Origin of the sequence: Xenorhabdus sp. KJ12.1, assembly GCF_963876495.1 — a bacterium.
GTDB lineage: Bacteria > Pseudomonadota > Gammaproteobacteria > Enterobacterales > Enterobacteriaceae > Xenorhabdus > Xenorhabdus stockiae.
In genome coordinates, this window is sequence record NZ_CAWNQH010000002.1 from 1 (window position 1) to 164,757 (window position 164,757).

Below are 164,757 nucleotides of genomic sequence, written 5' to 3' on the forward strand. Positions count from 1 at the left end.
CGGCAATAGCGCGGTGGTCCCACCTGACCCCATGCCGAACTCAGCAGTGAAACGCCGTAGCGCCGATGGTAGTGTGGGGTCTCCCCATGTGAGAGTAGGGAACTGCCAGACATCACTTTGACAGAGAAGCCATCCTTCACCGGATGGCTTTTTTGCGTTTGTGTTTTTATTTATTGCTCATTATTTATACGAGAGTAAGCGGCCAATACAGTTCGTTCTGATAGATTCAAATAATCTTCCATTTTTTGTGCTGCCAATTCTGTTTGGCCTGAATTTAATAGCTCCAGAATATGTTTATTTTTATCGACATAGGGCGCATACAACAGTTCCGGGTCATTTAAAAGCCCAAACGCTAAACGGAGTTCTGCTGAAATATTCCGGTAGAAGGTCATTAATCTTTCACTGTCGGCCAATTCTACAATCGCGGCGTGAAAACACATATTGGCCGTGCCTACACCAACCCACTCCTGCTTATTTCTGTATTGACTGGCACTGATGACTGCTTCTTGCATTTTATTTACACTAGGATGCATGGGATATGCTTGTGCAAGAGCCTGACATTCAATCAGCCTGCGAACCCGATAAATATCAATAATGGATGCGATATCAGGTATTGCTACAAACACACCTCGATTAGGCTGGTGTTTTAGTAAACCTTCTTGCGTAAGAGTACGGAACACTTCTCGTAAGGTGTTGCGGGAAATTTGGAGTTGTTCACTGAGAGCTGCTTCGGATAAGCGTTGTCCGGGTAATAATTCTCCGATCACCAGCTTATTTCTTATTACTTCTGCAATTTTTTTACTCAAAATTTGGGGAGAGCTCTCTATTTTCATAGTCATCCGTTGGGCTATAGCTGAGAAAAGTGTCTTCTGTGTTCAAAACTTAATCTTCACATATTCCCGGATAACCAGCAAGCTGCGGCTATTTTCCTGCTTATCTTCTGCAATTTTGAGATAAAAATCAGCTCTATTTTGAACTGATAATTTTCCCGTTAATTTGAATAGAGTGATCGCTGTTGTATTTTTGCACAATAATAAGCGAATTTAGTTGATTATTAACTCATCAGAAATTATCTATTGTTCAACAATTTTATAATTATGGTTTAACAACTATGATGAAAACAATCGATTTAAATAGCGATCTTGGTGAGAGCTTTGGTCAGTGGAAGATGGGTAACGATGAAACCATATTGAGCATTGTCAGTAGTGCCAATGTTGCCTGTGGCTTTCACGCCGGAGATCCGGCTGGGATCCTGAAAACTTTGAAATTAGCTAAGGAAAATCAGGTTGTTATTGGTGCTCATGTCTCTTATCCAGATTTGGTTGGTTTTGGCCGACGTAATATGGATCTCGCCAGTCACGAACTCACCGCGGATGTCATTTATCAGATCGGTGCTCTGCAAGGGCTTGCTGCCTCTATAGGAACGGCGGTTAATTATGTAAAGCCACATGGCGCACTCTATAACACGATAGCTAATGATGAACGTCAGGCACTTGCAGTCATTGACGGTATTTTGGCCGTAGATTCCAGCCTTGCCTTAGTGGGGTTGGCTGGTTCAAATATTCTGAGACTAGCGCAGGAAAAAGGTCTGAGAACCATTGCGGAAGCCTTTGCTGATCGTGCTTATACAGCAAAAGGAGAATTGGTTTCACGCCGTGAAACCGGCGCTGTATTACATGATGCCACTCTTGTTGCACAGCGTATGTTGCAGCTAGTGACAGAAGGTGGAGTAGAATCCATTGATGGCAAATTTACCCCCATTCAGGCGGATTCTATTTGTGTGCATGGAGATAGTTTCGGTGCGCTGGAAATGGCTAAACAAGTAAAAGCCATTTTGCAGCAGGCAGGAATTACTGTCCGCTCATTTATTCATTCTTAATCAGAATGGTCGATATTGTCAGGAGATAACTGTGCGTTTTTTACCTGTTAATTTTCATACCATCATGGTTGAGCTTAGTGACTTGCCTGAAACTCTGGCGTTATTTGATTCTCTAAATGCTGAACCAATCTCAGGAATTGAAGAGATAATCCCAGCAGCGAGAACGGTGATGATCTGCTTTCACCCTCTGACGATTTCAGCCGAGCAATTGGTGGCAGAAATTCAACGGCGGGATCTGCAAAAATCCTCACATATACAAGGAAAACAGATTGAAATTCCGGTGCGCTACAATGGAGAAGATTTAGAGGAAGTTGCGGAAATACTCGGAATCTCGGTACGGGATGTTATCCAACAACATACGGATAATGAATATATCGTTGCATTTACCGGGTTTGCGCCCGGATTTGCCTACATGATATCTGAAGCCATCTCCTGGAATATTCCCCGTCGTAAAATGCCCAGAACCCGTATTCCGGCAGGTTCAGTTGCTCTGGCGGGAGAATTTAGTGGCATTTACCCGCAGGCAAGTCCCGGAGGATGGCAACTTATTGGTACGACATCCGAACGAATATGGGATTTATCCCGGATTGAGCCTGCGTTATTGCAGCCCGGTTATCGTATCCGATTCCGTAACGTAGAACACTCCACAGTGACAGTCAGTTTACCTGCAACTCCCGTTCTTGATTCGTTTGTTCCGGTTGATAACGCCAGTATTTTAGAAATTAAGTCCGCAGGATTACAGACACTATTTCAGGATTTAGGGCGTCTGGGTAAATCAGGGCTGGGAATATCTGCATCAGGTGCGATGGATAAAAGTGCTTTACGCAGTGCAAATCGCATAGTTGGTAACCCTTCTGATCAAGCCTGTCTGGAGATTACGCAGGGAGGATTTCAAGCCATTGCCCGTGGGCAAATGGTCATTTCAGTAACAGGCGCTTTATGTCCGATTAAAATCAAAACCCCACAAGGAAAGCGGCTTCACATCAGCACTTATCAACCCATTGATTTAAATGATGGTGATGAAATTATATTGGGTATCCCACATGAAGGAATGCGCTCTTACTTGGCAGCCAGAGGTGGTTTTATTGTTTCGGAGGTGCTATCGAGCTGTTCATTTGACACTTTGTCTAATATTGGCCCTGCTCCGTTAAAGGCGGGTGATAATTTAGCGATAGGTGGGACTTCGCATTGCTCAGCGGTGTCTGTTTTAGAAACCCTAGAATTCGTGATGCCCAATAAAGATGAGATTGTTGTACTGGATATATTTTTCGGACCCAGAACTGACTGGTTCACTCAGGAATCCGTCGAGTTATTACGAAATCAAATCTGGCAGGTTACGCCACAATCGAACCGGATTGGTTTGAGATTAAAGGGCGATTGCCCGTTGTCTCGAATTAAGAATGAAGAGCTGCCAAGCGAAGGAACCAGTTTTGGTGCGATACAAATTCCCGCCAGCGGGCAACCCGTTCTCTTTCTGGCGGATCATCCCGTGACAGGTGGATACCCCGTTATTGCTTCGGTGGCTGATTATCATCTTGATCTTGCTGGTCAGATTCCGATCAATGCCAAAATTAGATTTAATCCCATTAATCAGTTTCATGACATTCAGGGGAGTGAAGAGCTGCAATGAATACCACCGTGCACAGTATTAATAAAAACCCAAAAAAAGTCTTAATCGCCAATCGTGGGGAAATTGCCGTTCGTATTATCCGTGCCTGTCGTGATTATGGCATACGGACTATTGCTGTTTATGCTGATACAGATGTCAACGCATTGCATGTGCAACTGGCGGATGAAGCCTATTCACTGGCAGGGAATAGCCCGGCAGAAACCTATCTCAATATTCCTCGTTTGTTGGATATTGCAAAGCAAGCGCAGGCTACGATGGTACATCCCGGCTATGGTTTTTTATCTGAACGGGCTGAATTTGCCCGCGCTGTTATTGAAGCCGGTTTAATTTGGATTGGCCCGGAACCCGATACGATTGATGAGTTGGGGAATAAAGTTAAAGCCCGCCAAATTGCTCAGAAAGTTGGAGCACCGTTAGTCATGGGAACGACAGAGCCGGTTAAAAATGCGCAGGAAGTTATCACTTTTGCTGAAAAGCATGGTTTACCGATAGCGATTAAAGCTGCATTTGGCGGCGGGGGCCGTGGGTTAAAAGTAGCATGGCGTCATGATGAAGTTGAGGAGTTGTATCACTCTGCGGTACGTGAGGCGACAGCTGCATTTGGCCGTGGCGAATGTTTTATTGAACAGTTTCTGGATAAGCCCCGCCATATCGAGGCACAAATAATCGCAGATAAACACGGAAATGTGGTTGTGTTGGGAACCCGTGACTGCTCCTTGCAGCGTCGGAATCAGAAACTGATAGAAGAAGCCCCGGCACCTTTTTTGAGTCAGCAACACCGGGAGCGCATTCATCAGTCGGCAAAAGCGATTTGTGCAGAAGCTAATTATGTCGGAGCAGGAACTGTTGAATTTTTGCTGAGTGTTGATGGAACACTCTCCTTTCTGGAAGTGAATACCCGTTTACAGGTTGAACATCCTGTGACGGAAGAAACAACCGGGATTGATTTAGTTATTGAGCAGTTGAGGATCGCAGAAGGCTACCCATTAAGCATTCAGGAAATCCCTATTGCTCGTGGGCATTCGTTTGAGTTTCGTATCAATGCGGAAGATGCCGGAAAAGGCTTTTTGCCTGCATCTGGCGCTCTTACCGAATTTACCCCACCTTCTGGCCCCGGTATTCGTTTAGATTCAGGCGTAAACAATGGCTCTGTCATTCCGACAACCTTTGATTCGTTGATGGCAAAACTGATTGTCACAGGAGCAACGCGTGCACAGGCTCTTGCCCGTGCGCGTCGGGCCTTACGAGAATTTAAAATAAGTGGCGTAGCATCAGTTTTGCCTTTTCATCAGGCGGTGATTGAACACCCTGATTTTGTATCAGAGAATACTTTCAACGTCCATACCCGTTGGATTGAGACAGAATTTGCCAATCAACTGGCCGCTTTACCCCGTCAGGATCTGGCTGAAAGCAAATGCATTATCCGTACATTTATTGAGATTGATGGTCGTCGGCATGAAATGGGATTGCCAGCGGATTTATTGGCAGGATTAACACCTTTAGTGCCTGTTGGTGAGCCACAACCTTCTTCGCCAGTAGTCCAACAAATACCGGAAGACCCTCATCAGGTAAAAGCCCCCATATCCGGTATCCTGCATTCGTGGCTAGTACAGGAGGGAGAGCAAGTCAGTGAAGGTGATGTGATTGCCATCATGGAAGCCATGAAAATGGAAGTACAGATCAATGCACATCGCTCAGGGATAATCACCTTCCGTGCTCAGGAAGGTGATTATCAGGATGCAGAAAGCATTCTGGCGAACATTGAATAGCCTGATTATTTGAAAAATCAAAGGGGTATAAATTGATTCTAAATTTATACCCCTCTAGTAAATCTGCTTTTGTGAAATCAGCCTCTTCTTAGTATCGCTATGTTGGATGGCACCTTCCCACCTAACCCAAATAGTAAAATATGACGATAATCACTTAATGTTATTTACATTTCTTTTATGAATGTAAATAATAATGCTTCTCAATAATATTTTAACTAAAAAATAAATGTCTAAAACTACCAAAATTTACGCAAGCATGGCTAAAAGTGGTTTGTGTGTTCCTTTGATGTCAGCATCTATGTTGACCATCGCTATTTCTACTAACGCAGTGGCACATACCGAAGAATCAACCAGAAAATCAGCCTCAACAGGCGATACACTTGTTGTTATTGCGGGTAACAGTTCAGAACAGGACAGTGGAAAAGTCAGTCGCAACGAAATTAAAGTTAGACAAGCGCAAAGTGTCGGTGAAGTATTAAAAAATGTGCCGGGCGTACAAGCCGGGCACCCTAGCGCTTTAGGGCAGCGCTTTAAAATCCGTGGTATGGATGACCAATTTATCAATGTGACGATTGATGGCGCAAGACAGGAAGGCTATCACTTTCACCATGCAGGAAGCTACGGTATTGATCCTGAAATGCTGAAGCAAATTGATATCAATGTGGGTACGAACAGTATTACCTATGATACCGGAGCATTAGTTGGTTCATTAAAATTTGAAACTGTTGATGCTGGTGATTTATTAGCACCGGGGCGCTTATTTGGCGCAAAAGGAAAATTAAGCTATGTCAGTAATGGCTCTGAATTTCAGAAGTCTTTGGCCGCTTATGGAAGAATTGGTGCTGTAGATTTATTGGGCTATTTTAACCATCGCAATATGAGTGATGCTAAAACGGGCAGAGATAAAGCCGGGCAAGAATCCATTCCTACTGATGGGAAGCTGATCAACTATTTATTAAAAGCTAAATTCAATCTGACTGATGAGCAGTATATCAATGTCTCAAAAGAACATTATCAGAATGATGCAGACACTAATTTCAGATTGAACTTTGGTCCTGATGTGAATAAAGGGAGAAAAGGGAAATACGCTTCAGAGCGTGAGGCTTATAATATTGCTTACCGATATGTACCGGTTGGTAATGACCTCATTGATCTGAAAATCTCTGCTTATCACACAGAACAAAATTTCAATCATATGAAGGAAGTCGGTGGTCCGGGCAAAGGCTTTGACACGATTACCGAAACTCAGGGTATTAGAGCGCGTAACGTTTCTAGTTTTGATACTTATCAGCTGGCCCATGCTTTCACTTATGGCTATGAGTATTTCGATACCAGAATGGCGTATACAGAGGCAGCAAGAAATACATATAACAAAGTGGTAGAAACAGGAAAATCGTCTTCTGTTTATTTAGAGGATGATATTCAGTTTGCTGATTTCCATTTCATTCCTGGCGTAAGATGGGATCATTATAAATACAATACTATTAATAAAAAGAGTGAGCCTTTTGAAAGAACCTATGCTCATTTCTCAAAAGCGTTGGGTCTGAAATACGAACTGGGCGCATCAACGACATTGTTTGCTAATTATACTGAACTCTTCAGAGGTCCGTTGGGTAAAGAGATCGGCATGGGCCCGAGTAACCACAATGCTAACTTAAAAGCAACAACGGGTTACAATCTGGAAACGGGTATTGGTGGTACTTATCCGTCTGTTTTTGCTGAAAATGACTCATTTACTGTGACTGGTAAAGTATTCCAGACCAATTTCAAAAATCTGGCTACCACGTTAGCAAAAAGTTCGCTTAATAATATCCCTAAATCCAGACTGGAAGGGTTTGAACTAGCGACTAAATATAAACTGGATAACTGGTCTTTGAGAGCGACTTACGCCAAAGCAAATAACAAAATTGTTCAGGGTAGCGCGTTGTTTGACTCAAGATTAGAGTTTACCCCGTCCATTGGTGATTCTTTCACTGTTGGTGGAAGCTATCTATTTGATAAAACTGATATTGAACTTGGCTGGAATTCCCGATTTGTCCGCTCAACAAATGCGAATGGGACAGATGATGGCAAGGTTGTAAATATTCATAAAGCGGGCTTTGGCGTTAGTGATATGCATATTTCCTGGGCACCGACCTCAGGCGTATTTCAAAACGCAGAACTCCAGTTTGGTATCGATAATATCTTCGACAAGCGTTACAACGAACAGTCTTACTATTTGAATACCTATAAAGGCCAAGAAGAGAAAGGCCGAGCTTATAAAGCGACGGTTTCTTATAAGTTCTAAGAAACGAGATATAACGCTTAGTAAAAAGCCTGCGGTTTAGTCGCAGGCTCATCTTTTAGCGATATATGTTTAACTACAGCGTAAAAACACCAATCAGAGCCACAACAGTCAGAATTGCGGCTGAGCCATAAAACACCCATTTACCGGCAGGAACATGAATTTTCAGATCATGCATAGCATGATGTATGCGGTGTAATCCGCACCAGAGTGGCAGACTTACCATCAGCAATAAAAAAACACGCCCAATAAAGCTCTGGCAGAAAGTCAGAATACGTTCGTAAGAGAGCGCCTCCGGTGCCAATCCTAATGGCAGTAAAATGCCTAATAGCAGGACAATGACTGGCCCGACAATAGCACTCCACATACCGCCAGCGCCAAACAATCCCCAGAAAATAGGTTCATCGGAACGTTTTGGTACTTGATTCATCAGATCCTCCTTGGGGTCAGATTAGCGCTATGCCAAGGATCACGGCAGTCGCAATAATAGTGAAAGTCCACAATAATTTGATAATGGGCCCCGGTGCCATTTTTTCATTTTTGACAATGATATTGAGTGCCTTGGGCGCCAGTTCAAACCAGGTTTTGGTATGTAATAATGCTGCCAGCAAGGTGATGATATTGATCAGCAATACCAGTGGGTTTTGTAGAAAAGAGACAAAACCACCCCAGCTTTCAGGGCCGGCTTTCAGGGCAAACAGCCCATAAAGCACCAAAATACTGAACCAGACAGTAGGAACAGAAGTGCCTTCACGCAGCATATAGAAACGATAAAAACCTAATTTTTGCCACCAAGTAGGCTCCATGCCACGGGTATAAGGCTTACGTTTTGTTGTCATGACTTTCACCTCCCTTATTGTGGTTTCAGCATGGAGATAATGAAATCTTTTGCACTTTCTGCCTTGCTTTGCTGAATTGCTCCTGCCGGATCGACATGTTTCGGGCAAACTTCAGAACAATAACCGACAAAAGTACAGGACCAGACACCATTATCGCTGTTGATTTGTGACATACGCTCTTTCTTACCATGATCACGGTTATCAAGGTTATAGCGGTGTGCCAGCGTGACGGCAGCAGGGCCGATAAACTCAGGATTCAGGCCGAACTGAGGGCAGGCTGCGTAGCATAGGCCACAGTTGATACAACCGGAGAACTGATGATACTTCGCCATCTGTGCCGGAGTTTGCACATTCGGGCCATCAGAAGGTTTACGGTCATTACCGATAATGTAGGGCTTGATGGCTTCCAGACTTTCGATAAAGTGAGTCATATCCACCACCAAATCCCGCTCTATGGGGAAATTCCCTAAGGCTTCCACTTTCAGCCCGTGCTGGTAGTCGCGCAGAAAAGTCTTACAGGCCAACTTTGGTACGCGGTTGACCATCATGCCGCAGGAGCCGCAGATTGCCATCCGGCAGGACCAGCGATAAGACAGGTCAGGAGCCAGATTATCCTTAATATAGCCTAATGCATCCAACAGCGAAGTCTGGTCATCATAAGGGACATCGTATGTTGTGAAATAAGGCGCATCATCGGTTTCCGGGTTATAGCGCATGACTTCCATTTTCAGGTTTTTCATCTCAGTCATTCGCCTGCTCCTTCTGTTTTTTCTCTTGTGCCGCGGCTTCCCCACCATAAACCCGTTTTGCGGGCTGGGATTTAGTGATCTTCACATCACTGTATTCCAGACGTGGCGCGCCTTCAGGGTTGTAGAAAGCCAGTGTATGTTTCAGGAAGTTCTCATCATCACGTTCGGTACAGCCTTCATCAAGGCGCTGGTGGGCACCGCGGGATTCTTTGCGATTCATCGCGGAGTGAGCCATACATTCCGCCACATCCAGCCCAAATCCCAGTTCTATGGTATAGAGAAGGTCAGTATTGAATACACTGGAGCGGTCACTGATTTGGATATGCTTGAAGCGCTCTTTCAGCTCTGCGATCTTATCAATCGTCTTTTGCATCAATTCAGGGGTGCGATAAATACCACAACCTTCTTCCATTGCCGTTCCAAGCTCATCACGAATTTTTGCCCAGCTTTCTTCGCCTCGTTGATTCAGCAATTTATTGAGTTTAGCCTCAATATCGTGAACCTGTGCAGCCAGTGCATTTTCATTGGCGGGAGGAGCTTCCTGAGCACATTTGGCAGCTTCTTCACCCGCCAGACGACCAAAGACGACAAGTTCTGCCAGTGAGTTAGAGCCAAGACGGTTTGCGCCATGCAGGCCGACAGAAGAACATTCACCAATAGCAAACAGCCCTTTGATACGGGTCTCACATTGTTGATTGGTTTCGATTCCGCCCATAGTGTAATGCGCTGTCGGACGAACAGGGATAGGCTCCTTGACCGGATCAACACCAACGTAGGCTTTCGCCAGTTCACAGATGAACGGTAGACGTTCCAGTAATTTCTTCTCACCCAAATGACGCAGATCCAGATGTACAACGTCACCGCGCGGCGTTGTAATAGTTCGTCCTGCCCGCCATTCATGCCAGAATGCCTGCGAAACTTTATCGCGTGGTCCCAGTTCCATATATTTATTTTCAGGGTGACCGAGTGGCGTTTCGGGCCCTAAACCATAATCCTGTAGATAGCGATAGCCATCTTTATTCACCAGAATCCCGCCTTCACCCCGACAGCCTTCAGTCATCAGAATGCCGGAACCCGGCAGGCCGGTTGGGTGATATTGCACAAACTCCATATCGCGTAGTGGAACACCATGCCGGAAAGCCATACCCATGCCATCACCGGTGACGATGCCGCCGTTCGTATTGTAACGATAAACACGGCCTGCACCACCGGTAGCCATAATGACTGCATTTGCGCGAATCTGAACTTTACTGCCTTCCATCATATTCAGGGCAACCAGGCCACGGGCACGGCCTTCATCAACCAGAATATTGAGGACAAAATGTTCATCGAAACGCTGAATTTGTGGATATTTGAGTGAGGTTTGAAACAGTGTATGCAGCATATGGAAGCCGGTCTTATCCGCGGCAAACCATGTGCGCTCAATTTTCATGCCACCGAAACGACGCACATTCACGGAGCCATCTTCTTTGCGGCTCCACGGGCAACCCCATTGCTCCAGCTGGGTCATCTCAGTCGGACAGTGTTTGACAAAATACTCAACCACATCCTGCTCACACAGCCAGTCTCCGCCGGATACTGTGTCATTGAAATGAAAGTCATAGGAATCATGAGACTGAGTGACTGCGGCTGACCCACCCTCTGCGGCGACGGTGTGGCTGCGCATAGGGTACACTTTCGAAATCAGGGCAATCTTGAGTTGGGGATTGGCTTCAGCCGCAGCAATGGCGGCCCGTAGACCTGCACCACCGGCTCCGATAATTGCTAGATCAGCATTGAAGGTTTGCACTGTGCTTCTCCATTGTTTCAAGTGAAATGAATAAACTTCAGCCAGAAAGCCTAATGCGTTATCACTCGTCATTTGTGACCTTGCTACTTTGCAGAGGTATTTTTTCTTGTCCGACTGAGTGTTGTAAGTAAATTTCTTGTACCTTAACGAGTTAGGAGCACTGTCTGTTATTTTTTATCTGATATGATTATAACGGATGACGGAGGAAGTAAACTTGATATGAACGCTGATTTGGCAGAATTAGTATCAATAAAAATTGATCTAAAACAAGTTTTCCATTCATCCGGGCATTTTTTATTAATGTGTTGTTAAGTTCATCGATATTATTTGTCTTATCTTGAGGCTTAAATTCATTAAATTAACGCGATATCGGGGTCTCTTATCAATAAATAAGGAAGTTTGAATTTTTATTTAATGTAATTTCTTTGTTTTTTTAATGTTTACTTGAAGGTTATTTATATTCTTTTGGTAATTTATACACTCTGTTTATTTATAATGGAGATATGGGATTGCAAAAAATTCATAATTAATTCTTTATGTTATTAATTGATGGTTTATATATTTTGTTATTTTATGTTTTAGTTAAATGATGTATGTTGTCTTGTGGATGTATTGTATTTCGTTCCTGATTTTAAGTTGTAATATATAGCGATATATTTTTGTGATAAATAAATTTTATAATTAGGAGCCTATCATGGCACTTAGAAAAATAACTATCGCATTACAAGCGGATAACAATCTTTATTTAAGTAGAGTTGATAGAAATGGAATTCAATATATTGAAGCTGTAAAATCATCTATAGATGAATATTGTCGGTTTACCATTGTTTATCTTGATCCAAATAACCTTAATAAAATTGCTCTTATCGGAGATAATAAACTTTATCTCAGTAGAGTAACCCGTTCAAGTAGTGATTTTATTGAATCTATTAAACCAACGGTAGACATTTATTCAACTTTTATGATTGAAGATGTTGGTTGTAATATGATTGCACTGAAAGCTGATACAGGTAAATATCTTAGCCGAGTAACAGTTGGCGGTATTGATTATATTAAGCCTGACAAAGTTAATTTAGATGTATATTGTAAATTTCGCGTTGTGACATTAATTGAATAATTTGCATTACGGACTGAAAATAATAAGCGTGTAAATATAGTGGCCGAAAAAGCAGGCCACTTTTTTATAACATTAATATTTTTTAAAGTTATCTTTAGGTTTAAGGTTTATTTATAACAATGTTTATGAAAAGAGTTAATCTATCTTCGGTGAAATTTTATCTAGATGGGTTATTTTTATAACTCGTTCAGAAATAAATGATAAATAGCAGACCATCGACAAAGGATCCAATGTAATAATTTGTCTGGCGAGCGTGATGCGGGTAAACTGCGCGTTTTGTTTTCTTTTGGAGCCACAGGAATATGAACGAAATCGCGGATTGGCAGCCAACAGCCCCTATCGCTAATTTATTGAAAAGGGCAGAAATTCTGGCAGAAATACGGCGCTTTTTCGCAGATCGTGGGGTATTGGAGGTTGAGACACCCGCCATGAGTCAGGCGACTGTCACAGACGTCCATTTGGTTCCCTTTCAGACGAGGTTTGTCGGCCCTGGTGCAGCGGATGGTCTTCCCCTGTATCTGATGACCAGCCCCGAATACCACATGAAACGTCTACTTGCTGCGGGCAGTGGCTCCATTTATCAGATGGGAAAAAGTTTCCGCAATGAAGAAGCAGGACGCCACCATAATCCTGAGTTCACCATGTTGGAATGGTATCGTCCACACTATGATATGTACCGCTTGATGAATGAAGTGGATGATCTGTTACAGCAAATTCTGGATTGCGAAAGTGCCGAATCCCTTTCTTATCAGCAGGCTTTTATTCGTTATCTGGATATTGACCCCCTGACGGCGAGCAAAGAAAAACTGCGTGAAGTAGCGGCAAAACTCGATCTCAGCAATATTGCTGATCGTGAAGAAGACCGGGATACCTTACTGCAACTGCTTTTTACCATGGGGGTTGAAACACATATTGGTATTGAAAAGCCGACATTTATTTATCATTTCCCTGCCTCTCAGGCCGCACTGGCAGAGATCAGTAAAGAAGATCATCGTGTTGCTCAGCGCTTTGAAGTGTATTTCAAGGGCATGGAACTGGCGAATGGTTTCCGTGAACTGACAGACAGCAAAGAGCAGCGCCTGCGTTTCGAACAGGATAATCGTAAACGTGAATCAATGGGGCTACCTGTACAGCCGATAGATGAGTATCTGCTTGAAGCTCTGGCTTATGGTATGCCGGAATGTGCTGGTGTGGCATTGGGGGTTGATCGCCTGATTATGCTGGCTCTGGGCGCGGAGCGAATCAGTGAGGTTATAGCCTTTCCGGTAGGTATTTCCTGATTTAATACCCCGCCACTTGCGGCGGGGTATTAAATGAATAAAGAGTCAATTACTTATGTTCGTGATGTTCTTCGAGGAATTTCACCGCTAAATCAGGGAAATCGGTGAATGCACCATCGACATTGGCTTTATCGAAGACAATATCAAACAATTGATTTCCGCTGGTGGCATACTTGGGCAACTGGTCAATACGGATAGTATACGGATGTACCACCATATGGCTGGCGTGAGCTTCTTTTACCATACCAGTTAATTTAATGTTATTTGGGGTAGAGTCATTGGCGACCAGCATGTGGTAATCCGGGCCAATGCCATCAGCATATTTTGCCACTTCTTTCATGGCACCCGGTTTAAACATCCAGACATAACTATAGTTATGCCATGTTCCATCGGTTTTCTGTTCGTAGGTTTCATTCCAGTCGGTGTAAGCAATCAGTTGCACCAGTTTCAGATCCATCCCCAATTTTGGTTCCAGATCATTTTTAATACGTTTCAACTCATTGGCATCAAAACATTGCAGATAAACTTTATCGCTCTTTTTGGTGTAACCGTACTGTTTCAGTACTTCCAACACTTTTGCTGTGATGTCTTTGCCTTCCTGACGATGGAACCACGGTGCTTTAATCTCAGGATAGATACCAACATTCTTTCCGGTGGATTTGTTCATACCCTGAATAAATTCCAGCTCTTCCTGAAAAGTGTGGATGCGAAAATCTGATTTTCCCATTGGAAAGCGACCGGGATAGCTTTGTACTTTTTTGCCATCCTTGATATCAAACCCCTCAGTAAATTTCAGTGACTTAATTTCTGGCAGGGTAAAGTCAATGGCATAGTAACGACCATCGGCACGGGCGCGGTTTGGAAAACGCTCAGCGACATCAGTGACGCGATCAAGATAATGGTCATGCAGAACGACCAGTTCATTATCCTTAGTCATCACCAGATCTTGTTCAAGATAATCCGCGCCCTGAGCAAAAGCCATCGCTTTGGCAGGAAGGGTATGTTCAGGCAGGTAGCCGCTTGCTCCTCGATGCGCGATAACAATTTTATCCGCTGCATGTGCAATACCTGACATTGATGAAGCTAACAGAAGACCGGCCATAATTGTTTTAACGGGGGTGTGCATTGGGGTTCTCCACTTGTGGTAATGAAGGTGTATTTGGGTAATTAAATGGTGTTTTATATGAACTTAGAATACTGAATATAAGAGGGAACGCAGTGTTACTGTATTATTGTCGCCACTGTTTCATTTCGTTCAACAGTGGCGACACGGGAATGGCTCTATTAAAAACAGCCTATTGATTAGCTGCTATGTGCTTGTGCCATTTCCTGCTTATGTTTGTTTTCATGCAGCATAACAAACAACAGTAGAATAACAGACAGAATGCTGCCGCCAACCATGACCATAAAGCCGCCATCCCAACCGGTGAAATCAACGGTATAGCCAACAATCGCACTGGCAGCTACCGAGCCACCGAGGTAGCCAAACAGACCAGTAAAGCCAGCCGCAGTACCTGCTGCTTTCTTCGGTGCCAGCTCAAGAGCATGCAGGCCGATCAACATAACAGGGCCATAAATCAGGAAGCCGATCACCAACATACAGATCATATCAACATTCGGATTACCGGCCGGGTTCATCCAGAAGACTATCGTAGCGATAGTGACGAGCGTCATAAAGAACACACCGGTAGCACCACGGTTGCCTTTAAATACTTTGTCCGACATCCAGCCACACAGCAGCGTACCAGGGATACCCGCATATTCATACAGGAAGTAGGCCCAGGAAGATTTATCCAGTGCGAAGTGTTTAACTTCTCTCAGATAAGTTGGTGACCAGTCAAGGATACCGTAGCGGAGTAAGTAAACGAATACGTTAGCAATGGCGATCATCCACAGCAGTTTGTTAGGTAGAACGTACTGCATGAAAATCTCTTTTGCAGTCAGTTCTTTTTCATCGTTTTCCGTGTAGTCAGGTGGATAGTCGTTTTTATATTCTTCGATTGGTGGTAAGCCACAGGATTGTGGGGTGTCACGCATCAGAGCGAAGATGATCAGGGCAACCAGAATGGCAGCGAATGCTGGCATATAAAGCGCGGCTTTCCAGTCATTGAACCATGCCATACCGAGGAGGAACAGTAATGGAGGCAATCCACCGCCAACGTTATGTGCGCAGTTCCAGATAGAAACGATCCCGCCACGCTCTTTTTGTGACCACCAGTGAACCATGGTACGGCCGCAAGGAGGCCATCCCATACCCTGGAACCAGCCACACAGGAACAGTAGGACAAACATGACCGCAATGCTTGACGTTGCCCACGGTACAAAGCCCATGAACAGCATTACGGCTGCCGCAAGTATCAGGCCGGCTGGCAAGAAAACCCGGGGATTAGAACGGTCGGAAACGGAACCCATAATGAATTTTGAGAAGCCGTATGCGATTGAGATCCCTGACAGAGCAAAACCCAGATCTCCTCTGGAAAAGCCTTGTTCCACCAGATATGGCATTGCCAACGCAAAGTTTTTCCTTACCAGATAATAAGCAGCATAGCCAAAGAAAATCCCCATAAAAATTTGCCAGCGCAAGCGACGATAGAGTGGATCTACTTCTTGCGCAGGCAGCCGGGCTTTGTGAGGCGCCGGTCTGAATATACTTAACATGTTTGTCTCCACATGACTTTTAGTATGAGCGAATCACCACTGTTTAGTAGTGACCAGCAGTAAACGAAAGTTTCAATTTATTTTTTTCTATATCGAAAGAAAGAATAGCTAAAACAGACTTATATATCTGTGAAGTATCGCTAACATATGGATATAATTTCGTAAAGACCACAATTTTGAGCGATTTATGGCTCTTTTGAAATAAGTTTTATTTTAATTATCGTGATTTCTGTCACAATTAAGAATGTTTGGCGGTTATTTTTGAGCGTATTCCATTCGTTTATTTTCTTTTTGTCATAAAGGACTATGATTATTGTGGGAATATATTCGCCGTTTTAATTATACGAATCTTATTTAAACAAATATAAGATTATCTAAACAGATAGTGATGAATGAAAATGTGATATTTCTTGTCTGTTTTCTTAACTGATATTTACTATTTTTTGCTGTTATTTTTTATTTAATAATTTTGATTATATTTATTTACATATTTTGCGTTTTTTATAACACAGTTATAAATAAAATGATTGAGTTTTGATTCAGAAATAATAGATATTACTACAAATGGTTATTCATGCTCACGAAGCAGGGTTTTATGAGTAGTGGATAGCTGTTTTATAAAATAAAAACAAGTTATATCAAGGTGATGAAGTGGTGTATAAGGCGTAATACACTCTATTCACTAGTAAAAAAATATAATTATGGGTTGATTGTGTAATTAATTAAAAGTTACAAATAAATATTAAATAATAATTCTTTAATTTTAAATAATTTTCTTGAAGTTTACTTTTTTTATTCAGTGAAGGTCAACATAAGGTCATTGTAGGAGCCAAATGTGGACAATAGCTGATATTTATTGACTAACAGCATAAATATCTCCATTCATCATAAAAAATGATGGAACAAAGTGGAGATCAGAATGAGAACATCATTATGAATACTTACACACACAAGGCAATATTACACACAGCATTTATTGGGCAACAATCCTCATTCTCTAACCCTTCTGATATTAATGGCATTAATATCAGCTATATGGAAAAAACACTTCAGCCATGGTTTGATAATGTACCATCCCGTTTAGCAAAACTGGCAAAAATAGCACCGCATGATATTGCTGTTTCAGATCCGCATGGAATTCTGGAATTTGGTGAGTTACAGCAACGGGTTATCAGCGCAGCGCATGTTTTGCGTTGTTATGGTGTAACAATGGGGAGTTATGTCGCTATTGCAGCCGAGAGGGGTATTCCATGGTTTATCACGATGCTGGCGACCTGGCAGATCGGTGCAGTATATATTCCCCTTAATACCATGATGCCGGAAAAACGTTTGAATGATATTCTCGCCAGCTTACCTGACAGTATTCTGGTCTCTGATGAAACGGTATCAGCGGGATTGAAAGCATCAACACATATTCCGATGGAGCGCCTTGCCTATACAGTTGAGAAAATAACGGAGGATGTTGTTATTCCTGAATTAGGCGATCATCCGGCCTATATCATGTTTACCTCTGGTTCTACCGGACTACCGAAAGCTGTGCAGGTGCAGCATGACAATCTGGCGGCCTTCCTGTGCGCACTGGGCAAGTTATTATCAGTTAACCAGAATGATCGTATGCTTGCGCTGACTACTTTCTCTTTTGATATTTCAGTCCTTGAGCTACTGCTGACGGTTGTTCATGGAGGCAGTATCTACATCGCACCCACTGAGACCCAGCGTGATGCGATGGCGCTATCCCGTGTGTTCTCTGATCCTCAATTTACTCTGGCGCAGGCAACTCCAGTAACCTGGTCAATGGCACTGAATGCAGGCTGGACGCCGCGTTCTGATATCAGCATGCTTTGCGGCGGTGAGGCGCTGTCACAAGATTTGGCCGATCAATTAACGGAATCTGGTGGCACTTTATGGAACCTTTATGGCCCGACAGAAACGACAATCTGGTCAACGGCATTTCGCATGAAAAAAGGAGATAAGGTACAGTTGGGCGGGCCGATTCCCGGCACCAGCATCAGTATTGTGGATAAGAATCTGCGTCCTGTCGCTAAAGGAACGGTAGGTGAAATCCTGATCGGTGGGTTAGGTGTGACAGCTGGATATCGCAATAATCCGGTTGAAACAGCTAAACGGTACGTCCCTGATGTCAACGGAAAGGGGAAAAGAGCCTATCTGACAGGCGATATGGCCCGTATGACTGAAGATGGCTCTCTCATTTATATGGGAAGGCAGGATGATCAAGTCAAAGTACGTGGCTATCGAATTGAACTGGGTGAAATAGAAATCGCGTTGAGAAAACAACACGGGGTTCAGGATGCCATTATCCGTGTCGCGGGAAGCGGTGATTTTGCCAAGATACAGGCGTTCGTATTGTTTGATCCTAATATGGTTATATCGGAGGAGTGGGTACGTGAAACTCAGGTCGCGTTGCGAGAATGCCTGCACGAAGCCTGGATCCCCTCTGAATATTACCGCATTCCTTATATTCCGCTGACAAGTAGTGGCAAGCGGGACAGGAAACGTCTGGAAGAAGTGGCAGAACGTCTGAATACCAGTCATGATGCGGTGCAGCCGGAAACAGAAACAGAAAAACGGGTTTATGCTATCTGGGGCGATTTGTTGGCTGCGGAAACTTTTGGCATTACTGATGATTTTTTCCAGATTGGCGGTAACTCTATTCTGGTCGCCCGTATGGTGGAACGGATTGAAAAAGTATTTTCACTCAGGGTCCCTATTTCCGGCATCTATGTTGAACCCACAATTGCCCGAATTGCGGCTATTCTGGATGAGATGAGTGAAGTCCACAAAAATAATCTGATTCCTTTCAACAGTGTTTACCGTAGTGAAGCGCTTATTCAGCAACATGCAGAAACGCTGAGAAAAGATGTTTACCTGAAAGAAAGTATACGTCCTGATGGTTTACCACATGCGAACTGGTATGAGCCTGATACTGTTCTGCTGACAGGAGCGACCGGGTATCTTGGCCTGCATTTGCTGGAACAACTGTTGAAACAGACTTCAGCTCAGGTTATCTGTCTGTGCCGTGCTGACGACAAAGCACATGCCCTTGAGAGGATCCTGGATGGTTTTGCTCATTATCAGATTGATGTAGGTAATAGCCTTGACCGCGTGGATTTTGTGATAGGGGATCTGGGGCAACCCCGTTTTGGTTTGTTGCCTGAAATCTGGGATAAACTCGCGCAGGATGTGGATGTGATTTATCACAACGGTGCGCTGGTTAACTTTATCTATCCTTATAGTTCACTAAAAAGCATTAATGTTGATGGCACAAGAACCGCACTGGAATTTGCCTCTACTTCACGCCTGAAACATTTCCATTATGTTTCTTCTGTGAATGCTTTGTTTGCTACTGAATCTCCACGGCCATTTATGGAAGATGATCGCGCTATGAGCGAAACAATACGTGATCCTTCCGGTTATTCGGGCAGCAAGTGGGTATCAGAAGGGATTATCAACATTGCCCGTAAACGGGGGATGCCAGTGAGTATTTACCGTCCCGGCCTGATCCTCGGACATACCCGTACCGGAGCTGCGCAGGGGAATGATTATCTTGTGGCTTCCCTGAAAGGTTATCTGGAAATGGGCTCCTATCCTGCTCATGGATTATTGCTGGATATCGTACCGGTTGATTACGTAGCGGCTTCACTGGTGCATATTTCTAAGCAGCGTGAATCTGACGGGAAATTCTTTAACCTGTTTAATCCGGTGCAAGTTTCTATCCGTCAGTTTTTCGATTGGGTTCAGGAGTTTGGCTATATCCTTAATCCAGTTCCTTTCAATGAAGGGAAAGAGAGAATTCTTGCTCTGGATGACTCTCATTCTCTGTACCCATTGATTCCGCTGATTCGGGATATGACAGAGAAACCTTACCGCGCGTTGGATCCTGATTATCTCCATGAAATCCAGCCAGAACTGGAGCTGAAACAGACGTTGGCAGCATTGGAAGGATCAGATATTCAGTGTCCGGTTATTACATCTGAATATGTCTGCCAAGTACTGAATTATCTGATCAGTACCGGGTTCCTGCCTCAGGTATTGCCGGAAAGTTACAGACAGGGGGTATTTTCATGGAACAATTAACCGGAAATGAAGCCGCGCTGTGGATAGTTGTCATTAACAGTAAAAAGCAGTATTCAATCTGGCCTGACGAATATCGGATCCCGATTGGCTGGATGGCGACAGGAAAGGAAGGCCCCAAAGCCGAGTGTCTTGAGTATATTGCGGGTATATGGCCGGAGCCCACTAAAAAGCAGACTGATATGCACTAAATAGGTGTATGAGTAGACCAGATTATTGATGATGGGTATCGCTTCAAAGGCGATACCCATTTTTTCTTAACTGAAAACCACGCTAATCAGATTGCATGGTTTTTTCCCTTTTAAACAGTTTGCTACACCATTTTATCAGCTTCTATAACCTGCTGTTTTCTTGGTGTTACCGCAAAGGCAGAGTGATTTCTTGCCAGTAGGGTATATATAGTTGGTAATACAAATAAGGTGAAAAATGTGCCTACCAGCATACCCGATACGATCACCAATCCGAGACCAAAGCGGCTATTAGCCCCCGCACCACTGGCCAGCAAGAGTGGGATCAGGCCAATAACCATTGCAGCTGTCGTCATCAATACCGGCCGAAGACGAATTTTTGCGGCCTGCAAGATAGCTAAACGATTATCCAGCCCTTCGCGCTCCTGTAATTTATTGGCAAATTCTACCATTAAAATACCGTGCTTACTGATAAGCCCTATCAAGGTTACCAAGCCAATTTGAGTGTAAATGTTCAGTGTAATATATCCCATGGCTAACGGGATCAGAGCACCACAAATCGAAAGGGGAACGGTGATCAGTATTATCAAAGGATCAATGAGGCTTTCGTACTGAGCAGCCAGTACCAGATAAATGATGATTAATGCGGCTAAGAATGCGAAAAGCAAAGCATGCCCTTCCTGCTTATATTGACGGGAGTCAGATTGCCAGTCGTAGCTGAATCCTACAGGTAAATTATCCAGCACACTCTCAAGGAAAGCCACTGCTTGTCCCATCGTTACCCCTGGGGCAGGAATAGCCTGAAAAATGGCTGCATTTTGCTGATTGAACTGGGTTAGTTTATTGGGTTCAACTTTTGTCGAAACAGAGACAATCGTAGAAAGTGGGATCATATTTTGATTTTCAGTCCTGACAAAATGGCGGGATAAGGCTTCCGGTGTTAATCGTTGGTCACGTATACTTTGTGGAATTACATCATATGAACGGCCTTGCATCCCGAATCTGTTGATGTAGTCCTCTCCTACCAGCAATGCTAATGACTCCCCAATGTCCTGCATTTTAATTCCCAGACTATTGGCTTTGGCCCGGTCAATCTGAACCTGTACTACCGGATTGTTATAGTCCAGATCACTATCTACGACAACAAATAACCCGCTTAAACGTGCTTGTTGCTTAATTTCCTCCATCGTTTGGTACAGGACAGGATAGGGCTGTAAGCTACGCAGTACCATCTGAATGGGTAACCCTCCGGTTGAACCGGGTAATGGCGGAAGCTGGAATATAAAAATATTGCTGCCTTCCACTTCACCTACGGCAACCTGTAACTGTGCCTGAATCTCTGAAGCGGAACGCTGACGTTCACTCCATTTTGATAATTCCACGCCACCAAAACTCGAAGAAACCCCGTCAACGCCATTAATAATCCATGTCCCTGACATCTCGGGAATTTCGCGAAATACATGCTCCAGTTTATGGGAAAATTTTTCCACATAATCGAGGTTAGCATGTTGGGGGGACTTAACCGCAGCTAACAACCCAGCCTGATCTTCAACCGGGGCTAATTCTTGATGGGCTTGCTGATAAAGTAAGGGGAGGCTGATGACAACCAGCACAGCAAATCCGCCCATTATCCACCGATAACGCAAAGAGACACTCAGCAGGAGAGAATAATGATGGGATAATTTCTCAAAAATGATCTCAGCCCAGCGGGCCATTCTTCCTTCTTGCTGCTTAGGTTGTAATAAAAAAGAACTCATTACCGGAGATAACGTAAGCGCAACAATACCGGATACGATAACTGCGCCCGCCAACGTCAGAGCAAACTCCTTAAATAGTGTGCCAGTCAGACCAGACATCAACCCAATTGGGGCATAAACTGCGGCAAGTGTAATTGTCATAGCAATCACAGGGCCTGCCACTTCTCTTGCACCAATAAAGGCTGCCATGATTGGCGATTTCCCTTCTTCAATATGGCGATGTACGTTTTCAACCACTACAATCGCATCATCGACGACTAAACCGATTGACAACACCATTGCTAACAATGTCAATAAATTGATACTGAAACCAAAGAGCAGCATCAGCCCTGCCGCACCTAACATTGATAGTGGAATAGCAACTATCGGGATCAATACACTACGCAATGAACCCAAACAGAGATAAATCACTATCATCACGATAACCAAAGCTTCTAACAAGGTTTTGGTCACTTCATCAATAGAAGCCTTAATAAAGCGGGAGGTTTCGAACGCCAGTTCAACCTTAACACCCGGTGGAAGTGTCTTTTCAATGTCCGGTAACAATTTTTTGATACCTTCGACAATAATAAGCGGGTTCCCCGTTGGAGTAGAAAATAACCCCAGATGCACCGCTGCTTTACCATTTAACATTGCATTGGTTTCTGTGGAGGCGGAACCCAGTTCTACCGTGCCGACATCTTTCAGACGAATTAATCCATTACCATCATTACGAATGACCAAATCACGGAACTCATCAACACTAGTGAGATCTGTGTTGACGTGGACATTTGAAACGACATATTCGCCTTTCACTTTTCCGGGTGTCGCCTGATAGTTATTTTGCCTGACTGCCGCTGCTACATCTGCAGCAGTTAATCCACGTCCCGCTAGACGATCCGCATCCAGCCATAAACGTATAGAGAGTTGTTGTCCTCCAAAAACCTGAACCGTAGAAACACCTTCAATGGATGAATACATGGGTTCAACGACTCTTGAAAGGTAATCTGTTACCGCCGATACCGGCAACGAATCACTGGAAAATGCAACATAAGCAACTGCCGTTGATTCTCCTGAAGACAGCTCAATAACGGGATCATAAGCTTGTTTTGGTAGCTTATATCTGACCTGATTTATCTTTGCCATCACTTGCGCCAGAGCCTGCGTTGAATTTTGGTTAAGCTCCATACGAATCGTAATGGTACTTCTGCCCTGTACTGAGGAAGATGATAGATAATCGATACCTTCAATAGAAGAAATAGCCTGTGAGATGGGTTGGGTGACAAATCCCTGTATCAAATCAGATGAAGCCCCCGGATATTTTGTCACCACAGTTATTGTGGAACTTTCTAATTGTGGATATTGCCGGATAGGAAGTTTATTGAGGGAAAATAGCCCCAATAAGAAGATCAATGTACTGACTACCAAAGCAAGTACCGGACGGCGAACAAAAATATCAGTAAATATCATTTTCCTTCTCCATCAAGCACCTGTGATAGATAATTTTGCTATATTCAAGGTATCTTCATCGACCGTGACCACAGGGATGTCATCATGTAATTTCAGTTGGCCAGATGTCACAACCCGATCGCCCTTAACTAAGCCTTTTTTGATTTCCACTAAACCATTCCAACGCTGTCCCACATCAATAGAAATGCGTTTTACAGTCATAGGTTGGCTGGGGTCTTGCGCTGCGCCTTGTGCTATAAATACAGTATCTCCGTAAGCGGTATAAGTCACAGCCGTTTCAGGTATCACCAAAGCGAGGGTATTTTCCTGACGCATGACCTGAATACTGGCATACATGCCTGCTTTTAATTTTCCTTCGGGATTATCCAGAGTTGCCTGTAGCTGCACAGTGCGTGATCTTCCTATCAGAGGATCAATCGCCTTTATTTGGGCGGTAAAATTCTGATTCGGATAGGCATCAACCACGATATTGACTGACTGTCCAACCCTCAGGTCAGGAACCGTCTGTTCATCCAGAGAAAAATTCAATTTGAGTTTTTTGGCATCCACTAGGTTGGCAATCACATCTCCTGCATGAAGGTATTGCCCTAATTGGACTTGTCGTATCCCGAGGACGCCTGAAAAAGATGCCCGGAGAGTTTTCTGAGCTATCTGCGCTTCTATTTGTTTAATGGCCGCTGATGCCATATCCCGCTCCGCTAATGCCTTATCCAATTCGGATGTGGCAACCGCCTTGCTGGTAAATAATTTATTGGTGCGCTGATAGAGGTTGTCAGCATTTTTCCATTGTGCTTGTAAACGGGTCAGTTCAGCTCGCTCAACGCTATCGTTAATTTTCACCAACAATTGGCCTTGTTCGACATATTGACCAGACTCAAATGTAATATCAGTGACTTTTCCACTGGTTTCCACCGCCAAATAAACTTGCTTGTCAGCTTCAAGTTCTCCGACACCGTGTAATGTTCTCGGAAGATGAATCTCTTTTACTTCTGCCAATGCCACTTTTATAGCTGGATAAGCCGTATTTGATGATTCATTCGTAGAAGAAGTATTTAGGGGATAAACCACAAGACTGGTTACCAGCAAGAAAGTAACACCCAGACAAACAGATATTTTCTTTTTCATGATTTATATAAATCTCTTAAGGAATTTAATTTTTAATTTGGTTTTTCGAATGGTTATTCATTTTTTCAATGGAGTTTATTAATTGAATGATCTCCAGTGAAATAAATATGACTAGATGGTTTGGAAAGGAATAGTGGTAGTTTAGAATTCTCTGTTTGACCAACCATAGAAACTCCTATACGTGACCTAGTAGTTTATTCGTTAAATATTTACTCTAGAACCTCAAGTTAACATGAAGTCAATAGATATAATGAAGATAAATAAAATAGCTTTACTTTTACTGGTCGTTATTTGAATCTGACATTAGATATCAAAAAGTTGGAATTATTAATTTTTATATGGTTATCTAAGCTTGGATACAAAATCCGAAGTAACTTTCATGTAGTAATTGACAATACTGCCAGCACCTTTGATTGATGTAATGTACCTATTTTTTTCTGAGCTCAGCTTTATCACATCAATATATTGCTTATTTTTTCTTCCTGTTTTTTTAGTTAACTAATTGAATTATAATATATAAAATGTTCTGATTTGTTAGGCTCTTATAAAAAATATATTTATTTTTACTATACCTATTGACCTCATGTTAACTTGAGGTTCTAAAGTAATAATCCAATGCTGCTACCAATTGATAAAATATTTCACAGAACTTTCGTAAATTGAAAAATAAAATAGGATCACACGATGAAAACCTCAAAGTATATTATCGCGTTATTGGCACTAAGCACGATTTCATTTGGTTCAATGGCCGCAGTTGAGGTCAAATCCGCAACAGGAGAGAAGATAGGCATTGTTTCAGTAACAGGGGCAGAAACGTTAGAAGCACTCACTGAGCAATTATCCAAAAAGGCTGACGAAGCGGGAGCAAAATATTTCCGTATTATCTCTGCATCTGGCCAGAATCAGTTAAGTGGAACTGCTGAGATATATAGATAGCTAATAGTTATGCATCATATATTGATGATAACCTATAGATATTACAATCTACATATAGGTCAATATTATAATGTTGAATTATGAGCTTTCATTTTGTTTAAAAATAGCTGCTTTCAGTACTACGTAAATTCAAGTCCGGTTACTTAAATTTTAATGTGTTGGTTGTAGTGAGTAACCGGTTTTTTCAGGCTTGAATAATAAACTGTTAACTGGGTAATTCAGATTTTCTGAATAATAATATGTTTTAAAATAAACAACTTATTGATGATGGGTTGAGAACATGAAAAATATTATTAATGAGAAGGTTATTGAAGATCTTATTCATTGGATTGAAAAAAACATTGAGAATGAGTTAAACATTGAAATCGTCGCTAAAAAGTCTGGTTATAGTAAATGGCATTTGCAACGGATTTTTAAAAATATAACAGGAACTACTCTAGGTAGCTATATAATCGAACGACGTTTGTCTAACGCTGCTATTTCTATCTGTTCATCGAAAAATACACTTTACAATGTGGCGTTACAGTATCAGTTTGATTCTCAACAATCTTTTTCCCGATCATTTAAAAAACATTTTGGTATAACGCCAAGTGAATGGAGAAAAAATTTGAACTCTAATAATGTTTTTTCCTTGGTTTATAAGGCGGAATAGTGACATCAATAAGAAAGAAGAGTTGATGTGCTTAATTAAGTTTCTGCCGTTTGGTCATTATCAGATTATGGCCTTGACCGATGACTAGAGACACGATGAATAAATTGGAATTCTGGCCCAATTTACGAAAAAACGGTGAAGTATTTGACCAATTGGCAGAAACGTTAGATTTTTTCCATAAAACTGAAAGTTAACCCGGGTTACATAGAAATGAAAAAAAATAGGGCCATTAATTTAAATAGAGCATTAACGGTGGGAGAAGTAGCAAAACGTAGTGGGGTGACGGTAGCGACAGTACATTTTTATGAATCTAAAGGATTAATCAAAAGCTCACGCAATCAGGGAAATCAGCGCCGTTTTCCTGCGGTTGTGCTGCGTTATATCGCAATTATCAAAGTAGCACAGAGCACAGGTATTCCTTTGAAAGAAATACAGGAAATACTCAGTCAGTTTCCCCCTAATAGTAAACTTACAGCTGAACAATGGCGAATAATTTCCTTGCACTGGCGGGATTCGCTGGAGCAGCGCATAACAAAATTAACCCGGTTGCGTGATAATTTGGATGGTTGTATTGGTTGTGGCTGCCTTTCATTGACAGAATGCCCATTACGTAATCCCAATGATATTTTAGGCGAAACAGGTTCAGGGCCCATCATTTTATTACAAAAAGAAAAATAATTTATTCCACAAAGGGATCGGTAACATAGTTCCCGGCATTATGTTCTCAAAGGGACGGTTTTTTTAGCGAAAACAAGAATACCAAATCATCATGTCGTTCAGTTTCTTTTCACAAAACGTTAACCACTTTTAATAAAAACCCCTCAAAAAATAGTGATATTTCTCACGGTATTGATTTTTTTGTCGTCCAAAATACGCGTTTTAGGTTCGTTTTTGTTCCTTATCAAACAATTCCTATCCATTTTGGATATATTTTTATCATCAATCGGATTTACTGGCCGGATATGTGACTGGCAAAGAAAGGAGCATCTCTGATGAATGGCTCTCCTGTAACAGAAACTGATGTCATTATTATTGGTGGAGGCGCAACAGGTGCCGGTATTGCAAGAGATTGCGCCCGCAGGCGTTTACGCTGCGTTTTATTGGAGCGGCATGATATTGCAACAGGTGCAACCGGACGCAATCATGGTCTGTTGCATAGCGGTGCACGCTATGCCGTCACAGACAGCGAATCGGCAAAAGAGTGTATAAAAGAAAACAGGATACTCAAATCTATTGCCCGACACTGCATTGAAAAAACACACGGTTTGTTTATTACCTTGCCGGAAGATTCACTGGAATATCAGCAAACTTTTATTGCAGCGTGTGAAAAGGCAGGAATTGATACACAGGCGATTGATCCTGAAGAAGCGAAACGTTTTGAACCGGCAGTTAACCCGGATTTGATCGGGGCTGTGATTGTGCCTGATGGGACGGTTGATCCTTTCCGGCTGACGGCGGCCAATATGCTGGATGCCAGAGAGCATGGTGCACAAATACTGACGTATCATGAAGTCATGGGGTTAATCAGGCAAGGGGATAAAATTACCGGTGTTCATGTTTATGATCATCGCGCTAAGCGCTTGTATAACATTTATGCGCCGATAGTGGTGAATGCTGGTGGAATTTGGGGGCAGAAAATTGCGGAGTATGCGGATCTCAGAGTCCATATGCTGCCGGCCAAAGGATCGTTGCTGATCTTAGGGCATCGCATTAACAATATGGTGATCAATCGCTGTCGTAAACCCGCAGATGCCGATATTCTCGTACCCGGTGACACTATTTCGCTGATTGGCACGACTTCTTCCCGCATTGAATACGATCAGATTGATAACATGCATGTGACTAAGGAAGAGGTGGATATCTTAATCAGGGAGGGAGCAAAATTATCCCCCCGGCTTGCACAAACCCGTATCTTACGGGCTTATGCGGGAGTCCGCCCTTTAGTCGCGAGTGATGATGATCCATCGGGCAGAAACGTCAGCCGTGGTATTGTGCTGCTTGATCATGCCCAACGTGATGGTCTGGACGGATTTATAACCATTACTGGCGGTAAACTGATGACATATCGCCTGATGGCTGAATGGGCAACCGATAAGATTTGCGAGAAACTTAATATTACCGCGCATTGTACAACAGCACAGGAGCCACTGCCCGGCTCAGAGAACTCCACCGAACAAACACGCCAGCACACGTCACACAGTAAAATCCCACATAGTAAAAAACCGCATTGTAGCACCGTAACTCTCTCCGCTCCCATTCGTGAGTCGGCCATTTATCGTCATGGCGATCGCGCCAGCCAGTTACTGAGTACCGAACGATCAGATAAAAGTTTGGTATGTGAATGTGAAGCGGTAACTGCGGGAGAAGTACGTTATGCAACGGAATCTTTGGCGGTTACTAACCTACTGGACTTGCGTCGTCGCACTCGTGTTGGCATGGGAACCTGTCAGGGAGAGCTGTGTGCCTGTCGTGCAGCAGGGGTGCTTAACCGTCTCGGTGTAATAACAGAACAGGAATCAGAGCAGCAACTGAAACAGTTCCTGAATGAACGCTGGAAAGGGATCCGCCCTGTCGTCTGGGGTGACGCGTTACGGGAAAGCGAGTTCACCAGCTGGGTTTATCAGGGACTGTGCGGTTTAGATGACCATGATACTGATAACCAGACAATAACGGGGGCTGATAATGAAATTTGATACTGTCATTATTGGAAGCGGGCTGGCGGGATTGGTCAGCGGCATTCGGCTGGCAGAGGCAGGTAAATCCTGTGCGATAGTCAGTTCAGGCCAAAGCTCTCTTTATTTTTCTTCTGGCTCGATGGATTTTCTTGCCCGTTTACCTGACGGAAGTGAAGTCACTCATCCCTTACATGCCTTATCTGAATTGACCAGACAGGCTCCGTATCATCCTTACAGTCGGATAGGAGAAAAAAAAGTAGCACCACTGGCTTATCAGGCTGAAAAATTAATCAGGGACAGCGGACTGGTTATGACTGGTTCTGCTTCACAAAACCATTATCGTGTTACGCCCGTTGGCCGTCAGCGCATGACATGGTTAAGCCCGGCACGAGTACCGGTTCGTGAGCTGGAACGGCCATTTAAATGGGAAAGTGTTGTTGTGATCGGCATTGCGGGATTTCTGGATTTTCAGCCCGGCATCGTCGCCAGTGCGCTACAGAGACAGGGGGTGAAAGCCAGTGCGCAGGAGATTCACTTACCTTTTCTCGACAGACTGCGTGATAACCCCAGTGAATTTCGCTCCGTTAATATTGCCCATTTACTGGATCTGCCTCAGAGCCTGACACTGATAGCGGAGGAAATCAGCCGTCTGGCGCAGGGGTATGAGGTTGTGTTCCTGCCTGCCTGTATTGGTCTGGAAACTGATCAAGTCGTGCAGGCATTGCAGATACAGGTGCAAAAGCCCGTCTATTTGTTACCGACGTTACCGCCTTCTCTGTTGGGGATCCGGGTGGATCAGATATTACGTGATCGGTTCCGCCACTTTGGTGGAGTAATAATGACGGGAGATACAGTCAACGGTGTGGAAATGGCAGAGAACCATATTACTGGTTTGTACACTCGTAATCATGGTGATATTCCACTGCGGGCTTCTCACGTGATTCTGGCAACCGGTAGTTTTTTCAGTAATGGACTGAAAGCACAATTTGATCGGGTTTATGAACCCTTACTTGATTTAGATCTGCTGGCGTACTCTTCACGTGAACAATGGACACGGCAAAATGTTTTTACTCCTCAGCCATATCTTAAATTTGGTGTCACCACGGATGAATATTTACGGCCATTAAAGTCAGGTCAGGTGGTGGAAAACCTGTATGCTGCCGGTTCTGTGCTGGGGGGATATGATCCATTGTTTGAAGGCTGTGGTGCCGGAGTTTCTTTATTGAGTGCCTTATTTGTTGCTGAACAAATCATCACCGGGCAACGAGTTACAAAACAGCGGATACCGGAGATTGCACAATGAACATAGCGGATAACAGTTTTGAAAGCTGTATTAAATGTACTGTCTGTACTACCCAATGCCCGGTGGTTAAAGCTAATCCGGGCTATCCCGGGCCAAAACAGGCCGGCCCGGATGGAGAGCGCCTGCGTTTAAAAGATCCTGCTTTATATGATGAAGCGCTGAAATACTGCACTAACTGCAAGCGCTGTGAAGTTGCATGTCCGTCTGATGTAAAAATCGGTGATATTATCCTGCGGGCAAAAGCAGATTATCACTCACAGCGGCCTAAATTACGGGATGTCATTCTCAGCCACACCGATATGATGGGCACTCTTTCTACTCCGCTTGCTCCCATCGTCAATTCAGTGACCAGCCTGAAGCCAGTGCGCCATCTGCTGGATAAAACGCTCAGGATTGATCACCGACGTGAATTACCAAAATACTCTTTCGGAACGTTTCGGCGCTGGTATCACAAACAGGCATCCATTCAACAGCAATTTACAGAGCAGGTTGCCTATTTTCATGGTTGTTTCGTCAATTATAACCATCCACAACTGGGTAAGGATTTATTGAAAGTCTTTAATGGAATGGGGATTGGTGTCCAATTACTGACGCGGGAAAAATGTTGTGGCGTGCCGTTGATCGCCAATGGCTTTATGAATAGGGCGAAACGTCAGGCGAAAGCTAACCTGCTCTCATTAACAGAAAGTGTGATTGAGCGACAAATTCCCGTTGTAACAACTTCATCCAGTTGTACTTTTACCTTACGCGATGAATATCCGCATATTCTGGGCGTAGATACCCGCCCGGTACGTGATCATATTGAGCTGGCAACCCGCTATATTTATCGGTTGCTGGATCAGGGGCGTGATCTGCCTTTGAAAACGATGCCTCTGAAAGTGGCTTACCATACGCCATGTCATATGGAAAAAATGGGCTGGGCAGCCTATTCGATTGAGTTGATTAAGCGTATTCCGGGTATTGAATTAATTATTCTGGACTCTCAGTGTTGTGGGATTGCCGGAACTTATGGTTTCAAAAAAGAAAATTATGAAGTATCTCAGGGGATTGGTGCTGGCCTGTTCCGGCAAATCGAAGAAAGTGGCGTTGATTTGGTGATCACCGATTGCGAAACCTGTAAATGGCAGATAGAGATGTCTACCAGCAAAAAATGCGAACATCCGATGAGTTTACTGGCGCGAGCGCTGGGCTGAATTAACCTATTTTCCAACTCATGAGGCAATTAGATCGATTATTTGCCTCATTTTATGAGGCGAATAGTGTTGTTATTTGCCTCATTTAGTGAGTAGAATGACCAACTGATTGATATCATGAGGTGAATGGTCATGTGGATATGGGAACAGAAAAATTGGCCTGATTTCCAATGGAATGAACATGAATTGATCTCCATTCTACGTGAGATTAATTTTAATCAGGGGCTGTTACTCGGTTTATCTGCGACTGAAAATACTGAGCAAGCAACGCTGGATAACCTCTTAGCCAGTATTCTCTATTCCTGTGAGATAGAAGGAGAAAAACTAAACGTAGCATCAGTACGTTCTTCGCTGGCGAATCATCTGGGTATCAGTGAGGAAACTCCGTATCCAATCAGTGAACAATCTGATGGCATCGCACGAATCGCGTTTGAAGTCGTAGAAAAATATCAAGAACCGTTAACTCTTGAACGTATTTTGCAGTGGCATGAGTGGATGTTTCCTGTCGGTTATCGGTTAATTAATCCCATCAGCGGTGGGCAATTGCGACATGGCGGTATCGAAGTTGTGTCGGGCAGAATAGACAAGCCAATTATCCACTTTTCAGCCCCGCCAGCCGAACGGCTACCGCAAGAGGTTGCAGAATTTATCACATGGTTTAACCGTTCCTATTATGACCCTAATCTTGACCCTATTTTGCGGGCAGCGATTGTGCATCTGTGGTTTGTCACTCTTCATCCACTGGAAGATGGTAATGGTCGTATAACCCGTTTTCTGACTGATCTGGCACTAGCGCAGGCAGAAAGCCGATCAATCCGGCTTTATGCGATGTCTGTGAGTATCTGCGAAAGTCGGAAACAATATTATGAAATGTTGGAACAGACACAGCGTGGTGGGTTGGATATTACGGGCTGGATGAGATGGTTTCTACAAACCCTGAATAACACTCTGATTGTTAAATTGAAACAAATTGATGGAACCGTGAAGAAAACCCGGTTTTGGCGTCGTGTTGATCAGAGCCAGCTCAATGAAGAGCAAGTGAAGGTACTGAACAGAATGTTAGACGGTGATTTCTCTCAAGGAATTAATAGCAGCCAATATCAGAAAGTGGCTAAAGTGAGCAGGGCTACAGCCACCCGACATCTAATCTACCTGACAGAATTGGGGTATTTGGAAAAAACAGAAGCGGGAGGGCGAAGCACTCGTTATGTTATCCATCATGTTAATGGCGTGACCAAATAGGGCGAGGGTTCCCGCCCTGAAACCGCAAAAATCACGCTGATACTAAATTAGTATAACCAGTCTTTTCCCATCTGATCTGCTGCCAGAATTGCGGCATAGACCTGCTCTGGGGTGACGGTAAATGGCATATTGTGAATAGTTTCCCCTTCTGCACAGCTTACTTTAGCGACCTGCATAATTTTCTGATGCAAATTTTCACTATCGCGCAGGCCAAGTTGTTCCAGCGTAATTGGAAGGCCAACTTGTACACAAAAGTCGAGTACGGTTTCTAGTTCTTCACAGGGGCTATTTTCTAATATGAGCTGTGTCAGCGTACCAAATGCGACTTTTTCACCATGATACAGGTGGTGACACTCTTCCAGGATGGTAAACCCATTATGGATGGCGTGTGCAGCGGCAAGGCCTGCACTTTCAAAACCAATTCCGCTGAGATAGGTATTGGCTTCAACAATATTTTCAACCGCAGGCGTTGTCACTCCGGCTTCTACCGCCAGTTTTGCTTTATAACCTTCTGACAATAATGTGTCGTAACACAATTTAGCCAATGCCAGCCCGGCCAGAGAAGTTGTTCCTCCTGCCATAGTCGGATGATGTGCTGTACTGCTGGCCCTCGCTTCAAAGTAGGTAGCCAGTGCATCTCCCATACCAGCAATAAACAGCCGGACAGGTGATTTTGCAATAATTTTCGTGTCCACTAACACAATATCGGGATTTTTAGGATAGAACAGGTAGCTATCAAATTCCCCCAATTCTGTATACAGAACGGAAAGCGCACTGGTTGGTGCATCCGTTGAGGCCAGAGTCGGAGAAACAAGAATGGGTAATTTTGATTCGTGTGCTACAGCTTTTGCGGTATCAAGCGTTTTTCCTCCACCAATTCCAATTACGGCCTGACATTGATTAGTGAGTAGGATGGCTGACAGGCGTTCTATTTCTTTACGGCTGCACTCGCCGTTGAAGACTTCAAAATGGCTGGTGACTTCATTTTGTTTCAGGCTCTTACTGACTGTATCTCCAATAAGATTGAGTACAAAATTATCAGCAATAACAAAAACATGATCAGCAAGTATTTTCGTGTAGTGGCCAATGTAGGATATCGCATCTGGCCCTTGGATATATTTGGATGGAGACTGGATAACTTTCAGCATAAGAAATATTCCTTCTTCACTGGAAACTCAACATAACCTGTTAATAGCATCGGTATGTGACAGGTTATCAGTCGTTTCGAATAAAAGTGTGTGTTTGCCTGTCCGCCAACACTATACGACAAAACATACCCGTAGGTTATCTGTAAAAGCAGGAAATGCGCGATTTGTGAGGAAAAGCTGAAAGGCGATCAGCACCCTGATTAGCTCAGGGCGCAATGTCGTTTTAGCGGGTCTGTGCCAGTGCCTTATCTGATGAGTGAGAGAAAAAGAATTTCAAGATAAGGTTCAGTAAGATGCCATAAGCCGGTAGGAAGAAGAGCATACAAATAAACAGCTTAAATGCATAATCCACTAACGCGATTTCTACCCAGTGAGTTGCCATAAAGGCATCGCTGCTGCGATAAAAAGCGATAAAGAAAAAGGCAAGAGTATCAAGCATATTACCGAAAAACATGGCCGCTGCCGGTGCCATCCACCAACGCTGGTTCTGACGCAGACGGTTGAACACGCCGACATCTAATATCTGACCGAGAACATAAGCCATAAAACTTGCTGTTGCAATGCGGGCAACAAATAGATTAAACGTTCCTAAGGCCGAAAAACCCTGCCATGATCCCTGAAAAAATAGCGCAGAGATGAAGTAAGAAATAATCAGAGCCGGAAGCATGACCGTCATAATTATTCGGCGTGCTAATGGTGCACCATAAATACGTACGGTTAAATCTGTTGCCAGAAAGATAAAGGGAAAGGTGAAGGCTCCCCAGGTGGTATGAAGACGAAAAATAGAAATAGGCAATTGCACCAGATAGTTACTGGAAGTAATAATCAGAATATGAAACAGTGAAAGCCAGATTAAAGCCGAAGCTTTCTGCTGCTTAGTAAGTTGAAACATATTGTACCTTTTTGCTGGATGGGGTGAGGGAACCCAGAAACAAATTTCCCTGAATTATCAGGAGAGAAGCATCATACGCGGGTTGAGTAATATACTCAATGGATTTCAAAATGCGGTGATTGAGGTGAATATGTAATATAATCCACCGCTATAGATTGTTTGAACCTACAGAGATTGTTATGTCTGATGTTTTTGCCAACCCTGATAAAACCCTTGATACACAGGGATTACGCTGCCCAGAGCCGGTAATGATGGTACGTAAAACTGTCCGTCACATGGATGTCGGGCAGACTTTATTGATCGTTGCGGATGATCCGGCGACGACTCGTGATATTCCCGGTTTTTGTCGTTTTATGGAACATACTCTGCTTGCTCATGAGACAGCGGAAACGCCTTATCGGTATCTAATCAAAAAAAATTAAAAGATTGCTTAATAAACTGGTAGAAATATAAACCCGTGCTAAGCTTATCAATGTGGGACTTGGAAATCTTATCACCTCACTAAGTACCATATTTCCTTTTGTCTTAATAGCAATCTTGAGTAACTGTAGTCTTATTTTGAAAAGGTGCGCCTTAGCACCTTTTCAATTTGTTTTATCTATTATTGGCCTGTTAAATATTTTATCAATAACAGCCTGAAAGCCTACGTGGCTATTATAATACTTTTTGGGTAAAGGATATCTTTTAGAAAAGGATGCTGATAATTTTCTGATTACATTAAGTTGCAATCAAATAAGAGTATTAAAGGAATAATCTGTATTCCGGCGTTTTTTTATAATAAATCTTGATACATACACAAAATATTTGCCAGTAATCTGGAGAGTATTGTTCAATAATTAATAGCCCGGTGGTTTGGCCACAACCACCGGGCGGATGTGGATGAAAGAGTGTGAAATATACCTGATTGGTTCGCTATCTTTATTTTCGAGACGAAAAAAGAAGTGTGCTTTTTAATAAACAAGTTGTGAACTCAAGTAGATTAAAAATGGAATAATATGAGGGGAAATAAAAATAATTAGAAAGTTACTCATAAACTATTTCATGAACTTTCAAAGTATTTCTGAGTTAATTACATATCCCCCACTCATATTTGAGTGAGGGAGTATTCATGCAGAGAAATTATTTATTGTTTCTTGTTTTGATGCGCAGCAGACGGATAGCATTCGCTGTCACCAGCGCTGTAGCTCCTGAATCCGCTAACACTGCCATCCACAACCCTGTAATCCCCAGTAAACTGGTGATAAGGAATATAGCCTTCAAGCCTAATGCGATAGTGATATTCTGACGAATATTGTAGTGTGTTGCCCGTGACAGAGTAATAATTTCCGCCAGACCAGTCAGCCGGTTATGAGTCAGTGCGGCATCAGCTGTTTCCAGCGCAACATCCGTACCGCTTCCCATCGCGACCCCAATACTTGATGCTTTCATTGCCGGTGCATCGTTAATACCATCACCGACCATCATCGTTTTGTGTTTTTCATTAAGCTGCATAACCGCAGTGACTTTGTCTTCCGGTAGCAATCCGGCCCGGTAATCAATATCCAACTGGTCTGCAATAGCTGCCGCTGCCCGGGGATTATCGCCTGTTAGCATCACCGCATTGACGCCTTGACGCTTCAGAGACTGGATAGCTTCAATGGCATCCTGACGCAAAGTATCCTGCATGGCAATCAGGCCAATAAACTGCCCATCCTGAACAATGGCAACGGTTGTTTTACCGCTGTCTTCCAGTTCAATAACCCGCTGTTTCCATTGTGGTGATAAAACATTTTCAGAAAGCCGACCGGGAGCAGAAACCAGTATTTTCTGCCCTGATAACTGACCTTCAATTCCAATACCGGCAAGAGCTTTACGGTTCTCTGCTTCGACAACCGTTACACCTTTATTTTCCGCTTCATTAAGAATGGCTTTTGCCAGCGGATGATGAGAACCACTTTCTACCGAACCCGCTAATGCCAGTAATGTTTCCACACTGATATTTTCCACGGGTTCAACATTCGTAACCTGAGGCTTTCCTTCAGTCAGTGTACCGGTTTTATCCAGTGCAATCGTGGTGATGCTGCCGAGTTGCTCTAATGCTGCACCGCCTTTGATAAGTGCACCACGGCGAGTGGCAGCGGCGAGTGCGGAAGTAATAGCAGCAGGCGTTGAAATAACCAGTGCACAAGGGCAGCCAATCAATAGCAGAGTCAGACCGCGATAGATCCACATATCCCACGGTTCGGCGAAAAACAGGGGAGGTATCACGATAACAAGTGCCGAGAGTAGGATAATCAGTGGCATATAGATGCGGCTGAATTTATCAATAAAACGCTCAATCGGAGCACGGCGTTCTTCAGCTTCTTCAATTAACCGTAGGATACGATCAATGGCATTGTGTCCCGGTTCAGAAACAACCTGCATTTGCACGGATCTATCAATCGAAAGACAACCGGCTGCGACTTTTTCCCCTTGCTGGCGTTCAACAGGGACAGATTCTCCCGTCAGAGCACTTTCATCGAAACTGGCAAACGAGTTAAGAAGTTCGGCATCTGTAGGTAAACGAGCACCCGGAGCGATTTCAATAATGTCTCCCGGACGCAATTCAGCGGCAGGAACCTTTTTCTTGATGCCATCTTTGACAAGTAGTGCCTGTTCGGGAACCAGTGCCATCAGAGCGCTGACACCTCTTCGAGCACGACCTGCGGCATAACCTTCTAAGATTTCGCCTAACTTGAACAGTAAAATTACCATTGCAGCCTCTGAAGTAGCATTGATGAACAATGCACCGATAGCCGCTACGGTCATCAATGTTTCAATGGCAAAGAAAGATCCAGAACGGAACAACCTGATGGCTTTGACTGCGATAGGATATAACCCAATTAAGACCGTTATGATGAAGGCGATTTTTCCGGCAGGAGCACTCATTTTAGCGATGACCCCGCTAGCGGCCATCAGTACAGCAAGAAGGAGAATCGGAGAGAATGTTTTCCAGAGGCTGGTTGCTGGTGGCAGTTTAGATGTTGAATCGGTTTCTTTGATTTCAAAACCCGCTTGCTTCACCGCCCTGACGACATCACTCCGAATATCTGAATCCGCATCCACAACCAGCTTTTCGGTAGTAAATAACACCTTGACCTGTTTAACTTTAGCCAGTCTTTTCACTGCATTTTCGATTTTGCCTGCACAACTTGGGCAATCCATACCCTGAATAATCCAGTTAAAACGCTGTCTGGCAGTCAGTTCAGCGGGAGCTGTATCCTGTACAGGGTGTGCGTGAGTATGCGAGCAACTTCCGCCATGATGATCATGCGAATGGCTTTTATTATGGGAGTGGGCATGACTATGGGAATGTTGATGCTTTGTATCACGTGTACGTGATTGCTTACTTTCATTTCTTATGCTGGAAGAACCCTGCAAGGCCCTTTTGGGGGACGAGATAGAGCCACGCTGCGATTGTTTATGTTTTTTGGAAATAGAGAACATAATGGCCTCTCAATGATGTTTATTCAGGTTGATTACCATTAACTCTACACTTTAGAGTTCACTCCAGAGTCAAATAAAAAAAGCAATTATTTTGATGAATTGTGCTATTACCGATGGGATCTGCAATGTAGCAGACAACGTTGTAATTGGGAAAAATGGCAATAATATCTGGGTATTGAAGTGAGGCGTTGATGCCAACGTCTCACTTAGGATGAGAATAAAGCAATGATTTAAATAATCAGTGAACGGATAATCAAAAAGTGCCCGATAAAACGGCAGGAAGCTACGATTGCTTTTGAGAGTTTAAAAGGAAAACGGTATTGGCTAATCATGCTGATACTGTGTGCGAGAAGTAACAGAATTGCTCCGACCATAGCTGAGAGACGGCTTTCATTACCGAGCGCAAAATATTGTTCTCCGGCAACCCAAACCATGATGAGAACCATAACCCAGGTATCCAGCACCCGCCAGCGTAATTGATCCAGACGGCTCCAGATAACCAGCATCACTACAATACCTACTACCAATAGAATTAATGGCAGTGGAAAGAATAAATGGAAACTCATATGCAGGGCGAAGCTGATGGTATAGAGCAAATAACTCAGAAATAGCGCGACGAATGAGAATAGTAAATACTTACTGGGGAGCATTCGGAGTGAGTCAGAAAGCAGAGCGGTGATAAGGCCTGCAATAATCAGGTAGCCGGAAGCTTCAAGGTTTGGAGCCTGAAATGCCCATAATAGCAGAAGCAGCATAGTGACCGGATAGAACACCCATTGCTGCCATTTGATACCACGATAGGCGGCATCAATATATAACCATCCAGAGAAGAACACAGCAAGAAATGGCCAACTCATATTTTTCCTTTCCTTAAATGTTCAGCGCCTGTTTTATCAGGAATTGCTGTTTATGATGGGGATAAAGCGAGAGTACCAACTTTAATTCTATATTAACGAGAAGGTAACGTTTTATTATCAAAAGGAATGTACGTCAATGAGTAATCGTGTGGCGTAAGTTTGGCGTAATAAACGGGAAGACCACTTTTTGTGGTATCTGCCCCAGTCACATTGTTGCTTATATGGCTGGGGAGTTGCTGTTGAGTACTATTTGTTATTTACCGGGAAAATGAAGGTATTATTTTTTTTCCAGCCGGGTTTTTTTCTGCCATGACAATAGCTCAAATACCCCGAAAAAGAAGATCTTAGTTTGCAACCAGCCAGAAAGTTTTTGGTCTTTCGGCTGAGAGTGTTTTAACAACAAAAGTTGGAAAGCATGCATGACTACAGTAAAAACCATAGCGATATCCATAAAATACTTTAATGGCTTAGGGAAGGGGTGAACCAGATTTAGGATCATAATCCCCCAGACACAAACCATAATTGCTCTTCCCAATTGGATAAACATCATTGACTCCAGAATTGTATTTTAATAGCCAGACCGTCATTTACTGGCGGCGAATATATAACCTGTATGCAACCTGACCGGCAATCTTTTCCCGGTGTAAGTGCCAGTTTGCAGGGACTGCTGTCGCGGCAGATTCAGATTCTGCTTCGACATAAACCCAGCTTTCCTTAGCCAGCCATCGGTTAGTTTCCAGCAAGTTGATGGTTTCTTCCAGCATTCCTTTCCGAAATGGTGGGTCAAGGAAAATGATATCAAAGGGCGTTCCGGCCTGATTGAGATGTTGTAGCGTATTGTTTTGTATCACCTTACCGTTGTCTGCTTTCAGTAGCGCTAAATTATTTGATAGCTGTTTTGCTACATTACGATCGTACTCAATCAAAGTGGCGCTGTTTGCATAACGTGATAACGCTTCAAATCCGAGCGCTCCGCTGCCGGAAAAACAATCCAGACAATCAGCCCCCTGAATGACGGGCATTAACCAGTTGAACAGAGTTTCTCGGACACGATCGGTTGTCGGACGCAGCCCTTCACTATCAGGAACCGGTAATTTTCTTCCGCGCCATTTTCCGCCAATAATACGAATTTGCCCTAAAGACGAGCGCTGTGGTTTTTTAGTCATAGTTACATAAATTAATTATTTGTCATCGCCGTAATATTATCTACTGCTTATCAGGCCTTGATGGTGAATAAAAAGACGAGGATCAGGAAACCCATTGATTAATTTACCACGAAATCCTCAATAGAATATGTGTTGTGGTGAGATGAAAATGTTAGACTGGATTTTATCACCATTAGAACCTATCTCTGTAGGCGTAATTGTTAAAATAGAGACCTAACAGATTTCAATTTATGTCACAGACAACAAAGAGGCAACTTGAAATATGAAGAGTATAGCGTCTATTGGTCTGAGTTCTTGACTTATCCCGATAAGAACTGATGGCCTGAAATAAAGGTAATTCCAGTCAGTTTCTGGTGTAGGTTGTGATAACGCCATAATTAACCGCGAGGAGTGTAGTGGCCGATGGCAAAAGAAAAAAAAAGAGGTTTCTTCTCTTGGTTCGGACTTGGTCGTCAGGAAAAGAAGCAACAACAAGAAGAACAAATTGAACAAGAAAAGCTGGCAGCGGCAGAAGCGGAACAACAGCGTTTAGCGGAAGAAGCGGCGCGTCAGGCGGCAGCAGAAGCGGAACAACAGCGTTTAGCGGAAGAAGCGGCGCGTCAGGCAGCAGCAGAAGCGGAACAACAACGTTTAGCGGAAGAAGCGGCGCGTCAGGCGGCGGCAGAAGCGGAACAGCAGCGTTTAGCGGAAGAAGCAGCGCGTCAGGCGGCGGCAGAAGCGGAACAACAACGTTTAGCGGAAAAAGCGGCGCGTCAGGCAGCGGCAGAAGCGGAACAGCAACGTTTGGCGGAAGAAGCGGCGCGTCAGGCGGCAGCAGAAGCGGAACAACAGCGTTTAGCGGAAGAAGCGGCGCGTCAGGCGGCGGCAGAAGCGGAACAACAGCGTTTAGCGGAAGAAGCGGCGCGTCAGGCGGCAGCAGAAGCGGAACAACAGCGTTTAGCCGAAGAAGCGGCGCGTCAGGCGGCGGCAGAAGCGGAACAGCAACGTTTGGCGGAAGAAGCGGTGCGTCAGGCGGCAGCAGAAGCGGAACAACAACGTTTGGCGGAAGAAGCAGCCCGTCAGGCTGAAGAACAGACCTCCTTACCTAAAGAGCAGGAACGCCCGACTAAAGAAGGTTTTTTTGCTCGTCTGAAAAAAAGTCTGGTAAAAACCCGCCAGAATTTGGGGGCCGGATTTTTAGGATTATTCCGTGGTAAGAAAATTGATGATGATCTATTTGAAGAACTGGAAGAACAGTTACTGATTGCTGATGTTGGTGTCGAAACAACTCGCAAGATCATTAACAATTTGACAACTCACGCCAGCCGTAAAGAATTGAAAGATGCGGAAGCGTTATACGTAAAACTCAAAGAAGAAATGTCGGGTATTCTGGCTAAGGTTGATAAACCACTGGAGGTTGAGGGTAAATCACCTTATGTCATTTTGATGGTTGGTGTGAATGGCGTTGGTAAAACGACGACAATTGGTAAATTGGCTCGCCAATACCAATCTCAGGGTAAAACCGTCATGCTGGCTGCGGGTGACACTTTCCGCGCAGCAGCGGTGGAACAATTGCAGGTTTGGGGTGAACGCAACAAAATCCCGGTAGTTGCCCAGCATACCGGTGCCGATCCGGCTTCCGTCATTTTCGATGCTATTCAATCAGCTAAAGCTAAAGGTGTTGATGTCCTGATTGCAGATACCGCAGGACGTTTACAGAATAAAGCGCATTTGATGGAAGAGCTGAAAAAAATCGTGCGGGTAATGAAAAAGCTGGATGAAGAAGCTCCGCATGAAATTATGCTGACTTTGGATGCGAGCACAGGTCAAAATGCAGTCAGTCAGGCTAAACTATTCCATGAAGCAGTTGGTTTGACCGGTATTTCACTGACCAAATTGGATGGAACTGCAAAAGGTGGTGTGATTTTCGCCATTGCGGACCAATTCGAAATTCCGATCCGCTATATTGGTGTGGGGGAAGGTATTGAGGATCTCCGTCCATTTAAGGCTGACGATTTTATAGAGGCTCTTTTTACCCGGGAGGATTAACTATCAATGATTCGCTTTGAACAGGTCAGTAAAGCCTATCTGGGAGGACGGCAGGCACTACAAGGGGTGGATTTCCACCTTCGTCCGGGAGAAATGGCATTTTTAACCGGTCATTCAGGAGCGGGTAAAAGTACGCTTCTGAAACTTATTTGTGGCATAGAGCGCCCGAGTGCCGGTTATATCTGGTTTGGCGGGCATGATGTCAGCCGATTGAAAACCCGCGAGATCCCATTCTTACGTCGGCAGATCGGTATGATTTTTCAGGATCACCATCTGCTGCTGGATCGCACTGTGTACGATAATGTCGCAATGCCATTGATTATCTCAGGTGCCAGTACTGAAGATATTCGTCGGCGGGTATCAGCGGCGCTGGATAAGGTTGGCCTACTGGACAAAGCGAAAAATTTCCCGATTCAGCTATCCGGAGGGGAACAACAGCGTGTTGGTATTGCCCGCGCTGTTGTGAATAAACCCACCGTCCTGCTGGCGGATGAGCCGACGGGGAATCTGGATGGTGAACTATCTGAGGGTATTATGCGCTTGTTTGAACAATTCAACCGGGTCGGTACGACGGTTCTTATGGCGACGCATGACACCGCTCTTATTGAGCGCAGGAATTATCGTATCCTGACCCTGAATCAGGGACGTATGCAAGGAGAGCATCATGGCTAAGCCTGCCCGTCATTCAATGAAGAAAACGATTTCTCCCAAATCCCGTTCCAAATCGCTGAAAGGAGGATGGCGCGTACAGTCACGTTATGCATGGAAAAGCACTTTGTCTGATATGTTATTCCAGCCACTGGCGACTTTGCTCACCATCATGGTGATAGCTATTTCTCTGACATTACCGAGTGTATTTTACATCGTCTGGAAAAACGTTAATCAGGCGGTGGAACAATGGTATCCCGTACCACAACTCACGGTGTATCTGGATAAGTCACTGAATGACATCAGCTCTAACCAGCTGATTGAAGAGCTAAAAGCAATGGATGGCGTGAAGTCAGTGAACTATCTGTCCCGTGAGGAGGCCGTGAATGAATTTCGCGCCTGGTCAGGGTTTGCCAGTGCCTTAGATATGCTGGAGGAAAATCCGTTGCCAGCGGTAGCGATTGTCTCCCCTAAACTGGATTTTCAGAATTCACAGGCACTGACGACATTACGTGACCGTGTTGCACAGCTAAAAGGTATCGAAGAAGTCAGAATGGATGACGGCTGGTTTGCCCGGCTGACGGCACTGGCTGACCTTATTGGCCGGATTGCTGCGGTAATAGGGGGGCTGATGGTCGTTGCGCTGCTTCTGGTGATTGGTAACAGTGTGCGTTTAAGTATTTTCAGCCGTCGTGAAACGATTAATGTCATGAAACTGATAGGAGCAACGGATGGGTTTATCCTCCGGCCTTTTCTCAATGGAGGGGCATTACTGGGAATTCTGGGAGCGATCCTTTCGCTGCTTCTTTCGTACCTGCTAGTCTGGAAACTTTCCAGCGTTGTCACTGAAGTTGCCAGCGTTTTCGGCACCACTTTCAAGTTATACGGTCTGGGTTGGGATGAATCACTATTACTGGTACTGATTTCAGGTATGATTGGTTGGATTGCAGCATGGTTTGCGACTGTCCAGCATTTGCGTCGTTTCAGGCCTGAATAGAACACTTTTGTTGGACTTATGGTGAACTTTTGGGCTTAATCATAGTCGAAGAAACTGTTATTGTTTTGTATACTTTGTATGTGTGGGCATACAATGCAGATAATTTGAATGTGATCCTCACGATGGTAAAATAGGCTCATCTTTGGCCTGAAAAATCTAATAGGTTGATTCAGGAAAGTTTAAAAGACCACTAATTTAGTTTGAGAGAATTTGAATGACAAAAGAAATGCAAACTTTGGCATTAGTTCCGCAAGGGAGTTTGGAAGGGTACATCCGTGCTTCCAATGCTTATCCTATGCTCTCTGCAGAAGAAGAGAAGGAACTGGCAGAAAGGCTGCATTACCAGGGAGATCTGGATGCAGCAAAACAGCTGATTCTGTCTCACCTGCGCTTCGTTGTTCATGTTGCTCGCAGTTATGCTGGTTATGGTTTGCCGCAGGCGGATTTAATTCAGGAAGGCAATATCGGCCTGATGAAAGCGGTTCGTCGATTTAATCCGGAAGTGGGCGTACGCCTGGTGTCTTTTGCTGTTCACTGGATTAAGGCAGAAATCCATGAATACGTACTGCGTAACTGGCGTATTGTGAAAGTTGCAACGACAAAAGCGCAGCGTAAGTTATTCTTCAATTTGCGCAAGGCTAAACAGCGTCTGGGCTGGTTCAGTCAGGATGAAGTTGATTTGGTTGCCAAAGAATTAGGAGTGACCAGCAAAGATGTTCTGGAGATGGAGTCTCGTATGTCGGCGCAGGATATGGCATTTGATATGCCATCTGATGACGACAGTGACAGCCCGCCAGCTCCGGTACTGTATTTGCAGGATAAAGCGTCTGATTTTGCCGATGGCATTGAAGAAGACAATTGGGAAAACCATGCTGCGGATAAACTTACTGTAGCAATGGACAAGCTGGATGAACGTAGTCAGGATATTATCCGCTCCCGTTGGTTGGATGATGACAACAAATCGACTTTGCAGGAACTGGCAGATAAATACGGTGTATCCGCTGAACGGGTTCGTCAGCTGGAAAAAAACGCCATGAAAAAGTTACGAATGGCGATTGAAGCGTAATTTACACACAGCTAGCTGAGCATGAACGATATATATTTATGCTGAACGCATGCAATAGCAGATTAAAAGGCGATAATTTAGTTATCGCTTTTTTTATGCGCGTTATTTATATAAATGAGTTATGCGTATATACACAATGGATTTCAAGATGCTTCACGGCGGCAAGGGAGAGACAAATTCGTCGGGAACGAATTTGCCCAGCCAAAGGCTGGCCTCCGGTGAGAGGCAGGAGCCTCTCAGTAATCTCTAGGAGCATAGATAACTATGTGACCGGGGTGAACGAGTGCAGCCAACAAAGAGGCAACTTGAAAGACGAAGTGTATAGTAATCTTTCGGCTTCAGCTCATAATGAAGTCATTGGGGATAATGACAAGATGACGACTGTTTCTGCTATTGGTGCTATTGCTGCATTGTTTGTTTCTATCATTCTGATATTAAGAAAAGTTTCTCCTGTTTATGGCATGATGGCCGGTGCACTGGTTGGCGGTTTGATCGGGGGTGCAGATCTGATACAGACCGTCAATTTGATGGTCACAGGGGCACAAGGGATGACCAATGCTGTCTTACGTATATTGGCAGCGGGTGTTCTGGCTGGTGTACTGATTGAATCTGGTGCAGCCAGTACCATAGCTGAAACTATTGTACGCAAGGCAGGCGGCAAACGGGTCTTACTGGCATTAGCAATCGCAACAATGTTGTTGACAGCCGTTGGTGTATTTATTGATGTTGCAATCATTACCGTTGCACCGATTGCTTTGGCAATCGCCCATCGGGCTGATTTATCAAAGATGTCGATTTTACTTGCCATGATTGGCGGAGGTAAAGCCGGAAACGTCATGTCTCCCAATCCAAATACGATTGCTGCATCAGAAGCTTTTCATGTACCTTTAACATCGTTGATGGTCGCAGGTATTATCCCCGGGCTATTCGGGTTAGTAATGGCTTACTATCTTTCAGGAAGAGTGATAACTCGGGGGTATAAGGTCAGAAGCGAAGAGCTGACAATGACCGCACAAGAGTCTCTTCCCTCTTTTATGGCTGCAATTTCGGCTCCTGCCATTGCCATCTTTTTGCTGGCTTTGCGCCCGGTTGCTGATATCACTATAGACCCTTTAATAGCATTACCTGTAGGAGGATTGGCTGGTGCTATTATTATGGGGCATTGGCGTCAATCAAATCGCTTTATTCTCTCAGGGCTGAGCCGCATGTCTCCTATAGCTATCATGCTATTAGGGACGGGGACACTGGCAGGCATCATCGCTAATTCTGAACTGAAAGAAATATTGATCCACGGGATAACAGCATCAGGTCTGCCAGCCTATTTACTGGCTCCGGTTTCAGGGGCGTTAATGTCAATGACAACGGCATCCACGACAGCGGGTACAGCCGTTGCTTCGGCGGTTTTTGCACCTACGCTACTCGATTTAGGCATCAGTGCATTAGCGGGAGCTGCGATGTTACATGCAGGTGCTATCGTATTGGATCAGCTGCCACACGGCAGTTTTTTCCATGCGACAGGAGGCAGTGTATATATGCAGTTACACGAACGCCTGAAATTATTGCCATATGAAACGTTGGTGGGCTTAACTATCGCCTTTATCTCAACCTTAATCTTTGGCGTCTTTGGTTTTGCGGGTTAGATAAATTGAAGGAGAGATAAATTATTATGAAAATTGTCATTGCTCCGGATTCATTTAAGGAAAGTTTAAGTGCAATGCAGGTAGCGGAAGCGATAGAGCAGGGGTTTAGGGAAATCATTCCGCAGGCCGATTACATCAAGTTACCAATGGCTGATGGTGGAGAAGGCACGGTAGAGTCAATGGTGGCTGCAACAGGAGGAAAAAGATTCATATGCACAGTCACTGATCCTCTGGGGCAACCTGTTGACGCTTTTTGGGGATTATTGGGTGATGGAAAAACCGCAGTGATTGAAATGGCTGCCGCTTCAGGCCTGCATCTGGTGCCACTGGCACAACGTAATCCTCTGATAACAACGAGCTATGGTACGGGGGAGCTAATTCTGGCGGCCTTGGATCATGGCGTTGAAAAGCTGATTTTAGGTATTGGTGGTAGCGCAACCAATGACGGTGGTGCAGGAATGATGCAGGCACTTGGGGCAAATTTAACGGATGGCGATAATCGTCCTTTACCCTTTGGCGGAGTTGCGCTGACACGTTTGGAAAGCATTAATCTCACAAACCTTGATCCTCGTCTCAGTCAGTTAGAAATTACAGTCGCCTGTGATGTCACTAACCCGCTATGTGGTGAATCAGGAGCATCTGCGGTATTTGGCCCGCAAAAAGGAGCGACACCAGAAATGATTAATATACTGGATTCAGCTTTGCTCCATTACGGGATGAAAATTAAAACAGTAACAGGAATTGATGTGCTTAATGCTGCCGGAGCTGGTGCTGCCGGAGGTATGGGAGCCTCTTTACTCGGCTGTTTGAACGCAAAATTACAGTCGGGTGTTGAAATTGTACTTGATACTCTGAAGCTGGAAAAAGCAATTCAGGGCGCAGACTTGGTTATTACTGGTGAAGGGCATATGGACAGCCAGACTATATACGGAAAAACACCTATTGGTGTTGCACGGATAGCCAACAAATTCGGTATACCTGTTATCGCATTAGTGGGAGGAATGAGTAAAGATTATGATGTTGTCCATCAACATGGGCTGACTGCTGTATTTTCTATTATCCCTGAAGTTTGCACTCTCGCTGATGCTTTAGCTGACAGTACTGACAATCTGCATGTATTGGCTCGTAACATTGCATCGGTTTGGTACATCGCTCGTGCACATAAAAAAGAAGGCGGCGATTGAGAAAGTGAATAAGTACTCAGTAGGGTCAGAAGCCCACATATTTTTCAGTTTAGTGCGGGCTGGCAGGCTTCTGACGGTGGGATATTCCCCATCTAACAACCATTTTTTCCTATAATTGTTTCAGCAATGGGAATATATTGAGTATCAAGTTTATTAACAATGCCTTCCTTGCTCTCTTCTTCAAAACAGTCTTCAAAGAACCAGGAAACATGAGTTTCCAATTCGTTACAAATGGCAACTAAATGAGTAATATTAATTCGATTGGTTCCTCTTTCATAACGCGAAAGTTGTTGCTGGCTGATACCAATTTGTTTCGCTAAGGCAGTTGCCGTGATCCCTAACTCCTTCCTTTTTTGTTGAATTCTTTGCCCGACTAATAGGTTTGCATCTTCTTCCATATCTTATCCTTTCATCTTTAAATCAGTAAGTTATGGCGTTATCAAGGATAATTGCCTTGGAGCTTAAAAATGACTCAGTTTTCCATCGTCATTGTGCACGACATAGGAAATACCCTGACGGATTTACCATCGTTCATGGTATGCCTATTGTTACACCTGATTCGCCGTTTTGTTTTCCGACATGCGCCTTGTTTTTTTTACTGAAATAACCTTTTTTATTAACGTCTTGTAAAAAACAGAACCTTTACTGAGGCAAGGTATACTCTTCCATGATGCAAACCACGTTTCTCTATTTTGTTATTACCTTGCTTCTTGCAACTGCTTTTCCTCGTCATTGAGGTCATTGAGCAAAACAACACTCCGTTCTTCTCATATGAGGAATAATGAACAGGCCTTAAAACGTTAAGTTTGTTATTTTTATATTCATAACATATTGAATTTAAATTAAATTAATATATAAAAATCCAATAATATAATTTTTTATAAACAAATCGCCATTATTTGGCATATTTTTGAGTTTTATAGAAGCTTTCTAAGGTTAGAAACTAAACAAAATATACCAAACTGTAAACATAATCCTATATAACATTACTTAAGTCAAATTTCATTACATATCAAATAACATTCCACTTAATTTATTATAATATATGAACTTTTTTTGTTATTCACATATTTAATCCCTTTCAAATAGTATTAATGATAACAAATTGTTAATTATCATAACTCAATAGCACCCAAATTAACCAGAATTAATATTACATCATCCTTTCATATGCAGAACTTAATTCTATACCATATAGATAATGTAGATTATAAATCCAAACCAAACAGTTTGGTATAAAATGTTTTGTTTTTTAATAAAATTTTACAGATTTTGGTTAAATAAATATATTTGAATATTTCATTGTATGATTATTGCCAAATTAAAAATTTTACTTAGTAAATATTACTTATAAAAATCTTTTCCACTAAATTGACTTTTATTTCGCATAAAATTTCAGTTTACTCGCATTTTTGAACATTTCAGATACAGTTCGTTTTTTTATCAGTGACTCTATGCTGTTGTTTAATTTTTTAAATAAAATCAATGCATTAAATTTATTAGTGCAAGTGGGATATTTTTTATTTAATTACGCGTGTTTACTTTATAGACTCAATTGTTAGAAAAGCTGTTTATTTAGAGCTTTCCTCATAAAATTGACTGAAAGTAAGTAAAAGACACTGATTTCTATCTCGTCATCTGACAATGCGCATATTAATATAATTAAGACTTTTGTATGAAGAGATGGTGAAGATTATCTAATTCAGCCTATTATATAAGCTGAAAAATAAACCTTATTTAATAGCTGATAATTTTCTCACCTAACGGCATGTGCTGATTGATTTATCGCCACTTAATTTGTTTTCATCCCATCTAATTCAGAATATCTGCATGAAATATCAATAGTGACATTTGAGAGGTAATACGTTCACCAGAATTAAATATTTATTCGGGATAGTAATAAGATGCGATAATTTAGAGCAAAATTACGCCAGCTAGATAGTGCTGGCGTTTATACTCATATGGTTATCGAAGTGGATTGCATAATCAGTGAACGCAGATAGCAATAGGTTTTTGACGGCTTATGGCTCATCAGCCCTGACTTGTTCTCTAATAGCATCATGCACTTCATGAAAATTAACCTCAGCATCTGGATTTTGTTCGGCTAAAATTTCAGTTAGTGCCTGAGCAAATGAATGAGTTTCGATTGGCGGTAACTCGCTATTCCAATTGATCGCAACTGTTGGGCTATTCGGATCATTCAGCAATGCACGGATAATACCAATATACTCAGACTGGCATTCAACCCAGCCTTCATCAGTGGATGCCCAAAACCAGCGTGTGAGCGCAAAGTGGTACCACAGATCGTCCCATCCGCTATAAACCATTCGTAACAGTGGGGCGAGCATGAGCGTCCAGTTTTTAGCTTCCTGTTCCGTGATATATTGCAGTTTGCATCCGTTCAGGCACAACATACTGAAACGATAAGGATTTATGCATATTTTATTTATTTGTAGTCGCAATCAATGGCGTAGCCCGACAGCAGAGCAAATATGGCGTAATGATGTAAATTGGTCTGTTCGATCTGCTGGTACAAGCAGTAATGCTAAAAAGCAGGTGACACCTGATCTTATTTTTTGGGCTGATATTATTTGTGTCATGGAACAGAAGCATAAAAATCGGTTAAAAGCTGCATTTTCCCATTTGCTTAAATCTAAGCCGATCCATGTTCTCGATATTCCAGATGATTATCTCTATATGGATCCACAGCTGATAAAGATTCTTGAAGATGTAGTACCTGTTTATATAGCAAGAAATCACTATCTGATACCTTAACGTACTGAGATAAAAAGAAACTTTTTTGTTCTCATAGCTTTTTATTTGCTTCCAGGTTTTCCCTCTGCCTATTTGCTCATACTTAGCGAATATAAACATTTTTCCATGTATAAACATTTGTATAAACAAAAAAGAAAAAAGCACTTCCCCAAAAGAGAAAGTGCTTCTTCAACAGCAAGTTACTAGACTAGGATTAGTTCATGCCGTATTTTTTCAGTTTCTTACGCAGAGTACCGCGGTTGATTCCCATCATCAGCGCTGCGCGGGTTTGGTTACCACGGGTGTATTGCATCACCATGTCCAACAGTGGTTGCTCTACTTCAGCCAGTACCAGCTCATACAGGTCATTGACGTCTTGACCATTCAGTTGAGCAAAATAGTTCTTCAGTGCTTGTTTAACTGAGTCACGCAGAGGTTTTTGAGTTACCTGATCTTGTGAATTTACAGTAGCAACGGTTAGTACGTCAGAATTTACGCGTTGTTCGAACATAGTTCTGTCAGCTCTTTTCTTTATTTACGCAAAAATTTTCGAAGTATGCTTCCAACACCTCCAGCTGTTCGCTGGCATCCTCAATGGCGTTGAATGAGCGCCGAAACTGGTCATCAGGAGCATGTTCCTTGAGATACCAAGATACATGCTTACGTGCAATACGAACTCCTTTGCCTTGACCGTAAAAGTCGTGCAATTCTCGTACATGCTCGTTCATTAAACGCTGCACCTCGCCAAGGGGCATCGGTGACAGCAGTTCTCCTGTTTCCAGATAATGCTGGATTTCCCGAAAGATCCAGGGTCTTCCCTGAGCAGCGCGGCCTATCATCAGGGCATCAGCCCCGGTGTATTCAAGCACTGCTCTGGCTTTTAGCGGGTCAGTAATGTCGCCATTAGCAATAATTGGAATGGCAACAGTCTGCTTAACTGTCCGAATGTTGTCATACTCGGCTTCACCATTAAACAGGCAAGAACGAGTCCTGCCATGAATGGTAAGCGCCTGAATACCACAACGTTCAGCCAATTGGGCAATTTCTACACAGTTACGTTCTTCCGGTGACCATCCTGTACGGATCTTCAATGTAACAGGTACATCAACCGCATTGACTACCGCAGAAAGGATTTTTTGAACCAGTTCTGGATAACGCAGTAATGCTGAGCCTGCCAATTTACGATTAACCTTCTTGGCTGGGCACCCCATATTGATATCGATGATCTGAGCACCATTGTCGACGTTGATTTTCGCCGCCGCTGCCATTTCATCGGGATCACTACCGGCAATCTGTACAGAACGCACTCCGGGTTCGTCGCGATGAACCATACGTAGCCGGGATTTATCCGTCTTCCAGACCTGAGGGTTGGAAGAAAGCATCTCTGAGACTGTCATACCTGCACCCATGGTGTAGCATAGTGATCGAAACGGGCGATCCGTTATGCCAGCCATAGGGGCTGCAATAAGACAGTTTTTCAACTGGTATTGTCCGATACGCATAGGCGAAGAAAGAGTGGCCAACTGTGACTAAGGGCGCGTATATTACGCATTTTTCACAAGATATGAAAGGCCAAACTTTGAGCGAAACGGTATTTTAACGGAATTTTTCCAGTTGATTTTTTCAAACTTTTCTATTTATCCTTTAATAACATTAAGTTACGTATTTTTGACGAAATTTATTGTTACCTATATTTCTCATGACAAATAGTATGTATTACCACCAATTTGTCCCCCAGAGGATCATTTTAGTGGATAATCCTGTTTTTCAATAGTAGTTTGTTGATTATTTTTTAACCCCGGTAATGCGGCACCATTCTTCTTGTTCGGCGATTGGATCGATAATGAATTCATTGCTATAGGCTTCAGCAACACCTTCAGCCTGACTTGCCAGTACACCGGACAAGCCTAATAATCCACCAGATTTTGGTAACGAGCCGATAACAGGAGCCAGTTCACGCAGCGGGCCAGCCAGAATGTTGGCGATAGCAACATCACATTCTAAATTGTCAGGTTGATCTTTAGACAGATAGAGTGTCAGTAGCTCAGAAACGCTATTACGCTCTGCATTATCCCGGCTCGCCTGAATTGCCTGAGGGTCGATATCAATGCCGATAGCATGTTTAGCTCCTAGCTTCAGGGCTGCGATAGCCAGAATGCCGGAACCACAGCCGAAGTCGATAACGGCTTTCCCTTGCAGGTCAAGGCCATCCAGCCATTGCAGGCAAAGAGAGGTGGTTGGGTGTGTTCCGGTTCCGAAAGCCAGTCCCGGATCCAGCATAACGTTAACAGCATCCGGTTCAGGAACTTCCCGCCAGCTTGGGCAGATCCACAGGCGGTTACCAAAACGCATTGGGTGGAAGTTGTCCATCCACTCGCGCTCCCAGTCTTTATCTTCCAGCTGTTCAATTTTGTGGAGAAAACCTTTACCCAGCTGGGGAACCTGCTCCAGTTGGCTAACAACAGCTTTCATATCGGTTTCTGCATCATACAGGCCAATGACATCGGTATCTCCCCATAAACGGGTTTCTCCCGGCAGAGGTTCAAAAATTGGCGTATCGTGGCTGTCCTGAAAGGTAACGGACACTGCGCCACTTTCCACGAGTTCATCACCGAGTGATTCAGCTTGTTGTCCCGTGGTGTTTAATCTCAGTTGTATCCAAGGCATAAAAATTCTCTTTTAAACGCGATATGTATGAAAAATGATTAAAAATCAGGCTAAAAAATATCGCCGTCACTGTGATGCGGCGGTTTGTTGTATTTGTTTACTCCCAAACAGATTTCCTATTCCGAATGCCAGTAAGCTCAGCAGCAATGATGGCACAATGGGATGGAATCCAAGGAGGTTAATGCTAAAGCTGGCTAATAGGGTATAGCTTATTGCACCTGTCAGCATGGAGGCTAGAGCGCCATGTGCATTGGCTTTCTCCCAGTACAGGCCCAATACCAGTGGCCAGAGGAACACAGCCTGTAATCCGCCGAAGGCCAGCAGGTTCAGCCAGATCAGCATTTCAGGTGGTTGCCATGCCGCCAGTAACAGTAGTATTCCCAGAAACAGGGTAGAAAAGCTGGAGATACGGGCGAGTTTTTTCTCCTGTTTGATCTGCTGCGGGAACAAATTCAAATAGAGATCTTTAACGATAGTTGCTGAAGATTGCAGCAATTGGGCGTTAATTGTTGACATAATGGCTGCCATCGGCGCAGCCAGAAAGATCCCGGCAGCGATAGGCGGCAGGACGGTGATCATCAGGGTTGGGATCACTTGATCGGGAATTGTCAGATCGGGGATGATCGCACGACCCAGTGCTCCGGCAAGGTGCATCCCAAACATCAGGATAGCCATGACAATCGTGCCGATGATAATACCGCGGTGGACAGCTTTACTGTCGCGGTAAGAAATACAACGCACAGCGGTATGTGGCAGCCCGATGACACCAAAGCAGACCAGCACCCAGAAGGAGGCCATAAAAGGGCCGCTAAGAATATTGTCAGCACCGTGGGGAGAAACAAGGTTAGGATCGATAGTACGCAGTGTCGAGACCGCTTCTGACAGTCCGCCAGCTTTATAGATCGTGCCAACAAGCAGCAGTATCGTTCCTAACAGCATAACCAGCCCTTGTAGGGCGTCATTAAGTACGCTGGCTCTGAAGCCGCCAAATGCTGTGTAGAGAGCGATGGAGAGACCAAAAATCAGCAGACCGGTACCGTAAGGAATACCGGCTGCGGCTTCCAGCAGGCGGGCACCACCAATGAATTGCACCGTCATGGCGCCGACAAAGGCGACCAACAGACTCACGCTGGCAAACCAGACCAGAATACGGCTCTGATAGCGCGCATATAGCATGTCATTGAGTGTCACGGCATTATAACGGCGGGCGAGGATAGCAAATTTTTTCCCCAGTACGCCGAGGGAGAGCCAGATTGCCGGCAGTTGGATCAGGGATAACAGCACCCAGCCGATACCGTATTTGTAGGCTGCACCAGGGCCACCAATGAACGAGCTGGCACTGATGTATGTTGCTGTAATGGTCATCGCCAGGACAAAACCACCCATTGAGCGACTGCCGAGAAAATATTCATTCAGGAATTCCCCCGTCTGGCGACGGCGATAGGCATAGAATGAGAGCAGAAAAACCAGTGCCAGATATCCTACCAGAGGCAGAATGACTTCATTTTGCATCTTCATCCTCCAGAGGAACTTCTTTGAAGATAAATGTCACCATCATCCAGCACAGGATGATGAAAAGTGCAGGTAATGCTAAACAAGCCAGTTCGAACCAGTATGGCAATCCGGTTAATCCGGTCGTATCACTGGGTAGATAGGCGCTCAGTAGCCAACCCACAAGATAAGCTAACGTCAGGAATACGGCCCAACGCGCTTCTTTATGAGATTGAACAAATCTTTTGTCCATTGATTCTCCGGGAAAGCAGAAAAATAAAGGAAGGAATTGTACGGTAACAGCCGGATTTATTCAGAAGAAAATGTGCGACAAAAACCATGCCATAAAAAATCCCATCTTGAAAAGATGGGATTTTATGCAGAGTGGTGATGTCAGAAAAAAGCCTTACTTATCATGTAAGCCCAGTTTCTTCTCCAGATAGTGGATATTGGTTCCGCCTTTCTGGAAGTTTTCATCATTCATGATGGACATCTGCAAATCGATATTGGTTTTGATGCCATCAATGATCAGTTCTGCCAGCGCGTTCTTCATTCGTGCAATCGCCACTTCACGGGTTTCTCCATACGTGATCAGTTTGCCGATCATGGAGTCATAATATGGCGGTACGGTATATCCTGCATAAATGTGGGATTCCCAGCGCACACCGAACCCACCCGGAGAGTGGAAATGGGTGATTTTACCCGGGCTTGGCAAGAACGTTTTTGCATCTTCAGCATTAATACGGCATTCGATAGCATGGCCTTTGATGACAATATCTTCCTGCTTGATGGACAGTGGCATGCCGGAAGCAATGCGTAGCTGTTCCTTGATCAGATCAACGCCAGTAATCATTTCGGTAACAGGATGTTCAACCTGAATACGGGTGTTCATCTCAATGAAATAGAACTCTCCGTTCTCATACAGGAATTCAAACGTACCTGCTCCGCGATAACCGATCTCCATACAAGCGTTGGCACAGCGTTCACCGATGCTGCGGCGTAGTTCAGCAGAGATACCCGGTGCTGGAGCTTCTTCCACAACTTTCTGGTGACGACGCTGCATGGAACAGTCACGTTCAGCAAGATAAAGAGCATTGCCCTGACCATCAGCCAGTACCTGAATTTCAACGTGACGAGGGTTTTCAAGGAATTTTTCCATGTAAACCATGTCATTATTGAAAGCAGCTTTAGCTTCAGCACGAGTCATGGCAATAGATTGTTCCAGCTCTTTATCACTGCGGACAACGCGCATACCACGTCCGCCGCCGCCGCCGGAAGCTTTGATGATCACCGGATAACCGATGCGCTGTGCGATCGATTTGTTCTTCTCAGTATCATCACCCAAAGGACCGTCAGAACCGGGAACGCAAGGTACACCGGCTTTTTTCATGGCGCTGATGGCAGAAACTTTATCACCCATCAGGCGGATAGTTTCTGCTTTCGGGCCGATAAAGGTGAAACCGGAACGCTCCACCTGTTCAGCAAAATCAGCGTTTTCAGACAGGAATCCATAACCCGGATGGATTGCCTGTGCACAGGTGATTTCAGCCGCAGAAATGATAGCCGGAATATTCAGGTAACTTTTTGCTGATGCGGCAGGGCCGATACAGACCGTTTCATCTGCCAGCAGGACGTGTTTCAGATCACGGTCTGCCGCAGAGTGCACAGCAACAGTTTTGATCCCGAGTTCCTTACAGGCTCTCAGGATACGCAGTGCGATTTCACCGCGGTTAGCTATGACTATTTTCTCAAGCATGGGTTTTTCCCGCGTGATGCGCTTATTCGATGATGACCAGTGGCTCGTCAAATTCAACAGGTTGACCGTCTTGTGCCAGAATTGCCTTCACGACGCCGGTTTTGTCAGCTTCGATCTGGTTCATCATTTTCATGGCTTCAACGATGCACAGGGTATCGCCCTGATTAACATGCTGACCGATTTCGATAAAAGGTTTCGCATCCGGGCTTGGAGAACGGTAAAACGTACCAACCATTGGGGAACGAACGGTGTGACCGCTGATCTCTGCTGCGGCTGGTGCTGCTGGAGCAGCCGGTGCCGGTGCAGCAACAGGTGCAGGCTGTTGAGCAGGCGCAGAGATGTACTGCTGAGTGATCGGCATGCCCTGAACGGCCGTAGTACGGCTGATGCGAACTGATTCTTCACCTTCAGAAATTTCCAGTTCAGAAATGCCAGATTCTTCAACCAGCTCGATCAATTTTTTTATCTTACGAATATCCATGAGTGTGATTCCGTACTCTATATTATGTAAATTAGTTATACCCTTCGCCTTTCGAGTTGCCTCTTTGTTGGCTGCGCTCACTCACCCCGGTCACATAGTTAGCTATGCTCCCGGGGATTAATGAAAGGCTCCTGCCTTTCACCGGAGGCAGCCTTTGGCTGGGCAAATTCGTTCCCGACGAATTTGTCATTCCCTTGCCGCCGCGATGCAACTCTAAATTCATTGGGTATTGGATTTTGACAAGCGGTTGACCGCTGCCTGTAATGCAAAACTATAACCATCAGCACCCAAACCACAGATCACGCCAACGGCAATATCAGAAAGATATGAATGATGGCGGAATGGCTCGCGGGCATGCACATTAGAGAGGTGGATCTCAATAAATGGAATATCCACTGCCAGAAGTGCATCGCGTAGCGCTACGCTGGTGTGCGTGAATGCCGCAGGGTTAATCAGAATAAAATCTGTATTCCCCCGCGCAGTATGAATTTTCTCAATCAGTTCAGATTCTGCATTGGATTGCAGATGGAATAATTCAATACCCGACTGGTGAGCTTCTTGTGACAGTTTGCTGACGATGTCATCAAGCGTTAACTTGCCGTAGGTCTCTGGCTCTCGCGTTCCCAATAGATTGAGGTTGGGACCGTTCAAGAGTAAAATGCGAAACTTGTCTGCCATTGTGCGGGTATCTCCGGCAATCTGTCAACAATCGTTCAAGATAACTCGATGACAGCAGTTTGTCATCTTTTTCTATTATCAATATTTGTAAATTTGACGATAAAGCCCGACATTATAAACATATCGTAACATTTAGCAGCAAAATACTGGTCTTATCAGCTTTTCGGGCTTGATTTTATTAGACTTACGCTTATCGGCATAGTTTCAGCGGATCTTTACCACTGTTCTGCCTGTTGATTGATTGTTTACCAACTTATTGGCGTGTTCGATCACCTGATCGAATGAAATTTCGTTTGCGGTTTGTTGATAAAAAGATTCCGGCAACAGTTTTTGTAACCGCTCCCAGATCTTTGGTCTATCGGCGGCCGATACTATTGCTGACTCAACACCCTGTAAGCGGACATTACGCAAGATAAATGGCATGACAGTGGTAGGCAGATTGATGTCGCTTGCCATCCCGCAGGCAGCTACGGTGCCGTTGTGGGATACCTGAGCCAGCAATTTAGCCAGAATTGTACCACCGACAGTATCAATAACACCTGACCAGCGCTGTTTTTCCAGCGGGCGAGCGGGTTGATTGAAGTCTGAAACCGGCAGAATTTCTTTTGCTCCCAAAGAACGTAAATATTCCTGACTTTCGGGTTTACTGCTGATGGCAACAACAGAGTACCCCAATAGAGAGAGCAGGGTAATTGCTGTGCTTCCGACTCCGCCAGTGGCACCTGTGACTGCGATTTCGCCGCTTTCAGGGGTTATACCTCCCTGTTCCAGCGCCATAATACATAACATGGCGGTGAAACCGGCTGTGCCGATAATCATAGCCTGTCTGGTACTTAAACCCGCTGGCAATGGTGTCAGCCATTCACCTGAGACTCTGGCCTGTTCTGCCAGACCACCCCAACGATTTTCACCCACACCCCAGCCGGTTAATAAAACCTGCTGTCCGATATGAAAACGGGGATCTTCTGAGTGACGAACAACGCCGGAAAAGTCGATCCCCGGTATCATCGGAAACTGACGAATGATTTTCCCCTTGCCGGTGATCGCAAGTGCATCTTTATAATTGAGGGTTGACCAGTGAATATCGACGATGACATCACCGGGTGGAAGTTGGGTTGTGTCAATATCCTGAATAGAAGCTGATAATGTATCGTGCTGTTCCAGCAGTAATGCTTTCATAGGTTCTCCCTCTGATGGATTTTGAGTATGACACCATCACAGTTCTCATGATTTCATTTTTTGTGACATTCTCAATATAGATAAAATTAAAAATGCAGAAACGGGCAGTCTGCAATATTGTGATGAATAGTCGCAAAACAGTGATTGCTGATTTTTATTCGGGGTACATGCTGAAAGATAAATATGCCTGATAATGATTTCAATATTGATAATTCACTTATTAATAATGACTTTGTTTTTATATCTTATTGGTTCAGTAATCAACAGATTTATCCGCCGATTACAGGTGTATAAGTGTCGATGAAGAACAATTTTTTCTTTTGAGTGCTGAAGATAAAGTGGGTATTTAATGAATCATCTTTGCTGAGCTTATTGGGGTGTGATATTGGCTAGAGATGGCAAAAGAAATCAAAATATTTGAGAAAAAATTAATTTTTGTTGAACTTGCTGAAATCATTATAGGTCAACATAGAAAAAGTGAATCAGTAACATCGCGGGATGCACTATATACACTATAATGTTGGTTTTTAGGGCATTTGGACATTTTAGGGTTCAGTGACGGGGTTATTGGTGGAATTAACCCATTTTTATGCAGTTTTTTTCTGCTCTGTCAGAAAAAAGTAACGTAGAATATCGTGTTTCTGATGTGAATAACGTAGCCACTTTCATTGAAGTAGTAAAAGTAGTTAATGATGCGCCTTGTCGCTGCTTCATGTGGTTGGTAGAGTAGACGGACAACATCCGTCCCCAGCTTGCAGGATTATCCTTTCGTTATGTTAAAGAAATTTCGTGGCATGTTTTCCAATGATTTGTCCATTGACTTGGGTACTGCCAATACCCTTATTTATGTTAAAGGTCAGGGAATTGTCTTGGATCAACCCTCTGTTGTTGCTATCCGACAAGACAGGGCCGGTTCACCAAAAAGCGTTGCAGCCGTAGGGCTGGAAGCAAAACAGATGTTGGGACGTACTCCGGGGAATATCGCAGCTATCCGACCAATGAAGGATGGTGTGATTGCTGATTTTTATGTCACGGAAAAAATGTTGCAGCATTTTATTAAACAGGTTCATAACAACAGTTTTATGCGTCCTAGCCCGCGAGTGCTGGTTTGTGTACCAGTCGGGGCGACGCAGGTTGAGCGTCGGGCTATTCGTGAATCAGCCCAAAGTGCAGGAGCACGCGAAGTCTTTCTGATTGAAGAGCCAATGGCGGCGGCAATCGGTGCAGGTTTACCCGTTTCAGAAGCAACGGGCTCAATGGTTGTTGATATCGGTGGTGGTACAACAGAAGTTGCAGTTATCTCCCTCAATGGCGTTGTCTATTCTTCTTCCGTCCGTATCGGCGGGGATCGCTTTGATGAAGCAGTTATCAATTATGTCCGCCGCAACTACGGTTCACTGATTGGTGAAGCGACAGCAGAACGCATTAAACATGAAATTGGTTCTGCGTATCCAACGGATGAAGTCCGCGAAATCGAAGTACGTGGCCGTAACCTTGCTGAAGGTGTACCACGTAGTTTCACACTGAATTCCAATGAAATTCTGGAAGCTCTGCAAGAGCCGCTGACCGGTATTGTCAGTGCCGTTATGGTAGCACTGGAACAGTGTCCGCCAGAGTTGGCTTCTGATATTTCAGAACGTGGCATGGTGCTGACCGGTGGTGGCGCATTGTTACGCAATCTTGATCGCTTGCTGATGGAAGAAACAGGTATTCCCGTGATTGTGGCTGAAGATCCACTGACCTGTGTTGCCAGAGGTGGCGGTAAAGCGCTGGAAATGATCGACATGCACGGTGGCGATTTATTCAGCGAAGACTGAAAGTAACTCTGCGAGCTGGGAGGCGTGTTTATCGGTGCCTCCTTGCTGTTTATCCAAAAGTGTATCGTTTATGACTCTTTTATTGTTTATGACACGAAACCGCTCAATAATGCGCAACTTATGAAGCCAATTTTCAGCAGAGGGCCCTCCCTACAATTACGACTCTTTTTTGCTGTTGCTATTGCCATTATTTTGGTTTTGGTAGACAGCAGGTTTGATTTTTTCCATAAAGTCCGTAGCTATATGGATACGGCAGTGAGCCCTTTTTATTTTCTTGCCAATGGTCCCCGCCAGTTTTTAGATGGTATTTCTGATTCTTTGACTGCCCGCAAACAACTTGAACTGGAAAATTACTCCTTGCGCAATGAATTGCGGTTGAAGGACAGCAAGTTATTACTGCTGGGTCAATTAAAACAGGAGAATATCCGGTTACGTTCATTACTCGGTTCACCTTTGCGTCATGATGAACACATGATGGCTACTCAGGTCATTGCCCGTGGTCTGGATCCGTATCGCGATCAAATTGTTATTGATAAAGGCGCAAAAGATGGTGTTTATGAAGGGCAGCCGGTTGTTAGTGATCGCGGTGTTGTCGGGCAGGTTGTTTCAGTAAGCCAGCTAAGTAGCCGGGTGCTACTGATTTGCGATCCGATTCACGCCCTGCCGGTTCAGGTATTACGCAATGATATCCGCGTGATCGCTGGTGGTACAGGCTGTGCCGATGATCTGCACCTTGAACCATTACCGAGTGACACGGATATCCGGGTCGGTGATGAACTGGTGACTTCTGGTCTTGGGGGAAGATTCCCTGAAGGTTATCCTGTGGCTGTGGTCTCTTCTGTTAAGATAGATAATCAGCGGGCTCATACTGTTATTCACGCCCGTCCTTTGGCCGAATTACGTCGCCTGCGTTATCTGCTGTTGGTATGGGGGCCGGATAATAACCCCTCTGAACCGTTGCCGCCTTCTGAAGTATATCGAGCCGCAAATGAGCGCATGAAGCAGTTGTTGCCATACGTATTGCCAAATCCTGCTGATGAAAAACCTCACTCTTTGCCTGAAGGTTCAGGTGGAGAGAATAGTAAAAAAGAGGATAACAAAAAGAAACCCGTGGCCGGACAACCATCTTCAACCACTCCATCAGTTAATAAACCATTAGCTACGGAGAATAACTGATGAGTCAGTATCACGGACGTGGTCTCTGGGTTGTCTGGTTGTCTTTCTTGATAGCAATGGTTTTACAGAGTATGCCGTGGCCGGAGCAAGTCGATGTATTCCGGCCAACTCTGCCAGTGTTATGCCTTATCTACTGGCTGCTTGCTATTCCTCATCGTATCAGTGTCGGTACCGGGTTTATTCTGGGGATCCTGATTGATTTATTGCAGGGTAGTATTCTTGGTGCGCATGCACTGGCTTTTAGCCTCGTGAGTTTTCTGGTTGCTTTCAAATTTCAGCTCATTCGCAATATGGCACTCTGGCAACAATCCCTTGTTGTGATGATACTCTCAACATTGATAAACCTCTGTGTTTTCCTGACCCATGCTCTGATCTTACAGACTATTTTCCATTCTGAAGTATTCTGGAATGGCGTGGTCAATGGTATTCTCTGGCCCTGGCTATTCTTATTAATGCGGAAAATCCGCCGTCAATTTTCAGTTCGTTAAAGGCGGGTTCTACTTTTTAATGAACAGCTTTTATATAAATGAACCGCTTTTAAATGAACTGACAGAAAGGATGACTCACTATGAAAACTCTTTACTTGGCTTCTGGCTCACCACGGCGGCGTGAGCTGGTGGAACTGCTGGATTTTAATTTTCAGATCCTGACACCACAGGTTGAAGAGAAATGGCAGGAAGAAGAGTCTCCGCAGCAGTATGTCGAACGATTGGCCAGAGAAAAAGCAAAAGCGGGTGTGGCAATTGCGCCGGATAATCTCCCCGTTCTGGGCGCTGATACGATTGTTGTGCTGAATAATCGTATTCTGGAAAAACCCCATAATGAGCAACATGCAGCGGAAATGTTACAGGCGCTGTCAGGGCAGCACCATCAGGTCATGACGGCTGTTGCTTTATCGAACACTCAGCATACCTTAAGTGAGTTAGTGATTACAGATGTGATATTTCGCCATTTATCCCAACGTGAAATACAGGAATATATTGCAACTGGAGAACCAATGGATAAAGCCGGCGCTTACGGCATTCAGGGTAAAGGCGGTTGTTTTGTCAGAAATATTAATGGCAGTTACCATGCTGTTGTCGGCTTGCCACTGGTTGAAACGTATGAATTAATCACACGATTTTTGGCGTTAGCTGATGGGAAGGGTCACTTATGACAGCAGAGTTATTAGTCAATGTAACACCATCCGAAACGCGGGTTGCTTATATCGATGGCGGTATTTTGCAGGAAGTTCATATTGAACGGGAAGCTAAACGGGGAATAGTCGGTAATATTTATAAAGGCCGTATCAGCCGGGTTTTACCCGGTATGCAGGCGGCTTTTGTTGATATCGGGCTGGAGAAAGCCGCTTTTCTGCATGCTTCAGATATTGTGCCTCATACTGAATGTATTGCAGGCGAGGAACGGAAGAATTTTAATGTCAGGGATATTGCTGAGCTGGTCAGTCAGGGGCAGGATCTGCTCGTTCAGGTCGTCAAAGATCCCCTCGGCACCAAAGGGGCACGACTGACAACCGATATCACTCTGCCTTCACGCTATCTGGTTTTTATGCCGGGTGCCTCCCATGTTGGTGTTTCTCAGCGAATTGAAAGCGGAGAAGAGCGCGATAGGCTGAAATCCATCGTGATGAATTATTGCGATGAACATGGCGGGTTTATTATCCGCACTGCCGCAGAAGGGGTAAGAAAAGAGGAGATTGAGCAGGATGCTGCATTTTTGAAGCGCCTGTGGAGCAAAGTCATTGAGCGTAAAAAACGGAATATCACGAAGACTAAGGTTTATGGTGAACTGGCATTAGCACAGCGTATTTTACGTGACTTTGCCGAAGATTCTCTTGATCGCATCCGGGTTGACTCCCGCCAGACCTACCTGCAAGTGCAGGAGTTTATTGATGAGTATATCCCTGAAATGAATGCCAAGCTGGAACATTATCAGGGAAATCAGCCGATATTCGATCTCTGTGGCGTGGAAACGGAAATTCAGCGCGCACTGGAGCGCAAAGTAGAATTAAAGTCGGGTGGCTATCTGATTATCGACCAAACCGAAGCCATGACGACCATTGATATTAATACCGGTGCTTTTGTTGGGCATAGAAACCTGGAAGAGACTATCTTTAATACTAATATTGAAGCGACTCAGGCGATTGCCCGTCAGTTGAGGCTACGCAATCTGGGCGGGATCATTATCATTGATTTTATCGATATGGCTGACGGGGAACACCGTCGTCGGGTTCTCGCTTCTTTGGAACAGGCTCTAAGTAAAGACCGCGTGAAAACAACCATCAATGGTTTTTCTCAGCTTGGGCTGGTGGAAATGACACGCAAACGTACGCGGGAAAGCCTTGAGCATATTTTATGTGATAATTGCCCGACTTGTCAGGGACGCGGCACCGTAAAATCTGTTGAAACGGTATGCTATGAAATTTTACGGGAAATTGTACGTGTTCATCGCGCCATTAATGCAGATCGTTTTCTGGTCTATTCTTCCCATGCTGTGAGTGAAGCCCTTAAAGGAGAACACTCTCACGCTCTGGCTGAAGTAGAAATCTTTGTGGGTAAATCCGTAAAAGTACAGGCTGAACAGTTGTACAGTCAGGAACAATTTGATGTTGTTATGATGTAATCGTCAATTTTTTGAGTAAATAACATACTCTATGGATTTCAAGTTGCATCGCGGCGGCAAGGGAGAGACAAATTCGTCGGGAACGAATTTGCCCAGCCAAAGGCTGGCCTCCGGTGAGAGGCAGGAGCCTCTCAGTAATCCCCTGAGCATAGATAACTATGCGACTGGGGTGAACGAGCGTAGCCAACAAAGAGGCAGCTTGAAAGACGACGAGTATAACGTGCTGACAAACAAGGAGAAATGAGTGAAGCGACTGCTCGGGATATTATTAGCGACAGCCGCAATAATCATTATCATTGTGGCTTTGTTTGTCAGCGGGTTACGTTTCCTCCTGCCCCATATTAATGATTATCGCCAGCAATTGGCGCGCCAGATTTCAGCGTTGACTGGTGTTTCCGTCAATATAGGCTATATCAGTGGTCGCTGGGAGCCATTTGGCCCTCAGCTGGAAGTCCGGGATCTTCATGCAACAAACGAAGAAACGGATATTAAAGCCAAAAAAGTGACGCTTTCTCTGGATGTCTGGCGCTCATTATTACAGCGGCGCTGGCATTTTCGTGACCTCTCTTTTTATCAGCTTGAGGTTGATTATGATAAGCCGCTGTTTGATGGGGAAAGTGAACAGCAGTTACCCAAACCGGACAAGCTATCCTCCCTGTTTCTCGAACGTTTTAATTATTTCGAATTGCATGACAGTAGCCTGACGTTTCCTACTCCATCGGGAGAAAAAGTCAGATTATTGTTACCGCAGCTGGCATGGCTGAATAAAGACAACCGGCATCGTGCAGAGGGGCATATTAACCTGTCTTCAATTAATGGGCAGGAAGGTGTTGTACAGATTAAATTTGACCTGAAAGATATTAATCATGTTTTAGATAGCGGCACTATCTATTTACAGGCTGATGATATTGATATGCGGTTGTGGCTCAGCCATTGGTTAAAAGACAGCACCGGTCTGGAAAATGCCCGTTTTAGTCTGGCTAACTGGATTACCCTGAAAAACGGGAGAATCGAGAGTGGGCATTTACAACTCAGGCGCGGGTATGCCAACTGGCATGTGGGGGAGAAGAAGCATCAGCTCACCGTTCATGATCTGCTTTTGCAAATGCGTCGTCAGGGAGAAGGCTGGCTGTTCGATATCCCAAATCTGGCAAGCCTGAATACTAATGGTCAGCAGTGGCTTGCAGGTCGTCTTGCCGCCTTATATATCACGAAGGCAAATCAATATCAGAACAAAGATCACTGGCGTATTCGGGCTGAAAATATTCAGCTTGAACGGCTGAGTGGTATGTTACCGCTGATGTCACCTGTGACTCCTGAAAACGTTAATGACTGGCAACATCGGCAGCCAAAAGGGTTAATTCACCGCTTTGCCCTTGATATCACGCCTGAACTGGCTGACGGCATGGATGTTGCTGTTAAATGGCAGGATGTCAGCTGGTCTCGCTGGAAAGAGCTGCCTTCAGTGAATGATTTTAGTGGCACGCTGGCGGGAAATAAGCAGCAAGGAAACTTCATATTTGAATTGAAAAACAGCCTCATTGATTACCGGCAAATGTTTCAGGCACCGTTTGATATTGCCAGCGGCGCAGGGAAGATCGAATGGAAAAGTGATCAGGAAGGTTTGAAAATATGGAGTCAGGGACTGGATTTGCAGGCCAAATCATTATGGATAAACGGCGATTTTAATTATACCGAACTCAGGAATAAGCCCCCGAAGCTGGAAATGCTGGCAGGAATTCGCGTTGATGATGCAGGCGAAGCATGGCGCTATTTTCCCCAAACCCTGATGGGAAAATCGCTGACAGATTATCTGACGACAGCGTTAATTAAAGGGAAAATCGATAATGCTACGCTGATTTTTCAGGGTAACCCTCATGACTTTCCATTCAGGCATAACAATGGCCAATTTCAGGTGTGGGTTCCCCTGCGCAATGCAACATTTAAATACCAACCAGACTGGCCAGCTCTGTTTGGCCTGAATGCTAATTTAAATTTCCGCAATAACGGATTATGGATACAGGCAGATAAAGCGAAACTGGGTAAAGTCGATGCTTCCCGGGTTTCTGCTGTTATCGCTGATTACGATAAAGAAAAACTCTTAATTGATGCTGACATTTCCGGAGATGGCGAAGATATTCACGACTATTTTCACCATAGTTCATTATCCGATACTGTCGGGAATGCGCTGGATAATTTACAGCTTAGCGGCAAGGTTGATGGCAATCTTCATCTGGATATACATCTGGAAGATGGCAAAACTGATGCCCGTGGTGAAGTGGCGCTGAAAGATACTGAACTCTTTATTCAGCCACTGAACAGTAGAATGAAGCACCTCAGTGGCAAATTCCGCTTTGATAATGGCAACTTGCAAAGTGATAGTCTTTCCACTAACTGGCTTGGTAACCCTCTGTCGTTACGATTTACGACGCAGGATTTAACGCAGCATTATCAGGTTAATGTTGACCTGAATGCTGGCTGGCCCGTGGCAACACTACCGGAATTGCCGGCAGAAATACGCCGCCAGTTATCAGGGCGGCTTGACTGGCAGGGAAAAGTCAATATTACCATTCCCTCAAAAGGTGAGGGTTTGCAACATGAATTATCACAACAGGGCGCAAAATATCAGGTTGCAATCAATGCTGATCTGTCACATATCAACAGCACATTAGACGGGCTGGAAACCGCCTCTTTGCAGGGATTGAATGATCTCAATATTCAGGCCGAAGGGGATGATAATCAGCTTAGGCTTACCGGTTCATTAGGGAACAGATATAAATTCAATAGCCAATGGTTACTGGAGAAAGGTTATACCCGTTTACAGCGGGGTATTCTGAACACAGATAAGAATGGCATTCCTGCGTTACCTGAAAAATCAATGCTTGAACTGAATTTACCTGATATTGAGGGTGATAAATGGCTGGCACTGCTTGGAACATTGGAAACCAAATCCGGAACGAGCGGGGCTTTCAGGTGGCCTGAGTTATTTGAAATCACAATACCTTCTTTGAATATCGGTGGGCAGCGTTGGCATAATCTTATACTGAGTGCCAGCAAACAATCTGATAGTTTGCATATTAATGCGATCGGAGAAGAAATTGACGGCGATTTGAGGGTTTATTCGGATAGGATATGGCAGGGAGCATTTAATTATCTCTATTATAACCCGATGTTTCCAGACAGTACTGCCAATGATGACAACTCGTCGGCTTCAACCGTAGTGGATACGCCAAAATATGATTTGAGTCATTGGCCAACACTTAATGTGAGATGTAATGAATGCTGGTTGGCTGGATTAAAAATCGGAAAAGTGTCAGGAACGGTAAAACCGAAAGGCAACTCATTGGTTCTGACTGATGGCCGGGTAGAAAATAGTGCGGGTAAATTGACATTATCCGGTCATTGGAGTGAAAGTAATGAGGGAAACTATACTCGGGCTAAGGGGCAAATATCAGGGGGAAGTTTAGATGATATGGCTGCTTATCTCGGGTTCATTATTCCCATTACAGGTGCCCCATTTAAGTTTGATTTTGATCTTAACTGGAAGGATACGCCGTGGCAGCCTGATATTAAAACGCTTAATGGCCGCCTGACAGGGACACTGGGCAAAGGCACAATAGCTAAACTGGGCGCAGGCAGAGCAGGACAACTGTTGAGGCTGGTCAGTTTTGATGCTTTATTGCGTAAATTACAGTTGGATTTCAGTGACACATTCAGTGATGATTTTAACTTTGATTCTATGCGTGGCGATGCACAGCTAAAAAATGGGGTTATGTATACGGATAACTTCCATATTGATGGGCTGGAAGCTGATATCGATGCAAAAGGTCAGATAAACTTTATCCAGCGTCAGCTCAATATGGAGTTGGTGATCACCCCGGAAATATCAGCCACAGTCGGTGTGGCAACCGCTTTTGCGATTAACCCTATGGCAGGTGCTGCTGTTTTTGCAGCGGCGAAAGTGTTAGGCCCGTTATGGAGCAAGATCTCAGTCATTCGCTATCGAATAACCGGCAGTCTGGAACAACCTAAAATTGATGAAGTCTTACGTCAGCTTAAGGAGAATAAAGGGTCATGAGAAACGTCAATGTTGCACTCTTACAATTATGCAGTGGTACAAACATCAAACATAATTTAGCGCAAATTGAACAGCAGATTAAGCAATTGCCTAAAACTGTAAAGCTGGTTCTGACCCCGGAGAATGCCTTGCTGTTTGCAGATGCTGATGCTTATCGCGAACATGCAGAAGAACAGGGAACAGGCCCCTTACAGCAGGCTGTGCGTGAACTTGCACAGCATTATGGTATCTGGTTACTGATTGGTTCAATGCCGATGATCAGTCGGGAAGATCCGAGTCGTATTACCAGCAGTAGCTTATTATTTGATGATCAGGGTGAAATCCGCGCCCGCTATGACAAGATCCACATGTTTGATGTCAATATCAAGGATGAGCACGGTTCTTATAACGAATCTTCCATTTATCAGCGTGGTGAACACATTACGGTTGTTGATACACCTGTCGGTCGTCTGGGAATGACTATCTGTTATGATCTGCGTTTTCCCGGCCTGTTTCAGGCACTGCGGGAACAAGGTGCTGAACTGATTTCGGTGCCGGCCGCTTTCACCAGACTGACAGGTAAAGCGCACTGGGAGCCACTTTTGCGTGCCCGCGCAATTGAGAATCAATGTATTATACTGGCTCCTGCACAGGTCGGTGTGCACGGTACCCGCAGAACGTGGGGGCATTCAATGGCAGTGAGTGGCTGGGGGGAAATCATTAAGAAAAATCCTCTGAGTGTCTGTGCACTCCAGCTCAATATCCGGCGGGATAGCCTGACTCACATGCGTGAACAAATCAGAGTGGTGAAACATAATCGCTTCCGTCCGCAACTGACTTCTTTGATAAAAAAGAATACAAATTTAGATAAAGAGTAAACACTATGAGTTTAACTTATGTCAGTGAACATTTACTGACTGACAATGGCCTGAATCATAACGACTTGTTTTCCGTATTGGGGCAGCTGGCAGAACGCCGCCTTGATTATGCTGATCTCTATTTCCAGTCCAGCTACCACGAAACATGGGTATTGGAAGATCGTATCATCAAAGATGGATCCTATAATATTGATCAGGGAGTAGGTGTTCGGGCTGTTAGCGGCGAGAAAACCGGTTTTGCCTATGCTGATCAGATCACTCTGAATGCCTTGCAGCAAAGTGCACAGGCAGCGCGCAGCATTGTGAGAGAAATAGGAAATGGCACTGCCCATACACTGGGAGCAGTGACACATAACGTTTTGTATCCGGCAGTGGATCCGCTGCAAAGTATGAGCAGGGAAGAGAAAATCGCCTTGCTGCACCATGTTGATAAAATTGCCCGTGCGGAAGACCAAAGAGTACAGGAAGTTAATGCCAGCCTGAGTGGTGTTTATGAGCAGGTACTGGTTGCTGCGACGGATGGTACATTAGCCGCTGATATCCGCCCGCTGGTACGTCTTTCTGTCAGTGTATTGGTCGAAGAAGACGGCAAACGCGAGCGTGGTTCCAGTGGCGGCGGTGCCCGCTATGGTTATGAATATTTCCTGCAAGACACTGACGGGCAGACGCTGGCAGAACAATTTGCCCGTGAAGCTGTTCGTATGGCATTAGTGAATCTTTCAGCAGTTGCTGCTCCGGCGGGAGCGATGCCGATTGTACTGGGCGCAGGTTGGCCGGGTGTTTTACTGCATGAAGCCGTTGGTCATGGTCTGGAAGGTGATTTTAACCGCCGTGGCACATCTGTTTTCTCTGGCCAGATTGGGCAGAAAGTTGCTTCTGAGCTATGTACTGTGGTTGATGATGGCACGATTGAAGGCCGTCGGGGTTCATTATCTATTGATGATGAAGGGGTTCCGGGACAATACAATGTTCTGATTGAGAATGGCATTTTAAAAGGTTACATGCAGGACAAACTGAATGCGCGTTTGATGGGTGTTGCTCCGACAGGGAATGGTCGTCGTGAATCTTATGCCCATTTGCCTATGCCACGAATGACTAACACCTACATGTTGGCGGGTAACTCTACACCAGAAGAAATTATTGCCAGTGTTGATCGTGGCCTGTATGCACCGAATTTTGGTGGTGGTCAGGTGGATATCACGTCAGGTAAGTTTGTTTTCTCGACATCAGAAGCGTATTTGATTGAGAACGGTAGGATCACCAAACCGGTAAAAGGAGCAACTCTGATTGGCTCAGGTATTGAGGCAATGCAGCAGATTTCCATGGTAGGTAATGATTTAGCCCTTGATAAAGGTGTTGGTGTATGTGGTAAAGAGGGTCAAAGTGTTCCCGTGGGAGTTGGGCAGCCTACATTGAAACTGGATAACCTGACCGTAGGCGGAACAGCTTGACACTTTTTGGCGTGATTTGATCCATTAAGTGCAAGAGGTCATTATGAAAAAGAGCGCACTGGCAGGTGTATTTCTGCTTCTGGCGGTTATCTCTATTGTCTTTTTGAAAGACACGGGGTTATCTGGTAGCGGGAAAACACCGAAAAATACGGTGGTAGCAGAAGAGACAGCCACTCCGCATATTGATGTTCTGACTGAACAGCATCGGGTTGCGAATTATCTGAAACAGCATCACAAATTACCTGATTATTACATTACGAAGAAACATGCCCGTCGTCTTGGCTGGGAACCGCGTAAAGGTAATTTATGTGAAGCCGTACCGGGAAAAGCCATTGGTGGGGACAGGTTCACTAACCGTGAGCATAAACTGCCAGATGAGGCCGGACGCCAGTGGCTTGAAGCAGATGTGAATTATAACTGTGGGCGTCGGGGCAGTGACCGATTACTTTATTCTAACGATGGGCTGATCTATCTGACGCTTGATCATTATAACCATTTCACAAGGCTGGAATGATAATATGAAAAAAGTGGAATTCGATTTTAACCATATCCCTGATTTAACAACTTTTTATAATCAGTTCAGGGAGCGTTTCGATCTTAGCGATGATTTTGGAGCTAATTTGGATGCGCTCTGGGATGTGGTAACAAGTGAAATTGAGTTGCCTGTTGATATTACCTTTATCCATCTGGATGTGCAGAAAAAACCACAGTTTGCCGCGCTGGTGCTTTTATTTGAGGAAGCCGAAGAAGAGCTGGAAGGGGAACTAAAGTTTGATGTGATGAATTAACTTTTCCCTTCTTATACACTTCGTCTTTCAAGTTGCCTCTTTGTTGGCTGCGCTCGTTCACCCCGGTCACTGTTTTTATAAAGATACGGTTATCTATGCTCCTGGGGATGAACTCCCTTGCCGCCGCGACGCATCTTGAAATCCATTGTGTATATTACACCGCTACATTGGCTGAAATGTGGCGGTATTTCTATATAGAACCAGCGGTTATTTATTTACAACATGGCTTTCATCGCCAGAAAAATAACGCTCAACATTCTTAAATGCACTGTCAAAATAGATGTCGTAGCAGCTTGTTGTGACATAACCTATGTGCGGACTACACAGGACATTGTCTCGTTTTAATAAAGTGTGGCTGGCATCCCAAATCGGTTCAACATCAAAAACATCCAGTGCAGCAAAACCCGGCGTACCCAGATCAAGTGCTTTCTCAAGAGCACCGGCTTCTATCAGCGCTGATCTTGCTGTATTGACTAATACCGCACTGTTTTTCATATGAGTCAGATCAGCCAATGTGACATTACCTGTCGTCTCTTTAACCAGACGCTGATGCAGGGTAATAACATCCGATGTTTTAAAAAAATCTTCACGTGATTGAGGAACAATCAGACCGTCCTGACGGGCTTTTTCCTGTGAGCGTTCTGAACCCCACACCTGAACCTTCATATCAAATGCACGTGCATATCTGGCAACCCGTTGGCCAATATTTCCATACCCGAGAATACCAAGGGTTTTTTCAGCGACGGTATCGCCCAGTTCGGTTTGCCATTGACCTTTTTTCATCGACTCCACTAAAGCGACGAATTTGCGGATGGAACTTTGAATTAACAACCAAGTTAACTCGGCTGCGGCAACAGGAGAACCGGCACCTTCTACGACAGCAATGCCCTTCTGTTTACATAAATCCAGATCGATATTGTAAGCCACCTTTCCTGTTTGGCTGATCAGTTTTAAGTTGGGAGTTTTAGATAAGAACTGCTCATCAATAATTGTTCTTTCACGGATCAAGATCAGTGCATCAGCCTTAGAGAGTAACTCACTGGCTTTCGGGTCGCGATCCACTGCACCGAGGCTGACAACGTCAAAATCACGGTTTTGATATAAAGCCTGAATCTGTTTTGTTGCAGCTTGATAATCATCTGGAATAACAACGAGAGGCATGTGAAATATCCTTTATGCAAGTTCAGATAATGAAAAACAATTAAGGTTATCTCATTTTTGTTACATTTTCGTAATATTTAACCGGAAGTGTTAAATTAAGCAGTTTTAATATGATGGCGGGATACGGATAAGAGAAAAGAAAGTTACCGCCATTTCTTAAAGAAATGGCGATCTGAATATCATACTGTTCCAGATAATTCTTTCAGATACTGAAAGATCTGCCGGTAGGATTTTGGTGGTTTGTTCGCTGCTTTCTCTTTTTTGGCATTACGCACCAGCGTCCGTAGTTGCTGGCGATCTGTATGCGGATAGAGTGTCACAACTTCTTCAAGCGCGTTGTCACTTTCCAGTAATTTATCCCGCAGTTCTTCCAATTTGTGCAGGATCACAACCTGCTGGTTATGCCGGTTTTTCAGTTTATCCAATGCGATAGTAATTGGTTCTGGATCGCGGGCACGTAATAGTTTGCCTATCAATTGTAACTGACGACGACGGCCTTCACGTTTGATTCTCTGTGCCAGCTCAATCGCAGCCAGTAAATCTTCATCCAACGGGATGCGTTCCAGTTCGCTTTTGCTCAGTTCAACCAGTTCAGCTCCCAGCTTTTTAAGCTCTTCCGCATCCCGCTTGATTTCACTTTTACTGACCCAGATTATCTCTTCTTCTTCCTCTTCAGCAGGATAATTGTCGAGCCAATCTTCAGGCTGCTTTGCCATAATTGTTTTCCTTCTAAAAAGGCCGGATAAGGTGCACTTTGGAACATGACCAATTTCCCGGTGGGTGTTAACATCTTCTAATATTGTCTATTGTAACTGGGAAAATTGCCTGATTACCACTCGGCATTAATACTGAAAGCCGGAATATAGCACTTTCCCTGATAAATTCCCTTTTAATTTAAATGGTTATGGTTAATTGATGATAGTTACCAATCAACAAATTACGGAGCAGCGTAAGCAATTGGAAGAGGCTGTTTCCCACGCTCTGGAATTAGCGAAAGCAGGTTGCGATGCTGCGGAAGTCGCAGTCAATAAAACAACGGGGATCAGCGTCAGTACCCGTTTCAGTGAAGTCGAAAATGTAGAATTTAACAGTGATGGCGCATTAGGCATCACTGTTTATAATCAGCATCGCAAAGGCAGCGCATCATCTACCGATTTAAGCCCGGAGGCTATTGCGCGTACGGTACAGGCGGCTATTGATATTGCTCGTTATACTTCGCCAGATCCTTGTGCTGGCCCGGCAGATAAAGAATTATTAGCGTTTGAAGCGCCTGATCTGGATTTGTTCCACACTGCTGATTTGGATGCTGATAAGGCGATTGAACTGGCAGCCCGCGCGGAACAGGCGGCACTACAGGCCGATCAACGTATTACTAATACCGAAGGCGGCAGTTTTAATGCTCACTATGGCATCCGCGTCTTTGGTAATAGTCATGGTATGTTGCAGAGTTACTGCTCAAGCCGCTATTCCACATCAAGCTGTGTAATTGCAGAACAAGACGGCAATATGGAGCGCGATTATGCTTATACCGTGAACCGTCGCTTTGATGAATTACAGTCACCAGAGTGGGTTGGTCAGGAGAGCGCGCAACGTACATTGTCTCGCTTAGGGGCGCGTAAGCTTTCGACGATGAAAGCACCTGTGATTTTTTCCGCAGAAGTGGCGACCGGTCTGTTTGGTCATTTGGTCGGAGCGATTAGTGGCAGCAGCATCTATCGTAAATCCTCCTTTCTGTTGGACAGTCTGGGTAAACAAATCCTGCCTTCGTGGCTGACAATTGAGGAGCAGCCTCATTTGTTGAGAGGTCTGGCTTCAACACCTTTTGACAGCGAAGGCGTACGTACACTGCCTCGTGAGATTATTAAAGACGGTGTATTACAGTCATGGCTGATGACGTCATACTCTGCTCGTAAACTGGGTCTGACAAGTACCGGCCATGCAGGTGGAATTCATAACTGGCGTATCGAAGGTCAGGGGCTCGGTTTTGATGGGCTGTTGCGGGAAATGGGCACGGGTCTGGTAGTGACGGAACTGATGGGACAGGGTGTCAGCGCAATAACAGGAGATTACTCTCGTGGCGCGGCCGGTTTTTGGGTCGAAAATGGCGAAATTCAGTATCCCGTCAGTGAGATAACCATTGCAGGCAATCTGAAAGATATGTGGGCAAATATGGTAACAATCGGTAATGATATCGAAACACGCAGTAACATTCAGTGTGGTTCAGTTCTGTTGCCGGAAATGAGTATCGCCGGTCAATAAGGGATACTCAATCAACAACAGCCAGTCTGGTCTACTGGGCTGGCTGTGAGTTAACGGTGGTATTCGCCTGCTGCTTCGGGTTGATAAAGTATTTCTAATACTTTTATCCGTGTTTTTTCACCGTTCGGCAATTCCCACGTAATCTCATCATTGACTTTCAGACCTAAAAGCGCAGCGCCTAAAGGTGCCATGACGGATAGCTGTTTTGTGCTGTCCTGTAGCGATGCCGGATAAACGAGAGTACGGATACGCTCTTCATTATTGCTAAAATCAATGAATTTAATTTCACTGTTCATAGTAACAATATCTGCTGGGATTTCTGCTGGTGGTAAGATTTCCGCTCTGTCCAGTTCATCGTTCAGTGCATCTGCGATACTGGTATTGGCAAATGCGGCTTGTTCCAACAGAGAATCTAAACGTTCTGCATCTAATTCATTAATAATGATATTTGGTTTTTTCATACCACGCTCCAAATTAGGCTCAATACAAAATAACACCCCGCAACGCAAGGAGGGGGGTGTTATTTTCAATGTGATTAAAGTGATATTAGGCTGTTCTGTCATGAAAATAAAGAGATCATGATCACGAACTGTTTGGTGCTGCTAATGAAACAAGGTTCAGCCAGATATTATGACAGGTTATAAATTATTGGCCTGTAACGGTGATCTTCGGGTTGGTTTCGCCAAAGATTGAGGTCAGTTCAACAATGTGCATGCCGCTCCATTTTTGAATATCAGCCTGAGTAATTTCTTCGTTACCTTGTTTACCCAAAATCACAACTTCATCGCCACTCTTAACTTCAGGCAGATCAGTCACATCAATCATAGCGGTATTCATGGAAACGCGACCGACAACCGGTGCACGATGACCGTTAATCAGAACATAGGCTTTGTTTGACAGAGCAGTGCTGAAACCATCAGAGAAACCGACTGGCAGGTTAGCAAGGATAGAATCACGTTTCAGGATATGAGTGTTGTCGTAGCTGACACCATTGCCTTTAGGGTATGGTTTAACAGAAGCAACACGGGTTTTTACCTGAATCAGAGGTTTGAACTCCGGATGGCTGTCTTGCAAGATGCCGTACAATGCGCTGCCAACGCGAGCCATATCAAACTGGGCTTCAGGTAAGCTCAGTGATGCAAAAGAGCTGGATGCATGCAGAGTGATTTCGTCTCTTTTCAGGTTTGCTTCTTTAATCAACCAGGCAGTTTGTTCGTTGAAGTTTTTGATACTTTCGCGGATCACATTCAGGTCAGTGAGAGCATGGTGGCTCATGATGCCAACCAATTTCAGGTTAGGCAGCTTAGCAATTTGCAGTGCTTCCTGTTTGCCCTGTTCGGTTTTCATTTCCAGCCCATTACGGCTCATTAAACCGGTGTTCAGCGCTAAATGAACACGGATCTCTTTACCATGTTTTTTAGCTATGGCATCAATAGCTTTAGCGCTTTCCAGATCGCCAACCATCTCTTCCATGTCATAGCTCAGCGTGCTTTCAATTTCATCTGCCATTGCTGCACGGACGCGTACCAGCTGGCCGGTAAAACCACTATCACGCACGATACGGGCTTCTTCATTACTGGTGATCCCAACACAAGGTACTCCGGTTTTAATGATTGACGGCATCAGCAAACCGAGACCATAACCATAAGCATCACCTTTCAGAATTGCACATATTTTGGTGTCTTTGTTCAGGGTTTCTTTCAGTGTTTGGATATTGTTTTCGAAAGTGGTGGTGTTGATTTCTACCCAGGCATTATTGTTAACAGCGACACGTTCTGCCTGCGTATTATCTAAAGAAAGCACAGGTGCCGCCTGAGCTGCTCCCTGACATAAAGTCAATCCAAGAAAGATAGCTAATGTGGTCTTATTAAAACGCATGAAGTAAATCTCCAGTTTATGAACTGTACGTATAATTCTTTATGTATAAAATCCCGTTAATGATAAGTTTTTTCTAAACTGATTTCATAGAGTTAAATTATTGATGGATAACATTTATTGTTACCTAATGACTATTTGTAAATAGTCGGAGTGTTTAGCTTATTTAATTAACAAAACTTCTCAATATATCTTTTCTCATAAATTTATAATTAGAATATATGAAGGTTATTTTATCTTTTGTTGGTTTTAAATATGGCCTTTGCTTCTGTTATTACAGACTAGAAAGCAGTATTAAGAGAAAAATAAAGAGAGTCAGGCGTTATTAACTGAATAAGAAAGGAAGGAGAAAATAGAGAAAAGTGTAATAGAGGGTCTGTGCTACAAGCAGGCAAAATCGTATAAGTTTATTCTTCGTCGAAGCCGGAATTGAATAACGCCACAATCGCTGACAAAGCCTGTTGTTCATCAACTCCCGTAGCTTCAACTTCAATGTAGCTACCCTGTTCAGAATCGAGCATCAACATGGCTATGACGCTGTGAGCCTCGGCTTCAACATTGTTGCTGTTGCGCAAAATGACCTGAGACTGAAACTGCTGCACGAGGTCGTGCAGCTTCATGGCAGGCCGCGCATGCATACCGAGTCGGTTTTTAATCTCAAGTCTCTGTTTGACTGTCATGGCCTGCTCTATATAAGGTTACTTACGTTTTTCCAGTGTACGGTGGCGTGACTGAACGTTCTTACCACGGGAACGGAAGTAATCAGCTAATTGTTCTGCTACGTAAACCGAACGATGTTTACCACCGGTACAGCCAATAGCAACTGTCAGGTAGCTGCGATTATTGGTTTCCAGCATGGGTAACCATAGCTCAAGGTAACTGCGGGTCTGGTAAATAAAGTTATGTACTTCGGTATGGCGATCCAAAAACGCAGCAACCGGGCGATCCAGTCCAGTCATCGGGCGAAGTTTTGGATCCCAGTGTGGGTTTGGCAGGAAACGCACATCGAAAACATAATCAGCATCAATCGGGATACCGTGTTTGAAGCCAAAAGATTCAAATACCATTGTCAGTTCACGTTCACGCTTGCCCAATAAACGCGTCCTGAGCATTTCAGCCAGCTCATGAACTGACATTTCAGAAGTATCAATGATCAGGTCTGCCCGGGAACGCAGAGGTTCCAGCAAATCGCTCTCTTTGTCGATGGCACTTTCCAGTGACAGGTTTTTGCTTGAGAGTGGATGCAGGCGACGGGTATCACTGTAGCGACGGATCAGAGTGTTACGATCTGCGTCAAGAAACAGAAGCTGTGGTGAAAAGCTGTCCGGTAATTTTGTCAGTGCTTCTTCGAAAATTTCTGGGGATTCCGGCATATTGCGTACATCAATACTGACTGCCGCTGAAATATCACGTTCAGCCAGTGTATTAGCCAGCTCTGGAAGTAGTACTACCGGCAGGTTATCCACACAGTAGAACCCCATATCTTCCAGCGCACGCAGGGCTACGGACTTACCAGAACCAGAACGACCGCTGACTATCATCAGCACCATGAAATGACTCCCCTTTATTTTGCGGTTCATCAGAACCGCCGTCGTTTATACCTTCTGGGTATATTGCTTTTCAACAATCAATTGTAACCGTAATTGTAATTGTTATTTATTCAGTAATAATTTTGTATAACTCTTCATCACTTTGTGCCGAACGCAGGCGACGACAGAAATTTTTATCTGAAAGACGCTTTGCGATCAAGGATAGTGAATGTAAATGTACCTGACACTGATTAGATGGAACCAATAAAGCAAACAGCAAGTCAACAGGCTGATTATCAATAGCATCAAACGTAATTGGTTGTTCCAGGTGTAAGAATACACCAACAGCATTATCTGAACTCTCGGTCTCCAGTTTGCCGTGAGGAATGGCAATCCCGTTGCCAATACCGGTTGTGCCCACTTTCTCACGGGAAAGGATGGCTTCAAATACGGCACTCTCTGGTACATTCAGCTGCTTTGATGCCAGCTCGCTGATAATCTCTAAGGCGCGCTTCTTACTCGAACAAGGTATATTATTACGCGTACATTCGGATGAAAGCACTGAGCTTAGTGGTAAATCTGTTTCGTTGTTCATTTCTTTATTCGCTTAGGGCTTTAATACCGGATGCCTGAGTTCAGACATCCGGTACTGAGGCACTGTTATTACCATTAAGCCTTCAGGTGCATATAGCAGCCTGAAGGCCGTTAGTTGGTTATACCCTTCGTCTTTCAAGTTGCCTCTTTGTTGGCTGCACTCACTCACCCCAGTCACATAGTTATCTATGCTCAGGGGATTCATTTGCTTGCCGCCGCGATGCAGCTTGAAATTCATTGGGTATACAAATAGAGAACAGTGAGAATCTTATGACAGCCCTGTTGTCTGAAAGCTATTAATGTTGTCTCAATTTACTTTTGTGTTTGGTCAATTGACGAGTCAGTTTATCAACAAGTGCATCAATTGCCGCATACATGTCTTCATGCTCTGAACTCGCATGCAACTCACCTCCATTGACATGCACCGTGGCTTCAGCGATTTTCTGCACTTTTTCCACTCGGAGGATGACCTGAATAAGGTTAATCTTATCGAAATATTGATCCAGTTTGCCGCATTTCGTATTCACAATGTTGCGTAGTGCATCAGTGATTTCAATATTGTGGCCTGTGATATTGAGTTGCATAGTGTTTTCCTTCTCTCTCCGTTGTCTTTCAGGTGGTCTCTTTGTTGATACAACCTGAAATTCATAGGGTCTATGTTATTCAAACCAATTTTTTACGTTGGTTTGAAGGCGGGATGGATAACGACTCTCTATATTTTGCGACAGTCCGACGAGCTACCTGAATACCCTGTTCGGCAAGTAGGCTGGTCAGCTTACTGTCACTCAGTGGTTTGGCCGGGTTTTCTGCCGTGACCAATTTTTTCACCAGTGCCCGTATTGCTGTAGAAGAAGCTTCGCCTCCGCTGTCAGTATTCACGTGACTGGAGAAAAAATATTTCAATTCAAAAATTCCCCGTGGACTATGCAAGTATTTCTGGGTTGTCACACGAGAAATGGTGGATTCATGCATATCAACCTGATAGGCAATATCTGCCAGTACCAGTGGTTTCATGTACTCTGCGCCATGCTCAAAGAAATCCTGTTGCCATTCCACAATGCAATTACTGACCTTTAATAGCGTCTCATTGCGGCTCTCAAGACTTTTTATCAGCCACTTAGCTTCCTGTAGGTTATTGCGGATAAACAGGCTGTCACTCTCATTCTGAGATTGCTGCCCCAGCGCAGCATAGTGCTGATTAATGCACAAGCGGGGAATGCTATCTGTATTCAGCCTGACCTGCCAGTGTTCATTTTCTTTCTGGACGAGTACATCGGGGATCACGTATTCGGATTCACCGGTATTTACCATTAACCCCGGCCGTGGCTCCAGTGACTGTATGATAGCAATAGCTTCTTTCAGAGCACTCTCTTTTAATTTGCTCTGGCGCAATAAATTTCGGAAGTCCCGGTTGCCCAGCAGTTCAAGATACTTGCTGGTAACCAGTTTGGCTTCTTTCAGATAGGGAGTTTCTATCGGCAACAGCGAAAGCTGGATGAGTAGACATTCACGTAAGTCACGGGCCGCGACTCCGATGGGATCAAAATGTTGTACTCTTTTGAGTACGGCTTCGATTTCTTCCGGTGTCAGTTCATCATTGCCGATGCTGATAAGGATATCCTCGACAGAGGCGGTCAGGTAGCCTGTCTCGTCAATAGCATCAATGATTGATGTGGCTATGGCTGAATCTGTTTCAGTAAAGGGCGTCAGCGCAGCCTGCCACGTCAGATAGTCTTGTAGTGTCTGGGTGGTTTCCCCCTGATAGACGGGGAAATCATCCGCACTGTAGTCACTTCGCGTTCCTGAAGATGTACCGGCGCTGTAAATTTCATCCCAGCTGGTATCGAGAGGCAACTCTTCCGGCATATTCTTTTGTTCAAGCGCTTCGAGGGTATCCATAACCGTTGTTTCGGGATCTGAATAATCCTGAGCATCAATCTCCTGAAGTGTGTCTTCCTGTTCAAGCAGGGGATTCGTTTCCAAAGCCAGTTGAATCTCCTGCTGAAGTTCGAGCGTAGAAAGTTGCAACAAACGGATTGCCTGCTGAAGTTGTGGCGTCATCGTCAATTGTTGACTGAGTTTGAGTTGCAAACTTTGCTTCATAACGTTTTCACTTCCTCCTGAATGGATTACCCTCGAACTGTAATTTCCCTGAACTCTGCCTGACAATGAGCCTTAAAGACGGAAGCCTTCACCCAGATAAACACGCTTAACCTGTTCATTGTTAAGGATGTCTTCTGGTGTACCGTGAGCAATCAGATGCCCCTGACTGACAATATAAGCGCGCTCACAAACATCCAGCGTTTCACGGACGTTATGGTCAGTAATCAGGACTCCCAGACCATAATCCCGCAGATGTTGAATGATCTTTTTAATATCAAGGACTGAGATAGGGTCAACACCCGCAAAAGGCTCATCCAACAGAATAAATTTAGGGTTTGCTGCCAGTGCCCGGGCGATTTCCACACGGCGGCGCTCACCACCGGACAATGACTGACCGAGACTGTTACGCAAATGGGAGATATGAAATTCTTCCATCAGCTCTTCAGCGCGCTCTTTACGCTGTTCCTGATTGATATCTTTGCGGATTTCAAGAACAGCCATTAAGTTATCGTATACGCTCAGCCGACGGAAGATAGAGGCTTCCTGAGGTAAGTAGCCGATGCCCCGGCGGGCACGTTCATGCAGAGGCAGCAGGCTGATATCTTCATGGTCAATGGTGATAGTACCTGCATCGCGGGGCACGATACCAACGACCATATAGAAAGTTGTGGTTTTACCTGCACCATTTGGCCCTAGCAGGCCCACAATTTCACCTGATTTCACTTTCAGGCTGACATCCTCAACAACCTTACGCCCTTTATAAGACTTTGCCAGATTGTCTGCGTTTAATATTGCCATACGTCGTTATTTACTCTTTTTATGAACTTCAGTGCTGTTAGTACCGGTATTGTTAACACCCGGGCCTTTTTCCTGTAACTGAGAAGGCAACAGGACGGTGGTAACATGCTTACCTTTATCACTAAAGGCTTCCATTTGCTGTGTTGGTACTAAGTAGGTGATTTTATCGCCTTTGATATTGCTGTCGAGCTGTTCAAGATAAGCATTACCTGTCAGTGTGATCAGCTCATTATTCATCTCATAGCGCATCTTCGAAGCATGGCCTTTGATAGGTTTACCATCATCCTGCAATTGATAAAATGTTGCCGGGTTACCATAAGCTTCAATAACCGTTTTTTTGGAATCCCCGTCAGGGCGGGTGACAACAACCTTATCTGCATGGATATCAATAGAACCCTGCTTTACAATAACATTATCCGTAAATGTGGCAATGTTCCCCGTTAAATCCAGTGATTGTCTGGCTGAATCAATGGTAATGGGCTTTTGGGTATCATCTTTCAGTGCCAGTGCAGGCAAACTGACTGCAACCAATGTACTGGCAATAAAAGTATTACGGATTAGGTTCTTCATGTGGAATCTCATATTGAGTGGTCACCTTTTCAATCAGTTCAGCAGTTTTATCTCGCAGGTTGCCGCGCATTTTCATCCCAACAGATCTCAGACCGACACCTTCTAATGTAATTTTATCGTCGGATGCCACATCCTGCGTCACAAGATTGACGGTCGCGTTTTCTGTTGTAATACGTTTCAGTTGTGATGCGTCATTCAGGCTATCTACCTGAACATCCCCATATAAGTAGAGCATATTATCATGGGTAAGTTTCGCTTTATTGGCACGTACTGTCCATGTTGCCGGTGGCGGTGTGGATTTACTGTTAGCATCAAACGTTGTTAATACTGGCTTGGTAAACCAAGTCAGCTTTGTTTCTGTATAATTTTTAACATTATCTGCCTCTAGTTTATAAACCAGTTTACCTTCTGGATCATAAACAAATGTCGTGGCTTCTTTTGTTTGATAAGTCGGGTAACCCTCATCCAAAACGGGTGAGGAGGCGCCTTCATTTGAATTGGATAAATTCCAGCCAATCAATGCAAGCACAATTAAAGTCAGTATTGCGATCAGCCAGGATTGAGTTCTGCTCATTCTTTTTTCAGTTCATGTGTTATATGGATAAACCTTTGGCATCTTCCAGCTTGTTTTGAGCAAAAAGCACCAAATCACAAAGTTCTCTGACTGCACCGCGACCACCGGCAATCCGAGTGACATAATCTGCTTTGGGCAGCAGTAGCGGGTGGGCATCTGCTACGGCAACAGATAAGCCGACTTTTGCCATTACAGGCCAATCGATAAGGTCATCGCCGATATAGGCAACCTGTTCAGGCTGTAGCGCTAGTTTATCCAACAGTTCCTGATACGCCAAAACCTTATCGTTCTGACCTTGGTAAAGATGTGTAATACCAAGAGTTTTTGCACGATCTTCCAGCAATTTGGCCTGACGACCGGTAATAATGGCGACTTCAAGGCCAGAAGTTATTAAACAGCGGATGCCGTAACCATCACGCACATTAAAGGCTTTCAGTTCTTCACCCTGATTGCCCATATATATCAGGCCATCTGACATCACACCATCAACATCACAGATTAACAGACGAATTTTACGGGCTTTTTCGATAATGTTTACATTAACTGGGCCATAACAGGTATCCAGATAGGTATTTTGATTCATTCAGGAATTTCTCTATTCATAATTTGCAACAGGCCCCGGTTGCAGGCCTGTTTAATACATCTTTGCTGATACTGTTTATCAGTATTGCTTACGGGTACAACCCTATTAGCCTCACCATCCTATCAGATTTACATGGCGGCTTTTTATACAACTCCTGCCTGTAATAGATCGTGCATATGTAATACGCCGAGCAGTGTGTCACCTTCAGTGACCAGTAGGGAAGTGATATGACGTGATTGCATCAGATTCAGGGCATCAACCGCCAGAGTATTTGGTTTGATACGGATCCCGCCGGTAGTCATAACGTCAGAAATTTTGGCATTATTTAAATCAATCCCCATATCAAACACTCGGCGTAGATCCCCGTCAGTGAAAATACCGTCGATCTGCATATCATCACCACAGATAACCGTCATGCCCAGTTTTTTTCGGGTAATTTCTATCAGGCCTTCACGAAGGGTAGCTGTGCGGGGAACGCGCGGAATATCATCCCCTGTAGTCATTAATTCGCTGGTCAGCAGTAACAGTTTACGCCCAAGAGCTCCACCGGGGTGAGAGAGGGCGAAATCTTCGGTGGTAAAGCCACGGGCCTCCAGCAGGGCAAGAGCCAGTGCATCTCCCATAACAAGCGTTGCCGTTGTGCTGGTGGTGGGAGCTAACCCAAGAGGACAGGCTTCCTGTGGTGTTTTAATGCACAGGTGGACATCCGCAGCTTTGCCCATGTTGCTGTTACAGTTATTTGTCATACAAATGAGAGCAACTTTCTGCCGCTTAAGTACCGGAATAAGTGCGAGGATTTCATTCGATTCGCCGGAGTTGGAGATAGCCAGTACGATATCTTTTGGCGTTACCATACCAAGGTCACCATGACTGGCTTCGCCGGGGTGGACAAAGAATGAAGGCGTTCCGGTACTGGCAAATGTGGCTGCGATTTTCCGCCCGATATGGCCGGATTTTCCCATCCCCATAACAATGACTTTACCTTCACATCCAAACATAAGCTCGCAGGCTTTGCTGAAATCGTCATTGATGTATTGCTCTAATTCCGCCAATCCTTCGAGTTCGATATGTAATACTCTTTTACCTGCTTGCTGAAAATCGATCTTAGGCATTTCTACTCCCACTTATTCCCATTACAACCGGTAATTACTCAGAACATTGATCACCAGACATTGATCATCAAATCGTGATTATCAAACATCAGCCACCATACATTAGTCACCGGATATTAATCACTATGCAGCACAAAAAGTGCAACAAAATATGCAATAAAGCAGCTGAGTAATAGCGCACCACTCAGTCGGTTAAACCGATGTTTTCTTCTCACACAGAATATCGTGAATAGTACACTCGCCGCCATCATGATCCAAAAATCCCGGGAAAAGGCGTAGGATGAAATAACGCTGGGTGAAAATAGGCCGGAAACACCTAATACTAGGGTCATGTTGAAAACATTAGAACCAATAATATTTCCCATTGCCATATCATTTTCACCTTTAATGGCTGCGGCAATAGAGGTGGCGAGTTCTGGCAGGCTTGTTCCCACCGCCAGAATAGTTAAACCAATCACCAAGTCGCTGATACCGTAAATCCGTGCAATGACGGTAGCATTATCAATGACCATTCGGGTGGATATCGGCAGGAGAAGCAGGCCCAATACAACCCAAAGCAGCGCGATACCATTATTACCTTCGTCGGGTAATTCTGCATCTCTCTCCTGTGTATAGCTGTCGACATCATCAGATTGGGTACTGACTGTCATTTTTATCATTATTGATATAAAAAACAGGGCAGTCAGTAATAAAAAAATCCCATCCAGACGGCTCAGGTAGTTATCAGACAGCAGATAACCCACAAAGGCCATAATCAGCAACATTAGTGGTAATTCCCGCCGCAGGATCTCTGATTGCACTGTTATTGGGCGAATCAGTGCTACTGCGCCAGTAATCAGTAGCAGATTGGTAATATTGGAGCCGAGTACATTACCTACGGCCATGTTGGGTAACCCGTTCAGACTCGCGTTTACAGAAACCATCAGCTCAGGCAAAGAAGTGCCGATGCCCATAATCACCAGACCAATAATAAAAGGAGGGACTTTTAATGTACGCGCAAATACCGCAGCACCATATACTAATCTATCAGAACCATACACCAGTAAAATCAACCCGGTAATGAGCAGTAAAATAGTCAGAAACATGTTGTGTTCCTTAGAGAAAATTCATGTGAGCACAATGCCAGTGTTGGTTGATTTCTGGACAAAAATATTTATTTAGCCAGATTTATATATTCTGAAGGCCGAAAGTTAAAAAGTAAAATTTGCTATCACTTTGCTAACGCAAATTGGAAAATTTTTTTGTAGTATGCATTACTAATTATTTAGAAACAGTAAGAAATTCGTTTATTAACGATTAAGGGCTATCAATAATGAGTCAACTAACAGCAAATCTTATTGAGATCTGCGGCATGTCTTTTACCCGTGGTCAGCGCCCGATCTTTTCCGATATCAATCTGACTGTTCCAAAAGGGAAAATAACAGCCATTATGGGGCCTTCCGGTATTGGAAAAACGACTCTGCTGCGTCTGATGGGCGGGCAAATCCGCCCTGAGCGCGGTGAGATTTGGTTTGATGGTGATAATATCCCGGCATTATCCCGCCAGCGCCTTTATGAAGTGCGTAAGAAGATGAGTATGTTATTTCAATCGGGCGCATTATTTACGGATTTGAATGTGTTCGACAATGTCGCTTTTCCCTTACGTGAGCATACTAAACTCCCCGAAGAATTAATTTACACTACAGTGATGATGAAGCTGGAAGCGGTAGGATTACGTGGTGCGGCAAAACTGATGCCATCTGAGCTATCGGGAGGTATGGCAAGGCGGGCTGCACTGGCGCGGGCGATTGCACTTGATCCTGATTTAATCATGTTTGATGAGCCATTTGTCGGTCAGGATCCCATCACTATGGGGGTATTGGTTAAGTTGATCGATGAACTTAACCATGCGCTCGGTGTTACCTGTGTTGTGGTTTCCCACGATGTTCCTGAAGTACTGAGTATTGCTGATTATGCCTATATCGTGGCTGAGCAGAAAGTGATTGCAGAAGGGACGCCTGAACAGTTGAAAATGAATCAGGATCAGCGGGTACGTCAGTTTCTTGATGGTATTGCTGACGGGCCGGTGCCTTTCCGTTTCCCTGCGGGGGATTATAAAACCGAGTTATTAACTAACAGAAATCGTTATTAGGATACTTGAATGTTGATGTTAACACGGGCGCTGGCAACATTTGGCAGGCGTGCGATTGAAGTTGTGGCTTCTTTCGGTCGGGCCGGTTTTATGTTATTCAGCGCGATTATTGGTAAGCCCGAACCTGCAAAGCAGTGGCTGTTATTGCGCCAACAGCTTTATAGTGTAGGCGTTCAGTCACTATTGATTATTGTAGTTTCCGGCTTGTTTATCGGTATGGTTCTGGCCTTGCAGGGCTATTTTGTACTGAGGACTTTCAGTGCTGAAGGCAGTCTTGGCATGATGGTGGCGTTATCGCTGCTGCGGGAATTGGGGCCGGTCGTGACTGCTCTGTTATTTGCTGGTCGTGCGGGTTCTGCCTTGACGGCAGAGATCGGCCTGATGAAAGCGACAGAGCAAATTTCCAGTCTGGAAATGATGGCAGTAGACCCATTGCGTAGGGTAGTTGCCCCGCGTTTTTGGGCTGGTTTTATCAGTATGCCTTTACTGGCATTGATCTTTGTGGCTGTCGGTATTCTGGGCGGTGCGATGGTCGGAGTCGACTGGAAAGGGATTGATGGTGGTTTTTTCTGGTCTTCCATGCAATCAGCGGTGGAATTGCAGAAAGACATACTTAACTGTTTTATTAAGAGCTTAGCTTTTGCCATCACGGTGACATGGATCGCACTGTTTAATGGGTATGATGCTATCCCTACATCAGAGGGGATCAGCAGGGCGACGACGCGTACGGTGGTTCATGCATCGTTGGCAGTATTGGGTTTGGATTTTGTGCTGACAGCACTGATGTTTGGGAACTAATTCGATGCAAAGCAAGAAAAATGAAATATGGGTTGGAAGTTTTATATTAATTGCACTGGCCGCAATCATTTTCTTATGCCTGAAGGTCGCTAATGTCCGATCTTTTGGTAATCAGACCACTTATCATGTCATTGCAGCATTTGACAATATAGGTGGGTTAAAAGAGCGTTCTCCTGTCAAAGTCGGAGGGGTGGTCATTGGTCGGGTAGGGAAAATCTGGCTCGATAAGAAAACGTATACTCCGCAGGTTGAACTGGATATTTTCTCGCAGTACGACAATATTCCAAGTTCCAGTTCGCTGTCTATTCGGACTTCAGGTCTGTTGGGTGAACAATATGTTGCGTTAAATGTTGGGTTTGATGATGCTGATTTGGGGATCACCATGCTGAAAGATGGAGATCGCGTTGAGGATACCAAACCTGCAATGGTTCTTGAAGATTTAATAGGTCAGTTCCTGTACAAAAGCGGAAGTGATGATCATCAAAAATCATCTGAGGCTCCCACACAGGTACATTAACCAGCAATCCACTGCTTAGGAGAAATAGCAATTATGTTTAAGCGATTACTTATGGCTGCCTTATTGGTGGTTGCACCACTTGCCAATGCGGTTGATCAGACTAATCCGTATGCTTTGATGAAAGTCGCGGCAGAAAAAACGTTTTCACGTCTGAAGGGTGAACAATCGCAGATTCGTGCTAATCCGGAAATATTGCCTCAGATCGTGCGTCAGGAGCTATTGCCTTATGTTCAGGTAAAATATGCAGGCGCGCTGGTTCTGGGGCCTTATTATAAACAGGCGACGCCAGAGCAGCGTGATGCCTATTTTAAAGCATTTGAAGATTATCTGGCACAGGCTTATGGCCAGGCTCTGGCAATGTATCACGGGCAGAATTATCAGATTGCCCCGGAGCAGCCATTGGGAGATAAGAATATCGTCGCTATTCGTGTCACCATTACCGATCCGAATGGTCAGCCTCCTGTTCGTCTGGATTTTCAGTGGCGTAAAAACAGTAAAACCGGATATTGGCAGGCTTACGACATGATAGCTGAAGGTGTGAGCATGATTACGACTAAACAGAATGAGTGGTCGGAAATCCTGCGCCAGAAAGGTATTGATGGTTTGACGGAGCAGTTGAAAAGCAGTGCACAGGCTCCAATCATTTTAGAAAAGAAAAAGTGACATGGAAAACGGTGAAATGAAAAACCGGGGGATGGATAAAGCCTCTGACAAAACACCGCTTAGCTGGCAACAGACAGGAAGCACCCTGTTTCTGAAAGGTACTCTGGATCGCGATAGCCTGCTGCCTTTTTGGCAGCAAAAGGACAGCTTATTGGCTCACATTGAAAACATTGATGTTTCAGGGCTTGAGCATGTGGATTCGACGGGAATGGCCCTATTTGTCCGCATAAAAGGCGACTGGCAGCAGAGTGGTAAGGTGCTGACATTTTCTGGCATAGGGGAGCGATTGAACACACTGATTGCGCTCTATAGTCTACAAAGTCTCTTTGCTGATAATTCGCCTGAGAAAGGAAATTCGCCAGAATAAATATAATGCCTTCATTCTCGACCTAACAGATTTCAGGGTGTTGTTGATAACTCTGTTACCTGAAAGGTGGATATAATTATCGCCCTTATGAGTCATTGTCTTATAAGGGCGTTTTTCTTGGTTTAAGAGTCGTCTGGATTCCATTACGATAGGCATCTACTATTATTTTTTAACGACGAATGTGAGCAAGATATGGATACTAATGAGATTAAACAGGTACTGATGGAAAAATTGGTACTTGATGAAGTTATTGTTAGCGGCGACGGCAGCCATTTTCAGGTAATTGCTGTAGGTGAAATTTTTGGTGAGCTGAGCCGGGTAAAACAACAACAAACAGTTTATGCACCTCTGATGGAATACATTGCTGATAATCGTATCCACGCCCTGTCAATTAAGACCTACACACCTGCGCAATGGCAACGTGACCGCAAGCTCCAGGGTTTCTGAGGTTGTTTGCTTCGCCGCGAACAGCACACTTTGAATTAAATAAGAGAATTATGACAGATGGATAAATTTCAAGTGAAAGGGCCGACCTGCTTGTCAGGCGAGGTCACTATTTCCGGGGCAAAAAATGCCGCATTACCAATCCTGTTCGCAGCGTTGCTGGCGGAAGAGCCAGTTGAATTACAAAATGTTCCTGAATTAAAAGACATTGATACCACAATCAAGCTATTGAATCGTCTGGGAACGAAAGTGGAACGCAAGAATGGTTCTGTCTTTGTTGATGCCAGCGCTGTTAATGAATACTGTGCTCCTTATGAACTGGTCAAAACCATGCGCGCTTCTATCTGGGCACTGGGGCCATTAGTTGCCCGTTTTGGTCAGGGGCAGGTTTCTTTACCCGGTGGTTGCGCCATTGGTGCCCGTCCTGTTGATCTCCATATTACCGGGTTGGAACAACTTGGTGCAAAAATAGTGCTGGATGAGGGCTATGTTAAGGCATCCGTAGATGGTCGTTTAAAAGGTGCCAGCATCGTCATGGATAAAGTCAGTGTTGGTGCAACGGTCACTATCATGGCGGCTGCAACACTGGCGGAAGGCAAAACCATTATTGAGAATGCAGCCCGCGAGCCTGAAATCGAAGATACAGCCAACTTCCTGAATACGTTGGGTGCAAAAATTACGGGTGCAGGAACAGATCGCATTGTGATTGAAGGCGTAGAACGTTTGGGCGGTGGTGTTTATCGTGTCTTGCCTGACCGTATTGAAACCGGTACTTTCCTTATTGCAGCGGCTGTTTCACGAGGGAAGATTGTTTGCCGTCAGGCCAAGCCTGATACACTGGATGCCGTGCTGGCTAAATTACGTGAAGCGGGTGCAGAGATTCAGGTAGGCGATGACTGGATTAGCCTTGATATGCATGGCAAGCGGCCAAAAGCGGTAACTTTCCGTACAGCGCCGCATCCGGGTTTTCCTACAGATATGCAAGCACAGTTCAGCTTACTGAATATTGTTGCTGAAGGTGCGGGCATGATCACCGAAACTATTTTTGAAAACCGTTTTATGCATATTCCTGAATTGATTCGCATGGGGGCACACGCAGAGATTGAAAGTAACTCTGTACTCTGCCACGGCGTTGAGAAATTATCCGGTGCTCAGGTAATGGCAACAGATCTGCGTGCTTCCGCGAGTCTGGTAATTGCTGGCTGCATTGCTGAAGGAACAACAACCGTCGATCGCATTTATCATATTGACCGGGGCTATGAGCATATCGAAGATAAGCTGCGTGGTCTGGGAGCCAATATCGAACGTATTAAGTAAACCGAATTCTATTTAAACCGTCACTTAGTAATATCTTCTTTTGATAGGAAGTATTTAGTGGCGGTTTTTTTCGAATAATCAATTCAGTTGTGGATCTAAAATATCTATGACTTTAGCTAATATTTCATCAACAATACTGGCTTCCGCCTGTGCTGAATAGGTAGCTTTACGTTCATTTAAATCAAGTGAACGGATCTGGTAACAAAGTACAACCCCGGTAATTTTACCTGTATCAGTACTTGCCCCATCTAAATATACAGTAACCGCCTCGGAGCGTGCGAACCCTCCTCCAGTGGTTATTGGAACGCAAAGTGCAGTGCCTAACTTTTGATTCAGTGCAAATTCAGAAATAACCAGATAGTAATGCGCCCCTTTAAATTCTCTGCCGCTAACGGGATCACCGCTAGCGTGCCAGATTTCCCCCTTACTTGGGATGCTTCTTCTGCGTACCATTAAATCACCTCATTACCAACAGGAGGAGAGTTTAAATCGTCAGTAGTTACTTCGTTGAAAGCTCTGACTTCTGTTTCATCAATTCCCTGTAATAATTCAGAGAGAGACTTTCTGCCTCGGGCGATTCTGCCTGTTGGTTTGATGTTTATGGTGTCGCCTGATGGCTGTATATCCAGAGTCATGCCGACAGACCATCCCATGATGGCGGCAACATCACTAGGAATTGTGATAACGACAGCCCCGCCCTGTTGACGTAAACGTGTTATTGCCATGATAACCTCCAATAAAATATGTAACCTTACCTCATTTGTTTATTTTATCATCAAGTTTCACAAAGTCACACTTTTGTTTCGATATCTTGGACTCAGTATTCATCAAATTCTTCAATCATAACGTTGAAGGTAAGCGTTTGACCATCACGTAAGACAGTAACAGGAACGACTTTTCCGGGCCGAATTTCTGCAACCTGATCCATTATTTCGGCAGGCGAGAGCGCCGGTTTGTGATTAAGGCTGATGATAATATCGCCCACTTGTATTCCGGCTTTTTTGGCTGGGCTTCCCGGTAAAAGCTGAAAAACCCGCACTCCCTGAATCTGATGGATTTGGGTATCTGACGAGCGGATATTCGGTAGCTCTTTTGTTGAAATGCCGATATACCCTCTGATTACCCGGCCATCACGGATCAGTTTCTGCATAATTTTTGTTGCCAGTGCGGTGGGAATGGCAAATCCCAGTCCTTCAGGCGTAGAGCCAAATTCAGATTTATCAAACGACAGTGTGTTAATGCCGACCAGTTCACCTAATGTATTAACCAGTGCTCCGCCGGAGCTGCCCTGATTGATTGAAGCATCTGTTTGTAGGAAATTCTGGCGCCGTGTCGGACTCAGCCCGACACGTCCGGTCGCACTGATAATACCTTGAGTAATTGTTTGCCCTAAGTTGTAAGGATTGCCGATTGCCAGCACGATATCCCCGACATGAGGTGCCCTTTTGAGATTAATAGGGATAACCGGCAGATTTTCGGCCTTTATTTTGAGTACTGCCAAATCGGTCGGGCCATCAGAGCCGACCAGTAAAGCTTCGTAGAAACGCCCGTCCTGCAACGCAACAATAATAGATCCTACTTTGTTGATAACATGCTTATTGGTGAGTATGTAGCCCTGTTCACTCATTATGACGCCGGAACCCAATGGCAGCAGTTCCCGGGGTTCATGGGAGAAACTCCCTATACTGGTGCTATATATATTCACAACCGCAGGTGCTGCCCGACGAACACCCTGACTGTAACTGGATGGTTTTTCTGTGTTATCGCTGTACAGGAGATTATTTAACTTATTGGGACGTAGTGAGGGTATGGCAACCAGTAAAATTGCTGCAATAAGTAATCCCGCCAATATGGAGCGCAGTAATTTAATCAACATAGCATTGTTCAGTAATCAATAAGTTAAAAAAGCATAGCACAGAAGCAAGCAGACACAGCCTGCGCTGTGTCTGCTTAATGTACTGCAATCAGAAAAATAATGGCATACCGATTAATTGTTCAATAACAGGTAAATATTGTCACCACCACGCAGGATATTCAGTGCAATAACGGATGGTTTTCCTTCAAGTACCTTTTGTAGCTCATTGATATTCTTAACCCGAACATTATTCGCCCCGATGATCAAATCATTCTTCTGCAAACCGACCATTGCGGCTGGAGAATTTTTGGCGACGCCGTCAACTTTCACGCCGGGAGTATTGTTCACAATGCCAGTACTGAGATTCGCACCCTGTAGCGCAATGCTTAATTTCTCTGCTTTGGTTGATGGAGATTCGCTATTTTCCAGAACAACAGACACCTCCATAGGCTTGCCTTTACGCAGCAGACCTACTTTGATTTCTTTGCCCGGTGCAGTCGTACCAATTTTTGCTCTTAGCTCAGCAAAGCTATTAATCTTCTTACCATCAATGGAGGTCAGTACATCTCCGGGTTTAATACCAGCCTTAGCCGCAGCAGATTTAGGAACTACCTCACTGACAAATGCGCCCTGTTGAGCATCAACATTCAGTGCTTTGGCGATATCCGCTGACATTTCAGTACCTTTGATACCAAGCAGGCCGCGTTTTACTTCGCCGTGAGCTATTAACTGGTCTGCCAGATTTCTGGCCATGTTACTTGGGATCGCAAAACCAATACCCACGTTGCCGCCACTAGGTGCAACAATAGCGGTATTAATACCGATCAACTCCCCTCTCAGGTTGATCAGGGCACCACCAGAGTTACCCCGGTTAATTGAGGCATCTGTCTGGATGAAGTTTTCCAGACCTTCCAGATTCAGACCGCTACGGCCAAGGGCCGAAATGATCCCTGAAGTTACTGTTTGCCCCAGCCCGAATGGGTTACCGATAGCAACAGCATAATCACCGACGCGAAGCTGATCAGAATTGGCAAATTTAATTGCTGTCAGGTTCTTAGCATCTTTAAGCTGCAAAAGTGCGATATCAGTCTGAGGATCACGACCGATGAGTTTAGCGGAGTATTCACGCCCGTCATTGAGCTGGACTTTAATTTTATCCGCGTTATTGATGACGTGATTGTTAGTCAGTACATATCCTTTATCGGCATTAATAATGACACCAGAACCTAACCCCTGAAATGGGCGGCTTCTTTGTTGTTCCACTGGTGGAAAACCCGGCCCAAAGAAGAACTGAAAATCTTCTGGCAGTTGGAGTTGTTGGGTTTGAACTTCAGTGCCGGCAACATGAACGGTAACAACGGAAGGAAGGACTTTTTCTAACATTGGAGCAAGGCTCGGTAATTCCTGAGAGGCCATAGCAGCGGGTAAAGCCGCATTACTTACCATTGGTACCGAAGCTAAAGATAAACCAATACTGATCGCTAATGCGCTGAGCAATGTGTTTTTACTTTTCATTGAATGCGTTCTCTTACTTACCTAAGCCAGAAAAGGAAAATCGTACTTAAAGCCCCGAACCGACAAGGGAATTCCGTTTTTCTGAGAAACTACACTCATCGGAACAGGTTTCAAGCATAATTGTTTCGTTGCAGTTATGACTACCAAGTATTCAGCAAAGTTCACTAATAATGTCGTTTTGTCGAATGTCTTTACAGGGATTTACCTGAAAAAACATTTAAATACAGTGGGATAAATAATATTGCCGTGGGCATAAATTATGGCCACGGCGAGAAAAATTACTGTTTTTGTTCCTGAACGGGACGCAATAGCCCGGATGAACCTTCAGAATAGTCCCGTGGAGGTACATCAGTGACAATTTGATTGGTATCGTTCTTAGATTCGTTAAGACGATAATTAAAGGGATTTTCCTGCATTGGCATATCTGGCATTAATTCATTGGAACTTTTAGCCATATGTTGATACAGCTGGCGATAATCCCGGGCCATATTATCCAGCAACTCAGCGCTGCGGGCAAAATGGCTGACCAGCTCTTTGCGATATTCTTCAAGCTCTGCCCGGTTTTTCTCCAGTTCAGCCTGTGCCGCATTTTGCTGGCGCAGTTTTCGGCTGCCAAAGCGGACAGCCAATGCTCCGATGATAAAACCAACAATTAATCCTATCAGTGCGTATTCCCAAGTCATGGCAACTCCTTTCTTAACATCATAGCTACCACTATAACCGCTAATTCAGTCAGAGTGGAATATTGATTATTATTTAATTAATTTATATATCACCTGAGGTGTTAATTTTATACGAATTTGTCATGATAGGCTGTGAATTAGACCCAATGTATATACTCAATTGAAATCTATTAAGTATATATGGTGGGGATAAAAATTTTTAAGGATTACTATATTAATGTCACCGATTACACCTACGTCTCTTTACCAGACCGCACTGTCTGAAGGGCAGTATCAACCTGATGAAGTACAGCGTAATACTGTCGCCCGTCTGGATATGATTTACCATGAGCTTGTACAGAACTTAGCCAAAAATGCGGCGCATTCAGATGGCTCAGGCGGATTAAAAAGTCTGTGGAATAAACTATTAGGGCGTTCATTAAAGGACAATATCCGTCCCGTGCAGGGACTGTATATGTGGGGTGGTGTAGGGCGGGGGAAAACATGGCTTATGGATATGTTTTTCCAGAGTTTACCGACTGAAAGGAAGCTACGCCTGCATTTCCACCGTTTTATGCTGCGGGTACACGAAGAATTAACTGAATTGCAGGGGCATGAAAATCCACTGGAAATTGTGGCTGATGGTTTCAAGGCACAGACTGATATCCTCTGCTTTGATGAATTTTTTGTTTCTGATATTACGGATGCCATGATCCTCGGCACGTTACTGGAAGCGCTGTTCAGGCGCGGAATCGCTTTAGTGGCGACATCAAATATTCCACCGGATCAACTCTACCGTAATGGCTTGCAGCGAGCCCGCTTCCTGCCGGCTATTGAACAGATCAAAAAATATTGTGATGTCATGAATGTGGATGCGGGCATCGATTACCGGCTGAGAACGCTGACTCAGGCTCATATTTATCTGACACCGTTATCGGCAGAGAGCCGACAGGAGATGCATCAGGTTTTCCTGCGTCTGGCCGGGCGGGAAGGGGAGCCGGCTCCGGTACTGGAAATTAATCATCGTGATATGCCAGCGATAAACAGTGTTGATGGTGTACTGGCAATCAACTTTAAAACGCTGTGTGAAGATCCCCGTAGCCAGCGGGACTATATTGCGTTGTCTAAGATTTATCATACCGTTTTGCTGCATGATGTGCCGATCATGACCAAACTGGATGAAAGCGCTGCACGTCGATTTATTGCACTGGTTGATGAATTCTATGAGCGCCATGTGAAACTTATCATCAATGCCGAAGCCCCGATGGAAAGGATTTATCAGGGAGAATTGCTCCGTTTTGAGTATCAGCGTTGCTTGTCCCGTTTACAGGAGATGCAGAGTGAAGAATATTTACAGCGACCGCATTTACCCTGATATCTATGCTCTTTCGTCTTTCAGATTAACCCTTTGTTGGTTGTCAGACAGAGAGTTCAGAGTCAACAGTTTGGATAATTATTGAATTTGGGGTCGATTTTTTATAACGACTTCTCTATAATCTTGCGACCCCACGTTACAGCAAGATTTTTTATTTCCCAAAAAACTTGCATTAGTGCCGGCATAGGCTATTCGAAGGGGTAGGTTTGCTGGACATGAGTCGTGTGAACCTCAACAAAGTTTCTGAACCTCGAGTGTTCACCAACGTGTAACTTATAATTGGGTAAGCTTTAATGAAAACTTTTACAGCTAAACCAGAAACCGTAAAACGCGACTGGTATGTTGTTGACGCAGATGGCAAAACTCTTGGCCGTCTTGCAACTGAAGTAGCTCGTCGCCTGCGCGGCAAGCACAAGGCGGAATATACTCCGCACGTTGATACTGGTGATTACATCATTATTGTTAACGCAGAGAAAGTTGCTGTAACTGGCAACAAACGTGCTGACAAAATCTATTATCACCACACTGGCCACATCGGTGGTATCAAGCAAGCGACCTTTGAAGAGATGATTGCCCGCCGTCCTGAGCGTGTCATTGAAATCGCGGTTAAAGGCATGCTGCCAAAAGGGCCTCTGGGTCGTGCAATGTACCGTAAAATGAAAGTTTACGCGGGCAGCGAGCACAACCACGCGGCACAGCAACCACAAGTTCTGGACATTTAATCGGGATTATAGGCAATGGCTGAAAATCAATACTACGGCACTGGTCGCCGCAAAAGCTCATCCGCTCGTGTCTTCATTAAGCCAGGTAGCGGTAACATCGTAATCAACCAACGCAGCCTCGAAGTTTACTTCGGTCGTGAAACTGCGCGCATGGTTGTTCGTCAGCCACTTGAGCTGGTTGACATGCTGGGCAAACTGGATCTGTACATCACTGTTAAAGGTGGTGGTATCTCTGGTCAGGCAGGCGCAATCCGTCACGGTATCACCCGTGCACTGATGGCTTATGACGAGACTCTGCGTTCTGATCTTCGCAAAGCTGGCTTCGTTACTCGCGATGCTCGTGAAGTTGAACGTAAAAAAGTGGGTCTGCGCAAAGCACGTCGTCGTCCACAGTTCTCCAAGCGTTAATTTTTTGTCACTACGGTGGCATCGGATTAATGTTGAAACCCGCCATGTTTATGGCGGGTTTTTTATTGCCGGGTTTTATTTCCTTAGTGAATACGCTTTTTTTGCAGAAAAAAAAAGCATATTGCAGAGATAATTCCCTGAACTCCGATATATCATCATTAATTCTCAATCTACTTCCCCACAAAATGTTCAAAATCTGGTAGACTAGTGACAATTTTTTGCCTTATCCATGAGTTTGCCTGACTTGTCTTAATAATCCTCGGATAATAAGTGCGAAACCGGATGAGAATATGAGCGAGAATAGCCATTGTTCATTGAAGGGCTGTTCGTTCCTTTTTTTAGATAAACTTGGAGGTTTTCATGGCTGTCGCTGCCAACAAACGTTCGGTAATGACTCTGTTTTCCGGCCCGACCGACATTTTTAGCCATCAAGTGCGAATTGTACTGGCGGAAAAAGGGGTCAGCGTTGAGATAGAACACGTTGAAGCAGGCAATTTGCCTCAGGATCTGATTGATCTGAACCCTTATCAAACGGTTCCTACCCTCGTAGATCGTGAGCTGACTCTTTATGATTCTCGCATCATAATGGAATATCTGGATGAGCGTTTCCCGCATCCACCGCTCATGCCTGTATACCCTGTTGCACGTGGCTCCAGTCGTCTGATGATGCACCGAATTGAAAAAGACTGGTATTCCCTGATGTATAAAATTCAGGAAGGAAGTGCTCAGGAAGCTAATGCTGCGCGGAAACGCCTTGCTGAAGAGTTGCTGGCAATCGCACCGATTTTCAGAGAAATGCCTTTCTTCATGAGTGATGAGTTCAGTCTGGTTGACTGCTATCTTTCTCCGTTGTTATGGCGTTTGCCTGTGCTGGGCGTTGAGCTGTCTGGCCCGGGAGCCAAAGATCTTCAGGTTTATATGCAGCGTGTATTTGAACGTGACGCATTTCTGGCTTCATTGACAGAAGCAGAGCGTGAAATACGTTTACAGTCACGGGGTTAATGTATGGATATGACTCAAATGTCTCCCCGCCGCCCTTATTTACTGCGGGCACACTATGAGTGGCTGCTGGATAATGATTTGACTCCGCATATCGTTGTGGATGTGACTCAATATGGTGTCAACGTCCCGATGGAATATGCGCAGAATGGGCAGATAATCCTGAATATTGCTCCACGGGCGGTTGGTAATCTGGAATTGGCTGATGACGAAGTTCGTTTTAATGCCCGTTTTGGTGGTGTCGCGCGTCAGGTATCTGTTCCTATGTCTGCTGTAATTGCGGTTTATGCCCGTGAAAACGGTGCCGGGATGATGTTTGAGCCAGAAATCGCCTATGAAACAGACTCAGAGTTGGAAGTTTCAGAGTCTCCGGTAGCCGATAATCTGGTATTGATTCGTGATATGAAAACATCTCATGATGATAACCCGCCGGATGATGAGCCACCTCAGCCTCCAAAAGGTCGTCCGACGTTACGTGTTGTAAAATAAAGCGTTATAAAGGTAATACGAAAAAATAGAGGAGATAATTTCTCCTCTATTTTTTATAAAAATGCAGCATAAGATTTATTTAACGCGAACTGACACAATTCTATATTTTCTTCATCTTTTCTACTTGCTGATGTTTTGGCTTTCTTTAAGCTTACAACGACATCCAGAAAAAATTTTTCTTTGCTTTGTATTCCTATTAGCGTTGATGGAATATTGCAGATGTTATTGGTTGACGATGGCTGATATTTATCTGCCATTGCTAAAACTTCAATCGGATTATTAATTAGAGCAAAGGATAATGAATTAAAGATCTGGTTGGAAAAATCGTGGTGGATGTTAGGAACTAATTGAAAAGCGACTTCTAACCACTCAGTCTCTCCGGTAGTAATAAAGTCAGCGATTTCTTCTCTTTTTCTTCTCTCACCAATCTCAGCAACAACAGAATTTACACCCCTCTCTTTCACCTGTTGAATAATTTCTTTCGGTGTAGATAAACCGGCGACAGAAGGTGAACTAATCAAGAATATGAAAGAGAGCAGGGATATTTTAGTTAGTAAACGCATTTATCTCTCCCAATTATTATATCCATAGCTTTCAATTTACGGCTTTGTTTGCTGAACGTTGAAATCCACAGGGTATATCATGTAATTAATTTTTAATTGGTTATTATTTAATGTTGTTATATGCATTTTACTTAAAAGTGAGGGGATCAAATCTGTAATTTAAGTATGAAATATTATCTTATTTCACTCATACCCTATTTTCTGAAATCTTTCTTTAAGAAAAATCTTTATATGTTGAGTTGGAAATTAGCTTTTAAAGACGTAGGAAATTATTTGAAGATATTTTTCTTTCTAAAACAGGAGAATAATTAGGATTGAAACTAAACTCAGCTTCAATCACTTTTATAAAGAGGGGGAGAGAAAAGCAGGTTAACCAATTGGGAGTATTTTAAAAATATCTGGGATATACTTGGTTCAACTTCAAAATACACCTTTCTATATTTTCTTTATCTTTTCTTTTTGCGGATTTTTCAGCGCTCTTTAAACTCGCAACTATACCTTTGATAAGTTTATGCTTGTTTTTCTCTGCTATAACTGTCAATGAAAGATCACAGATGTTATTTGTTAAGCTAGGCCTGTATTTGTTGGCCTGAGCTAAGACTTCAACCGGGTTATTGAGCAGAGCAAGTGATAAGGAGTCAAAGATCTGATTGGAGAATTCCCGATGGGTATTGGGAGTCAACCGAAAAGCAACTTCTAGCCATTCAGGATCTCCGGTAGCAATAAGTTTAGCAATTTCATTTCTTTTATTTCTTTCACCTATTTCAGCAACAGTGGAATTCACTCCCCTTTCTGTAATTTGCTGAATAATCTCCTTTGGCGTGGATAAACCGGCGATAGAAGAAAAACTAATCAAGAGTACGAAAGAAAACAGGGATGTTTTAGTTAATAAACGCATTTATTTCTCTCTGTTATTATATCTTCCGGATTTCAATTGAGCGCTTTACCTTCTGCACCCAGAAATCCTGTTCAATTAATTATTATGTAATCGGCTTGAGATAGCAGATGTTAAATCTGTTGTTTTTGTAATAAACGGAATTTTATTTCATGGGTACACTGTATTCCTGAGGTTTTTTTTAGGAAAAATATTTATTTGGTAATTTTCAGGATATTAAATTTAAATATTTGTTTTTGGGATATAGGAATAATCGCATAATGTAAAAAAACATAATCATTATGGTAGTAAAAAGATAATGATGCGAGTATCGATTATTTGGCAGGAGTTTCTCCGGCCAAAAGACCGGAGAAGAGTTCAGGAGAAAATGGAATTAGACTTCAAGGTAGTCGAGAATACCGGAGGCAGCTTTTCTGCCTTCGGCAATGGCAGTAACGACTAGGTCTGAGCCTCGAACAGCATCCCCGCCAGCGAAGATTTTAGGGTTACTGGTCTGAAAGGGTAAAATACTGGATTCGGGAGCGATAATACGTCCTTGTCGGTCAAGATTGATCTGATGGTCATCCAGCCATGTCATGGAATGTGGCTTGAAGCCAAATGCCATAATGACTGCGTCAGCATTAATGATAAACTCCGAATCGGGGATAAGTTCCGCCTGACGACGTCCTTTTTCATCCATTTCGCCTAATTGCGTCTGAGCCATTTTGACCCCATTAACATGCCCGTTATGATTGATTTCAACGCTGATAGGTTGAAGATTGAACTGGAAATCGACGCCTTCTTCCCGGGCGTTCTTCACTTCGCGGCGGGAACCCGGCATATTCTCTTCATCCCGTCGGTAGGCGCAAATCACATGACTTGCTCCCTGACGAACCGCAGTACGTACGCAATCCATCGCAGTATCACCACCACCTAAAACCAGAACCCGCTTACCTTTCATATCAATATAAGGCTGCTCTGGTGATTCTTCATAGCCCATTAACTGGCGAGTGTTGGCAATGAGAAAGGGCAGGGCATCATATACTCCGTTGGCATTTTCATTTTCCAGACCGGCATGAATAGACTGATAAGTCCCGACTCCCAAAAATACGGCATCAAATTGCTTTGTGAGTTCAGCAAGAGCAACATCTTTACCTATCTCCGTGTTTAAGCAGAACTCGATACCCATTCCGGCGAAAATTTCACGGCGGCGGCTCATCACTTCTTTTTCCAGTTTGAATGCTGGGATCCCAAACGTCAGTAAACCGCCAATTTCAGGATGACGATCATAAACGACAGCCTGTACCCCATTGCGGGCCAGAACATCAGCACAGGCCAATCCGGCCGGGCCTGCTCCAATGACAGCCACCCGTTTACCGGTCGGGATCACCTGTGACATATCAGGCGTCCAGCCCATGGCAATGGCGGTGTCGTTGATATAGCGCTCAATATTGCCGATGGTCACAGCGCCAAAATCGTCATTCAGCGTACAGGCACCTTCACACAGACGATCCTGCGGACAAACCCGCCCACAGACTTCCGGCAGGCTGTTGGTCTGATGAGATAGCTCTGCGGCTTCAATAATGCGTCCTTCATTGGCTAATTTCAGCCAGTTCGGAATATAGTTATGTACCGGGCATTTCCACTCACAGTAAGGATTACCACAGTCAAGGCATCGATCTGCCTGAGCTTCTGCCTGAATTTCAGAGAAAGGTTCGTAAATCTCCACAAATTCTATTTTGCGGACTTTCAGCGCTTTTTTTGGAGGATCGACACGCTGTAGATCGATAAACTGATAAACATTCTGACTCATTCCTGACTCCTACTGTGCCTGAACCCGTAATTCTGCGCTGGAACGGCTACGATGCCCCAGCAGCGCGTTGACATCACTGGATTTGGGCTTAACCAGTGCGAATTTATTGACCCACTGTGACCAGTTTTCCAGAATGCTTTCACCATGTGGGGAGCTGGTCAGACGAACGTGTTCAGTGATTAATCCGCGCAGATGTTCTTTATGAATGGCAAGGGTATCGATTGAGAGAACTTCGACTAATTCTGGATTAACCCGTTTGCGGAAATCATCGGATTCATCGAGAACATAAGCGAATCCTCCGGTCATGCCTGCGCCGAAGTTGACGCCAGTGCCACCCAGCACGCAGACTATCCCGCCGGTCATATATTCACAGCCATTATCGCCGATACCTTCAACCACAGTGATGGAGCCTGAATTTCTTACGGCAAAGCGCTCACCGGCACGACCTGCTGCAAAGAGTTTTCCACCGGTTGCCCCATAAAGGCAGGTATTGCCAATAATAGTCGCTTCATTACTTTTGAATGCTGAACCAACCGGAGGCAGGATAACAATTCTTCCACCAGCCATACCCTTGCCGACGTAGTCATTGGCATCGCCGGTGAGTGTCAGTTCAATCCCGCCAGCATTCCAGACGCCAAAACTTTGCCCGGCTGTTCCTGAAAAATGCAGTTTTATGGGATTGCCCGCCAGTCCCTGATCACCGTGCATGGTTGCTATGATGCCGGATAATGCTGCACCGACGGAACGGTCCGTATTCTGGATATCGAAATAGAATGATTTACTCTGCGATTTTTCTACGTAAGGCAGAGCCTGTTTGACAATCGTTTTATTCAGAATTCCCGGATCAAAAGACGGATTATCTTCTGTACAGTGTTGTTCCTTGCCTTCGTGGGGCTGCACGGTTTCCAGCAGAGGTGCAAGATTAAGTTTACTTTGTTTAGCAGAGATACCTTCCAGTATTTCAAGTAAGTCTGTGCGGCCAATTAGATCTGTTAGTTTACGGACTCCCAGTTGCGCCAGAATTTCACGCGTTTCTTGCGCAATAAAGTGGAAGTAATTAATCACTCTTTCCGGCAGGCCGTGATAATGGGACTGGCGCAGTTTCTCATCCTGCGTTGCCACACCGGTAGCACAATTATTGAGGTGGCAGATCCTCAGATATTTACAGCCGAGGGCGACCATCGGCCCTGTGCCAAAGCCAAAACTTTCCGCACCTAAAATGGCAGCTTTAATAATATCGACTCCGGTTTTTAACCCGCCATCAACCTGAAGACGGATTTTATGGCGCAGGCCATTTGCAACCAGAGCCTGCTGGGTTTCTACCAGACCAAGTTCCCAGGGACAGCCGGCATATTTAACTGAGGAGAGAGGACTTGCACCTGTTCCGCCGTCATAACCGGCGATAGTGATAAGATCTGCATAGGCTTTTGCTACCCCGGTGGCAATCGTTCCTACTCCCGGCTCAGAAACCAGCTTAACGGAAATCAGTGCTCTGGGGTTGATTTGTTTCAGGTCGAAAATTAACTGAGCTAAATCTTCGATAGAATAAATATCATGATGCGGTGGTGGTGAAATAAGTGTTACACCGGGGATTGAGTAACGTAGTCTGGCTATATAAGGCGTGACTTTATCCCCCGGTAATTGCCCGCCTTCTCCGGGTTTTGCTCCCTGAGCAATTTTAATCTGAATCACATCGGCACTACTTAGGTAAGCCGGTGTAACACCAAAGCGTCCGGAGGCAACTTGCTTAATGCGGGAGACTTTTTTCGTGCCATAACGGGCAGGATCTTCTCCGCCTTCCCCTGAATTGGAGAAACCACCCAATGTATTCATTGCTTCAGCCAGCGCCTCATGAGCCTCGGGACTCAGAGCGCCAATTGACATGGCGGCGGTATCAAAACGCTTAAACAGTTCCTCTGCGGGTTCGACGTCTTCAATGGGAACGGGTTCACCTTTTGGTGAGATAGCCAGTAAATCGCGCAGTGTCGTTACCGGACGACCATTGACGAGTTGTGAGTATTTTTGGTAATCGCTGTAATTACCGCTGTGAACGGCTGCCTGCAACGCGCTGACAACATCAGGGTTATACGCATGATACTCTCCGTCGTGGACATATTTCAGCAGCCCTCCCTGCTCGATAGTATGGCGGTGCAACCAGGCTCGTTTGGAGAGATTATGCAGATCCTGCTCAAAATCACTGAAATCAGCCCCTTCAATACGGCTGACGACACCATTGAAGCAAAGTTCTGTGACTTCGGAATGCAAACCGACGGCTTCAAACAATTTAGAGCAACGATAGGAGGATATTGTGGAAATCCCCATTTTGGACATGATCTTATATAGCCCTTTATTGATGCCATTACGATAATTCAGCATCACGCGGGCGTATGGGGTTGTGAGCGTGCCGTCATCGATCATTTTGCCTAAGGATTCGTACGCCAGATAAGGGTAAACAGCGGTAGCCCCAAATCCAAGCAGTACGGCAAAGTGGTGAGGATCGCGGGCACTGGCCGTTTCGACTATCAGGTTGGCATCGCAACGCAGGCTTTTTTCCACCAGACAATGCTGGATGGCCCCAACCGCCATGGGTGCAGGGATCGGTAATTTTTCAGGAGAAATATGACGGTCAGACAACACCAGCAAGACGGCACCATCACGGACAAGTTTTTCGGCCTGTTCGCACAGGGCTGAGACGGCATTTTTGAGAGTGCTCTCCTGTGGATTAAAGGTTAAATCCAGCGTTTCTGCCCGGTAATAAGATTCCTGCTGCTTTGTCAGTTGCACAAAATCAGGGTAAAGCAGTACCGGCGATTCGAAACTCAGGCGGTGAGCCTGACCTTCTGCTTCACAAAAGACGTTCATTTCCCTGCCGATGCGGGTGGAGAGCGACATGACATGGGATTCACGCAGCGGATCAATAGGAGGGTTGGTGACCTGAGCAAATTGCTGGCGGAAATAGTCATAGATAATGCGTGGTCGGCTGGAAAGGACGGCAAACGGGGTGTCATCGCCCATTGATCCGGTTGCCTCCTGACCATTCTCACCGAGTACGCGGATAATCTGATCCAGCTCTTCATTACTGTAAGCAAACTGTTTGTGATAGGTTGCCAGCATACGATCATCCAGATCTCGCTTGCCAACCTGCGCTTCCGGTAATTTTTCGAATGGTGTCAGGTGCCTGACATTTTTTTCCAGCCACTCTTTATAAGGATGGCGATTTTTTAAATCGTTATCTGTTTCCGCAGAGTGCAGAATCCGGCCTTTTCGGGTGTCGATCACCATTAATTCGCCTGGCCCGACCCGCCCTTTCTCTACGACTTCATCGGGCTGATAATCCCATATTCCCACTTCTGAAGCACAGGTAATCAGTTTATCCTTAGTAATCACATAACGGGCCGGACGTAAACCGTTGCGGTCAAGGTTACAAGCTGCATAACGCCCGTCAGAAATAACAATACCGGCAGGGCCATCCCATGGCTCCATATGCATGGAGTTAAAATCAAAAAAGGCGCGCAGATCATCATCCATATCTGGATTATTCTGCCATGCTGGCGGGACAAGTAAACGCATTGCGCGGATTAAATCCATCCCTCCGTTGAGAAACAGCTCCAGCATGTTATCCAGTGAGCTGGAATCGGAGCCGGTTTCATTGACAAAAGGAGCCGCCGTTTGTAAATCGGGGATCAAAGGAGTACGAAATTTGTAAGCTCTTGCTCTTGCCCACTCGCGGTTGCCGGTGATGGTATTGATTTCTCCATTGTGAGCCAGATAGCGGAACGGCTGAGCCAGCGGCCAGCGGGGAACGGTGTTGGTTGAAAACCGCTGGTGGAACAGGCAGATCGCAGATTCCATCCGCAAATCGGCTAAATCCGGATAGAAGCGTGGTAAATCAGCCGCCATACATAGCCCTTTATAAATAGTGACTACATTGGAAAGGCTGCAAACATAAAAATCTTCATCAGTAATACGTTTTTCCACGCGCCGCCGGACAATGAACAGCCTGCGCTCTAAATCCTGCGATCGCCATCCAGCTGGGGCGTTGACAAAAACCTGTTCAATACGGGGAAGGCTCGACAGGGCGATATTACCCAAAATATCCTGATTGGTGGGGACTTCCCGCCATCCAGCGATAGACAGGGTTTCATGTTCTAACTCCTGCTCAATAATATTGCGGCATGCCTGAGCGATTTGGCTATCCTGACTCAAAAACAGCATACCGACGGCGTAGTTTTTTGCCAGTCGCCACGATTGTTCATGAGCGAGCATCTGGAAAAAACGGTCAGGTTTTTGCATTAATAAACCACAGCCGTCGCCGGTTTTCCCGTCTGCCAGAATAGCTCCCCGATGTTGCATTCTGGCTAATGCATGTATCGCTGTACGCACTACTTTATGGCTTGGTTCTCCTTCAATATGTGCGATTAGCCCAAAGCCACAGTTATCTTTTTCCTGTAATTTGTCATACAACATGGTAAATCCCTCAAGTTCTGTCCGACTCTCACATCAATTACGTGATGATATAAATCATTATTTCTACAGGCGTCTGAATTGCGCCCTCAGTCAAATATTGCTTGTCTTATCGGCAGTACCATTTACCGCTAATAACAGACAGCAAAATGATGTTGTGTTTCTGTATAAGGGTACTGCATAAATATGAGCTAGCTAAAAAACTAGCAGGTGATTTTCAGTGAATTCCCAACTTAGCGAGAAAAATAAAGTAGGTCAAATTGTGTCTAAAGGTGTTTTTAGCCATGATGATGAGGTTAATTAATTGAATATATGTAATATATTCGTTAATAATCCGTTTTGTGACCTGTGTCATGACTTGGATATGATGTGATTTATATCACCATTCTACACCTAAAGTGCGTTTTAAATGTGCTTTAAAATTGTGTTTTATTGGTTTATTAATCTTTTTTTATTGCTTTTTTAAGAATGTAGTTATGTATTTTATGTTTGTTAAGTATAAATTATTGTTTGTTTTTTAATCTTTTGTGGGTAATTAAATTCAGAATTGATTTATTATTCTGTTTTTATGCTTTTTTATTCTTTTTGGGAATTGGAAATAATATCCCCTAACGAAGTCAGGCTTTTTTTAAGCTATGATGCAATCTGGTGATTTTACTTGGAGCTGTTATGAAGTTTATCAGGGGGCTTGCCCAATATTACGTTGATTTAATGATGAAACTCGGGCTTGTGCGTTTTTCATTACTACTGGCGTCTGTTCTGGTAATTCTGGCAATGACGATGCAAATGGCCGTCACTTTCGTCTTGCATGGGGAAGTGCAGCGTATTGATTTAATCCGTTCTATTTTCTTTGGTTTATTAATTACACCGTGGGCTGTCTATTTTCTCTCTATTGTTGTGGAACAGCTAGAAGAGTCACGCCAGCGTTTATCCAGTCTGGTGGCAAAGCTGGAGGAAATGCGCCAGCGTGATGCCAAACTGAATCAACAGCTAAAAGACAATATTACCCAACTGAATCAGGAAATCAGTGAAAGAGAAAAAGCGGAACAGGCGCATCTGGTTCTGCTGGATAAATTGAAATTAGAAATGGAGCATCGTGAAAAAACACAGATTGAACTTGAACAACAATCCGTTCTGTTACGTTCGTTTCTTGATGCTTCGCCTGATCTGGTTTATTACCGCAACGAAGACAATGAATTTTCCGGTTGTAACCGCGCAATGGAGTTGCTGACCGGTAAAAGTGAAAAGCAGCTGATTGGCCTGACACCGACAGAAGTCTACGATAAAGAAATTGCCAACAAGGTAATGGAGACGGATGAAAAAGTTTTTCGGCACAATGTCTCACTGACCTATGAGCAGTGGCTGGTTTATCCTGATGGGCGAAAGTCCTGTTTTGAGCTGAGAAAAGTGCCTTTTTATGATCGTATTGGCAAGAGGCATGGTCTGATGGGATTCGGTCGCGATATAACCGAGCGTAAACGCTATCAGGATGCACTGGAGAATGCCAGCAGGGACAAAACTACTTTTATCTCTACGATTAGCCATGAGCTTCGTACGCCTTTAAATGGCATTGTCGGTTTAAGCCGTATCCTGATGGATACTAACCTGACACCAGAACAGGGCAACTATCTGAAAACGATCCATGTCAGCGCAATCACGCTGGGTAATATTTTCAATGATATCATTGAGTTGGATAAGATTGAACGCCGAAAAGTCCAGCTCGACAGCCAGCCCATTGATTTTACCAGTTTTATAGCGGATTTGGAGAACATATCCGGATTACTGGCGCAGCCAAAAGGTATCCGTTTTGTATTGGAACCTGAGCTGCCACTACCGGCCAGAATATTGGCTGATGGAACCCGCCTGCGCCAGATCCTATGGAATTTAATTGGTAATGCGGTGAAGTTTTCCCAGAAAGGGGAGATCAAAGTTCGTATCTGGCGTGAAAAAGGGGATCGCCTGCTGTTTGAAGTGACTGATTCTGGTATTGGCATCCCGGCTGATGAATTAGAAAAAATCTTCGCCATGTATTATCAGGTCAGAGATAGTGCTGGTGGTCGCCCGGCAACAGGAACAGGGATCGGCCTGGCAGTATCGAAACGGCTTGCACAGGCTATGGGTGGCGATATCACAGTTAATAGTACAGTCGGAAAAGGCTCTTGTTTTACTTTATCTATCATCGCTCCTGCGATTGATGAAAACCCGGAAGGGACGGAAGAAGAAGACGCACTGCCATTACCAGCCCTGAATATTCTATTGGTTGAGGATATTGAACTGAATGTGATTGTTGCCCGTTCTGTTCTGGAGAAACTGGGTAATAGTGTGGATGTGGCCATGACTGGCGGCGATGCTCTGGATATGTTTGATCCTGATGAATATGATCTGGTGCTGCTTGATATTCAGTTACCGGATATGACGGGTCTGGATGTTGCCCGCGAATTACATCAACGTTACCCGAATCACACGCTCCCTCCTCTGATCGCTCTGACTGCCAATGTATTGAAAGATAAAAAAGAATATCTTGATGCAGGCATGGATGAAGTACTCAGTAAGCCGCTTTCTGTTAAGGAACTGACTGCGGTAATGGAAAAATTCTGGGGTAAGTCAACGGAGGCTGGAACTGTATTACCGGAATTCATTGAGCCGAAGAAAGAGGAAGAGTTACTCGATACTGAGATGCTTAACCAGTATATCGATTTGGTCGGGCCACAAATGGTCATCGATAACCTGACCATTTTTGAGGACATGATGCCAGGCTACCTTGCCCTATTGGACTCAAATATGACGGCGAGAGACCAAAAAGGGATTGTAGAAGAGGCTCATAAAATTAAAGGCGCTGCTGGCTCTGTCGGATTACGTCATCTGCAACAGTTAGCACAGCAGATCCAGTCACCGGATTTACCCGCGTGGTGGGATAACGTACAAGAGTGGGTAGATGAGTTAAATCTGGAATGGAAAAATGATACGGAAACATTAAGAAACTGGTTAACGGGCGCTACAAAAAAATAACCCCAACCGAAGTTGGGGTGCGCGAATACTGCGCCAACACCAGGGAAACTTGTTTACCCGCTAATCTAAGATTTTTTGTTACAAGATTCATTAAAATCTGTGATGAAGATTGGTGTTTAACCCTCTAAGGGGTTAAGCATTAATCTACTACAAATGGAGATAAATATGAAATCTGTTGCAGTGATATTAAGTGGATGTGGGGTCTATGACGGGAGTGAAATCCATGAATCAGTCCTAACTATGCTCTCTTTGAGCCGTTTAGGCGCTGAAGTGTCTTTTTTTTCTCCAGATGAGTCACAACATCATGTAATTAATCATCTTAATGGAGAGGAAAAACAAGAAATACGTCACATAATGGAAGAATCATCCCGCATAACAAGAGGTAATATTCAGCCATTATCTGAAATTAATGCCGATACATTGGATGCACTTATCGTTCCCGGAGGTTTTGGCGCAGCTAAAAATTTAAGTAATTTCGCATTTAAAGGATTTGAGTGTGAAATAAATAAAGAATTTTTTAGTATTGTTCAGGATATGCACAAAAAAGGCAAGCCAATGGGGTTTATGTGTATTGCTCCTGTGATGGTGCCTAAAATATTAGGCGAATCGATAAAAGTCACTATAGGTAATGATCCTGAAACGGTATCACAGATAGAGAAAATGGGCGGAATTCATGTTGAATGTCCGGTTGACGACATTGTTATTGATTTTGAAAACAAAATTGTAACAACCCCAGCATATATGCTGGCTCAATCCTTGTCTGAGGCTGAAATAGGAATCGATAAATTAGTCAGAAAAATATTGGAAATGATTGAGTAATAGGATGAGAAATCCTTTTTCAATATTATGGCGCTGGTTGAAGAAAATTGTGCTTGCGATCACTCTTTTATGGTTTGTTGCTGTAATCACATTTTCATTTCTGCCAGTGCCGTTTTCTATGGTGATGCTGGAAAGACAGGTAGATGCGTTAATCTCAATTAATTTATCTTATGTTTCTCGCTCTATTTGGGTGGACCAAGATCAAATTTCACCTTATATAGCATTAGCCGTGATTGCTGCCGAGGATCAACGATTTCCGGAACACTGGGGATTTGATTTTTCTGCGATAAAAATGGCAGTGGAACATAATAAAAAAGATCAGAAACGGATACGTGGTGGTTCCACCATTACTCAGCAAACCGCCAAGAATTTATTCCTGTGGGAAGGACGCAGTTGGGTAAGGAAAGGTCTGGAGGCGGGAATGGCAATGGTTCTGGAACTGGTGTGGTCAAAAAAACGTATTCTAACTATCTATCTGAATATTGCTGAATTTGGCAGAGGAATTTTTGGTGTGGAAGCCGCTTCCCGGCACTATTTCGGTAAACCAGCCAGTCGTCTGACTGCTTCTGAAGCGGCTCTTCTGGCGGCAGTATTACCTAATCCGATACGCTACCGGGTTGATGCACCTTCTGCCTATGTGCTGCAACGCCAGCAATGGATATTACGTCAAATGCAGTTATTGGGAGGGAAGCATTTTCTGACTCAAATAAACTGAAGATATCGTGTTGTGGTATTGCTGGAAAGACGGTGCATATCGAAGTACAAGCAGAGCAGCCCTGTTTTTATGCTGACCTGCTTGTAAAAATAACCCGGGGTTAGTCGAGATAAGTAAATGCGGTGGTTACACGTTTAATGCCATCAGTTTCACTGGCAATTTTCGCCGCATCAGCGCCTTCCTGTTTGGTCACAATCCCGAATAAAAAGACTTCTCCATTTTCAGTCACCACTTTGATATTTGATGACTTCACAGCATCACTGGCCAGAATTTTTGAACGTACTTTCGTTGTCAGCCAGGCATCCACTGATGCAGTACCGAGAGAAACGGGCTTCCCTTGTCTGATTTCGTTATAGACCACACTGACACCTTCAGTTTTTGACGCTATCTGTTTTGCCCGCTCTGCCAGCTGCATATCAGGGCTTTGCCCGGTTAACAAAACCTTTCCCTGATAAACCGTCGTTACGATACGGGTCTGAGACTTAATTTGTGGATCTTTGCTTATGGCATTACTGACACGAGCTTCCAGAGTCGTATCGTCCACTTGTTGCCCGACCGATCGTGGATCTGTACCTGCTTTGGTCGCAATTGCTGCAGAGCCTACAAGGGCTGCACCAATACATCCCTGTAGTAACATTGTGCTGCAAAATACCAGTAATAGAGAGAGTAACCGCATTATTTGGCTCCTTAGTCATCCTGATGAGGAAATAAAGTATTGTCGATTAAGTCACACAGACAGTTGATTGTCAGCATATGGACTTCCTGAATCCTGACACTGTGATGGGAAGGAATACGGATTTCCACATCCTGTGGTCCCAGTAATCCTGCTAACTCACCACCATCGAAACCTGTCAGTGCAACAATGGTCATATCGCGGGTAACGGCTGCTTCTACGGCTTTAATGATAGCCCGGCTGTTACCATGCGTAGAAATAGCCAGCAGAACATCTCCGGCCTGCCCCAGCGCCCGGACCTGCTTAGCGTAGATTTCTTCCGGCTGCCTGCTGCTGGCGATGGCAGTGATAACAACATTATCAGCATTCAGCGACAATGCTGGCAGACTTGGCCGCTCTGTTTCAAATCTATTTATCATACTGGCGGCAAAACGCTGTGCTGTTGCGGCGGACCCGCCATTGCCACAGCACAGGATCTTGTTGCCATTCAGCAGTGATTGAACCATCATCATTGCGGCGCGTGAAATGGCGTCCGGTAATGCCTCTGCTGCTGCGATTTGCGTTTGAATACTTTCTGTAAAGCAGACTTTAATTCTATCCAGCACGTTATGACCTATATTATTGATAATATATTTATTGAAATTCAGAACCTATCAAATAGGTTTTCATTTAAATTGAAGGCATCTTTCAGCCATTCAAATTTCTGACCGGTAATTGCGCAAACATCAAAACGGCAGGCCGCAGTATCAAGAGATTCGTTATGCTGGTAAAGCCAGACCGAAGCCGCATGCAATAACTTTCTGCGTTTGCTCTGGGTAATTGTAGCAATGGCATCACCATATTGTGCATTCTGGCGGAAACGAACTTCAACGAAAACCCAGATCTGCTTGTCACGCATGATCAGATCGATTTCTCCACCACGAATTTTCACATTCTCTGCAATAAACACAAGACCCTGTTTTTGCAGAAACTGTTTAACCTGCTGTTCGTAATGGCATCCCTGCGCGTAACGATTAATTTGGGGCTTTTTCATCCTGAAATTACCACTCAAAAGAAGATGTTATTTATCGGGCTGACTTACTGCATTCAGGCTCTACCCAGCATGATTGTCAGTAGCTGAGCTCTCTGTAGGACTGTTCAGCGTGCTGTCAGTATTTCCGATTGCGTTATTTTCTGTCATGCGGCTCTCCAGCATAATGCGCCCATTGCTGAATTGCATCCACGGCAGTTGGCGATATATTGTACAATCATTTGTGGCAGAGAGTTCACCAGATTCGCCATTCATATTGAAACCGCTGGCTTGTTGTAGTTGTGCAAAATGATTAGCCAGTGACCAAGCGTCAATTCCCATTGCGTAGAGGCGCATCAGAGAGTAATCATTCCCGAATTTACTGGCAGCCTGCTTCATCAATGGAACATTCGCTCCCGTCAATAATGGAACATCGCTGAACTGCATACCATCCATTTCCAGACGAAAATCCGGGCCTGCATCGGCTTTATTACTGCGTGAGCTGGCATAAAGAGCCGGTTTTTTGCGGGAGCTGATTGCCATATCAATCATTGGCTTGATAAGTGTTAGCTCATCGGTGGTTGCCACAATATAGACCGCATCAACCGGGCCACGAGATGTGCTGGTGACAACGGCTAAGTGCTTATCTGCTTGTGTTGTATCGGCAAATTGCGTTTCATTGTCGTCAGGAACAGAGCTGCTGACCGGAATTGCGGTTCCGGACATACGGATGCCGACACCACGGTTCATGGATTGCCTCATTTCCGCCACTGTGCCGAAGGATTGTTGTAATACTTCGGAACCCCCTAATTTCTGCCATTCAGTTGCGAAGGCATTTGCCACTCTGCTGCCTAATACAGAGCGTGGTACTAATACCAGTGGATTATGTTTCTGTTGCTGCCAGATATGCTGCGCTGCGCTTTTAGCCTCGTCCTCAGGTGACAGGGAGAAGTAACAGAAATTAGGATGAAGTTGTGTTGTATCCGGTTTATTCAATGCCAGAATATTTAACGGCGTATTTATCTGTACTAACTGTTCTACCTGAGGTTTCAGCAGAGGGCCAACGACGAGTGTTACTCCGTCCTGCTCCGCCTGTGCCAGCAGATTAGCTAAAGGCTGGCTGTCGGTATCATAGATTTTCACCACTTGATGATTGACAGGAACTGAATTAATGGTGAATTGCCCTGCCATATCTGTTTCCGCTGTATCAGTTGTGATCGCCTGATCAGCTTCCACCGCATTGGTAATGCTGCTATCAACAGAATTCGTGTCAACAGAATCGGTATCAACGGAAGTATTATCAACGGCACTACTAGGTGTTACAGCTGATGCACTTACAGGTAGTTCAGTTTTTGGCAGCCCTTTTTGTGCATCCAGAAACCCCTGACGAATCGCATCACCAAATGCTTTAGCCTGACCACTCAAAGGCAGGAAAAGCCCGATACTGGCCTGTCGGTCTTGAATGACATGTAACATTTGTTTCAGAGAAGAAGGCAAGCTCTGAACAGCAGGGTTTTCCGGATAACGAATTTGCCAGTCCCGAATGGCTGAACGAAGTTTGTCCGCATCCTGCTTATTGGCCTGATAAGCGTTGAGCAGGTCGAGCCAACCCTGAAGAGTGTATTCATTGGCATTAATGACCAGTTCGCTGAGCTGCTGGGCAGTGAGATGAGTCAGGGCCTGCCAAGTATCATCAATATTTTGCTGATGTGCGGCTTCATTTTCTATATTGGGTTCCAGTGCAATATAAGCACGGATGACTTCCAGAGAAGGCTGGTTGCCTGCATTATCAATAATGGCTTGATAGCGGTTAATCTCTGCGCTGATCTTGTCTTGTGGCTCAGAAGGTGGTTGCCCTTGTGGTGTAGGCATGGTACACCCTGCAATAATCATAGTTGTCAGCAATGCTGTGCAGACTAAACCAGTTTTGAAACGCACAAAAATTGAGGGAAGCATACTGTATCCAGTGATGTTTTTTTCAAAGATGCTCAATTTTAAATCGGTCATTCGGATGAAACAATGAATCAAACCAATCGAGCAGTGGTTACGACATCTACGCTGTATGTTGTGCCAACTCCTATCGGGAATCTGGGGGATATCACTCAGCGCGCACTTGAAGTTCTTAAACATGTCGATTTGATTGCTGCCGAAGATACGCGACATACCGGCCTGTTACTTCAACATTTTGCCATTAATGCGCGCATGTTCGCACTTCATGATCATAATGAACAGCAGAAAGCAGATCAATTAATTGCGAAATTACAACAAGGTTTAAGTATTGCGCTCGTCTCTGATGCCGGAACGCCATTAATTAATGATCCGGGTTATCACCTTGTCCGCCGCTGTCGTGAAGCCGGGATTAGTGTTGTTCCGTTGCCGGGGCCTTGTGCGGCAATTGCGGCATTATCTGCTGCGGGTCTTCCTTCAGATCGGTTTTGCTATGAAGGTTTCCTGCCAGCCAAAAGCAAAGGGCGTCAGGATGCGCTGCGTGATTTGGCTCAGGAATCAAGAACAATGATTTTCTATGAATCCACTCATCGTTTGCTGGACAGCTTAGAAGATATTGTTGAAGTCTGGGGAACAGAGCGATATGTGGTGTTGGCGCGAGAGCTGACGAAAACATGGGAATCTATTCAGGGTATGCCTGTGGGGAAATTACTGGCGTGGGTCAGGGAAGATGAAACTCGCCGTCGGGGAGAAATGGTGTTGATTGTTGAGGGGTATCACAAACCCGCTGATGACAGTCTCCCGCCTGAAGCATTACGGACACTGGCATTATTACAAAAAGAGCTGCCGTTGAAGAAAGCTGCGGCTTTGGCTGCTGAGATTCATGGCGTGAAGAAAAATGCTCTGTATCGTCATGCTATTGAGCAAAATGAAACTGAAATGTGAAATCCATAGTGTATAAAGGGATGTGTGAAAATTCCTATACATCAGGAAATAAACCCCTTATAATCCGCGCCGGAGTTGGCTAGACAGTCGCTGCTTTACTGCTCTCTTCGGGGAAGAGTAAAGGGGAGGAAAGTCCGGGCTCCACAGGGCAGGGTGCCAGATAACGTCTGGGAGGTGAAAGCCTACGACCAGTGCAACAGAGAGCAAACCGCCGATGGCTCAGCCTTTCTTCGTGAGAAGCTGAGATCAGGTAAGGGTGAAAGGGTGCGGTAAGAGCGCACCGCGCGGCTGGTAACAGTCCGTGGCACGGTAAACTCCACCCGGAGCAAGACCAAATAGAGGTTCACATGGTACGGCCCGTATCGAACCCGGGTAGGTTGCTTGAGCCAGCGCGTAAGTTCTGGCCTAGATGAATGATTGTCCACGACAGAACCCGGCTTATCGGCCAACTCCACAGATTCAGCCCCATAAAGCGTTAGCTTTATGGGGCTTCTTCTTTTATTCAGGATATTAATCAGAAAGCGGGTCAGGGTGATTGGTTTCCCAAATCGATCAGCAGCCCCTGAAATGCAGAAGTTGCTCGCAGGTTCAGTTGTGTTTCATCCTGAATAAATACCCCATCTCCACACCTGATATTGGCATGAGTTGCTGTGCCAGATTTTCTGTCAGTATGAATTTCAGCATTACCGCTAACTGATTGTAGGTAGGCACGTTTCCCCTGTAACGGTACGTTATGAGACTCACCAGCTTGTAGCATAAGGTAGCTTATCCACGCTGATTGGCGCAGGTGCATGCTGTTTTTTCCGGAAGCAGGTGAAGCGAGTAATGTTAATGGCTGAGCTGACAGCCTCCTGCACTGTACCGGTTGCGGAGCCTGATGTGGCTTGGCATCAAGCCAGATTTGCAGGCGATGCAGCGATTTTTTCTTACTGAGATTATGCTCGCTGTAGCGTAGATCCTGACGCGTGGAAAATAGCAGACAGTCTCCCTGATGAGCCTGAATGTAGTTTCCTGCACTATCACGGTATTCCGCTTCACCCTGTAGAATAATATTCAGGATATCGACATGAGGATAAGCCTTTGGCTTGAGTTCTGTTTGTGGGGCAAGTATTTCCTGATTAAGTACTCGTAGTGCCCCGTAGTTCAAAAAATTTGGGTCAAAATAGTGACCGAATGAAAAAGTATACTTAGCTTTTAACCAACCGTAGTCGGCTTCTCCACACTGATTTGCTGTTCTGGTTATTATCATAAGTATGTTCTCCTTGCCACACACTGTCAGTCTCAATCTTAATTATCTGGACGTTGAAATGTTAGCCAGTTAATCTGCTCCCTATATTCAAATTTACTGATTGAGAAATTATGGGTAACGGACATATATGGGTAAAGAACGAGCGTTAACACTGGAATCCCTGCGGGTTATGGATGCAATAGAACGTCGGGGAAGTTTTGCGGCCGCAGCGGATGAGTTGGGAAGAGTACCTTCTGCATTAAGTTATACCATGCAGAAACTGGAAGAAGAGCTGGATGTTGTGCTGTTTGACCGCTCCGGACATCGCACAAAATTTACCAATGTTGGCCGAATGTTGCTTGATAGGGGCAGGGTACTGCTTGAAGCCGCAGATAAGCTCACCACAGATGCACAGGCGCTTGCCCGTGGCTGGGAAACCCATTTATTTATCGTCTGTGAAGCCTTGTTTCCGGTTGAGTCACTCTTTCCCCTTGTGGACAAGCTGGCGAATAAATCGAATACTCAGCTTTCATTGGTCACAGAAGTGCTGGCAGGTGCCTGGGAGCGTCTGGAAACTGGCTATGCAGATATTGTGATTGCGCCAGATCTTCATTTCAGGGCATCAGCAGAAATCAACTCACGCCCTCTTTACTCCATCAAAAATGTTTACGTTGCCAGTGTGGATCATCCTATCCACAATGAGCCGGAACCTTTATCCGATGCTACGCGGGTTAAATACCGCGGGATAGCGGTAGCTGATACGGCAAGAGAACGCCCGGTGCTGACAGTTCAGCTACTGGATAAGCAACCCCGGTTAACGGTCAGTTCACTGGAAAATAAACGGCGGGCGCTGTTGGCCGGTCTGGGGGTCGCAACAATGCCCTATCCGATGGTGGAAAAAGATATTGCAGAAGGTCGTCTGCGGGTTGTTGGTTCGGAATATATTCATGAAACTAACATTATTATGGCATGGCGGCGTGACCGGATGGGAGAAGCCAAGGCGTGGTGCCTGAGGGAAATTCCTAAATTATTCAAGTAGCCATTATCAAAAAGCCCCTGAGTGAGGGGCTTTGCTGTTTATGGCAGGAGGTAATTACCAGTTCTTTTTCAGCAAGCGGTCAATACTGAATTTGCCCGGTCCCATCATTGCCAGCAACAGATAACCTGCACCGATAGAGAAGTTTTTCAGGAACATCGTCTGGTTCATATCGTCTGAAAAATCATAGTGGAACAGCAGTGCGGTCAGGATACAGAAAATAAACGTGAATACGGCTGTTGTACGGGTCAACAATCCGAACAGCACAGCGAGGCCACCGCCGAGTTCAAGTAAGATAGTGAGTGGCAGTAAAATTCCGGGCACGTGCATTGCTTCCATGAATTCTTGTGTGCCTGCATAAGCACTCCCTAACTTCCCATAGCCTGCAATAATGAACAGGACTGAAATTAAAATACGTGCGACTAATAAACCACTATCTTCAAATTTTTTCATGAACGTCTCCAGGCGTGTGTTCTAAAAAGCACAATTAAGCTCATCATTTATTGATGGTATTTGTTGATGGAGGGTATTCTAAGGAGAGGTGTTACCGGTTGATAGTAAGGAATATTAACAATTTAATGCAATTTTTTTGAAGGAATACCTCAATATACGTAAAGAGATTTGAAAAAGAATAATCCGGTAGAAAATATTAACGGCTGTTAAAGATATTGCGGGTAGTATCAATGAGTTTCCAGATCCCAAGCATACGGAGCGACCAACGATAAAGCTTTTTAGGATGGCGGATGCCATAAAGCAGTAATATACCACTGCCAACCGCAAAATAAGGCTTGAAAGAGAGCAGTGTCTGCCAGCTATGATCGTAAGTGCGGGTAAGGGCGAGCCACTGTTGACCGTGCTCTGAAAGAGACTGACGCTGTAGCTGGATTTGTTGCAGTAATGTCTGCTTGCGCTGTTCTCGTTGCAGGCGTCGCGACTTATTCATGGTCATTTTCCAACATATTGCGATCGATTCTGAGTTGCTCTCGGGTAGCATTGAAAAAAGCCAGATGGCGGGATTTTCTGATAGTCCAAATCGTGCCAAGCACGGCGAGAAGCAGCAAGGTTCCTGCGGCAATAGCGATAATAGTAATCTGGTAGACCGGATCAACGGCCAGAAAAACCAGTATCAACAAACATGTTATGCCAAGGGCTGCGAATAACAGCGTGAACCCTACCAGCAACAATAATTTCACCAGCGTGGCGGCTCCCTCTTCCAGCTCAAGTGTTGCAAGCTGAACTCGGGTTTCAACCATGCCGACAATCAGAGTTGCTACTCGCCGCAAGGTATTAAATATTCCTCTCCCCGGGCCTTGTGAATGGGGTAATTGCGTCATATTAGCGTCTTGCCAGTAATACACCCAGTACGATACCTACTGCTGCACCGATACCCACACCGGTCCAGGGATTATCGCGGACATAATTATCTGCACGACCGGCTATTTCTTTGGTCTGGTCTGTGAGTTTATCGCCGGCATCACTGATAACAGTGCGGGCATCTTTCAACATCTTCTCTGCTTTATTGCGAATTTTCTCCAGTTCTGCTTTGGATTGTTCACCGGAGCTGTTGAGAACTTCCTCCAGAGTATCTGCAAGGGACTGTAATTCAGCACGTAATTCGTCAGAGTTTTTTTTCTGTGGCATGGAACTCTCCTCGTATATATACGGTGAATGAATTTCTACCATAGACGTTTTTATAAGGAGTTTAAAGGCAAGATGGTGAAAAATTATCACATGATGCGACAGATTAATCCTAAATACATAGCAGGAATTGGTGCTCAAACCCCTGCAACATGGTTATCCGCAATGCTACAGGGGAAATAAAGAGGGAGAATTATTGTGGAGAATTATTTGTGCGTTTTTTGCGCCAGATAAACGTCAGGCTACCAATTAAACCGATCAGTAACAGACCTACAGGCAATAGCACCAGAAAGTTCATCAGATAGTGTTCATACTCGCGGAATAGGGGGCTTTTACCGAGAGCATAGCCCAGAGTCATCAGGATAATGACCCATAGGAAACCACTGAGCCAATTGAATATCTGAAAACGTGTATTATTCAGTCCGGCAAGGCCTGCCAGTGTGGGTAATAATGTTCTGACAAAAGCAATGAAACGGCCGATGAGCAGTGCTGACAAGCCATGACGATGGAAGAGATTATGGGCACGTTGATGATAATGGGGAGGAAGATGGGACAGCCATCCCTGCACTAATTTTGTGTTCCCCAGCCAGCGTCCCTGAAGATAGCCAACCCAACAACCGAGACTTGCACCCGCGGTAAGAACAATTAATGTAATGGAAAAATCCATTGTATCCTGAGCAACCAGAACGCCAACTAATATCAGTAAACTATCGCCGGGCAAAAATGCCGCAGGTAACACCCCATTTTCCAGAAACAGGATTGTGAATAGCAGAAGGTAAATGACCCAAACTAATGAGGGGTTAGATAGTGTTGCGTAATCTTGGTGCCAAAGTGCATAAATAAGGTCTGTTACAATTTCCATCAAATGTTCCTAAAACACGGGTTAAGGATTACATCTTACTTTTATGGTGTATTTATGATTTTTTACTATTAAATAATCATAATATACAAAAAGTTATATACGGATTGACAATTATGAGCCTTCAAACTCCTTTCAAATGGCATGAATAAATGACAGGGACACTCTAACAAAATCATCAGTAGTGAAACAGAAAATTTTGGTGAGCAATTGAACATTTGTATGAAAATAAAAGTAACATCGTCCAGAGATATCAATTAATTAATTCAGTTACGAAGTTTGCATAAAATAACTCTGTTTTCTGATTTTTCCTGTTGTATGGCTGTATTTCTGCCTTTTCCAGCCAGAAAAACTTCGTTTTATCATCACATAGTAAAAAAAATCCATAAATAATATTGGAGATAATGCCGATTATGGTGACTATCGCCAAAGCGGGTAATTCATATAACTATTTGATTATAAAATACAAATACTAATCTTTATTCCTTTTGAGATTTCAGGGATGCCTGATGAAATAGGAAATGTGTAGAATGGATCACACAAATGTGACTATTTTGTTATCACTTGTTGAGTTGGTTGTATATTTTTATTAATTATTATTTTCAGTTTTATGAATTTTCCTACTACTGGAAAAGCAAACACAAAACCAACAGGCTGATTAAGCCAAAATATCAAATGGATAGGCTATGGAAAAACAACAAAAAGGCTTTGTGCAATATATTGTACAGGGAAGCCTAGTCACACAAATTATTATTGGATTAATTGCAGGGGTATTACTGGCATGGGTAGCGCCTTCTGCTGCTCAATCAACCAGCTTATTAGGCGAGCTCTTTGTCGGTGCTTTGAAAGCGGTTGCACCGATTCTGGTGTGGGTTCTGGTTATGTCTTCTATTGCGAACCATAAGAAAGGCCAGAAAACTAATATCCGACCGATTGTCGTTCTCTATATTATGGGAACCTTCCTTGCTGCTGTTGTCGCTGTGATCGGCAGTATTTTATTCCCATCAACATTAATACTGGTGACTAATGATGCTCAAATGTCACCACCGGATAATATCGTTGAAGTATTGAAGGGAGTATTGCTCAATGTGGTTGCTAACCCGATTGATGCGATATTAAAAGGGAATTACGTTGGTATTCTGGCATGGTCAATCGGGTTGGGTATCGCATTACGCCACGCGAAGGAATCAACTAAATCAGTGGTTCAGGATTTGGCTGAAGCGGTGACTCAGGTTGTTCGTGTTGTTATTCGTCTGGCTCCTCTCGGGATTTTTGGTCTGGTTGCTTCCACTATTGCCACAACAGGCTTTGATACATTGCTCGGTTATGGACATCTATTGGTTGTACTTCTGAGCTGTATGATTGTTGTTGTACTGGTTGTTAACCCATTAATTGTATATTGGAAAATACGTCGCAACCCTTACCCACTGGTTTTTGACTGCCTGCGTGAAAGTGGTGTGACTGCTTTCTTTACCCGCAGTTCTGCTGCCAATATTCCGGTTAACATGGCAATGTGCCGCCGTATGAATCTGGATGAAGATACTTATTCAGTCTCAATTCCGTTGGGAGCAACGATCAATATGACTGGTGCTGCGGTGACCATCACGGTATTGACGTTGGCAGCGGTAAATACACTGGGTATATCTGTTGATATTCCAACGGCGATACTATTGAGTGTGGTTTCAGCAATTGCAGCATGTGGAGCATCGGGGATAGCAGGTGGATCATTATTATTAATCCCTCTGGCGTGCAGTATGTTCGGTATCTCCAATGAGATCTCCATGCAGGTTGTTGCGGTAGGTTTAATTATTGGTGTATTGCAGGATTCGGCTGAAACCGCCCTGAATTCCTCAACAGATGTATTGTTTACTGCCGCAGCCTGTCAGGCTGAAGACGCAAAACGGGTGCCTGAAGAGTTAGCCCGGCGCTAATGATAAACAGCAAGAGTGACAATAAGCGGTAGGTTTATTGTCACTCTTCTTTTATCCGCTCTTTATCTGTATTAACTTTTCACTTCTGCACTAAGGTTCTGCACTAAATCGGTTCTGCACTAAATCTTTACTGCCAGCCGGGTTCCCTGATCGATCGCTCTGCGGGCATCCAGCTCGGCTGCGACATCGGCTCCACCAATTAAATGTACACTTTTACCCATATCCTGTAGTGGCTGATACAGCGCTTTCAGCGGCTCCTGCCCTGCGCAGATCACCACATTATCAACTTCAAGACATTGCTGTTTACCCTCACGGCTGATATGTAACCCTTGATCATCAATTTTCAGGTATTGGACATTATTCAGCATCGTGATGCCACGCATCGAGAGACTGGTTCGGTGGATCCAGCCCGTGGTTTTACCCAGACCTTCCCCGACTTTAGTCTCTTTGCGTTGTAACAGATAAATTTTCCGGGGTGCACGTTCTACTCGTGCCCCTTCTGGCTGTAATCCGCCTCGGTGAGAAAGCGTCTGGTCGATCCCCCATTCCTGAGAGAATGCGTGGCTGCTCAGGCTGCTGCTTTGCCCACTCTGGCTCAGATACTCCGCCGTATCAAAACCAATCCCACCGGCACCGATAATAGCAACGCGCGGCCCGACATGACGTTTATGCTTTAACACATCCAGATAAGTCAGGACTTTTTCATTGTGAATGCCATCAATAGCGGGTGTCCGTGGTGTAATGCCGCTGGCAATGACGACTTCATCAAATGAAGCAAGTTGTTCTGCTGTTGCTGTGTGATTAAGTCTGACGTCAACGCCATTCAGCGCCAGCTGGCGTTCAAAATAGCGCAGTGTTTCATGGAATTCTTCTTTACCCGGGATCTGCTTAGCAATATTAAATTGCCCGCCAATTTTATTTTCACGTTCAAATAATGTGACATGGTGCCCGCGGCTGGCGGCTGTGGTAGCGAAAGATAAACCAGCCGGCCCGGCTCCGACTACGGCAATAGTTTTAGGAGAAGTCACGGGTTCAGCAATAAATTCTGTTTCATGGCAGGCGCGTGGATTGACCAGACATGAAGTCAGTTTACCGACAAATATTCTGTCCAGACACGCCTGATTACAGCCAATACAGGTGTTGATTTCATCCGCCCGATTTTGTTCTGCTTTTAGCATAAATTCCGCGTCGGCAAGAAAAGGACGTGCCATAGAAACCATATCGGCACAGCCCTCGCTGAGTATCTGCTCTGCAACATGGGGGTCATTGATACGGTTAGTCGTAATCAAAGGAATTGTGACTTTTCCCATCAGTTTTTTGGTCACCCAGCTAAACCCAGCTCTGGGCACCATTGTGGCGATTGTCGGGATACGGGCTTCATGCCAGCCAATACCGGTATTGATGATGGAAGCTCCAGCCTGTTCAATGGCCAGAGCCAGTTGTTCGATTTCCTGCCAGTCGGAACCCTCTTCCACTAAATCCAGCATGGAAAGGCGATAAATAATGATGAACTGCTCCCCGACGATAGCGCGCACAGCTTTGACAATTTCTATGGCAAAACGCATGCGGTTTTCGAAACTGCCTCCCCATTGATCCTGCCGATGGTTAGTGCGGGCAACCAGAAACTGATTAATGAGGTAACCTTCTGAACCCATGATTTCAACACCATCATACCCGGCTTGTTGCGCCAGTTGAGCACAGCGGGCAAAGTCACTGATGGTTTGTTGTATATCCTCTTCAGTCATTTCTTTAGGGATAAATGGATTAATCGGAGCCTGAAGAGCAGAAGGCGCAACCAGTTTTTTTTGATAGCTATAACGCCCGGTATGCAAGATCTGGAGAGCAATTTTGCCACCGGCCTGATGTACTGCATTTGTAATGAACTTATGGTGAGGTAACTCATCTTCACTGTTCAGCACACTTGCACCTGCTGAAACTACGCCTTGTGGATTGGGAGAAATACCGCCTGTAACAATAAGGGCAACCCCTCCAGCAGCTCGTTCGGCATAGAATTGAGCCAGCCTCCGGGTTCCGTCAGGATGTTCTTCAAGCCCTGTATGCATCGAACCCATCAGGACGCGGTTTTTTAAGGTAGTAAAGCCTAAATCCAGAGGGGTAAATAAGTGAGGGTAATTGCTCATTACAGTCTCCATCGAATAATTTGACGACTCACACATTATTATTGTTTTCAATATGGCTTAGCGATTCGCTAAGTGGTCGGATGAGATTGGTACAAATTTAGACGGTTCCAGTCTGATTGGAATCACTTTGTTAATTGATTGTGACAGATATCATGAAATCATCTTACTCAATGGGTTTGAAGATTTAGTTAAATAAAATTTCATTTTGAATAAATCCCACAAAAAAACTTCACATGAATGTAATATTTATTTAACTTTCATTTAAGATAATGAGGATTTTTTCAGTTACCCTGCCGCCGGTAAAAATCAGCCTTGTTTATAGGTTGTCTTTAAAAATAGTGCATAGCAGTAAAAAGTAAAAATATCCAAGGATAACAATATGATGCAAAACATAACTGAACAAGTCACTTTAACAGGAAAACATGTCACTTTAGTACCTTTGACGCAGGAAAGGCATGATGAGTTCGTCAACGCTATTGAAGATGGTCAATTACATCAGTTGTGGTGCGCCAATGTACCTGCTCCGGATGGTTTGAAAGCTGAAATTGAACGCCGTCTGGGCCTGCATGCGCAGGGAAAAATGCTCCCTTTTGCTGTTATTGATAATCAAAGGAATGTGGCAGTAGGTATGACATCCTATATGAATATTGATGCCACGCTTCCCAGATTGGAGATTGGTTCGACCTGGTATGCTAAATCAGCGCAACGCACGCCTATTAATACAGAAACAAAATACCTGTTAATGGAGTACGCGTTTGAAAAACTCGGTTGTGTTGCTGTGGAGATACGCACTCATTTTCTGAATCAGCAGAGTCGCAGAGCAATTGAACGCTTGGGGGCAAAGCTGGATGGTATTTTGCGCAATCACTTACGGGCAAAAAATGGCACAATTAGGGATACTTGCGTATACAGTATAGTACTCAGCGAATGGCCTGCCATAAAAACGCATCTTACATGGTTAATGGCGAAGCCTCGCTGAATGTCGTATCAGAAAACTCGTTTTTTGTGATGATTATTAACGGGTGAGAGCGCTTTTAATATGGCTCTCCAAATCATCCAGTAACTGATAACGGCGACGATATTCTGAGCGCTTTTTACTGGGGATCTCATCCAATGGTTTTCTTTCAATGATTGATGGCAGATGAAAATCATTGTTATCTTTTCTGGAACCACTCAGAGATTCCCAAAACGCATTATAGTCAGCCACCATCAGGTGTTTTTTCTTATGCCAATAACGGATACTGCGATAGATATGAGTTTCGTTGCTGACGGCTAAGATCTGCTCACAGTTGGTATGTTCAGCAAAACGGCAAATAGATTCGAGCAATAAACGTTTAGGGAATAAACCATGACACTCTTTTGTTGCATTACGGATAATATCCAGAGAATTATCCCCTTTAGCTGGGCCTTGTAATACTCCGATAAATAATGTTTGCTTGCCATTCACTTTTAATAAAGTGAATGCACATTTTGCCAGAATGACATTATCTTCTGTAGTCATATATAAAGATAGTTCACCTTCTTTATTCAGATTATCTAAAGAGTCTATATATATATTGAACGACTCGTTTTTTCCCTGAATAGTTGCCAATAAATAAGCATCAGTATTAAATATCTTATCAATAACAGTTGGAGTAAGCTGTTGAAATAAAATTTTATAATGCTCACTAATTGCATGAACAATCTGGTTTCGTTTGAAGTTAATACTCAAATATGGACGATGTGGTTTACAGGGTAAACTCGGTTGTTTTTTTAAAATATCCTGATAAATAGGTGTGCTGGCAATTCTGTCCAATAGTTTAAATGTAGAAACTGGTGTAAAAAAACTGCGTAAAGCAAATTTCGCCCGATTGCTCGAGGAATGCCAGTGTAGCCCTGGTGTAATACGTTTCCCGACAAGGTCGGTAAACAGTTTTATACCTGAATACGTTTTAGTTTCAGATTGTTGTAGATACTTCATTAGTTATAAATCCAAAATAATAAAAGCAGTGGCGCTATTCTACCACTTTTTTATTGAATATATACTCATCATCTTTCAGATTTTCTCTTTGTTATCTATAGTTACTCGCTAAAGTTACTACTTTAATGAGTAGGTGATTATCGATGCTCCCTAGAAAGCTGGCTATCTGAGCATTATAATGTAGTTATGAATCTGCCAAATATACCATATTGACTTTAAAGCACTCTTTAATTTTATCTAAATTATTTTTACATAACTTTTCATTTTGCAGCATTTTCAATACAGACTGTTTTGTAATAAGTGTTGAGTAATTTAATTTATTAATCACTGATTATGCTTATTTCTTATTTAATGAGTGCATGAAATTTTGTCTGTAAATAATAATGCAATTTTTGATAAACAATTAACCCGGAATATTAATTCTTATTCCGGGTGATAAATATATTTTTTGCAGATAAGAAAATATTATGCAAGCTTCATATGAAGTAACGGGAATGGATTCCCTTGTCCGTCAGTTTCTGAACGGGAAAAAGTTTTAAACCCCATATGCTGGTAGAAACCGACACCTTGTTGATTCTGCTCATTCACATCCAGCTCATTAATTTCTAATTCACTGATTGCAAACTCTAACAACATTTTGCCAACGCCTTTGCCACGCATCTCTGGTGATACAAATAGCATTTCCAACCGATTTTGCTCGACACTCAAAAAACCTGCAACGTTATTCTGGTTGTTCACTATCTTATAAACGTTCAGATTGGGTAAGTACTCATTTACCAATGGACGCAACTCATCGATCATCCCCAGAGGTAAAAAATCATGAGTGGCGCGCACTGAGGCTTCCCAAATTTGGAGCAGTGTCGGGAAATCATGCTCGGTAGCTTGCTGTATCTGCATCAAAATACCTCCGTATTTTTAATTTGCCAGTACACGATCTTTGCGACAAATAGCAGCTAGTAGCATATAAACCGCAGTCGTCAGTAAGACCAAGAAGAAGAAGTCCATTAATCCATTATTCTGTATCGCACCGGTATGCTGAACCGCATGATGTTGAAACATGAAGTTCCCAGCTCCTAATGGCCCCATAGCAGAACCGATACTATAACTTAGCAGCATAACCTGAGTTGCGGCGACAATATAGGATGAATCCAGTTTGTCACAGGCCAGTGTGATGGCGAGTGGATAAAGGGCAAAAGATGACATGCCTAACAGCGCCAGCGCCACGATCATGACGATATAACTTTCAGAAAGATAGGTCATACCGACAGCAAATACACCTAACAGTGAAGCCATTGCCAGCAACAGGGTTTTACTGACTATAATGGACAGCTTGCTGATGATAGGCTGAATGGCCATTCCACCCAGAATAATTGCAGCCATTAATACACCGACCTGTTCGGTATTGAACTTACTTTGACTCAATGATAAAGGCATCAGGCCGTAGATAGTCCCCATCACAATCCCTGAAGTCAGACAGCCAACAATTGCTGGTTTACTGAAGCGAGTGATTTTTTTCAGTGACAGACGCTGATGCTGTAATGCCGGAGGCTGACCCTGACGTAAAAATAATGGCGGCAGAGTGGCAATCAGTAATAACGCTAAAATAACGACAAAAGGAATCACGCCCTGAGTGCCGATAAAGCCAATGCCCAGCTGACCGAGTGTTGTACCACCATATAGCGACGTCATGTAAAGACCCAGACGTTTTGCACGTTCTTTAGGGCTGTCGCCAATCAATAACCAGGATTCAACCACCACAAAAACACCGGCAACAGCTACTCCGGCTATGCAGCGAATAAGCAACCACATTTCTTTATTGGGAAAAAAAGGCAATACCATAACTGTTGCTGCTAAGAGCAGCAAAAAACTTACAAATGAAAAACGGTGCCCTATTTTGGCAATAACAGGTTCAATCATGAGTGAGCCTATTAATAAACCAACGTAATAAGAACTGGCTAACCAGCTTGCGTAGCCTGTATCGATGCTGAATCCCGCCATTGATAACGGAATTAAGCTCATCAGGTAACCAGAAGCAATCGCAAACACAGTCAAGCCCGCAACAGGTACAAATGCACTGTCATTCTTGCGCAGCAGTTTCACTACTGTCGTCTCCACATAAAAAAATCAGTCAGGTATGCGCTGCTTCTCATCAGGATCTTGCCGAATGGCAATAACGACATATACCAAGGACAGGGATATGTCGTAGTGATTCAAGCAGTGATATTTTGCTCAAGAGTCTTGAGTTGTGCGGACTATAGCCGTTTCTATTAAATAGATACAATGAGAAAAACTGATACTGATGAATGAAAAGATTTATGAAGACAGGGAAGATAATGAAAGGGCAATTATTAGCATTTATTGTAGTTGAAATCTAACAGCTCATGTCATTTTCTAAATGAATTTAAAGTTAATTTATTGTTTTATAATGAATTAATTGGGTTTGGCTAACCATAAGTTTAGTATTAAAGTTAATAGTCTAATTATTATAAGAGATCATTAAAATTACTATGTGGCATATGCTATCCCGATTTTATAGCTCTTAAATTCGGTTGAAAATGTAATGAGATAACCCAATGAAAAAAATCAACGCACTTAAATCAGGTGATGAATTCAATAATAAACAAGTTTGTGAGATTTTTGGTTGCAGTCCACAAGGTGGAATGCGTCGATCACATGGAAAAAACACCTTAATACTTGTTTCTAATCACATAAAATCTATTTATGACGATAGGTGGGATGGAAATATTCTCCATTATACGGGTATGGGGTCTAAGGGTGATCAAAGCTTAACATTTAGCCAGAATAAGACTCTTTTTGAGTCTAAATATAATGGTGTAAAAATTCACTTGTTCGAGGTGTTTAAAGATAAAAAATACACTTATGTCGGGGAAGTTGAGTTAGCGGATGAGACATACACCGAGAAACAACCAGATATCGAAGGAAATGAGCGCTTAGTTTATGTATTCCCGATTAAATTAGTAACAGGAAAGCGTATTGTCTCAAAAGATGATATTTGCTCTATCTATGAGCATAAAATACGTAAGGCAAAAAAAATTAGTTTGGATGAGCTTCAAAAACGGGCTAAATACGCACGTAAGCTTCCGGGAAGTTCTACTCAAGTTTCTATTCGATATGAACGTAATGAATATGTAGCTGAATACGCGAAACGCATAGCCAAAGGTGTCTGTCAGCTTTGTTTAGTTCCTGCACCGTTTTGTAATTTACAAGGAGAGCCCTATTTAGAAACTCATCATATTGAATGGCTTTCAAAAGGGGGGTTAGACACGATAGAAAACACGGTCGCATTGTGTCCAAATTGCCATAAGAAGATGCATATTGTTGATGCGGATAAAGATAAGGAATTTCTGCGTCAAAGAGTTATTGAGCTGTAGTATTGTGCGCTATATTTTGTGTTTAGTCTGTGTAGGATAAAAACAAGAAGTATCATTTTAACTTCAATTCGACTTCTTGTTTTTCCATTTAAATCATCACCAACGCTTGATCACCAGTGAAGTATTAATCCCGCCGAAAGCAAAGTTATTGCTTTGGATAAACTCAGTCTGGATTGAACGCGGCTGGTGTATAATGTAGTCCAGTTCACCGCAAGCCGGATCAACTTCATTAAGGTTGATGGTCGGTGCGAACCAGCCTTCATTCATCATTTCAATACTGAGCCATGCTTCCAGAGCACCGCAGGCGCCCAATGTGTGACCGAAATAGCTTTTCAGTGATGAGATCGGCGTTCTGTTACCAAAGATGTTAGCAGTGGCCTGACTTTCCGCGACATCTCCACGCTCGGTTGCTGTACCGTGAGCGCTGATATAACCAATATCCACAGGTTGAAGCCTGGCTGATTTCAGCGCCATTTCCATACAGATTTGCATCGTTTCTGATTTTGGCTGGGTGATATGGGAGGCATCACAGTTAGTGGCAAACCCGATAATCTCACCGTAAATTTTGGCACCACGTGCTTTAGCATGTTCCAGTTCTTCGAGAATAAGGGTACCTGCGCCTTCGCCAATTACCAGACCGTCACGATTAGCATCAAATGGGGAAGGTGTTGTTTTTGGTTTGCTATTTTTCTGGCTGGTGGCGAATAGCGTATCAAATACAGCGGCTTCTGATGGACACAATTCTTCTGCACCACCAGCAACCATTACCGTCTGATAACCATTACGAATAGCTTCCCATGCATAACCGATGGCCTGACTGCCAGAGGTACAGGCGCTTGAGGTTGGAATAACTCTGCCACGCAGCCCGAAAAACAAGCCGGTGTTGACTGCAGTAGTATGAGGCATCATCTGCACATAAGTTGTACCTGTAATATTATTGGTGTGTTTTTCGGTCAGCATGGTAGCGAATTCACTGACGGGTTTAGTACTGCCTGTTGAGGAACCATAAGCAATACCGGTTTCACCATTTGTCAGGATGGGATCGCCAATTAGCCCTGCCATTTCAAGTGCCAGCTCAGTTGCCCGAGTGGACATCAGTGAAACACGTCCCATAGAGCGGATACGTTTGCGGGTATAGTGATCAGGCAAAGTAAAATCAGTAACGGGAGCTCCAAGATGAGTATTAAGCCCATCATATTCTGCCCATTCTGGCATTTGCTGCACTGCATTCACGCTGGATTTTAACCCAGAGGAGACCGATTGCCAGTCGTGCCCCAAAGCTGTGATCCCACCCATTCCTGTAATGACGACTCTGCGTGTCATAGCATTCCTCCGTTGACCGAAATTACCTGACGGGTGACGTAACCTGCAATATCAGACATTAAATAGCTGGCAAGCCCGGCAACTTCATCTGCTTGTCCCATACGTTTCATAGGGATCATATTCATAGCTTCTTTTAAAGCGATTTCTTCAATTTGGATCATATCGGTATCGATTAATCCTGGTGCAATACAGTTCACGGTGATTTTTCGTTTTGCCAGTTCGATGGCAAGCGCTTTAGTTGCGCCAATAATACCGGCCTTAGCAGCACTATAGTTGACTTGTCCACGGTTCCCCATCAAACCGGAAACGGATGACAACGTGATAATACGACCACCCTGACGTAGTCCAATCATTGGCATCACGCAGGGGTGTATCACGTTGTAAAAACCATCCAGATTAGTATGAATGACACCATCCCAGTCACTTCCGTCAAGCGCTGGGAATGCTCCATCTTTAGCGATACCAGCATTACAAACAATGCCGTAGTAAGCACCGTGTATTTCGATATCTTTTTCTAATGTTGTACGGCAGGCATCGCGATCTGAGATATCAAAACTTAATATCCGTCCGTTGCCACCGTTAGCCTGGATCTGTTCCAGCGTTGCTTCTGCACCTTTCGCATCGCGATGATAGTGAACAATAGTGGTGAACCCATCTGCTGCTAATTGGCAGGCGATTGCCCTGCCGATCCCTTTGCTGGCACCAGTGACTAAAACTGAACGCATTATACTGCTCCACCCCGTTTAAATAATTGTTTAAGTTCTTCTTTTTCTGGTTGATAGGTATTCAGTCGGCCTGTTACCAGTACGGTACCGTTACAGCTGACTTCACCTTCAAAACTACCGAATTTTTCATCCTGCAATAACAGATTCATTCGAATATCCAAAATACTGCCGTATGTGAACTCAGAAACCTGACTGCGCACTGCCCTACCGCCAAGCAGCATACCCAGAGATGAATCTTCTTCCTGCCGTTCTTTGCGATGCCAGCCAGACCAAACTCCGATAGTTTGTGCCATCATTTCAATGGCAAACCAGTTTGGCAGATTCTTTTCTGCGTTAAGGAAAGGTGCCAGTACGCCTTCATGGTTAACTGTTACCTGACAATGTACGCTTTCACTGGAAACACTTATAACCTTTTCCAACAACACCATCGGCGCTTCGTGGGGGATATAGTGATGGATAGGTAAATAAGAGTGAGCGGGTGAGTAGTCAGACATTATACAGCTCCCAGAATCAGACTGGTGTTATTTCCGCCAAAAGCAAAGGAGTTGGACATGACAACCGGTTTTTCTAACAGCACAGGTTGTGTCAGAAGGCCGCAGCTTGCCAACGAAGTATCTACTCCCGAACGGGAGAAATCCTGTGCTGGTAATGGTAATTTCCGGCTTAGCAACAACCAGCACAAACCAGCTTCACAGGCTCCTGCGGCACCGAGAGTATGGCCTGTCAAATGCTTGGTTGAACTGCATGGGGTACGCTCGCCAAAGAGCTGATTGATGATCAGTGATTCCATCTGGTCATTGAGTTTTGTTCCCGTTCCGTGCAGGTTGATATAGCCAATCTCTTGTGTGGAGAGTCCTGCATTACTCAATGCCATATTGATAGCTTCAGCGGCACCCTTTCCTTCAGGATGAGGGGCTGACATATGCCATGCATCACTAGATTCCCCTGCACCAAGCAGTGCTACGGAGTGGGCTTCCCGTGTCAGCAGTAGCAGGGTAGAGGCTTCGCCGATAGTGATGCCCTGACGATCCTGGCAAAAGGGTTCACACAATGTTTCCGAGAGAGCCTCAAGGCTATTGAAGCCGTTGATCGGCATACGGCTAAGGGTATCGGCACCTCCCACAATGGCCACATCTGCCATTCCCATCTCAATGAGACGTTGACCACTGATAATCGCCCGTGAACTGGATGAGCAGGCGGTGGAAATGGTAAAAGCCGGCCCTGTTAGTTCAAGGTAATTGGCAATAAATCGGGAAGGATCTCCCAGCTCCTGCTGATAATAGTGATAAGATTCATTGGGCTGTTGGTTAACTGTCCGGTTGACATGGGTATCACCTTCGTTAAGGCCGGAAGTACTGGTTCCCATAATGACGGCGATCCGCTCCCGTCCATATTGCGCTATGGCTTTATCCACTTGGGGTTTTATCTGCATTAAGGCTGCCAGTAACAGCTGGTTGTTGCGGCTATTATGCTGATGCAAATGTGGGGGAATAGTAGGCAATTCAGCATCAACGCCTCCCAGACAGCAGATTTTATCAGGCTGTAACCAGCCTGAGCGCGCATACATGCCGGGAGCGTGCCCGGAAACCAGATTCTGTGCAATGTCATCTACATTATTACCCAAGGCATTAAGCATGCCTACGGCAGAAATATAAATCATGTTTTACTCTTCTAAATGCTGAATGGCGATGTCATAACCAAAAATAAACTGCCGGACGTGTACCGGATACCGTCTGCCATTTTGGGTGTCATATTGAATTTCAGTAATTAAATGACCTTTATTATCATGTAATTGTCTGATGTTATCCGTGTCCTGTAGCGCCCATCCTTCAGGCAGGAGTGGAAGCCATGAATAAACCGGCCAGTAGCTGAGCATGATATCGGCCAGAACCTGACTGGCAGGCGGAATTTCCGATAGTACCAGAGATTGTTCCGCATGGATGCCATTATGGTCGTAAGTTAGTTTGAACAGGCGAATACCCAGCGATGATAAGCCAGCCAGTGATAGCTGGTCTTCACTGGCGTTTAGCAGAACAATTAATGACTGTTGCTTGCCTTTCACTGTTGCGGTCAATAATTGTTGTTCATTGATGGCTGGCTTGATACCCGGTGCAGGCAATGAGACACGTACTCCCGGTTTCAGCCATGCTCTGGGGGAGCCATTCTCCGGTAAATTAGTACAGGCTGCCAGTAGACATACCAGTGGCAGGATAAATAATCGCATCATGCTTTTTTGTTCCTTTTGGGACGTTCAGGCATTGCCAGTGGTGAAAGTAAAAACGCCGTGAAAATTCCGCTACATAATACAATGCCAAAACTACTGATTGCTTGAGTACTGCTAAATACAAGCATGCCCAGAGTGAGCAGTGACGTGCACATTGCAACGGTGATTGCCAGTAGCGAAGTCAGTGGTGTACCACGAGGATTGCTGAAAAACAGGGTATAGTTAATACCAATCCCCAGAACCAGCACCAGTGCCAGTATTGAGAATAGATTGAGACTGTAGCCGCTGAAGCCAAGAACAGCCAGTGCGCAGCCGAGTGATAACAGAGATGGCAGGATACTGACTGCACCACGACGCAGGCCAAGCCTGATCATATAACTGACCCCGATTAAGATAATAGAACCCACCAGAAGCCAGCCAAGTATGGTGCGATAAAACTGGAACATCTCATCGAATGCCAGTTTGCGATCGACCCAACTGATACCGGTTTGTTTCTCGGCTAACTGACGCATAAGAATACTGTCTTTCACACCTGTTACCGGAAGCAGAATCCCAGTCTGGCCGTTTGGCAATGTGATCCACATCAGGCGCCAGCCTTCGCTGACTACACTGTTTAGCCAGTCATCAGGCATAACAGTCATTGGGTCTAAATCCGGCTGTTTTACCGGCAGCCCTGTTTCTGTCAGATGTGCCATGATATTCGGAACAGCGGCTTTGAGTAGCTTCAGATCTTTCTGTTGTTGAGCAAGAGAAGATAGCGGCAGCCGTTGATAGTTTTCGAATGTACCGCGCTGTTTTTCCAGCTCCAGTAGGGGAATAAAATTTTCCAGACGTTGTAGTGTCTGTTCTGCGTTATCGCCATAAACAACAAACCATTTCTGATCACTCCTCTGGCCGGTCAGTTCGGCGATACGTTTTTCCTGTTGGTGAATATCCTGAGGTAGTGCTTGTAGCTGAGCGATATCATCATTGATGTGTAAACGCGAAATACCGATTAGAGCAAATAGCGTCAGAGTGACAGGTAGCCCGATGTAAAACAATTTGTTACGTCGCCACAAGGCCAGCCAGCGCATTAGCATGATCATTGCCGGGATTGGGCGAACAGGCAGATTCTTAGCCAATATGGGATACCAGCAGATCACTGTCAGGCAAGAAGCGGTCAAGCCCGCAGCAGCAAATACAGCGAGCTGACGTAAACCGGGGAAGGGAGCAAACATCATGATCAGATAAGCAATGACGGTTGTTGCCAGTGCCATTAGCAGAGCAGATAATACCTTGCACATACTTTGCCATGGTGTAACTTCTTGCCCGTGAACCATACGTTCAGTCAAATAATAAATCGCATAGTCGGCAGAAATACCGATGATACTGATGCTCATAACCAGTGTCATAAAGTGAAGTTCACCGAATATACCCAGTGTCACAACCGTGCCCGCCAATGCGCCCATACTGATAGAGAGAACACACAACAGCAGTGGCTTCAGGGAACGAAACACACTGTAAATCAGCAGTAGAACTCCCAGTACGGTTGCACTGCCCAGTGTGGAAATATCATGTTTTGCCTGCTGACTGGCATAATCACTGTAAAACAGAGTTCCCCTTGAGATCACTTTTGCATCAGGGAAACGAGCTTCCAATGATTGCTCCAGCTTACTCAGCTCAGTGACAGCCTGATGTGCCTGCTGCATATCAAACGAAGAGCCGTTCAGTTCAGCATGGAGTAGATACCAGATCCTTCCTGTACCGTCTTTGGCTGTCAGCCAGCCATGCTGTAGCCGTAACCGGCTGGATGTCTGCTGAAGAGCTAGCTGCGACCCCCTGACCAACATAAGTGGATCATTGCTGAGTTCTTGCCCGCTGACACCTGAGAAAGTTGAATAGACCTGAGACAAAATCCAGTTTGCCTGTTGAGTACCCCCGGATTGCAGCCGGTCACGGGTCGCAGGATCAAGCATGGCATTACGGTGCTTATAGTAAAAAGTACCCCATTCCTGTTGTTGTTCTGCATTTATCGGCCCTTTGACATGAGTCAGAAACGGTGTTTTTTCCAGCTGTTTCTGCCAATACTCAGCTGGAGCTTCATTCTCTTCCGTTCCGGGGCTGATCATCCATACCAACTGGCGATCAAGTCGCTGCATAAATTCATCTTTTAATGCCGGCGGCATATCTCCGGCGCTTTGCGCAGGTAAGAGTGCCAGCACGCTGGTGGAAAGGCGCGATTGTGGTAGCAGGATCACTGATGAAATCACGAGAATAGTGCATATCAGCAGCCAAAACAGTGCCAGCAGACGCGGATTAAAATTTGAAGTGTTGCTCTTCTTCATTACTCAGCATCTCTGGTGTTAAACGGTGTTTGGTAAAAAAGAGTTCAGTGCGATCCCCTTGTTTGTCGAGCAACAGAATCGAATTGAGATTGTCTTTACCTTTTAGGGTAATGATGGTGAACAGTTTATCCAAAGGGGAGGTTTTTGGTGTGAGTTCCAGTTGCCATGTTTCCTGTTTTAGTTCTTTGAACTCAATTTTAAAATTTTCTTCCAGTACAGCACGATCTGCCTGAAATAGCGCTCGCATCAGGTGGTTGAACTGAAACATCTGAGGATTTGAATCCGCAGTAATAACCTGAGGTGCTTGCCCTGCGATGGCCTGAACCATCCGGTTGTCATCCAGCACTAAGGTGAGAGGAAAAGGTTTTTGCTGATGCCACCAAAGTCCTTTATGTTGAGCAACCAGCATCTCACCGCTGGAATGCAGTGGCTGCGGCATTCCCTGAATATGGCGCTCTTGGGTGAACTCGGCCCGTACTACAGGTTGTGTAGAAAAGCGTTGTTGCAGTTTTTCAAGCGTGACGGCATGAGCACTGTTATTGATAGCTAGGCTATTAATAGATAATAGAAGTATTGCCAACCAGAACTTTCTCATGGTTTGACTCCCATACGCTCAAACAGAATATCCGGGCTGACAAAGGACATTTCCTGAGTTTTCTCTGCAACAGCCACCTGAATGGTGTAACCCGTCGTTGTTTTGTTGCCGCTCTCAGCATCAAAAATTTGATAAACCAGCTTCAGACGGTTTTCAAACTCTTTAATGGTGGCTTGTACACGTATTTTCTGACCGAATTCTATTGGACGACGATATTTAATTTTTGCATCAACAACCGGCCAGACATAGCCTGATGCGATCATTTCACGGTAGCCATAATTGAGCTGTTCCATCAGTGCTTCACGAGCAATTTCAAAATAACGAAAATAATTACCGTGCCAGACTACGCCCATCGGGTCGGTGTCATGGAAGGGTACGGTTAATTCAACCTCGCTGCTAAAACGGGGCGCTGTCAGCATTCCTTACTCCTTGGCTTTATTTGTAGGTAATTGCCAAAAATCGAAAAAGTTAAACCAATCAAGCGGAGATAACAGAGCATAATGCTCGAGGCGAGAAGCATAGTGATCAACCGCTTGCTGTAATGCCTGCTCTCTCTGTTTACGTGGAAGCTCTAGTGGCTCGGCGAAAGGTTCACAATAAATTCTGAACCGATGATTTTGCTTAAGAGCAAACATCAGCAAAACTGGGCAGCGTAATACGGATGCCAGAATAAACGGCCCTTGGGGAAAAGGTGCTGAATCACCAAGAAACTGACTCCAGGTGACTCTATGCGTGCTGATACGGGATGGATTAACGGCGATGCGATCACCGACAATTGCCACCCATTCCCCGGCATCAATTTTTTCTTTCAGCGAGATAGCGGTATCTGCGCCTACATCCGTCACTGGCAATAAATTAATGCCCGCTTGTGGCGAGACTTCTTCAATAATTTGCTTAAAACGCTGGGCATGTTCAGTAAACACCAGAGCATTAATTGTCTTCTGTCCTGCATGCTGAGCCAGTGCCCGGCAAACTTCGATATCGCCCAGATGAGAAACCAGTAAAAGTTTTCCGCGAGAGTCGCCACCTAAAAGAATGTCCTCCGCGCCGTCGGCAAATTCGATATCTTTGCCCCATTTCAGATCACCGCGCCAGCTTGCTATTTTATCCAGCATGGCACCACCAAAGCGCAAATAATGACGGTAGCTGTTAAGTCCGGAAGGAATAGCAATCTTTTTGTGCTGCATGGTCTGTTTCAGACGGGTAAGGTATTGCTGTGATGCCTGACGCTGTAATCCGCCGGTTGCCCAGAAATAACCTACAACCGGATAAAGTAACCATTCAAATGGCTTGCGCCCGAGATGGCGGTAAACTGTCAGCATAAACTTCATGCCATACAAACCTTTACGCTCTTTAATATCAGACCAGTGACGGCGATTACCCCACCAACGGCTAAGTAAAGAACGTTTACGCCATAATAAAGCAGGAAGGCTTGGCAACATGGAAAAAAACAGGCGGGTGTGCATCCACGAAATGCTGAGATTGTCGTGTAAAGCGTGAAAATGGGAGAGTCCATTTTCGGGATAAGTTACTTTTGTCGGGACAAATTCACTTTCCGTCCCCTGCCAGTACAGACGAACCATGATTTCAATATCAAAGTCCATCCTGCGGCCGATATTCTTTTTTGTCAGCAAGTTGATTGTGGCAACTAGTGGGTAGACACGAAAGCCGCACATGCTGTCTTTAATGGAAAGAGAAAGAGTTTCTACCCAGACCCAGAAATGCGTTATATAACGCCCGTAAAGCCGGGATTTGGGCACAGAGGTGTCATACTGTGGCAGGCCGGAAATCAGACGATCCGGATATTGCTGAGCTTTGGATAAAAAAAGCGGGATATCTTCAAGACAGTGCTGACCATCTGCATCAACCTGTAGAGCATGACTATAGCCAGCGTTTGCGGCTGCCCGCATTCCAGCAATCACAGCCCCACCTTTTCCCTGATTTTGTTCAAGGCGGATTAGGGTAACACCGGGGGTTACTGTGGCCAGATTTTCGAGGCAATGCTGTGTCGTTATATCGCTGCCATCATCAACGATAATGCAGTGAAGCTGATAGTGTGATAACCGTTCCAAGACAGCGGACATCGTTGCCCCGTGGTTATAGCAGGGAATAATCACGCATGGCGTAATCGTGTTGACGCTCAGCGACATAATTTGATTTTCCCCTGACTTGCCGTTTTGCACCCGCCACTATCGGAGGATTCCACATCATACTGAAAAGTCAGCTGATGCTTAGTTTCTTCCCAGTGAATTTTTAGGCGTAGATTATCCTCGGGCTGTAAAGGTAACTGAAATTTTACCATCTCAATAGAAGCACAATTCCAGCCCGGAGCCAGCAAAGTCTGTGCATAATGCATAACCCAATCGATCTGTGCGACACCGGGTAAAAGTGCTTGAACGGAAAAGTGACCGCGAAACCAACTCAGGTCAGGATCTAAATACAGGCGAATAATGGCCTCGTTTTGAGTGGGTTGCTCAAGATGGGTTTCAATAGGTTTCATTAAATAGCTCCTGTAACTCAGGCCATGAACGTTTACTTTGAGCATTCAGGGGAATAGAGGTAGTTACTCGCCAGTAGCGAGGCAGTGCAACAGGTTCCAGCCAGGAAATGAGCTGACGGCGCCAATTTTGAGAGCACTTCCCGCTACCTTGTTGGAGGAAGTGCTGAAATGCTTCATCATCTAAAACAAGGACAGCCCCGATATAGTTGCGTTTTCCTCGATTGATGATCAGTGCTGCGGCATCGATAATCCCATCGATTGCACATAAACGACGCTCAATTTCAGACAGAGAAATACGTTTTTCTTCGATCTTAACTAAGCGATCACGACGCCCCTGAAGTGAGAAGTTCCCCTTTTCATCAAATAACAGTCGATCATCCAGAACCATTCCATCTGCGACAGAAAGTAGAGGGGAGTAAACGCGTAAGTTATTTTCCTTATCCTGCCGGAAAGAGACGCCAGCGAATGTCTTCCAGACAGCATGATCTTCCTGGCGAGCTCGCCAGGCTATAATGCCTGTTTCGGTACTGCCATAAATTTCATTTGGGATGGTCTTTAGCCATTGTGTGACCCGCTCTGCATCAGCAAAATTTAATGGCCCTCCGGCTGAAACTACGAAAGAGCAGTTTGGGGCAGGAAGAGTGTCATCTAATCGTTGTAGAAATGCCGGGCTACTGATCAGAGCGTAACGTGTCAAAGAGGCCTGTGGATATTGGGTTAATTGTTCAGGAAATTCCACCATTTTACGCTCAAATGGCAAAGCAAGAGACATCGGTAGCCAGATTCGGAAAGTTAAGCCGTACAAATGCTGGTGGCTAACCGAAGCACGGATAACACAGGATTGCAGTCTATCCTGCCATAAAGAGGCCAGCCATTGGGTTTCGAGATCCATTACAGTTACAGGTTTGATGACCTGTTTAGGTACGCCGCTGGAGCCTGAAGTGAACATGACCAGTACTGCATCTGGGGATATATCAGGCAGTGTTGTTTCAGGGACAATATTGTCTTGTTGAGCTGAGAAAATAGGCCAGCATGGACAAGATAATTTTAGGGGCAGATCGGTCAGAACCCCATCAAAGCTGGATTGTTGTTCCTGTAACTGTGCTTCACGGCAGTGTCCCGGAATAACCGGTGTTTTTCCGGCATGCAGAGTAGCCAGCAAAGCAACACAGAAATGATAACTGTCATCAAAGCATAATGCCCAGCGAGATGCGGTATGGTTCCTCAGACGGTGACAGAGTATCGTGACCTCCTGTCGGAGTGTACTCAGTCTGATACAGTGATTGCCCCAGGTAATGAGCCTGTCAGAGGCATTACCTGCTGATAACCATTGGGATACAGGAAAGGTTTTCATCTCTTTTTCACACGTTGGCGTACCAGCCATTCAATAACGATAAGTAGCCCGATTAACAGGTAACTGATCATTCCATTCCATAGTGTCCACAGTGTCATATCGTTATACAGGCAAGTACCGAGAGCGATTGTGCCATTTAAAATAAAAAATAGGCACCAGATGTAAGTCACCTTGCGCGTATAGGTGATCCCCTCAGTTGGCAAATTCGGCTCTTTGAGCCGGGCCAGCCTTTCCACAACAGGAGGCCCGTAGTACAGAGAACCGCCAAAAAGGGTAAATAAAACGATATTCACGACAACTGGGTAGTACATCAAAAGTTGGTGGTCACGCAGGATAAAACTTGCCAAACCCAGTAAAATTCCGGCAATTGACAGTATCCAGCCCGTATTCCAATTTACGTTTTGCTGCTTATCCGCTTTTTTTCTGTCTATGGTTTTACGGCTTAGTAATAAGCGCAAAACGAAAAACAGGATGATAATGGGCAATATGATATTAAATTGCCGATAGCTGACCATCGCCCATACCAAAAATGGCCAAGCGATTAACATCACGGTATTGGCAATACGAAACAATAAAATCAACAGGTTCAATTAGCTACCCAGCATGTTCCTATATTTCAAAGTGTATGGATGAGAGAAATTATTCTTCCTGCAATAGCTGCTCGACTGCATCCACCACATCTTGAACGGTGCGGACAGATTTGAATGCTTCGGGTTTAATTTTACGCCCTGTCTTTTTCTGTAAATGAACAACCATATCAACTGCATCAATGCTGTCGAGTTCCAGATCTTCATAGAGGCGTGAATCAGGCGTGATATCTTCGGGAGAAAGCTCAAACAGTTTGACCAAAAGTTGTGAAACTTCCTGATAAATTTTTTGTTTTTCCATGAGTTCCTCTGCTGTTATCCCTGTTGTGACTGGATATAAGATGACAATGTAGCAACAGAAGAAAAGTGCTGACGCATATCTTCACTTTCGGCGGATAGCACAATGCCATAGCGGGTTTTAATCGCCAGACCTAACTCCAGTGCATCAATGGAGTCTAATCCCAGCCCGTCACCGAACAGAGGTGCTTCAGTTTCAATATCAGCAGGCGTGATATCTTCCAGATTCAGGGTGTCTATAATTAGTTGTTTTATTTCGATCTGTAAGTTTTGGTTTAGTTCTTGCATGTTTGATTCTTGCATTATTGTATCCAACATCTAGTAATTTGATGGTGTTAATAACTGTGTAAGTTGGCGATTGAGCTGGCGGGCAGCAATAGCGTATCCGCTCTCTGTATCGGCAGAAAAATCCTCATTGGCGAGTTGCTCACCAACGGTAATGGTATAAATCGGTTTTTTGGGCGGGATTTGATACCACTTACTTTTTTTATCCAGCATCTTTTGGCTGCATGTAATGTGTACAATCCGGACATCACATTCACAGCGGACCGCAATATTGGCAGCACCGCGCTGGAGTGAAATAGGATGACCGGGCGTTGTACGCGTTCCTTCCGGAAAAATCAAGATATTGCCACCGGTAGTCAGCCTTTCGCGGCAGGCAGGCAGCAAGGTTTCGGCATCACTGTTGATGAGATAGCGAGCAGAGCGAACCACACCACTAAGAAAAGGGTTACGTAGCAGTGCCGATTTGACGATGCAATCCACATCCGGCAGATTCGATGCCAAGATGACGTAATCCAACAAAGTAGGGTGATTGGCGACGATCAGACAGCCTTTATCTGTGCGCAGTTTATCTGCACCATTAAAGTGATAATCCAATACTCCCAGTTTTCTGGTCAAAAATAGGAACAGGCGAAAACAGGTTGAGATGCTACGCCGTGCGATACGGAGCCGTTTCTCCGCGTTTCGCTGAAAAATCAATAGTAAATTAAACCAGATCAGAGAAAGTAATAACCCACCAATCCCAAACAGAGCAAAACAGAACCCTGTCATCAGCAGACGCCAGAGCCAGTTAGCCCGTTCAGTGATGCGGCCTATTATCTTTTCTTCCATGCTATTTGCTCCCGTTGCTCCCGTTGCTCCCGTTGCTCCCGTTGCTCCAGTGCCATGCACAATGATCTCCAGCTACGGTAAAGTGCTGTTTTCCGTTTAACCAGCCGTGTAGAAACTGAAGGCTTTGGGGAAGGGAAGGCTCTGTCTCCGGTGACGGGTGCTTTTCACAATGTAAGCTCTTTCCTTGCTCAAAAAGCAACGCAACTGCGAATGGAAAGGTGGGAGTATTTTCATCTATTTCATTGTGGTAGAAATCGGGGATCTTGCCGTCAAAATCGACAAGTAACACTTTGTTGTAACCAGCATGATGCAGAGTCGCAACTTCAAATAACCCCTGCTGAAAACTGTCAATTCCGGCAGAAACTGAAGAAGAAACCAGCGGTGCCTTGGCAACAATAGTGAGATTCCCCACAGACGAATTATGAACTGACATGGCGAAGTTAGTCGGGGAAACAGGTTCGGTTTGTGCCAGATTCATCAGTATCTGATAATTGCGCTCCAGTTCACCATGGCGGCTGGTATAGACAATGGCATCCACTTTATTCCGGCGTAAAATGCTTAAACCACAATCTACAGCTAGGCGGCTGCCCGAATTGAGACGGCGGGCTGTCATCATCGGGAGCTGAGAGCATTTTGCTAGAGAGTGTGAGCCATCTATGGCAGCAGGTGAAATGGCAGACCATTTTTCCCATTCTTCAGGAACAGAAAGGCCCGGAGCTACGGCTTGCCAATCTGTAATATCCAATGTCAATTTCATGAAATACCGTCAATTATTTTTTCTTGCAAACCAGTAGCGTATGCCCAAGTCCTAACTGATTAATTTTATTTTCTACTACAAATCCGGCTTTATCGAGGAATTGATTAAAATTGTCCATACTATAAAAACGGCTATTGCCATTTGCCATGCAGGTAAAATAAAGCGAAGTTGCATTGAGGCTATAAGCAGCCGCTTCAAATGGTTGACAGTCCCAGAATAATTCCATGATGCATACTCTGGCACCTGGTTTCATTGATGCAGCGATCTTACGTAAAATATCAACAATCTGTGTTTCGGAAAAACAGTCGAGGAACTGACTCATCCACCAAATATCGGCATCTTTAGGTAATTCACAATCCGACAACATATCAACAGGGTGGCCTGAAATACGTTCAGCCATTCCCTGACTGCGGATATTTTTTTCAGCCAGTTCAATTTGCTGGGGTAAATCCAGAATAGTGACGCTGACTTTACTGTCATATTGGCAGCAGCGCAATGCCCATTTTCCTGTATTTCCACCAACGTCATAAATCAATTTGGGGTTCAGAGAAAAAATGGCTTTTAATGCTGCATTGAAAGCAGAATCAGAGTAAAAATGGTCAAATGAAAACCAGCTTGTTTTGGCTGGTTCTGGTAGTTGGCTGAGTGCCGGGTAAATTGTTGACCATTCACCAAATACTTTTAAACCGGCAGGCTTATTTTCTTGCAGCGATTCTTTCAGATGAAATAAGCCCTGATAACATACGTCCTGAGTAAAATCCATATTGACGCGAGTCATTTTGTCATGCAGCAAATAATGACCAATTTTACTGAGGAAATAACGATCATCGCGCTTAAGAATAATTCTGCCACTTAACCCCATATCCAATAAAACACCTACTCCATAGCTGTCTGATTTTGAACCACTACAGATTTCATCTTTTGTTGCTCCCTCTTTATGGTGTTTATCCAGAAAAGATAAGATACCAAAATCACGCAGGCAAATTGCCGTCTGAAATAGCATTGGTGCAAAAGCAATGCGCTGAGCTTCAGTAATTGCTTCAAACGCACTTAAATCATCTTTGTCGTAATTATGGGGAGTGGTCATATATCCGTATATCCAATGGGATAGTTAAACCCTAATTAAATTAGGGTTAATATAATAATAGGGCTACGTTCGTGTGAAATACGTCAGTAACATGCAAAAATTATTGGTTGGCCATAGTAGCTAAACGCACTTGAATGTCATTATTCAATGTATTAGTCCACATATTATATTTACGGTGTATCTTCCCGTTTTTAGCCTTTAATCCTTTGCTGCTGACATAGTGAATAGAATAATTTTTATTCGTGTAAGTAATACGTATCTTAACTTCGTGCCCACGAGTATTCAGTAATCCGTCGATAACGCCCGGAGAAACTTCATTCATTATCCATTTACGTTTTTGCCCTGCCTCAAGGATCGCTTTTTTCACTGTAGGCAGTGAATTTTTTGTCACGATTGTTGTTTGTTGAGTATTAATTGGGGTTGTGCGGGCACAGCCGGCGAGCATAACGACACAGGCTAGGCTAACTAATATCTTGGATGTTGTTTTCATCATTTTTCTCTTTTGGGGTCGGGATGGGTCACAAGCAATATGTCTATTTTCGACGCTATATTAAATAAATAATTATGATATCGCTACACTTACTGCCCACCCTTAACGGAACAGTGACTTATTGAACATTAATTGACTCGTTGTTATTGCTATCATTTATAGATAGTTCGTTATAAAAGTTTGTTTGTAAAATAAAATTGTTTATATTTGCCTATAATTTTGTAGTTTAACAGGTTAAGTAAAATATAAAAAATATACTGATATTTTAATAAAAAATTGGACGCAATTTATTCTATTTCTAATAATGGTTATTCATATTTATTCTCTATTTTTATTCAAGTGACTTATGATTTATTCATAAGGTGAATAATAATCACCATATTTATTCTTATTATTGTCACTCATTTTCTTATCGTTAACCGACTGAGTTAAAAATAAGCACCATTATTGTTCAATCTATGAACCATAATAGTGCAAACCATTATCCCTGATATTTTCCCCAACCTTAATCAATTGAAAAAAAGCATATTATTATCTTGGCATGCGTATTGCTGTGTAAATCCAACTATATCCACTGGAGTATCACAGCATGACAACAATGACTGGCTATACCTTAAAATACTGGCATGAGCGGATACGACACGATGTGGAGTCCGTTTTTGCTTTACTGCAACAGCATCTAGATTCCTTTTTACCTGATGATAATGCCTGGATTTATCTTGCAACGCCGGAACAGTTACAGGCTCAGATTGGTTTGCTTTTACCTGCTTATCAGCGTAACCCTGACGAATTTCCTTTGTTCGGTATTCCTTTTGCAGTTAAGGATAATATTGATGTTGCTGACTGGCCGACAACCGCGGCCTGCCCAGCATTTGAATATATCGCAGATGAAGATGCGACAGCGGTTGCCAGACTAAAAGCGGCGGGAGCTATCGTCGTTGGAAAAACGAATATGGATCAGTTTGCTACCGGATTAGTCGGCACTCGTTCACCTTATGGCGTCGTTAAAAACAGTTTCAATGATCGTTATATTAGCGGCGGCTCCAGTTCTGGCTCTGCTTCTGTCGTTGCCAGAGGATTAGTGCCATTCGCACTTGGAACGGATACCGCAGGTTCCGGACGGGTGCCTGCTGGCTTCAATAATATTGTGGGTTTGAAACCAACAAAAGGCTGGTTTTCCGCCAAAGGTGTTGTTCCTGCCTGTCGACTCAACGATACCTTATCTGTTTTTGCCCTGACGGTTGAAGATGCTTTCAGTGTTGCGGATATTGCCGGAGGATTCGACGAAAATGATGCTTATTCCTGCATAAATCCGGCATCTACACCCGCAACATTGCCGGATCACCCTCTATTTGCTATTCCTGCCAATCCTGTATTTTGTCATGACACGATTGCCGAATCCGCATGGCAGGAGGCTTTGCACGAGTTGCAAAATATGGGAGCCACTCTTCAGCCAATTGATTTCTTGGTATTCAACCAACTGGGTGAGCAACTTTATCAGGGAGCATGGGTTGCTGAGCGCACGACTGTTGTGAATGGCATGCTCAGTTTTCCTGCAATGATGGATCCAGAAGTGCGCCAGATTATTGACGGTGGTAAAAATTACAGCGCCGTCGATGCGTTTAATGCCGAATATCTGCGGGCAGAACTGGCGAGGAAGATCCAGCACATATTAGCCGGTTTTGATGCTCTCATTGTTCCCACTACACCGACAATCAGAACGATTGAAGAAATTAAAAGGGCGCCGATTCACTATAATTCTGAACTTGGCACTTATACCAATTTCACCAACCTTGCCAATCTTTCCGCACTTGCCTTGCCTGCACCGTTCCGAACTGATGGATTACCCGCAGGTATCACCTTACTTGCACCAGCCTGGCACGACCGGGCACTTGCATCATTTGGTCTGCGTTGGCAGCAGCATCTCGCATTACCACTTGGCTCCACCGGCCAATTACTTGATGGTGAAGTGATGATGTTACCACCATCCGGGCAGCATATTCGTTTGGCGGTTGTCGGAGCCCATCTTCGGGGTATGCCTCTGAATGACCAATTAACCGAACGTAACGCCGTATTTGTTGAAACCACACAGACCGCGAGCTGTTACCGACTCTACAAACTAGCCAACACTCAGCCCCCTAAGCCCGGATTAGTGAGGGATGACACAGGTGCATCCATCAGCATTGAGCTTTGGGATATTCCACTGGCCTATTTTGGTGCATTCGTTGCTGAAATTCCGCCTCCGTTAGGCATCGGTTCACTGGAATTAGCCGATGGTCGCTGGATAAAAGGTTTTATCTGCGAACCGGTTGCACTGAACGGTGCAACGGATATTACAGAGTTCGGTGGCTGGCGTAATTGGGTTATCAATCAGGAGAAAGACAATGTTTAAAACGGTATTGATTGCTAACCGCGGAGAAATTGCCTGCCGTGCTATCCGTACTCTGAAACGGCTCGGAATTGTCAGTGTGGCTGTGTATTCAGACGCAGATAAAAATTCACAACATGTTAAAGATGCTGATATCGCATTGCCGATAAACGGGGAAAAAGCCAGTGAGAGTTACCTGTGTATCGATAAAATTATAAGTGCAGCACAACAGAGCCATGCAGAGGCCATCTGGCCGGGATATGGATTTTTGTCTGAATGCCTACCGTTTGCACAAGCGTGTGAAAAAGCGGGTATTGTCTTTGTTGGCCCGACATCACACCAGATTGGTGAATTTGGCCTGAAACACCGAGCGAGAGAACTGGCCGCAGAAGCAGGTGTACCGATGACACCGGGAACAGGGTTGCTCAATTCACTGGATGAAGCACTCAGTGCCGCTGAGACTATCGGTTATCCGGTTATGCTGAAAAGTACTGCCGGTGGTGGTGGGATCGGCCTCAGTTGTTGTTATGACGCAAATGCACTGAGTGAGGCATGGGAGAGTGTGCGCCATCTTGGTGAACAGTTTTTCAGTGATACCGGTGTTTTTCTGGAGCGGTGTATTAGGCAGGCCCGTCATCTTGAAGTGCAGATTTTCGGTGATGGTAAAGGGAATGTTGTGGCGCTGGGAGAGCGTGATTGCTCTTTGCAGCGCCGGAATCAAAAAGTCGTAGAAGAAGCTCCGGCACCTAATTTGCCGGAGCAGACCCGAACAGCGTTGCTGGATTCCGCAGTACAATTGGGCCGGTTGGTGAAGTATCGCAGCGCAGGTACGGTAGAGTACATTTACGATGTCGAACAGGATGAGTTTTACTTTCTTGAGGTTAATACCCGTCTGCAAGTCGAACATCCTGTGACGGAATGCGTGACCGGGCTTGACTTAGTGGAGTATATGCTGCGGGTTGCGGCTGAGCTACCCATTGACTGGGAGGATTTAAAGCGGGCACCAGTCGGAGCAGCGATTGAAGTGCGCCTGTATGCAGAAAATCCCCTGAAAAACTTTCAGCCTGCTCCGGGAGTCCTGACGGAAGTTAAATTCCCTGAAGGTATACGTATCGATAGTGGTGTGCGCACGGGCAGTGAGGTTTCTGCATTTTATGATCCGATGATCGCTAAAATGATTGTTCATGCAGAAAATCGAGAAAAAGCACTGATTAAACTGCGTGAAGCACTGGATTCCTGCCAATTGCACGGCATTACAACTAATCTGGAATACCTGCGCCAAATCACAGCCAGTGAGCTATTCCAACAAGGACAAGCCTGGACCCGAATGCTTGATAGCTTTGAACCTCAGGCAAGAGCTATTGAGGTTCTGCGAGCGGGAACATGGAGCAGTGTTCAGGATTATCCCGGTCGGTCGGGGTATTGGGATATCGGTGTTCCACCATCCGGCCCGATGGATGACCTGGCTTTTCGGTTAGCGAACCGAATTGTCGGTAATCATGAATCGGCCGCCGGATTGGAGTTTACGCTGGAGGGGCCAACCTTACAGTTTCATTGTGACGCACTGATTGCGCTGACCGGCGCAGAGAGTACCGCATTATTAGACGGGACAAGCGTACCTTATTGGCAACCACTGAATATCAAAGCCGGGCAAATACTTGAGATAGGGCGGGCACAATCCGGCTGCCGTACATATCTTGCGGTCAGAAATGGCATTGATGTTCCCTGTTACCTTGGAAGTCGTTCTACCTTTGCTCTCGGACAATTTGGCGGACATGCTGGCCGTATCTTAAAAATTGCCGATATGCTTCCCATCTCACAGCCAGCCTTACCTGCCTGTACAACTCCCGCACCAATCAGCCTACCACAGGCACCGGAACCTGCCGCGATCCCCGTTTATGGCGATATATGGGAGATTGGCGTACTTTATGGGCCGCATGGTGCGCCTGATTTTTTCGCTCAGGATTATATAGATGAATTTTTCTCTGCCGAATGGCAGGTGCATTACAATTCAAACCGTCTGGGTGTACGGTTGATAGGCCCAAAACCTGTCTGGGCGCGTCCTGATGGTGGTGAAGCGGGTTTGCATCCTTCAAATATTCATGACTGTGAGTACGCCATTGGTTCTATCAATTTTACGGGCGATTTTCCTGTCATCCTCACCCGTGACGGGCCTAGTCTCGGTGGCTTTGTTTGCCCTGTTACCATCGCCAAAGCTGAATTGTGGAAAGTCGGTCAGGTTAAGCCGGGAGATCGTATCCGTTTCCATCCCATCAGTATGGAAGAAGCGGTTACTCTGGAAGAGCAGCAAAATCGTCTTATTGCCACGTTGAGATCAACGTCGGAAGCCCCATTAAAACTAGAGCGAACATTACAGATAGCAGAAGAAGAACATTCTGGTGCCGTGCTGGCTGTGATTGCTTCCACGCATTCTGCTCCGGCGGTTGTTTATCGTCAGGCGGGAGATAACTATATTCTGATCGAATATGGTGAAAATATTCTGGATTTGGCGTTACGCCTGCGGGTACATCTGTTGATGGAAAAACTACATGCTTTAGCTGAACCGGGAATTAAAGAAATTGCTCCGGGTGTCCGTTCTTTGCAAATCCGCTATGATAACCGGCAAATCGAACAGCAGAAACTCATCGCTTTGCTGCTCTCTTTGGAGAAACAGCTTGGTAATGTCAGCACCATGAAAGTGCCGTCTCGCATTATCCATCTGCCGATGGCATTTGAAGACAGTGCAACACTGGGTGCCGTGAACCGTTATCAGAGCACGGTTAGATCCAGCGCTCCGTGGTTGCCGAATAACGTCGATTTTATTCAGCGTATTAACGGGCTGGCTGATCGTGAAGCCGTGCGCCGTATTCTATTTGATGCCAGTTACCTGATCCTCGGGTTGGGAGATGTGTATCTGGGTGCTCCGTGCGCTGTTCCCATTGATCCTCGCCATCGCCTGTTAAGCTCAAAATACAACCCGGCACGTACTTTTACCGCAGAAGGAACTGTCGGTATTGGCGGTACATATATGTGTATCTATGGCATGGATTCTCCCGGCGGTTATCAGCTGGTGGGACGAACCCTGCCGATTTGGAACAAATTTCTGAAAAATGAACAGTTCGAGGAAGATAAACCGTGGCTGTTGCGATTTTTTGATCAAATCCGTTTTTATCCTGTTACTGAAGCAGAGTTAGAACAGTTACGGGAAGATTTTCAGGAGGGGCGTACTGCTATCCATATTGAAAATACACAGTTTGATTTTGCCGAACACCTGCACTTTCTGAAAGAAAATGCCGAAGATATTGCCTATTTCAAACTAAGACAGGCAGTGGCTTTTGAAACCGAGGTTATGCACTGGCAACAGGAACAGCCGGAAGAAGAGAGTTCTGTTCAGGATGGAGAGGAACAGCTACAAGAAGAAACGGATCTTAATGAGTATGGTTTGCAGATTAGTGCGGATATGAGCGGGAATATCTGGAAAGTATTGGTCAAATCAGGCGATGACGTGGAAGAAGGCCAGCCGCTGATTATTGTAGAAGCCATGAAGATGGAGCTGGCGATTCATGCGCCACAGGCGGGCCGGGTTACAAAGATTATCTGTCAGCCGGGTAGTGCCATTAGCCCCGGAGATGCGTTGTTGTGGTTGGGAGCGGGAGATAGCTGATGTATTAGTGATATCACATAGCCGTAATAAATAATAATACCCTCGTCTGAGGGTAAAATACGCTCTAGTTAGCCAATAAAAGAAATTCAGATGGGTATGAGAATATTATCTCTTCACACCTACTATTAAAAATATGACTTCAGGAAACTTTATTGTCATTGATAATAAAAAAAATATGAAATTTGAGTTATAACTGCATGAAAAGTAGATAGAGTTACATTCTAGAACGGACTATTTTTCCATTCACCTCAAATTTGGTCGTGCTGCCAATAGTTAGATGCGTATTTTTTTAAGAGGAACATTAGTTCGTAATTCACTAATTCATTTGCAGTTTTCTATCTTTTGAAAGCCATAGAGCATATGTCAATCTAACTATTGGAGTCATGACCCTATTTTATCGAGCAATCTAATAAAAATAAATTAACTATTTCGAATGGTGATAATATAATTTGATGAGCCTTGATATTTTTTGATGCCTTGGATATGAGGTGTCTTGAGCAACCAAATTGACAATATATACTCTATGGATTTCAGGATAGGTTAGAGGGAAATTACGTGAGTATGCTGGCACTGAAATTTATTTTTGAGTGTATCTATTCAGGGGAGTAAAGCCGATCAGAAGTACAAATATCACCTGCAATCATTATTCGTAGAAAAGGTGAATAAATACGATGCGTTACAAATACTGGCTTAATTCTAGAATAATTAAGCCAGTTTCTTTTAATTATTATCAGTAATTTTTTCTTTAAATATACAATCCATTTTTAATGCTCTCGGAAAGCATTCCGGGGTCTCCAATACTTCTAATATTCTTTATAAATGGAAGGTCCAGTTTATCTGCCAATTCATCAATATTGATACCATCTTCAATAGATTGCTCAAATGTCAATCTCGTTATCTGGTTCCATAAATTTCCTGCAAACCACGAGCAGTTTGTTATAGGCGTGTATACCCCATTTTTCATATCCTCAGAGGTAAGTTGCATTAATTTTGCCAACTGATTACTTTCATCTATTAACTTAGGTATAAGTTTCATTTCTATTAATTCAGGGTTTATAGCTTTGCTATCAACCTTTACACAGCGCTGAAGGTGGAATTTTCTCCCTGGAGAATCATTGGTATATTCTGAGTTTTTTACGAATCCATATCCTGCATGAAAAGCATATGATGTATTATCCCCTTCTTTTGCACTATTGAAGTAAATAACCCATGCATGACCAAAACCACCTCCGCCAAAGTCACTTCCCAATACTTTAAATACTTCTTTAATTATTGTGTCTTTCTCACTCCAAGGATATTGTTGTACTATAGCCATAGCTTTTTCTATTATTGGCTTCATATTCGTACGATCAGCCGTTCGATTAGTCCTAATGCATATTTGTGGATAGTCGACACTTTCGTCTCCAAATGGTTGATACTTGTCTGCCTTGATCATAATTACCTCCTTGAGATTGATATATGATGAAAAATAATTTAAATAAATAGCACGGTGTATTGTCACCTAAATACTGAGTCTTCGTGTTATTAGAAGATTTCGTATTTTTGAATAGTGAACAACTCTTAAAAATTCAACTAAAAATAGACTATATTTTATTGAGGCATACTCCATCCTTTTGTTCATATTTAAAAACAAGTATTATTCAATCGCAATACTTGTTCTGGTTGGTAATATTACTGACTTTATTTTTTATAATGAAATAACCACCACTGTATGACATATATTACAATTACCCCATAATGGATTGATGATATTCAATTCAAACAATAATAAATGAAATAATATCATATAGTTATTATGAAATTAAAAGACATCAACCTTAAAAATTTAAAAACCAAAAATCCTTGCGATAAATATCATAAGGCGTAATAAAGTGAATGGTTATTGAAAAGTGATATATATTTCTATTAATTTAAAAAATAGCCCAGATATGATATATGAACATTTTAAATAAAAATGATGCCATTCATAAATCACACATCTTTATTTTCACCGAACCTAAATCAGATTAAATAATATATAACGTAATTATCTATAAAACATTCAAACAGAAAAAATTGATATATTTTATACATTTCATGAATTAAATATAACTTAACATTAATTATACAAGCATGAGTTTTTACTTGTTTATTTTATAAATCATCTATACTTGACTCAGATAATAAACATTAAAGGTATATAATCATGGTAACAAAGAAAGTACTTATAATAACTCTGGTAATGCCGTTCTTTATATATGGTTCATTAGCTAAGGCTGATACTCAGACTTTCGGCATAGGATATTCAAATAGTCAAATATCAACGCCCGCTAATACCTATCTTGATGGGGTTAATATTCATTACCGTTATGAATGGGACTCGCCAGTCAGTATTATAGGTACATTTACTCACATGAGGGGTAACACAAACCAAGTCGTACAATATACAAACTCCGCATCTGAAGCTCATCAAAATACACTATTTGGGCAACCAATAGCGTTTAAGTCAAAATACTTTTCCCTAATGGTAGGCCCTGCCTATCGCATCAATGATTATCTGAGTATTTATAGCCTAATTGGTATTGCTCATGTAACAAATAGTGCACATAAAATCTCCATAGATACTAATGATGGGTCTGTGGGTACTGGTGAAGCTAATCCAGCAGCTTCTGGTGGTTTTGATATTTTACCGACCTCTGATGAAACGCTGAAGAGTAATGAGCTTGCTTATGGTGCAGGTATTGAAATTAATCCGGTGAAAAACTTTAGTGTTTATCTTGCCTATGAAGTTACTAGGTCAAAACATGCTCCCAGAGGATCGCGCAACGAGGGAGTAAACAACTTTATTAATGGATTTAATGTCGGTGTAGGGTATCGATTTTAAGAAAAAATGAGTGCTAGTGCTTTAGCCTTTATTCACTTTTGTAGAAACAAAGCGCTATTCAGGGCTAAATATCATTTAATCCTGAATAGCGCCTTATTACTTTATGTTTTAATAAGCACTACTTCGTTCTACTGGTCTCTATCTTGTTGAGTCAGATGATTTTTTAAAGACCCTTATCCCTTAAAGGTATTGGCTTATATTATAATGAAGGAAGCTCAGATAATGGCCAGCGCGCTTTCACAGTAACGCCTAAATTGTTCTTTGTTCCGCTTGCCAAACGGATCATTCCAGCAAATGCGATCATTGCCCCATTATCAGTACAAAATTCAGGGCGGGCGTAAAAAACTTCACCGTGCAATTTTTCCGCCATATTTTGCATTCTGATACGCAATGTGCGGTTTGCGCTTACTCCTCCCGCCATAACCAGCCGTTTGAAACCCGTCTGCTCTAATGCCCGTTTACATTTTATTACCAGAGTATCAACAACAGCCTCTTCAAATGCGTGTGCAATATCTGCTCTGGTCTGTTCATCCTGTTCAACATCACAGCCCGTTATATGATTGCGAATCGTATTCGCTGCAAACGTTTTCAAACCAGAAAAGCTGAAATCTAGCCCCGGACGATCGGTCATTGGACGGGGAAAAACAAAACGTCCTGCTTTACCTTGCTGTGCTATACGAGAAAGAACTGGGCCTCCGGGGTAATCCAGACCCAGTAATTTTGCTGTCTTATCGAAAGCTTCACCCGCGGCATCATCAATCGACTCACCAAGCAGAGTATACTCGCCAATACCTGTCACGCTAATAAGCTGAGTATGACCACCGGAAACCAGTAAAGCGACAAATGGAAATTCAGGTTTATTCTCTTCCAGCATGGGTGCTAATAAATGCCCTTCCATATGATGGACAGGAATAGCCGGTACATCCCATGCAAAAGCCAGTGAACGACCAATAGTCGCTCCAACCATCAACGCTCCCACTAAACCGGGACCTGCGGTGTAAGCAACCGCATCAATATCTTTACTTGTCAGACCCGCTTCTTTCAAAGCCGCCTGAATCAGGGGAACTGTTTTACGGATATGATCACGGGATGCCAGTTCAGGCACAACTCCACCATAATCGGCATGTAGTTTTACCTGACTGTACAATTGATTGGCTAGCAGGCCGGATTTGTCATCATAAATTGCGATTCCAGTTTCATCGCAGGACGTTTCTATACCTAAAACTCGCATTGTACTTGTTATCTCGTCACGGTAGTTAAAGCAAATAATTAAAGCGGAGGCCAGTGTATCACTATCTATTTATAACCACATCTGTTTACAACCACTATTCAGATAGACCCAATAGATTTCGGCTATACATATTTAACTCAATGACAGACAATAGATTCCATTTACATGCTGACTCTTTGCTCTGTTTAGTCTATAATCAGTCCCCTACTTGAATATCCAGTGTGGTTAAGTTAATAACGTCGGCTCAGATTGCTTACTTTGCGTACAAAAAGGCAACCTATAACCCACGACGTTGTGTGTTTCAATTTTCCGCGGCCCTTTACAAAGCCGTGTTCATTGAAGTAAAATTCCGCACCATTTTAAAGACGGCTGGCACTATCACGCCAGCGACAAACCCGATTTCTATTGAGGTGAGAGGCACATGCCAGTAATTAAAGTACGTGAAAACGAGCCATTTGACGTAGCTCTGCGTCGCTTCAAGCGTTCTTGCGAAAAAGCAGGCGTATTAGCAGAAGTTCGTCGTCGTGAGTTCTATGAAAAACCAACGACTGAACGCAAACGCGCTAAAGCATCCGCGGTTAAACGCCACGCTAAAAAGCTGGCTCGTGAAAACGCACGTCGCACTCGTTTGTACTAATCTTTGCGGCCTGTCCGCAAAGTGTTTGTTTTAACAAACTACTGCAGTTAAAGGCCGTGCTTTCTCTGAGAAAGCGCGGCTTATTCTCGTTCATCAACAGGCGTAAAAGGGCTTATGGCTGGACGAATTCCACGCGCATTTATCAATGACTTGTTAGCAAGAACCGATATCATTGATCTAATTGATGTCAGAGTGCCTCTCAAAAAGAAAGGTAAAAACCATCAGGCGTGTTGTCCTTTTCATAATGAAAAGACCCCTTCATTTACTGTTAATGGCGACAAACAGTTTTATCATTGCTTCGGTTGTGGAGCCCATGGCAACGCCATCGATTTCTTAATGAATTATGACAGGTTAGATTTTGTCGAATCCATTGAAGAACTGGCCACAATGCACGGACTGGAAGTCCCTTACGAAGCAGGCTCAGGCGGCGGACATATCGAACGTCACCAACGGCAAAATCTTTATCAGTTGATGGATAAGCTAAACAGCTTCTATCAGCGTTCACTGACGACACCAAATGGACAGGCCGCCCGGCAATATCTGACCAGACGCGGGCTCAGTGAAGAGGTCATTCAGCGTTTTGCAATCGGCTTCGCCCCTGCGGGGTGGGATAATGTCCTGAAGCAGTTTGCCCATAATACCGAAGACCGCAATCAGTTAAGCGATGCAGGGATGCTGGTCACGAATGATAACGGCCGCACTTATGACCGTTTCCGTGAACGTATTATGTTCCCTATTCGTGATCGCAGGAGCCGTGTCATTGCATTTGGTGGCAGAGTCTTGGGGGATACGCTTCCCAAGTACCTGAACTCACCGGAAACGGAAATTTTCCATAAAGGCCGCCAGTTGTATGGTCTTTATGAGGCACAGCAAAGCCACAATATCCTTTCCAGGTTATTGGTGGTTGAAGGTTATATGGATGTCGTCGCATTGGCTCAGTTTGGCATTGATTATGCTGTAGCCTCGTTAGGAACATCTACGACAGCCGAACACGTTCAGCTACTTTTCCGGACAACCGATAGTGTTATCTGTTGTTACGATGGAGACCGTGCAGGCCGTACTGCCGCATGGAGGACGCTGGAAACAGCATTACCTTATCTGAATGATGGCCGGCAATTACGTTTTATGTTCTTGCCTGATGGCGAAGATCCAGATTCACTAGTACGCAAAGAAGGGCGAGAAGTATTTGAACAGAGAATGGAAAAGGCACTGACTCTGTCTGAATTTCTGTTTGATTCACTATTGTTACAGGTTGATTTAAGTACCCCGGAAGGGGCAACTAAACTTAATTCACTTGCGATGCCACTGATTAGCCAGATCCCGGGTGAAGCATTGCGGCTTTACCTGCTAAAGGAACTTGGAAAACTGCTGGGTATACCTGATACTACACAATTGGAACGATCTTTAGCAAAGCTTGTCAAAAAAGATACCAATACTTATCAGGCGCTAAAACTGAAACCAACGACAATGCGCATACTCATCGCATTACTGGTGCAGAACCCACATTTAGCGACATTAGTCCCTTCATTACAGGGAATGTTTTCTGCTCAGGTAGCGGGATTACCGCTATTTATGGAGCTTGTCGACACATGCCTTGCTCAGCCGGGGTTAACAACCGGTCAACTTTTGGAGCAATATCGCGATAATAAGTACGCAAAACAGCTTGAAAAACTCGCCGCATGGAACGATATACAAGTAGAAGAAATTGCTGAAAAAACGTTTAGTGATGCGTTAAATCATCTTTTCGCATCAGCATTGGAAGAACGTTTTAAATTTTTGGTGGCTAAAGAAAGAACTGAAGGTCTGACACCGGAAGAACGTAAAGAAGTCTGGTTGATTTCTGAATCCAGCGCTAAAAAATGAATCCAGAATTTACGGCTTAAGTGCCGAATGAGGTAGGGAGATAGCCCTACAATTGCCGCTATTGAGGGCAGTGGCAATACAACGAAATGCCCCCTAAATGTTATTGTTGGCATATTTGTTTCGCCGACTGACACCAACCAATACTCTGAAGTGTGGATACTGTCTTATGGAGCAAAACCCGCAGTCACAGCTGAAGCTACTTGTCACCCGAGGTAAGGAGCAAGGCTATCTGACCTATGCTGAGGTCAATGACCATCTGCCGGAAGATATCGTCGATTCTGATCAGATAGAAGATATCATCCAAATGATCAATGACATGGGCATCCAGGTAATGGAAGAGGCACCTGATGCCGATGACCTCATGTTGGCAGAAAACACAAACGACACAGATGAAGATGCGGCAGAAGCAGCTGCGCAAGTGTTATCCAGTGTCGAGTCAGAAATCGGTCGTACAACCGACCCGGTTCGCATGTACATGCGTGAAATGGGTACAGTTGAACTACTGACTCGTGAAGGTGAGATTGACATTGCGAAACGCATTGAAGATGGCATCAACCAAGTACAGTGCTCCGTTGCCGAATATCCTGAAGCTATTACCTATCTGCTAGAACAGTATGACCATGTTGAAGCAGGTGAAAGCCGCCTGTCTGATCTGATTACAGGATTTGTTGATCCTAACGCAGAAGAAGATCTTGCACCGACAGCTACTCACATTGGCTCTGAGCTTCCTCAGGAAGAGCTTGACGAAGACGATGATGAAGATGAAGACGGGGAAGATGATACTGACAGTGACGATGATAACAGCATCGATCCGGAGCTGGCTCGCCAAAAATTCATGGAATTGCGTGAGCAATATGAAGTTACCCGTCAGTCAATAAAAAGCCACGGCCGCAGCCATCCAAGCACTGCCGCTGAAATTTTGATGCTGTCCGAGGTATTCAAACAGTTCCGTCTGGTGCCTAAGCAGTTTGATTATCTGGTCAACAACATGCGTTCCATGATGGATCGTGTACGTCTTCAAGAGCGTCAAATCATGAAGATGTGTGTTGAACAGTGCAAAATGCCGAAGAAAAACTTCATCACTCTGTTTTCCGGTAACGAAACAACTGAGACATGGTTCACTGCTGCAAAAGCAATGAACAAGCCTTGGTCTGATAAACTGCCGGAAGTTGAAGAAGAAATCATGCGCAGTCTGCAAAAACTGCGTCAGATTGAAGAAGAAACTGGCCTGACAATTGATCAAGTCAAAGATATCAACCGTCGCATGTCAATTGGTGAAGCAAAAGCCCGCCGTGCGAAGAAGGAAATGGTTGAAGCTAACTTACGTCTGGTTATTTCAATTGCCAAGAAATATACCAACCGTGGCCTGCAATTCCTTGATTTGATTCAGGAAGGTAATATCGGCCTGATGAAAGCGGTTGATAAGTTCGAATATCGCCGTGGTTATAAGTTCTCAACTTATGCTACCTGGTGGATCCGTCAGGCGATTACTCGCTCTATCGCCGATCAGGCGCGTACTATCCGTATTCCTGTGCATATGATTGAAACGATTAACAAACTCAATCGTATTTCTCGTCAGATGCTACAAGAAATGGGGCGTGAACCATCACCGGAAGAGCTGGCAGAACGCATGCTGATGCCGGAAGACAAAATCCGCAAGGTACTGAAAATCGCCAAAGAACCAATTTCCATGGAAACGCCAGTTGGTGATGATGAAGATTCACATCTGGGTGATTTCATTGAAGATACTACGCTGGAACTGCCGCTGGATTCTGCAACTTCAGAAAGCCTGCGTTCAGCAACCCACGATGTGCTGGCAGGGTTAACTGCGCGTGAAGCGAAAGTCCTGCGTATGCGTTTTGGTATCGATATGAACACCGACCATACACTGGAAGAAGTTGGTAAACAGTTTGACGTAACCCGCGAGCGTATCCGCCAGATCGAGGCGAAAGCTCTGCGCAAACTGCGCCATCCAAGCCGTTCGGAAGTATTACGTAGCTTCCTTGATGACTAATCAAAATATTTACTGATAAGTCTAAAAAGCGCCTGTTTCGACAGGCACTTTTTTATTACTCACGAGCTTTTTAGCTTTCACGAACAAAGGCCTGACATTCAAATAACGACTTAAAACCAATGCGACGATACACACCATTTCCCTCACAGGAAGCTTCCAGATAGCAAGCTGTTGCGCCTTTTTTCCTAGCTTCACTCAATACATAGTTAATTAATGCTGAAGCATATCCTCGCCCCATTTTTTCCCTTACTGTACTGATATCATCAAGACGGACAATATTATTGAGCCTTGATAGAGTTAAAGCACAAACTGGCTTTTCATCGACATAGAGGGCGTAATGTTGCAAGCATTTCCCGGCAATTAACGCAGCCTGATGGCATTTCATATACTGTCCGGAGATAGAATCACCCGTCTCAAATGCACTTTTAATCGGAAGAACCCAATCAGACAAACGATGATCAACACACCTGATTTCATATTCAGCGCAATGCTCATCCTTTATCTGCCAGTTGATTAAATCAAGCTCCATAACCGTTGTAATACTATCAGGATCAAACACAAACCCGGCCTGTTCAATAACCGCTAAAACCTGATGACTGGGCTGTACAGCAACAATCAGAAAAGGTACATCAGATTGCTCATCCATTAACTGAATCGCTGCTTTCAGCTCCTCTGCTATCTGGTTATGTTCATCAAGCACCTGTAAAAAATTTAATGAATCAGTTCCAACACCAGTTACATAGAGCCGGATACCAGCTCCAATATGTCGATAAATTTGACTGATTGATGAAAAAAAGTAATCTTCCAGTTTACGATGGGACAAAACCGAATTTGATAAGTTAGATAGGCTCATATTGTTGAGTCACAAAAATATTTTTATAGGGAAATACAGATATGTTCTGAAATTACAGAAAGCAGAACATGACCGGTAAAATTTTTATGTCCAAACAATAATCAAAAGTCAGTAAATGACCAGAAAAATTAATCAAAAAGACCATCAGTATCACTAAAAAATAGTTTAGAGCACTTAAAAATAGTTTAAATCAGTTAAAAGATACTTATTTCTGTATATAAAACGCGCATATGAATTTTCGGGGCTAGACCTAATGCCACACAGTACCGTATAATCTCCCCACTTCACTGGCCCCTTAGCTCAGTGGTTAGAGCAGGCGACTCATAATCGCTTGGTCGCTGGTTCAAGTCCAGCAGGGGCCACCAGAATTATCAAGGGGTTGCATCAAAAGTGCGACCCCTTAGTTTTTTCTAGGATACCCATAGGATACCTTCTGGCAGTAGCGCGAGGTATAACCAATTAATACAGCTACGGTAATGAGCCGTTGTCGTATTCCTCTCTGTGATATTTATCACATCACTTGAAAATACGATGTTTGCCTTTCTTCTTCCCTAATCGCCACTTGAAATGCAAAACGCCATGATTTCTAAAATGGCAAAATTTGAATCTCAAGACTGATAAGTAATTATTCCAGTGGCTTACTGCGAGCATGACGCTCAATTAACTGACCATAAGAATCAAAATAGCGACTCGGCCAGATTTCTGAGGGATGTATTTCGAGATAGTTAGCAATGATCCATTCGCCCTTCGGCCACGGACGACTGAGAGTATTTGCTAGTGTAGATGAACTGAGGCCAGATTCACGAGAAACAGCGGCTAAGGTTGTACCACGTTTACGTAATGCAGCGATGATATCAGCTTGATGCCAGTCTTTTTTTATATCAATCATTCCTGCTACCCCTTCCATTAATTGAACATTGATGGTGGCAATTCAGACAGGGTTAGCACTACTGGGAGCTACCTTCCAGCGAGGCCGAAGCCTCCCCTGCCTGAATCGCCATTGAAAGGGCGATAGCAGACACACTGGTAGAAACCTCCTACCAGTGGATAGCTCTTTGCAAGGGTGCTAATCCTTGACCATTGGAGTTTGCCAATGGCGGGGCTACTTTAACTGATTGGTTTATCGGACTCAATAAGCGAACGAGTATAACTGCTTAACTTTTTATGTTATATGCTGTCCAAATGAGATTTGATACCCTTGCTACTCTGAGTCCAAGAAAGTGTGACAGTCAGCTCCGTGCCAGAAACGAGAATTTGCGACTCTGGACTAATCTATCTGCTAAAGAAGATCCTTAAGCAAAAACAAACTGTCTGGTCTAGCTTTTTAAAATGACGGTGATCTATGTATGCAATGATATAAAAACTTAGTAGGTCTAAGGAACTCTTGAATGGTAGTTTCTTCCTTCATGATGTCACTGTTAAGCTAGATAATTACGACAGACGAGCTCATGATGAAATTGGTATATCGCGTTTATTTCAACTTTGTTAGACATAAATCGGAGATGAAAACATGGAGTCTGAAAGTTCTTTTATCGCAAGGCAGCTAAGGTATTTCACAGCGATTATCTACGCACAAATTAAACTAAGTACACGAGATGGTTTAACTGATTTAGCTAAAAACCAGGAAATTTCTTTACTTCCCTTAATCAACTTAGCTTATGGAGCAGACTTTAGAGATTTAAATGCAGTCCAGAGAAACTATCCTAGTTTTGATTATGGTAGTTTTTCAACGAAAACTGGTCTACAAATGACTGCAACAGTAACCAAGAAGAAATTTCAAGATACAGTTAACACTCATAATGGAAATCCCACTTTAAAAAAAGACTACCCTAACATTCTGTTTTTCTTGCTAACTGTTGAACCTGTTAGTTCATCGGTTAAACTTTCCGCACCTAATATCAACTACATCACGTTATTCGATATGGTTAGCGTAGTTATTCAAAAAGACACTCAATTTCAGAAACATTTTCTTAGTATATTAAAAAGTGAGCACAGTCAATATTTTTCATCCTATTCTGCTCAGAGTAATACTTTTTCTCTACCCGCGAGGATTCCGGTTCCAACGGACTTGATGTTGTTCAACGAGTCGGTTTCTACTCAAGAGTTTTTTCCGGACAACCCCGGTGATGGATATCTTAAAGTTTTCGACTTGATTAATAACTTCCATAAACAGCTCAGTAAATGCACTTACAAAGCGAGAGAGCTTCTTGTTTCCATGATTAAGATCGCTTCACCACCTACCTTTCAGAATGAGAAGATTGCTGTCTACGCTGATGAGGTCTTGGGCAGTCTTGATATTAATGAAGAAAACTTCTCCTCTTTTGAATACCATTACAATCTTCTTAAGGTAAATGACCTTGTCGAAAAATTCGATGAATATCAGGGCATGTATACACGTGGAGATGATGTGTATATGGATAACAGAGCCAAATTAGAACTAAATTACTGGATATCTGAGCCAGAAATGAATCTTTTTTCCGCATTGCTCATTTTTTATCTAAATCGACATAATATTAATGATTTTGAGAACGCTTTTTTGAATTGCGATTTTTCTAAGTTATCAGATAGCCTTTGTTAATTAGCTTATTTTACACGGCCGAGCAATATGCGGCCGTAATGTGGTTAATGAGTTATTAATGAGCTCTGCATCCATGCCCTCTTTCCGCTCATAGCTGACTGTCAGATAGAATAACGACTAATCCAAATCAAGGTGTGATATCTAGCCTTACGAGCAATTGATTTCATTAATGCCTATTCTTAATAATCTTTAAAAATAAACTAGTTATCTAAATTCCATCAAAATTAGCCAGTCTCTGTTTCTGTCCATCACTGAGGTTGAATGCAAACTCTTCATGCTCTGCTTGCCATGTACCAAAACTCATCAGGAACGCAATCGCAGGGTCAATCTTGTTCGCGGATTTCTTCTTATTCGGCTTGATATTGGCGTTTGCATCCGTTTCCATAACCACATTAGACATTGCCCATGCCAGCACCGGATCACCGTTGTGACGAATGATTTTGCGGTTAACGAACACCTCAGCCGATTTTGCCACAGGGCTAAAGCGCATATAGGTTTGCGGGAACGGCTCAACATCCAGCCCCGCGCCTTGTAATTGAGTGCGTAGGTGTGTGGCGTTCCATGTATCAAAGCCCACCAGCTTAATATCAAAATGCTGGCTGTCTTTGAGAATATCATCACGGATGCGGTCGTAATCAATGCAATCGCCTACGGTAGTGCGTATCCAACCCATTTGTACCCATTGTCGATATACCGCCCGATTCTTATTGGCGGGATTCTGTAGCCGGGCTTCTGGCAGGTAATGGCGGGTCAGTAATAACAGTTCGTTATCCACGGGGAACGTGTAGCAAATACTAGTGATATCGCCTGTGGAAGATAAATCTAGTCCGGCGTAGCACTCTAAGCCTTTCAGGTCGTTTTCATCATAATCTGTCTGGCAGGCTTTCCATGTCCCTTCTCCCATCCACGGCGTTTCACCCTGACACCAGATATTAAAACGTTTAGTCAGCATTTCTGTCCATTGTGAGGGAATGCCCCGCGCTTTCTGGATGGTGTCACGCAAAGCGGCACTGTCCACAGAGATATTCAGATTGGGATTGGCCTTTATCCAGAGTGCTTCATCATCAATCTCGTTCTCGTCGTCCAACTCGTAGATCAGGGCAAACAGGGATGCGTTTTGCTCTTCACCATCCAATATCTGGCAACAATAATCATAGTGCTGCTTACAGGCTGAAATTACATTACTGCCTGCCGTGGTAATGGCAAAAAGAATACCCTCGGGACGTGCGCCCATTCCCAGCTCAAGGGCAGAATACACCGCGTTATCAGGGTGTAAATGGTACTCATCGACAATCGCCAGACTGGGGTTAGTACCTTCGATGGTAGCAGCTTTGGCTGCCAGCGGTTTTAGCAGGCTATTGCTCTTCGGATAGGTTATTTTG

The 164,757-nt window shown here is 44.3% G+C and carries 148 protein-coding genes, 1 tRNA gene, 1 rRNA gene, 1 other RNA gene and 1 pseudogene; 65 read left to right on the forward strand and 87 right to left on the reverse strand.

What is annotated here, in order from left to right:
- Nucleotides 1-111, forward strand: a 5S ribosomal RNA gene (gene rrf / locus AACS92_RS01275); the annotation flags it as partial.
- Between the two features lie 59 nt (nt 112-170).
- Here the strand turns inward: rrf and AACS92_RS01280 are convergent.
- Nucleotides 171-833, reverse strand: coding sequence for a GntR family transcriptional regulator (locus tag AACS92_RS01280; RefSeq protein WP_099109580.1), 663 nt, complete (start codon nt 831-833; stop codon nt 171-173).
- 278 nt (nt 834-1,111) lie between these two features.
- On the opposite strand from AACS92_RS01280, the gene AACS92_RS01285 reads away from it, so the two are divergent.
- The 4 genes from AACS92_RS01285 (at nt 1,112) to AACS92_RS01300 (ending at nt 7,565) form a co-directional block, all read left to right on the forward strand.
- Nucleotides 1,112-1,879, forward strand: coding sequence for a LamB/YcsF family protein (locus AACS92_RS01285; RefSeq protein WP_099109581.1), 768 nt, complete (start codon nt 1,112-1,114; stop codon nt 1,877-1,879).
- Between the two features lie 31 nt (nt 1,880-1,910).
- Entirely contained in the window at nt 1,911-3,509 is a 1,599-nt protein-coding gene (locus AACS92_RS01290) for a 5-oxoprolinase subunit B/C family protein (RefSeq protein WP_099109582.1), read from the forward strand.
- On the forward strand, nt 3,506-5,278 hold the full coding sequence (locus AACS92_RS01295; protein ID WP_193756909.1) for an ATP-binding protein: 1,773 nt from the start codon (nt 3,506-3,508) through the stop codon (nt 5,276-5,278). Before AACS92_RS01290 ends, AACS92_RS01295 begins: the two co-directional genes overlap by 4 nt.
- A 226-nt stretch (nt 5,279-5,504) precedes the next feature.
- Entirely contained in the window at nt 5,505-7,565 is a 2,061-nt protein-coding gene (locus AACS92_RS01300) for a TonB-dependent receptor domain-containing protein (protein ID WP_099109583.1), read from the forward strand.
- A gap of 73 nt (nt 7,566-7,638) precedes the next feature.
- Here AACS92_RS01300 and frdD read toward each other — a convergent pair whose 3' ends face one another.
- The 4 genes from frdD to frdA are packed head-to-tail and all read right to left on the reverse strand — an operon-like array spanning nt 7,639 to nt 10,939.
- A complete protein-coding gene (gene frdD, locus AACS92_RS01305) occupies nt 7,639-7,995 on the reverse strand; it encodes a fumarate reductase subunit FrdD (RefSeq protein ID WP_193756910.1) in 357 nt (118 codons plus the stop codon).
- Between the two features lie 13 nt (nt 7,996-8,008).
- Entirely contained in the window at nt 8,009-8,401 is a 393-nt protein-coding gene (frdC, locus tag AACS92_RS01310; protein ID WP_099109585.1) for a fumarate reductase subunit FrdC, read from the reverse strand.
- A 14-nt stretch (nt 8,402-8,415) separates the two neighbouring features.
- A complete protein-coding gene (locus tag AACS92_RS01315) occupies nt 8,416-9,150 on the reverse strand; it encodes a succinate dehydrogenase/fumarate reductase iron-sulfur subunit (RefSeq protein ID WP_099109586.1) in 735 nt (244 codons plus the stop codon).
- Nucleotides 9,143-10,939, reverse strand: coding sequence for a fumarate reductase (quinol) flavoprotein subunit (gene frdA / locus AACS92_RS01320; RefSeq protein WP_099109712.1), 1,797 nt, complete (start codon nt 10,937-10,939; stop codon nt 9,143-9,145). Before frdA ends, AACS92_RS01315 begins: the two co-directional genes overlap by 8 nt.
- A gap of 694 nt (nt 10,940-11,633) precedes the next feature.
- Here frdA and AACS92_RS01325 point away from each other — a divergent pair.
- Nucleotides 11,634-12,056, forward strand: a complete 423-nt coding sequence (locus AACS92_RS01325; RefSeq protein ID WP_099109587.1) for a fascin domain-containing protein — start codon at nt 11,634-11,636, stop codon at nt 12,054-12,056.
- Between the two features lie 302 nt (nt 12,057-12,358).
- The gene (epmA, locus tag AACS92_RS01330; RefSeq protein WP_099109588.1) at nt 12,359-13,336 is read left to right on the forward strand and encodes an elongation factor P--(R)-beta-lysine ligase; all 978 of its coding nucleotides are present in this window, start codon (nt 12,359-12,361) and stop codon (nt 13,334-13,336) included.
- Between the two features lie 49 nt (nt 13,337-13,385).
- Here the strand turns inward: epmA and glpQ are convergent, their stop codons facing one another.
- A complete protein-coding gene (gene glpQ, locus AACS92_RS01335; protein WP_099109589.1) occupies nt 13,386-14,462 on the reverse strand; it encodes a glycerophosphodiester phosphodiesterase in 1,077 nt (358 codons plus the stop codon).
- A gap of 176 nt (nt 14,463-14,638) precedes the next feature.
- Nucleotides 14,639-15,994 carry a glycerol-3-phosphate transporter gene (gene glpT, locus AACS92_RS01340; RefSeq protein WP_099109590.1) on the reverse strand — a complete coding sequence of 452 codons (1,356 nt, stop codon included), beginning with the start codon at nt 15,992-15,994 and terminating at the stop codon, nt 14,639-14,641.
- 933 nt (nt 15,995-16,927) lie between these two features.
- Between glpT and AACS92_RS01345 the strand changes: the two genes are divergently transcribed.
- Entirely contained in the window at nt 16,928-20,089 is a 3,162-nt protein-coding gene (locus AACS92_RS01345) for an amino acid adenylation domain-containing protein (protein WP_099109591.1), read from the forward strand.
- Nucleotides 20,077-20,277, forward strand: coding sequence for an MbtH family NRPS accessory protein (locus AACS92_RS01350; RefSeq protein WP_099109592.1), 201 nt, complete (start codon nt 20,077-20,079; stop codon nt 20,275-20,277). The genes AACS92_RS01345 and AACS92_RS01350 overlap by 13 nt, the downstream gene beginning before the upstream one ends.
- A gap of 122 nt (nt 20,278-20,399) precedes the next feature.
- Here AACS92_RS01350 and AACS92_RS01355 read toward each other — a convergent pair whose 3' ends face one another.
- Both AACS92_RS01355 and AACS92_RS01360 read right to left on the reverse strand, forming a co-directional pair.
- On the reverse strand, nt 20,400-23,480 hold the full coding sequence (locus AACS92_RS01355) for a MexW/MexI family multidrug efflux RND transporter permease subunit (RefSeq protein WP_099109593.1): 3,081 nt from the start codon (nt 23,478-23,480) through the stop codon (nt 20,400-20,402).
- A gap of 12 nt (nt 23,481-23,492) precedes the next feature.
- A complete protein-coding gene (locus AACS92_RS01360) occupies nt 23,493-24,605 on the reverse strand; it encodes an efflux RND transporter periplasmic adaptor subunit (RefSeq protein ID WP_099109594.1) in 1,113 nt (370 codons plus the stop codon).
- Nucleotides 24,606-25,289: 684 nt separating this feature from the next.
- Between AACS92_RS01360 and bhsA the strand changes: the two genes are divergently transcribed.
- From bhsA to AACS92_RS01395, 7 genes are all read left to right on the forward strand, one after another.
- A complete protein-coding gene (gene bhsA, locus AACS92_RS01365; protein ID WP_099109595.1) occupies nt 25,290-25,541 on the forward strand; it encodes a multiple stress resistance protein BhsA in 252 nt (83 codons plus the stop codon).
- A gap of 280 nt (nt 25,542-25,821) precedes the next feature.
- Nucleotides 25,822-26,193 carry a helix-turn-helix domain-containing protein gene (locus AACS92_RS01370; RefSeq protein ID WP_099109596.1) on the forward strand — a complete coding sequence of 124 codons (372 nt, stop codon included), beginning with the start codon at nt 25,822-25,824 and terminating at the stop codon, nt 26,191-26,193.
- Between the two features lie 210 nt (nt 26,194-26,403).
- Nucleotides 26,404-26,871, forward strand: coding sequence for a redox-sensitive transcriptional activator SoxR (gene soxR, locus AACS92_RS01375; protein WP_099109597.1), 468 nt, complete (start codon nt 26,404-26,406; stop codon nt 26,869-26,871).
- 311 nt (nt 26,872-27,182) lie between these two features.
- On the forward strand, nt 27,183-28,886 hold the full coding sequence (glpA, locus tag AACS92_RS01380) for an anaerobic glycerol-3-phosphate dehydrogenase subunit A (protein ID WP_099109598.1): 1,704 nt from the start codon (nt 27,183-27,185) through the stop codon (nt 28,884-28,886).
- A complete protein-coding gene (gene glpB, locus AACS92_RS01385) occupies nt 28,876-30,171 on the forward strand; it encodes a glycerol-3-phosphate dehydrogenase subunit GlpB (RefSeq protein ID WP_099109599.1) in 1,296 nt (431 codons plus the stop codon). The genes glpA and glpB overlap by 11 nt, the downstream gene beginning before the upstream one ends.
- Entirely contained in the window at nt 30,168-31,364 is a 1,197-nt protein-coding gene (gene glpC / locus AACS92_RS01390; RefSeq protein ID WP_099109600.1) for an anaerobic glycerol-3-phosphate dehydrogenase subunit GlpC, read from the forward strand. Before glpB ends, glpC begins: the two co-directional genes overlap by 4 nt.
- 132 nt (nt 31,365-31,496) lie before the next feature.
- Nucleotides 31,497-32,606, forward strand: a complete 1,110-nt coding sequence (locus AACS92_RS01395; protein ID WP_099109601.1) for a Fic family protein — start codon at nt 31,497-31,499, stop codon at nt 32,604-32,606.
- 47 nt (nt 32,607-32,653) lie between these two features.
- On the opposite strand, the gene AACS92_RS01400 is transcribed toward AACS92_RS01395, so the two are convergent.
- Both AACS92_RS01400 and AACS92_RS01405 read right to left on the reverse strand, forming a co-directional pair.
- The gene (locus AACS92_RS01400) at nt 32,654-33,754 is read right to left on the reverse strand and encodes a glycerol dehydrogenase (protein ID WP_099109602.1); all 1,101 of its coding nucleotides are present in this window, start codon (nt 33,752-33,754) and stop codon (nt 32,654-32,656) included.
- A gap of 223 nt (nt 33,755-33,977) precedes the next feature.
- Nucleotides 33,978-34,646 (reverse strand): 7-cyano-7-deazaguanine/7-aminomethyl-7-deazaguanine transporter, encoded by a 669-nt coding sequence (locus AACS92_RS01405; protein ID WP_099109603.1) that lies wholly within the window; start codon nt 34,644-34,646, stop codon nt 33,978-33,980.
- A 179-nt stretch (nt 34,647-34,825) separates the two neighbouring features.
- On the opposite strand from AACS92_RS01405, the gene tusA reads away from it, so the two are divergent.
- Complete coding sequence (gene tusA / locus AACS92_RS01410) at nt 34,826-35,068, forward strand: sulfurtransferase TusA (protein ID WP_099109604.1); 243 nt, start codon at nt 34,826-34,828, stop codon at nt 35,066-35,068.
- A gap of 697 nt (nt 35,069-35,765) precedes the next feature.
- Here tusA and AACS92_RS01415 read toward each other — a convergent pair.
- The 4 genes from AACS92_RS01415 to rsmD form a co-directional block, all read right to left on the reverse strand.
- Nucleotides 35,766-38,111: a zinc/cadmium/mercury/lead-transporting ATPase gene (locus AACS92_RS01415; RefSeq protein ID WP_099109605.1), complete on the reverse strand. Its 2,346-nt coding sequence runs from the start codon at nt 38,109-38,111 to the stop codon at nt 35,766-35,768.
- 230 nt (nt 38,112-38,341) lie between these two features.
- The gene (locus AACS92_RS01420; RefSeq protein ID WP_099109606.1) at nt 38,342-38,968 is read right to left on the reverse strand and encodes a lysoplasmalogenase; all 627 of its coding nucleotides are present in this window, start codon (nt 38,966-38,968) and stop codon (nt 38,342-38,344) included.
- 277 nt (nt 38,969-39,245) lie between these two features.
- The gene (locus AACS92_RS01425) at nt 39,246-39,515 is read right to left on the reverse strand and encodes a DUF1145 family protein (RefSeq protein WP_099109607.1); all 270 of its coding nucleotides are present in this window, start codon (nt 39,513-39,515) and stop codon (nt 39,246-39,248) included.
- Nucleotides 39,516-39,555: 40 nt separating this feature from the next.
- The gene (rsmD, locus tag AACS92_RS01430) at nt 39,556-40,134 is read right to left on the reverse strand and encodes a 16S rRNA (guanine(966)-N(2))-methyltransferase (RefSeq protein ID WP_099109608.1); all 579 of its coding nucleotides are present in this window, start codon (nt 40,132-40,134) and stop codon (nt 39,556-39,558) included.
- 402 nt (nt 40,135-40,536) lie between these two features.
- Here rsmD and ftsY point away from each other — a divergent pair, with 402 nt between their 5' ends.
- The 6 genes from ftsY (at nt 40,537) to AACS92_RS01460 (ending at nt 47,697) form a co-directional block, all read left to right on the forward strand.
- A complete protein-coding gene (ftsY, locus tag AACS92_RS01435) occupies nt 40,537-42,162 on the forward strand; it encodes a signal recognition particle-docking protein FtsY (RefSeq protein WP_099109609.1) in 1,626 nt (541 codons plus the stop codon).
- Between the two features lie 6 nt (nt 42,163-42,168).
- Entirely contained in the window at nt 42,169-42,834 is a 666-nt protein-coding gene (ftsE, locus tag AACS92_RS01440; protein WP_099109610.1) for a cell division ATP-binding protein FtsE, read from the forward strand.
- Nucleotides 42,827-43,807: a permease-like cell division protein FtsX gene (gene ftsX, locus AACS92_RS01445; RefSeq protein ID WP_099109611.1), complete on the forward strand. Its 981-nt coding sequence runs from the start codon at nt 42,827-42,829 to the stop codon at nt 43,805-43,807. The genes ftsE and ftsX overlap by 8 nt, the downstream gene beginning before the upstream one ends.
- Nucleotides 43,808-44,021: 214 nt before the next feature.
- Nucleotides 44,022-44,873 (forward strand): RNA polymerase sigma factor RpoH, encoded by an 852-nt coding sequence (gene rpoH, locus AACS92_RS01450; protein ID WP_099109612.1) that lies wholly within the window; start codon nt 44,022-44,024, stop codon nt 44,871-44,873.
- A gap of 374 nt (nt 44,874-45,247) precedes the next feature.
- A complete protein-coding gene (locus AACS92_RS01455) occupies nt 45,248-46,513 on the forward strand; it encodes a GntP family permease (RefSeq protein WP_099109713.1) in 1,266 nt (421 codons plus the stop codon).
- A 26-nt stretch (nt 46,514-46,539) separates the two neighbouring features.
- Nucleotides 46,540-47,697 (forward strand): glycerate kinase, encoded by a 1,158-nt coding sequence (locus AACS92_RS01460; RefSeq protein ID WP_099109613.1) that lies wholly within the window; start codon nt 46,540-46,542, stop codon nt 47,695-47,697.
- Between the two features lie 92 nt (nt 47,698-47,789).
- On the opposite strand, the gene AACS92_RS01465 is transcribed toward AACS92_RS01460, so the two are convergent.
- Together AACS92_RS01465 and AACS92_RS01470 are read right to left on the reverse strand one after the other, a co-directional pair.
- The gene (locus AACS92_RS01465) at nt 47,790-48,095 is read right to left on the reverse strand and encodes a helix-turn-helix domain-containing protein (protein ID WP_099109614.1); all 306 of its coding nucleotides are present in this window, start codon (nt 48,093-48,095) and stop codon (nt 47,790-47,792) included.
- Nucleotides 48,096-49,718: 1,623 nt separating this feature from the next.
- A complete protein-coding gene (locus AACS92_RS01470; RefSeq protein ID WP_099109615.1) occupies nt 49,719-50,111 on the reverse strand; it encodes a DUF1266 domain-containing protein in 393 nt (130 codons plus the stop codon).
- A gap of 19 nt (nt 50,112-50,130) precedes the next feature.
- On the opposite strand from AACS92_RS01470, the gene AACS92_RS01475 reads away from it, so the two are divergent.
- On the forward strand, nt 50,131-50,472 hold the full coding sequence (locus tag AACS92_RS01475) for a low molecular weight protein tyrosine phosphatase family protein (RefSeq protein WP_099109616.1): 342 nt from the start codon (nt 50,131-50,133) through the stop codon (nt 50,470-50,472).
- A gap of 193 nt (nt 50,473-50,665) precedes the next feature.
- Here AACS92_RS01475 and fis read toward each other — a convergent pair whose 3' ends face one another.
- The 9 genes from fis to acuI form a co-directional block, all read right to left on the reverse strand.
- Nucleotides 50,666-50,962 carry a DNA-binding transcriptional regulator Fis gene (fis, locus tag AACS92_RS01480; protein WP_010847912.1) on the reverse strand — a complete coding sequence of 99 codons (297 nt, stop codon included), beginning with the start codon at nt 50,960-50,962 and terminating at the stop codon, nt 50,666-50,668.
- A gap of 7 nt (nt 50,963-50,969) precedes the next feature.
- On the reverse strand, nt 50,970-51,953 hold the full coding sequence (gene dusB / locus AACS92_RS01485; protein WP_099109617.1) for a tRNA dihydrouridine synthase DusB: 984 nt from the start codon (nt 51,951-51,953) through the stop codon (nt 50,970-50,972).
- 283 nt (nt 51,954-52,236) lie between these two features.
- The gene (gene prmA / locus AACS92_RS01490) at nt 52,237-53,118 is read right to left on the reverse strand and encodes a 50S ribosomal protein L11 methyltransferase (RefSeq protein WP_099109618.1); all 882 of its coding nucleotides are present in this window, start codon (nt 53,116-53,118) and stop codon (nt 52,237-52,239) included.
- 66 nt (nt 53,119-53,184) lie between these two features.
- Complete coding sequence (gene panF / locus AACS92_RS01495; RefSeq protein ID WP_099109619.1) at nt 53,185-54,630, reverse strand: sodium/pantothenate symporter; 1,446 nt, start codon at nt 54,628-54,630, stop codon at nt 53,185-53,187.
- Nucleotides 54,620-54,862 carry a YhdT family protein gene (locus AACS92_RS01500; protein WP_099109620.1) on the reverse strand — a complete coding sequence of 81 codons (243 nt, stop codon included), beginning with the start codon at nt 54,860-54,862 and terminating at the stop codon, nt 54,620-54,622. The genes panF and AACS92_RS01500 overlap by 11 nt, the downstream gene beginning before the upstream one ends.
- A gap of 153 nt (nt 54,863-55,015) precedes the next feature.
- On the reverse strand, nt 55,016-56,365 hold the full coding sequence (accC, locus tag AACS92_RS01505) for an acetyl-CoA carboxylase biotin carboxylase subunit (protein WP_099109621.1): 1,350 nt from the start codon (nt 56,363-56,365) through the stop codon (nt 55,016-55,018).
- Nucleotides 56,366-56,387: 22 nt separating this feature from the next.
- Entirely contained in the window at nt 56,388-56,846 is a 459-nt protein-coding gene (gene accB, locus AACS92_RS01510; RefSeq protein WP_099109622.1) for an acetyl-CoA carboxylase biotin carboxyl carrier protein, read from the reverse strand.
- Nucleotides 56,847-57,065: 219 nt separating this feature from the next.
- Nucleotides 57,066-57,524 (reverse strand): type II 3-dehydroquinate dehydratase, encoded by a 459-nt coding sequence (aroQ, locus tag AACS92_RS01515; protein WP_099109623.1) that lies wholly within the window; start codon nt 57,522-57,524, stop codon nt 57,066-57,068.
- Nucleotides 57,525-57,728: 204 nt separating this feature from the next.
- A complete protein-coding gene (acuI, locus tag AACS92_RS01520) occupies nt 57,729-58,703 on the reverse strand; it encodes an acrylyl-CoA reductase (NADPH) (protein WP_099109624.1) in 975 nt (324 codons plus the stop codon).
- Nucleotides 58,704-59,292: 589 nt separating this feature from the next.
- Between acuI and AACS92_RS01525 the strand changes: the two genes are divergently transcribed.
- The 11 genes from AACS92_RS01525 to AACS92_RS01575 all read left to right on the forward strand — a co-directional run bounded on the left by AACS92_RS01525 (nt 59,293) and on the right by AACS92_RS01575 (nt 71,492).
- Entirely contained in the window at nt 59,293-59,433 is a 141-nt protein-coding gene (locus tag AACS92_RS01525; RefSeq protein ID WP_169926627.1) for a hypothetical protein, read from the forward strand.
- Nucleotides 59,434-59,476: 43 nt separating this feature from the next.
- Nucleotides 59,477-60,520, forward strand: a complete 1,044-nt coding sequence (gene mreB / locus AACS92_RS01530) for a rod shape-determining protein MreB (RefSeq protein WP_086113213.1) — start codon at nt 59,477-59,479, stop codon at nt 60,518-60,520.
- 120 nt (nt 60,521-60,640) lie between these two features.
- A complete protein-coding gene (gene mreC, locus AACS92_RS01535) occupies nt 60,641-61,696 on the forward strand; it encodes a rod shape-determining protein MreC (RefSeq protein ID WP_099109714.1) in 1,056 nt (351 codons plus the stop codon).
- Nucleotides 61,696-62,184 carry a rod shape-determining protein MreD gene (gene mreD, locus AACS92_RS01540; protein WP_099109625.1) on the forward strand — a complete coding sequence of 163 codons (489 nt, stop codon included), beginning with the start codon at nt 61,696-61,698 and terminating at the stop codon, nt 62,182-62,184. The genes mreC and mreD overlap by 1 nt, the downstream gene beginning before the upstream one ends.
- Before the next feature lie 80 nt (nt 62,185-62,264).
- Nucleotides 62,265-62,852, forward strand: a complete 588-nt coding sequence (locus AACS92_RS01545) for a Maf family protein (protein WP_099109626.1) — start codon at nt 62,265-62,267, stop codon at nt 62,850-62,852.
- Nucleotides 62,849-64,318, forward strand: a complete 1,470-nt coding sequence (gene rng / locus AACS92_RS01550) for a ribonuclease G (protein WP_099109627.1) — start codon at nt 62,849-62,851, stop codon at nt 64,316-64,318. The genes AACS92_RS01545 and rng overlap by 4 nt, the downstream gene beginning before the upstream one ends.
- A gap of 244 nt (nt 64,319-64,562) precedes the next feature.
- Entirely contained in the window at nt 64,563-68,396 is a 3,834-nt protein-coding gene (gene yhdP, locus AACS92_RS01555) for an AsmA2 domain-containing protein YhdP (RefSeq protein ID WP_099109629.1), read from the forward strand.
- Nucleotides 68,393-69,253 carry a deaminated glutathione amidase gene (gene nit1, locus AACS92_RS01560; protein ID WP_099109630.1) on the forward strand — a complete coding sequence of 287 codons (861 nt, stop codon included), beginning with the start codon at nt 68,393-68,395 and terminating at the stop codon, nt 69,251-69,253. The genes yhdP and nit1 overlap by 4 nt, the downstream gene beginning before the upstream one ends.
- Nucleotides 69,254-69,258: 5 nt before the next feature.
- Nucleotides 69,259-70,704 (forward strand): metalloprotease TldD, encoded by a 1,446-nt coding sequence (gene tldD / locus AACS92_RS01565; protein WP_099109631.1) that lies wholly within the window; start codon nt 69,259-69,261, stop codon nt 70,702-70,704.
- Between the two features lie 43 nt (nt 70,705-70,747).
- Nucleotides 70,748-71,218 carry a ribonuclease domain-containing protein gene (locus tag AACS92_RS01570; protein ID WP_099109632.1) on the forward strand — a complete coding sequence of 157 codons (471 nt, stop codon included), beginning with the start codon at nt 70,748-70,750 and terminating at the stop codon, nt 71,216-71,218.
- Between the two features lie 4 nt (nt 71,219-71,222).
- A complete protein-coding gene (locus AACS92_RS01575) occupies nt 71,223-71,492 on the forward strand; it encodes a barstar family protein (RefSeq protein WP_099109633.1) in 270 nt (89 codons plus the stop codon).
- Between the two features lie 207 nt (nt 71,493-71,699).
- On the opposite strand, the gene AACS92_RS01580 is transcribed toward AACS92_RS01575, so the two are convergent.
- Nucleotides 71,700-72,653, reverse strand: a complete 954-nt coding sequence (locus AACS92_RS01580; protein ID WP_099109634.1) for a D-2-hydroxyacid dehydrogenase family protein — start codon at nt 72,651-72,653, stop codon at nt 71,700-71,702.
- 179 nt (nt 72,654-72,832) lie between these two features.
- A complete protein-coding gene (gene yjgA / locus AACS92_RS01585; RefSeq protein WP_099109635.1) occupies nt 72,833-73,369 on the reverse strand; it encodes a ribosome biogenesis factor YjgA in 537 nt (178 codons plus the stop codon).
- 199 nt (nt 73,370-73,568) lie between these two features.
- On the opposite strand from yjgA, the gene pmbA reads away from it, so the two are divergent.
- Nucleotides 73,569-74,912, forward strand: a complete 1,344-nt coding sequence (gene pmbA, locus AACS92_RS01590; protein WP_099109636.1) for a metalloprotease PmbA — start codon at nt 73,569-73,571, stop codon at nt 74,910-74,912.
- A 50-nt stretch (nt 74,913-74,962) separates the two neighbouring features.
- Here the strand turns inward: pmbA and rnk are convergent, their stop codons facing one another.
- The 13 genes from rnk to AACS92_RS01655 all read right to left on the reverse strand — a co-directional run bounded on the left by rnk (nt 74,963) and on the right by AACS92_RS01655 (nt 85,735).
- Complete coding sequence (gene rnk / locus AACS92_RS01595; RefSeq protein ID WP_099109637.1) at nt 74,963-75,373, reverse strand: nucleoside diphosphate kinase regulator; 411 nt, start codon at nt 75,371-75,373, stop codon at nt 74,963-74,965.
- Nucleotides 75,374-75,557: 184 nt separating this feature from the next.
- On the reverse strand, nt 75,558-76,790 hold the full coding sequence (alr, locus tag AACS92_RS01600) for an alanine racemase (protein ID WP_099109638.1): 1,233 nt from the start codon (nt 76,788-76,790) through the stop codon (nt 75,558-75,560).
- 404 nt (nt 76,791-77,194) lie between these two features.
- Entirely contained in the window at nt 77,195-77,467 is a 273-nt protein-coding gene (npr, locus tag AACS92_RS01605) for a PTS phosphocarrier protein NPr (protein WP_099109639.1), read from the reverse strand.
- A gap of 18 nt (nt 77,468-77,485) precedes the next feature.
- Complete coding sequence (rapZ, locus tag AACS92_RS01610; RefSeq protein ID WP_038259562.1) at nt 77,486-78,337, reverse strand: RNase adapter RapZ; 852 nt, start codon at nt 78,335-78,337, stop codon at nt 77,486-77,488.
- Nucleotides 78,338-78,443: 106 nt separating this feature from the next.
- Nucleotides 78,444-78,911 carry a PTS IIA-like nitrogen regulatory protein PtsN gene (gene ptsN, locus AACS92_RS01615; protein ID WP_099109640.1) on the reverse strand — a complete coding sequence of 156 codons (468 nt, stop codon included), beginning with the start codon at nt 78,909-78,911 and terminating at the stop codon, nt 78,444-78,446.
- Between the two features lie 295 nt (nt 78,912-79,206).
- Nucleotides 79,207-79,494 (reverse strand): ribosome hibernation promoting factor, encoded by a 288-nt coding sequence (hpf, locus tag AACS92_RS01620; protein WP_099109641.1) that lies wholly within the window; start codon nt 79,492-79,494, stop codon nt 79,207-79,209.
- 79 nt (nt 79,495-79,573) lie between these two features.
- Entirely contained in the window at nt 79,574-81,013 is a 1,440-nt protein-coding gene (gene rpoN, locus AACS92_RS01625; protein WP_099109642.1) for an RNA polymerase factor sigma-54, read from the reverse strand.
- 72 nt (nt 81,014-81,085) lie between these two features.
- Complete coding sequence (lptB, locus tag AACS92_RS01630) at nt 81,086-81,811, reverse strand: LPS export ABC transporter ATP-binding protein (protein ID WP_099109643.1); 726 nt, start codon at nt 81,809-81,811, stop codon at nt 81,086-81,088.
- A 6-nt stretch (nt 81,812-81,817) separates the two neighbouring features.
- The gene (gene lptA, locus AACS92_RS01635) at nt 81,818-82,381 is read right to left on the reverse strand and encodes a lipopolysaccharide ABC transporter substrate-binding protein LptA (protein ID WP_099109644.1); all 564 of its coding nucleotides are present in this window, start codon (nt 82,379-82,381) and stop codon (nt 81,818-81,820) included.
- Nucleotides 82,362-82,955 carry an LPS export ABC transporter periplasmic protein LptC gene (gene lptC / locus AACS92_RS01640; RefSeq protein WP_099109645.1) on the reverse strand — a complete coding sequence of 198 codons (594 nt, stop codon included), beginning with the start codon at nt 82,953-82,955 and terminating at the stop codon, nt 82,362-82,364. Before lptC ends, lptA begins: the two co-directional genes overlap by 20 nt.
- 19 nt (nt 82,956-82,974) lie before the next feature.
- Nucleotides 82,975-83,538: a 3-deoxy-manno-octulosonate-8-phosphatase KdsC gene (gene kdsC / locus AACS92_RS01645; RefSeq protein WP_099109646.1), complete on the reverse strand. Its 564-nt coding sequence runs from the start codon at nt 83,536-83,538 to the stop codon at nt 82,975-82,977.
- A 143-nt stretch (nt 83,539-83,681) separates the two neighbouring features.
- The gene (gene kdsD, locus AACS92_RS01650) at nt 83,682-84,650 is read right to left on the reverse strand and encodes an arabinose-5-phosphate isomerase KdsD (protein WP_099109647.1); all 969 of its coding nucleotides are present in this window, start codon (nt 84,648-84,650) and stop codon (nt 83,682-83,684) included.
- Nucleotides 84,651-84,766: 116 nt separating this feature from the next.
- The gene (locus AACS92_RS01655; protein WP_099109648.1) at nt 84,767-85,735 is read right to left on the reverse strand and encodes a calcium/sodium antiporter; all 969 of its coding nucleotides are present in this window, start codon (nt 85,733-85,735) and stop codon (nt 84,767-84,769) included.
- A gap of 227 nt (nt 85,736-85,962) precedes the next feature.
- Between AACS92_RS01655 and mlaF the strand changes: the two genes are divergently transcribed.
- The 7 genes from mlaF (at nt 85,963) to murA (ending at nt 90,887) form a co-directional block, all read left to right on the forward strand.
- Nucleotides 85,963-86,781, forward strand: coding sequence for a phospholipid ABC transporter ATP-binding protein MlaF (mlaF, locus tag AACS92_RS01660; protein WP_099109649.1), 819 nt, complete (start codon nt 85,963-85,965; stop codon nt 86,779-86,781).
- Nucleotides 86,782-86,796: 15 nt separating this feature from the next.
- A complete protein-coding gene (mlaE, locus tag AACS92_RS01665; RefSeq protein ID WP_099109715.1) occupies nt 86,797-87,579 on the forward strand; it encodes a lipid asymmetry maintenance ABC transporter permease subunit MlaE in 783 nt (260 codons plus the stop codon).
- Nucleotides 87,580-87,583: 4 nt separating this feature from the next.
- Nucleotides 87,584-88,096 (forward strand): outer membrane lipid asymmetry maintenance protein MlaD, encoded by a 513-nt coding sequence (mlaD, locus tag AACS92_RS01670; RefSeq protein ID WP_099109650.1) that lies wholly within the window; start codon nt 87,584-87,586, stop codon nt 88,094-88,096.
- A gap of 33 nt (nt 88,097-88,129) precedes the next feature.
- On the forward strand, nt 88,130-88,759 hold the full coding sequence (gene mlaC / locus AACS92_RS01675; RefSeq protein ID WP_099109651.1) for a phospholipid-binding protein MlaC: 630 nt from the start codon (nt 88,130-88,132) through the stop codon (nt 88,757-88,759).
- 1 nt (nt 88,760) lies between these two features.
- Nucleotides 88,761-89,126, forward strand: coding sequence for a lipid asymmetry maintenance protein MlaB (gene mlaB, locus AACS92_RS01680; RefSeq protein WP_241537921.1), 366 nt, complete (start codon nt 88,761-88,763; stop codon nt 89,124-89,126).
- Nucleotides 89,127-89,318: 192 nt separating this feature from the next.
- Nucleotides 89,319-89,573: a BolA family iron metabolism protein IbaG gene (gene ibaG, locus AACS92_RS01685; RefSeq protein WP_099109652.1), complete on the forward strand. Its 255-nt coding sequence runs from the start codon at nt 89,319-89,321 to the stop codon at nt 89,571-89,573.
- Between the two features lie 57 nt (nt 89,574-89,630).
- On the forward strand, nt 89,631-90,887 hold the full coding sequence (gene murA, locus AACS92_RS01690) for a UDP-N-acetylglucosamine 1-carboxyvinyltransferase (protein ID WP_099109653.1): 1,257 nt from the start codon (nt 89,631-89,633) through the stop codon (nt 90,885-90,887).
- A 78-nt stretch (nt 90,888-90,965) separates the two neighbouring features.
- Here the strand turns inward: murA and AACS92_RS01695 are convergent, their stop codons facing one another.
- The 5 genes from AACS92_RS01695 to zapG all read right to left on the reverse strand — a co-directional run bounded on the left by AACS92_RS01695 (nt 90,966) and on the right by zapG (nt 94,940).
- On the reverse strand, nt 90,966-91,340 hold the full coding sequence (locus AACS92_RS01695; protein ID WP_099109654.1) for a type II toxin-antitoxin system PemK/MazF family toxin: 375 nt from the start codon (nt 91,338-91,340) through the stop codon (nt 90,966-90,968).
- Nucleotides 91,340-91,612, reverse strand: coding sequence for an AbrB/MazE/SpoVT family DNA-binding domain-containing protein (locus AACS92_RS01700; protein ID WP_099109655.1), 273 nt, complete (start codon nt 91,610-91,612; stop codon nt 91,340-91,342). The genes AACS92_RS01695 and AACS92_RS01700 overlap by 1 nt, the downstream gene beginning before the upstream one ends.
- Nucleotides 91,613-91,704: 92 nt before the next feature.
- The gene (gene degS, locus AACS92_RS01705) at nt 91,705-92,763 is read right to left on the reverse strand and encodes an outer membrane-stress sensor serine endopeptidase DegS (RefSeq protein ID WP_099109656.1); all 1,059 of its coding nucleotides are present in this window, start codon (nt 92,761-92,763) and stop codon (nt 91,705-91,707) included.
- A gap of 111 nt (nt 92,764-92,874) precedes the next feature.
- On the reverse strand, nt 92,875-94,257 hold the full coding sequence (gene degQ, locus AACS92_RS01710; RefSeq protein ID WP_099109657.1) for a serine endoprotease DegQ: 1,383 nt from the start codon (nt 94,255-94,257) through the stop codon (nt 92,875-92,877).
- 278 nt (nt 94,258-94,535) lie between these two features.
- Complete coding sequence (zapG, locus tag AACS92_RS01715; protein WP_099109658.1) at nt 94,536-94,940, reverse strand: Z-ring associated protein ZapG; 405 nt, start codon at nt 94,938-94,940, stop codon at nt 94,536-94,538.
- A 217-nt stretch (nt 94,941-95,157) separates the two neighbouring features.
- On the opposite strand from zapG, the gene zapE reads away from it, so the two are divergent.
- The 5 genes from zapE to sspB all read left to right on the forward strand — a co-directional run bounded on the left by zapE (nt 95,158) and on the right by sspB (nt 98,912).
- Complete coding sequence (zapE, locus tag AACS92_RS01720) at nt 95,158-96,294, forward strand: cell division protein ZapE (protein WP_099109659.1); 1,137 nt, start codon at nt 95,158-95,160, stop codon at nt 96,292-96,294.
- Nucleotides 96,295-96,587: 293 nt separating this feature from the next.
- The gene (rplM, locus tag AACS92_RS01725) at nt 96,588-97,016 is read left to right on the forward strand and encodes a 50S ribosomal protein L13 (RefSeq protein ID WP_099109660.1); all 429 of its coding nucleotides are present in this window, start codon (nt 96,588-96,590) and stop codon (nt 97,014-97,016) included.
- Between the two features lie 15 nt (nt 97,017-97,031).
- Nucleotides 97,032-97,424, forward strand: coding sequence for a 30S ribosomal protein S9 (gene rpsI, locus AACS92_RS01730; protein ID WP_012990148.1), 393 nt, complete (start codon nt 97,032-97,034; stop codon nt 97,422-97,424).
- A 360-nt stretch (nt 97,425-97,784) separates the two neighbouring features.
- On the forward strand, nt 97,785-98,426 hold the full coding sequence (gene sspA / locus AACS92_RS01735) for a stringent starvation protein SspA (RefSeq protein WP_086954480.1): 642 nt from the start codon (nt 97,785-97,787) through the stop codon (nt 98,424-98,426).
- Between the two features lie 3 nt (nt 98,427-98,429).
- Nucleotides 98,430-98,912 carry a ClpXP protease specificity-enhancing factor gene (gene sspB / locus AACS92_RS01740; RefSeq protein ID WP_099109661.1) on the forward strand — a complete coding sequence of 161 codons (483 nt, stop codon included), beginning with the start codon at nt 98,430-98,432 and terminating at the stop codon, nt 98,910-98,912.
- A 53-nt stretch (nt 98,913-98,965) separates the two neighbouring features.
- Here sspB and AACS92_RS01745 read toward each other — a convergent pair whose 3' ends face one another.
- The 4 genes from AACS92_RS01745 to gltB form a co-directional block, all read right to left on the reverse strand.
- Nucleotides 98,966-99,475, reverse strand: coding sequence for a hypothetical protein (locus AACS92_RS01745; RefSeq protein WP_241537922.1), 510 nt, complete (start codon nt 99,473-99,475; stop codon nt 98,966-98,968).
- 388 nt (nt 99,476-99,863) lie between these two features.
- Nucleotides 99,864-100,373 carry a hypothetical protein gene (locus tag AACS92_RS01750; protein WP_241537923.1) on the reverse strand — a complete coding sequence of 170 codons (510 nt, stop codon included), beginning with the start codon at nt 100,371-100,373 and terminating at the stop codon, nt 99,864-99,866.
- Between the two features lie 370 nt (nt 100,374-100,743).
- Nucleotides 100,744-102,162 carry an FAD-dependent oxidoreductase gene (locus AACS92_RS01755; protein ID WP_099109662.1) on the reverse strand — a complete coding sequence of 473 codons (1,419 nt, stop codon included), beginning with the start codon at nt 102,160-102,162 and terminating at the stop codon, nt 100,744-100,746.
- 9 nt (nt 102,163-102,171) lie between these two features.
- Nucleotides 102,172-106,629, reverse strand: coding sequence for a glutamate synthase large subunit (gene gltB / locus AACS92_RS01760; RefSeq protein WP_099109663.1), 4,458 nt, complete (start codon nt 106,627-106,629; stop codon nt 102,172-102,174).
- A gap of 666 nt (nt 106,630-107,295) precedes the next feature.
- Here gltB and arcB point away from each other — a divergent pair.
- The 3 genes and pseudogenes from arcB to mtgA all read left to right on the forward strand — a co-directional run bounded on the left by arcB (nt 107,296) and on the right by mtgA (nt 111,169).
- A pseudogene (gene arcB / locus AACS92_RS01765) lies at nt 107,296-109,699 on the forward strand (aerobic respiration two-component sensor histidine kinase ArcB).
- A gap of 101 nt (nt 109,700-109,800) precedes the next feature.
- Nucleotides 109,801-110,454, forward strand: coding sequence for an isoprenoid biosynthesis glyoxalase ElbB (gene elbB, locus AACS92_RS01770; protein ID WP_099109665.1), 654 nt, complete (start codon nt 109,801-109,803; stop codon nt 110,452-110,454).
- A gap of 4 nt (nt 110,455-110,458) precedes the next feature.
- Nucleotides 110,459-111,169 carry a monofunctional biosynthetic peptidoglycan transglycosylase gene (gene mtgA, locus AACS92_RS01775; RefSeq protein ID WP_099109666.1) on the forward strand — a complete coding sequence of 237 codons (711 nt, stop codon included), beginning with the start codon at nt 110,459-110,461 and terminating at the stop codon, nt 111,167-111,169.
- A 100-nt stretch (nt 111,170-111,269) separates the two neighbouring features.
- Here the strand turns inward: mtgA and dolP are convergent, their stop codons facing one another.
- The 4 genes from dolP to AACS92_RS01795 are packed head-to-tail and all read right to left on the reverse strand — an operon-like array spanning nt 111,270 to nt 114,807.
- Nucleotides 111,270-111,845, reverse strand: coding sequence for a division/outer membrane stress-associated lipid-binding lipoprotein (gene dolP, locus AACS92_RS01780; RefSeq protein WP_099109667.1), 576 nt, complete (start codon nt 111,843-111,845; stop codon nt 111,270-111,272).
- Nucleotides 111,846-111,856: 11 nt separating this feature from the next.
- Nucleotides 111,857-112,447 carry a DnaA initiator-associating protein DiaA gene (diaA, locus tag AACS92_RS01785; protein WP_099109668.1) on the reverse strand — a complete coding sequence of 197 codons (591 nt, stop codon included), beginning with the start codon at nt 112,445-112,447 and terminating at the stop codon, nt 111,857-111,859.
- A 38-nt stretch (nt 112,448-112,485) separates the two neighbouring features.
- Nucleotides 112,486-112,875: a YraN family protein gene (locus AACS92_RS01790; RefSeq protein ID WP_099109669.1), complete on the reverse strand. Its 390-nt coding sequence runs from the start codon at nt 112,873-112,875 to the stop codon at nt 112,486-112,488.
- A 60-nt stretch (nt 112,876-112,935) separates the two neighbouring features.
- Nucleotides 112,936-114,807, reverse strand: a complete 1,872-nt coding sequence (locus AACS92_RS01795; RefSeq protein WP_099109670.1) for a penicillin-binding protein activator — start codon at nt 114,805-114,807, stop codon at nt 112,936-112,938.
- A gap of 63 nt (nt 114,808-114,870) precedes the next feature.
- On the opposite strand from AACS92_RS01795, the gene rsmI reads away from it, so the two are divergent.
- Together rsmI and rnpB are read left to right on the forward strand one after the other, a co-directional pair.
- Entirely contained in the window at nt 114,871-115,743 is an 873-nt protein-coding gene (gene rsmI / locus AACS92_RS01800) for a 16S rRNA (cytidine(1402)-2'-O)-methyltransferase (protein WP_099109671.1), read from the forward strand.
- A 71-nt stretch (nt 115,744-115,814) separates the two neighbouring features.
- Nucleotides 115,815-116,200: RNase P RNA component class A (gene rnpB / locus AACS92_RS01805), an RNA gene on the forward strand.
- Nucleotides 116,201-116,269: 69 nt separating this feature from the next.
- On the opposite strand, the gene AACS92_RS01810 is transcribed toward rnpB, so the two are convergent.
- Nucleotides 116,270-116,992 carry a pirin family protein gene (locus tag AACS92_RS01810; RefSeq protein ID WP_099109672.1) on the reverse strand — a complete coding sequence of 241 codons (723 nt, stop codon included), beginning with the start codon at nt 116,990-116,992 and terminating at the stop codon, nt 116,270-116,272.
- Nucleotides 116,993-117,119: 127 nt separating this feature from the next.
- Here AACS92_RS01810 and AACS92_RS01815 point away from each other — a divergent pair, with 127 nt between their 5' ends.
- The gene (locus AACS92_RS01815; RefSeq protein ID WP_099109673.1) at nt 117,120-118,010 is read left to right on the forward strand and encodes a LysR family transcriptional regulator; all 891 of its coding nucleotides are present in this window, start codon (nt 117,120-117,122) and stop codon (nt 118,008-118,010) included.
- Nucleotides 118,011-118,064: 54 nt separating this feature from the next.
- On the opposite strand, the gene AACS92_RS01820 is transcribed toward AACS92_RS01815, so the two are convergent.
- The 5 genes from AACS92_RS01820 to AACS92_RS01840 form a co-directional block, all read right to left on the reverse strand.
- Nucleotides 118,065-118,460, reverse strand: a complete 396-nt coding sequence (locus AACS92_RS01820; RefSeq protein ID WP_099109674.1) for a DoxX family protein — start codon at nt 118,458-118,460, stop codon at nt 118,065-118,067.
- Between the two features lie 196 nt (nt 118,461-118,656).
- Nucleotides 118,657-118,950 carry a YqjK-like family protein gene (locus AACS92_RS01825; RefSeq protein WP_099109675.1) on the reverse strand — a complete coding sequence of 98 codons (294 nt, stop codon included), beginning with the start codon at nt 118,948-118,950 and terminating at the stop codon, nt 118,657-118,659.
- The gene (locus tag AACS92_RS01830) at nt 118,943-119,341 is read right to left on the reverse strand and encodes a phage holin family protein (RefSeq protein WP_099109676.1); all 399 of its coding nucleotides are present in this window, start codon (nt 119,339-119,341) and stop codon (nt 118,943-118,945) included. The genes AACS92_RS01825 and AACS92_RS01830 overlap by 8 nt, the downstream gene beginning before the upstream one ends.
- A gap of 1 nt (nt 119,342) precedes the next feature.
- Nucleotides 119,343-119,648: a DUF883 family protein gene (locus AACS92_RS01835; protein ID WP_099109677.1), complete on the reverse strand. Its 306-nt coding sequence runs from the start codon at nt 119,646-119,648 to the stop codon at nt 119,343-119,345.
- Between the two features lie 190 nt (nt 119,649-119,838).
- A complete protein-coding gene (locus AACS92_RS01840) occupies nt 119,839-120,507 on the reverse strand; it encodes a DedA family protein (RefSeq protein WP_099109678.1) in 669 nt (222 codons plus the stop codon).
- Between the two features lie 683 nt (nt 120,508-121,190).
- Between AACS92_RS01840 and sstT the strand changes: the two genes are divergently transcribed.
- Entirely contained in the window at nt 121,191-122,435 is a 1,245-nt protein-coding gene (sstT, locus tag AACS92_RS01845) for a serine/threonine transporter SstT (RefSeq protein WP_099109679.1), read from the forward strand.
- 119 nt (nt 122,436-122,554) lie between these two features.
- Here the strand turns inward: sstT and AACS92_RS01850 are convergent, their stop codons facing one another.
- Nucleotides 122,555-124,576 carry an oxidoreductase gene (locus AACS92_RS01850; protein WP_099109680.1) on the reverse strand — a complete coding sequence of 674 codons (2,022 nt, stop codon included), beginning with the start codon at nt 124,574-124,576 and terminating at the stop codon, nt 122,555-122,557.
- A gap of 382 nt (nt 124,577-124,958) precedes the next feature.
- On the opposite strand from AACS92_RS01850, the gene AACS92_RS01855 reads away from it, so the two are divergent.
- Nucleotides 124,959-125,555: a GNAT family N-acetyltransferase gene (locus AACS92_RS01855; protein ID WP_099109719.1), complete on the forward strand. Its 597-nt coding sequence runs from the start codon at nt 124,959-124,961 to the stop codon at nt 125,553-125,555.
- Between the two features lie 36 nt (nt 125,556-125,591).
- Here the strand turns inward: AACS92_RS01855 and AACS92_RS01860 are convergent, their stop codons facing one another.
- The 3 genes from AACS92_RS01860 to AACS92_RS01870 form a co-directional block, all read right to left on the reverse strand.
- Nucleotides 125,592-126,536 (reverse strand): VirK/YbjX family protein, encoded by a 945-nt coding sequence (locus tag AACS92_RS01860; RefSeq protein ID WP_099109681.1) that lies wholly within the window; start codon nt 126,534-126,536, stop codon nt 125,592-125,594.
- A gap of 465 nt (nt 126,537-127,001) precedes the next feature.
- Nucleotides 127,002-127,433 carry an acetyltransferase gene (locus AACS92_RS01865; protein ID WP_099109682.1) on the reverse strand — a complete coding sequence of 144 codons (432 nt, stop codon included), beginning with the start codon at nt 127,431-127,433 and terminating at the stop codon, nt 127,002-127,004.
- An 18-nt stretch (nt 127,434-127,451) separates the two neighbouring features.
- Complete coding sequence (locus AACS92_RS01870) at nt 127,452-128,636, reverse strand: MFS transporter (protein ID WP_099109683.1); 1,185 nt, start codon at nt 128,634-128,636, stop codon at nt 127,452-127,454.
- A 473-nt stretch (nt 128,637-129,109) separates the two neighbouring features.
- Between AACS92_RS01870 and AACS92_RS01875 the strand changes: the two genes are divergently transcribed.
- A complete protein-coding gene (locus tag AACS92_RS01875; protein ID WP_099109684.1) occupies nt 129,110-129,928 on the forward strand; it encodes an HNH endonuclease in 819 nt (272 codons plus the stop codon).
- 96 nt (nt 129,929-130,024) lie between these two features.
- Here AACS92_RS01875 and AACS92_RS01880 read toward each other — a convergent pair whose 3' ends face one another.
- The 18 genes from AACS92_RS01880 to AACS92_RS01965 form a co-directional block, all read right to left on the reverse strand.
- Entirely contained in the window at nt 130,025-131,251 is a 1,227-nt protein-coding gene (locus AACS92_RS01880; protein ID WP_099109685.1) for a beta-ketoacyl-ACP synthase, read from the reverse strand.
- Complete coding sequence (locus AACS92_RS01885) at nt 131,248-131,979, reverse strand: 3-ketoacyl-ACP reductase FabG2 (RefSeq protein ID WP_099109686.1); 732 nt, start codon at nt 131,977-131,979, stop codon at nt 131,248-131,250. The genes AACS92_RS01880 and AACS92_RS01885 overlap by 4 nt, the downstream gene beginning before the upstream one ends.
- Nucleotides 131,976-132,470, reverse strand: coding sequence for an ApeP family dehydratase (locus AACS92_RS01890; protein ID WP_099109687.1), 495 nt, complete (start codon nt 132,468-132,470; stop codon nt 131,976-131,978). The genes AACS92_RS01885 and AACS92_RS01890 overlap by 4 nt, the downstream gene beginning before the upstream one ends.
- Nucleotides 132,470-133,636, reverse strand: coding sequence for a beta-ketoacyl-[acyl-carrier-protein] synthase family protein (locus AACS92_RS01895; RefSeq protein WP_099109688.1), 1,167 nt, complete (start codon nt 133,634-133,636; stop codon nt 132,470-132,472). The genes AACS92_RS01890 and AACS92_RS01895 overlap by 1 nt, the downstream gene beginning before the upstream one ends.
- A gap of 3 nt (nt 133,637-133,639) precedes the next feature.
- Complete coding sequence (locus AACS92_RS01900; RefSeq protein ID WP_099109689.1) at nt 133,640-134,203, reverse strand: DUF3261 domain-containing protein; 564 nt, start codon at nt 134,201-134,203, stop codon at nt 133,640-133,642.
- Nucleotides 134,200-136,524 (reverse strand): MMPL family transporter, encoded by a 2,325-nt coding sequence (locus AACS92_RS01905; RefSeq protein ID WP_099109690.1) that lies wholly within the window; start codon nt 136,522-136,524, stop codon nt 134,200-134,202. Before AACS92_RS01905 ends, AACS92_RS01900 begins: the two co-directional genes overlap by 4 nt.
- Nucleotides 136,496-137,119 carry a LolA family protein gene (locus tag AACS92_RS01910; RefSeq protein ID WP_099109691.1) on the reverse strand — a complete coding sequence of 208 codons (624 nt, stop codon included), beginning with the start codon at nt 137,117-137,119 and terminating at the stop codon, nt 136,496-136,498. The genes AACS92_RS01905 and AACS92_RS01910 overlap by 29 nt, the downstream gene beginning before the upstream one ends.
- Complete coding sequence (locus tag AACS92_RS01915; RefSeq protein WP_099109692.1) at nt 137,116-137,538, reverse strand: acyl-CoA thioesterase; 423 nt, start codon at nt 137,536-137,538, stop codon at nt 137,116-137,118. Before AACS92_RS01915 ends, AACS92_RS01910 begins: the two co-directional genes overlap by 4 nt.
- Before the next feature lie 3 nt (nt 137,539-137,541).
- Nucleotides 137,542-139,269: a glycosyltransferase family 2 protein gene (locus AACS92_RS01920; protein WP_099109693.1), complete on the reverse strand. Its 1,728-nt coding sequence runs from the start codon at nt 139,267-139,269 to the stop codon at nt 137,542-137,544.
- Complete coding sequence (locus tag AACS92_RS01925) at nt 139,260-139,619, reverse strand: ApeI family dehydratase (protein WP_099109694.1); 360 nt, start codon at nt 139,617-139,619, stop codon at nt 139,260-139,262. The genes AACS92_RS01920 and AACS92_RS01925 overlap by 10 nt, the downstream gene beginning before the upstream one ends.
- Nucleotides 139,606-140,973, reverse strand: a complete 1,368-nt coding sequence (locus AACS92_RS01930; RefSeq protein WP_099109695.1) for an acyl-CoA synthetase — start codon at nt 140,971-140,973, stop codon at nt 139,606-139,608. The genes AACS92_RS01925 and AACS92_RS01930 overlap by 14 nt, the downstream gene beginning before the upstream one ends.
- A complete protein-coding gene (locus AACS92_RS01935) occupies nt 140,970-141,521 on the reverse strand; it encodes a hypothetical protein (protein ID WP_099109720.1) in 552 nt (183 codons plus the stop codon). The genes AACS92_RS01930 and AACS92_RS01935 overlap by 4 nt, the downstream gene beginning before the upstream one ends.
- A gap of 91 nt (nt 141,522-141,612) precedes the next feature.
- Entirely contained in the window at nt 141,613-141,861 is a 249-nt protein-coding gene (locus tag AACS92_RS01940; protein ID WP_099109696.1) for an acyl carrier protein, read from the reverse strand.
- Between the two features lie 14 nt (nt 141,862-141,875).
- Nucleotides 141,876-142,145, reverse strand: a complete 270-nt coding sequence (locus tag AACS92_RS01945) for a phosphopantetheine-binding protein (protein ID WP_099109721.1) — start codon at nt 142,143-142,145, stop codon at nt 141,876-141,878.
- 30 nt (nt 142,146-142,175) lie between these two features.
- The gene (locus AACS92_RS01950) at nt 142,176-142,955 is read right to left on the reverse strand and encodes a lysophospholipid acyltransferase family protein (RefSeq protein WP_369800385.1); all 780 of its coding nucleotides are present in this window, start codon (nt 142,953-142,955) and stop codon (nt 142,176-142,178) included.
- A gap of 16 nt (nt 142,956-142,971) precedes the next feature.
- On the reverse strand, nt 142,972-143,727 hold the full coding sequence (locus AACS92_RS01955) for a beta-ketoacyl synthase chain length factor (protein WP_099109698.1): 756 nt from the start codon (nt 143,725-143,727) through the stop codon (nt 142,972-142,974).
- Between the two features lie 13 nt (nt 143,728-143,740).
- On the reverse strand, nt 143,741-144,814 hold the full coding sequence (locus AACS92_RS01960; protein WP_099109699.1) for a methyltransferase: 1,074 nt from the start codon (nt 144,812-144,814) through the stop codon (nt 143,741-143,743).
- 100 nt (nt 144,815-144,914) lie between these two features.
- Nucleotides 144,915-145,307: a hypothetical protein gene (locus AACS92_RS01965; RefSeq protein ID WP_241537924.1), complete on the reverse strand. Its 393-nt coding sequence runs from the start codon at nt 145,305-145,307 to the stop codon at nt 144,915-144,917.
- A 586-nt stretch (nt 145,308-145,893) separates the two neighbouring features.
- On the opposite strand from AACS92_RS01965, the gene atzF reads away from it, so the two are divergent.
- Nucleotides 145,894-147,696, forward strand: coding sequence for an allophanate hydrolase (gene atzF, locus AACS92_RS01970; protein ID WP_099109701.1), 1,803 nt, complete (start codon nt 145,894-145,896; stop codon nt 147,694-147,696).
- The gene (gene uca / locus AACS92_RS01975; RefSeq protein ID WP_099109702.1) at nt 147,689-151,336 is read left to right on the forward strand and encodes an urea carboxylase; all 3,648 of its coding nucleotides are present in this window, start codon (nt 147,689-147,691) and stop codon (nt 151,334-151,336) included. The genes atzF and uca overlap by 8 nt, the downstream gene beginning before the upstream one ends.
- Nucleotides 151,337-152,081: 745 nt before the next feature.
- Here uca and AACS92_RS01980 read toward each other — a convergent pair.
- Nucleotides 152,082-152,771: a hypothetical protein gene (locus AACS92_RS01980; RefSeq protein WP_099109703.1), complete on the reverse strand. Its 690-nt coding sequence runs from the start codon at nt 152,769-152,771 to the stop codon at nt 152,082-152,084.
- 750 nt (nt 152,772-153,521) lie between these two features.
- On the opposite strand from AACS92_RS01980, the gene AACS92_RS01985 reads away from it, so the two are divergent.
- A complete protein-coding gene (locus AACS92_RS01985) occupies nt 153,522-154,199 on the forward strand; it encodes an Ail/Lom family outer membrane beta-barrel protein (RefSeq protein ID WP_241537925.1) in 678 nt (225 codons plus the stop codon).
- A gap of 199 nt (nt 154,200-154,398) precedes the next feature.
- Here the strand turns inward: AACS92_RS01985 and tsaD are convergent, their stop codons facing one another.
- Complete coding sequence (gene tsaD, locus AACS92_RS01990) at nt 154,399-155,430, reverse strand: tRNA (adenosine(37)-N6)-threonylcarbamoyltransferase complex transferase subunit TsaD (protein ID WP_099109704.1); 1,032 nt, start codon at nt 155,428-155,430, stop codon at nt 154,399-154,401.
- A gap of 421 nt (nt 155,431-155,851) precedes the next feature.
- Between tsaD and rpsU the strand changes: the two genes are divergently transcribed.
- The 3 genes from rpsU to rpoD all read left to right on the forward strand — a co-directional run bounded on the left by rpsU (nt 155,852) and on the right by rpoD (nt 159,944).
- The gene (gene rpsU / locus AACS92_RS01995; protein ID WP_001144069.1) at nt 155,852-156,067 is read left to right on the forward strand and encodes a 30S ribosomal protein S21; all 216 of its coding nucleotides are present in this window, start codon (nt 155,852-155,854) and stop codon (nt 156,065-156,067) included.
- 114 nt (nt 156,068-156,181) lie between these two features.
- The gene (gene dnaG / locus AACS92_RS02000; RefSeq protein WP_099109705.1) at nt 156,182-157,930 is read left to right on the forward strand and encodes a DNA primase; all 1,749 of its coding nucleotides are present in this window, start codon (nt 156,182-156,184) and stop codon (nt 157,928-157,930) included.
- Nucleotides 157,931-158,096: 166 nt separating this feature from the next.
- Nucleotides 158,097-159,944, forward strand: a complete 1,848-nt coding sequence (gene rpoD, locus AACS92_RS02005; RefSeq protein WP_099109706.1) for an RNA polymerase sigma factor RpoD — start codon at nt 158,097-158,099, stop codon at nt 159,942-159,944.
- 70 nt (nt 159,945-160,014) lie between these two features.
- Here rpoD and AACS92_RS02010 read toward each other — a convergent pair whose 3' ends face one another.
- Nucleotides 160,015-160,797, reverse strand: coding sequence for a GNAT family N-acetyltransferase (locus AACS92_RS02010; RefSeq protein WP_099109707.1), 783 nt, complete (start codon nt 160,795-160,797; stop codon nt 160,015-160,017).
- A gap of 289 nt (nt 160,798-161,086) precedes the next feature.
- On the opposite strand from AACS92_RS02010, the gene AACS92_RS02015 reads away from it, so the two are divergent.
- Nucleotides 161,087-161,162 (forward strand) — tRNA-Ile (locus AACS92_RS02015).
- A gap of 260 nt (nt 161,163-161,422) precedes the next feature.
- On the opposite strand, the gene AACS92_RS02020 is transcribed toward AACS92_RS02015, so the two are convergent.
- Entirely contained in the window at nt 161,423-161,686 is a 264-nt protein-coding gene (locus AACS92_RS02020; protein WP_099109708.1) for a helix-turn-helix domain-containing protein, read from the reverse strand.
- 621 nt (nt 161,687-162,307) lie between these two features.
- Here AACS92_RS02020 and AACS92_RS02025 point away from each other — a divergent pair.
- Complete coding sequence (locus AACS92_RS02025) at nt 162,308-163,375, forward strand: SMEK domain-containing protein (RefSeq protein ID WP_099109709.1); 1,068 nt, start codon at nt 162,308-162,310, stop codon at nt 163,373-163,375.
- Between the two features lie 208 nt (nt 163,376-163,583).
- On the opposite strand, the gene AACS92_RS02030 is transcribed toward AACS92_RS02025, so the two are convergent.
- On the reverse strand, nt 163,584-164,757 hold a 1,174-nt coding region (locus tag AACS92_RS02030), incomplete at its 5' end, for a terminase large subunit (RefSeq protein ID WP_099109710.1).

What these genes read in the sequence shown, in the direction of transcription:
- AACS92_RS01280 (WP_099109580.1), bottom strand. Translation starts at nt 833, where the DNA reads ATGAAAATAGAGAGCTCTCCCCAAATTTTGAGTAAAAAAATTGCAGAA.
- AACS92_RS01285 (WP_099109581.1), top strand. Translation starts at nt 1,112, where the DNA reads ATGATGAAAACAATCGATTTAAATAGCGATCTTGGTGAGAGCTTTGGT.
- AACS92_RS01295 (WP_193756909.1), top strand. Translation starts at nt 3,506, where the DNA reads ATGAATACCACCGTGCACAGTATTAATAAAAACCCAAAAAAAGTCTTA.
- AACS92_RS01300 (WP_099109583.1), top strand. Translation starts at nt 5,505, where the DNA reads ATGTCTAAAACTACCAAAATTTACGCAAGCATGGCTAAAAGTGGTTTG.
- frdC (WP_099109585.1), bottom strand. Translation starts at nt 8,401, where the DNA reads ATGACAACAAAACGTAAGCCTTATACCCGTGGCATGGAGCCTACTTGG.
- AACS92_RS01315 (WP_099109586.1), bottom strand. Translation starts at nt 9,150, where the DNA reads ATGACTGAGATGAAAAACCTGAAAATGGAAGTCATGCGCTATAACCCG.
- AACS92_RS01325 (WP_099109587.1), top strand. Translation starts at nt 11,634, where the DNA reads ATGGCACTTAGAAAAATAACTATCGCATTACAAGCGGATAACAATCTT.
- epmA (WP_099109588.1), top strand. Translation starts at nt 12,359, where the DNA reads ATGAACGAAATCGCGGATTGGCAGCCAACAGCCCCTATCGCTAATTTA.
- glpQ (WP_099109589.1), bottom strand. Translation starts at nt 14,462, where the DNA reads ATGCACACCCCCGTTAAAACAATTATGGCCGGTCTTCTGTTAGCTTCA.
- glpT (WP_099109590.1), bottom strand. Translation starts at nt 15,994, where the DNA reads ATGTTAAGTATATTCAGACCGGCGCCTCACAAAGCCCGGCTGCCTGCG.
- AACS92_RS01345 (WP_099109591.1), top strand. Translation starts at nt 16,928, where the DNA reads ATGAATACTTACACACACAAGGCAATATTACACACAGCATTTATTGGG.
- AACS92_RS01350 (WP_099109592.1), top strand. Translation starts at nt 20,077, where the DNA reads ATGGAACAATTAACCGGAAATGAAGCCGCGCTGTGGATAGTTGTCATT.
- AACS92_RS01355 (WP_099109593.1), bottom strand. Translation starts at nt 23,480, where the DNA reads ATGATATTTACTGATATTTTTGTTCGCCGTCCGGTACTTGCTTTGGTA.
- AACS92_RS01360 (WP_099109594.1), bottom strand. Translation starts at nt 24,605, where the DNA reads ATGAAAAAGAAAATATCTGTTTGTCTGGGTGTTACTTTCTTGCTGGTA.
- bhsA (WP_099109595.1), top strand. Translation starts at nt 25,290, where the DNA reads ATGAAAACCTCAAAGTATATTATCGCGTTATTGGCACTAAGCACGATT.
- AACS92_RS01370 (WP_099109596.1), top strand. Translation starts at nt 25,822, where the DNA reads ATGAAAAATATTATTAATGAGAAGGTTATTGAAGATCTTATTCATTGG.
- soxR (WP_099109597.1), top strand. Translation starts at nt 26,404, where the DNA reads ATGAAAAAAAATAGGGCCATTAATTTAAATAGAGCATTAACGGTGGGA.
- glpB (WP_099109599.1), top strand. Translation starts at nt 28,876, where the DNA reads ATGAAATTTGATACTGTCATTATTGGAAGCGGGCTGGCGGGATTGGTC.
- glpC (WP_099109600.1), top strand. Translation starts at nt 30,168, where the DNA reads ATGAACATAGCGGATAACAGTTTTGAAAGCTGTATTAAATGTACTGTC.
- AACS92_RS01395 (WP_099109601.1), top strand. Translation starts at nt 31,497, where the DNA reads ATGTGGATATGGGAACAGAAAAATTGGCCTGATTTCCAATGGAATGAA.
- AACS92_RS01400 (WP_099109602.1), bottom strand. Translation starts at nt 33,754, where the DNA reads ATGCTGAAAGTTATCCAGTCTCCATCCAAATATATCCAAGGGCCAGAT.
- AACS92_RS01405 (WP_099109603.1), bottom strand. Translation starts at nt 34,646, where the DNA reads ATGTTTCAACTTACTAAGCAGCAGAAAGCTTCGGCTTTAATCTGGCTT.
- tusA (WP_099109604.1), top strand. Translation starts at nt 34,826, where the DNA reads ATGTCTGATGTTTTTGCCAACCCTGATAAAACCCTTGATACACAGGGA.
- AACS92_RS01415 (WP_099109605.1), bottom strand. Translation starts at nt 38,111, where the DNA reads ATGTTCTCTATTTCCAAAAAACATAAACAATCGCAGCGTGGCTCTATC.
- AACS92_RS01420 (WP_099109606.1), bottom strand. Translation starts at nt 38,968, where the DNA reads ATGAGTTGGCCATTTCTTGCTGTGTTCTTCTCTGGATGGTTATATATT.
- AACS92_RS01425 (WP_099109607.1), bottom strand. Translation starts at nt 39,515, where the DNA reads ATGTTTATCCAATTGGGAAGAGCAATTATGGTTTGTGTCTGGGGGATT.
- rsmD (WP_099109608.1), bottom strand. Translation starts at nt 40,134, where the DNA reads ATGACTAAAAAACCACAGCGCTCGTCTTTAGGGCAAATTCGTATTATT.
- ftsY (WP_099109609.1), top strand. Translation starts at nt 40,537, where the DNA reads ATGGCAAAAGAAAAAAAAAGAGGTTTCTTCTCTTGGTTCGGACTTGGT.
- ftsE (WP_099109610.1), top strand. Translation starts at nt 42,169, where the DNA reads ATGATTCGCTTTGAACAGGTCAGTAAAGCCTATCTGGGAGGACGGCAG.
- ftsX (WP_099109611.1), top strand. Translation starts at nt 42,827, where the DNA reads ATGGCTAAGCCTGCCCGTCATTCAATGAAGAAAACGATTTCTCCCAAA.
- rpoH (WP_099109612.1), top strand. Translation starts at nt 44,022, where the DNA reads ATGACAAAAGAAATGCAAACTTTGGCATTAGTTCCGCAAGGGAGTTTG.
- AACS92_RS01455 (WP_099109713.1), top strand. Translation starts at nt 45,248, where the DNA reads ATGACGACTGTTTCTGCTATTGGTGCTATTGCTGCATTGTTTGTTTCT.
- AACS92_RS01460 (WP_099109613.1), top strand. Translation starts at nt 46,540, where the DNA reads ATGAAAATTGTCATTGCTCCGGATTCATTTAAGGAAAGTTTAAGTGCA.
- AACS92_RS01465 (WP_099109614.1), bottom strand. Translation starts at nt 48,095, where the DNA reads ATGGAAGAAGATGCAAACCTATTAGTCGGGCAAAGAATTCAACAAAAA.
- AACS92_RS01470 (WP_099109615.1), bottom strand. Translation starts at nt 50,111, where the DNA reads ATGTTGTGCCTGAACGGATGCAAACTGCAATATATCACGGAACAGGAA.
- AACS92_RS01475 (WP_099109616.1), top strand. Translation starts at nt 50,131, where the DNA reads ATGCATATTTTATTTATTTGTAGTCGCAATCAATGGCGTAGCCCGACA.
- fis (WP_010847912.1), bottom strand. Translation starts at nt 50,962, where the DNA reads ATGTTCGAACAACGCGTAAATTCTGACGTACTAACCGTTGCTACTGTA.
- dusB (WP_099109617.1), bottom strand. Translation starts at nt 51,953, where the DNA reads ATGCGTATCGGACAATACCAGTTGAAAAACTGTCTTATTGCAGCCCCT.
- prmA (WP_099109618.1), bottom strand. Translation starts at nt 53,118, where the DNA reads ATGCCTTGGATACAACTGAGATTAAACACCACGGGACAACAAGCTGAA.
- panF (WP_099109619.1), bottom strand. Translation starts at nt 54,630, where the DNA reads ATGCAAAATGAAGTCATTCTGCCTCTGGTAGGATATCTGGCACTGGTT.
- AACS92_RS01500 (WP_099109620.1), bottom strand. Translation starts at nt 54,862, where the DNA reads ATGGACAAAAGATTTGTTCAATCTCATAAAGAAGCGCGTTGGGCCGTA.
- accC (WP_099109621.1), bottom strand. Translation starts at nt 56,365, where the DNA reads ATGCTTGAGAAAATAGTCATAGCTAACCGCGGTGAAATCGCACTGCGT.
- accB (WP_099109622.1), bottom strand. Translation starts at nt 56,846, where the DNA reads ATGGATATTCGTAAGATAAAAAAATTGATCGAGCTGGTTGAAGAATCT.
- aroQ (WP_099109623.1), bottom strand. Translation starts at nt 57,524, where the DNA reads ATGGCAGACAAGTTTCGCATTTTACTCTTGAACGGTCCCAACCTCAAT.
- acuI (WP_099109624.1), bottom strand. Translation starts at nt 58,703, where the DNA reads ATGAAAGCATTACTGCTGGAACAGCACGATACATTATCAGCTTCTATT.
- AACS92_RS01525 (WP_169926627.1), top strand. Translation starts at nt 59,293, where the DNA reads ATGCAGTTTTTTTCTGCTCTGTCAGAAAAAAGTAACGTAGAATATCGT.
- mreB (WP_086113213.1), top strand. Translation starts at nt 59,477, where the DNA reads ATGTTAAAGAAATTTCGTGGCATGTTTTCCAATGATTTGTCCATTGAC.
- mreC (WP_099109714.1), top strand. Translation starts at nt 60,641, where the DNA reads ATGAAGCCAATTTTCAGCAGAGGGCCCTCCCTACAATTACGACTCTTT.
- mreD (WP_099109625.1), top strand. Translation starts at nt 61,696, where the DNA reads ATGAGTCAGTATCACGGACGTGGTCTCTGGGTTGTCTGGTTGTCTTTC.
- AACS92_RS01545 (WP_099109626.1), top strand. Translation starts at nt 62,265, where the DNA reads ATGAAAACTCTTTACTTGGCTTCTGGCTCACCACGGCGGCGTGAGCTG.
- rng (WP_099109627.1), top strand. Translation starts at nt 62,849, where the DNA reads ATGACAGCAGAGTTATTAGTCAATGTAACACCATCCGAAACGCGGGTT.
- nit1 (WP_099109630.1), top strand. Translation starts at nt 68,393, where the DNA reads ATGAGAAACGTCAATGTTGCACTCTTACAATTATGCAGTGGTACAAAC.
- tldD (WP_099109631.1), top strand. Translation starts at nt 69,259, where the DNA reads ATGAGTTTAACTTATGTCAGTGAACATTTACTGACTGACAATGGCCTG.
- AACS92_RS01570 (WP_099109632.1), top strand. Translation starts at nt 70,748, where the DNA reads ATGAAAAAGAGCGCACTGGCAGGTGTATTTCTGCTTCTGGCGGTTATC.
- AACS92_RS01575 (WP_099109633.1), top strand. Translation starts at nt 71,223, where the DNA reads ATGAAAAAAGTGGAATTCGATTTTAACCATATCCCTGATTTAACAACT.
- AACS92_RS01580 (WP_099109634.1), bottom strand. Translation starts at nt 72,653, where the DNA reads ATGCCTCTCGTTGTTATTCCAGATGATTATCAAGCTGCAACAAAACAG.
- yjgA (WP_099109635.1), bottom strand. Translation starts at nt 73,369, where the DNA reads ATGGCAAAGCAGCCTGAAGATTGGCTCGACAATTATCCTGCTGAAGAG.
- pmbA (WP_099109636.1), top strand. Translation starts at nt 73,569, where the DNA reads ATGATAGTTACCAATCAACAAATTACGGAGCAGCGTAAGCAATTGGAA.
- rnk (WP_099109637.1), bottom strand. Translation starts at nt 75,373, where the DNA reads ATGAAAAAACCAAATATCATTATTAATGAATTAGATGCAGAACGTTTA.
- alr (WP_099109638.1), bottom strand. Translation starts at nt 76,790, where the DNA reads ATGCGTTTTAATAAGACCACATTAGCTATCTTTCTTGGATTGACTTTA.
- npr (WP_099109639.1), bottom strand. Translation starts at nt 77,467, where the DNA reads ATGACAGTCAAACAGAGACTTGAGATTAAAAACCGACTCGGTATGCAT.
- rapZ (WP_038259562.1), bottom strand. Translation starts at nt 78,337, where the DNA reads ATGGTGCTGATGATAGTCAGCGGTCGTTCTGGTTCTGGTAAGTCCGTA.
- ptsN (WP_099109640.1), bottom strand. Translation starts at nt 78,911, where the DNA reads ATGAACAACGAAACAGATTTACCACTAAGCTCAGTGCTTTCATCCGAA.
- hpf (WP_099109641.1), bottom strand. Translation starts at nt 79,494, where the DNA reads ATGCAACTCAATATCACAGGCCACAATATTGAAATCACTGATGCACTA.
- rpoN (WP_099109642.1), bottom strand. Translation starts at nt 81,013, where the DNA reads ATGAAGCAAAGTTTGCAACTCAAACTCAGTCAACAATTGACGATGACG.
- lptB (WP_099109643.1), bottom strand. Translation starts at nt 81,811, where the DNA reads ATGGCAATATTAAACGCAGACAATCTGGCAAAGTCTTATAAAGGGCGT.
- lptA (WP_099109644.1), bottom strand. Translation starts at nt 82,381, where the DNA reads ATGAAGAACCTAATCCGTAATACTTTTATTGCCAGTACATTGGTTGCA.
- lptC (WP_099109645.1), bottom strand. Translation starts at nt 82,955, where the DNA reads ATGAGCAGAACTCAATCCTGGCTGATCGCAATACTGACTTTAATTGTG.
- kdsC (WP_099109646.1), bottom strand. Translation starts at nt 83,538, where the DNA reads ATGAATCAAAATACCTATCTGGATACCTGTTATGGCCCAGTTAATGTA.
- kdsD (WP_099109647.1), bottom strand. Translation starts at nt 84,650, where the DNA reads ATGCCTAAGATCGATTTTCAGCAAGCAGGTAAAAGAGTATTACATATC.
- AACS92_RS01655 (WP_099109648.1), bottom strand. Translation starts at nt 85,735, where the DNA reads ATGTTTCTGACTATTTTACTGCTCATTACCGGGTTGATTTTACTGGTG.
- mlaF (WP_099109649.1), top strand. Translation starts at nt 85,963, where the DNA reads ATGAGTCAACTAACAGCAAATCTTATTGAGATCTGCGGCATGTCTTTT.
- mlaE (WP_099109715.1), top strand. Translation starts at nt 86,797, where the DNA reads ATGTTAACACGGGCGCTGGCAACATTTGGCAGGCGTGCGATTGAAGTT.
- mlaD (WP_099109650.1), top strand. Translation starts at nt 87,584, where the DNA reads ATGCAAAGCAAGAAAAATGAAATATGGGTTGGAAGTTTTATATTAATT.
- mlaC (WP_099109651.1), top strand. Translation starts at nt 88,130, where the DNA reads ATGTTTAAGCGATTACTTATGGCTGCCTTATTGGTGGTTGCACCACTT.
- mlaB (WP_241537921.1), top strand. Translation starts at nt 88,761, where the DNA reads ATGGAAAACGGTGAAATGAAAAACCGGGGGATGGATAAAGCCTCTGAC.
- ibaG (WP_099109652.1), top strand. Translation starts at nt 89,319, where the DNA reads ATGGATACTAATGAGATTAAACAGGTACTGATGGAAAAATTGGTACTT.
- murA (WP_099109653.1), top strand. Translation starts at nt 89,631, where the DNA reads ATGGATAAATTTCAAGTGAAAGGGCCGACCTGCTTGTCAGGCGAGGTC.
- AACS92_RS01695 (WP_099109654.1), bottom strand. Translation starts at nt 91,340, where the DNA reads ATGGTACGCAGAAGAAGCATCCCAAGTAAGGGGGAAATCTGGCACGCT.
- AACS92_RS01700 (WP_099109655.1), bottom strand. Translation starts at nt 91,612, where the DNA reads ATGGCAATAACACGTTTACGTCAACAGGGCGGGGCTGTCGTTATCACA.
- degS (WP_099109656.1), bottom strand. Translation starts at nt 92,763, where the DNA reads ATGTTGATTAAATTACTGCGCTCCATATTGGCGGGATTACTTATTGCA.
- degQ (WP_099109657.1), bottom strand. Translation starts at nt 94,257, where the DNA reads ATGAAAAGTAAAAACACATTGCTCAGCGCATTAGCGATCAGTATTGGT.
- zapG (WP_099109658.1), bottom strand. Translation starts at nt 94,940, where the DNA reads ATGACTTGGGAATACGCACTGATAGGATTAATTGTTGGTTTTATCATC.
- zapE (WP_099109659.1), top strand. Translation starts at nt 95,158, where the DNA reads ATGTCACCGATTACACCTACGTCTCTTTACCAGACCGCACTGTCTGAA.
- rplM (WP_099109660.1), top strand. Translation starts at nt 96,588, where the DNA reads ATGAAAACTTTTACAGCTAAACCAGAAACCGTAAAACGCGACTGGTAT.
- rpsI (WP_012990148.1), top strand. Translation starts at nt 97,032, where the DNA reads ATGGCTGAAAATCAATACTACGGCACTGGTCGCCGCAAAAGCTCATCC.
- sspA (WP_086954480.1), top strand. Translation starts at nt 97,785, where the DNA reads ATGGCTGTCGCTGCCAACAAACGTTCGGTAATGACTCTGTTTTCCGGC.
- sspB (WP_099109661.1), top strand. Translation starts at nt 98,430, where the DNA reads ATGGATATGACTCAAATGTCTCCCCGCCGCCCTTATTTACTGCGGGCA.
- AACS92_RS01745 (WP_241537922.1), bottom strand. Translation starts at nt 99,475, where the DNA reads ATGCGTTTACTAACTAAAATATCCCTGCTCTCTTTCATATTCTTGATT.
- AACS92_RS01750 (WP_241537923.1), bottom strand. Translation starts at nt 100,373, where the DNA reads ATGCGTTTATTAACTAAAACATCCCTGTTTTCTTTCGTACTCTTGATT.
- AACS92_RS01755 (WP_099109662.1), bottom strand. Translation starts at nt 102,162, where the DNA reads ATGAGTCAGAATGTTTATCAGTTTATCGATCTACAGCGTGTCGATCCT.
- gltB (WP_099109663.1), bottom strand. Translation starts at nt 106,629, where the DNA reads ATGTTGTATGACAAATTACAGGAAAAAGATAACTGTGGCTTTGGGCTA.
- elbB (WP_099109665.1), top strand. Translation starts at nt 109,801, where the DNA reads ATGAAATCTGTTGCAGTGATATTAAGTGGATGTGGGGTCTATGACGGG.
- mtgA (WP_099109666.1), top strand. Translation starts at nt 110,459, where the DNA reads ATGAGAAATCCTTTTTCAATATTATGGCGCTGGTTGAAGAAAATTGTG.
- dolP (WP_099109667.1), bottom strand. Translation starts at nt 111,845, where the DNA reads ATGCGGTTACTCTCTCTATTACTGGTATTTTGCAGCACAATGTTACTA.
- AACS92_RS01790 (WP_099109669.1), bottom strand. Translation starts at nt 112,875, where the DNA reads ATGAAAAAGCCCCAAATTAATCGTTACGCGCAGGGATGCCATTACGAA.
- AACS92_RS01795 (WP_099109670.1), bottom strand. Translation starts at nt 114,807, where the DNA reads ATGCTTCCCTCAATTTTTGTGCGTTTCAAAACTGGTTTAGTCTGCACA.
- rsmI (WP_099109671.1), top strand. Translation starts at nt 114,871, where the DNA reads ATGAATCAAACCAATCGAGCAGTGGTTACGACATCTACGCTGTATGTT.
- AACS92_RS01810 (WP_099109672.1), bottom strand. Translation starts at nt 116,992, where the DNA reads ATGATAATAACCAGAACAGCAAATCAGTGTGGAGAAGCCGACTACGGT.
- AACS92_RS01815 (WP_099109673.1), top strand. Translation starts at nt 117,120, where the DNA reads ATGGGTAAAGAACGAGCGTTAACACTGGAATCCCTGCGGGTTATGGAT.
- AACS92_RS01820 (WP_099109674.1), bottom strand. Translation starts at nt 118,460, where the DNA reads ATGAAAAAATTTGAAGATAGTGGTTTATTAGTCGCACGTATTTTAATT.
- AACS92_RS01825 (WP_099109675.1), bottom strand. Translation starts at nt 118,950, where the DNA reads ATGAATAAGTCGCGACGCCTGCAACGAGAACAGCGCAAGCAGACATTA.
- AACS92_RS01830 (WP_099109676.1), bottom strand. Translation starts at nt 119,341, where the DNA reads ATGACGCAATTACCCCATTCACAAGGCCCGGGGAGAGGAATATTTAAT.
- AACS92_RS01835 (WP_099109677.1), bottom strand. Translation starts at nt 119,648, where the DNA reads ATGCCACAGAAAAAAAACTCTGACGAATTACGTGCTGAATTACAGTCC.
- AACS92_RS01840 (WP_099109678.1), bottom strand. Translation starts at nt 120,507, where the DNA reads ATGGAAATTGTAACAGACCTTATTTATGCACTTTGGCACCAAGATTAC.
- sstT (WP_099109679.1), top strand. Translation starts at nt 121,191, where the DNA reads ATGGAAAAACAACAAAAAGGCTTTGTGCAATATATTGTACAGGGAAGC.
- AACS92_RS01850 (WP_099109680.1), bottom strand. Translation starts at nt 124,576, where the DNA reads ATGAGCAATTACCCTCACTTATTTACCCCTCTGGATTTAGGCTTTACT.
- AACS92_RS01855 (WP_099109719.1), top strand. Translation starts at nt 124,959, where the DNA reads ATGCAAAACATAACTGAACAAGTCACTTTAACAGGAAAACATGTCACT.
- AACS92_RS01860 (WP_099109681.1), bottom strand. Translation starts at nt 126,536, where the DNA reads ATGAAGTATCTACAACAATCTGAAACTAAAACGTATTCAGGTATAAAA.
- AACS92_RS01865 (WP_099109682.1), bottom strand. Translation starts at nt 127,433, where the DNA reads ATGCAGATACAGCAAGCTACCGAGCATGATTTCCCGACACTGCTCCAA.
- AACS92_RS01875 (WP_099109684.1), top strand. Translation starts at nt 129,110, where the DNA reads ATGAAAAAAATCAACGCACTTAAATCAGGTGATGAATTCAATAATAAA.
- AACS92_RS01880 (WP_099109685.1), bottom strand. Translation starts at nt 131,251, where the DNA reads ATGACACGCAGAGTCGTCATTACAGGAATGGGTGGGATCACAGCTTTG.
- AACS92_RS01890 (WP_099109687.1), bottom strand. Translation starts at nt 132,470, where the DNA reads ATGTCTGACTACTCACCCGCTCACTCTTATTTACCTATCCATCACTAT.
- AACS92_RS01895 (WP_099109688.1), bottom strand. Translation starts at nt 133,636, where the DNA reads ATGATTTATATTTCTGCCGTAGGCATGCTTAATGCCTTGGGTAATAAT.
- AACS92_RS01900 (WP_099109689.1), bottom strand. Translation starts at nt 134,203, where the DNA reads ATGATGCGATTATTTATCCTGCCACTGGTATGTCTACTGGCAGCCTGT.
- AACS92_RS01905 (WP_099109690.1), bottom strand. Translation starts at nt 136,524, where the DNA reads ATGAAGAAGAGCAACACTTCAAATTTTAATCCGCGTCTGCTGGCACTG.
- AACS92_RS01910 (WP_099109691.1), bottom strand. Translation starts at nt 137,119, where the DNA reads ATGAGAAAGTTCTGGTTGGCAATACTTCTATTATCTATTAATAGCCTA.
- AACS92_RS01915 (WP_099109692.1), bottom strand. Translation starts at nt 137,538, where the DNA reads ATGCTGACAGCGCCCCGTTTTAGCAGCGAGGTTGAATTAACCGTACCC.
- AACS92_RS01920 (WP_099109693.1), bottom strand. Translation starts at nt 139,269, where the DNA reads ATGTCGCTGAGCGTCAACACGATTACGCCATGCGTGATTATTCCCTGC.
- AACS92_RS01925 (WP_099109694.1), bottom strand. Translation starts at nt 139,619, where the DNA reads ATGAAACCTATTGAAACCCATCTTGAGCAACCCACTCAAAACGAGGCC.
- AACS92_RS01930 (WP_099109695.1), bottom strand. Translation starts at nt 140,973, where the DNA reads ATGAAAACCTTTCCTGTATCCCAATGGTTATCAGCAGGTAATGCCTCT.
- AACS92_RS01935 (WP_099109720.1), bottom strand. Translation starts at nt 141,521, where the DNA reads ATGTTAATCGCTTGGCCATTTTTGGTATGGGCGATGGTCAGCTATCGG.
- AACS92_RS01940 (WP_099109696.1), bottom strand. Translation starts at nt 141,861, where the DNA reads ATGGAAAAACAAAAAATTTATCAGGAAGTTTCACAACTTTTGGTCAAA.
- AACS92_RS01945 (WP_099109721.1), bottom strand. Translation starts at nt 142,145, where the DNA reads ATGCAAGAACTAAACCAAAACTTACAGATCGAAATAAAACAACTAATT.
- AACS92_RS01955 (WP_099109698.1), bottom strand. Translation starts at nt 143,727, where the DNA reads ATGAAATTGACATTGGATATTACAGATTGGCAAGCCGTAGCTCCGGGC.
- AACS92_RS01960 (WP_099109699.1), bottom strand. Translation starts at nt 144,814, where the DNA reads ATGACCACTCCCCATAATTACGACAAAGATGATTTAAGTGCGTTTGAA.
- AACS92_RS01965 (WP_241537924.1), bottom strand. Translation starts at nt 145,307, where the DNA reads ATGATGAAAACAACATCCAAGATATTAGTTAGCCTAGCCTGTGTCGTT.
- atzF (WP_099109701.1), top strand. Translation starts at nt 145,894, where the DNA reads ATGACAACAATGACTGGCTATACCTTAAAATACTGGCATGAGCGGATA.
- uca (WP_099109702.1), top strand. Translation starts at nt 147,689, where the DNA reads ATGTTTAAAACGGTATTGATTGCTAACCGCGGAGAAATTGCCTGCCGT.
- AACS92_RS01980 (WP_099109703.1), bottom strand. Translation starts at nt 152,771, where the DNA reads ATGATCAAGGCAGACAAGTATCAACCATTTGGAGACGAAAGTGTCGAC.
- AACS92_RS01985 (WP_241537925.1), top strand. Translation starts at nt 153,522, where the DNA reads ATGGTAACAAAGAAAGTACTTATAATAACTCTGGTAATGCCGTTCTTT.
- tsaD (WP_099109704.1), bottom strand. Translation starts at nt 155,430, where the DNA reads ATGCGAGTTTTAGGTATAGAAACGTCCTGCGATGAAACTGGAATCGCA.
- rpsU (WP_001144069.1), top strand. Translation starts at nt 155,852, where the DNA reads ATGCCAGTAATTAAAGTACGTGAAAACGAGCCATTTGACGTAGCTCTG.
- dnaG (WP_099109705.1), top strand. Translation starts at nt 156,182, where the DNA reads ATGGCTGGACGAATTCCACGCGCATTTATCAATGACTTGTTAGCAAGA.
- rpoD (WP_099109706.1), top strand. Translation starts at nt 158,097, where the DNA reads ATGGAGCAAAACCCGCAGTCACAGCTGAAGCTACTTGTCACCCGAGGT.
- AACS92_RS02010 (WP_099109707.1), bottom strand. Translation starts at nt 160,797, where the DNA reads ATGAGCCTATCTAACTTATCAAATTCGGTTTTGTCCCATCGTAAACTG.
- AACS92_RS02020 (WP_099109708.1), bottom strand. Translation starts at nt 161,686, where the DNA reads ATGATTGATATAAAAAAAGACTGGCATCAAGCTGATATCATCGCTGCA.
- AACS92_RS02025 (WP_099109709.1), top strand. Translation starts at nt 162,308, where the DNA reads ATGGAGTCTGAAAGTTCTTTTATCGCAAGGCAGCTAAGGTATTTCACA.